This is a genomic window from Pseudomonas sp. S3_B11 (genome assembly GCF_054667715.1).
The window spans coordinates 3262747-3493432 of the sequence record NZ_CP162749.1 but is presented as its reverse complement, the minus strand read 5'-3'; the positions used below and the strand labels follow the sequence as shown (position 1 = coordinate 3493432).

The following is a 230686-nucleotide window of genomic DNA, read 5'->3' as shown; positions in this document are numbered from 1 at the left end:
TGCGCAAGTCGTAGAAGCGGAAGTCTTCCACCGCGCCGACAAACCAGCCGACATGGCCCAGGACTTGATCGCGCCCATCGAGGCGCGCCGGATGACCGAGCGTAGGGGCAAACGGCAACTCCCAGACCAAGTCGTCGGCGATCAGGGTTTTCCAGCGCTCGTGGTCATCGACAAACGTTTCAAAATGCAGGCGAAGCAGTTGCTCAGCAGTCATTAATGCTGTCCTCATGAAATAAAAGAGATGCCGGCGAGTGAGGCTAGACTGTCGCATGACATCAGGATTGAAAAAAGACAGCGGCTATCGACCGTCAGATTCGAATTTATAGAACAGCTAGCCCTCGACGGCCTGTGCCTTGAAACGCTCGATAAGCCAGTTCGCCGCAGGCCCTGGCGGGGTGTCGGTGCGGTAGATGACGTCAAACGCGTAGTCGCCGCCGATGCAGTCCGGCAAGTCAAGTTGCACCAGCCGACCGTTGGCCAAGTCTTCATGCACTCGATCGATTGGCATGTTGCCCCAGCCGATACCTTCGCGCAGGAGCATGTGCTTCGCACCGAGGTCTGCCAGGCGCCAAGTGCGGGTGCCGACCACGGCGAACTCCTGGTCCTGGGTCAGTTTGGAGCGATCAGTGAGGACCAGTTGCACGTGGCTGCGGCCGGCCCCCGGCACATTTGGTCCGGACGCTGCCAGGGGATGGTCAGGCGCGGCGACCGGTATCAGCGCTACGCTGCCCACTCCGATGCGCTCGATGCCGGCGATGCTGTGGGTCAGCGGGCCGCTGACGCCCAGCGTGGCCCCGCGATCGAGTACCTTTTGCGCCACAGCGCCCAGGGCTTCGACATGCAGGTGCAGCGATACGGTGGGAAACTGCTCACGGAAGGCCTTGAGCGCGTCGACCACGCGCTCGCCGGGCAACATCACATCGAGTACCAGGTGCACCTCGGCTTCCAGGCCGTGCAATAGTCCGCGAACCTTGGCCCGCAGACCGTCTATTCCGTTGTAGATGGTGCGCGCTTCAGCCAGCACGGTACGGCCGGCATCGGTCAGTTGCGGTTTGCGGGTGGTCTTGCGATCGAACAGGCTGACGCCCAACTGCATTTCCAGGTTGGCGATCGAGTAACTCACCACCGACGTGGCGCGATGCAGCTTACGCGCCGCCCCCGCAAAACTGCCGACATCGACCACGGTGAGAAACACGCGCAGTTGATCGAGGGTAGGAGTACCCGGGTCTGAAATCATCGCTAATCTCTCGAACATTTGGACGCATCTTATCGGTGTTTTGCCGATAAGCCAGTGAGCGGACCGCCACGGATGGCGGTCTTGGATAACGCTAGAAGCTGTTCATACCAGCAGCGACATTTACGATATCTACGTTTTGGGCGCCAGCAAACCGGCTGTTTCTCCGCCATCCACGGTGAGCGTCGTACCGTTCACGTAGCTTGAGCCTGGCGACAGCAGCCACCAGATGGCTTCGGCCACTTCCTGGGGACTGGCAAGGCGTCCTTCCGGGATCCGCGCGGTCAAGGCGGAAAGTCGAGAGGCGTCGTTGACGATCTTGTTCATCATGCGGGTGGCAATCTGTCCCGGACAGACGGCGTTGAAGCGCACCTGGCCGCCGTATTCCAAGGCCAGCGCCTGGGTCAGCCCGAGTAGGGCCGCCTTGCTGGCGCAATAAGTGGCCAGGCCTTGCTCGCCGGTCTTGCCTGCGATCGAGGACACGTTGACCACTGCGCCCTTGCCCGCAATCAGCCCTGGTAGCGCGTGCTTGGTGTAGAAGAAAACCGAACGCGTATTGACCGCGAAGAGCCCATCCCATTCCTGCTGCGTGGTTTCGATAAAGGCTTTGCGTCCCGACATGCCGGCGTTATTGACCAGACCGGCCAGCTTGCCATCACCTAACCGCATGGCGGTGGCGACGACGTTCTGGCAGTCGCTTTCGCTCAAGACGTCACCGGCGACGAAGACGCAACCTGGCAGCTTCGCGGCAAGTTGTTCTCCGGCCTGGACATCCCGGCCGGTAAATACCACGGCATGGCCCAGGGCTGCGAGTTTTTCCACGGTGGCTGCACCGATGCCTTGGGTTCCGCCTGTCACGATATACATGCAATTGCTCCTGTTCTGATGGGGCATCTGGTTTATTTTGCCGATTGATTCAAGGTTCTGCTTGAGCGCAGCGAAAGCCAGGTGGTGGTCAACAGGCCGGCCAGGCCGACCAGCAGCAGAAATGACGACATCGCCACGATCGACGGATCGATGGTGTCGCGAATGCCGTCGAACATTTGCCGGGGCAACGTGCGTTGGCCTGGGCCGCCTATAAAAAGCACGACGACAATTTCATCGAATGACGTCATGAAGGCAAAGAGCGCCCCGGAGATCACGCCCGGCGCGATGATGGGCAGCGCAATGTTGACGAAAGCCCGCACCGGAGCTGCGCCGGACATGGCCGCCGCACGGAGCAGGCTCATGTCCAGGCCTTGCAGGCTGGCCGCGACATTGATCAGCACAAATGGTGTTGCCAGCACCGTGTGAGCCAGGATCATTCCGCTGAGGGTGCCGGTCAGGCCCAGTTGCCCGAAAAGAAAGTACATGCCGAGCCCGGAAATCACCGGCGGAATGATCATCGGTGAAATCAGCAGCCCCAGCAGGCCCGTCGCGGCCGGCAGGTTGCGCCGGGCAAATGCCAATGCCGCCAGAGTGCCCAACACGGTGGCGAACAAGGTGGAAGCAACTCCTACCAGCAAGCTATTGCGCAGCGCATGCATCCATGGGCCGGCGCTGAATACCTTTTCATACCAGCGCAGGGAGAAGCCCGGCAGAGGATAGGACAGGAACGTTCCGTTGCTGAAGGAAATGGGCACCACGGCCAGCAAGGGCGCGATCATGAAGATGATCATTATGATGCCGAACAGGCGCAGCAGGTTGCGGCTGATGAAGCAGAGCGTGAAGTGATTCATGGGTTTGTTCCCCGTTACCTGAGGCCGGCGATTTGACGGATACCCACCAGCTTCGCGGCGAGCACATAGATCGTCATGACGCAGACGATCAGCACCAGGCCCAACGCCGAGGCCATACCCCAATTCACCGTGGTGTTGGTGTAAAAGGCGATGAAGTAGCCGAGCATCTGTTCCCGTGCGCTGCCCACCAGCGTGGGTGTAACGTAATAGCCGGCGGCGACGATAAACGTCAGCAGCGTGCCAGAACCGATACCGGTCAGTGTCATGGGCAGGTAGACGTGAAAGAAACCACGCACCGGATGAACGCCGAGGGAACCGGAGGCGCGCATGTAGTGGGCCGGGATACCTTTCATCACGCTGTACAGCGGCAAGACCGTGAAGGGCAGCAGGATGTGCACCATCACGATATAGACGCCCAGTGCATCGAAGATCATCGGCAGCGGGTGATCGATCACACCCAGGTGCATCAGCAGCGTGTTGACGATGCCTTTCTCTTGCAGCACCACGATCCAGGCCGTCGTCCGGGCCAGCAACGACGTCCAGAAGGGCAGCATGACCGCCAGGATCAGCAGCATTTGGAAGGGTCGCGAAGCTTTCACCAGCAGGGCCGCGAAGGGAAAGCCCAGCAACAGACACAGCAGTGAAACCACGAAGGCGATCTTCAAGGTCTTGAAGGTCAGGTCCAGGTAAACCCGTTTGTCGGGTTCCACGCGCTGGATGCCTTGAGCTGTGCGCTCCAGGTCCAGCGCGGTCAATAGGTAATACGAGGTATACGCAGGGGAGGCCCGTTCGAACGCATCCCACAGCGGCGGTGATGACCATCGAGAATCGATGCTGGCCAGGCGACTGCGTGCGGAGTCGCCTGCAGGTGGTTGTTGGTTGGCAGGCCACTGATAGCGGCGTGCCGTGGCGGTGATCAGAAAACGGTAGCCACTGTTTTCATAGTTCATGCGCCGAGCCGCTTCGCCGATGACCCCGAGGTTTTCGACGTGGACCAGGTCCTGTTCCAGCGCTTCGAATACCCGGTCACTGGGGACGCTCGAATGGTCGGTGCGTTTTTCCTCTTCCAGTGCCTGCACTGTCCTGGGAAACGCGCTGACCATTTCAGGGTTACTGACGGCGCGATACAGCATCATTCCAATGGGAAGAACAAAGAACACGCCGGTATAGATCAACAGGGGCAAGAGCAGCATTACCGAGATCAGCCGTTTATGGCGGCTCGACTTCTGGTGTGCATACGCAAGTGAATCCAGCTCGATGGCGGACATGTCGACGGACCTCAATAGACGATCAGCGGCTTCTCCAGGCGAAGCCGCTGATCAAGCAACGGTTGGACTTACTTTGCTGCCCAATTGGTGAAGCGGGCCATCAGGTCTTCTTCGTAATTGACCCAGAACGGCGTATCCAGTAGCAGCGCGTTCTCCAGATTGGCTGGAGCTGTGGGCAAGTTATCGAGTACCTTTTTGTCCAGTGCCGCTTGGGCCTTGCTGTTGACGATGCCGTAGGGGATTGCCTGGGCGAAGGCGCTTTGCGCGGTTGGGCTGAGCATGTAGTCGAGGATCGAATAGCTTTCCTTGAGGTTTGCGGTGCCCTTGATGATCGTCCAGTAATCCATGCTGTAGAGCTGCTGGTTCCAGATCAGCGGAAAGTGCGCGCCCTGTTGATTGGCGATGGCGATGCGGCCGTTGTAGGCGGCGGTGACGGCGACACTTCCAGAAGCTAGCCATTCAAGGGGCTGGGCGCCGGTTTCCCACCAATGGATGTAGGGTTTTATTTCATCCAGTTTGGCAAAGGCACGGTCCTGTCCGGCCTGGGTGGCCAGGACGGTGTACACATCGGCTGGCTTGACGCCGTCGGCCATCAACGCGATTTCCAGGGTCATCCGGGCTTGTTTGCGCAGGCCGCGTTTGCCAGGCCATTTCTTCACATTCCAGAAGTCGGTCCAAGTCTTGGGGCCGTCAGTGGCGAACTTCTTGTTGTCGTAGGTCATCACTTCCGACCAGACAATGGCTCCCACCCCGCATGGCGCGAATTTATCCGCCGGGATGTGGCTGGCATTGCTCAGCCTGCTTTTATCGAGGGGCTCCAGCAGGCCTTGCTCACAGGCCAGGGCCATTTCGTTTTCGTCCATTTGCACCACGTCCCAGGTGGGATTGCCGGATTGAACCATCGCTTTTTGCTTGGCGATGCCACCATCATAGGTGTCTTGGACCACAGGGCTGCCGCTCTGGGCTGCATAGGGTTTGAAATACGCCTTATCGAAGGCTTCCTGGGTGGCGCCGCCGAATCCGACTACGGTCAGGTCGCGGGCAAGAATGGCCTCGCTGGCCAGCAAGGATACGGCGCAGATCGAGCATACAAGGGCGGTGCGACTGAATATCGAGGACATGGCTGTCCCTCCTGCTGTTTGGATGTAGGGAAACAAGATTCACAAAACGGCAGTGACGAACTAAACGGGCTCAGCGGGGATGTTCATGGTTGCCTCTCGGGTCGTTGTTATTGTCGAGACGGGTGGGTCGGGTGTGTTGTCTGTGGGGCCTCAATCGAGTGCGAATAGATGGGCGTCGTCGATACTCCAGTCAAAGCCAGTGAGCTGGCCGGGTTGCAGTTGTTTTGAGGTTGGGCTGTTGGGCACCTTCACGACCAGTGCCTGGCGATTCTGCAGGCTCAGATGCACCCGCAAGTGATCGCCGAGATACACCGTGTCCGTTACCAGCGCTTGCCAGGGCATTTCAGTGGGTGTGCCCAGGCGAATATTCTCCGGACGAATGACCAGTTGCACTTTTGCCGGATGGCGACCGCGCAGGTTTCTGGCGGAGCCGGTGACTTGCAATCCACTTTCCAGGGTCACTTGGCATCGCTGGTTGTCGACACTGCGCACGTTGCCAACCAGCACGTTGTTCTCACCGATGAAATTGGCTACATAGGCATTTTCGGGATGCTCGTAAAGCTCGATGGGCGAGCCGATTTGCGCAATATCACCTTGGTTGAACACGGCGACACGATCCGACATGGTCAGCGCTTCACCCTGGTCATGGGTCACGTAGACGATGGTGACGCCCAGCGATTTGTGTAGTTGCTTGATTTCGTACTGCATGTGTTCGCGCAAATTTTTGTCCAGGGCGCCCAGAGGCTCATCCATCAGGATTATTTCCGGTTCGAACACCATCGCCCTGGCCAAGGCCACTCGCTGCTGCTGACCGCCTGACAGTTCGGTGATGCGCCGTTGCTGCATGCCGTGCAGTTGCACCATGTCGATGGCGCGCTTGACCTTCGCTTGCACATCGATGCGCTTGAGCCCGCGCATCTTCAAGGGGTAGGCCAGGTTCTCTTCGACGCTCATGTGGGGGAATAGCGCGTAGTTCTGGAAAACCATCCCCATGCCGCGTTGGTGGGCCGGTTTTTTCTGAATCGGCGTGCCACGCATCCTGATTTCACCACGGGTCGGGGTTTCGAAGCCGGCGAGCATCATCAGGGTCGTGGTCTTGCCCGAGCCGGAGGCACCCAGCAGAGTGAGAAATTCACCGCGACCGATGTTCAGGTTCAGGTCCTTGATGATCAGATGCTTGCCGTCATAGCTTTTCTGGACGCCCGTGAACTCGATCAAGGGCTTGGTCACTTGAGCTGTATCGATTTGTGCGTTCATCACAGCGATAACCCATTGGCAATGGCGACGGCATCCAGCGCGCGAGTCAACCGTGCAACCAGTTCGGTGATTTCCTGCGCTTGAATAATGAAAGGCGGCGACAGGGCGATGGCATCGCCCATGTTGCGTACGATCAATCCCTGTTTACGAGTCGCCCGTTCGACCTGGGCCCCGATGGCTAACTCGGCGGGGAAGGAGGCGCGGGTGTCTTTATCTGCGACCAGCTCCAGTCCGGCCACCAGGCCCACGCCCCGGATTTCGCCGATAAGCGGATGTTGCAACAGCGGTTCAAGTTGCTGATGCAAGAGGCGTCCCAGGTCCTGGGTGCGTTCTGGCAGGTGCATTTCTTGATAAATCGCCAGTGTTTCCAGGGCTACCGCGGCGGCCACCGGGTGTCCGGAATAGGTAAATCCATGGCCGAACCCCCCCAACTGGTGGCTTTGTTCTTCGATCGCCTGATAGACATGGCCGCTGACCACGACGCAGGAGATCGGCTGGTAACCGGAGGAGAGGCTTTTAGCACAGGACATCATGTCGGGCGTGAAGCCCATTGTCTGATGTCCGAACCAGTTTCCGGTACGGCCGAATCCGCAAATGATTTCATCGGCGAGGAACAGGATGTCGTGCTTTTTCAGCAGCGCCTGTACGCCTTCGAAATAGCCTGGTGGGGGAACGATCACACCGCCGGCGCCCATGACTGGCTCGGAGATGAACGCGGCGATGTGATCGGCACCGACGTTCTCGATGCGCTGTTCCAATTCCTGCAACAAGCGCTGGGTGAACTGCGCTTCGCTCTCGGCCGTGGCTCCGTTGCGATAGTAATGCGGGCACTGCACATGCAGCACGGCCTCTTCCAGAGGTAGACCGAAGGCCGCGTGCATATTGGGCAGCCCAGACAGGCTTGCCCCCATCACGGTCGAACCGTGGAAGCCCTTTTGATGGGCAATGATCTTGCGCTTGGCGTTGTGGCCCCGTGCGCGGTGATAGGCCCAGGCGAGCTTGATCATCGAGTCGTTCGCCTCCGAGCCGGAGCAGGCGAAGAAGATCTTGGGCTGCTCGAAGGGCACCAGGCTCGCAATGCGTTCGGCCAACTGCGCGACCACGCTGGGTACGCGGTGGTTGAACGTGTGGTAGTAGGGCAGGCGCTCCATTTGGCGCTGCGCCGCCTGCACCAGTCGCGGGTTGGAAAATCCAAGCCCCGCACACCACAGTCCGGACATCCCTTCGATGTAGTCCCGACCTTGTTCATCGATCACATGAATCCCCGAACCGCGCTCGATAACCAGTGGGCCTTGCTGCTGGTGCATCCGCAGATTGGTCTGGGAATGCAGGTGGTAGCGCACATCCGTGTGCGCCAGATCGGTGAAAGAAAGGGTGTTTGCCTGCGTCATGACGAGCCTCGTTTTACGTTACTAATCACTTATAACTTATATGATGTGCATCGAATCGGCGATCGCGCAAGTCTCATTCAACGAAAAAATAAAACGCCCGCCGCCGCTTGTGGATATAAAATATATCTTATAAGTTGTAAAGGGAAGGCCGCTGAAGGCTTCGATAAACCCACTCAGGAGTGTCCTCATGTCCGCAGCGAATCCCGCGGTTCGTGATCCGGTAATCCCGTTGACCGCAGAGCAGATAGCCCATCTGAAGGAGAAAGCGCTGTTCGTGCGCTTGGAGACGGTGCGCCTTATTTCCATTGCCAAGGTTGGCCACTACACCTCGGTGTTCTCCTGTGCCGAGATCTTTTCCGCGCTGTACTACGACACTCTGCGACTCAAGCGCGGTGAGCCGAAATGGCCGGCGCGGGACCGTTTCCTCATGGGCAAGGGGCACGCAGCGGTGGGGCTTTATCCGCTGCTGGCCGACTGGGATTTCTTCGACAAATCCTGGCTCGATGACTACACACGTCTGGGCAGCCCATTGGGGGATCACCCAGACATGCGCAAAGTGCCCGGTGTCGATTTCAGCTCTGGCTCGATTGGCCATGCTTTGTCCGGTGGCTTGGGCATGGCGCTGGGCGGGCGACTGGGTGGCCAGCCGTTCGATGTCTATGTGCTGCTGGGCGACGGTGAAATGCAGGAAGGCCAGGTTTGGGAAGCGGCCATGGCGGCGGCACACCACAAGACCGGGAATCTGATAGCCATCGTTGATCGCAACGGCTACCAGCTAGACGGCAAGGTCGATGACGTCGTGGGGATCGAGCCGCTGGCTGACAAGTGGCGAGCGTTCGGTTGGGATGTCCGGGAAGTCGACGGGCACGATGTAGCCGCTGTCGCCACGTTGTTTCGCGAGCTCAAAACAGAGCCTGACCGAGAGCGGCCAGTTTGTGTGATCGCCCTGACCTCCAAGGGCAAGGGCGTGGAGTACATGGAGACAGAACCCGGTTGGCATCTTGGCTGGCTCGCTCCGGAAGATGAAGTGCTCGCGATCGAAGAAATCAAGGCCAACGGAGGTGTTCAATGAGCGCGCCAGTCAACCCAAACAGCTGGCAATACCGGCAACTGAATGCCCTTAATCCGGGGCTCGATTACCTGTCCGAAGGTTTACTGGATTTGGTTGCCGAGGGCCATGCGATTGCGGTAGGCACGGCTGACCTTCAGTACTCCAACGGTCTGAATCGCTTCGCCGAGAAGCATCCTGAGCGGTTCATCCAGTTCGGCATCTCTGAACAGAACATGGTTTCCGCCGCTGCGGGAATTGCGACCACGGGCACGATGCCGTTCGTGGCGACCTTTGCTTCGTTCCTGGCGTTGCTTTGTTGCGAGCAGATTCGCATGGACGTGGCCTACTCGGCTTTGCCGGTGCGACTGATCGGGCATCACGCCGGCATCAGCCTCGGTTTCTACGGCACCTCGCATCATGCCACCGAAGACCTTGCCATCACTCGCAGCATTGCCGATCTGACGGTGGTTGCGCCTGCCGACGGCCCTCAGTTGGCGGCAGCAATTCGTGCATCGATTCACCATCCCCAGCCCATTTATTTCCGTATTGGCCGTGGCCAGGAGCCCAACGTCTATCCAGATGACGTCACGTTCGAATTCGGCAAGGCCATCGTGCATTCCACAGGCAGTGACCTGACCCTCATCGCTACTGGCAGCATGCTACACCCGACCTTGCAGGCGGCCCGGGCGCTGGCTGAAAGTGGCCTGTCTGTCGGCGTGATCGACATGCATACACTCAAACCCATCGATCGGGCGGCGGTGCTGGCTGCGGCCAGCGATTCGACGCTGCTGATGACGGTGGAAGAACATAACGTCATCGGCGGCCTGGGTGGCGCGGTGGCGGAAATACTCGCGGATGAAGGCGCCGGGGTTCGACTGGTGCGTCATGGTATCCATGATGAATACAGCCTGATTGCACCGCCGACACATCTTTACAGGCATTACCGCCTGGACGCGGCCGGCATCGAAAGTGTGGCCCGTGAATCCTTGGAGAACGTGACGGGAGGAGGGCGGCGCCATGTCGGTTAACCAATCGCTGTATGACCGCGCGGAACGCGTCCTGCCTGGCGGGCACCTGAGTCCAAGCCGCAAGCTCGGTCAGCCGTACGCATTCGTGCGGGCGGAAGGCGCCTATTTGTATGACGCCGACGGCCAGCGCCATACGGATTTTCATTGCGGCTTTGGCGCCCATGTCCTCGGTCACGGCCACGCGGCAATCCGCGAGCGCGTCCATGAGGTTACCCAGCGCATCGATCTGCTCGGTGCGGGCATTACCGATCTGGAAGTCGAGGTGGCCGAGACGCTGGTCAGTTACATTCCCTGCGCCGAGCAGATCGCTTTTTGCAACAGCGGATCCGAGGCGACCTATCACGCCCTGCGCCTGGCGAGAGCGGCGACGGGCAGGAAGCAGATCATCAAGTTCCAGGGCGGCTACCACGGCTGGCATGACTACGTAGCGATGAATGGCCAGACGGCGAGAGACCGGATTGGCCAGTTCGACCCCATGTCGGATGGCATCTTGCGGGAGGCGGCGGACTACACGTCGATCCTGCCGTACAACGATGCCGATGCGGTGGAACGGTATCTCAAGTCCCATCCTGCTCAGGTGGCCGCGATCATCGTCGAACCGATTGCCCATAACATGGGGGCCGTGGCGGCCACCGACGCGTTCCTCAGGGATCTGCGTGACCTGGCAACGGCTCACGGCGTGGTGCTGATCTTCGACGAAGTCATTACCGGATTCAGGCATGCCCTGGGCGGTTATCAGTCCATCGTGGGCGTGACCCCGGACTTGGCGACCTTTGGTAAAGCCGCGTCTTCGGGATATCCGGTGGGCTTCATCGCCGGCAAGCGAGACCTCATGCACCTCATCGGCCTGACCGGTGAAAAAGGTGTCTTCATGGGCGGCACCTGCAACGGTACGCCTTCGACGCTTGCGGCGGTGCAAGCGACGGTCCAGGAGCTGGCGCGGCCGGGCACCTACGAAAAGCTGTTCGAACTGGGCGACTACATGCGCAGCCAGGTGGACGCCATCGTCCAGCGGCTGGGCATTGCTGCTCAAAGTGCCGGATACGGCTCCGCCTGGCTGCTGTATTTCTTTGAAGGGCCTTACAGCCAGTACACCGACCTGCTGCGCAACAACGACGAGCTCGACATGGCGTTTCGGCGAGGGCTCATCGAGCGGCGCCAGATATTCCAGCCATTGCAACTCAAGCGCCTTTACCTTTCAACCGCCCATACCCGGGAGATACTCGATGACTCATTGGACGTCATAGAAAGCGTGCTGAAGGCGCTGGCCTGATTGTGTCTAATGTCCGGCAACAAATGTAGCCAACGAGGGTATTTGTTGCCGGATCTGGCAGAAAAAAATGGCTTATATGTTATAAGTGCCGTCTTGTCGCAGCGCAGTCATCAGGAGCTAGATGTGCAGATTCAACCGTTGGAGCAAGGAAACCTTTCGGCTCGGGCCTACTATTCGATTCGTGAAGGACTGATCGCCGGGAATTTCAAGCCGGGGGAGCGGCTGATCATGCAGGACCTGGCGGAACGCTTGGGCACCAGCGTGACCCCGGTGAGGGAAGCTTGCCTGCGACTGGTGAGCGAGCGCGGCCTGGAACTGCGCTCAGGTCGGTTCGCCACGGTACCGGCGCTGACTCGCTCGCGTTATCTGGAAGTGCGTACTATCCGCATCGCCCTGGAAGGGCTGGCGGCAGAAATGGCCACACAGAACGTGACCGAAGCGGATCTTGTAAAGTTGACCGGACTGCACCAGCAATTTGATGAGGCGGACCGCAAGGGCGATAGCTCTCCGGCGATGTTCTATAACCGGGAGTTTCACTTCACGCTGTATCGGCTGTCGGGCATGGAGATGCTCACAGCGCAAATTGAAGGTTTGTGGGTGTCCATGGGACCGATCCTGAATCTCTTTTATACTTCCGGGCACAATTCCTATATTGGCGCTGAGGAGCATCAGGTGTTGATCGATGCACTTAGGAACAAAAAGCCTGCCAAGGCCCGTAAGGCCATTGCAGACGACATCCTGCGCGGTGGCGTCAGCATTTTGAAATTCATCGATGAGAATGAAAATAGATCTGCTTGATTCGGTCAGTTCGAAGTAGTTAGAGATGTGGCATTCCGTTTTAGATTCGTCTAAATGGCAGAAGACTGACGAATTTATTTGCGCCTTGATGGCGCTGAGGGTGGCGCCCTCTATCGGCTCTTGAGACGTGCTAGTTATGTTGTCTTTATCCATAAAAAAAGGTCCAACTCATGTTGGACCCTATAAAGCGTTCGCGGCAGTGAGGTAGCGATCAAGCTCCATCGTTCAGGCATCGCGATTCATCCATTACCGTCTGCTTCCGTTGCTGCTCCAGGTTGAGCACATACTCCGAAGCGCATCGGGCCTGGCCACTGGCGCGGAAAATCGCGCGGTTGTCAGCCTTGAGCAGGCCGAGCCAGGAGTCGATATAGCCCTCGTGCCGAAGCTCTCCCTGTATACCGGCGTAGGCATATAGAAAAGCGGCGCCCATTTCGGCGATCAACTCTTCAAATGCATAGCCTGGCGAGCCGAATGGGCAAGGTGAGGTCACACCCTCTCGCTGCAACCGAGAGTTGTGCCCGGTCCAGTGTGTCAGCTCGTGAAGTGCGGTGGCGTAGTATCCACCTTGGTTGTGAAACTGCGCTTTTGTCGGCAGTTGGATGAGATCCCTGATCGGGTGGTAAAAGGCTTCGTCAGCAAATCGATGAATGATATTTGCGCCTGAACTTAGCAACAAATTAGTCAACTATAGCGGCTTGCGACTTGAAGACAGAGTTAGGTACTCCTCCTGGTGAGGACCCAAGAAGGGTTTCGATTAAAGCTCCGATGGCGCACAGATATCCAGCCTCGCTACGGTCATTCAGCTCGCCTTGCGTCTCGACTAGATCGTGTAAGCGTTCCCTTTCTAAGCCTATCGCCTTGAGCTCCTCCAGGAGGGCCGCATGAGCGAGCTCTATCGCCCTAAGCTTGACTTCGAGGGCGTCTCGATCAGCTCGCAGCGTCAAGTAGGTATCAATACTTATTTTTGAATCATCAGGCGGCTTTCTTCCAAATAGAAAAGCGGGGTGTTGGTCTGGATAATAGTGAATCATCCAATATTTGAGATCCGTATGCCTGACAGTTACGAGTCTGCAGTCGATAGGGCTGTCTGGCCGAGTCGTCACACCGAAATAACCATAAGGGATCTCGTTGTTTCGTATGGCATCGAGAATTTTCCCTACATTGATATGCAGACATGGCCATTGTGGAAATTGCTTTGACAGCAAACCTGGACAATCCCAGGCGCTGTCTAGAATTTGAGCCTCGTGATCCATCAGCCCACACCAGCGTATGGCAGCATCAATCGGCCGGTAAAACGATTTTTCCCATGGATTGAAACTGTGAGCTGTGTACATGCTAGCGGCCTCATCCGGGATGCAGAACCGCTAGGTGCCTTCTTAGACGCCTGTACTGGCCTTTGCTTCCTTGCGGTGCCTGTCTCTTGGTTCAGATCGGTCCCTTGATAAGCTCCGTCCTTATGATGGTCTAGGGAGATCTAACGAAGAGCTTTAGCTATTATTAACTTCCATTTGTTGGATAGCCCTATGATCCAGAACCGCGGTGAGATTTTCAGGAACGGAAGACTGTGGCTGAGAAGCCTAATTGCGAGGCTCTTATGTAACGATCTCACATTCTGAATGCGTCCAAACGGGTCTTTTTGATCATTAGTTGTTCGTGAGTAAATGTTGCGCAACCTGGCTTTATGAGGTTGCGGCTTCGCGCGGAGATAATATCTGGGCAGGATTTTTGTTAAAAGTTGGTGAGACAGAATACTGCTATGCACGAAAATGATAAATTGGGAATGTATAGGGCCGCAGATCCTCTGTAGCAATAATGCGCGACAAGGATGCGTTGGCATTACCTGTTGTGCAGGCCTACGAGCAGACGCGCGGTGTATTCACTAAGCTACCATCGCTGTAAGCCACCGTCTGCCCAGCCGCTGACAAATATATTTGTTGACGCTGCACGCAAGTGGAGAGTGCAGGCATCTGCCATCTCCACTGCTACCGTTGGCTCAGAGGAGCAGGCCACCCGACGCCTCTATGCGTTGCCCGGTAATCCAGCCGGTACCTTCGCCAAGCAATGCGGCGACTACAGAACCGATGTCATCCGGGCGCGCATTACGACCCAGTGCGGTCATGCCAGCAAATTGCGCGTTCAGGGCCGAGTCATCGCGCAGAGCGCCTCCGCCGAAGTCTGTTTCCGTCGCGCCCGGCGCGATAGCGTTAACGCTGATCCTCCGCGAACCTAACTCTATGGCCATATAGCGCGTCAGCACGTCGACGCCGGCTTTCGCTGCGGCGTAGGCGGCGTAGCCGCTCACTGTGAAGCGGGTCAAACCTGACGAGGTGTTAAGAATGCGTCCGCCATCCTCTATCAGCGGAAGCAATTTTTGGGTCAAAAAGAACGTGCCTTTGAGATGAGTGTTGATCATGAGGTCGAACTCTTGCTCGGTGGTGTCGGCAATCGTCGCGTATGTACCACCACCTGCGTTGTTGATCAGGTAGTCGAATTGATCGCGCTGCCACTTTTGCTGCAGCGTGGTCTTCACATCGTTTGCGAATTTAGCAAACGTACCTGCATTGCCGACATCAAGGTGCAAGGCTACGGCGCGACGACCCAAGGCTTCGATTTCGCTTACAACTGCCGCCGCTGCGTCTGCACTACTCAGATAGGTAATGATCACATCGACGCCATTTTCGGCGAGTTTCAAGGCATTACTCCGTCCAATTCCTCGGCTGGCACCAGTAATAAGGGCAATGCGATCTGATTTTTTAGTCATCGTCATACAGTTCTCGGAAAAGATTCGGAGTTCAGACTTTACGGTTCTGAAGAACGCGAATAAAGTCGGGAAAAATTAACCATCTGTTCATCTATAGAGAACAATCGACGGTGGAGCTGAATGATCTACGGGTTTTTTGCCGCGTTGCCCAATTGGGCAGTTTTACTAAAGCGGCCGAGCAGCTCGGTGTTGCCAAGAGCCGGGCTTCTGCCGTTGTGCGGACGCTGGAAGCCGATGTGGGTAGCCGGCTATTGCAACGCAACACCCGCAGCGTTCGGCTGACGCCTGATGGCGAGCTGTTTTTCGAGCGCTGCAGAGAACTGCTGAGGGAGTCAGATCATTTGCAGGGGATGTTTCGGCCTGCTGCCGGAGCTTTGCAAGGTAGGGTGCGTCTCGATATGCCGAGCTTATTTGGGCAGGAGTTGGTAATGCCGCATTTGCAGGAATTGCTGTCCGCGCATCCGCTGCTTGATCTCAGAATCAGTATCAACGACCGTCGGGTGGACATGATACAGGAGGGTGTTGATTGCTTGATCAGGATAGGCCCGCTGCCGGATTCGGATCTGGTTGCACGAAAATTAGGCACAATGAAGGCCTGCAATTTAGCCAGTCCAGCGTACTTGCGACAGTATGGTGTGCCGAGTTCACTCGCTGACCTCGCTGGTCATCGTGTTATTCACTACGCAAATAACTTGCGTAGTGAAGAGGCTGCTTGGCGCTATGCGGTAGATGGCGAGGTGCAGTCAGTACCCATGGTCAGTGCACTCGCCATAAACAGTGGCTCACTCCTGCTGGCGGCCTGCAGAAACGGGTTGGGCATCATGCAAGTGTCCGTACCGGCAAGCCAGCGCCTGATCGATAGCGGGGAGCTGGTTGAGGTACTGCCAGAGTTCAGGCCGCCCCCGATACAGGCTTCGTTGCTTCTCCCTCATCGCAGGCACGTTGCTCCGCGCGTGGAAGCAGTGCTGAACTGGCTCACTCAGGTGACCCGGCCCTATATGCAGGAGCGAGCGTCTTAAATACTGGAAGCGTAAGCCCTTGCGCGACTAGAGCCTGACGCGAGGGCTCCCGCCGTTAGAGGTTTGCCGTTGTTGCGAGTGTCATGTGTGCGGTGACATCTTCGCAACGAGGTACCTGGCCCAGATGAAACCATCCTCAATCGTTTGCGTACTGATATGGCGCAGGGACTGGCCGGACGCAGGGCGTTCATCCGACTGGCCGTGATATTCAAATATGCTTGGTACCCCGCTCAAACCATCTATTCCTGGGTAAATCAAAAGGCTGATCTCATCGATCAGACCGGCCTTCAAAAAGGTCCCATTGATCACTCCGCCACCTTCGAGTAGCAGGGTCTTCAATCCAAACTGGGCGCCTAGCATCGCTAACGCTTGCTTAAGGTTTTCACAATGAGGGCCTGCGAAGAGATAGGAAATGCCCTGGTTTCGCAACGCCTGCAAATAGGCATCCGATACCGAGTCGCCGAGAATGGAGATAATCCGATGCCCGCCATCAATGGTATTCGTCTGGTAGTGCAGCTTCCCGGAGGGGTCAATCACGATCGCAACCGGGTCCCCTGGTTCATGCGCTATGTTGTGGTCCCGCAGACCACCGCTGTGTTCCCCTACAAACGGTGGTCTTGAAGAAATACCATCAAATGCTTCCATGGTTTTTCGGCCTATGATGAAACCGTCGCCGCCTAGGCGGGCGGCAATTCGCTCGTAATGATTGCTAATCGTTTGCTCACTGTCCCCATTGGGTAGAGATGTCCAACGAGAAGACACGAGGCGCCCGTCCACCGAGCTGATCATGTGGCATATGATTCGAGGGGGCATGAACTATCAATTCCATAAAGCTTGGATAAGTGGCTGATGGCCATTTTGTTATTTTTTGCGTAATACATAAACTCGCCACATGGCGTAGAGCGGTATGAAGTCCAGGGATTTCTGAACACGGAAACCGGCCTGTTCAAACTCTGCCTCGACAGTAGTAGCCGGCAACACGAACCGATTTTGGTAACCGTCTTGTTCTCCTTTGTTGCGACGACGCACTTCGGTACGCTTGCGTTTCCAAGCCTTGAAGTTGCCGTCCACCCATAGTGAGATAATTACGCTGTCGCGAGTAACGCGTTGAAACTCACGCAGAATCGCGAGTCTGTGCTCCGGGGCGCCGATGTGGTGCATCAAGCGCATGCAGAATATGTTGTCGACCGCGTTGTCCGGTAAATCGATAGCAAAGGCAGAGGTCTGCAACGGGCGAACCCGTTTCACCACCTCCGCCGGTTGGGCGATGGTTGCGACCTTCAACATCGACTCAGAATTGTCTGCGCCGATGATCACGCGACCAGGCTTTTGCGCCAGTAACGGCCAGAAACGCCCGGCCCCACACGGCAAGTCCAGCACCAAGCCAGGCTCGCCAGCGGCGACCAACGCACTACGCGCCAATTGCTCGTCGCGTTTGTGGGATAAACGGCGGGCCAGATTGTCCTGATGCTTGAGTAAATAACTCTGCGCGTGCTTATCGTCGTACTTTTCGGAAAATTCAAGCTTGATCGGATCGGGCATCAATGGGGCTCCATTTGTTGCGGCAGAAAATTCCAGAGGATATGAGTCGGGATCCTGATTCTGGTCTGGTGCGGTCATGGCAGTGGCCGGGGGTATGCGCGCCTATGGGAGCTTCAGGCCACTCAAAAGAAGCCTTATGACTTCTATCAGGACGGGCGTGGAACCTATTGACGATAAAGCAAGGGGCTGCGCAATCGTGCGCATGATTTTACGACAGGGATGACGAAGAGCTAGCTGCGTGGCCGCATATAACCATGAGCTGAATTGATGGCCGGGCGTCAATATCATCATTGGCAGACGAAGTAAGTAAAGAAATCTGATGGATGAAAAGAACAGTTTGGTGGTTGGGGGCGGCACGCTGCTTTTCACCTTCGGCGTTTCCCCGAATGGAGCAGGCCCGACTTGCCGGGCGCCAGATCAAAAACTTGTGATAACAGGTGGGGGAGCGTTGGTTGCACCTGGGCAACGAACACTGGTGCGGGTTTAACTGGCTTGTGGTGGACTGGTCCACCTGGCTCAACCCGCATGTGTACTTATTCACTGCGCCTTGAACCCCATCTCCTGACAAGATGGCTGTGTTCAATGCGACTTCCGCGCTAGTGTTGCATGCGGTTTGACAGTAAGTTGTTCACTTCTTCACGACTGGGCGCGTAAGCCCCTGCATGTGAGCAAGACACCGACGCACAAGCCGCGGAGAACTCCAATCGTGCACGCGGCTCTTGAATACCTAGAAGTGTCGAGGCGAGCCAGCCGGCCATACTCGAATCGCCGGCACCCACCGTATCAGCAACCTCGACGGCGATCGCGGGCTGTTCAAACTTTAGATCGGCGTCATACAACACCATGCCTTTCGCTCCACGGGTGAAAAGAATCTGGGCACGAGTATTCATTGTTCGCAATTCTCGAAGGGCCTGTTCTTCGTTCAATCCAGGGTATATCTGGCGAAGATCCTCATCCGAAAGCTTGATGATGTCTGCAAGCTCCACCATGGCCGGGAAAGTCAGCTCGCGGTAGCGGGTGTCCATCAGGTTGCGCCAGTTCGGGTCATAGCTGATCAGCTTGCCTTCTTCCTTGACCCTCTTGGCCACCTCAACAAGCCTGTCCCCCAATGGCTGACGGGCAAGGCTGATACAGCTGAAGTGACAGAGTCGAGCGGCATCCAACCAACCTGCCGGGAGTTGGTCCACATCAAAAAGTAGATCGGCCTCGCCCGCAAAGAAATACCGGGGAGGGTGGCTGGAGGGCACGATTGCTACCAGAGGGTTAGCGTCAACTCTCTGGAGAAATCTCATGTCCAGGCCGGCAGCCTTCGATTGCTGTGCGAGCTCATCGCCCAATGAGTCGGTACTGATCGAGCCGGCGAATGCAGTGGGCACGCCGAGGCGGCTCATCGCGCGGGCCACGTTCCAGGGCGCGCCACCTGGATAGCCCTGCCACCGCCCGGGCGAGTGTTGAACCACGTCGGTCAGTGCTTCACCAAACACAACAACGCTCGGTAATTGCATATTCATTCTCTCTTGTGTCGGGCTGGGGACACTATCGTGCTTCACATCGATAGGCGCGGTCTCACCGCACCTGCGTGATCGGTAGCGATGGGTGAAGACTGTCTCGGTTGAAGAGCTTCACGGCCGTGGTACGCCGGTAGTCGCTCGGGGTCTGATGCATTTCATGACGGAAGTGGCGATTGAAATTGGAGACGTTTTCGTAGCCAACCTCAAAGCAGATTTCGGCGACCGAGAGCTGTGTCTGGACGAGTAGCCGACATGCACGCTGGATGCGCAGCTTGCGCATCAGGTCCATGAATCCGTGGCCAGTGATTCGTTTGAAGAAGCGTGAAAAACCTGCCTCGCTCATCCCAACTCGCTCGGCGATGACAGATAGCCGGACGTCGGATGTGAGCTCATTGATCAAGTAGTCGAATGCCTGATTAACTCGCTCCGAGCTGCGTTCGTTCAATGAAGGCGAGTAGCAGGCGCTGGCCAATACCCGAATTTCGCGCTTTGGCGCCCTTGCGAGGGTGCCTATCAATTGCAGGAACATGATCAGGCGCTGAAGCCCCGTCGCCTCGCCGATTCTCTCAAGCAGCAAAGCAGCTTCGATGGCCGTCCCGCCAGTAAATTCGATCCCACGTTGTGCCAGCTCAAACAGCGTTTTCAGCTCCGATAGCTCAGGCAATGAACCTCGGAGGTCGAGCAGGGCGGCGCCATCAAACTGCAGCACCACGTCGCGGCCTACGAGCTGTTCCCCTGGCGCGATATCTCCCATCCAGTCATGGGGAAGACCAGGGCCAATCAGTGCGACATGTCCTGCGGTGAAGGGGCCGATGTAATCCCCAGCCAAAAGCTTGCCACTTCCTTGTCGAATCAGGTGGATTTCATATTCCGGATGGTGGTTCCAGCGGGCGAGGGCGTATGGATAGTCGTGCTCGTACCATCGAAAGCTCTGATCGGGTTCAGGAAGGATAACTTCAAGGTCGGCTGGTCGGTGCTCGAATAAAGCAGCGCGGTTATCAGGCATCTTGTGCCCCTTTTTATAGTTATGCGGTGGATCGAATGCACCAACCATACGCCGAATTCGTCCGGGACTGCTAGCCCAGCTATTGCAGCTTGTTGATACTTTTTTAACCCTCGTGGCTGCCGGTTATCGCGATCAAAAAAGTATCGATTCGGCGTCCGCGATTCGTTTGAGGGCGGGGCGCGTAGGTGATCTAATCAATTTGCCCACCACTGCAATGCGGTCTTGTTTTGCTCACAAGTGGTGAACAACAACAATAATAGCTCCGGTCATCTGGCTTGGAGTGGAGAGCCCCATGAAGATTACGAATGCGCTAATTCTTTCTACTGGTCTGTCATTCGCCCTTGCCAGCCATGCCGCTGAGACGCTGACCATCGCGACGGTCAACAACGGCGATATGATCCGAATGCAACGGCTATCCAAGGTCTTCGAGCAGCAGCATCCCGACATCAAACTGAACTGGGTCGTGCTCGAAGAGAACGTTCTGCGTCAGCGCCTGACCACTGACATTGCCACTCAAGGTGGCCAGTTCGACGTGTTGACCATTGGTACCTACGAAACCCCGATGTGGGGTGCAAAGAACTGGCTAGAGCCAATGAGGGACCTCCCGGCCGGCTACGACGTCGACGACATCTTTCCTGCCGTGCGTCAGGGCCTTTCCGTTAACGATACGCTCTACGCATTGCCGTTCTACGGCGAAAGCACCATCACCTACTACCGCACCGATCTGTTCAAGGCTGCAGGATTGACGATGCCGGAACAGCCGACCTGGTCGCAACTGGGCGAGTTCGCTGCCAAGCTCAATGATCCTTCGAAGGATCAATATGGCATGTGCTTGCGTGGCAAAGCTGGCTGGGGCGAAAACATGGCCTTGCTTACCACGATGGCCAACGCCTTCGGGGCGCGCTGGTTCGATGAGAAATGGCAGCCTGAACTCAATGGTCCTGAGTGGAAGGCAGCCGCGACGTTTTATGTTGATACCCTGAAGAAATACGGCCCTCCGGGAGTATCCAGTAACGGGTTCAACGAAACACTGGCCCTTTTCAACAGTGGCAAATGCGCGATTTGGGTTGATGCAAGCGTGGCTGGATCTTTCACCACCGATAAGGAGCAGAGCCGGGTGGTGGACAGCGTAGGTTTCGCCCCTGCGCCTATTGAGGTTACCGACAAGGGGTCCTCGTGGTTGTATGCCTGGTCATTGGCAATTCCTGCCACCTCCAAGCACAAAGAGGCCGCCAAATCGTTCGTCACCTGGGCCACCTCCAAAGAGTACATCCAGCTCGTGACCGATAAGGATGGCATCACGAACGTGCCACCCGGCACACGCATCTCGACCTACAGTGACGCTTACCTCAAGGCCGCGCCGTTTGCTCAGGTAACGTTGCAAATGATGAAGCACGCTGACCCGTCGCAGCCTTCAGCCAAACCTGTTCCGTACGTGGGCATTCAATACGTGGTGATCCCCGAGTTTCAATCGATCGGTACATCTGTAGGCAAGCTTTTCTCCGCAGCATTGACAGGACAAATGTCGGTTGAGCAAGCGCTGGCTTCTGCCCAGTCCACAACCGAGCGCGAGATGAAGCGTGCGGGCTATCCCAAAAAATAAATAGCCCCTTACCTCCGCCGGCTTAGCGCCGGCGGTCACAGCCGCACAGGTAAATAATCATGAACACGTCCATTATTCGAGCCCAGCTTGCGGCCTCGGCGCCATCGCGCGCACGCCGTTTGATCAATCCAGGATGGTTTTTGGTGTCGCCATCGGTTGCACTTTTGTTGCTCTGGATGATCGTGCCGCTGGCCATGACCGTTTATTTTTCGGTGATCCGATACAACCTGCTCAATCCAGGAGAAAACGAGTTCGTTGGCCTGGAGAACTTTGCCTATTTCGTGACAGATTCGGGTTTTCTTCCCGGAGCGCTTAACACGTTGATATTGGTGGGCAGCGTGCTGCTGATCAGCGTGATTTTTGGTGTCTTGATTGCAGCCTTGCTCGAGGCAAGCGAGTTCTTTGGACGCGGCATAGTCAGGGTGCTGCTCATTTCGCCGTTTTTTATCATGCCGACCGTGGGTTCGCTGATCTTCAAGAACCTGATCTTCCACCCTGTCTCCGGGATCCTCGCGGCGGTATGGAAGTTCTTCGGGGCACAGCCCGTCGATTGGCTAGCTCATTACCCACTCTTCTCGATCATCGTCATCGTTTCCTGGCAGTGGCTGCCTTTTGCGATCTTGTTGCTGATGACCGCCATGCAGTCGCTCGATCAAGAGCAGAAAGAGGCCGCTCGATTGGATGGGGCGGGTGCCCTGGCCATTTTCTGGCATTTGACCCTGCCACATTTGGCCAGGCCCATCGCGGTGGTGGTGATGATCGAGACGATTTTCCTGCTGTCGGTCTTTGCAGAAATCTTCACCACGACAAATGGCGGACCTGGGTTCGCTTCGACCAACCTCGCCTATCTGATCTACAACCAGGCACTGGTGCAGTTCGATGTTGGCATGGCCTCGGCCGGTGGTCTGATTGCGGTGGTGATCGCCAACATCGCGGCGATTGTGCTGGTGCGCATGATTGGCAAGAACCTGACCGACAAAGCCTGAGGACAACGCCATGATGACGCTCAAACAATCCCGGTCTCTGCAAAGCGTACTGCTCGGCACCTTGGCCTGGGTCACCGCTTTGCTGTTGTTCTTTCCGATCTTCTGGATGGTGCTTACCAGTTTCAAGACAGAGATCGACGCCTTCGCTACGCCGCCACAGTTCATCTTCATGCCTACGCTGGAGAATTACTTGCACATCCAGGAGCGCAGTGACTACTTCCACTTTGCGTGGAACTCGGTGCTGATTTCCTTCTCCGCCACAGCGTTGTGCATGCTGATCGCGGTGCCGGCGGCCTACTCGATGGCGTTCTATGAGACCAAGCGCACCAAGCAGACGCTGCTTTGGATGCTATCGACCAAGATGCTTCCTCCAGTTGGGGTGCTCATGCCTATCTACCTTCTGGCGAAGGGGGCGGGGTTGCTGGACACCCGGATCGCGCTGATCGTGATCTACACCCTGATCAACCTGCCCATCGTGGTGTGGATGATTTACACGTACTTCAAAGACATCCCCCGGGAGATTCTGGAGGCGGCCAGGCTGGACGGCGCGACCCTGGGGCAGGAGATGCTGCGCGTGCTGCTGCCCATCAGCAAGGGTGGGCTGGCGTCGACCATGCTGCTGTCGATGATCCTGTGCTGGAACGAGGCCTTCTGGTCGCTCAACCTGACGAGCTCCAGCGCCGCACCTCTGACCGCGCTGATCGCTTCCTACTCGAGCCCCGAGGGTCTGTTCTGGGCGAAGCTTTCCGCGGTTTCCACATTGGCCTGCGCACCTATCTTGATCTTCGGCTGGATCAGTCAGAAGCAATTGGTTCGTGGGCTGTCCTTTGGCGCCGTCAAATGACGACGTCGAGCATTCAATGATTTCGCGAAGGCTCCAATTTCATACAGGACTTTACGCATGGCCACTTTGAAAATAGAAAATCTTGAGAAAGGTTTCGAGGGACTGTCCATCATCAAGGGCATCGATCTCGAGGTTAAGGACAAGGAGTTTGTGGTGTTCGTAGGGCCTTCGGGGTGTGGCAAGTCGACCCTGTTGCGCCTGATTGCAGGTTTGGAAGACGTCACGAGCGGCACGATCGAGCTCGACGGCCGAGACATCACTGAGGTGACTCCTGCCAAGCGAGACCTGGCCATGGTATTCCAGACCTATGCTCTGTATCCGCACATGACGGTACGCAAGAATTTGTCATTTGCCTTGGATCTGGCCGGTGAGAAGAAGCCGGATGTGGAAAGGAAGGTCGCTGAGGCCGCAAGGATTCTCGAACTGGGTTCTCTACTCGACCGCAAGCCTAAGCAGTTGTCAGGTGGTCAGCGTCAACGAGTCGCTATTGGGCGTGCGATTGTCCGAAACCCGAAGATTTTCCTTTTCGATGAGCCACTGTCGAACCTTGATGCTGCGCTGCGTGTACAGACGCGCTTGGAGCTGTCCCGACTGCATAAGGAACTGCAGGCCACCATGATCTACGTGACCCATGACCAGGTCGAGGCCATGACGCTCGCCACCAAGGTGGTTGTGCTTAACGCAGGACGGATCGAGCAGATTGGCTCGCCGCTCGAGCTCTACCATCATCCTGCCAACCTATTCGTTGCCGGCTTCCTTGGGACACCCAAAATGGGATTCTTGCAGGCGACTGTGCATGCCGTGCATGCATCGGGGGTTGAGGTTAGGTTCGCCTCTGGAACCACTTTGCTCATTCCACGCGACAGCAGTGCCTTGTCGGTCGGGCAATCCGTGACGATCGGGATACGGCCGGAGCATTTGACCCTGGGCGCTGAAGGCCAAGTGCCGGTCACGACGGATGTCACCGAGCGCCTGGGCAGCGATACCTTCTGCCACGTGAATGTCGATTCAGGGGAAAGCCTGACGGTACGTGTCCAGGGGGATTGCGAAGTGCCGTACGCCGCCCGGCGCTATCTCACCCTCGATGTCGCTCATTGCCATCTATTTGATGAGAGCGGTCTTTCGGTAAGCGCTGCGGCATCACGCGCGGCCTGACTTCCATCAGGCGCGCTCTGTCGATGAAGCGCGCCACGAACCACAAAGGTAGATTCAATGAAACGTCTCGAAGGTAAAAGCGCTTTGATCACTGGTTCCGCGCGCGGTATTGGCCGCTCGTTTGCCCAGGCCTATATCGGTGAAGGCGCTACGGTCGCTATCGCCGACATCAATTTGGAAAGAGCTCAAGCGACGGCCTCCGAGCTTGGGCCGCAAGCTTACGCGGTGGAGATGGACGTTACCCGCCAGGCGTCCATTGATGCAGCCATCGCCGAGGTCGTTGCCCACGCAGGAAAGCTGGACATCCTTGTGAACAATGCGGCGTTGTTCGATCTTGCACCGATCACCGAGATCACTCGAGAAAGCTACGACAAGCTTTTTGCAATCAACGTCAGCGGGACGCTGTTCACGCTTCAGGCAGCGGCGAAGCAGATGATCAGTCAGGGGCATGGCGGGAAGATCATCAACATGGCCAGCCAGGCGGGTCGCCGCGGTGAGGCGCTGGTAGGCGTCTACTGCGCCACCAAGGCGGCCGTCATCAGCCTTACGCAGTCTGCTGGCCTCAACCTCATCAAGCACAAAATCAATGTCAACGCGATTGCCCCGGGGGTTGTCGATGGCGAACACTGGGACGGTGTCGATGCGCTCTTTGCCAAGCATGAGAACCGACCTCTAGGTGAGAAGAAGCGGCTCGTCGGCCTTGAAGTTCCGTATGGAAGAATGGGGACGGCAGAGGATCTGGTAGGAATGGCTATTTTCCTGGCGGGCTCGGAGAGCGATTACATCGTCGCACAAACGTACAACGTTGATGGCGGGAACTGGATGAGCTGAGTGCAGAAGGGGGGGCGGGTGACAGGAGAGCGGCACATTTTCCGATCACCCGGCGGTTAGATTCAGCTTCCTCGCGATCACGCTGCCCGACTCATGAGAGCCTGGCAGTTTGATCCACCGGCCGATTGTTGAGGTGGGAGCTAGCAGCAAGGTTTCTTGCTTATCTACGCGGCCACCAGAACTCTGCACTACAGGCCGAGGAGGCGGCGCAGTTCCGGTGCGGTCAGATGGGCGCGGAAACCCGGCCTGCCCGGCTGGAACGAGGCGGAGGCAGCCAGGTTGCCCACGACGACTGGGTCGCAACCAGCATCGCGTACCAGGTCGGCGGCGACCCGCAAGGCCTCGGCGTCATCTCCTGCGACGGGCATGCCAATGCGCCCGCCCGCTCGTGAGGCAGACATTGCCACCACGGTGGCATCGACGGCACTGAATGCGCGCACCAGTCGCGCGCCGATCATGTACTTCGCGACGGTTTCAGCAACGCCCAGGTTGTGCGCTTCGCGGTATACATCGCTGCTGCTTGTGCCCCAAGGATTGGTGGAGTCCAGAACGATCTTGCCGCGGTAGGCACTGTGCAGGTCTCGCCCGACCTGGGGTAGCGCTTCAAACGGAATAGCCAACAGAAGCACGGTGCCGAATTCCGCTGCCGCCATCGGCAGGCCGACCGAAGCGCGTGGCCCTAACGCCTCAACCATGTCTTGCAATTGCTCTGGATGGCGGGAAGAGAACATGACCTCATGTCCAGCCTCGACCCACAGCCGACCTACCGTGCCGCCCAGCGATCCGCTACCGATCACGCCGATGCGGGTTGGCGCGACCGCAAAGGCGCGACTCGCGGGGATGAGCCAAGGCAGAGCGGCCAATACGCCAAGGGATTTCACTATGGAGCGGCGGGTAGACTTCATGTCCTGTCCTCAATCAATGATGGTGAGACCGTAGAATCGCGCTGTTCCTGCTTCAGGTGGGTTCGTCCCAACCAGACACTCAAGCCCAGCCAGATAGCTGAGAGGGGGACCGAGATCATGGGAATCTGCGCCAGGGTCAGGCCAAGGCCCATCAGGCTTGCGTATCCCCAGCTGGCGATTTGGTCACCGCCACGATAAACGACCGTGTCGATGAAGTTCTTGGCTTTGTAGCGATCTTCACGTGTGCTGGAGGTAAACAGGATTTCCCTGGCGGGTCTGGCCAGTGCGAAGTTCGCTACCCGGCGGGCGACCTGCGCGGCCACGATGACTGCGACGCTAGGGCTGGCGGCCAAGGCAGCGAAGCCGAACAGGCTGACCAGCGGCAGGACACACAGCGTTGCCACGATGCCCGCGGTGGCGATCATCCTGCCGGTGATGAACAGCTGGAATACCAGTGTGATCGCATTGACGATCAAGTCGATATTGGCAAAGAACGCCGTGCGGGCCGCACGATCAGGGAACGAGGTCTCGGCGATGCTGGCCTGCTGAAAATACAAGAAAGTCGATGTAACCGAGTACAGCAGAATGAATAGTGCCAACCCGACCAAGTAGGGCGAGCGCAGCGTGTGGACCATGCCGGTAAAGATGCCGCCACCCAAGGGTCGGTCAGGGTTTTCCTTGGGCGTGGTGTGGCTGAGCATCGGAGCAAGGCGAGATAAACGGCGTGATGCAAGTACCGCCACTTCCAGAAACAGGATGGCAATCACCATCAGCCAGGAGCGGTCCAACTGTTGGATCAGGCTGGAAGTGATAGCCGAGCCCAAGAGGCCGCCAATCGTTGCTCCTGCCGCGAGTAGCCCGAACAGCCGTTTGCCCTGCTCGCTGTCGAAGATATCCACCATGAGCGACCAGAACACCGAGACGACGAACAGGTTGAACACCGAGACCCAGATGAAAAAGGCACGTCCCAGCCACACCTGCCACTGTGGATCGGTGAGATGCAGCAGCAGTGCAAACAACATCAGGTTGGCAGCGAAGAAACGATAGGCCACGACGATGAACTGCTTACGTGGCAGTTTGCGCACGGCCAGCGCGAACAACGGGCTGGCTACCAGCATCGCCAACAACGTACCAGTGAATAACCAGGGCAAGTTCTGGACCCCGCCGGCCACACCGAGCTCGTCGCGGATCGGTCGCAACAGGTAATACGCCAGAAATAGCGCGATGACGTAGAGCATCGACCACAGGACTGCGGGTGCTTCTTCGGGGCGCACGTTTGCCTGACGTAGCCACAACAGCGAGACGGGAGACTGCACGACTTACTCCTTCCTGGCTCCAGTTGCGACCTGAGGCGGAGTCTTCGCTGCGTCGTCTTCCCACCATGCCGTGAACGACTGCGCACGGCCGTCAAGGTAGACCGTGCGGCCGATTTCGGGCGTCCACAGCGCGAAGGTTTGCCCCTGACTGGCGACTTGCATGCGCTTGAACGGATCATCCCAATCGTGAGGGGCGATGGAGAAGCGGCCCACATGCGTCTGCATCAGCACTCGGGCGTGCAGGTCCTTGGCTGCCTGCGCGGCCTGTTCCGGATTCATGTGGACATTCGCCCAGCGCGGATCGTACTGACCTGCATCAATGGCGACATAGTCGAACGGACCCAGCCGCTGGCCGATCTCGGCAAAGTGCGGGCCATAACCCGAGTCGCCACTGAAAAACAACCGCTGCTCAGGAGACACAAGTGCAAAGCCGACCCACAGCGACTGATCGCGGGTAAAGGTGCGTCCAGAGTAGTGTCGAGCTGTGGTGACGTGGACTCTGACGTTCGGTGTCAGCGCGATGACTTCGTTCCAGTCGGCTTCGCGTACGACTCCAATGTCGTAGCCCCAGCGCTCGAAATGCGCGCCTACACCCAACCCCACGATAACCTTTCTGACTTTGGTCTGAAGCGCCTGAACGGTTGGATAGTCCAAGTGATCGTAATGATCGTGGCTGATCAACAAAGCGTCGATCTCGGGTATGTCATCGGCCGTGTAGAGGCTGGTGCCCTCGAATGCCTTGTTCACTCCGGGGATCGGCGCGGCGTAAGTGCTGAACACCGGATCGATCAGGATGCGTTGTCCGCCCAGTTGCACGAAGTAGGAGGAATGGCCCAGCCAAACGACTATATCCTGTGTAGGGTCGAGTGCTTTGAGGTCGGTCTTGACGGCGGGAATCGGGCTTGGCGGTCGAGGCTGTCCCTCTTGCCCGAAAAGGGTCTGCATCCACATCGATATCTCGGATTGGTCCGTGGTCTTCATGGGCGTGTCGATCTGGTTGCGGAACACTCCGTCGGCATGATTGGGCGAATGTTCGATGCGCGTCAGCCGCTCGCCGCTGGGCAGGTCGCCGAAGACCGGCTGCTGTAAATAGGCGAAGGCGCCAACGATGCCTAGCAGAGCGATACCGACAACGGCCATGAGAAGACGACCCCAGAATAATTTCATGCAGTAGTTACCGTGGAGGTGGTCACGACAGGTTCGTGCCGCTGGCGCGCGTGAGTTCAGCCAGCAGCAAGTCTTGGAATCGGGAGTCTTGGACCGCGGAATGCGGCTGTTCGCGTCGCTGATGGTGCCAATAGCCGCCGCTGGTGAGTGCCTCAGGGTCATTGCTGGTGGCAAGCCATTCCTGGGTCAGGTGTCCCAGGCGCAGGTCGTCAGGTGCGTTGGGACCTCCCATCTTCGTTGGGACCCAGCCCGGATCGACCGCATTACTGAGGACGTCGGGGTACAACCGCGCAACGGCTGCTGCGAGTGCGGTTACAAAGAGTTTGCTGTCCGAATAGCTGCCTGTGGGGGTGCTGCCCGACCAGTCCAATCCCGTCAGGCTGGCTCGTCCGCCCCTATGCATGCTGCTGCTCAGGTAGATCAGACGCTTGGGGCGCTGAATCAGGGCCGTGAGCATATAGGGGGCGACGACGTTGACGACTAGCAGTTGCGCCCCGCTGAGGATGCCAGCGTTGTGAACAATGGCATCCATCGCGCCGATGGCATTGACCTGACGGGCAAGGTCGCGAACCTGTTCAAGATCGCCCAAGTCGCCGACTGTCGCGATGGCGCCCTGGTCCACCAGTTCTTGCACGGCAGACAACCGGGCAGGGGAGCGCACATGCACGACAACCTCGTGGCCTTGGGCAAGCAGGGTTTTGGCGGTGGCATGGCCCAGTCCATCGGCCGAGCCGGTAATGAATACGCGGGCTTTGCCGCTTGCATTGTTGTCCCGTTGTGCGTTGGACGCGGGAGCCTCCCTTCGGGAATTGGTTGGGGCCTCTGCCCAGGATGCCGTTGCTTCCAGAAGTGAGCCTGCGATCAACGCCGAACCCAGTCCGGCGCCTCTGATGAGAAAGTCTCTACGATCCATGCACGTCCCCTCGGGTCACTTCGCGCCTCTCGTCCCAAGCGCCATGGCGATCGCTCGCGCTGAATACAACGAAGGGTTGGTTAAAAAGAGGTTGTTAATGTAACCGGCCCCCTTCGACGCCACTAGCTAATCAGTCCTTAAAGGGGCTATAAGGCCTGCTAATTAATGATTTATGAGAGACTTGGGCGATGGTCAGACGTAACCTCAATGATCTCTTATCGTTCGTAACGATTGCCCGTGAAGGCAGCTTCACGCGGGCAGCTTCCGTACTGGGCGTGACTCAATCTGCCCTCAGCCAGGCAATGAGCGGGTTAGAGGCCAGGCTGGAGATTCGCTTGCTTACACGAACCACCCGTAGCGTATCGCCTACGGCAGCGGGCGAGCGTTTACTAAAAGCCATTGGTCATCGCTTTGACGAAATCGAGGCAGAACTCGACGAACTGACCGAGATGCGCGATAAACCCGCCGGCACCGTGCGCATCACCTGTGGTGAGCACATTCTTCGAGCACATTTGCTTCCCAAGCTCACGCCGCTTTTGCTCGATTATCCGGATATCAAGATAGAGTTCGATATCAATTATGGTTTTCGAGACATCGTCGCCGACCGTTTCGATGCAGGCGTGCGTATGGGCGATACCATCGACAAGGATATGGTTGCGGTACCCATCGGTCCTCAACTGCGCATGGCCGCTGCGGCCTCCCCGATGTATTTCGAAAGGCATCCAACGCCCAAAAATCCACGGGACCTGCTAAAGCACAGTTGTATCAATCAGCGTATGCAAACAGCAGGGGGGCTATACGTTTGGGAGTTTGAGCGTCGTGGCCAACCGTTAAACGTACGAGTGGATGGCCAGCTCGTTTTCAACACCTCTCCCAGCATGGTGGATGCAGCCTTGGCCGGCCTGGGCATCGCCTATCTTCCTGAAGAAGAATTCGCACCGCATCTGGAAAATGGCCGCCTGGTTCGTGTGCTGGAAGATTGGTGTGCTCCCTTCCCGGGGTACCATTTGTATTACCCAAGTCGCAGGCAGCCGTCGCGGGCCTTCACGCTGGTTATGAATGCACTGCGTGTGTAAGGACGATTGATAAATCTCATTCATGACTTCAATCGCTGCGAGGTATTTCAGTTTTTCTGTCAGCTGATACCTTCTGGCGGGAAAGCAATTTGGCTGTCAGATCAATTCGGGTCGGGGGTAGGGCGTGCCCCGCAGCCCATCGGAGCAAAGTGGAGCAACTATGAAAATACGCATCGATGTTTCAGGCGGTCCGGTTACGGCAACGCTCGACAACAACGATTCCTCCATAGATTTCGTTAAACAGCTGCCGATGAAACTGACACTGGACGACTACGCCTCGACCGAGAAGATCAGCGTACTGCCCGAGCCATTATCGACACAGGGCGCGCCAGCTGGCTTCACGCCTTCGGTGGGTGACATTGCCTTCTATGCGCCTTGGGGAAATCTCGCCATTTTTCATAAAGGCTTCAAGTATTCGAGCGGCCTTATCAAACTCGGCAAGATTGATTCCGGCCTGGGAATACTCGCGCGTCCTGGGTCCCTTGAAGTAACGATCACCTTGGTCGATGAGTGATACCCCAAAACAGTCAGAACCACGCCGGCAAAAACTGTCTGTGGCGCAGGGGGCGGGAGAGGCCCTTTCGTTCATACGTTTCACACCAATGGCAGAGAACTCATGCAGCTGACTCGTGCCAACTTTGGCGATTTTATCTACTTTTTAGCTGTCGCCCGCCATTCCAGCTTCAGTCGTGCGGGTGTTGAAGTAGGGATAAGTGCATCTGCGCTGAGTCATGCGATCAAGGGGCTGGAGGCGAGATTGGGGGTTCGTTTGCTCAATCGCACGACCCGCAGCGTCACCCTGACGGCAGCCGGTGAGGAGCTGCTGGCATTGATAAGCGAACCTGTCGACAAAATCGACCAGGCCATTGAGTTGTTGAATAAGTTCCGTGATGAGCCCACTGGTCGTATACGGCTGAATGTTTTCAGTGACGCGGCGCTCCTTTTGTTGGCACCCGTTTTATCGACATTTGCTCATCGTTATCCCGATATCGAAGTGGAAGTCTCAACCACCAACAGTATGGTGGACATTGTTGAAGGAGGCTTCGACGCTGGGATCAGGTATGGCGCTACCGTACCTGAAGGCATGATTGCCCAAAGTCTTTCCCCCCTGTTCGATGGGTCGTGGTAGGAACCCCCGATTACCTCGACCGATGTGGCATGCCGCTGCACCCCGAGGATTTGAAACAGCACAGTTGTTTAAGGTTTCGGCTAGGCAACGGCCGGATGTACAACTGGGAGTTTGAGAAAGAGGGTGAAAAATTAGAGATCCCAGTGTCCGGTAATGTCGTGCTGGATGAGACGCGGATGATGCTCGCCATGGTCACCCAGGGCGCTGGGCTGACTTATTGTGCTGAACCCATTGTCGCGCCGCTTGTAGCGGAAGGAACTTTACAAGTGGTTTTGGAGGATTGGGTCAGTGTCGGTCCAGGCTTCCATATCTATTACTCAAGCTACCGGCAGGTGCCGATCACGCTACGTTTGCTGATCGACTTGATCAGAGAGTTGCGCCCGCTTGGATAGTTGGCGATCGACAGCGACTTCGCCGGATTCGCTTTGGGAGAGAGATCTGATATGTCCAGTTTGAACGCATTGCTCGATGCCATCCACGCCGAACAGAACGAGGGTCGAGAGTCTGTACTCGCCACCGTTGTGAAGGTCGAGGGGTCGGCGTATCGCCGTCCGGGGGCGCGCATGCTCGTTTCACAATATGGACGTCCGGAGGGCACTATCAGTGGTGGCTGTCTGGAGGCTGATGTGGTGCGAAAGGCCTGGTGGCTAAGTGAGTCGGGCCCGGTGATTCGTAGCTACAGCACGGCCGAGGCCACAGACGAAGAGGGCGGTGAAGAGTCCCTTGGTTTCGGGCTGGGCTGCAACGGCAAGGTGTATGTGTTGTTTGAGCGAATACCCGCTACAAAGCAATGCGCTGTGCTTGATGCGTTACGCAAAGTAAGAAACAACCAGAGACCCGTGGCGATCGCAACGGTAATAGCGGGCTCTCGCAATAGCCGTGCAGATGTTGGAGATCGTCTGTTCCTGGAATCTGGCGCGGCGCCCTTCGGAGGGCTCTACCATCCTGCACTGAACGAGCGAATTACCGCTGATCTGCGTCTCACATTGGACCAGCAAAAATCTACGCGGCAACGCTATACCGAAGGCTATGCAGAGGTAGAGGTTTTTCTGGAATACGTCGCGCCACCACCGCGTCTGATGATCTTTGGGGCGGGCCATGATGCGCAGCCGTTGGTACGGATCGCAAAAATCCTGGGGTGGCATGTCACCGTTGTTGATAGTCGCCCCCATTTCGCCCGTCCGGAACGTTTTCCCGAAGCGGATCGGGTGTTGAGCGCCGATATAGGCGGGCCTTTCGAATTTCGAAAATTCGTGGAGGGGGCGTGTGTGGCGGTAATGTCCCATAGCCTGAGCCAGGATGCGCATTGGTTGAAAGGCGCGTTACAAGGTAATCCCCGTTACATCGGTCAGCTCGGGCCGCGTGATCGGACCGAGCGTCTGCTTGATGAAATAACGCGACAGACAAACAGCCTGCCTGCGCTGGACCGATTGCACTATCCAATGGGTTTGGATTTGGGTGGGGACACCCCGGAAAGTGTGGCGATGGCGGTGCTTGGGGAGATGCAGGCCGTCCTGAATGGGCGAGCGGGTGGAAGTCTGAAGTTGCGGACGTCAACGATCCACGAAACTTGTCAGCTTGAACCCAGATGTTCCCGTGAATTATCCATGGCAGAGTCGTAGAAGACTTGAGTTGGAAGCTCCTGCAGGATATGAGCCTCGCCGATGCGCTGCACGCATTAGAGGCCAAAGCTGATCAAAACTCACTAATCGAAATGCTGTCCTGCGTTAATCGCTGGATATAGAGCGTTGCGAGTAATCTGCAAAATTCTGAAACCATTTTATTGCTGAATATCACTCATTGGTGATTTCAGTAAAGTCGGGCTAATCCTCAGGCCCCTCGATTGTTAGCATGCCTACATAACAATCCAATGCGCAGCGCGTTGGCTCGTCGGGTTTTATTTGACCCGGTCAATAAGCTTGATCTTCGCACCGCGCCTCTTGCGCGTACTTGCCGAACTCTTTCTCCCCATTGCCGTCAGCAGCTGTTTCAGCCTGTGCTGCGGCAGTTTGCAAACTCATGCGCGCATTTTTTCAGCGCGATGTTCGAGGACTTTATGCCATTCAAGCCTATCTTTCCTGCTTTGGTGACCGCCATTGCTTTTGCCACGATGCTCAGTGGATGCAACAAGGAGCAGGCTGCTGCTACCCCGGCGCAACCCCCTCAAGTCAGTGTGGTGACCCTGAAGCCTCAGGCGGTGACCTTGTTCAACGACCTGCCCGGGCGTACCAGTGCCTACCGCCTTGCTGAGGTTCGGCCGCAGGTGGATGGTATCGTCCTGAAACGCTTGTTCAAGGAAGGCGCAGATATCAAGGCTGGTCAGCAGCTTTATCAGATCGATCCATCAACTTACGAGGTGACGCTCGCCAGTGCGCAGGCCAGTTTGGAGCAATCTCGTTCGCTGACCACCCGGTATCGGCAACTGATCGATGAGCAGGCGGTGAGCAAGCAGGAGTATGACACTGCTCGATCTCAGCAGATGCTGGCAGAGGCACAAGTCAAGGGCGCCCAGATCAATCTGAGATATACCAAAATGTTCGCGCCCATCAGCGGGCGAATTGGACGTTCGGCTGTGACCGAAGGTGCGCTAGTTTCTAATGGCCAAGCAGCCCCTCTTGCGATTATCCAGCAACTCGACCCCATTTATGTCGATGTCACTCAGCCTTATGGCGAGGTGCTCAAACTGCGTCGGGCTCTTGAAAGCGGGCAGTTGCAGAAAACTGCTGATAAGGCTGCGAAAGTCAGCCTGACACTTCAGGACGGTAGCCAGTACCCGCTGCAGGGTTCGCTGGAGTTTTCAGAAGTCTCGGTCGACGAAGCAACCGGCTCGGTCACCCTGCGCGCCGTGTTCCCCAACCCCGATCACTTGCTGCTGCCCGGGATTTTTGTGCATGCGCGGTTGCAGGAGGGGGTCGCCGAGCAGGCCATTCTTGCTCCACAGATTGGTGTGACCCGGGATCTCAAGGGCACCCCGACCGCCATGGTCGTTACCGCCGATAACAAAGTCGAGCAACGCCAGCTCAAGGTTGGCCGCACCGTCGGTGCGAATGTGCTGGTGGAAAGCGGCTTGAGCGCCGGAGACAAAATCATCGTCGAAGGGCTTCAGTTCATTAAGCCAGGGAGCTCCGTGGTCGCTCAGGAAGCGATGACAGATGAGGCGAACAGAGCTCCTGTGGCGCTAAACACCAGCGCTAAGGCGGAGTAGACCATGTCGAAGTATTTTATTGATAGACCGATCTTCGCGTGGGTGCTTGCACTGATCATCATGCTCGTTGGGGCATTGTCGATCCTCAATTTGCCGATCAATCAATACCCTGACATCGCACCACCCGCTGTCGCGATTCAGGTTTCTTATCCCGGTGCTTCCGCGCAGACAGTGCAGGATACCGTCGTGCAAGTGATCGAGCAGCAGATGAACGGCATCGACAATCTGCGCTACATCTCTTCGGAGAGTAATGCTGATGGCAGCATGCGAATCATCGTGACCTTCAACCAGGGCACCAACCCGGATATTGCCCAGGTTCAGGTGCAGAACAAGCTGAACCTGGCCACGCCGCTGTTGCCGCGTGAAGTGCAGCAGCAAGGGCTTCGCGTCACAAAATTCCAACAGAATTTCATGATGTTCATTGGCCTGGTTTCCACCGATGGAAAACACACCAAGGAGGATCTATCCAACTACATCGTCTCAAACATCCAGGACCCGATTTCGAGGACTTCAGGTGTTGGTGATTTTCAGATCTGGGGTACGCAATACGCCATGCGAGTCTGGCTGGACCCGGCCAAACTGAACCAGTTCCAGTTGACGCCAGTCGACGTGACCGAGGCGATTGAGGCGCAGAACGTGCAGGTGGCTTCGGGCACGATTGGTGGTCTTCCGGCGCGCAAAGGTACGGTGTTTACCGCAACTATCATCGGCAAGACGCGACTGCAGACCTCCGAGCAATTTGGTGACATTTTGCTTAAGGTCAATAGCGACGGCTCCCAGGTTCGCCTGAGTGATGTGGCTGATATCAGTTTGGGCGGCGAAAACTACAGCATCAACGCCCAAGCCAATGGCAAGCCTGCCTCGGGTATCGCCATCCGCTTGGCCACGGGCGCCAACGCCCTAGATACCGCCAAGGCGATTCGCGCCACGGTCGACCGACTGAAACCATTCTTCCCGGCCGGGATTGAAGCGGTGTACCCGTATGACACGACGCCGGTGGTCACCGAATCCATCAGCGGTGTAATGCATACGCTGGGCGAGGCGGTGGTTTTGGTCTTTCTGGTCATGCTGCTGTTTTTGCAAAATCTGCGCGCCACCATCATTACGACTTTGACAGTGCCCGTTGTGTTGTTGGGTACGTTCGGCGTCCTCGCGGCGGCGGGCTTCTCTATCAATACCTTGACCATGTTCGGCATGATCCTGGCGATCGGATTACTCGTCGACGATGCGATTGTGGTGGTTGAAAACGTCGAACGGGTGATGGCGGAGGAGCACCTGTCACCCAGGGAGGCCACGCGCAAATCGATGGGGCAGATCCAGGGAGCGCTGGTGGGGATTGCCTTGGTACTCTCGGCGGTGCTGTTGCCCATGGCTTTCTTTGGTGGCTCCACTGGCGTGATCTACCGGCAGTTCTCGATCACTATCGTATCGGCCATGGCGCTTTCGGTATTTGTTGCTTTGGTATTCACCCCGGCGCTTTGCGCGACGCTGCTCAAGCCAATCGATCCGACAAAACACGGTCAGCCCAAGCGCGGTTTCTTTGGATGGTTCAACAGACGGTTCGATGCCTGCGTCAACGGATATGAGCAGGGCGTAGGCCAGATCATTCGGCATAGGGTGCCGGGCTTTATGGTTTACCTGGTAATCGTCGCCGGCACGATCTGGATGTTCGCCCGGATACCGACCTCGTTCCTGCCCGATGAAGACCAGGGTTTGATTTTTACGCAGGTGCAGACGCCGGCCAACAGCTCGGCTGAGACCACGCAAAAAGTGCTTGATCGCATGAGTCAGTACTTGCTGGACAAAGAGCACGGAGAAGGTAAAGCGGTTGCTACGGTGTTCACTGTTAACGGTTTCAACTTTGCCGGCCGGGGGCAGAATTCAGGGATTGCGTTCGTCAACCTGAAGCCATGGGATGAACGAGACAGTGACAATACTGTGTTCAAAATTGCCCAGCGTGCCCAGCAAGAGTTCCTGAAGTACCGCGACGCCCTGGTATATGCGGTGGTTCCGCCATCGGTACTGGAGTTGGGTAACGCCACCGGCTTCGATTTCTACCTGCAGGACCAGGATAGCGTGGGCCATCAAAAACTCATGGAAGCGCGCGGCAAGTTTCTTGAGCTGGCTGCCCAGAGCCCGGTCCTCGCCGGTGTTCGCCCAAACGGCTTGGCCGACGAGCCACAGTACCACCTGACCATCGACGACGAGCGCGCGCGGGCGATGGGTATTTCTCTGGCTGATATCAACACCACGCTGTCAGTGGCATACGGCAGTAGTTATGTGAACGATTTCGTTGATCGCGGCCGAGTCAAGCGGGTTTACGTACAGGGCCAGCCTGACTCGCGCAGCACCGCAGAGGATCTGAGTAAATGGTTCGTGCGTAACAACCAGGGTCAGATGGTCCCGTTCTCGGCATTTGCGAGTGCCGAGTGGATCTTCGGCTCACCCAAACTGTCGCGCTACAACGGCGTTCCTGCCGAGCAAATTCTCGGGACTCCCGCCCCGGGTTACAGCTCTGGCCAGGCGATGGCGGAGGTCGAGCGAATTGCAGCGCAACTGCCGCCCGGCGTAGGCATCTCTTTTACCGGGTTGTCCTATGAAGAGCGTCTTTCAGGGTCACAAGCGCCTGCTCTGTATGCGCTGTCGATTCTCGTCGTGTTTCTATGTCTGGCGGCACTCTATGAAAGCTGGTCGATCCCGATTGCGGTCATCTTGGTCGTGCCTCTTGGGGTAATCGGCGCGCTGATGGCCACGGCATTGCGGGGACTGTCCAACGACGTGTTCTTCCAAGTGGGTCTGTTGGTGACGGTGGGGTTGGCGGCGAAGAATGCGATCTTGATCGTCGAGTTTGCCAAGGAGTTGAATGAAAAAGGTACACCGTTGCTGGAGGCGACGATCGAGGCTTGTCGTATGCGTCTGCGTCCGATCGTGATGACGTCCCTGGCATTTATCCTCGGCGTACTGCCACTGACGATTTCCAGCGGAGCCGGCTCGGGCAGTCAACACGCCATCGGCACGGGGGTGATCGGCGGCATGATAACGGCCACCGTTCTGGCGATTTTTTGGGTTCCCCTGTTTTTCGTTTCCGTTTCAACCTTGTTTAAAGGCAGCCGCAAGAAGCAGGACGAAACTGCTATGCGTGAGGAGGCAGGCCAATGACTCGCTCTTTAATCGGTCTCGCGATCAGCGCCGCTGTTCTGAGTGGTTGCTCGCTGATCCCTGAGTATCAGCGACCGCAGGCACCAGTTGCGGCGCAATATCCGCAGGGTCCCGCTTATCAGGCAACCAACGCTGCCGACCAGGCCGCTGTGGAGCAGGGGTGGCGCGAGTTTTTCCGCGATCCGGCGTTGCAGCGATTGATTCAGACTGCCTTGATCAATAACCGCGACCTGAAGGTCGCGGCACTGAACGTTGAGGCGTACCGGGCGCAGTATCGAATCCAGAGAGCTGACTTGTTTCCGGCGATTGGCGCCAACGCCAGCGGAACACGGCAGCGACTGCCGAGCGCTCAGGCGCAGTCCGGTCAGGCCAGTATTTCCAGCCAATATGACGTCAACCTGGGAATCAGTTCGTACGAGTTGGATCTGTTTGGTCGCATCGCCAGTCTCAGCCAGCAGGCATTGGAAACGTATCTGTCTACCGCCCAGGCCCGACGCTCGACCCAGATCAGCATCGTTTCGAGCGTGGCCAATGCCTACCTCACCTGGCAAGCTGACCGTGAATTGCTCAAGCTCACCGAGAATACATTGGGCGCCTATGAAGAGAGCTTGCGTCTGACCGCTCGGAGCAATCAGGTGGGTGTGGCTTCGGCGCTTGATCTCGCACAGGCGCGTACCTCGGTGCAAGGTGCGCGGGCGAGCCTGGCAAACTACCAGCGCCGAGTAGCCGAAGACGAGAATGCGTTGGTGCTTCTTCTTGGCACAGGACTGCCCGCCGATTTACCGTTGCCGCAGTCCTTGGATGGTGATCTGCTCGCCAACGTACCGGCCGGTCTGCCCAGTGATTTACTCGCCCGTCGCCCCGATATCCTTGCCGCCGAGCATTCGCTTTTGGCCGCTAACGCCAACATCGGCGCGGCGCGGGCGGCGTTTTTCCCCAGCATCAGCCTTACGGCAAATGCCGGCACCTCGAGCGCGAATCTGGATGGGTTGTTCAAGAGCGGCTCAGGCAGTTGGACGTTTACCCCTAACATCAGCCTGCCGATTTTCAACGCAGGCGCTTTACGCGCCAGCCTGAATTACTCGGAGATTCAGAAAGATATTGGCGTGGCCAACTATGAGAAAGCTATCCAGACCGCTTTCCAGGAAGTCTCCGACGGATTGACCGCACGTAAAACCTACGTCGATCAGTTGCAGGCACAGAATGACCTCGTCAATGCCAGCCAGGATTACTATCGGCTTGCCGAGCGTCGTTATCGAATCGGCGTGGACAGCAACCTGACCTTTTTGGACGCGCAGCGCTCGCTATTTAGCAACCAACAAAGGCTGATCAACGATCGCCTTGCGCAGTTGCAGGCTGAAGTGAACCTGTATCGTGCACTGGGTGGCGGATGGAATGAGCGGGGCGTGCAAACACTCTGAGAACGACGACTAAACAAAAACGCCCGGCGATAGGCCGGGCGTTCTTGTATTAGCGGTGACTGACACTGTCATGATAGTTACGTGCTGATTGGTGGCGCTGCGCTGTCATTTATACGGCAGTTAATTACAAGCAGGGCATCTTGTCAGTTTGAGCCAAGGTATTACCTTTGCTGTCCATAAGTTCAATCTTTACTTCCTGGCCTGCACTGCTTTCCATCAAGGTGTAACGTTCATTCGGTAAGAAATTGTCATAGGACAGGGTGGCAACACAGCGGTTCTGGCTTTCCTGGTAGCCCTTGGTAACTACCCCAAGTTCCATCGTATGCGCCCCTGGCGATACTTTGAAATAAGTCAGGTTCTCTGCGCGTTTCGTATCCAGGCGTCTGGCCAGCATTTCATCGCCGACCTGCTCGTGAAGGTTGACAATGGATTCGCCATCCTTAAGCGTCGGAAGTTCAGTCGCACAGCCAGCCAGGCCGGTGATTAAAATGATAGAAGCTGTAAGTTTTGCAAGGTTCATAAGTGTCCTGAATTTTTTGGGGGTCCGAGAATAGCTATAAACTTGTTCTGAACCGTTAAATAGGGAGGGTCTAAATAAGCTGTTTCAGCCTAATAACGCATTGGCTTGGGAGCGTGCAGATGACGCAAGATGATCGAGGACGGCAAGGACTAAGATGCCTACTCGATATCTGGAATGATTTTGTTGTCGGTATGGGGATAGTCTACAGGCTATTTTTTAATTGATTAGCCTGTGAGTTATTGATGCAGTGCTGAGCTTTATTCACCAATGATGCGCCATCTGCGACGCCGAGAACTTGAATCCCTCAGGTGTCGCACGTGGTATTTGCTGCGCGTCGGACGTTACCGTTCGAATCGATCGTCGATCAGTCAGTCATTTCTGTCGCTGAAACGATCAGCCTTTAACGATGAGGCGTGAGTTTCGTTCATTGCGAAAGGCCAGTTGCTCGATGGTTTGCGTGGCGTGCTCGGCGTCTTCACGCGCTTTAAGGATCACCCCGTGATGTTCGGATTTGCTGCACACCGGGTCGGCGTTGCTGGCATCGCCCGTGAGCATGAACGCCTGGCAGCGGCAGCCGCCGAAATCCTTTTCCTTTTCATCGCAGGAGCGACACGGTTCGGGCATCCAGTCATAACCGCGGAAGCGGTTGAAGCCGAACGAGTGGTACCAGATGTGCTGCATGCTGTGGTCGCGCACATTCGGGAACTGCACCGGCATCTGCCGGGCGCCGTGACACGGCAATGCCGTGCCGTCCGGCGTGACGGTGAGAAAAATGCTGCCCCAGCCGTTCATGCAGCCCTTGGGGCGTTCTTCGTAGTAGTCCGGGGTCACGAAGATCAGCTTGCACGGGTTGCCTTCGGCTTCCAGCTTGGCCCGGTATTCGTTGGTGATGCGCTCGGCCCGCACCAATTGCTCCCGAGTGGGCAGCAGGCCGACGCGGTTGAGCTGCGCCCAGCCATAGAACTGGCAGGTGGCGAGCTCGACGAAGTCGGCTTCCAGGGCGATGCACAGCTCGATGATGCGGTCGATCTTGTCGATGTTGTGCCGATGGGTCACGAAGTTCAGCACCATCGGATAGCCGTGGGCTTTCACCGCCCGGGCCATCTCCAGTTTTTGCGCGAAGGCTTTCTTCGAGCCTGCCAGCAGGTTGTTCACCTGCTCGTCGCTGGCCTGGAAACTGATCTGGATATGGTCCAGGCCGGCCTTTTTGAAGTCGCTGATTTTCTGTTCTGTCAGGCCGATGCCTGAGGTGATCAGGTTGGTGTAGAAACCCAGCCTGCGCGCCTCGCCGATCAGCTCGGCCAGGTCCTGGCGCACCAGCGGCTCGCCGCCGGAAAAGCCCAATTGCGCGGCGCCCATTTCTCGCGCCTCGCGGAACACCTTGAACCACTGCTCCGTGCTGAGCTCCTTGCCTTGCTCGGCAAAGTCCAGCGGGTTGGAGCAGTACGGGCATTGCAGCGGGCAGCGATAGGTCAGCTCGGCCAGCAGCCACAACGGCAGGCCAACGGCGGGCTTCTCAGGCAAGGGTGATCCAGTGCTGTGCACGGGCGACCTCCATGAATTGCTCGATGTCGTCACCGAGCTCAGGCACACCGGGAAATTGTTTATCCAGCTCAGCGATGATCGCCGCCACATCGCGTTCACCATCGATCAGGCCGCCGATCAGCGCAGCGCTGTCGTTCAGCTTGATCATGCCTTCAGGATAGAGCAGCACGTGGCCTTTCTGGGCCGGTTCGTACTGGAAGCGATAGCCGGGGCGCCAGTTCGGGGTTTGGCTGCGATCGAAACTCATAGGGTAATTCCTTTATGCCAAACCCGTTGGTCGGTCACGGTGTGATAGGGCGGGCGATTCAGTTCGTAGGCCATGCTCATGGCGTCGAGCATGCTCCAGAGAATGTCCAGTTTGAACTGGAGGATTTCCAGCATGCGGTCCTGGCCAGCGCGCGTGGTGTAGTGCTGCAAGGTGATCGCCAGGCCATGTTCCACATCACGCCGGGCCTGGCCCAGGCGAGTGCGGAAATATTCGTAGCCGGTCGGGTCGATCCACGGGTAATGCTGCGGCCAGCTGTCCAGGCGCGACTGGTGGATCTGTGGGGCGAACAGTTCGGTCAACGAACTGCTGGCGGCTTCCTGCCAACTGGCCCGGCGGGCGAAGTTGACGTAGGCGTCCACCGCGAAGCGCACGCCCGGCAGTACCAGTTCCTGGGAACGCAGTTGATCGGGGTTCAGCCCCACCGCTTGGCCCAGCCGTAGCCAGGCTTCGATGCCGCCGTCTTCGCCCGGGGCGCCATCATGGTCGAGCAGGCGCTGGATCCACTCGCGGCGGATCTCGCGGTCCGGGCAGTTGGCCAGGATTGCGGCGTCTTTCAGCGGGATGTTCACTTGATAATAGAAGCGGTTCGCGACCCAGCCCTGGATCTGCTCGCGCGTGGCACGGCCTTCGTACATCGCCACGTGGTACGGGTGATGGATATGGTAGAAGGCGCCCTTGGCGCGCAAGGCTGCTTCAAATTCTGCGGTGGTCAATGGCGTGTCAGTCATTTCGGGCCCTCCTACAGTTCGATGCTCATGCCGTCGTAGGCGACTTCGACATTGCGTCGCACAAGCTCGGCCCGCTCGGGCGAATCTTCGTCGAGGATCGGGTTGGTGTTGTTGATATGGATAAGGACCTTGCGCTGCTCGGGCAGTTGCTCCAGCACTTCAAGCATGCCGCCAGGGCCGTGCTGCGCCAGGTGGCCCATTTCCCGACCGGTGCGGGTGCCGACGCCACGGCGCTGCATTTCATCGTCGTCCCACATCGTGCCGTCCACCAACAGGCAATCGCTGCCGGCCATGATCTGTAGCAACGACTCGTCGACCTTGCCCAGCCCCGGCGCATAGAACAGCTTGCCGCCCGTGCGCAGGTCTTCGACGATCAGCCCGATGTTATCGCCTGGGTGCGGGTCGAAGCGGTGCGGTGAATAGGGCGGTGCGGCGCTGCGCAGGGGCAGTGGGGTGAAGCGCAGGTTCGGGCAGGCGGCGATGGTGAAGCTCTGGTCGAGTTCGATGCGGTTCCAGCGCAGCCCACCGTTCCAGTGGGTGAGCATGTTGAACAGCGGGAAGCCGGTGCTCAGGTCTTCATGGACCATGTCGGTGCACCAGACCTGATGCGGGCAACCTTCGCGCAGGCTGAGCAGGCCGGTGGTGTGGTCGATCTGGCTGTCCATCAGGATGATCGCACCGATGCCCGTGTCCCTCAGTGCCCGGCCGGGTTGCATCGGGGCGAACCCCTGGAGTTGGGCGCGGATGTCGGGGGAGGCGTTGCACAACACCCAGCTCACGCCATCATCGGAAATCGCGATGGACGACTGGGTGCGCGCCTGGGCCCGCAGGCTGTCGTCGCGAAAACCTGCGCAATTGGCGCAGTTGCAGTTCCACTGGGGGAAACCGCCGCCGGCGGCGGAACCTAGTATCTGGACGAACATGGTTGCTCCATCATTCTGGAACCGAAAATAAAACGCCTCGGCAGGCCGAGGCGCTGTCCATCAGGTACAAACTTAACGGTTTGCGAAGTACATGGTGACTTCAAAACCGATACGCAGGTCGGTGTAAGCAGGTTTGGACCAAGACATGAAAGTACTCCTATCAAGTGATGAGACGTTTGTCAGGTACATATTTCTGAGTTTGGTTGGGATCATTTTGCAGCGTTCCAAGGCGCGCCCAACCCACGACGCCGTGTTTCGGTTGTCATACTTCGTCTTTTGCTGCCGGACGATCGGATAACAGGACGGCTTCAGGAAACTGCTCCCAGTACGAGAACGAGTGACTCGACAATTTAGCAACCAGGGCAGCGAAGCACTTCGCGAACGATTGAACTCGATTCTGCAGGGCGCAAAATATCATTGTCGTGCTATCCCATGTTTGTTCGAAAATAAAGTGCATTGGAAGAACCCCCTTACAGGCTGGTCTCGAATTTCAAACCGGCCACCCAAGCGTCCTTGACTTCACTGACACCACCGGGGTTACCAACAAACTGGATGTTGGGGCGCACGGTCAGCCACTTGGTCACGCCAAAGCCATAGTAGATTTCCATGTTGGTTTCTGAGCTTTGCGTCGGTGTGTAGCGAGGATCGTCATAGTCGCTGACGCCCGCCCGGTCATTCAGTTGCCGCTGATGATCTGTGAAGCGGTTATTTACATGGAGACTGGCGATGGCGACGCCGATTTCGTCATTCGGGCGAGATTTGAAGGGGGCCGTGTAGTAAGCGCCTACTTGCGCATAACGATCGATCATATTGGTGGCTTTGTCATGCGCGGTGGCATAGGCAAACACCGTCAGCCCGCGAGCGGCGAAGTCCGGATCTTTCCAGACTTGTTGTTGCCCGGCAATCCATGCGCCGTATTTACTGTCGCGGGATTTGGCTATGCCGTTTTCTTCTGTGTTGACGTCATTTGCGTCACGGCTGCTGTAATACGCGCCCACACGGTATTCCCCTGGCAGCCGTCCGGCCCCCAGCGACGTGGTATGGACCAGCTCGACAGGTACCAAGGTACCCTCATTGCCGCTGCCGCTGAGTTTGAAACCGTTGCCTATTTCCAGGTAGGACGGGTTCTGCTCGTACGCACCAATCTGCGCATAAGTGTCATCGCTCAACGCGACCTTTACGCGGCCCGCCCATTGAGTGATTGGCCAGTTGTAAATGATATCGCCGGCCCAGTTACCCGGCTGTGCGCCGCAGAATGCCAGGTTCTGGAATTTGCAGGGGAAGCTGCCGAAGTCTTCGCCAAAGTTCATGCGGCCCAGTTTGATATCCAGCCCGCCGTCAAAGAATTTCTGACGATACCAGAGTTGCGTGAGGCGCCAGGTCTGGCCGCGCCCGTATACCTCTTGAACCTGACTGATGCCGCCTACCCGAGGATCGGTGATGACATCGTTGGTGAGGTTGCGCCCGTTACGATCCGATATGGTGAATTGAAAATCAGCGCCTTCCCAACCGAGTATTTTCTCAAGGTCAAAATTGCTCATCAGTGCAAGTTGGTCGGTATACCGCGCCGTGGTGTGCGAGTCGTAGCCACCGGCCAGATTCGTCGCGGCGTCGCCCGTGTAGAGCACGTTAAAGGTATAACCTTTTTCCAGCAATTCTGTGCGTAGGCCGCCCCAGTCACCCAACATCCAAGGGGATTCAGGACTGAAGGCTTCTTGTGCATGAATGTTGGCCGCTCCGCAAAGCAGCAACAATGCGATGGAAGTATTAAGCGTGTTGCAGTTCAAATGAGTGGTCATGATGATCTCTACTTTTGTTTTTATAGTTAGATAATCGAACACGTCTTCAGATTGATCTTCCGCCCGGAAGAGCATTAAAGAATGTCTGCAACGGGTTGATCCCAGCGAAGAGCGACTGGAGTCTGGGTTTGTAAAGGCGTCGAGCTTGACGTGACACACGGTAAGTTGATGAGAAGACGGGACCTAACTCATGCCTCGTCTGTTCTTGCGAAACAGCTCGGTAATTTATTTGAGCATCGGTAACGCTCTCCTTGTGATTCTCATGAAGATTACTTTCAACTTAACGGCGCCGAGGATGCCGTCGGTGCGTTCTTGAAAACACCGGTCATTCGCCGGCCGCACTGATCGGGTTGGGTTGGCGTTTTTCAATGGTGTATTTCAGCAACGCAGCGCTGCGGAATATGCCGTGGGCGAATTTGCTATAGGGCATGGTCAGAAAGAACGCCATGACCAGACCTAGGTGGATCGCAAGCAACAAGCCCAACGCGCTGGTTTCGCGCCCGGCAAGCAATGCCAGGCCGCTAGCGCTGACCAGGAACAGAAGCGCGATGAAGCCACGATCCATCGGTTTCTGATTCTCGTCCCCTTGCTGCGGGTTACGCCGCAGATTCATCCAGAGCAAACCTGCAGGGCCGATCAGCAGACCTACGCCACCGAAGATGCCGAGCAGCACTGGCAGGCTTAAAACCGGGTAGGGCGCCGACCAATCCAGCAAAAAATGATAAAGAGTGGCAACGCCTGTGGCTGCGAAGCACAGCATGAACCCATAGAAGGTGAGGTGGTGAAAGCGGCGGCGCCATAGGGTGAATGCGTCGTCGGCGTTGTTGCAGCCTTCTCCATGTCCGCCGTCCAGGTACTTGAGTTGTGCGACGTTGGCGCCGGCCTCCAGTGCTGCACTGGCTTTCAACGGCAGAGGTGCCTCGGCGGGTGAGATTTCGCGCCAGAATCGACGCACGCCGATACCCAGGGCCAACACGGCAAAACCGAACACCGCGCTGAACATCAGTGCCAACGTGTTGTGTGGAAAAATCCCGTAGAAGTTACCGCCTGGCATGGCAACGAACAGGTTGCCCATGATCATCAAGGTAAGTGACAGGAACAGCGCCAACCCAGCGCCTGAAGCCAGCCCCAAGGCGAGGCCGTTGCGTTGGTACAATTTACCCAGTGGCTGCGGCCAGGCGTAATTGGTGTAGGTGTCCAGCCGTACCTTGGCCATGGCTTTGGGTACGTTGACTGCAAATTCGTGCGGGGCAGCGTATTGGCAGGCCGACAGGCACGCGCCGCAGTTGTGGCAAAGGTTCGCCAAGTAATGAATGTCGGCCTGACCGAATTCCAGATGCCGGGTCATTGCGGGGAATACGGCACAGAAACCTTCGCAATAGCGGCAGGCATTGCAAACGGTCATCTGCCGTTCGACTTCGGTTTCCTGCAGGTTGAGGACCGGGATCAGTTGGCTGGATACCTGGGGATCAAACAGCTGCATGTTGAAGCTCCGAGTTCACAGGAGAAAGACCAAACCCCGCACAAAGCGCGGCCTGTACGCCGGCGATTCGTCCGAAGGCGGTACCGATGGCCATGCCGATACCCGCGGTATAACCCTTGCCCAGTACGTTGCCAGCCATCATTTCTCCGGCGACAAACAGGTTCGGGCTGGCCTTGCCATCAAAGTGCACGGCGGCCGTTTCGTCGGTCGCCAAGCCGAGATAGGTAAAGGTGACACCTGGCTTGAGGGGGTAGGCGTAGTAGGGTGGTTTGGTGAGTGGCCTTGCCCAGTGAGTCTTGGCGGGAGTCAGCCCTTCGGTATGGCAGTCGTCGAGCGTGGTGTGGTCGAACGTGCCGACATGGCAAGCGTTGTTGTAGTCTTCGATGGTTTTAACGAACTGCATTTGCGGCAAGTTCAACAGGCGAGCAAGTTCTGGCAACGTCCGTGCTGTGGTTCCAGGGAACACCGGCGGCATGAAGCGGCCAAGCGCCTGTTGGTCGATAATCGAGTAGGCCTGCTGGTTGGGTTGTCCCGCAACGAGACGGCCCCAGATCGCATAACGTTTGGGCCAGAAATCCTCACCCTCATCATAAAACCGTTCGCCATCGCGGTTGACAACCACGCCCAGGGATACGCAGTCGATGCGGGTACAGATACCGCCGTCGTAAAGCGGAGCCCGTGCGTCGATGGCCACCATATGCGCCTGAGTCGGGTCGCCGACTGCATCGGCGCCAAGATCGAGCATCCGTCGCAACAACACACCAGTATTGAAGCGGGTGCCGCGAATAAGGAAGTTGTCCGATGGCCATTCACCGCGCTCGTTTTGGCCCCAAGCCTCCCGTAACCACTCGCGGTTGGATTCAAACCCGCCAGCAGCCAGGACGCAGGCGCGTGCTTCGATACGCTCCGCTGGCAAACGTTGTCCATCTACCTCGCGTTCGGCCAGGTGAGCTGCGACGAAAGCACCATTTTTCAGTTCTATATCGGTTACCTGAGCGTCATAACGGATCTTCACGCCCAGGCGTTCGGCGCTGCGAAAGTAGGCATTGACCAGTGCTTTGCCGCCGCCCATGAAAAAAGCGTTGGTGCGAGCCACATGGAGAGCGCCCGACAAGGGTGGCTGAAAGTGCACACCATGTGAACGCATCCAATCACGGCAAGATGAAGAAGCGCGAATGGCGATGCGCGCCAGTTTCTCGTTGGTAAGGCCACCGGTGACTTTAAGCAGATCTTGCCAATATTCTTCTTCGGGATAGGCATCGACCAGCACATCCTGAGGCGCATCGTGCATGCAGCGCAGGTTGCGCGTGTGCTGCGAATTTCCGCCGCGCCATACTTTCGGCGAGCCTTCCAGCAGCATCACGCTGGCGCCTGCCTCTCGTGCCATTAATGCGGCACATAACGCAGCGTTACCGCCACCTATCACCAGAACGTCGACCATCGTATCTCCTCGATTCACTGGCAGGGCGAAGTGACTGCCGGCCAGTGGATTAACCATAGGGATGGGCATCGCGCGGCGAAAGGCGGATTTAGAGGTGAGGGCTTCAGTTTTAGTGAAGGGTGATGTTTCTGTGTAGAGGGCGATGTGGCAGGCGTTACCACGCTCGCTGAAATACAAAGCGCCCGATGCAAGTGCATCGGGCGCTTTGATATTGGAATGGATATAGCCCATTTCAGAGACAGGCAGATTTGCCCAATCCAAGACTTTGGAGACAGGTCACGATGGACTGGCTCCTTAGTCGATCAGCTATTGTCAGCAGCGATCACTTGCTGTCTGGAATTGCAAAGGCAACCAGCTTCGAACCAGGCTTCGTACGATAATGCGGACGCCCACCCTCGGCGACCACCACAAATTGCCTTCCGCTGACCGGACTGCGGTAGGTCATGGGCGTAGCATTTGCGCTGGTGGCCAGGCGGCTGCTCCACAGCTCCCGACCGGTGGCGGCATCCAGGGCACGGAACGTATGCTCTGCTGCGCCACCGATAAATACCAGGCCGCCACGGGTCGTCACGGCGCCACCGGCGGTCGGTGTACCGATCGGGATGGAGACCAGGGTCGGCAGACCGAACGGGCCAATGTCACGCGGTGAGCCAAATGGCTTGGACCAGATGAGCTTGCCGCTGACAAGATCAACAGCGCCAATCAGGCCCCAAGGCGGCGCATTGCAAGGAATGCCAAGCTGCGAAAGGAAGTTGACCCGATAAGCACCGTATGGCGTGTCAAGCATAGGCTGCTCGGCTTGTCCCCCTGCGTCCAGACCAGGTGCAATCTTGAAATTGCGTTGCGTTGCTTCTTCGCGTGTTACCAACTCGATTCGGTCAGGGACCTGAGTCCAGTTGACGATCATCAGCCCGCGATCAACGTCCAGCGAGATGCCATTCCAGTTCACACCACCCATTGAACCGGGATCGATCAAGACATTCTTGTCGAGCGTGATGGGCGTGAACTGGCCCTCGTAGCGCGATTGTTTGAACATGATCCGGCAAACCATCTGGTCGATCGGCGTCGCCCCCCACATGTCTTTTTCGCGCAGTTGAGGCCCCCTGAAAGCAGGGAGCTCGACAGAGGCAGGTTGGGTAGGGGACAGCCATTCGCCTTTGGCAATATCACGCTGAGGCACAGGCTGTTCTTCCACCGCCTTGATCGGCTCGCCAGTCTCGCGGTCGAGCACGAAAATCTCGCCGCGCTTGGTCGGTTGGATCAGTGCTGGCCGCATGCCCTTTGCGGTAGGCCAGTTCAACAGGGTGGGCTGAGAGGCGACGTCATAATCCCAGATGTCGTGGTGCGTGGCCTGGAATTTCCAGCGCAGCCGACCCGTCTCCGCGTCGAGAGCGATCACCGCACTGGAGATGTCCTCGTCATAGGGACGGCGCTGGCCACCGTAAGCATCAGGTGTCGCGTTGCCCACGGGCAAATAAATCAGGCCGAGCTTCTCATCCGCGCTGATGGGGGCCCAGCTGTTGGGCGTGGAAGGCGTGTAATACTGTCCTTCAGGTGGCAGGCCGAGGCGATTCGGCGCGCCGGCATCAAAAGCCCAGGCGAGTTCGCCTGTCACCGCATCGAAAGCCCTGATGACGCCCGACGGACCACCCCAATATTGCCCGTCGGGGATGCCGCCACCGACGACAATCTTGCCGCGGATAACTTGCGGTGCCGAGCTGACGTAGAACAAGCCATGTGGGTAAGGTGCGACGCCCTTTGTCAGATCGACCGCGCCGTTGTTACCAAACCCTGGGCAATATTCACCGGTTTTCGCATCCAGTGCCACCAGCGTGGGGTTGTGGCTGGGGGCGTAGATGCGTTCCGAGCAAAACCCATTGGCGTCAGGCACTTTGTAGTACGCCACACCCCGACAAGGTTTACCCGACTGCGGTACGCCGTTGGAAATGTCGCGGCGCCACAATTCTTTTCCGGTTTCCGCATCGAATGCATGGATGCCGTTATTGCCATCACACGCGTACAGGGAACTACCCATCATGATGGGGGTGCCTTCGATCGCGTTGAGATCGCCGTTCACCGGCGCCATGTCGGCTTCCCAGACTTTGACCAGGTTCGAGACGTTGGTTGTGTCTATGTCGGCAAGCGGGCTGAAGCGGGTCCCACCCTGGTCATTGCCGTAGGCTTGCCAGTCGGTACGTTCGTTGTTGGCCATTGGCTCAGGCAGTTTCGCTGGCGCCTGCGATTGCAAGCCGCGTCTCAACATCGGAAAGTCCGGTGCGTCAGGTCCGAAAGCGTGACTGACGCTCCCCAAGGCGATTGCAGCGGCCAGGCCGCCGGCAAACGATGGCCAGCCGCGTGGAAGCTTCCGGGTGTTCGGCGCAGGCGTGAGTCGGGTGAAATGCGGTAGCAGAAGTACTGCGCCGAGAACGAACGGACCAATCAGTCGGGGCGCCAGCTGCCAGCCGTTAAAACCCACTTCCCACAAGCTCCAGGCCGTGGTCCAGACCAGCATTGCGGCATAGACCCAAATCCCTCGCGCATCGCCGCGCCAGAGAAATACAGCGCTTGTGATGAAGGCTAGTCCGGTGATCAGGTAGTACGCAGAACCTGCGTCCGCAACCAAGATGACACCGCCAATGGAAAGGGCCAGGCCGAGTATCAGTAATACAATGGCAAAGATACGACACACCCATCGTGAAGCTTTCGTCGTATCGCGCTTGGCATTCAAAGAGTCAGGCTCTGCGCCAATAGGGGTCATAAGGGTTTCTCCATGTGATCAATAGGACACACGTGTTGGGAACAAGCATTGAGGCGGCTCATTTGAATGACGCCGGAGGCAAGCCATGGGTGAACACCTTGGCGCTGAATATTGTCGCTCCTTGCCCCTTATCTCCATCACTGGTGACGGAGTACAAGGTGTTCGTATTGGGATCAATGGCGAGGCTAGTCGATAGCAGGTTGTGCCCTTGTTCGCGCCCCGGCAGCAGCACCTGGCCAATCGGGATACCGATCTGGTTAAAGACCATTACACGACCTTGCCCATAGATCGCCACATAGACATTGCCATCGGCGTCGACCCGCATCGAATCGGGGGAGGGCCCCGTGAAACGGTAGGGGATGGACGAACTGATGGTGGCGATGGTAGTAGCGTTGGCCAGGTCGATGCGATGTAGAAGGTTGCGGCCAAATTCGGTTGCCCACAGCGTTTTTCCGTCTGGACTTAGCGTAACGCCGTTGGCCATCGAGAGATGCGGCAAGACGACAACAGGAGGCGAAAGATCGGGAGAAACGTAATAGATCCCGCCCTTTGGCTCGGTCGAGATACCTTTGAAATCACTGAAGTAGAAACCACCCTGTTTGTTGAACGCCAAGTCATTGGGCATGAATCCGGCGTCTTGCGCGATGATGGTTTGCATTCCCGTGCCATCGGGTTTGACCGCGAAAATCGCGCCGAGGTTGCGGTTCAGATCGAGAGCCGCGATGAACAGACGTCCGTCGGGATGAAATGCCAGTCCGCCAGGGGAGAGGTTCTCTATCGTGGCTACGATTGAAAGCTGTTTGGTCGGCGAGAGGCGAAGTACGCGTTTACCCGAAACATCACAGAAAAGCAGGTTGCCCTCGCGGTCAAATATCGCGCCTTCCAGTATCCGACCTTCGTTGGATGCTTTGAACCAGGTTTGAGCAGTAACCGTTGGAAGGCCTCGTTCCGATACTGGAATGGGTACAGGGCTTTGTGTCTGCTTGTCGTAGGCCAATGCTGAAGAGGCGGGGAGTTGTCCAGCGTATGCGCCTGTAGCGATGCCGGCGGCGCCGATAGCCAGACAGGCCAGCAGGCTGCTTAGCTGGAGCTTTCTGAGCACTCCAGGGACACGAGCGCTGCTTCTTCTATCCGAACGTTTCCTACCGACATGAATGCTTGTCGTGTTGATCGCTGTGTGCACCGCAGGCATGTCGAGTTGTGTCAGCGTGGGTAAAGCGGTCGTAGCGAATAGCCGGCTGGGGGGCGCGCCGGATATCGGCGCGACCAGCCCTTTGAAATTGAACGTTACGCCAATGCTCATAACGAACTCCATTGTGCAAAGCCTTTTACTCCCCCTCAGGGGCGTAGACTTGTTTATTGTTTGATAGGGTGAAGCTGTGTTTCTTGCGCGCTAACGTTGGGCACACGACCAGCGAATGTCAGTCCGCCGGAGGGAACCCCTACTTCAAATCTCTTCCCGTGGGTACTGGAGCACGAGGACCTCGGCACCTTCGCCACCTGCTTGGATCTCGAACTTTTCCTCAGTTGATTCCACGACGATCATGGACCAGAGAGGAAGCTCTTCTTCGCCATGCAGCACGCTGCCGTTTCCGACGAAAACGTAATAACCGGATGCAATACCAGGGGGTGGACCGTCCACTTTCATACCAGCGCCCAATCGCAATACCTGAGCGCGCAGCCCATCTGCCTCATCTTCAAAAAGCAGTTCCCAACTCGCTTCTTCGCGGGCCTGCATCACAGGGGCAATGGAGAACTTGATGGGCTCGGACGTCAGGTGCCGGCGTTTGCTTGGACGCAGTTGCTCCCGGTAGCCAGGTTCACTCAAATAGACCGGTTGGGAGTTTCCGGTGTACATCCGCATGGCAACGAAGGACAGCCCTTGCGGACCCGCCACGATCGGTCCGTAAGCCGTGTGATGATCTTTGAACTGGACGGTGAGCGGTTCAAGTACCTGCCCGCGATTACCCAGTGTGCCACTGCCAGCGATGAACAACTGAAACATCGACACCCCGTGGAAATGAGGCACTACTGCTTCGTGTGCTCTGAGTTCAGACATTGTCGCCTGGGGGCCTGGGGCCCGCTCTTGAGAGCTCCGCGGGCCAAAGAAGGTCGTTCCCCAATGCTGGTTTCCGGTACCGGGCGAAACGATAACGCTCCGATTTGCAAGGGCGTCTGCCCCACTGCGCGTGTAAATCATCACCAATGCTCCTATTGAATCTGCATGTATGCAGGACAAATCAACCGTCCATACGAGGCCGTAGCGTGCCCTCGGTCGACGCAAAATCATACTAGCATGTGTTTTGATAATTAGCACAAGTTTCAATGAGTGGAACTTTTGCGTAGCGGCTGCGTGCTGGGTTAGCGCCGGTGCAAGCTTTTGTAAGATGGTGTTTGTGGTTTCATTCATTGAAACCTATTCCAAAAATAATTGACTTTCGGCTGGCTGCGGACGACAGTGCACCGTGGCAGCTCTGCTTTTGGGGAGAGCAGAGAAACGACTGCATCTCTTTACCTCGTCTCCCGATTTTCGATAGCGATCAAGGGCTTCAGTACCGATATGAATAATTACAAAAACTTGCTTGAACCACGTTCGATTGCGGTTGTAGGCGTGTCGGAGGATGCGGGACGTCCCGGCTCTCAGGCCGTAAGAGCTCTGATGAGCAATGGATACACCGGCGCGATCTATCCGGTGAATCCCAAATACGAAACCTTTGAAGGTTTGAAGTGCTATGGGTCCGTTGCCGATATCGAAGGCGACGTCGACCTCGTGGTGGTTGGCGTTCCTGCGCAGGGCGTTTTAGCCGTGCTGGAATCGAGTGCGCAGAAGAAGGTTCCTTTTGCGGTGGTTCTGAGCGGTGGCTTTCGAGAGAGCGGTCCGGAAGGGATTCTCCGTGAGGAGAAAATGCTCGCGATTGCCCGGGCGGCGGGCATGCGTATTATCGGGCCCAACTGCCTCGGTTTTGCCAACATCCATTCTCGTGTCTACGCCGCATTCGGCAGCATTACGCGTGAACCGAAACTCGAGAAAGGGTCGGTATCGCTGGTGACGCAGAGTGGGGGATTCGGCTACAGCATCGCCCTTGCATGTGCCGAAGCCGGTATTGGTTTCCGGCATGTCATCGCGACGGGCAACGAAAGCGATGTCAACACGGTACAGCTCATTGAGGCGCTGCTTGATGATGACGAGACACACACCATCGTCGCCTATATCGAGGGAACCAATGACGGTCGTGCGCTGTTGGAAATCGGCCGCAAGGCTACGGCGCGCGGCAAGCCGATCCTGCTGTGGAAGGGGGGCGTCACCGAGCAGGGCGCACTAGCGGCCGCATCGCATACCGCCAGCATGACGGGTGTCTATGATTTCTATCGTGCCCTGTTCAAGCAAACGGGGATCGTCGAGATCAGAGAGATCCATGAAGCGGTGGATTTCCTCAAGGCATTGGAAAGCAAAAAATACCCGGACAATGGGGGGGTCGCGGTGATGGGGGTATCGGGCGGGTCTGCGATCGTATTCGCAGATGCGGGTGAGCCTGAAGGTCTGACCTTGTGTGAACTTGGTAACGATACCCAGCAAAAGCTGCTGGCGGTCGTACCTAACATCGGGGCCGTCCATAATCCAATCGACCTTACCGCAGGGTATTTTTCAGCGGCCAATGCGCAGAAGTTGGAAGCCGCTGTAAGCGCGACGCTTGAAGACCCCGCCGTAGGATCGCTTTGCATTAACCTGGCAACCACAGGCGCCTCTGGCAGCCTGGCGGCAGCCCAGGTATTGGCCCGAATTGCCGCGTCGGCGTCGAAGCCGATCCTGGTTTTTTCCTCAGCCCCCAGCGTTCAGATTGCAGAGGCGCTGCGTGTATTCGCTGATGCGGGAATTCCGGTGTTGCCTTCGCCGTCGCGAGCCGCCAAAGCTATCGCAATGCTGATGCGATTCAAGCGGACTCAATCGCGCATTTTGCAGATGCAAGAGGATGAGGGGCTCAAAGTAGAGCGAGCTTCTGTACCGCTTAGCACCGCCGTTGGCAGTCGGTCATCGTTGTCCGAGGTCGAGTCCAAGGAAATGCTGCGTTCCATCGGGATCCCCGTCACAACCGACCTGATCGTGAAGGGTTTTGACGCTGCGCTGTTCGACAAAGTCAAAGCGCCACTAGTCGTCAAGATTGTCTCTGCGGACATTGCGCACAAAACCGAAATAGGCGGCGTAAAGGTCGGCATTCGGACTGCCCAGGAGCTGGAGTCAGCGATCGAGCAGGTGTTAGCCAACGCGCAACGGCATGTGCCTGCCGCCCACATTGAAGGTGTCCTCGTTTCCGAGATGGTGACAGGTGGCTTCGAACTGATTGCCGGGGTGGTCAAGGATCCTTCATTTGGCCCGGTGGTGGTAGTCGGCGCAGGTGGGATTTATGCGGAAGTACTGAAGGATTCCGCGTGTCGAATCGCCCCTTTCGGCCTGCCAACCGCTATGGAAATGCTCGATGAATTGCAATGCAGCGTGATCATGAACGGGGTTCGGGGCGCGCCTCCCCTTGACGTCGATGCTGTTGCCCGCGCGTTGGTGGCGTTATCGCAGTTTGCCTGGGAGCAGCGCAGCGATATAGCCGAAATCGACATCAATCCAATGTTTGTATTGCCCCACGGTGTGATTGCCGCGGACGCCTTGATTGTGCGCGGTTAATGAACCGCCCCCAAGCTTGTCGCGAGAAAGAGCAATGTACAAAACATTCTGTAAAGGGGTGAATCGCTATGAATGACAGTCTGTCCGCCACATTGACGCATCGGGTCAATGTGAAGCCTATCGACCGCACGTTCGAGGTGCAGCAAGACGATACGATACTTGCTGCCGCCCTCAAAAGCGGGTGTCAACTGCCCTACAGTTGTCAAAATGGCATCTGCGGAACCTGTCGGGCCAAAGTACTCGACGGGGTGGTCGATCATGCGGAGTCCAGCATGGCGATACTTTCCAACGAGGACCGGCAGCAGGGATACGCGCTCCTGTGCCAGGCAAAGGCTTTAACCGCATTGACGATCGCCTGCGAGGTGGTGGAAGCAACACAAGACATCCCTATTCGACGGCTTGTTTCCCGTGTCGATCGTCTTGAGCGCCTGGCCGAGGATGTGATGAGAATTCGCCTACGCCTCCCTGCCAAGGAGTCTTTCAGGTTTTTGCCTGGGCAATACATCAACGTCGTGATGCCAGGCGGTATTCGTCGCAGTTTGTCGCTGGCAAACGTGCCCGACGACAACGTGTTGGAATTGCATCTCAGGAATTACGGTGGCCCGTTTAGCCAACACGTTTTCAATGTCATGAAAGAAAACGACCTGGTGCGCCTTGAAGGCCCGCTAGGTACTTTTTTTGTGCGTGAAGACAGCAGCAAACCAATGGTCTTCGTTGCCAGCGGCACAGGGTTCGCACCGATCAAAGCCATGATTGAGCGCGAACTTGAAAAAGCATCGAGTCGTGAAATAACGCTCTATTGGGGCGGGCGAAGGGCCTCGGATCTGTATTTGAGTTCCGTTGCCGAGGCTTGGACGAAAAGTCACAACGTCACGTTCATACCTGTCCTGTCAGAAGCGCACCCCGACGACCTATGGGAAGGTCGGGTCGGCTTTGTTCACCGTGCAGTCATGGAAGATTACGAGGATCTTTCCCAGCATCAGGTCTATGCCTGTGGAGCGCCCATCGTCGTGCAATCGGCAAGGCAGGATTTTGTGGCGTTACGCAACCTCCCCGAGGAAGAGTTCTTCGCGGACATGTTTGTGTCGGGACAAAAGGCTGTCCAGTAGAACTCGTGTCGTGTGTCTCGATTGAAAATAAAAACAAGCACGTGGAGGAAGATGTCCGTGGATGAACTAGCCAGCGAGTTGACGGTTGAGCGACATGAGTCGCTCCTGTGGATCACTCTGAATCGTGCCGCCAAGGCGAATGCCATGACGGTGGATATGATGGAGCGTGTGACGGCTGCACTGCAGGCAGCCACTGATGACCCGCAGATAAACGCGGTGATGCTGACCGGCTCTGGCGAGCGCGTGTTCTGCGCAGGGGTCGATATTCGTGAACAACCGGCGGACGGTGATACGGCACGCCAGCGTGAACGAAGGTCGTTAGCGTTGGCGGCGCTGCAGGACGCCGTGATGGACTGCCCCAAGCCAGTTGTCACAGTGCTCAATGGTACCGCGACGGGAGGTGGCGCGATGCTTGCGCTCTTGGCGGATGCCTGTGTCGCCGTCGATACCGCGAAACTGTCGTTGCCCGAAATTGATTTGGGTATCGCCACCTTCTCGGGTGCGAACATTTTAGAGGTCATCGGCGGACGCGCTTTGGCGCTTGATCTGATTCAGAGCGGCAGGGCGATGAAGGCTACCGAAGCATTGGCGAGAGGGCTGGTCCGCGAGGTAGCCCTGCGAGACGAACTCCATTTGAAAGCTTCGGCGCTGGGGCAGGCGTTGGGGGCAAAGAACCCGCGCACGTTTGCCGAAAACAAGCGGTGGCTCAATCGTTCGCTGAGAGCTGCATTGTTGCAGGCTCGGGACGAGCATGCACGACACCGTGCACTGGCTCAGGCCGAGCAATAGCGCAGCGGGCAACGAGTGTGGTTTTGCACGGGCGGCGTGTCCATATCGAACTGAGGGAATATGATGTCTGATCTAGAAGTCAGTACCGTTGGCCGGGTCATGGTAGCCAAGCTAAACCGGCCCGAAAAAAAGAACGCCTTGAGCGAGAGCATGCTGGATTCACTTCGCACTGCATTGCTGGCTGCCGATGAAAATGATGACATCGGTTGTTTCGTCATCACCGGTGCCGGTGATGCATTCTGCTCCGGAGGCGACCTGGGCCGTCGGGCCGCCGAAAGCGCAGAGGGGGATCCAACGCCGCTCGAGCGTAAAATCAGATTGCAAAAAGTCACCCACCAGGTGGCATTAGCGATCGAGAGCTTTGAAAAGCCACTCATTGCGGCGGTAAACGGCGCGGCGGTGGGGGCGGGCATGGATCTTTCGTTGCAGTGCGATATGCGTTTCGCATCAGAGTCGGCTCGATTTGCTGAGGCTTATATTCGTGTTGGCCTGATCCCTGGAAATGGCGGTTGCTATTTGCTGCCGCGCATAGTCGGTACCGCGAAAGCCCTGGAATTATTATGGACGGGCGATTTCGTCAGTGCTGAAGAGGCGTTGGCATTGGGCATCGTCAACCGAGTATTCAGTGATGACGAGCTCATGCAGCAAACGCTGGATTTTGCTACACGCCTGGCGGATGGCCCTCCCATCCAGCAACGCAGCATAAAGAAGCTGCTATACCAATCGCTGCGGACCGATTTACGGACGAGCTTGGAGTCGGTGGCTGCGCAGATGGCCGTGGTGCAATCCACGGATGATTACAAGGAGGCCATCAAAGCTTACAAGGAAAAAGGAAACCGCGTTTTATCGGCAAATAGCGTGTCGTGCCTGGACCGACCGGTCCAGGCATCGTTGTGATAGTGGAGGTGTCCGATGGAACTGCGTCAACTGCGCTACTTTGTCCGGGTAGTTGAGTGTGGAAGCATGGGGCGAGCAGCGCTTGAACTCGATGTTGTCACCTCGGCCCTCAGTCAACAAATCAGTCGACTGGAGAATGAACTGTCCGTTCGGTTGCTGCTAAGAAAGAAGAGCGGCGTGCAGCCCACCAGCGCCGGATTGGCATTCTGGCATCGAGCACAACTGGTGTTGCGCAACGCAGAGGATGCGGCCCACGCGGCCAGGACTGGACGGTTCGCCGGGCATGTCACGGTGGGATTGGCTCCATCCACCTCAGGCGTCGTTGCACTGCCGTTCATGGAGGCGATGCGAGAGCGATACCCGGATATTTCCCTTCGTATTGTCGAGGCGTTATCGGGCAACCTGGAGCGGATGCTGAGTGCTAGACAGATCGATCTTGCGATATTGTTTGGCGCTGATCATGGGCGCAGATTCAGCACTCAACCGCTGGTAAATGAACGTCTTTTCGCTATTTCCGCAGCTGACTTTTCCCTGGTCCGCAAGAGTGAATCGCTGTCAATCAGTGAGCTTTCCAACGTCCCCCTTATATTGCCCGGCAGTACGCACGGCCTCAGGGCGCTGATAAACAATGCTTTTGAAAGAGAAGGCTGCACGATGAACGTCATCGCGGAAATCGACGGGCTTGCGATACTCATGGACGCGGTGGGGGCGGGCTTGGGGATGACGGTGCAACCTAGCGCGGCACTTGCAAGGCATGATAAAGACCGTTTCGATACGGTACCCATTTCCGAGTTCAATTTTACCCGCTTGAATCAAGTCGCCAGTTTGTCGGACGATGAGTTGTCGCCGGCGGGTTTGGCAGCACGTGTTGTTTTGGCTGACGTCGTTCGCACGTTGGTTTCGGATAAACGTTGGCTGGGCACGCAACTGGTAACGGTGCCCGACTGAACAAGGCGCGGTCGCCAGCCGTCTCGATGTGCCTCCGTTCTCGAGTTCGGTGGGTGGAACTGAAGTTGGCGAGTGAAATAGCGTCATGCTAGTATGTTATTTTGAGACTGATTCTCGTTTGTTGGCGAATGAAGCATTTCGTGTCGAGGAGGATCGTTACGATCAACGATTTTGATGGGGTTTTTCAAGAATGATGCGCTCTGTGCAACGTATCTTGGCAGTTTTCGAAAGCTTTAGTTCAGACCGCAGCAGCCTTACGCTTCAAGACATTGCAGACCGTATCGAGCTACCGAAGTCGACGACGTTTCGTATTGTCCAGAGTCTTGAAAAGGCTGGCTACCTGGTACGTCTCGAGCAGCAATATTGCTTGTCCTTCCGGTTCACGCGCTTGGCTGGCCTGGTAAAAAGTACCCTGGGTATTCGTGAGATCGCTCGACCCGTATTGCAAGAACTCGCTGAGCAGACTGAAGAAACAGTCTCCATCCATGCGGTGAGTGATCGCAATCGAGTCTGTCTCGACTCGGTCACTACCAGCTCGGCACCGTTGCGCGCGGTGGTCCAGGCGGGTGAACAGATTCCCTTGTTGGTAGGGTCTGCTTCAAAGGTCTTGATGGCCTATATGCCCAAAGCCCAGCTCACCCCGTTAGTCAAAAATGTTGCCAAAGCGACGAAGCGCACCAATGGCGCGGTGCTTGAAGAGTTCGCCATGATCCGGGAGCAGGGTTATGCCGTTTCCCATGGCGAACGGCTGTTAGGCATCTCGGCGATCTCGGTACCCATCAAGGACGTCAATCAAGAAGTGCACTATTGCTTGTCGGTGGGGGCACCGACTGTCCGAATGAACATGAATGAAAAGGAGTTTATCGAGTTGGCAGTCAAAGGTGCCGAAGTCATATCGCGACAATTCGGTGGAGAGGTGGCCTTGCCCGCCCCTACATCCGACTGATGATGTGCGCCTGACCTCAAGCCTGGATGTCTTGACAGCGGCTCATCGCGAGAACGAAACGCTCCGCTGGTCACTTCCATGCGAATGGACCAGTTGGGACTTCCAGGCGAACGACGACGGTTCACGATTTGAAGCGTCCCACCAGACCGTTCAGCTCATCTGACAGACTCGACAACTTGCCGGAGTCATCCTGTGCAGAGTTGGCCAAGCTCTCCACCAGCCGAGCCTCGTCATAAATCTGCTGGATATGCCGATTGATCTCTTCGGCCACGCTATGCTGCTCTTCAGCGGCGGCGGATATCTGCAGGTTTTGATCCCTTATTTCATTGACCGACAATTGGATGCCTTCAAAGCTGTCCCGGGTGCTTTCGATGGACGACACACTGGCTCGCGAAAGCTCAAGGCAACTTCCCATTTTGCCCATCACCTCCTGGGTCTTGCTGCCTAGGGCGCCGAGCAGTTGCTCGATTTCGCCGGTCGAATCGGATGTGCGTTTGGCCAGTGCTCTGACTTCATCTGCCACCACTGCAAATCCTCGACCTTGATCACCCGCCCTGGCGGCTTCGATGGCTGCATTCAGGGCCAGCAGATTGGTTTGCTCGGCAATGGCGCGAATGGTGCCAAGGATCTGGTTGATGCTGCGGCTGCCGGCTTCGAGCTCTGTCATGGACTGCGACGACTCGGTCAGACGGCGTCCCAGGCGATTCACGTTGTCCGTGGTGATCTCGATCTGCTGCTTGCCCTCCGCCACACGGCGATGTCCGTTCTCGGCGGACTCTGCTGCGCCGCTGCATGAGCGGGCCACCTCATTGGCGGTTGCGACCATCTCGTTGAACGCGGTCGACACCAATTCCACCGCTTCGCGCTGTCTCCCGGCGGCCTCGTTCATGTTGTTGGCAACCTCGCTGTTAACCCTCGAGGCATTTTGCAGATTGCTCGATGCGGCGCCGATGTGTTGGATCAACTGACGTATGGCGGTGAGAAACTTATTGAACCAGCCTGCCAGCTCAGCGGTTTCGTCGTTACCCTGAAACTCTAGTTCGCGACGCAGATCTCCCTCGCCCTGTGCGATCGATTGCAGTCCGGTGCTGACCTGGCTGATGGGTTTGACGATGGACTTGGAAAATGCCACGGCGACCAGGGCAAAAATGACTGTCAATCCTCCCACGATGAGGGCGGTGAGGTAGGTCATGCGAGTGGCCGCGCTCATGACTTCACTGCGCTCGATCAAGCCGATATAGCGCCAGCCAAGATCAGGCGACGTCCAGACGTTGGCCATGTAAGGGATCCCATTGAGTTCAACCTCGGTTGATCCCTGCGGGGTGGCGGCCAACTTTGCATAGGCCTCGCCCAGGTCCTTGAGCGGCTTGAAGCTATGCGTTGTGTCGCGGGGGTCTACCAGTACGACGCCGTCCTCGATCAACATCACGTAGCCGCTTTCGCCAAGCTTGATGCTTTTGACCAGCTCGGTGAGGTTTTTCAAAGACACGTTCACGGCTAACACACCTTTGACGATGCCATCGCTCGTGATCATTGCCCTGGCTGTCCCCACCAGTGCTGCATCTTCCTTACCGTAATCATAAGCCGGGTAAAAAGCGGGTGTTCGTACGGTTTTGCCAGGGCTCGCCATCGCCGCTTTATACCAGGGGCGTGAACGTGGATCGTAGTTGGCCAACTGAGGATCATCTGGCCATTTGGCATAGGAGCCGTCCTCCAGGCCGATGGAGAGAATCGCCGCGGACGGGTGGGCTGCACCGTAATGAGCAAACCTTTCGATCAGTTGCTGGGCCGCAGGAGGCAATGGCCGGCTGGCGGCATCACCGGTCTGATAGTTCTTCAGCGCGCCAACCGATACATAAACTGGATCGGTTGCCATTTGATCGACATTTTGCAGGCTTGCCTCGAAAAACTGGCGAATGTTGCCATCGATCTGGCGTATTTCCCGCGTACTGCCATCCATAAACTGATCAGCCGCTAGCGTTCGCGTGTTGGTCACGGAAACCACTGCGACCAGGCTCACGGGTATAAAGGCGACCAATACGAACGTCAGCACAAGCTTGTTTTTTATTTTCATTGTGAAGCCCATAAACAGGGAGGACGGGCAAACGGCCAATTTCACGCGGTAGTCGCCTTTACACCCGATTCTGCTCGGGTGCGATATGTTCGGCGGCTCCGCCGATGAAGCGGACTGTTTTCAGTCCGCACACATCTTGAGCCGCTCACCGATCAGTTGATTGCAAAAAGGGTTATGTAGAGAGCTCTTGCCGCATTGTCTTCTGGGGCTGCGGTAGTTCACTCGCCTTGTTGCTTGCCTTGTTGCCCACTGAGGTGCGCAGGTTTATTCCACGAGTCTCAGGAACAAACTGAGTTGTGATCAGACAGAGCACGGCAATCAACGTGACGTAAAAGGCCGGCGCCAGCGGGGAGCCAAACGCCTGGGACAGGTACGCAGCGATCAATGGGCACGTTCCGCCGAACATCGCGACACTTGTCTGATAGGAAATGGCGTGTCCGGTTGCACGGAACGATGTCGGGAAAAATTCCGCTGCGGCCACAAAGCTGGCTGCCCCATAAATCCCCAATCCGGCAGCGAGGAGTGTTTGCCCGGCCACGGCGCTAGCGAAAGAACCCGAGGCAGCCAAGTACATGGCCGGATATGCCGAGAGCGCTATCCATGCCGCACCAAATGTCAGTACTCGCTTGCGGCCAAACCGATCACTCAATAAACCTCCTAACGGAAGTAGGGCTGAAAGTACGATGACGGCGATGGCGTTTGAGATCAAAGCCGAGGTGGAATCCAGCTTTCCGACCTCAATTAGAAAGGTGTACATAAAGCCGAGCAATAGGTAAGCCCCTACCGAAAAAACCGGTTGGACCATGAACACGTGCAACATACCCCTCAATCCACCGCAGCGAATGGCCGCTATCAGCGGATTCTTCTTGATTTTGCTGGCTTTACTGGCCTGGCGGGCTTGCTTGTACTCTTCAGGCTCATCGATGTTGCGGCGCAGCCAGAACCCGACCACTCCGATAATGCCTCCAAGAAGGAAAGGGACGCGCCACGCCCAGTCTGAATACGCTTGATCCCCCGCTCCAAGCTGGAGTGCGACGACCAAACCGGCCACGACGGCGTTGGGCAGGTGAGAGAAAATCAGCGTGAAGCCAAGCCAGTATCCTCTGCGATTCTCCGGTGCCGACTCGACGATGTAGCTGGTCGAGCCGGTCGTTTCGCCACCCAGTGCCAAGCCTTGTGCGATTCGACAGAGCAACAGCAGTAACGGTGCGGCGATCCCGATGGTTGCATAGGTCGGAAGCAGCCCGATGATCGCGGTGCCTAGTGCCATGAGCCAAACGGTCATCGCCATGACCCTGATACGGCCAAGGCGGTCCGCCAGATAGCCAAACATCAAGCCACCCAGGGGGCGGGCTACGAAGGCCACTGCATAGACTGCGAACGTGCTCAGAAGCGCGGCAGTTCGATCTGAGCCGGGAAAAAAATGGACGGATAAAATGGGTATTGAGAACCCGAATACAGCGAAATCGTAGATCTCACCGAAGTTCCCGATAGCGCCAGCGGCTAGCGATCGCCGAGAACTGGTCGTTTTCGTCTTCGTCATGCGTCTTCTCCTGTGACAGGATGGTTTTTATTAGTTGATGCAAAGCTGATGCATCAAGACTGCAGGATGAAACAGTGTTGCTTCGCCATCAGGCCTTAGAGATGTTCGAGGCGTGGATCAATGTTGCGTTTTCGCCGGATGAATCGTGGTAGTCAGCGAGCGTAACGTTTGTGAAAAGCGTTTCTGCGATGACGCAATCCGCTAACGGAGGTTATGTTAGAAAGACGCGTGTTGCTGGGGTTTAAAAGCAATACGCGTTCACTATTTGTTAATAGGTTGGCGAGGTTTGCCGGGCCAGGCAGGTAGCCGAGCGTGGGCTTGTTTCCTGCAGAAGGTGCCACTGGCTTACCGCCGTATCAGGACAGATTTTGGTTTTCATATAGACCTCGATCGATTCCACGCTCACTATTCGTGAGCCGCCAATCAATTGCAGTTGGAGGAGGGCTTGAACTGAACCGCGGAAATAGAGCTGTAGAACGTGCTCAAGTCTTTTATCGGGACGGGTTCGCTGATCTGATGATCCGCTTGCTCGAAGAGGCTTCGTGCAGCATTGGCGATCAACATGGGAGCGCCAAGATCGTTGCCGCGCAAACAGGCCGCTTTGAGGATGGTTTTTTCGCTCGAGAGTGCCGTGTTATCCAGGGCGTGACTGGATAACAATTGGGTATAAATAGAGCGAGAGGATTCACTCCATCCCGATGTCTTTTCCAGGACCAGTGCCATGTCTTCCAATGCCAGCCCATATCGCAGGCCTGCCGCCGTGCATTCATAAGTAATCGCGCTGCATAGCGATGCGATCGCACCTGTGACCAGCTCGATGGCGTGATCTTCAGGGCACGCTTGAGGGGCACCATCCGTGTTCGGCGTCACGGCATCGCCGTCGTACAATTTTGTCGCCGCCATGCTTTCGATGAGCCCGACCATGTCTTCGAGCTGCGCGTTTGGCCCCAAGGTGTTGGTTCCGATTTGCAACAATGCCCTGACCAGAGCGGTTAGCGGCATCGGGACATCCCTGGACATTCCCAGCGCGACGGCTTGATCGACGTCTTTGAGCATCAAAGCGAGGGCGAAATTGGTGGAGGGTTTTCCCTGGGCGAGCGCGGGCAGCATCCTGTCTGTGGTTTGATTTCGCGCTTTGTTGCGGTTCAACACGTCCGCCATCAGGGGCAGTGAAAGGCCGGCTTTTTTGCCCATGGCCACGACCTCAAGGGTCCCTAGTCGGCAGCCAGCATTCATGGCGTTGTTGACCATTTTCATGGCTTGGCCGTCGCCGACCCTGTCGCCACAACGATAAATCGTTTGGGTAATAACTTGTAAAACGGGGAGGGCGCGCTCGTAAACCGTATCCGAGCCCGCAACCATCAGCGTGGCTTTGCCTTCGGCAACGACCAGCGGACTTGCAGACACCGCAGCATCCATCATGTCGATACCGCGTTCGGCCAGTTCTTCGGCCATACGTCTGGTCTCACCCGGAATGCCACTTGTCTGATCAATGATCAGTGTCCCCGGCACCAATCCGGCCGCGAGGCCGTTTGGACCGAACAGCGCAGACCTGACGTCCGAGCTGCGTGGCAGGCACAGGAAGATGACGTCACACCGGCGAGCCAGGTCGGCCGCCGTGGGCGCGACGTCGGCGCCCAGTTTCTTGAACGTGTCGACGGCGGCCGTGTTGATATCCCACACGCATAACGAGTGAGACAGGAATCGACGAGCGAGTTGACTGCCGAGGGCACCGAGTCCGATGTATCCGATTTTCATTGCCTGTCGCCTCTCTTGTGACCATTCAACCGACGCATGCGGCGTATCGGGGGAATGGTGCAGATACTTTTATTGTCCTGGGGTGCGATGAAAGCGTATTGCCTGAACGCTAAAGCAATGAACCGATCATGCCGCCATCAACGCTGATGCTCGATCCAGTGATGAAACCCGCCTGTGTGGATGCGAGAAACGCGACCACGCCACAGACCTCGTCTTGCTCCCCCATGCGGCCGAGCGGTGTGAGTTTGCGGCGTGCCTCTGCCTGCTCCGGGGTGTACGCGGCGGTGCCGGTGCGGTGCGATGTGTCGATCAATGCCGGCGCTACACAATTGACAGTGATGCCGCAAGAGCCCACCTCGTTCGCGAGATGTTTCATGTACGCGGTGACGCCGGCGCGAAAAACGGTTGAAAGGCTATGGTGCGGCATGGGCTGCTTCACCGATGCCGAGGTAATGGCGATGACGCGACCCCATTGTTTCTTGAGCATCTGAGGAACCATTTCCTTGGCGACCTGGATGGTCCCCCAGAGTTGATTTTGATAGGCCTCTTGCCACCGTTCCTCTTCAGTTTCGTCGAGCGTCGCCCGCAGCGGATTGGGGGCTCGTCCCGTGTTCAGGACGAGGATGTCGGTGCCGTTGAATGTAGCGTTCACCGTGTCGGCGAGGCGCTTTACATCAGCGGCGACGCGCATGTCGCCGGGAACCGCGACTGCACGCACGCCGTGCTTTGCCGTTATTTCCTGGGCGAGGGCGGTCAGTTTGTCCGCCGAACGTGCAAACAGCACCACATGAACGCCCTCGGCTGCCAGCGCGTGAGCAATGTTTTTGCCTAAACCTGCGCTGGCGGCGGTGATGACTGCCACTTTTCCGTTGATCTTCAAGTCCATGATTTACTCCGACACGATGATTTCATTGCCTTCGACGCTGAATCGATGTGGCATGTCTTCGGAGGCCCACTCCAGGTAGGAAAGCACTTCCTGGAATCGAGGATCGTCGTGATTCAGCACTTCAGGCCGATACCGTGCGTCCATGACCATCGGAAGGAACGAAACCTTTTGTATGCCGTCTTTGGTCGCCACTGCTTTGGCGAGCAAGCTCAACGTACAGGCCTTGCCGTAGGGCATAAAAGGATATTCGGGATCGAGGTCCGCGTGATTGCGAACCGCACCGTGAGACCAGGCGGGCTCGCTCCATGAAGGCGCGGGAAACGACTTGGTCATTGCGAACACGCCGAGACTGTAGAAGACGGCTTTGCCCTTATACATCTCGATCGCTTTGGGAATATGCGGTGCGTGGCACACCACCATATCTGCACCTGCATCAATGGCAGCATGGGCTACGGTCACCTGGTAATCGGAGATCACGCGCGGCAGCCGGATGACGCCGGAGTGAAAAGCCAGGATAACGACGTCTACCTCACCTTTCAGCTTCTTGATGTCCTCGACCAGGTTCGCCAGGTCGCTGGAGTCAGGTTCCGTGCGAATGCGAACGGGCTGGTGGGGACCTCGTGTTTCATAGGAGGTATCGACCTTGATACTGGTCACGCCAGGTTTTTGCAGTCCTGCCTCGCTGCCGGCAGGACCGAGCGAGGTATAGCCCAAGTAACCGACCTTGATGCCGTCGTGTTCAATGATGGCTGGACGTCGTGCTTCTTCCAGATCCCGACCTGCGCCTGTCACCTGGATGCCGCGCGAGACAAAAAAGTCCCGGGTATCCACGAGGGCATCCGGGCCGCTGTCGTAGCTGTGATTGTTTGCCAGAGTCACCGCGTCGAACCTGCCATTGGTGAAAATAGCAGCCATTTCAACGGGCTGACCGACTTGAGGGGCATGGTCTGCGCGCACGGTGCGATCCGAGTAGGTGCGCATGCAGTTGATGAAACGCATATCGGCCGAGGCAAGAGTCGGCAGGACGAGTTCTGTGTACCCCTCCACCGGGAAGCCGTCTTTCGCTCCATGCGTGGGGCCGCAGTCCCCGCCGATCAGTATGGTGGCGTTCGATGTCATTTTTCCCTCCTATTATTTTTGTGGGAAATTTATGGTTTCGATCAATGAAACAGATGCTGCTAGATAGAACTAATAATAGCACCGCGAAAACGGCATGACCACGATTTGTACAGGCATCATGTCGTTGGATAAAGAGTCAGTCTGGATTTTCGTGGTTCTGATGATTGGAACAGGTATCGATAATAAGAACATGTGATAGTATCGATTTTGACATCCGTCCGGGCGCAGGCGTTACCTACCTGACCGTCTCTATGGCAGGTCGAGGGTCGACACCTGTTCAGGAAAACGACGTTGGTGCCAGTCTACTATTTGAAATTATCAGTTAGTTCAATCGCTTACATGAAAATAAGAGAGGGCGGAAATGGCAAGGTCACTGGATCAAACGCAGGGGCACACACCGGCAGGGCGGCTTGCCGGGAAAGTTGCTGTTGTTATTGGTGCTGGACAAAGCCCGGGCGAAGGCATGGGTAACGGTCGAGCGGCGGCCATTCGATTTGCGCGTGAAGGGGCGCACGTCCTGGCCGTTGATCGGCAAATCGAGTCCGCTGAGGAAACTGCGGCGATGATCATTCAAGAGGGCGGCTCCGCTGCAGCATTTTCTGCGGATGTGACCCGGGAACACGAGTTGGCCCTTGCCATGCAGATGGCAAAAAAACGTTGGGGGTCCCTGGACGTCCTGCACAACAATGTGGGGGTCAGCCTCGCCGGTGGTGACGGCGACTTGATGGACATCACCGAAGATCAGTTCGATAACATTTGCCGTATCAATCTTCGCGGTACCGTCTTTGCTTGTAAGCACGCAGTAGCAATCATGCGTGAACAAGGGGGCGGGGTTATCGTCAATGTGTCATCCGCGGCGGCATTGGGTAAGTATCCCTATGTAACGTACAAGGCTACAAAAGCGGGTGTCATTGCTTTCACCGAGCAGTTGGCGCTTCAAAATGCCCCTTATGGGATCAGGGCGAACTGCATCCTGCCGGGCTTGATCTCGACGCCGATGGCGGTCGAGGCGCGTATTCAAGCGTGGAACCAGACGCGTGAGCAGGTCAGCGCGGAGCGCAACGCCAAGGTGCCGCTCGGCCGCCAGGGAACCGCTTGGGATGTTGCGAACGCGGCGCTGTTTCTTGCGTCCGATGAAGCCAATTTCATCACGGGTATCTCATTGGCGGTGGACGGCGGCCGGTTGCTCAATCGTATTTAATCGTAGTCCCCCACTGCTGGCAGTGGGGGACCATCGGCGCATTACCGCTCAATCAACGTAGCCCGACAATACCCATCCAGTACTGAAGTTGATTTCCTGGCGTCTCGACATCAACGCTTCGAGCGTACTTGAGATGCCCGTCATCACCTATCCGGAATATCGACAGTGTCGCGGGCGTTACGGTCAGCCCTTTTTCATCATCGTATGCGGCCAAGGCCTTGATACTCGCCGTGACGAGCAAGCGGCCACTGGGATCACAGGCAAATGTTCGGACGTGAAAGGAACGAGTGTCCACATGCTGAACAAGTGTGGGCTCGCCTGTTTCAGGGTTGATAGCGTAGACGGCTATGTTGTTTTCACCTCCGGAGAACACTGGGCGCCCCTGGTGGGAGTGCGTCGCATCTGCGCGATTTACCAGGTAAACAAACTTCCCGCTTGGATGGACATGGATTGCACCGGCGAGTTGTCGTGGGTGCACGTGCTCAGGGGTTCGCAGCGTTCCCCGCGTGAAGGCTGGCTCGGCCTCGATCCGGTCACCGTCATGTCGGAACATGTAGAGACGGTTGGTTCGCTCGTCGGCTGCGTAAAGCCATGGATGCGTCGGATGAAAGTCGACATGCCGCGGGCCGAAGTCATGGCCATGATTCGGCGCAACCACATCGCTCATTTGGAGATGTTCTTCAGTTAGCCGAAATGAACGGAGTGCCCCGGGATCTTCCAGCTTGTCTGTCGTTGCGTTATTGCCGCGGTCAACTACCAGGACGTGTTTGGCGGATGGATAAAACATGACCTGGTGCGGATAGACCCCAAAGTCGGTGTTCGGATCCTGAGCCTGGCAGCTGCCAATTGTGCAGTCTGCGTTGATGCGGTGCACAGTCAATGAGCCGCGCTTGAAATTGTGGGCATTGACGATAAATCGTCCCAGGGGGTCGATACACAAATGTACCGCTCGGTAGGGAAGTCGCGCAGGTAAGCCGTGAGTGTTGAGTTGCCCGTCAGGTCCCAACGAGTAAGCGCTGACTTGATTGTGATGGGACTCCACCCTCGGGCCACCGTCGCTTGTTGAGACATACAGGAAGCCGCCGGATGGATGAGGCCATGCGTATTGCACCTTTGAGGCCACAGTGACGCTTTCCATCCTGTGGAGCGTTGCGCTGTCTACGTCAATCATATAGCGCGTGATGACATCACCTACGGCGCTGTAGAGTACGGCGCGGCTGCTCATTCAAGCCTCCGAATGGTCAATGGTGAACATGGGAACGGACATGCCGCTTTCTGATTCTTTAAACGCGACCCTGACCCGCTGCCCGATGCGAACACTGTCCAGATCAACATCGACAATGTTCGTAAGCATCATCAGTCCCTCGTCGAGGCGCACATAGGCAATGCAGTACGGTGCTGATGCGCCACGTCGTGTGATGCTGAAGGTGTAGATCGTCCCGGTCCCGCTTGCGGTGATCCATTCGACATCGGTGCTCCAGCAAAACGGGCACAACGCACGAGGATAATGATGCGGTTGATGGCAGGCATTGCAGCTCTTCAAGAGCAGACGCCCCTCGGTCGCCGCGTCGAAATAGGGTTCATCACCGGGGTTCAGGATGGGGTCGCTGATGGGGCGTTCTGTGTAGGGGGTCGACATGTTTTTACTCCCTTTCCATGATGACGGTGGCTGCACCGTGCCGATGACCTATCGCGCCGCCGATGCCGGTGGCGAGGGCTAGCGAACAGTTGGGAACTTGCACCTTTGGATGAGCCTCGCCTCGAAGCTGTCGTACGGCTTCGATTATTTTTGTGATCCCGCCGCGATTGGCGGGATGGTTGTTGCACAGGCCGCCGCCATCGGTGTTGAACGGCAACTTGCCGATGCCCGAAATAAGGTTGCCGTCCGACACGAATTTTCCGCCTTCGCCTTTTTTGCAGAATCCCAGGTCTTCAAGTTGCAGGATGACGGTGATGGTGAAGCTGTCATAGATGGAGGCGTACTGGATGTCGGCCGGCGTCACACCTGCCTCTTCGAAAGCTCGAGGGCCGGTCCACGCGGCGCCGGTATAGCTCAAGTCGAGGCGTCCACCCATCTGGTGTTTAGTGGATTCACCGCAGCCAAGTATCCGTACCCGTGGTCTGTTGAGGGCCTTGGCAATCTCCGGGCGGGCAACGATAACTGCGCCGCCGCCGTCGCTCACGACGCAGGAGTCGAGACGCCGCAGGGGGTCAGAAATCATCGGCGATGCCAATACATCTTCGACCGAGACCACTTTGCGCAACATCGCCAGAGGGTTGTGTTGCGCATGATGAGAGGCAGCGACCTTGACCCAGGCCAGTTGCTCGCTGGTTGTGCCGTACTCATGCATGTGGCGCATCGCACACATGGCATAGAGGTTCAACGTGACTGGGTTATAGGGCATCTCGAATGGCGCGTCCGGTAGATTGACGCCTCGTACGCGCGCCTGTATCCCAGAGATGCCTTCAGAGTTGGGGCGACCGGCCAGTGTAATCAGCGCCACGTTGCATCTGCCCGCTGCTATTGATTCTGCAGCGTGGGCGATATGGGCGAGATAAGAGCATCCTCCCATATCGGTCGAATCGACATGCCTCAGCTTGTCCAGATTCAGGTAGTTGGCCATCGACCATACATTCCCGCCGGGTGCATCGCCCGCGCAGAAATATCCGTCGATGTCATCTTTGCTTAATCCCGCGTCTTCAATTGCTCCTTTCGCCGCCTCCGCATGTAGCTGCGCCACCGAATGATGGGGGGCCTTGCGTAGGGGGTGCTCATACGCTCCGACGATGTATGCCCTGCCTTTTATTGTCATCTCTAGGGTTTCCTCAGTGCATGAAGATGAAGCTCGAATGTGCTTTCCGGTACCTTCGTTCAGGGGGGGCGGCCCACCGTAAAAGACAAAAGTAGTATGACGCAAAGTTCCGGTCAGTGAAATCTGTGCTGATTATCAAAACTCATGCTACCATCGATTCAACGTTGTTTGGAGCGCAGGATGGCGCTGCACTCAAATTTCCGGGCCAAACCAGGATGCTCATTGGATGCGAGCGGTCGCGGGGTAGGGGCAGGCCTTATTTTTTTTGACAGGAAGATGAGATGAGCGAAAGCCTGATGGTCAGTTACGAAGTCGAAGGCGTTGTGGCCGTAATCACAGTCAACAATCCGCCCGTCAACGCCCTGACTCCCGAGATGAGAGGGAGCATCATTGACGCCGTTGCCCATGCGAACGCCGACCCGGCTGTCGCGGCGATCGTGTTGATGGGGGGCGGTCAGAATTTCATCGCGGGTGCTGATATTCGACAGTTTGGCAAGGCGAGAACAATCACTACCCGCATGAGCGCCGCGGCACTTGACGCCGGCGCCAAGCCGACTGTCGCGGCTATTCATGGATATGCGCTGGGAGGCGGTCTCGAGCACGCCCTCGCTTGCCATTACCGGATTGCATTGCCCGCAGCCAAGCTCGGATTGCCCGAGGTCGCTCTCGGGTTGATACCGGGAGGCGGCGGTACGCAGCGCTTGCCGAGGCTGGTCGGGGCTGCCGTAGCCACCGATTTGCTCGTCTCAAGCCGCCATGTCCATGCCGTCGAAGCATTGAAGATCGGGCTTATCTCCCAGATTGTTCCAGGAACACAAAGCCAAGAGCTTCGTGATGCCGCCGTAAGCTATGCAAAGGCCGTGGCGCAGGCTCAACCGCAGCGCGTACGCGATTTGGTGCTCGAACCGATGGATGCGACAACCATGGATGTGCTGCAAGCGGCACGCCGCGAAGCAGCCAAAAAGTCTCCTCACAACAAAGCGCCACAGTACGCGATCGACTGTATCGAAGCAGCTTTCAGCCTGTCGTTTGATGAGGCTCTAGAGGTTGAGAGCCGCTTGTTTTCTGAGCTGGAGGGGTCTGATGTTGCCAAGGCACTTCGCTATGCATTTTTTGCTGAGCGTGAGGCTGCCAAGGTTCCGGATGCGCCCCCGGGTTTCAAGCCTGCTGGTGTGACGTCCGCTGCGGTGATCGGCGCGGGAACAATGGGCGCGGGTATTGCCATTTGCTTCGCTGACGCAGGCATTGTGGTGAAGCTCCTGGAAGCGAGTGCCGAAGCACTGGACAGGGGCCTGCAGCGCATACGTGACATCTACGCCGTAAAGGTCAAGCGCGGACGCATGACCGTGGAAGAGATGGATGCGTGCCTTCAGTTTGTCCAGCCTGTCTCCCACTACGAAGAAATCGGCGACTGCGATGTCGTGGTTGAAGCGGTGTTTGAACGGATAGATTTGAAGAAGGACGTATTCACCAAACTCGATGCCGTGATGAAGCCTGGCGCGCTGTTGCTGACGAACTCTTCCGCGATTGATATCAACGTCATGGCCAACATGACAGGCCGACCGCAGTACGTCGCCGGCGCTCATTTCTTCGCTCCCGCGAACGCGATGAAACTGTGCGAAATCGTGAAGGGTGATCAAACCTCGATCGAGACAGTTGTGCGGGCCATGAAGATGGGCCGCGATCTTAAAAAAGTCTGTGCGGTCTCCGGGACGTGCGATGGCTTCGCGGCAAATCGCAGTCGCGCGCCGCTGGTCACGGAAATGATGCTACTGCTTGAGGAGGGAGCACGCCCTGAGCAGATCGACAGGGTCATGGTTGAATTTGGCTATCCGATGGGGCCGTTCGCTGTGAGCGATCTGTCCGGTCTGGATGTCAGCTATGACACGCGCAAGCGTCGCGCGGCAGCTGACCCTCAATACAGGAAGCTCCATGTCCCGGATCGGATGGTCGAGCTGGGCCGCAAGGGCCAGAAAAATGGGGTCGGATGGTATCGCTATGAAGAAGGTGGCCGCACACCTCGTCACGATGAAGAAGTGATGCGGATCATCGCGACCGTCGCCCATGAGCTTGGCACGCCTCAGCGTACCTTTACCGACAGTGAAATCCTCAAACGTCTGTTATTCGCCTCGATCAACGAGGCCTGCAAGATCCTGGATGAAGGCAAGGCATATCGAGCCAGTGACATTGATGTCATGTGGTTGTACGGCTTTGGATTTCCTCGCCATCGAGGAGGGCTGCTGTACTGGGCTGACACGATCGGGGCCAAGGAAATCCATCTGCAAGTGCAGCAATGGCATGAGCAATACGGCAGGCGTTGGACTCCTAGTCCGCTGCTGTCGAAAGCGGCCAATGAAGGGCTGTCCCTGAGAGAGCTGAAATCAGTCATATGAAAAGCACGGCAACGATGGCCGTGTGCGGCCGGTAACGGTTGTTCTTTTAATGAAAGCAACGCCCTGGTTGCTGTCCCCCAAGGGTTACGAAACGCTTCCCATGGTCGGCAAAGGGGCCAACAAGTAGAAACGAAACGGAAGAAAAATCATGAGCAGTGACACGTCCACACAAGCCTTGTCCGAGGGCGAATTCAAAATTTGGCAATGCATTTTATGCGGCTTCATGTATGACGAAGCCGAAGGTATTCCGGAAGAGGGCATACCTGCCGGAACTCGGTGGGAAGATGTTCCCCAGGATTGGATTTGCCCTGAGTGTTCGGCGACGAAGCTGGACTTCGAGATGGTCGAGATTTGATTAATAGCCTTTCCGGCGCAGTGTTTTTTTTGGTGATTGAGGGCGATATCAACCGAGCCCCTTGGCGCCAAATGTAGAGGGAATTCAGATGTCCATTGAAACCAATAATAATGTCATCGCCGATGCTGATCATCCGCGCGTCGGCCTCTTCATCGACGGTGAATGGATTTTCGACCGCCCCTCTTGCTTTGAAGTGTTGGACCCCAGCACCGAAGCATCGCTCACCAGCGTTCCTGGGGCCACGACCGCTGACCTGGAACGCGTGTTGGCCGCCGCTGAGCGGGGGTTCAGAATCTGGCGGGACACACCAGCGGCTGAGCGTAATATCATCATCAGTCGTGCCATCGCAGGCGTGCGTGCACGTTCCGAAGAAATCGCGCAGATCATCACCCGAGAGAACGGCAAATTAATTGCAGATGCGCGTGCGGAGGTGGAGCGTTCGGCGAGCTTCTTCGATTGGGACATGGCACAGGCCCTGCGAGCCTACGGGACCATCGTTCCGGGCGAAGCCCAAATGCAGAAATCGATTCTTCGTCAGCCAATCGGTCCAGTTGCGGCGTTCACGCCATGGAATGTGCCGCTGAGCGCGCCGTCGCGAAAGATCAGCGGTGCACTGTGCGCCGGGTGCTCCATCATTTTGAAAGCCCCAGAAGAAACCCCTGGCGCGGCAGTAGCCATGGTTCAGTGCTTCGAGCGAGCCGGTTTGCCCAAGGGCGTATTGAATCTGGTGTTTGGCAACCCGGCGCTAGTGTCCTCGACCCTGATCGAGTCGCCAGTGACCCGCATGGTGACCCTGACGGGGTCGGTGGCAGTCGGCAAGCATTTGAGCCAGCTGGCGGGTGCGGCCATGAAGCCGGTGCTGATGGAGCTCGGCGGCCATGCCCCGGTCATCGTTTGCGAAGGGGTCAATGCCGCGGAAATCGGCAAGATGGCACTCAAGAGCAAAATTCGGATCAACGCTCAGTGGTGTGCTGCGCCAGGTCGTTTCCTGGTACACGAGAGCATCTACGACGAGTTCGTCGCTGCGTTTGTGGCAACCGCCGATCAGGTACGTGTGGCCAACGGCATGGATACGAAGTCTGACATGGGGCCGGTCACCAGTGTCCGGCGCCTCGCCGCGATGCAGCATTTTGTCGATGACGCATTGGCGCGTGGCGGCAAGGTTGCCGTGGGTGGGCATCGTGTAGGTGAGCGTGGTTATTATTTTGCGCCGACTCTGCTGGTCGACACTCCACTGGATTGCGCCATCATGACCGATGAGCCTTTTGGTCCGGTCGCTGTCGCGGTTCGTTTCTCGACCCTTGATGAGGCCATCGAGATTTCCAACAGTCTATCCGTGGGTTTGGCTGCTTTTGCGTTCACCAATTCACTGGAACAGGCTGAACGATTGAGTCGTGAGCTGGATGTTGGAGTCCTGTCGATTAACCATTTCGGTGCGCCGGATCCTGACACTCCGTTTGGCGGTGTGAAGGACAGTGGTATTGGTAGAGAGGGGGGGCCGTGGAGCCTGGACTCGTACATGGTCAGCAAGACCGTGCTACAGAAAACTGCTCGCGTCTGACTCAGTGCCCCCAGTTTCCGTGACGGGCGTTGGGGGCTTTGGCTTTATTCGATGATCAAGGCCAATCCAGTGACCACTTGGATTCATAGGAGCATTCACTGAGGCAGGCATTTCCTGAAGCTGCTTCCTGCTAACGTCGGAGTTTTTTTGATACGCAAGGCATCAATGCGCCTTCGCAAGAACGCATCCGACTAAGGAGTCTGGCCATGAGTGCCCATAGTGGTCGCCTGCCTATGATTGGGCTACTTGCCCTGTCCACTACAGCGTTTCTCACCATTCTGACCGAGACGATGCCGGCAGCGGTTCTGCCTGCGATGTCGGAGAGCCTTGAACAGCCCCCCGCTGGTATCGGTTTATTGGTTTCCATCTATGCATTGGCCTCCGCTGCAGCCGCAATCCCCATTGTGGCGCTCACTCGAAGTATGCCTCGCAAATCGTTGTACATCATGCTCGTGCTGAGCTTTGCAGTGGCTAACGGTATTACCGCCATCTCGACGTCTTATGCGCTGACGGTCGCGTCACGGGTGGTGGCTGGCCTGGCCGCAGGAGTTGTCTGGCCGGTCATCTGTGGTTATGCCATCCGCTTGGTCGATCGCAAAGACATGGGACGGGCTGTCGCGATTACCCTGGCGGGGAGTACCGTGGCCATGGTCGCCGGTTTGCCCTTGGGTAGCATGCTGGGTTCATTGCTTGGATGGCGTTTCAGCTATGGATTGCTTTCGCTGCTCGCGCTGCTTGTCATCGTTTGGGTTTTGCTGGTCGTGCCGTCCATGCCGGGAGAGGAGCGCAAGGACGGCACTTCGATTCATGACGTCATTCGCACCCCGGGGTTGAGAGTGATCTTGCTGTCGGCTTTTTGCGCGATCCTGGCTCATTACACGCTGTACACCTATATGGCGCCGCTCGCGGAAAAAACCAGGCTATCGGGCGGGACCGCTCAGGGCCTGTTTCTGTTCGGTACGGGCGCCATCCTGGGCGTACTGATCGCCGGACGTTTCGTCGATACGAGGCTGCGGCTTATAGCGACCACCGCGTTGACGTGCACGGCTGTGACGATGCTTGTGCTGATAGCGGCTCCGTATCAAATGATCGCTTCGGCTGCGATATTTGTGTGGGGGGCTTCGTTCGGCGGCATGCCTACTGTTTTCCAATCAGCGACGGGGCGGGTGGCAGAAGATAATGCGGAGCTGGCAACGGCGATATTGACGACCATCTACAACTTGGGGATTTTTGGCGGAGGTGCCGTAGGTGGTTTGTTCCTAAGCTACTTCGGGATAGTAAGTCTCTCGGGGTTTGCGCTGCTCATCGTTAGCGCTTCCCTCGTGGTGGTTATGGGAGGGAGGTGTCACGCCTTTCCACGGCAGTAAATTATTGCGGGATATATCTCCCTGGAAGAGCGCGCGGCGTAGATGCATTCCTCTCGACCGCGTTTCATGGCTGCCAAATGCTCAGTCGGCATTCACCGGATCGCGACCCGACGATGTTCAAGTGATGCCATTCTGTTTATCGCGATAGCTCTTAACTCGTTGTTTTCATAGGTGCCTTCTTGATTCGGCGACATCTGTCTTTGCAGGACGTGCCGCTCATGGCTTAGCTACCGTCGTTCAACGGGACTCGTGGTGGCGCAGTTCAAGCACGAGCACTGTTGAGAAAAGTTCATGAGCGTATCAACAAGGTGCCGTATAGCCAGCGGTCGATGCCGGGGCTAGGTTTGTCTCGCTGCTGCAGCAGAAATGCTTTCGTTGGATGCGAGACTTGAACGCGCGCACCACAGGCATTGCACGCAGTCGTAATTTAATTTTATTACCCAAGCAAAGCAGGGCCGGATATGAATATCGCCGCAGTTAATACCTTGGAGATTCGAGTGATCGAAGAGGTTGACCAACACTTTGAACAGCGTTTAAAGGCGTACGCGGAGACTTTTGAAAAAGTACACGGATGCCTGGGCTATAGCGTGATTCGCAGCTCCCGCGATCCTGGTTTGTGGGTCTTCAGTGGCTACTGGAGCGCGGCATCGATGATGACTGAGCACTTTGAGAGTGAGTCGATGACGGCGTTGGTCAATCATTTGGTAACGTCATGTTCCAACCTGACGTTTGCCAGTTTCACGCCCCAAATCGGAAGGGGACCGCACGATGAAGCTTGATGAAGCGCTATTTACGGCGATCGATCTCAATGCCTTGTTCATTCTCTTGGTGGTCTATCGCGAGCGAGGCGTGACGCGGGCAGCCGAACGACTGAACGTAAAGCAGCCAGCGGTGAGCAATACGCTGGCGAAACTGCGCGTCCACTTTAAAGACCCCTTGTTTATCCGACGTTCGAAGGAGCTGGTGCCCACGGCCAAGGCCAACGAAATCGTGCGGGGGTTGGCGCCGGCATTGATGAGGATCCAGGACGTTATACGCCCCTCTGGAGGATGATCGGCAGTACCGTCCCTTCTTTTTTTGAGTACCCATTTCAAGCAGGAGCTTATCGATGAGAATAACGTTTGCCGTGTCAGTGCTTAGCGCAACCTTAATGATTTCAAGTTCGTTGCACGCTGCCGATGAGCCTGAGAACACGATGCAAATTGCCAGAAACGGGGAGCAACCTTCTGTCCTGGGCTCCTCCAGCAATTTCGTCGGCACCGTCAGGGTTGATCCATTATTTGCAGCGCGACCGCCATCAAGGGTTACGGCAGGTGCTGTAACCTTTCAACCAGGGGCCCGATCAGCTTGGCACACTCATCCTGCGGGCCAGAATCTGATTGTCACGGCCGGCGTTGGATGGATCCAGCAAGAAGGGGGGAGAAAATCGTCATCAGGCCTGGCGATGTGATTTGGACACCTCCGGGTGTAAAGCATTGGCATGGGGCCACGAACTCCACCGGCTTGACGCATTTGGCAATTCAAGAGGTACAGGACGGGAAAAATGTCGAGTGGCTGGAACCGGTTACTGATGAGCAGTACGGGCACTTGCAATGAAGCCCTCCAGGCATCTGCGGTTCCACGCGGTCTAGTTTGAAACTGGGATGGAAAAGTCGACAACTAGGTTTGCATTATTCTGTTACATTGATGCTTGGCGCAGTGGGTCGCCGGTATCTTTTTTGTTATTGATTGAAGGGCAGGTCGATGAGCCTCCCGGACTCCGTGGGCGGTCCCTGAGCTGCCGCTAATAAAATCGTCAGTGCACCAGTCCTCGGTCTCAGGCGATTCGATCTCTATTAATTACTTTTATGCATGGTTCCATTCAATTGGATGTGGTGTTTTTCGGGCAGCGCCTCGAATACATTGACGTCGACGAATTGATCCTTTGTGGGCTTAGACGTAATGCCATGAAGGGAAGTGCCCGGCATAAAAGCCGAATGCCTCGTTCAGCGTAGCTGGCCAACTGGATTGGACTCTACTGGCGTTCATCGAGCCTGGGTCAGGCCGCGGTCGTTCTGGATGTCCACACATCGGTTCTTAATTAGGAACAACACCATGAAGAAATTATTTTTAACGCTGGCCCTGCTGGCGAGTTCGTTTACTGCAATGGCAGCCGATATGTCCAACGGCGCGAACAACTTTTTCAAGAGTGATAAGGTGACTGAGCAGAAGGTATCCTTCAATAATCAGTACCGCATGAAAGTCGTTGGGAATCTGTATGTGCCGAAGAATTTGAATAAGGCCAACAAAAGCCCTGCGATTATCATTGGCCACCCGATGGGTGCGGTCAAAGAGCAAAGCTCAAACCTTTACGCCCAGAAGCTCGCTGAACAAGGCTTTGTAACCCTTGCGATAGACCAATCATTCTGGGGCGAAAGCGAGGGGCAACCCCGTAATGCCGTGGCGCCGGATATTTACTCCGAGGCGTTCAGCGCGGCGGTCGATTATCTGGGCACCCAATCGTTCATTGATCGTAACCGTATCGGTGTACTGGGCATCTGTGGCAGCGGCAGCTTCGTCATCAGTGCAGCAAAAATCGACCCACGGATGAGGGCGATTGCAACCGTCAGCATGTATGACATGGGAGCGGCCAATCGCGATGCCCTCAAGCATTCGCAGACCCTTGAACAGCGCAAGCAGATCATCGCAGAGGCGGCTGAACAGCGTTATGCAGAGTTCACTGGTGGTGAGACCAAGTACACCAGCGGGACGGTACACAAACTGGACGCTAACACCCATCCGATCCAGCGTGAGTTCTACGATTTCTATCGCACCCCACGCGGTGAGTTCACCCCAGCCGGGTCGTCGCCTGACGTGACGACGCATCCAACGCTGACCAGCAACGTGAAGTTCATGAACTTCTATCCGTTCAACGATATTGCGTCGATTTCGCCTCGTCCTATGCTGTTCATCGCAGGTTCTGAAGCACACTCGCTGGAATTCAGCCAAGAGGCTTTCAAGCTGGCGGGTGAGCCTAAGGAATTGGTCATCGTGCCAGGCGCAGGCCACGTGGACTTGTATGATCGGGTGAATCTCATTCCGTTCGACAAGCTGACTTCTTTCTTCCGGACCAACCTGAAGTAACCCATCTTTGAAGCCGCAACTGCCCGGTTTGTACAGGATGTTGTGGCTTCAAGTCTGAACGTAGGTCGTAGTGCGCATCGCTTGACTTGCCCTTGGTGGAACGTTCATCCCTTGAGTCTTCATGGCTCTTTCAGGCCCTGCACGCTGTGCAGGGCCTTTTTTTATCCGTCATGACTCGTGTCGCAAGGCGGCGATCAATAAGGTCATAGCCCCTGAGGGTTGCCTACGGCTTGGGTAATAGAGATGAAGTCCTGTCCACAGGGGGCACCAGTCCTTCAGTACCGGAATCAGGTGGCCGGCCTTGACGTAGGGCTCGGCGATGTCTTCAGGTACATAGGCGATACCCAAACCGGCAATGGCTGCGTCAAGGCAATCATAAATGCTGTTGTAAATCAGCTGACCGTCAACCCGAATGTTAAGCTGTCGACCATCCTCCCCGAACTCCCAAGGCCACAATCCACCATGGGTGGGAAGACGCAGATTGATGCAATTGTGCTGCATCAGGTCTTCGGGTGTCTCTGGTTTTGGTCGACTGGCGAAGTAGCGCCTGGTCGCTACTGCGGTAAATCGCATGTCGGGACCGATGCGTACGGCGATCATGTCTTGGGCCACCGCTTCACCCAATCGAACGCCGGCATCGAAACGATCCGCAGCGATGTCGATGAGTCCATTGTCTGCGAACAGCTCGACTTTTATCCCAGGGTATTTCGGTAGGAATTTCTTTAGCTTTGGCGAGATGATCGATCGGATGGCGTGATCCGATGCGGTGATGCGTACGGTCCCGGTTGGGCTCTCGCCCAGTTCTGACAATGCCAGTAATTCAGCGTCTATCTCTTCGAAACGGGGACCGACCGTTGCCAGTAGCCTTTCACCGGCTTCCGTTGGCGAGACTGAGCGGGAGTTGCGCGCAAGCAAGCGCGTGCCCAGATTTCGCTCCAGTGAGCTGACGGCATGGCTGACCGCCGATTGAGACAGGCCAAGATGCGCCGCTGCTCGAGTAAAACTCTTTTCGCGGGCGACGGCAATAAAGGCCATCAATCCACCAAAGGATTGCTTAAGGATGTCGTCTTGCATGGCTTGAATGATCTTCGTGAGTGCGCATGAACAATAACATTCTGGTGCATTGTTCGCAGAGCTTACAGCGCGCAGGCCTTGCTATGCGCTGAGATGGTCGTGGCGAGGCGGCAGGGCTATTCCCGATCGTCGATGTGGTCGATCTGTTTGAAGCGTTCAATCAAGAAGTCGATCAGGTGCCGGACTCGTGCCGAGAGTTGCAGTTGCTGTGGATAGACTGCATAGACGTCCGCGTGGGTGGGCATATGGTTTTCCAGTACGAGGCGCAGTCGTCCGCTACGCACATAACGAGCTATATCCCATTCCGCTCTGAGCAATAACCCATAACCTTCCAGGGCCCAGTTCAAGGCAACCTCGCCGTCATTGCAGCACAGGGCGCCGTGTACCTTTATATTTTCCGTGCGTTCGCCGTTAGCGAATTTCCATACGCCGTAGGGCGATTCATTCTGACGAATAAAGATGCAGTTGTGGTGTTGCAGGTCCGTCAGTTTTTGCGGCGTTCCGTACTTTTCGAGATAGATAGGGGAGGCGCAAAGCAGGCGGCGGTTGGAGGCGATTTTACGCGCGTGGAAGGCAGCGTCTGGCAACGTACCGAAGCGAATGCCCAAATCGAAGCCGTGGGTAGCTAGGTCCAAAGGATGGTCGCTGATCTCTAGCTGAATCTCCACTTCCGGGTACAGGGCGTAGAAGGCGGCCAAGGCGGGTCCGATGTGGCGACGGCCGAAACCGAGCGATGCATTCACCCGTATCAGGCCCTTGGGCGTAGCGCGACGGCTGCTGACGAGCTGTTCTACCTCGTCGATCTGGGTCAGGATGCGGGCGATGTGGGTGTAATACAGTTCACCTTCTGCGGTAAGGCTCATCGAGCGGGTAGTTCGATTAACCAGCCTCACCCCTAACCTTTTCTCCAGCGCGGAAAGTCTTTTACTAATTGCGGGAGGGGTAACGCCAAGCTCTCTGGCGGTTGCGACAAGGCTGCCTTGTTTGGCTAGCAAGTGAAAAAAAGCCAAGTCTTGAGCATTGTTCATGCTTGATTCCAAAGTGTTTTCTGATAAAGAACGGCCGCCACGTTGCCAGGTCGCGGCCGATCTACCAGGTCACTTGATGAAGCGAACCTGAGCGTTGATTTTATCGATGATTGCACCTTTGCGTTCGTTAAATCGCGCTTTGTTTTGTTCGAAAAGGTTATTGCCTTTGGTGTCGATGGAGATGATCAGCGGACCGAACTCCCGGACCCGGTTAACCCAAAGGGTTTCCGGCATTCCAAGATCCTGCCATTCAGCGCGTTCGATCTCCTCCACCTTGGTGGCCGCAAGGACCGCACAACCGCCAGGGAATACGGCATGTACGGCCTTGTTCTCCAGGCAGCCTGCGGTGGTTTCGGGCCCCATGCCACCTTTGCCAATAATCATCTTGACGCCGGTTTCCTCGATGAACTGCTTTTCGAATTTCTCCATTCGCATGCTGGTAGTTGGGCCAATGGACACCATCTCAAAGCTGCCATCATCTTTTTTACGCACAATGGGGCCCGCATGGAAGATTGCCCCGCCGCGCAAATCTACCGGTAGTTCACGTTTGAGCTCGATGAGGCGTCGGTGAGCCACGTCGCGGCAGGTGACCAATTGCCCAGTCAGGTAAACCACGTCGCCGACATTGAGCTCTGCGAGATCTTCGTCCTTGATAGGTGTGTTGAGGACTTTAATCACAGGACTACTCCTTCATGGGAGAGGATGTCGTAGGACAGGTCGGCATTGATGCGGATTTTGCCGCGGCGATGTGCCCAGCAACCGGTGGAGACGGCAACGCCGATGGTCGATGGATGGCGCGCTGAAGACTCGATGTTCACACCCATCACACTGCTGTTGCCGGTCAGGCCCTGTGGGCCGATGCCGACCTCATTGAGGCCTTCCTCAAGAAGCCGTTCCATCAAGGCTGCATTTTCGTTGGGATGGCTGGAGTCGACTGGTCGCAGGATGGCCCGCTTGGATAAACGGGCGGCTGTCTCTACGGAGGTGGACACGCCGACGCCCACCAGCAACGGCGGACAAGCGTTCACGCCGCGGGAGGTAATGACGTCGAAAACAAATTCCGTTACGCCCTCGTAGCCTTGACCAGGCATCAAAACCTTAGCGGAGCCCGGTAGTGTGCAACCGCCGCCAGCCATGTAAACATCGATCATTGCGTAATCGGCGTCCGGGATAATCTCCCAGTCAAGCCACGGAATTTTGGAGCCCGTGTTGGTCCCTGTGTTCTTTTCGACGAAGGTCTCTACGGCGTTATGACGTAGCGGGCCTTTGATGGTTGCTTCCAGAGTTGCATTTTCCAGAATGTTTTCAAGTTCCCCCAATAGCGGGAACTTAGCACCTGCTGCGATGAAGTACTGAATCACGCCGGTGTCCTGGCAGCTCGGTCTGTCGAGCTTGTCAGCATAGTCCTGGTTTTCCGCCATGGAGTCGTAGACGGCGATGGCCAGCGGATTGGTTTCCGCTGCGCGCAGTTGGGCGGTCTTCTTTTTTACGTCGGTCGGCAAGCGCTTACCAATATAGGCAGTAAACTTGGCCATGACGTCAGTCAACGATTCAACGGCTGCTTCTTTATCCACTTCTATTTTCCTCATCGCATCACTAGGCTTATTGGTTTGTATGGCTGGTGGGCCTGTTGAAGAATTTCTAATTATCGTCGGCTGCCTAATCGAGAGTTAAACCAGCGCGTTGTGCTGGTTTAACTCTTTCATCTGGGTTCAGATTTGGATTACAAGCTGGTCTCAAACTTCAAACCTGCGACCCACGCGTCCTTGACTTCACTGACACCGCCGGGGTTACCAACAAACTGGATGTTGGGGCGCACGGTCAGCCATTTGGTGACGCCGAACCCGTAGTAGATTTCCATGTTGGTTTCCGAACCTTGCGTCGGCGTGTAGCGAGGATCGTCATAGTCGCTGACGCCCGCCAGGTCGTTCATTTGTTGCTGGTTATCCTTGTAACGTTCATTTACATGGATATTGGAGATGGCGACGCCGATCTCGTCATTTGGACGGGATTTGAACGGCGCGGTATAGAAGACGCCTGCTTGCACAGAGCGATCAATCATACTGGCGGCTTTGTCATGCACTGTGGCATAGGCAAACACCGACACCCCGCGAGCGGCGAAGTCTGGGTCTTTCCAGACTTGCTGTTGCGCAGCAATCCATGCGCCGTGTTTGCTATCGCGGGATTTGGGCGCGCCATTTTCTTCAGTGTTGACGTCGTTTGCGTTACGGCTGCTGTAATAGGCCCCCACGCGGTATTCCCCTGGCAGCCGCCCGGCCCCCAGCGACGTGGTATGGACCAGCTCGATGGGTATCAGGGCTCCTTCGTTGCCGCTACTGTTGAGTTTGAAACCGTTGCCTATTTCCAGATAGGACGGGTTTTGCTCGTATGCACCAATTTGCGCATAAGTGTTATCGCTCAATGCAACCTTGACCCGGCCCGCCCATTGAGTGATTGGCCAGTTGTAAATGATATCGCCGGCCCAGTTACCCGGCTGCGCGCCGCAGAACGCCAAGTTCTGGAACTTGCAGGGAAAGCTGCCGAAGTCCTCGCCAAAGTTCATGCGGCCCAGTTTGATATCCAGCCCGCCGTCAAAGAATTTCTGACGATACCAGAGTTGCGTGAGGCGCCAGGTCTGGCCGCGTCCGTATACCTCTTGAACCTGACTGATGCCGCCTACCCGAGGATCGGTGATGACATCATTGGTGAGATTGCGCCCGTTACGATCCGATATCGTGAATTGAAAATCAGCGCCTTCCCAACCGAGTATTTTCTCAAGGTCAAAATTGCTCATCAGTGCAAGTTGGTCGGTATACCGCGCCGTGGTGTGCGAGTCGTAGCCACCGGCCAGATTCGTCGCGGCGTCGCCCGTGTAGAGCACGTTAAAGGTATAACCCTTTTCCAGTAATTCTGAGCGTAGGCCGCCCCAGTCTCCCAACATCCAGGGGGACTCGGGATTGAAGGCTTCTTGCGCCTGACTGCTGGTCGCTCCGCAAAGCAGCAGCAGTGCCATTGATATCTTGTTCCGGGTAATGCGGTTCGAGTGGGTAATCATCTTGATCTCTGCTTTTGTTTTTGTTGGTCAGATAATTGAGCGCACCCCGCTGTCGACCGAATACTGAGTATCGGCCTAAGGGTGTTGTGCAATGGCATTGAGTGGTACGACGCGTCTAGTGTTTTTCGGCGATAGCGACCTCTAGGGTTATTAATTGGATATTTGGGGGGCGAAACGCTTAGCTAAGCGGGCTTGGGAAGACAGGCAGAAGATTTTAGAAGTGGCTCTGATGGGGCTGGGCGCAACAGCTCATAGGGGGCAAGAGAACGTGTGCTCATATTTACCTTGGCCATGGAGCGACTCTCCGATTCTGATTGTTATGGAGAAGATTCATTCGTGACTTCGTTATAAATACCTATGAACTTTCACGCTGTGCTGGCTAGCGTTATCGAAAATTCTCAGGTCGGCGTCCTACAGCCGAGTTCTGCCGGATTCGCGCTCATGGGCCCTTGATGGTCGGTCAAGAACGGAATTGATCAGTCAGCATTGGGCATGCGCCCAAGCAGCAATGCTTGCTTTGCTCGACATCAGGCTGTCACCTGCCATTCGCTTGCGTCGTTGTGGCAAATATGCACATGGTGGGATTTTTAGTCAACAGGCTGTTTTTTGTCTGGTTTCCGTTTTTAGCGAAGAGTCTGATGTTTTTACTGACCATATAGACAAATAAATCTCTTAAATTATTGAATTAGTTATATATTTTATAATATGTAAAATATCTGGCTGATGCCTAAAAGCTAATGCTTGTGCATTTATTTTTTTGAAAAAATCTTATTGTGGGATTTATTTGATGAAATTGAAGTATGAATTCATGAGCTGGACCACAGTGAGCTCGTCGTGGCGCGTCTAACCCAAGGCGCTCATTCGTTGGAGATGCGTTGTCAGCGCAGAGCGCAGCCTGGCATGCAGTGGCTGACACCTGGCCGAAACGGATTTTTCAATGATGCGCAAGAGTGCTAGATGTGCGGCAGCCATACGCTGCCGCCTCTTGGAGAAGGGAAGGGGAGGAGCAGAGCCGCGGACGCTGGCTTCTGCGCTGGAGATCGTTGCGGTGAGGCTCAAGCCTATAACGTTATCCGACGGTAACTGCCCAAGCGAATAATCAGTCGCGCCACAAAAGCTCCCGTCAGGATGACCGCAAACAGTCGTAGGGTCTGCATGGCCAATACCAGTCCTACATCGGAGTGCGTGTCCACCGCGATGATTGCCATCGTATCGAGCCCTCCTGGGCTCGTGGCCAGGTAAATCGAGAGGAAGTCCTTGTTCAACACTGCTGCCAACAGCCATGCGGACAATGCGCACAAAGCGATCATCAGGAGCGCTCCCAGTATCATTGCCGGCAATCGCCGCCAGACGTATTTGACGGTCATTCGATCAAAGCGCAAGCCAACGTAGCAACCAATAGCGCCGTAGGCGATAGCGAGTAACCAACTGGGCAGGGTGATATGCAACAGGCCACTGATCTGTAACGCTCCGCCCAACATTAGCGGCATCAGCAGCGCACCGGCCGGCAATCGATTTCCCAACGCCACACCGATTAGTAGAGTGACGATTGTGAGGCCCAGATGCAGCAGGCCGAAGCTTTGCAACGCGACGTCTGCAGCATGCACCTCGCTTCCTCCGACCGGTGCTTCCAGCAAGTTGCTCACCAACGCACCGATCATTACCACGCACACCACGCGCACATATTGCATAGTGGCGACTACTCGGGAATCGGCACCGTATTCGTCAGCCATCAAGACTATGGCAGAAGCTGCGCCTGGCGATGTACCCCAAGCTGCGGTACTGGCCGGGATGCCCATCCACACCAACGCAAGCCCCACCAGCGCGCTAAGGCTGACCGTCACCACGGTCGCAAACAGCATCATTGGCCAGGACTGTGCTATCGAAACGAGTACGGCGAGTGTCATCGAATGAGCGACAAGAATGCCGATGCAGCCCTGGCCAAGCTTGAAGGCGTAGCGGTGCAGTCGAATGCTCGCACCGCATACGCCGAACATGATGGCAACCAGCATAGGCCCCAGGAATTGGCCTGCGGGCACCTCTAGAAACCTCAGCAACTGACCGCCCGCTCCAGCCAACAGTGCAAGCGCCAACCATTGAAGCGGCGCGGGGTAGATATGCAGGGAAAATCTGGCAGAAGAAGACAAGAGTCGTACTCCAAAACGCTGGTCGCCGCGGGGGCGTGGCATCGCTATCGATGTGCTGATAATTATTGATACCTGGTTTGATAAAGTCTATTTTCTAATATCGATTGATTGATAACTTTGGTTGATGGATATGGATCTGCGTGATCTTGCCTATTTTGAAATCATCGCCGAGTTGGGGCACCTGGGCCGGGCTGCGCAAAAGCTCAACCGCAGTCAGCCTGCGCTGTCTAAAAGCATCCAGCGGCTTGAGGAGTCTCTAGGGACCCGGCTGTTCGAGCGCGATGGGCGGCGGATTAAGCTCACCCCAGTGGGAGAGTTGCTAAAAGTGCGTGGCAAACAGCTGCAGCAGAGCGTTGCCGAAACCCAGCGAGAAATACGTGATTTTGCAAACGGTGTGATGGGAAACATTCGCTTGGGCTGCGCTGCCTCCATGGCTGATCACCTGCTCCCACACCTGACCGCGACACTGCTTTCGCGTGCGCCGCAGATCACCTTGAACTTGGTGATCGGCCAAGACGATTTACTGCGCGAATCACTGTTCTCCGGGAGGCTGGATATGGTGATTTGCCCACAATACGAAGCGGATCCGCTATTGCAGTTTCATGCCTTGTTTGACGACGAGGCGGTGGTGGTCGCCAGCCGTCATCATCCATTATTCAGCGCCGGCTATGAGTTACGCGATTTGTGTCAGTACCAATGGGTGTTGCCGGCCTCCACTGTGCCGGCGCGGCGCTGGATAGACAATGCGTTCCAGTCCAGGGATCTGCCTTTACCTCAGGTACAGATCGAAACCACCTCAATCTCTTTGTTACCACGCCTGATTGGCGAAACCAACCTGCTGAGCTTTCTAGCCAGGGAGACCCTCGAAGACGTCAAGGGGGTCACGCACCTTCGTGAGGTGAGACTGAAGGAAACCACGATGAAACGTACTATCGTCGTGTTCGTCCGCGCGGGCGCCTATTTATCGCCGGCCGCACAAATGTTGCTGAGCGTCCTTAAAGACGATGGAACCATTTTATTGGGCTAGCGGATGCTCTTGGCAGCCGCTTGCATCGATCGGGCCTATCAAGCCGGCGAGGACTGGGTGAGCCGCTCACCGTTTCCAACCACCAGTGCTGCCAGGATGAGCAGTGCGCTGCCGCCGATTAGAGGGGCAGCCACCGACACATGATCCAATAGGCTCCCGCCGAACGCGCCGCCGATCATGATCGCCATCTGAATAGCTGCAACCATCAACCCACCGCCGGTTTCTGGCTCATCGCTCACTTCTTTGGCCAGCCAGGTCGACCAGCATACCGGGATGGCTGAGTACAGCATCCCCCAGCCAAACATCATGATGGCGGCGGCAGCGAAGATGTATCCGAGCTCGGCCAAAGCTACCGTCATGACAGCCAGGGCCACTGGCAACCAGCGCAACAGTTGAAAGAGAAACTGTTTTTCCAGCAGCCGACTGACGAGGTATGTACCTCCGAAACCGGCGATACCCAGGCTTAAGAGCAAAACCGACAGTTGGGTCGAGTCAACGCCAGTGACTTGTTCCAGAAATGGGCGCAAGTAGGTGAAGGCGGTAAACGTACCACCGAAAGTCAGCATGGCGGCCAGCAGACCGAACATTACATTTCTGCGTTTCAGTACGCCGAACAGCCTGGAAAGGGGAATGGTTTTTTCTGGCTGCATCTTGGGCAAGCTTTTGTATTGCCAGCTCACGTTAATGATGACAATCGGCACCAGCGCAGCGAACACGAAGCGCCATCCCAAATGGCCTCCCACGTAAGCCCCAATCGGCGCGGCAAATGCAGCGGCCACCGAATGCCCCATGTAAATCATGCCTAAGGCTTTAGGCACCGAATCCTCGGGGACTATTCGCAGGACAGTGGCAGTGGATAAAGCCCAGAAGCCGCCGATGGCGACCCCCAAGAAGGCTCGGGCAATCATCAACCAAGTGAAGCCAGGCGCCAGAGCGATGACTACCAGCGAAACAAGCATCAGCACGGTCATTGAAATCAGGACATGACGTCTATCGAAGCGTCCGGCGATAGAGGCGATGCAGAGGCTTGCCACCACCGCAAAGAAACCGGAAATGGAAATCGCCTGTCCAGCCATCCCTTGAGAAGTATGAAGGTCGTTGGCGATTGGAGTCAGCAGACTCACGGGCATGAACTCTGCCGCGATCAACAGAGCGACGCAGAGTGTCAAAGACCCCACGGCGCTCCAGATCCGGCTATCGGCCTGGGCCGAAGTAAAAGTTGAGGTAGTCATCGTTGTTCCCATGAAATAGCCAATACACAACGCCCCCAAACGTTTGGGGCACTGCGCAAATGGACGAATGAATGCAAGGAAATTGAGAACGCCAGGGATTGACCCGGCGGGCGATGGGTCACTGCCTCATCGCGAATTGTTTGAGGTGGAATGATAGGGTGCTAAGGATGATCTGTAATGATCTGAAATCCGAAAGCACCTATGAATGCTGGCGAATAATTCAGCTGCGTAAAGGACGCATATTCAGCAATCAGTTCGGCTTCGATTTCCCTCTGTCGGGGTTCTACAGATTGAAGCAGACGTTCCCAGTCTCTGTGATGGAAACACTGCGGTTCGTTCGTGTGAGAAGGCGAACGCTAACCCAGGCTTCCTTCTCTGGATGCTACGACTGAGCGCCGACTGAGTTATTCCTGTGATTATCGCGTTGGGCATTTCGGGAGGTTGTTCAAGACACTTCCAGGATTGGGAGCATCACTTGCACCTACCGGAACCCAGTTAAGATTCTGATTCGTAACTCAAGGTTATGTATGTAGTGATTTTGAGTCGACTCTGCTTCTTTTTGCGCTCCATATAATTGGCTCACGACCCCGCCTGGCCAGTCCGGTATGGCGGGTTGCAAGAGCCAAAACAAGAGCGGAGATGAAAATGAGCGCGTACAAAATTGCTGCAGTTCCCGGTGATGGCATTGGTGTTGAAGTCATTGCAGCGGGCGTCGAGGTGCTCGAGGCACTGTCAAAAAAATCCGGTTTCGATTTGCAGTTCAAACACTTCGATTGGAATTCGGACAATTACCTGAAAAACGGTTACTACATCCCTGAGAACGGCCTTGAGGAACTGAAAACATTCGACGCCATCTTCTTTGGCGCTGTCGGTGCGCTTAATGTGCCTGACCACATTTCTCTCTGGGGCCTGCGCCTGCCGATTTGCCAGGGCTTTGACCAATACGCCAATGTGCGTCCAGCCCGTGTGTTGCCAGGGGTAAAAAGCCCGCTGATCAACGGCGACCAAATTGATTGGGTGGTGGTCCGGGAAAATTCCGAAGGCGAGTACTCCGGCAATGGCGGTCGTGTCCACCGTGGTCTGCCAGAAGAAGTGGCGACTGAAGTGTCTGTCTTCACGCGGGCCGGTGTTGAGCGTATCCATCGCTTTGCTTTTCAGTTGGCCCAGAGCCGTCCACGCAAGCACCTGACGATGGTCACCAAGTCGAATGCCCAACGCCACGGTATGGTGTTGTGGGACGAGATTTTTTACGAAGTGGCCAAGGATTTTCCGGACGTAAAAATCGACAAAGAGTTGGTCGATGCGGTGACGACTCGCATGGTTCTCAAACCTTCGACCTTGGACGTCATCGTGGCGACCAATCTGCACGCCGACATCCTGTCCGATCTGGCTGCGGCGTTGTCCGGTAGCCTGGGCATCGCTCCGACGGCTAACCTTAATCCTTCACGCAAGTTTCCATCGATGTTCGAGCCGATCCATGGCTCTGCCTTCGACATCACTGGCAAAGGCGTGGCCAACCCGATTGCAACGTTCTGGACGGCAGCGATGATGCTCGAACATCTGGGTGAAGTGGACGCCGCAAACCGCTTGATGTCGGCCATCGAAGCGGTGACTGAAAGCGGCCTGCATACACCTGATCTCGGTGGTAAAGCCACTACTCGGCAGATCACCGACGCGGTACTTGAACTGATCAATCGCTGATTTCACTACTGGTAAAACTGCAGCCGGAAGCCAAGGGCGGATCATCGATCCGCCCTTGGCTTATCCGCAGTTTGATTTATATGCTCCTCGCTCAAGTCTCCACTCGCGTCCCTCTTCAGACAAAACGCAAATGCGAAGTCAGCCCGTGGCATCGACGAGTTCTATATCGGCAAAAACCGCTGGGACGCGTTGATAAGCTCAGAGATATATGCGGCGGTTTCGGTTTCGGTTTCGGTTTCGGTTTCGGACGAAACGGGGCGGGGACCAGGATCGGTTCGGGGCGGGCGCCATTTGGGTTCTGGCGAACGTGACGATGGGCCATGAATGGCGTCGCTGCCGAGCATGAGGCCCGGCAGCGAAATCTCAACGGGACGGTGTGTGGGCTCAGATTCCCGCAGTCTGACCACCGTCAATGACCATGGCATGGCCGGTGACGAAACCTGCCTGTTCGGAGCAGAGCCACAAGACGGTATTGGCAATTTCCTCGGGCCGACCCATGCGACCAATCGGTTCCTGTGCAATCACGCGAGCGCGGCCTTGTTCGGTATCACCGGTGAAGCGAGAAATCATGTCGGTATCGATAATTCCAGGGCACAGGGCATTCACTCGAATACCTTGGGAGGCATGTTCCAGAGCTGCGCATTTACTGATGGCGGTGACGCCATACTTTGAAGCGCAGTAAGCCGATTGCCCTTGGATCGCCAATACTCCGGCCCCAGAGGAGGTGTTAACGATCGCACCGCCTCCATTCGTCAGCATGATGTCAATCTGGTGCTTCATGCACAGATAGACGCTCTTCAGGTTGACCGCGAGCACGCGGTCCCAGAGGTCTTCGTCGATATCTTTGAGCTTGTTCACGGGCTGCTCGATGCCGGCGTTATTGAAAGCGCAGTCGAGCCCTCCAAAAGTCGCAACGGTTTTATCCAGAGCCGCTTTGATACCCTTGCTGCTCGTCACATCGCAGGGGATGGTGAGGACCCGACCACCAAACGCTTCGATGAGTGCGGCGGTTTCTTGTAGACCTTTTTCTGAAATGTCTACAGCCGTAACGCTGGCACCGGCTTTGGCGAATGCGATGGCCGTGGCGCGGCCGATGCCGCTACCGGCGCCGGTAACAAATGCAACTTTGCCGGTATAGGTCCCTGCGGTAGATGGGGTCATGGTGCTGTCCTCTTGATTTGTTTTTACTGAAGGGTTCGAGCAGAGATGGGGCCAGTGCCTCGCCTTCTGTTACAGCGGTGGGGCACCGGTCTCGGTCATAGGGTCACTTGGATTTGGCTTTGCTTCGGCTGTTGCCAACGGTGTATAGCGCGGCAGCACCAATGAGCACGATGCCCTCGATCAACCCCTGATAGTTCGCCCCCAGGTTCAAGATGTTGAAGCCGTTGGTGAGCGAGTAAAGCAGCAGTGCCCCAGCCAGGGTTTTAATCACACTGCCGGCGCCGCCAAACAGCGAAGTGCCGCCCAGAATTGCCGCCGCGATAACAGCCAATTCAGCACCACTCAGGGCTGCGGGATTGATGGAGCGCAGGCGGCTCGCAAAAAGGATCCCGGCAAAGCCTGCCGCGGCGCTGCACAACACGAAGGCAACCAACTTGTAACGTACAACATTGATACCGGAGAGGCGGGCGGCTTCGGCATTGCCGCCGACGGCGTAAAGGCGACGGCCTACCATGGTGAAACTCAGCGTCACCCAAACGATGGTGGTGAAAATCGCCATGTAGATGACCGGTTTCGGCAGCATGATTTTGCCTCCGGCACCCCAGCTCATTGCCAGCAGGCATAGGCCGCCCAGAGCCATTCCGAGCATGGCTGGTGTCAAGGGTCTCGACGCTTTTCGTGCCCGCACCGCTTGCAGGGCACTGATGCCCAGCAGTACCGCACCCAGGAGGATTGCAACCACGCCAGCGTCCAGGCGACCCGACTCGAACGCTTTCATGGCTTCGATGACTTCGGGTTTTTGCACAGACAGAGACTGGCCGTCAGTGAAAATCAAAACCGCGCCGCGTAGCGCAGTCATGGTGCCGAGGGTCACGATAAAAGCATTGATCCCCACGAATTGCACGATCGACCCGTTCAGCAAGCCGGCGCAAATGGCGACCGTCATTGAAAAGGCGCAGGCGGGCCAGAAACCCAACTGATCGGCGAAACCGATAAGAATCGCGGCCGAAAGCGCCGCGACCGACGCCACTGACAAATCGAAATTACCGCTGATCAATATGACCGTCATGGCCACGGCCATAATGGCGATGAGTGAGGACTGATAGACGATATTGGTAATGTTCAAAACGCTGAGGTAGTTGGATTTCCCCAGGTAAGTCGTGATGCACGACAGGCCAACCAGCAATAACAGCAATGCATAATAGACACCCATTTCACGCAGGCTGAAGAGGCGTCGCCAATCAACCTGACGATAGACAGGCGCGGGCGGCGGCGGTGTTACATTTTGACTGGCGAGCCGCACCGGTTCGATTTTTGGTTGAGTTGTTGTACTCATTGTTTTTATCTCTATAGCTAGATTGTCCATTGCTCAGTGACCTCTGCTTTCAGGAGTAACGCATTTACCGCCAGCGAGCAGGAGCAGTTCATGTTCCGATGTTTCATGGACGGGGCGCTCCGCGACGCAGCATCCATCGCGCATGACGATGATGCGATCACTGACGGCGAGCAGTTCTTCAAACTCTGACGACACGACGATGATGGCTTTGCCTTCTGCGGCAAGCCGACGGATCAGGAAGATGATCTCGGTCTTTGCACCGATATCGATGCCGGCGGTTGGCTCGTCCAAAAGAAGCACCTTGACGTCGCTGAATAACCACTTCGCGATCGTCACCTTTTGGGCATTACCGCCACTGAGTTCGCTGACGAGAATGTCAGGCGAACTGGCCTTGATGGAGAGTTGTTGGATGGCATCCCAGCCACGGTTCAGTTCACGTTGCTCGTTGGGAAGGCAATTGAATGCCGACACGGAATTCAAGGCGGGCAGGGAGGTGTTACGCCAGATCTCGAAATCCGGTACCAGGCCCTGCTTTATACGATCTTCCGGCACCAGGCCTATGCCTGCTTTCACGGAAGCCCCGGTGCTGCGCCCAATCTCCCGGCCATTGAGGATGACCTTGCCTGAGGCATGCGGGTCGGCGCCGAATGCTGCGTGCAGCAGTTCGCTTCGACCTGAGCCCAGCAGGCCCGCTATGCCTATGACCTCGCCTGCTGCGAGTTTCAGCGATATCGGGTGTAACTTGCCCGAGGACGAGACGTTCTGCAGTTCCAGCACCGTTCGGGATGGATCGGAGCAACTGCTACGTTGAGCCGTCGCACGCGCTTGTTTGGCAATGGGTTTGCCGACAATCGCTTCGGCCAAGAGATTTTCGTCCAGATCACAGGTGTTGGCTCGCATTGCTGCGACCCCGTCACGCAGGACCGTGACGCAGTCTGTCAGCGCTATGACTTCGTCCAGGAAGTGCGAGACGAAGAGAATCGCTTTGTTTTCTACTTTTGACAGGCGACGGACAGTGTCATAGACAATTTCCCGCTCCTCTGTCGCCAGGGAGGCGGTTGGCTCGTCCATGACAATCAAGTCCGCACCCGTGGCAAAGGCTTGGTAAATCGCTGCCATCTGACGCTGACCTATCGAGAGGTCGCACACCTTGCTATCGGCATCCAGTCTGTAACCGACGCGCTGGCAGAGCTCATCAAAACGCTCGCGCATCGAATTGGGATAGCGCCACGTGCCGTTCTTTCCGAGAAAGACGTTTTCAATCACGGAGAGAGTGGGCACGAGCGGTATATGTTGGTGGATGGTGGCTACGCCCATGTCGTTGGCCACCTTTGGACTCGCCCACGTCACTGGCTTGCCGCGCCAGACAATTTCACCGCTCGTGGGAGCATTCGCGCCGGACAGGATCTTTATCAGGGTCGACTTGCCAGCGCCGTTGGCGCCAAGCAATCCGTGAACCTTGCCCCTCGCAATGTCGAGATCGACGCCGCGCAGTGCGACAGTCCCGTTTGGGTATTCTTTCGCAACCCCTTGGAGCCGCATGAGAAGCGTTTCTTGATGAGTCATCTCGATAATCCGTTTTTGTTCTTTGTTATCGGCTTATATAAAGCGCCTTACCACTTGTCGGGGCAGGCGTTGAGCGTGTCTTTGGTCAGCAATGGCAGGTCGTAGGTCACGTACTTGCCTTTCGGTGTTTCCGGATGGGTCACAGACTCATAAAGAGACTTGAAGAGAAGTTCACCGAGCAGCTTGGGACGCACACAGACCGATGCATTGATTTCGCCAGCCGCGATCCCGGCAGACCCGGTCTTGGAACCGCCGCCTGTTGCGACCAGGGCGATTTCTGAACCTTGGGCAGCCAAGGCGCGTGCGCAACCAATAGCCATGTCTTCGGCCTGACTAAAGATGAGGTCGAGGTCCGGATGGGCAGTCAGCATGTTCTGGCAAACGCGCTCGCCCTGCTCAGGCGTCCAGTCGGTGGGCTGAGACGCGACAATTTCATATTTCGCGCCAGCTTTTTCAGGCCCGTCTTGAAGCCCTCGGTCAGCTGCTTGACTACGGCGTAGCCAGGTACGCCTTCGACGACTGCGATTTTTGCCACACGGTCTTTAGGCAACAGCGTCGCTGCGTGCTCGCCGGCCACTTCGCCAGCGCGAATGTCATCGGTAGTAACCAAGGCAACAAGTTGTTCGTAGGGCTTGTTGATCGCCCGTTCCTGAGGGTCACCTACCATCACGGCAACCGCAGCCACGGGAATGTCGTGGTCTACGATCTTGTCGACGAAAGATTGCGCCACCACCGAATCCAGGGGCAGAAAACCGATAGCATCGACGCGCTGCGCGATCATGTCGTCGAGCGCATTGCCCTGCTTCTCGACGCTGCCTCGCGGGTCGATGATGACGGCTTTGACGCCGGCAGCTTTGGCTGCGGCTTCGAAGCCTTTAGCGGTCGCTACGTTGTAGGGATAGGCGAGGTTGCCGGGAACATAGCCGAAGGTCAGCTCGGCAGCGTTACTGACGGTGGCAGTCACTGCCAGGACGGCGGGGATCATGTGTTTGAAAAGCGCACGGATAGCGTGGTTTTGGCGCACGCTGAAATTCTTATTCGGCATTTATAGCTCCCTGAAACTTGTCGAAACGTTGTTGTTTTTGTGTTTTGCGTCAGGTCTTTCTTGGTTTTGCCTTGGTAAAGCACGTATTCCAATCACGAAACTCAGAGGGCGAACCGCCGTGATGCGCACGACACATTCATCCGATCTGCAGGCGCCTTGCGTGAATACCTGCCCGACCGGTTGGAGGGTGGGTTTCTCGCTAGGCACATTCGAGTCAATTTTGCGTTGCTCAAAATCAACATATCCCTGATTGTGGGATTGCGCAACAGATTTTGATTTGGTCATTTTCTGATTCGGGTCTACCGTCTGGCGCGGCACAGCGCCGTGCCGAATCGCTGCGCCATTGGAGCGCTCGCTATTTGTAAGGGGCGGTTGGCGTCGGGAGGCCTACAGTCATGCCCAACGATTAGGGTGCCAAGCCTTGGGAGCAGGCCACCCAATCATGTTTTACGATCACACCGAAGCACGAGTGATGTGTGGCTTCAGGCGTCTCGCCGGGCCTTTGAGGGCGATGACAATGAGCCGTCCACGATGCCAATAACCTGCGCAGAACCCACTTGTTTGCAGGATTTACAGGCCAGCTCTGGATGTCTATAAATTAATTAATCCCATTTATTGACACAATTTTTATTGTTCGATAGGGTTTGTGGCAGCAGGTGACTTTCATTGGGCTTCGCTCGGTGGTCTGCACAGATCGCATTCGCTCTACCGTTTTTCATCTAAAAATAAAAGAAAGGGCAGGCAGAACATGCAAGAGCTAAAGGCGCATCGCTTCGCTGATGATTTCGTCTTCCTTGAGGCTCCTCGGTGGTACGACGGTTGCCTGTGGGTGCCAGACGTCTTTGACTCGATTCTCTACCAAGTCGACGTGAGCGGGCGCCGGGTTGTGCTGAAAGACAATTTGCCACCGCGGCCTAATAGCCTCGGATTCCTGTCTGATGGAACTCCTCTTATCGTGTCATCCGTCGCTCGCCAGATATTGAAGCTGGTGGATGGAGAGTTGCTTGTACACGCTGACCTCTCGAAGTGGGCCACTGGTGATTTGAATGATTTCGCGGTGGCCGACAATGGCTGTCTCTATGTCGGCAATTTTGGCTATGACCTGTTCATGGGCGAAGAGAAGCGCGAAACCTCTCTCCATATCGTCGAGCTGGATGGCACCGTCAGCCACGGTAGCGATGGCGTCGAATTCCCCAATGGCGCGGTAATTCTTAATCATGGGCGAACGCTGGTGGTCGCAGAAACCTGGCGCGGCCGGCTGACGGCATTTGATCGTGCGCTGGATGGATCTCTGTCCAATCGCCGGCTATTTGCCGACATCGCAGGACGAGAGCCGGACGGTATGTGCGCCGATGCAGAAGGCGGCGTTTGGGTTTGCTCGTTCAATACAGGGGAAGTTTTGCGGGTCTTGGAAGGAGGGGAAATTACACATCGTCTGCATTTCCCAGGTAGCGCCGTTGCTTGCGAACTGGGCGGGGATGACGGTCATACCCTTTTTATCACTACCTATGATGGCACGATCCCTGACCAGCAAGCGCGCAAGCGACTTGGGGCACTTAACCAAGTGCAGGTCGACATTCCTCGTGCTGGATCCTGAACAACGAAGCCAGATCGGCTGCTGATGACAACGGTTTGCGGTTAGGGCATCCCATGGTTGAGCCCGGGCAGGTATCGCCTGTTCGTTGCTGCCAGGTTTGAAAGAGCGAGGAATAGGGTCAATGCAGATTTATGATTACATCGTCGTCGGTGCTGGATCTTCCGGCTGTCCGGTTGCGCGCGGCTTGTCTGACGACCCACAGAACAGCGTCCTGCTCATCGAGGCGGGTCCTGCGGCAGATCGTTTTTGGGTCAACACGCCCGCGGGAATGGGCAAGCTGTATTTTAACAAGCTGTTGAACTGGAACTTTCGCACCGCGCCGATGGACAAGCTCCAAGGGCGCGAAATGTACTGGCCTCGGGGCAAATTGCTCGGTGGGTCCAGCTCCATCAACGGCATGGTATTCATTCGCGGGCATCAGAAAGATTTTGATGGCTGGCGTGCCCTGGGCAACCCAGGCTGGGGCTATGAAGATGTTTTGCCCTACTTCAAAAAAATGGAGCATTTCGAGCGGGGCGGCGACCAATACCGGGGAGCGAATGGTCCGCTGTGGATCAGCGATCCGATCGTCAAGGAAAAGAGTAGCTACGACTTTATAGAGGCCGCGAACCGTATCGGCATCCCGGTGACCGAGGACATGAACGGCGCTGTGCACGATGGCGTGGGTTTCATGCAGCACAACATCCAGGACGGACAGCGGATGTCGACTTACCGGGCATTTATCGAGCCGGTCATTGAACGACCGAACCTGACGGTTCGAACCGGATGCGAACTGCAGCGCGTTTTATTCGATGGACGAACCGCCGTCGGCGTAGAGGTTTTGAAGGGCGGTCGCTTGGAGAGGATCTATGCGGCGCGTGAGGTGATCTTGTCAGCGGGTTCACTGAAGACTCCGCAGATGCTCATGCTGTCGGGTGTTGGCCCACGGGCTGAACTGGAAAAGCACGCGATACCTGTGGTCCTGGAGTCCCCGGGGGTGGGGCAGAACCTGCAGGATCACTTCTATATCCACACAGGTTGGCGTTGCACCCCGGACAGCTCGTACAACGCCAACCTTGTCGGTCTGCGTAAATACTGGGAAGGCTTTCGTTACCTGATGACCCGCAAAGGTTATCTTGCCCTCGGCTCTTCCCAGGTAGCGGCGTTCGTTAAAAGTAGCCCGGACGAGGACTATGCTGATCTCCAAATCAGCTTCAGGCCCATGACCTTTCAGTACTTTCCCGACGGCACGGTTGACGTTGAAAAGCATCCTGGGCTCGGGGTGTCGGTCTATCAGTTGCGTCCCAGCACCACGGGAACAGTGACGCTGCGTTCGACCAACCCGTCGGACCCGGCCGATTACACACCCAATTTTCTGAGCAGTGATTACGACGTCAATGCCGTGATCAGTGGTGTGCGCTGGATACGCAAAATCATGAACAGCGAGCCCATCAAATCCCGGGTGGTCGCCGAAGAACTGCCGGGGCCCCACGTCCGTACGGATGAAGATATTTATAACTACCTAGTCGAAACCGGCAACTCGGCCCACCATCAGGGCGGCACCTGCAAGATGGGTAACGACGCCATGGCGGTGGTGGACGAACGACTGCGTGTCCGTGGTATCGAGCGACTGCGGGTAGTGGATGCTTCGATCATGCCATTTATCACGTCGGGCAACACCAATGCCCCGTCCATCATGATCGGAGTGAAGGCCGCCGACCTGATTCGTGAAGATGCGCTGGCGCGCCGCGCAAGCGGCTCCCTGGCCGAAACTAATTGAGCGAGTCGGTGAACACCGTGTCGCCACTTGCTGAGGAAAACCTCATGTCCACAGAAACTCAAAGTCACGTCGCCGACGCTACGCATCCACGCGTTGGCTTGTTCATCGATGGTGAATGGATTTTTGATCGCCCATCATGTTTCGAAGTCCGCAATCCGAGCACCGAAGCCGTGCTCACTACGGTACCCGGCGCCAACTCCGAAGATTTGAAGCGCGTATTGGTCGCTGCGGAGCGGGGATTCAAGGTATGGCGAGCGACGCCACCGGTGGAGCGCAACCTTATTATTGCTCGTGCCATCGCTGGTGTGCGTGAGCGCGCCGAGGAAATCGCACAGATCATTACCCGTGAGAATGGCAAGTTGATCGCAGATGCTCGGGCCGAAGTTGAACGCTCGGCGAGCTTCTTTGATTGGGACATGGCGCAGGCGTTGCGTGCTTACGGAACCATTGTCCCGGGCGAAGCGCAGATGCAAAAGCTCATTCTACGCCAACCGATCGGGCCGGTAGCTGCCTTCACCCCTTGGAATGTGCCGCTTAGCGCGCCAGGTCGAAAAATCAGCGGCGCGTTATGTTCGGGTTGCTCGATTATCCTGAAGGCACCAGAAGAAACGCCTGGGGCGGCTGTCGCCATGGTTCAATGTTTCGAGCAGGCCGGCTTGCCCAAGGGGGTCCTGAATCTGGTGTTCGGTAACCCCGCCGAGGTTTCCCAGGCGCTGATTGACTCTCCAGTGACTCGCATGGTCACGCTGACTGGCTCGGTCGGCGTGGGTAAACGCCTCAGCGCCTTGGCGGGAGCCGCCATGAAACCGGTGCTGATGGAGCTTGGTGGTCATGCGCCGGTGATTATCTGTGCTGGGGTTGATGCGACCGAAATCGGCAAGATGGCGCTCAAAAGCAAGATCCGTATCAATTCTCAGTGGTGCGCCGCGCCGGGACGTTTCCTGGTTCACGAAAGTCTTTACGAGGAATTTGTCGCTGGGTTCGTTGCAGCGGCGCAGCAGGTGCGTGTCGCTGATGGGCTAGATCTCAAGGCAGATATGGGCCCCGTCACCAGCGGGCGACGGCTGGCGGCAATGCAGCATTTCGTCGATGACGCGCTCGAGCGCGGTGGCAAGGCTGCCGTGGGTGGTCATCGCGTCGGTGATCGTGGCTACTTTTTTGCGCCAACGCTGCTGGTCGATACCCCACTCGATTGCGAAATCATGCGCGAAGAGCCGTTTGGTCCGGTGGCGGTGGCCGTCCCGTTCAAGACTCTTGATGAGGCGATCGAAATCTCCAACAGCCTCTCCGTGGGCTTAGCCGCGTTCGCTTTCACCAATACTCTCGAGGAGGCCGAGCGGCTGAGTCGCGAATTGGACCTGGGGGTTCTGTCGATCAACCATTTCGGTGCGCCGGATCCCGATACGCCGTTCGGGGGTATGAGGGACAGTGGGATCGGTCGAGAAGGGGGCCCGTGGAGTCTCGAGTCCTACATGGTCAGCAAGACAGTGCTGCAAAAGACAGTCCGCGTCTAAGCAAGGGGCCCCGGAATGTGATCAGCCTCCGGGGCCGTGATTTTAATTGCATCGACGGGAGACCGTTTCATGTCAGAACAGATATTCAATTCGAAACACGTGGCCATAAGCGCCGACATCGTCCATCACTTCTCTGCATTGGCGGCCGGGCTGCGTTACGAAGACTTGCCTGAGGCCGCACGCGAAGCCGCGAAGAAAAGCATTCTCGATACCTTTGGGGTAATGCTCGCCGCGAGCGGGATGGAGCCTGCGGTATTGGGGGTCATTGAGGTGGTCAAGGAGTCTGCAGGTACCCCCCAGGCGTCGATTCTGGGCTTTGGGGGGCGCGTCCCAGCGACGATGGCGGCCCTGGCCAACGGGGCGCTGGCGCACTGCCTGGACTACGACGATCAAACACCTTGGGGGCAGCACGCGGCGAGCTCGATCATTCCAGCGGTGTTTGCCTTGGCCGAACGTAAGGGGGGCGTGACTGGCAAGGACATGATTGCCGCCGTGGCTGCCGGGCAGGACATCTTTGCGCGACTGCGGTGCAATGTCGGTTGGAAGAAAGACTGGAACCTGTCCACTGTTATGGGGGTGTTTGCTGCCACCGCGGCTGCCGGGCGCGTCATGGGCTTCAATGCGAAGCAGACCGCCAACGCCCTGGGCATCGCCAGTATGCAGTGTTCGGGCATCATGGAGATGGTGTGTGGTACGGGTAGCGACCTGCGCGGCTTATATGCCGGCTTTTCGGCCAAAGGCGCAGTGCTGGCAGTGCTCATGGCGGAAAAAGGCGTGCCTGGTATCGATTGTCTTTTTGAAGGCGGGTACGGGTTTTTCAACACCTATTTCGACGGCCGTTACGATCGAGACAAAATCCTTGAGGATATCGGTGTCGACTACAAGGGTAGCGTCACCTTGTACAAGCGCTGGCCCTCGGTGGGTACCGCGCACAGTCATATGAAAGCAATTATCGACATTGTTTCGGACAACGATCTTGCGCCCGACGATATCGCCGAAATCCGGTTGTTCGTGGGCGACTATCACGCGCTCATGTGCGAGCCGCTGGACGTACGCAAGGCGCCGGCGACGTTGGCGGATGCGAAGTTCAGCCTACCTTTTCTCATCGCGGTTGCAGCTGTGCGTCGTGGCATGAGTGTGCTGGATTTCACCGAGTCGGGCCTGCGTGATACGAAGGTCCTGGCCACCGCCAACAAAATTTCCTTGGTCGCCGATGCGTCACTGGACTGGAAGCTGGAACTGCCACTAGGGCGTGTCGAAGTGGTAGCAGCGGATGGTCGTCGCTGGGAAAGGTCCGGTACCCATATTCCCGGTAATGCGGACAACCCAATGACCTGGGCCGATCTCTGTTCGAAATTCGCCGAATGCGCAGCGGTGGCGGTGAGTCCGTTGAGCTCTCACAGGATTGCAGAAGTCCAGCAGATGGTGCAGTTACTGGAAGACGTCGAGGATGTTGCCGAGTTGATGCGCACGTTGCAATGACGGGTTGATACCTGCGCAGCCTATTTTGAAGAACCACAAAAATGAGGTCCGTACGATGGAAAGAGTGCACTGCGTAGCTGTAACGCTGGCCAAGCCTGAACATCTGGATGCGGTAAAGGCGGCGCTTGAAGCGTTGATCGAGCCTGTTCATCAGGAAAAGGGCATGATCCAGTATGAAATGTACTGTGATCGCACTGAGCCGAGACGCTTCGTGTTCATCGAGGAATGGGAAACCTACGAGGATTTCGAGGCTCATGTGCACGCACCGCATGTGAAAGAGTTTCTGCGAAAAACAGAAGGCTTGATCGAAGAAAACTTCTTTCATCCTTTGTCCTTCCACAAATAGGCAACAGGTCAAACGAGCCGTTAAGGGCAAGCCCGATGACGTTGAATCGTCACTTCGGGCTTTTCTTGTAGAACCAAAATTTTATTCATATTGTGGGATTAATGTTTTTGTTTATTGTCTGTTTCTTGCTCGATCCTACAATTTGAGACTATGATCAAAAGCCAGCGCACTCCGAATTGCGCGCAACGCAATCATGGTTTTTCACGGGGCCTAAGGTATTCCGAGGGACCCTTTAACGTAGGATAGAGTGGGTAATGGACATAGAAGCGCTTCATGGGGAAAACCCGGCCATTGAAGACGAGAGAGAAGAGCATGCTCGCGACGGCGCGAGCAGTCTTACAAAGATGCTCAGCATCCTCGATCTGTTCAGTTCCAATCAGGCTGTGTTATCGACCACTGCCATCATCGAAGCACTCGAAACCTCTCGGTCTACAGGGTATCGCTACATCAAGGCGCTGCACTCTGCAGGTTTGCTAAGTACCGTTGGAAATGGCAACTACGTATTGGGTTCGCGCATTATCGAGCTGGACTTACAAATCCGTAATACCGATCCGCTGCTGCAGGCCAGTAAGGGTGTGCTGGAGGAATTGGTCGATACGATCGGTCACTCAGCGCTCTTGTGTACGGCGTTCAGGGACTCGGTGCTATGTATTCGGGAGCATCGTGCGCCTCTGAGCCCCGAAAATCGCTTTCGACGTGGGCAGCGCAGACCACTGTTCCAAGGCGCCGTGTCCAAGGTCATCCTGGCTTATTTCCCTCATCATCGGCTCAAAAGCCTTTATAGCCGTGCGCAACCCGATATACAGCGAGCGGGCCTAGGCGACACATGGGAGGAGTTCCGGAGCACGCTCAGCAAAATCAAAAAAGACGGCTATCTCATCACCAAGGGCGAATTCAATCCCGGCGTCTATGGTGTAGCGGCGCCTATTATCAATGAGAGCAACATCGTCTTAGGCAGTATTGGCGTTGCCTGGGATGAAAAGGAGCGGCGCGATGTCGACGTCAAGCGTGCGGTGGTATCTGTCAAGCGCGCGGCGCGAGAGATTTCCAATCGCCTTGCCCAGGCAGAAGTAAATATCTAGCGGTTCCCACCCGGAGTGAATTGTCTCTCCAGCCGGCCAAGGTCATCCTTCCTGCGTGAATCCAGGCGCCTGATTCTGGCCGCCTGGATGGGCCGTTATCACTCAAAGAGTTTTGCTCGTAATCCGCCGTCTGTCGGTTTACATCCCTCCTACAGATCGCCTTTCCCGCCCTCCGGCCCACCGAATCTTCGGGGCGTCATCGCGTCCTTGCACCTGTCTTCAACGTGGTTAGACAGGTTCGTTCCTGTCTGATCCTACGATATTGAACTCAAGGGCAATAAAGACGGACATAGATTTTCTGTTGATTTATCCCACTATGCGAGATAGTTTAATTTTGCTGTGCGGCAATTCGGCGCACCTTTGCAAGGGCGCAAACCAGCAGAAAGGAGAATGGCAGTTGAAGACCTACGCACATTGGATTGATGGAGCTTACCAAGAGCCGGCGGGGCGCGAATGGATGGACACCCAGGACCCTTATCTGGGCGAGGTATGGGCAAGAATTCCCCTGGGAGTGGCAGTTGATGCCGACGCGGCGGTGTCAGCGGCCAAACGCGCGATGACGTCCGGGCCCTGGGCAAGCATGAGCGCAACCCAGCGTGGAAAAATCATGCGGCGTATCGGTGACCTGACCTTGGAGAATGCTGATCGTCTGGCCGAACTTGAGGTGCGCGACAACGGCAAGTTGCTGGCGGAAATGCGCGGCGCTATCAGCAACGTGGCGGAGATTTGGTATTACTACGCGGGCCTTGCCGACAAAATCCAGGGCTCCGTGATGCCGATCGAGAAAGAAGGCATCGTCGCGATGACTACCCGGGAACCGGTTGGGGTGGTGCTTGCGTTGACTGCTTGGAATGCGCCTTTGAATTTTTTGGCGCTCAAGTGTGCCCCCGCATTAGCCGCAGGTTGCGCAGTGGTGGTTAAACCCTCGGAGTTTTCCTCGGTCAGTTCGCTGGAGTTCGCAGCGCTGACCAAGGAAGCCGGTCTGCCGGACGGCGTCCTGAATGTGGTCACAGGCTTGGGCCTTGGCATTGGCGCTCCGCTCGTTGAGCACCCCGACGTTGCGATGGTCACCTTTACCGGATCTGACGCAACGGGCGCCAAAGTTTACGAAACCGCGGCTCGCCACATGAAACGAGTCGCGCTGGAGCTGGGCGGCAAATCACCCAATATCGTTTTCGCCGATGCGGACCTGGAGCTAGCTGTGGCCGGAGCTGTCTCCGGTATCTTCGGCGGCGGCGGCCAGATGTGCACGGCCGGCTCCCGGCTATTGGTTCAAAATTCTATCTTGGAGGCTTTTACCGAGCAGTTAATTGCCGGTGCGCGTTCGGTAAAATTGGGCAATCCGATGGAGCCGGCCACCCAAATGGGACCCATGTCCACCACTCCGCAATATCAGAAAGTGCTCGATTACATCGAGATAGCCAAGGCAGAAGGTGCGCGCTGCGCATTCGGCGGCCAGCCTGCCAGTGGGCCGGGTATTCGCGGCGGTCAGTTCATCGAACCGACGATTTTTACCCACGTATCCAATTCGATGCGCATTGCCCAAGAAGAGGTATTCGGCCCGGTGCTGTCCGTCATCGGCTTTGAGGACGAGGCTGAAGCTGTCTCCATCGCCAATGACATCGCCTATGGGCTGGCAGCCGGGGTGTGGACCCGTGACATTGGCCGGGTGTTTCGCATGGCCAAGGCGCTGGAAGTCGGAACGGTCTGGGGCAACACGTACCGTACCTACAGCTACACGATGCCCTTCGGCGGCATGAAAAAGTCCGGCATAGGACGGGAGATGGGCATCGAGGCGGTGGATGAGTTCCTCGAAACCAAAAGCCTGATGATTTCCATCGCAGATGCACGCCCGCAAAACAACTTCATTCCGCGTTGAGCCGGCTGATAGCAGCATGAGCGAGTGACGACATCAGCGCTCATGACTGTTTGTCCTTACAGAACAAAAAAGGGAAAACAAGAAAATGACCGATAAGGCTTCTCATCAATCCAGCCACGCCCGTCTGGATGGACGGCGAATCGTAATCACTGGCGCTGCATCGGGTATTGGGCGAGCGACAGCAGAGCGCTTTCTAGCGGAAGGGGCCAGCGTCGCGTTGCTTGACAGGAATGGCGAGGCATTGAACGCGGCGTTCAAGGGCAGGGGCCATTGCTTCGCTGTCGATATCAGCGACGAGAAGGCTGTAGCGCAAGTCACTGAGCAAGCGGCGCGGGACATGGGCGGTATCGACGGCGTGGTCAACGCCGCCGGGATCATGGGCAAGGGCTCCATCCTTGAGGTACCTGCCGATGAGTTTCGTCAACAGATCGAGATCAACCTGGTGGGCACTTACATCGTTTCGCGCAACTGCCTGCGATGGATGACGGATGAGCCCTTTGCAACGATCGTGAACATTGCCTCAGCGGCGGGCCTGCTACCCAATGCGCCGGGCCTTACCGCCTATGCGGCATCCAAAGGTGGAGTGATCAACCTGACACGATGCATGGCAGCGGAGTTGGCGCCACGGGTGCGGGTCAACAGTGTCTGCCCAGGCATGGTGGACACGCCGATGGCGGACGGCTACCGGGCCAACGTCAGCAATTACGCACTCAAGCGTTTGGCCGATGCATCGGAGATCGCCGCGGCCATCCTCTTCTTGACCTCTACGGAATCTTCCTACGTCACCGGTACGGCGTTGGCCGTTGACGGTGGTCGTTCCTTTCATTGAGAGGTAGCGGCATCAGGGCACGTGGGTGCCGGCTGGCAACGTGCCCGCCAGCTGGATCGATCATCAGTGAGTGAAGTATCCCTGGATGCCGTCTTTCGCGATGGAAGGCGGCCGTCTTACGGTCATCACAAGGACAATAAAAATGGCAGGTACAGACTCCTTTGGCCAGACGGCCGACTCATCTCCGCGTTACGCAAAACCTATTGAAGAACAACATCCGATCCGCCCCTCGGACGCAACCTTGTCGGCTGAAAAGGCTCGTCGAAAATCGCTGATTCGAGGCGTGCTGGGGGTTTCGTTCGAGTATTACGATTTCGTCGTCTATGCGACGTTCGCTCCTTATTTTTCCAGGTTGTTTTTCCCTCAGGACAGCGCGCTTGCCGCGTCGCTCAATGTGCTCGGCATTTTCGCCATCGGCTTTCTCGCGCGGCCGGTTGGAGCGATGCTGGCCGGCAGACTGGCGGACCGTTTCGGACGCAAGCCGATCATGCTGTGCGCCTTGATGCTTGCCACCCTTGGCAGCTTGGTCATCGCCTGCGCCCCGACCTACGGTTCCATCGGGGCCACTGCGGCGTTTGTGCTTGTGGCGGCTCGGCTGATGCAGGGGCTTGCCCATGGGATGGAGAGTATCTCGGCGTTCGTCTATGTGGGCGAAATGGCCGACCCTAAATGGCGAACGCTGCAGAGCTGCGCTTATCCGATCGGACTGATTCTTGGCATCATCCAAGGAACGCTGTTCGGCGCGATCCTCAGCTCGGTCCTCAGTGCAGAAGACATGCAGGGCTGGGGCTGGCGCATTCCCTTCGCGATTGGCGTTCTGTATGGGCTTTTGACGGTATTCCTGCGCCACGGAATGGACGAATCGTCCACCTACGAGGATGCCAAGCACCAGGCGAATCTCGAGGATAACGGCTATTGGCGAAATGTCTGGCGATACAGAAAGACGGTGCTGATCTTGTTCCTGATCTGGCCCGCCAATTATGTCGCTTCATACACCATGCTCGTAACCTTTGGCGATTACGCCATCACCATGCTTGGGGCCAAGCCAAAGGATGCCTATTGGGCGGTCCTCGTCGCGCAGGTCATGTACCTGTTCATGTTGCCCGTCTGGGCTTATATCTCTGACCGTCGCGGGCGGCGCTTCAACTACACAGTTGGATTCGGGGCCATTTTCCTGCTCGTTTACCCGCTACAACATTTTTTACTGGGTCCAAGCTTTCTGCAGATTCTGCTGCCCATGGCGATCGGCTTGTTCTTCTTCGCGGCGGTGGCCTCCACTGAGGTCGCCTTTATGAGTGAACTGGTCCCCAACCGGGTCCGGGCCCAGGTGATCAGCATTCCCTCGTCTGTTTCAGCCGTCATATTCGGCGGAACCGCGCCCTACATGAAGTCATGGCTGACGGCATATGTTTCGCCCAATGCCTTTATTTTCTACTTCATGACGCTGGCACTTATCGCGGTGTTGGCTGTGCGGTTTCTGGTGAAAGAAACCCGCGGGCGGGATTTGGCAAGCTGAACGAAGAGGAAAATTCTTGGGACCGTGGTGTATGTCAAAAGCGCTTACGTCCCTGTGTTTTATTCACTCATATCCAAAGTACGCAGGCCCAGGCACTCCACTCCAAAAATAAGTACAGAGGTGTTGTTCCATGCAGAAATCGACCTTAGTAGCCCTTGCCATAGCGCTGACTTCCAGATTGTCACTGGCAGATAATTCGGACACCTTACCCACGTTGAACTACCCGACCCAGGGCCAACAGCTCTACGCCACAGCCGCAGCAGAAAAGGATCTGCTTACAATCACCGCGCAGCCTTGGTTCAAAGTGACGGACGAGGCATGGCAACTGGAAGGACCCGCCTTCGATCGCCAAGGCAATCTGTTATTTGTGGAAGTATTAGGCGGACAGGTACTGAAGGTCGACACTCAAGGCCAGCTTCAGGTGGTGGTGGCGAAAAACGCGCGTGGTTCTGCGGGCCTCGCCATACACAAGGACGGGCGCTTGTTTGTCGCCGGGCTGGGGAATTACGTCGATACAGGCAATCTTACGGTCTACGATGCCAACGGTAAAAAACCTGAGGTGATTATCGACGCGAATAAGGGTTTCCTGGTCGATGATCTGGTATTCGATGCTCACGGCGGCTTCTACTTTACCGACCTTAAGGGCACCTCCACGGAGCCCACTGGCGGCGTATATTACGTGCCAGCCGATCACAAGAGCATTGTGCCAATCCTGCCTAATATGGCGAACGCCAACGGCATAGCTCTCTCTCCGGATGGGAAGAGATTGTGGGTCACAGAGTTTGGTACGGGGTTGCTGCACCGCGTTGAGCTAACGGACGCACAGTCAATTGCGCCGTTCGGGGCGGTGGTGGTTTACCGCTTCCATGGGCCGTCGCCTGACTCGATGAGGGTGGATGCAGACGGCAACATCTATGTCGCGCAATACAGTCAGGGGCGCGTACTGGTACTTAATCCCAACGGTCTACCAATCGGACAGATTCTGCTACCGGGTAGAGAAACGGGGCATTTCCTGTTCTCTACCAGCATGGCTCTCAAGCCAGGCACCCGGGAAGTGTATCTTGTGGCGAACGACGGTGATCGGGGACAAGGGTCGATGATTTTCCGGGCGCGAGGGTTTGCGCAGGCACTTCCACTGTTTTCCCATCAGTAAAGGGGGGCATGAGCTGGAAGCGGCTTTGTTGAGTGCCCGCTTCCAGTTTGACTAGTGCCCAAGTGACTGGGTAAACAGCAACTTGGTCATGCTTTAGCGTGGGATGAAATTGTTACCCGGACGCGCATCTGCAATCGAGATCATGAGACTTTTCGTCTCCAGGAACTCGTCGACGGCTTCGATCCCCATTTCGCGACCGATGCCTGAACGCTTCATGCCTCCAAACGGCATCATGTAGCTGTAGGTGCGATACGTGTTACCCCAGACGGTTCCAACCTCCAGTGCTTTGGACATCCTGAACAATCGTCCAGTATCGCGCGTCCAAACGCCTGCAGCCAATCCGTAAGGGATGTCGTTCGCGATCGAAATAGCTTCGGCTTCGTCTTCGAAGGCAATGACGGACAAGACTGGACCGAATACTTCTTCCTGGGCGATACGCATACCGTTTGAAACGCCGACAAATATTGTGGGCTCGACAAATTGGCCGCCCGTGAGGCCGGGTCCGGTTGCGGGCTTGCCACCCAGAATGCAATGCGCCCCTTCGCCCAGGGCGATCTCGATGTATTCCAGTACTTTTCGGTATTGTGGTGCGGTGGACATGGGACCCATTTGGGTGGCTGGATCCATGGGGTTACCGAGCTTCACGGACCGAGCGCTTTCGAGCAACCGCTCAGTGAAGGTTTCAAGAATCGAACTCTGCACCAACAGGCGTGAGCCTGCCGTGCACATTTGACCTCCGCCACCGAAGATACCGGAAACCGCCCCGGCAACGGCCAGCTCCAGGTCAGCGTCTTCGAAGACAATATTAGGCGATTTACCGCCCAGCTCCAGGGCGACTCGTTTCATATGGCGAGCAGCAGTTTCGTATACCTTTGTCCCGGTCAGATCAGAGCCGGTGAAGGTGACCATCGCAACGTCCGGGTGCTCGACGAGGGGCGCGCCGATATCCGAACCAAGTCCGGTTACCACATTGAGGACGCCATCCGGCAATCCGGCTTGCCTGGTCAGTTGGGCAAATTCGAGGGAGCTGATCGAGGAGTATTCGGAAGGTTTTACGACTGCAGCGCAACCAGCTGCCAACGCGGGGGCACATTTGAGTGCCAGGAAGTTCAAGGGGGCGTTCCAAGCGGTCAACGCAAGCACCACCCCAACCGGCTCCCGGGTGGTCATTGCGACTATTCCCGTCTTCTCGATCGGCATCACGGAGCCCTGGATTTTGTCGGCAAGCCCCGCGTAGTAGTACCAGATATCCGCAACGCTTTTTATCGCCCCGCGCATCTCGGCGAACAGTTTGCCGTTGTCACGCACTTCGAGCTCCGCGAGCAGATCAATGTGTTCTAGCGTAAGGTCGCCAATCCGCCGCATGATCTTGCCACGCTCGGTTGCGCTCATGCGTGCCCATGGGCCCACTGTCATGGCGCGTTTGGCACATGCGACCGCAGCATCCGCGTCGGCAGCAGAACCCAGGGGGATTTTTGCCCACGGCTCGCCGCGATAAGGATCGACACTGTCCATCCATTGCATGCTGGTCGGATTTCGATAACTGCCGTCAATCCAATGCGCGTAAGTTTTCACGGAAATCTCCTAACTGAGTGATGTTTCAGGCTGTACGGCCGGGACATGATTCGTGCGCGTTCGGTTGATAAACAGCACGATTGCCACGGCGCACAAATTGATGCCCGCCAGGATCAGCAGGCCCACGGTGAAATCACCGGTGCGGTCGCGGAAGAAACCCATGATGGCGGGCCCCGTGAAGCCTCCCAAGTTGGCTATCGCATTAATGGCGGCGATCGCACCGGCAGCGAATTTCGTGGGGATCTGACTGAAGCACAACGACCAGAATGGCGAGATCGAAGCCCAACAGCCTATCGCTGCGCAGGAAAAAGCCGCCATCCGGGCAAGGGGATCGTTCAGCAAGGCCGCCGCTGTTAAACCCAGTGTTGCGAGTACGATTGGGGCGGCGGTATGAAAACGACGTTCCAGCCTGGCATCGGATCGTTTTCCCCACCAGATCATGGCCATTGCGGCCAGAGCATAAGGCACTGCAGAAATTAATCCGGTCTGCAGATCGCCAAGGCCAAATTCCTTGATGATCCTGGGAAGGAAAAAGCTTACGCCATAGGCGCCTACGACGATCGCGAAGTTGGCCAGCCCCAGCAGCAGAACCCGTGCGCTGGTCAATGCACGAAACAGGCTGTCATGGGGCAAAGGAGGGCAGGCGTCGGCATCCTCGGCCAGACGTGCAGCCAACGCTTGTTTCTCTTGTGGGGATAGCCAGGTTGCATCGTGGGGGCGATCGGTCAAATACCGAAGAACGACGAACGAAAGAACAATCGCTGGCAGCGCCTCGAGAAAGAACATCCAGCGCCAGCCAGGAATGCCGAGGGTTCCGTCGAGCTCCAGAAGCACACCGGAGACCGGCCCCCCGAGTGACAGCGATATTGGAGCAGCGCACAGAAACGTTCCCATAACCCGGGCGCGATAACGGGAGGGGAACCAGAGCGTCACGAAGTAGGTGATTCCTGGAAAAAAACCTGCTTCTGCTGCGCCTAATAATAGGCGCAGAGCATAGAACTCCGTATCCGTGGTAACGAAGGCCATGGCCCCGGACATCAGGCCCCAGGTAAATAATATTCTCGCGATCCAACGTCGTGCACCATAGCGGGCAAGCATCAGATTGGAGGGGATCTCGAATAAAAAATAAGTCAGAAAAAACAGCCCGGCACCCAGCCCAAACGCGGCAGCGGTGAGGCCGATGTCCTTGCTCATGTGAAGTGCGGCGAATCCTACGTTTGCGCGATCCAGATAAGCGACGAAATAGCAGACAATCATCAACGGCATCAGTCGCCGAAATGCCTTTTTTGCCGCGGTGTCATCGGCGGTTGTCATGGTGTTCTCCCTTATTATTATTCAGCGTTGTTCTGCGCAGCGCCTGGTATTGCTAGGCCTGTTAAAGCTTTTTGGGGCCGCGATTCACATGCGTGTTGTTCGCCGGGCTGACGGCACTCTCCCTGCGTTTCGGTTAAATAAACGCCATCGGGAGGTGCCGGTTCTAGCCCCGCGTTACACCGGCGGGATGCAGGCGGTCTGGCCTCCGTCGACGCTGATCACCGCTCCAGTCATGAAGCTTGCGTCATCGGTCAGCAGGAACGCGGCGACTGCTGCGATCTCTTCTGGTTCGCCTTCGCGACCGATCGCGTGCGCTGCTCGAATGCGCTTGGTCTTCTCGGGGTCTTCGAACATATAGGCGGTAAACGGAGTGCGGATCATCCCGGGTGCAATGGCATTCACGCGGATTCCGAAGGCTCCGAGTTCCGCGCCCATGGTGCGGGTGATGCCGGAAACGCCAAACTTCGACGCGACATAGGGCAAGCGATTCGGAACGCCCAGGATGCCGGCACCCGAAGAAATGTTGACGATCGCCCGCGAGCTTCCGTCGTCTCGGACGGCGCGTGCGAAGGCTTGGCACATCAAGAACGTGCCATCCAGATTCACCGCCATCACTCTCTTCCAGTTTTCCAGATCGCAGTCAAGAACGTTGCCGACACCTTTGATGCCGGCACAGTTGATCAGCCCATGCAGGTTGCCCAACTTGTTTTGAGCTTCAGCGACAAATGTTTTCGCCTGCTCGGGATCAGATACATCGAGTGCTGCTGCGTAAACCCGCTCGGGTTCATCGAACCGAGCCGCTATATCGTTGATTCGAGCCTGATCGATGTCCGCGATTGCGACGCTTGCACCTTCGTCGTACAAGCGTTGCACGCAAGCCGCGCCAATCCCGCTGGCTGCGCCCGTTATCAGAACTGCTCTGCCTTCGAACCGTTTCATGAATGCACCTCTTATTGTTGGATGAGTGACTAGATTTCAACGTTGGGAAAAACAGCCGAACGTCCGGCTGCCGAGGAGGAAGCCTTTTGTGGTTAGCTCAACGCGTGCAGCAATTTTGCGCAGTCGTCCAAAGACTCCAGATTTCGCGCCATCTGCACGGCAGCATCGATGGCATCCGGTGCCAAAGGATGTGCAGCGACCGACGCGCAATCCCGAAATTTTGAAGTCAGCCGATCCCAGGACAATGGGGTTTCCGGGCTGCCCGGGACGTTGTCGCCCTTGCGCTGAAGCCGCCGGCCATCACGCATGAGGATTTCCAGGCGGCCATCGGGAATCGTTACTTTCCAGTCCAGATCGCTGTCTTCAATCGGAACGACTTTTTGTGCCAGCGCAAGCACCTCAGGATCGACCAGTGCGGCGGAACTGAAATCGCTGATGCGAATTTCTCCGCGTGCCAGGGCCAAGGCAACGCAGTAAGGAAGACTGAATTTGGCATCCACGAGGGTTTTCGGGGCGCGACGCACGTCGAGGGGAGTGCACATGCGCATATGGAAGTCGCCAACGTAGGCGTAGATCTGCTCGATCTCGCTGGCCTTGAGAGAATGTTCACGCATCATTTCAATCGCTGCGTGAATATAGGTATGCACGTTGCCGACCGCAGGCCAGGCTTTGTAGATCATCGATGCGCCAAGATAAGTCTTGCCCAGACCTTCAACCATTTTGGCGCGATCGTATTCACCGCCAAAGTAGACGTTGAAAATACCGGCCTTGCCTTCGAACAGATCGTTGATTCCGGTAATCCCTCGCTGCGCCATCAACGCTGCAAGCACGGCGCCTTGGGCGGTGAAACCGGCGTACATTCCTCTCAGGTCGCTGCCGATGCCGAAGATGACTTCCATTGTCCCGGCTGACTGCATGCTCGCAATGCCGAGGGCATGAGCAAGCTGTTGTGCGTTCAGCCCCAAGATGTGACCTGCAGCCGCGGCGGCGCAATACACCCCGAGGACTGAGGAGAGATTCCAATCCTGCTTCCAACGCACATTGCATCGCAGGCGGACGAAAAGGTCCTCGCCCAAGGCTACAGCAGTGATTAGATCCTTGCCGCTGACACCGCCCTTATGCTGTGCAATGGCGAGCACGGCAGGCACCACTGAACTGTCAGGGTGCGCCCCCCACGGGGTTTGATTGTCATAATCCAAGCAGTGGGCCATTACCCCGTTGGCGAAGGCGGCCATGGGGGCAGGAACTTTGCTGTTGAATCCCAGGACGGAGCAGTCTGGACGTCCGCCGCCGTTCAGCACGATATCGGCTACGCCTTGGACTGCAGGCTCCATTCCGCTTCCGGCAAGGATGACGCCCAAGGTGTCCAGAATGGATTTTTTGGCCGCCTCAATGGCTTCAGCAGGTAGATTTTCATAGCGGGTATTAGCGACATGACGCGCAATTTCATGGCTTAAATCGATCGTTGACATAGTGGCGCTTTCACTCGGGGAAATTGTTATTGGGACCTTCCTTGAGCACCTGTCCAGCCCATCCGTGGCTTAGTGAGCACCTTCAATCTGCCGGTGAGACTTGCAATCAACAAGCGATGAATTACGGACTATCATTAAGCAAAACTGGATAATCAAAGGGCCGCCCAATGCCGCATCCGCGTTTCACCCCGCGTCAGCTGGCTGCGTTCGTTGCAGTGGCGCAGGCAAGAAGTTTTCGCAAGGCTGGAGAGCAGCTGAGTCTTTCAAGTTCTGCTGTCAGCCAGTTGGTAGGTGATCTGGAGTTGGCTGTAGAGCTTCGTTTATTTGATCGAACGACGCGCAGCGTCGTCCTCTCCCCGGCGGGTAGGGAGTTTCTCCCTTCGGCCATGAGCGTTCTCAAGCACATGCAATTGGCACAGAACTCCGCCGACGACATCTGCAACAGAGCGTCGGGTGTCGTTCGGATTGCGGCTCCCCTGATCATGGCCAGTTCGGTGCTTCCAGCGCTGATCAAGGAGTACACCCGAACGCGGCCCAAGCTTGTAATCCGTATACGCGACGCACCCGTGGATGGTCTGGTAGATAGGGTGAGCAATGCAGACGCCGATTTTGCTATCGGCGCAGATCAGCCTGTGGGGGATGACATTGTGCGCAAGGATCTTTTCAAAAGTCCCTGGGTGCTGTGGTGCTCGGCAAGCCATCCGCTCGCCGGATATCAAAGCATTCCGTGGAGCCAGTTAAGGCACCAACCACTTGTTGTCGCGGGTCGCGACTATGAGCGCACCGTCGCGCTCACTCACGGGGGAGAGTTCGAGCAGGGACGAATCATGCCCGTAGACATTGTCGAGAACGTCAGTACGGCGTTGGGGATTGCAGCACAGGGCATGGCAGCCACACTGGGCCCGGCATACGTGGGATTACTGGCCCGACTGCTCGGTTTGACGATGCGGCCAATTGTTCAGCCAGAAGTCACCAGACAGGTATGTATTTACCATTCAAGCACACGTGCGATGTCTCCGGCAGCACAAGGTTTCTGTGAGTTTTTGGAGGAGCAGCTCAAAGGCAACGACGAGCTGGGGGTAGGAGGTGTCTGGCGATTGAGGTGACGCGTTTACGAGGCGAACATGAGCCTTCGCGCATCACGAATTGGCAGGGTTGATATGTGGTCAGCAAAATAGCCGTCGTAGGGCTTAGGGCGCATAACGCGCCCGCGCTTTTAGAGAATGGCGAGGCCTGTTGGCTTACAGGCCGCCCAGCGCCATGTATTTAATTTCGAGGTATTCCTCGATACCGTTATGGCCGCCTTCCCGACCCAGGCCGCTTTCCTTGACACCACCAAAAGGTACTTCGGGGGTGGAGATCAAGCCTTCGTTGATACCGACGATGCCGTACTCCAAGGCTTCCGCCACACGGAAAACGCGGCCCAGGTCCCGGGCGTAAAAGTAGCTCGCCAGGCCAAACGGGGTGTCGTTGGCGAGGTCGATGGCTTCTTTCTCAGTCGAGAATCGGAATAGCGGGGCGACCGGACCAAAGGTCTCATCGCGGAAAATCAACGCGTCTTTCGGAACATTGGCCAGCACGGTAGGTTGGAAGAAATTGCCGCCCCTTGCGTGTCTGGCACCGCCTGTGATGACCGATGCCCCTTTGGCCAAGGCATCGTTGATGTGCTGTTCGACCTTAAGCACGGATGCCTGGTTGATCAGCGGTCCTTGGGTGGCTCCCTCTTCCATGCCGTCCGCCACGAACAAGGCTTCCACGGCGACTTTCAATTTTTCGGTGAAGGCATCGTAAACGCCATCCTGAACCAGAATGCGGTTCGCACACACACAGGTTTGCCCGGTGTTACGGAACTTGGACGCCATGACACCTTTAACTGCCTCATCCAAGTTTGCGTCATCGAAAACGATGAAGGGCGCATTGCCGCCCAGTTCCATGGACGTTTTCTTGATGGTCTTGGCGCATTGCTCCAGCAGCACACGGCCTACTTCGGTCGACCCGGTAAAGGACAGCTTGCGTACGATCGGGTTGCCGGTCAGTTCGCCACCGGTTGCACCTGAAGGGCCGGTGATGACATTACAAACGCCTTTGGGCATGCCGGCGCGCTCGGCGAGCACTGCAATGGCAAGGGCAGAAAAAGGCGTCTGCGAGGCGGGGCGAATAATACCGGTGCAGCCTGCCGACCAGCCGGGGCCAGCTTTACGGGTGATCATCGCTGACGGGAAATTCCACGGTGTGATCGCAGCGAAAACCCCGATCGGCTCTTTGGTGATCAAGACACGCCGGCCCGGCACGTGCCCAGGCATGGTTTCGCCATACACGCGGCGCCCTTGCTCGGCAAACCACTCCAGGAAACCAGCCGAATATTCGATCTCTCCCTTGGCTTCCGCCCAGGGTTTGCCCTGCTCGGCCGTCATGATGGTAGCCAGGTCGTCTTTGTGGATCAGCATCAATTCGCCGATTCGACGAATGATTGCGCCACGAGCCTTGGCAGTCATGGCGCGCCAGGCCGGGAGCGCTGCTCCGGCGGCCTCGATTGCCCGGCGGGTTTCTTCCGCGCCCATGGATGGGACAGTGCCTACGAGCTCACCTGTCGAAGGGTTGCGTACCTCAATCACGGCACCGCTATCGGCGGACACCCACTGACCGTTGATGTAGTTCTGGTTTCTCAGCAGCTCAGGGTCGTTGAGGGTGATCTTATTATTTGCATTAGACATTGGAGTATCCCTTGAATAATTATTTGCAGTCCTACCCGACCGCGGCGCTGTTTACGATGTGCTCACAGCACGGGGCGCTATCGAAACGGCGCGGCTATCGTCTTTAGAATTGCGGGAAGACCACACAAAGCAGCTCGGTTGGCTCGAGCGCGCGCATGGCGACGGGACCTTCGTTTGCCAGCAATTCAAAGCCGGTCTCAGGGCCATATTCATCATTGCCAACGGCGAGTCGGCCTTTTGTGAGGTAAAGAACCTGGAGGGAAGGGTGCTGGCCGGCCCCGAACACAGCGTTTGCGTCCAGTCGAACGAAACCGATGCGCATGTTCCGTTCGGTAAAGGTGCCGAGCCACTTGACCGAGACACCTTCCGAACCTTCTGGCAGCCAGTCAAAGGCATCGGGGTTCATTGCGATCACATCGGTATAGCGAGGCTCGGCGAACTGCAATTTGCGCCCGGTCGCATGTTCGAAGCAGGCATCGGAGCCGTCCATGCTCTGCTCGTTGCCGTTCTCATCCTTCCAGTAGTAAAGGCCTTTCCTGAACTCGCCTTTCTTGTTGAGGATCGCATTTGTCGCTTCACGCTGGGCGACGCTCAGGTAGCCGAAGCCGCTGGCGCCGCCGAGTTGCAGCACGAGCGTCTCAAGCCCCTCGGAACGATCTTGAGGGCCGTAGGGAACGCTTTCCGGGAAGTAACCCACCCAGCCTTGTTTGAGAAACTGGTCCTCGCCGTAAGGCAGGACGCCTTTGATGACGTAGCGGATCTGATCGAAATTATGGCGATGACGCGGCGTTCTCCAGCCCCCGGAGCCAGCCCGACCCATGTTCAAGTCGTAGTTGTTGGGTGAACCGTCTTCGCCAAACAGCAGATGCTTTTGCGCGAGCTTGCCTTCACGCATGGTTCCAACCATTTCACTGTTCGTGTCTGCAGCCTTGCCTACTCGCATTTTTCATTCCTCGTTTAACTGAATGTTGGTCGTGGCTGGATTATTCAATCCTGTCAGCGGGATGTTTTTCGGCGCCCGTGTAGTGCAGGGAATCCCAAGATCGATTTGTGACCACCAATTAAATATATCCCGCACTGTGAGATATGGTCAAATTTTGAATTGAGCGGGATGCCGAGCTGATGTTGTCGGCTTTTTCGTTGGCGTTTCACGGTGGAGATGAGATTTAGAAAGGGATATGAGCGAGAGGAGGGGCGTTATTGAAGCGTTTTTAGTCGTAATCCATGGACGTCGATTGTCTTGACAAATCCCACAATTCGACATAATTCTATTCGCAAGTTGATGGTTTCATCGTTTTGCGTCAATCGTCGATGACCGGGGCTTATGGGGCAGGGCGGGCAGTTGCCGGTCACGCCCCTTGATCAGCGGTTGAGGGCGAAGAGGATGTTTGGGTTCTGCCAGGGCCAAGCGTGACTCACAGCAACTTAAAAATAAGGTCCCTGTGGCCTCACAAAAAATTCAATCCAGGAATAGACATGAGCGAATCATCCATTACCCACGCCCCCGCCGACTCCGGCGTTCCGCTGCAGGCCCGTGATTTCAGCGTCAAGGAACTGGTTGTGATCATCACCGGTGCGGGCCAGGGCATTGGCCGAGAACTGGCCCGGCAGTACGCGGCGGCAGGTGCCTTTCCGGTTATCGCTGATCTGAATCTCGACAAGGCGGCTTCGGTCGTGCAAGAAATTGAGGTTGCGGGCGGTCAGGCCTTGGCCGTGCAAGTCGACGTGGGTGACAAGGCCTCGGTTGACGCCATGGTCGCGCAGGTCCTGAAGGTTCATGGGCGTATCGACGTCTTGATCAATAACGCATCCATTTTCGCAGCCTTGGAAAAATGCGCGTTCGATCAGATCCCCTATCAGCAATGGCAGAAGGTCCTGCACGTCAATATCACTGGGACCTATCTGTGCGTATGTGCCGTTGCTCAGGCCATGCGTGACGCGAAATTCGGCCGAATCATCAATATTTCCTCAGACGCCGTGCCCCGCGGCACGATGAATTACCTGCACTACGTCACGTCGAAATCGGCGCTGATCGGCATGACCAACTCGCTGGCTCGAGAACTCGGACCACACGGCATCACTGTGAACTGCATTCGTCCCGGTAGCGTTGCCACGGAAGTGGAGCGGGTCGCCAATCCGACTGTCGAGTTACGTCAGCGCGCGGCGGCGTTGCAGTGCATTCCCCGTGGAATGCTGCCCACCGACCTTGTCGGAATCATGTTGTTCCTGGCCACCCCGGCGGCGTCGTTCATCACCGGTCAGACCATTGCCTGTGATGGCGGCTACACCCACAGCAGCTGATTCCAGACGCTCGCCGCATAACAGTTGGAGGCACCCGCAAGATGAAGGATTACGCCAAGTTCTATATCGACGGTGAATGGGTAGAGTCCGCAACGCCTCATCGGCAGGAGTTGATTGACCCGACCACTGAAGAGGTGTTTGCGACAGTCGCCATGGCGACCGTTGAAGAAGTGGATTCCGCGGTTGCCGCGGCTCGACGGGCATTCAAAAGCTACTCGCAGTCTTCCCTTGATGAGCGTTACGACCTGATCAACCGCATCATCGAAGCCTACGAACTGCGTGTCGATGATTTTGTCCTGGCCATTGCGCAAGAGGTGGGTATTCCTCGTAGCGCTCGGGCTCAGGTCATGGGGCCAATCGAACACATGAAGGTGGCTCGGGACCTGCTGAAAACCTACGAGTTCGAAGCTCGGATTGGCAACACGATCGTTCGTCGCGAACCCCTGGGCGTGTGTGCGCTGATCTCACCGTGGAACTGGCCGATCCAGACAACCGTCATCAAGTTGATCTATGCGTTGGCCGCAGGTTGCACGGTCGTGTCCAAGTCCAGCATCAACTCACCGGTCAGCGCAATTCTGCTGGCAGAAGTGCTGGATAGCGCGGGTGTACCCAAGGGCGTTTTCAACATGCTCAATGGCTCGGGCCGTGTGATCGGCGAGGCGATGTCGAGGCATCCCGATGTCGACATGATTTCCTTTACCGGATCGACTGGTGCAGGTGCCCAGGTAGGCGAAGCAGCGGCACGCACCATCAAGCGCGTGTGTCTGGAGCTGGGCGGGAAGTCAGCCAATATTGTGCTTCGAGACGCTGATCTGGAAAAGGCCGCACGTTGGAACGTGCAGCGTTGCTTCTTCAATACGGGGCAATCGTGCCACGCCCCGAGCCGCATGCTGGTGCATGAAAGCCAAGTGGAGCAGATCATTCCGTTCCTGGCTGACGAAGCAAACCAGTTCCGTCTGGGGGATCCGCGTGATCCTTCCACGACGATGGGCCCGATTGTCAGCCAGGCGCAATTCAATAGCATTCAGCGTCACATCCAGGCGGGAATCGATGGAGGTGCACGGTTGATCGTTGGCGGTCCGGGACGCCCCGAGGGCTTTGAGCGTGGCTTCTTCACTCGTCCTACCGTGTTTGTCGATGTGACGCCGGACATGAGTATTTGCCGCGAAGAGATTTTCGGACCGGTCCTGGTGGTGGTGCCCTATTCCTCAGAGGCGCAGGCACTGGAAATCGCCAATGACTCGCCTTATGGATTGGGTGGCTATGTATTTGGCGGGGACCGGCGCAAAGCCTATGAGTTTGCCAGCGGCCTGCGGGCCGGGCGTGTCTGCTTCAATGGCGCGGCGACTAACTCTTTGACCCCAATGGGGGGTTACAAGCAATCCGGAATCGGTCGCTCGATGGGCGTATTTGGGTTGGAAGAGTACCTCGAAATCAAGTCGGTCTATGGCTTTGAAGAAGAGGCCGCGACGCTACCGTCGTTGAAGGCCTGATACCCATGTTCATCCGGGGCCAGGGCACTACTGTGCACAGTCCTGGCAATAGTGCAGTGCTCGCCTATGAATCTTTTCAGAGAACAAAAACATGAATGCTTCGAATGCGTCACTCAGAAACGGGGTCAAAGAAAAGCTCGCCAGGGGCGAGACGGTGTATTCGATGACATCTCGGCTCGTCAGGACCTTTGACATCGCCAGCATTGCCTATACGGCAGGTTTCGATTCGATCTACATCGACATGGAACACAGCAGCTATTCGCTGGAAGCTGCGGGGCAAGTATGCATGGCGTGTATCGGTCTGGACATAACGCCATTCGTGCGCGTGCCCAGCACAGACCCGCACTTCATCGCGCGCGTGCTTGACTCCGGCGCCTTGGGCATCATTGTCCCAAGTGTGCAGTCGGCGGAAGATGCCAGGGCTATCGTGCGAGCGGCCAAGCATGCTCCGCTGGGCGAACGGTCGGTGGCCGGCGCGCCGCCGCAATTCCACTATCGATCCCTGCCCGCAGTAGACGCTACGCAGCAACTCGACGACGCGACGATGATTATTGCCATGATCGAATCGTTGGAAGGTCTTGAAGCGGTTGAGGAAATCGCAGCAGTAGAAGGCGTCGACATCCTGCTGGTGGGGGCCAACGACCTCAGCAGCGCCCTCGGTGTGTCTGGCGAAATGGACCATGAACTGGTGCGTAACGCCTACAGGCGCGTGTTGAATGCATGCCTGGCGAACAATAAGGTTCTCGGTGTAGGAGGGTTGGGCAGCCGGCCCGACTTGATCAAAGAGCTCGTGGCGTTGGGCGCACGATATGTTTCAACCGGCAACGACATCTCATTTCTTCTCGCGGCGGCGATACAGAAACGCCAACAGTTTGCATAACCCGGCTGATCTGCAGCTAAGCCTCAACAACTATCGTTACTGCACGAACGTAGGGTGACTCAAGGCGTCCTTGCGTGATGCCTTGATTCGTCCGCCGGAGTGCGTGCAGCGGAGCAGAAGAATGAAAGTTTGCATTTACGGAGCCGGCGCTGTCGGCGGGCATATTGCAGCGAGACTTGCTGAGGGTGGAGCCGAGGTTTCTCTGGTCGCTCGGGGGGAGCATTTGGCTGCTATCCGCGCAAATGGATTGCGCGTGGAAACAAAGGATGGCGTTTTCGTGAGTCAGCCAGTGGCCACCGATGATCCCTCATCGCTGGGTCGACAGGATGTCGTGATTGTATCGGTCAAGGCACCAGCGCTTCCCGGGATTGTGGCAGGTATCAAGCCATTATTGGGCGATGAAACGTTGGTGTTGTTCGCCTTGAATGGCATTCCCTGGTGGTACCTGCAAGGCCAAGGAGGAATGCTTGAGGGGGCATCACTTCCTCGGATCGATCCGCAATCGCTCCTGACGGCTGCCATTGCCCCCGAGCGCGTAGTGGGTGCGGTCGCTTATACCGCTTGCACGGTTACCGCGCCGGGAGTGATCAAGGCGGAAAATCCACGTAACCGGCTCATTCTCGGGCGCCCGGATGGGAAACCGGATGCGCGCCTGGATGCTTTGGCCGAGTGTTTGATCAGAGGGGGGCTGGAAATTGAAGTCACCGACAGGATACGGGACGCTATCTGGACTAAGCTGGTCATCAATCTGACGGGTGGATCGCTGGCCATTCTGACTGCGTCGACGATGAAGCAAGCCCTGGCTAGCCCAGCAATTTCGAAAACTGCCCAGGCTATGGCAAACGAGGCTGCCTCGATTGCTCGGAAGCTGGGATGCGACCCGGGAGATGTCGAGGAGGGGCTTCGTCGATTGGCCGTTTCGACGCATAAACAAAGCATTCTTCAAGACCTCGAGCTGGGGCGCTCAATGGAAGTCGACACGATACTCAGGGCCCCGCTGGAGCTCGCACGGCTGGCTGATGTCGAGACGCCTGCGCTTGATCTGGTGGTTGACCTGGCTGTGCAGCGGGCGAAAGCCGCCGGTCTGTACGACAACTAAGTTCGGTAAAGCCCGCGCCGATGCCCGGCGCGGCAACCCCATTAGTGATTGGTATGAGTCGGTCTCTACTGATCGGGACCTGCCCCTGAGTGCCCCTGCATGGCACTTTCAGATGCGAAGAAGGAAGAGGCTCAGAGCGTCGGTGACTATCCGGGGTACCGTAACTCATCGATTAGAACCTGCATCGCCCGAGACTTCTCGCGCTCGCTTGAGTAGTAAAGGTGCAGTCCCGGAAATGTTCTCCACCAGGCTTCCATGACAGGGACCAGGGTGCCATCAACCAGATGGGGATGGGCGATGTCCTCGGGAACATAGGCCAGTCCGAAACCCGATACAGCGGCATCCAAAATCTGATTGATGCCATTGAATACGAGCCTGCCTTTGACTCTCGTATTGATTTCCTGGCCGTCTTTTTCCAGCTCCCACGCGTACAGGCCTCCACGTGTTGGCAGGCGCATATTTATACATTCATGTTCCATGAGGTCCTGAGGTCTGGTGGGCATGGCACGAGACTCCATGTAGGACGGCGCGCCCACCATGACAAAGCGCATGTCGGGAGCGATACGAACGGCTTCGATCCCGTTTGCCAATCCGTCCCCGAGCCGGATGCCAAAGTCGAAATGGTCGGCCACGATGTCCGTCAAGCCATAGTCGATAACGACTTCTACACTTATTTGTGGGTATTTCGGCAGGGCTTGTGCCAATTTCGGCCAAAGCACCGTTTCGATGACATGGTCGGTTGCGGTGATGCGAATGTTACCGGCGGGGGTGTCGCCAAGTTCGGCCACGGCGATCAGTTCGGTTTCGATTTCCCGTAACCGCGGTTCAACGGTATTGAGCAGACGTTCACCGGCCTCGGTAACGGATACGCTGCGGGTCGTTCTAGTGAGCAGACGTACCCCGACCCGAGCCTCCAGTCTCTGGATGCTATGACTGAGCATCGATTGAGAGATTCCCAGCTGGGAGGCCGCTCGCGTGAAACTTTGCTCTCGTGCAACTGCAATGAGCGCGAGCAGGTCGCTGTAGTGTTCCTTTGCCATTCATCATTCTCTGCGTGGGGGCGAATACTGTATCAGCTCAAGCGCCCGCGCCAAGGATCTATGTTCATGAGCCGGCCATGCCGATCGTGTAGGGGATTAATCAATTTGGATCATACCTCTATTCGCCGTCGAGCCTTTCACCCGAACGCCATCCGTGTTTTTAATCGAAAAAATAGCAAGAGGCCTTTCATGAGAATCGGAATCCTGGGCTCCGGCCGAATGGGCAGTCATCTGGGCACCATGTTCGCCCGGGTTGGCCATGAGGTCTCCTTCAGTTACTCGCGTAATCAGCAGAAACTTTCCGATCTGGCTGCGTCGGCAGGTAAAAATGCACAGGCCAGCACACCGGCAGAAGCGGCACTAAATGCTGACTTGGTCCTCCTGGCTGTGCATTGGCTTCAAGTGCCTGACGTCCTCAGCCAGGTGGATGAATTGAGCGGCAAAATCGTCATGACCTGCTGCAATCCTTTAAACGCAGAGGACACCGAGCTTGTCATCGGCCACACGATTTCCGGTGCGGAAACGCTGGCACAGATGATACCTGGGGCCCATGTCGTTGCGGCCTTCCAGTCGACGCCCAGCGAAGTTCTGTTCGATGTGTTCGCGGCCAGGGGCGAGGCGTTACGTCCCAGTTTGATCTTCTGTGGCGAGGACGAAGCCAGTAAAGCCACAGTTTCGGATCTTATCAGTCAGGTGGGCTTTGATCCGGTGGACGCTGGGGCTCTGAAGGTTGCCCGTTATATAGAGCCTTTCGCGATGCTCTCCGCAGTGTTGGCTTACGAAACGGACCAGGGGCCCGAATGGGCTTATCGCTTCGAGCGTTTTGACAGGTTGTTCAAAGGCACTTCCCGCGTCGGGAAATAGCGGGAGGAGCGGGTACATGCAGATTTATGATTACATCGTTGTCGGTGCCGGTTCTTCGGGCTGTCCGGTTGCGCGCGGTTTGTCTGACGATCCCCGGAACAACGTCCTGCTTATTGAGGCGGGACGTGCTTCAGATCGTTTCTGGGTCAATACGCCCGCGGGAATGGGCAAGCTCTATTTCAATAAGTCATTGAACTGGAATTTCCGCACCTCGCCAATGGAGAAGCTTCAAGGGCGTCGGATGTACTGGCCTAGGGGCAAATTGCTCGGTGGATCCAGCTCCATCAACGGCATGGTATTCATTCGCGGGCATCAGAAAGATTTTGACGGCTGGCGTGCCCTGGGCAACCCAGGCTGGGGCTATGAAGATGTCTTGCCGTATTTCAAAAAGATGGAGCACTTTGAGCGGGGCGGCGATGAATATCGCGGAGCGAATGGTCCGCTATGGATCAGTGATCCGGTCGTCAAAGAAAAGAGTAGCTACGATTTTATAGAGGCCGCTAACCGTATCGGTATCCCGGTGACCGAGGACATGAACGGCGCCTTGCACGATGGCGTAGGTTTCATGCAGCACAACATCCAGGACGGGCAACGGATGTCGACTTACCGGGCATTTATCGAGCCTGTCATTGAACGGCCGAACCTGACGGTTCGAACCGGATGCGAGCTGCAGCGCGTTTTATTCGAGGGGCGTACCGCTGTCGGTATAGAGGTTTTGAAGAGTGGCCGTTTGGAGCGTATCTATGCGGCGCGCGAAGTGATTCTGTCAGCAGGCTCGCTGAAGACACCGCAGATGCTGATGTTGTCCGGCATCGGCCCAAGGGCTGAACTGGAAAAACACGCAATTCCCGAAGTTCTGAATTCCCCAGGAGTAGGGCAAAACCTGCAGGATCATTTTTATATTCACACAGCCTTCCGTTGCACCCCAGACAGTTCGTACAACGCCAACCTCGTAGGCCTGCGAAAGTACTGGGAAGGCTTCCGTTACCTGATGACCCGCAAAGGGTATCTTGCCCTTGGCTCTTCCCAGGTCGCGGCGTTTGTTAAAAGTAGCCCGGACGAGGACTACGCTGATCTCCAAATCAGCTTTCGGCCCATGACCTTTCAATACTTCCCTGACGGCACGGTTGACGTTGAAAAGCATCCCGGGCTCGGGGTGTCGGTCTATCAGTTGCGTCCCAGCACCACGGGAACAGTGACGCTGCGCTCAACCAACCCGTCTGACCCGGCCGATTACACACCAAATTTCCTGAGCAGCGATTACGACATCAATGCCGTGATCAGTGGTGTGCGCTGGATACGCAAAATCATGAACAGCGAGCCCATCAAGTCTCGCGTGGTTTCGGAAGAATTGCCGGGGCCCCACATTCGTACCGATGAAGATATCTACAACTATCTGGTCGAAACCGGCAATTCGGCCCACCACCAGGGCGGCACCTGCAAGATGGGTAACGACGCGATGGCGGTGGTGGACGAACGACTGCGTGTCCGCGGTATCGAGCGACTGCGGGTGGTGGATGCCTCGATCATGCCATTCATCACGTCGGGCAACACCAATGCGCCGTCCATCATGATTGGTGTGAAAGCCGCCGACCTGATTCGTGAAGATGCAATGGCTCGCCGGGCAAGCAGTTCGCCGGTCGAAACTGTTGGTTGAATCGGCGGGTACCGTGTTGCCACCTGTCACGAAAATCCTCACCGAATAACAACAACTGGAGGCACCAGCAAGATGCACGATTACGCGAAGTTTTATATCTACGGTGAATGGGTAGAGGCCGCGACCTCCCAGCGCCAGGAATTGATTGATCCGACTACCGAAGAAGCGTTTGCCACGGTCGCCATGGCGACCGTTGAAGAGGTGGACACTGCCGTGGCCGCAGCTCGGCGTGCATTCAAAAGCTATTCGCAGTCTTCCCTCGATGAGCGTTACGACCTGATCAACCGTATCATCGAAGCCTACGAATTGCGCGCCGATGATTTTGTACAGGCCATTGCGCAAGAGGTGGGTATTCCCTGCAGCGCCCGTGCTCAGGTCATGGGGCCAATCGAACATATGAAGGTCGCTCGCGACCTGTTGAAGACGTACGAGTTCGAGGCGCGAATTGGCAATACGATCGTTCGCCGTGAACCCCTGGGTGTCTGCGCACTGATCTCGCCTTGGAACTGGCCGATCCAGACAACCGTCATCAAGCTGATCTATGCGCTGGCCGCCGGTTGTACAGTCGTATCCAAGTCCAGTATCAACTCTCCGGTCAGCGCTATTTTGCTGACAGAGGTGCTGGATGCCGCGGGCGTACCCAAGGGCGTTTTCAACATGCTCAACGGCTCGGGGCGAGTGATTGGCGAGGCGATGTCGAGGCATCCCGATGTCGACATGGTTTCCTTCACGGGCTCGACCGGTGCCGGTGCGCAGGTAGGCGAGGCAGCGGCACGCACCATCAAGCGCGTGTGTCTGGAGCTGGGCGGGAAGTCGGCGAATATCGTGCTGCGAGACGCCGATCTGGAAAAGGCCGCGCGCTGGAACATTCAGCGCGGCTTCTTCAATACTGGACAATCCTGCCACGCGCCGAGTCGCATGCTGGTGCATGAAAGCCAGGTGGAGCAGATCATTCCGTTTCTGGTCGACGAAGCAAACCGATTCCGTCTCGGAGACCCGCGAGATCCCGCCACGACCATGGGGCCGATTGTCAGCCGGGCACAATTCAACAGCATCCAGCGTCACATACAGTCGGGCATCGATGAGGGGGCACGGCTGATTGTTGGCGGACTGGGGCGCCCCGACGGCTTCGAACGTGGCTTTTTCACCCGTCCGACCGTGTTCGTCGATGTGACGCCGGAGATGACTATTTGCCGGGAAGAGATTTTCGGGCCGGTCTTGGTGGTGGTGCCTTATTCCACCGAGGCGCAGGCATTGGAAATAGCCAATGACTCGCCTTATGGGTTGGGTGGCTATGTATTCGGTGGGGACCGGCGCAAGGCGTATGAGTTCGCCAGCGGCCTGCGTGCCGGGCGTGTTTGTTTTAACGGTGCGCCGACTAACTCGCTGACGCCTATGGGGGGTTACAAGGAATCCGGCATCGGCCGCTCGATGGGTGTTTTCGGGTTGCAAGAGTATCTGGAAATCAAATCGGTCTATGGCTTTGACGAGGAAGCCGCAGCACTGCCGTCGTTGAAGGCCTGATACGACTATCCAAGACCAAACGCTGCCGCACCGATGATTGGCGCGGCACGCCTGCTGTTTGAAGAGAGTATTTATTCATCTGATTAATAGCACCTTGCGAGCTTGCTCACGTGGTTCGCTTGCTGTGCCACGGACGAGCCCAGTAGGGTAAGGCTCGTCTAAAAAAACGACGTTGCAGTTGTTGTTATTGCGAATGGTCAGTTGCCAAAGATTATCCGCAGGTCGTGCTCGGCCAGGTTTTTCACACTGTTTTCAATCGAGGCATTCTTACAATGGAACTCAACGTAAATGGCACTGTGTATGAGGTTGAGGCGGATGCGGATACACCATTGTTATGGGTGATTCGCGACGATATCGGCCTGACCGGAACCAAGTACGGGTGCGGTTTGGCGCAATGCGGCGCCTGTTCGGTCATGGTGGACGGCGTGCTGCTTCGCTCATGCGTTACACCGGTTGAAGGTGTAAAGGGCAAACAGATTCGCACAATCGAAGCCATTGAAGACGACGAGTTGGGCAAACGCGTAGTGGCCGCCTGGGTCAAGCATCAAGTCGCCCAGTGTGGCTATTGCCAGTCTGGCCAGGTAATGGCCGCCACTGCGCTGTTGCAGCGCATTCCCAAACCTTCCCAAGCCGATATTGCTGCCGCCATGACGAATCTCTGCCGTTGCGGCACTTATAACGCGATCAAGACTGCTGTCGATGAGCTTGCTGGTGCTTGAGCACGCGCAATTCGACTGAGCTGCGACGTGCCTGGTGACAATGCCGACGGCTAATCCTGACCACCTTTAATGGAGCAGGGATTGGTCTGCTGCCAGGCCGAGCATTGAATGCAAACACAGGGGAACACTATGTCAAAACTGGATGATTCAATCGCCGAGCGCGGCGTACTCTCCGACGCGCAACCTGTGAACGTCTCTCGCCGCCGTTTTTTGCAGGCATCGGCTGGCGTCACGGCGGGTGCGCTTGTTATCAGCTTCGGAATTCCCCTTGGCCCGTTGCGTGCTGCCGAGCGTGCCCAGGCATTGCCGCCTGGCGCCCGTGTACCGGCGTTCCTGGAGATTCGTCCGGATAATACCGTTCGCCTGCAGAGCCCCTTTATCGAGGGTGGGCAGGGTATTTTCACGGGCATGGCACAGGTCGTGGGTGAGGAGCTCGATATAGATCCAGCCAGCTTTCTGGTGGAGAACGCGGCGCCCGGGAGTGACTTCAAAGTCATGGAAGGTGGCATGCGCTTCACGGGTGGTAGCCGGTCGATGCGCGCGAGCTACATGACCATGCGCCGACTGGGCGCATCGGCGCGCCTGATGCTATTGCAGGCCGCGTCTTCCCACTGGAAGGTGCCTCTGGCGCAGCTAACTACCGAGCCAGGGCGGGTCATTCATGCCGCTTCCAATCGATCGATCACCTACGGTGAACTCGCGCCGCTAACGCTCGATTTGCCCATTCCCGATCCGCAAACCGTTACTCTGCGCGACCCTGCCACATTCCGCTGGATCGGTAAGCCGGTCCAGCGAATAGACGTCTACGACAAATCCACTGGTAAGGCGCAATACACCATCGATACTCGTGTCGAAGGCATGCTCCACGCCGCGGTACAGCATGCGCCGCGCCTGGGTCTGCAAGTGGGGCTGGTGCGCAACGAGGATCAGATCAGAAACCTCAAAGGCGTGCATTCGGTGCACCGTCTTGAAGGGGCAGTGGCGGTGGTTGCGCAACGCTGGTGGGTGGCCAAGCGTGCCGTCGAGGCTCTGCAAGTGGAGTGGACGGAGCCGGGTGGCGATTCAACCGTGCGCTACATGCCGGCTAATTTCGACACCCAGGCCTATGCGGAGCAACTGAGTAAAACCACCGACGCTGGGGATGAGGCCGAACGTGAGGGCGACCTGCAGCAAGGGCTGGCCGGCGCCAAGAAAATCGTCAGCGCGACTTATCATACCCAATACCTCAACCACGCCCAGTTGGAGCCGCCCTCGGCCCTGGCGCGCTTCGGGGCTGAAGGCAATCTCGATTTGTGGCTGCCGAACCAGGCCCCGGATTTGTTTTTGGCCGACGTCGCCAAGCGCACCGGTCTGGACCCTTCCAAAATCACTCTCCACTCTCCGCTGCTGGGTGGCTTTTTCGGCCGGCATTTTTTATACCCGAATGCATCACCTTACCCTCAGGCTATCCAGCTGGCTCAATCCACAGGTCGACCGATCAAGGTGATCTGGAGTCGCGAGGAAGAATTTTTGCGTGACGTGCTTCGTCCTTCCGCCGTAGTGCGCTTTCGCGCCGGCCTGGATGAACAGGGCATACCGGTGGCCTTTGAAGCAATTAGTGCCACGGAAGGGCCAACCGAGGGTATCGCTAACAAACAAGGAGACAAAATCGACCCGACCGCCGTCGAGGGCCTGGCCGGTAAAAAATACGCCATTGCGCATCGTCGGATCGCTCAACTGTACTCGCAGACCCCCGTGATGCTGGGCTACTGGCGTTCAGTCGGGAACTCCATCAATGACTTTATGTATGAAGCTTTTCTGGATGAAGTGGCGGATGCCGGCGGTCAAGACCCCTATGAGCTGCGGGCCAAGCTGCTGCAGGGCAACGATCGGTTAAGCCACCTGCTCAAGACAGTGGCCGACCTGTCCGGGGGTGGAAACGAGGGCCGTTCACGGCGCAAGACGGCACCAAGCGAGCGAGAGGCGTTGCAATGGCATCGCCATTTGGTACCGAAACGGCGGTGATCGCAGAGGTTTCCATCAGCAACGGAGCCGTGAAGGTTCACGATATCTGGCAGGCAATCGATCCGGGTAGCATCGTCAATCCCGCCATCATCGAGGCTCAGGTCAACTCAGCCGTGGCCCTCGGCTTGTCTCAAACCCTGATCGAACAAGCCATCTACAAAGGTGGCACGCCGGTAGCGCGCAATTACGACCTCTACCGCATTCTCACACCGGAGATGATGGCCAGGGTCCATGTCCGCGTGGTTGAAAGTGGCGCGCCAATGGGCGGAATCGGCGAACCGCCTCTGCCTGCGGTGGCACCGGCGGTTGCTAACGCCGTCTCGCGACTGACCGGTCAACGAATTCGCAGCATGCCTCTATCGCAGTACCGCTTCGACACCTGATGAGGAATGGCTCGTGAATAAAACTATAAAGTATCTGCTGCCAGCAGGCATCGTCGTGGCAGCTGGCTTGGGCTGGTTTGTCAATCGCACGCCATCTTCGCCTTTTGCTGATGAGACAGCTCCCCCGTCGACAGATGCACAACTTGTCCAACGCGGTGAATATGTTGCCAGGCTGAGCGACTGTGTGGCCTGCCATAGCACGCCAAAAAGTGCGCCGTTTGCCGGTGGGTTAGAGATGGCGACCCCGATGGGGTCGATCTATGCCACCAACATTACCCCGGACAAACAAACGGGCATCGGCAACTACAGCCTGGCCGACTTCGATCGCGCAGTACGCAGCGGAGTCGCGGCTGACGGGCACAGGCTGTATCCGGCTATGCCGTACCCATCCTATGCCAAGCTCAGCGACGATGATGTGCGGGCGCTTTATGCGTTCTTCATGGCCGGCGTTAAGCCGGCGCAGCAGCAGAACCAGCAAAGCCATATCCCCTGGCCGCTCAACATGCGCTGGCCGCTGGCTTTGTGGAATACCGCGTTTGTCGATGACGATGCCTATCAGGCCAAGCCGTCAGAGGATGCGCTGTGGAACCGCGGCGCCTACATCGTCCAGGGCGCGGGGCATTGCGGTAGTTGCCATACCCCACGAAGCTTGACGATGAACGAGAAGTCGCTGGATGAAAGCAGCGCTACTTTCCTCAGCGGTTCACTGCTCGATGGGTGGTACGCGCCGAGCCTGCGCCAGGATCCGAACACTGGATTGGGTCGCTGGAGTGAGCAGCAAATCGTCGACTACCTGAAGACCGGACGTAACGCTCACAGCGTGGTCGTGGGCACCATGGCGGAAGTCTTCAACAACTCGACGCAATACATGTCCGACCCGGACTTGAAAGCCATTGCGCATTACCTGGTGTCGTTGCCGGGCGACCCAAAGCGTGACGGGCCGCCATGGAAGCCAGCGGCCAAACTGGCAGAACAACCTCTGTCGACACCTGGGGCAGCCAACTATATGGCCAAGTGCAGCAGTTGCCACGGCAGTGACGGCAGCGGGCAGGCGCCATGGATACCTCCTTTGGCAGGCGCATCTTCATCGATGGTGAAGGAAAGCGCTACGAGCATCAATGCGACCTTGAATGGTTCCGAACGTGTCGTTGCCAATGGCATTCCGGATTCGTATCGCATGCCCCCGTACCGCAACCAACTCTCTGATCAGGAAGTCGCCGATGTACTGACTTTCGTTCGCACGTCATGGGGTAATCAGGGAGGCGCAGTGAAGGCTGACGAGGTGAAGGAACTGCGTGAGCGAACCAATCCGGCCAGCAGCAACCCGATCATCCTGCAGATGCGTTGAGAGAGTAGGGCGAGGGTCCCGCCAAGACCCTCGCTATAGAAACGGAGTGAGTCGGCTATGAGTTACGAGTTTGTGTTCGTTCGTTCGATTGTGTTGACGATCATCATAGGCTTGTTTCTCCTGGTGACTGGTCGCGCCGCCCGCAAGCGGGGTTGCATCGTGGCGTTCTGCGTATTGGCTGCCGCGGTACACCTTATTTGGTGGTGTCTACCCGAACTCAAAGGTGGATGGAGCGAAGCCGGTCGCTGGCTGGTCAGTGCGTGGGTCGGTGCGGTGCTGACGGCCTTGTTCCTGACTCTGCCCGTCGGGCTGTTTCTTGTTGCGCGTGGCCTTCTTGGACGGCGCTCGACCGTCGGCATGCGCGTTCCTCTGACTTTCGTCGCAGTTTCACTGATCGTTGGGATTGGTGTGAGCTTCGGCACCGTCGGAGGCCCAGTGGTTCGCGAAGAAGTGGTCCATGTGAACGGTCTGCCCGAAGGTTTGGACGGACTGCGGGTCGCTAACATAGGTGATGTCCACATCGGGCCTTTCATCGTGCCCGAGGACTTTGCCCAGGCCATCGACATCGTCAATTCGCGTAAGGTGGACTTGCTGGCGATTACGGGTGATCTCATCGACGATCTCAGCCAGCTGGAGCCGACGCTGGACGCTTTGGAGAGAAGTGACGCGCTGCCTATGCTCTCCATCCTGGGAAATCATGACAAGTACCCTAACGAAGCCGCCGTAGTCGCCGCCTTGCGTGCGCGCAACCCTCGTATCCAGGTACTCATCAACAACAGTGTCGTAGTGCACCCGCGCGGCGTGCCGTTGCGCATTGCTGGCGTAGATTACCCGCTCGCCTCGGATGGACGTCACATGCTTCCGCGGGACGAGCAGGATGCTGCCATGCGCAGGTTCGCAGACCTGGCGTTCGCCGAGGCGTCGCCTGGCGATACGCTCATTGCGCTGTCGCACCATCCTGAGTTCTTTCCCATTGCTGCCTCGCGTGGTGCGGTATTGACCCTGTCCAGCCATACACACGGCGGACAGGTACGACTTTTCGGGCGGCCAGTAATCGTCGCTTACGACTATATGCATGGAATCTATCGTGATGGCGCAGCGTCTCTTGATGTGACCTCGGGACTCGGCCACTGGCTACCCTTGCGTATCGGTGTGCCGCGGGAAATTTCGATCATTACGCTTCGTCGGGCATGATCCAAGCGGAACTCGAGTCAGGAGAGGCGAGAGGCTCGCATCAGGAGACGGGCGCCGCTTTCGGCGGCCGGGCAGTTCAGGGAACGTTGTGACCAGCCGCTCGGATAAGCCCGTACCATTCGGGGCGGGTGAGCGGGATATTCGAGCCCGCGGCTGCCTCGACGAGGCGCTCGGGTCTCGTGGTACCCAGCACTACTTGGATGCCGGCGGGGTGACGGGTGATCCAGGCTGTTGCGATTGCGGTCGGAGTGACGTCGTACTTCTCAGCCAATCGTTTGAGTTCGGCATTCAGCTGCGGGTAGTCGGGAGAGTCGAAGAACACCCCATCCTGAAAAGCTTTCTGGAATGGAGACCACGCCTGCAGTGTGATCTTGTTGATCCTCGCATAGTCGACGATGCCGCCGCCGTCACGAGTGATTGAGTCGTCGAAGCCGGTCATGTTCGACGACAGGCCCTGAGCGACGATCGTCGAATGCGTCACCGAAAGCTGGACCTGGTTCGCCAGGATCGGCTGAGTCACGGCCGTCTTGAGCAAATCGATCTGACGGGGAGTATGGTTGGAAACGCCGAACGCGCGAACCTTGCCGGTGGACTCCAGATGGTCGAACGCGCGGGCGACTTCTTCCGGCTCCACGAGTGCGTCGGGACGGTGCAGCAGTAGCACATCCAGGTAGTCGGTACCTAACGCTTTCAGCGACCTCACGGCCGATTCCACGATGTGCTCGTACGACTGATCATAGTGCCACGGGTCGTCAACGATACTGGTCTTGGACTGGAGGAAGATCTGCTCGCGCTCAGCGCTGCTTAGTCGCAGCGCCTCGCCGAACCGGCGCTCGCACAAATGCGGGCCACCGCCGGGATGGTTGAATCCGTAGAGGTCCGCGTGATCGAAAAAATTGATGCCCGATTCGCGCGCCGTGGTGTAGAGCGCGCGGATCTGGTCATCGGTGCTGCCGGCGATGCGCATCATGCCCGCGACGACGTTGGGAACCCGAGTGTCGGTTGATCCTAGTGCTACGGTCTTCATGAGAGCTCCTTATCAGGGCAGTGGTGGGCTGTCGGACGCCTTGCGTGACTGCAATGCATTCACCAAGGCTGGTTCGCGGGGCCAACTGTGAACTCGTTGATTGTCGTGTCATCGGGCTGGTCGATTGCGAAGGCGACAACGTTGGCGATCCGGTCTGGAGAAATGCCGTACTTGTCATAGATGTCCTGCATCTGGTCTAGCGCCTGCTTATCGCTGATTGTCGCCAGCAGTTCAGTGTTGACTGCGGCCGGGTAGATCGTCGCGGTGCGAATGTTATTGCCCTCCATGGCGGACTCCATGCGCAAGACTTCCATGAAGTCGCGCACGAACCACTTCGTACCGCCATAGACGGCGCCGCCCGGATAGGCCTTGAGCCCCGCCACCGACGAGGTGGTGATCACGTGCCCGGACTTCTGTGCCAGGAACACGGGCAGCACGGCCGCTACGCCATTCAGAACACCTTTCACGTTGACATCGATCATCTGGTGCCAGTCTTCGGTCTTCAGGGCGGACAGCGGCGAGTTCGGCATCAGCCCTGCGTTCAGGAAAATGACGTCCACACGGCCGAATGTTTCTTTGGCCAGTTGAACGATGCGGTCGTTTTCCTCTTGCTTTGTCACGTCCAGCATCTGATAAACCACCTGTCCACCGCTCAGGAGAATCTCGTCCGCGATCTGCTTGAGCTTGTCTTCGCGTCGCGCACCGAGCACGATTTTGGCGCCTTTGCTCGCGAGCAGCTTGGCGGTTGCCTCGCCGATTCCGGACGATGCGCCGGTGATGATGACTACTTTGTCTTTGATCATGATTTCTCTCTCTGGATTCTGGCTGCGAAGGAGACGCAGCAGATGATGAGGCGGTATCTCAGGTCGGTGTTGAGCGTGGGGCGACTACTTTGTCAATGCACGCTGCTCTTGGGAGAACACCACCCGAACATCGCCACGGCCGAGCGCCTGGGCCAGGCCAGTCGGATCGTCCACGCGGCCTAGACGGGTGTATGAGTAAGCTGAGTCGAAGGTCTTGTAAAAGATGACCACGGTGCGCGATCCCCAAAGCATAAGGTCTCCGTTGCGGATCGTGCCGGGCCGGCTCTCACTGGTGGGCAGCGCGTCAGGCAGCTCTTTTTTCTTCTCGTTTCCGTGGAGGTCCTCCATGTCCAGTGTCAGCGGCAGCGTGGCGGCGAACGCGCGAGTGGCCTCGTTGTCGGCCAGTGTGATGGCGAAGCGACGTTCCCCGACGGTCATCCACAGGCGTGATTCATCCGATTTCTTGGGTGCTTGAGTGACATCCTGCTCAGCGGCCACGGGCAGCGCAGTGCTGGCGGCGTGGGCAGGATGGCCGCTGCACAGTGCAAGGAGAAGCAACGGCATTCCAAGCTGTTGCATGGCCCGCCGGTGCCAGGAATGCCTACGGCTTGCAGCGCCAAGAGAGGAGAGAGCGCCGCCTGTACCGACGTCAACGGTTTTGCCCTGCATGTTGTTCTCCTTTGCAATGCGAAAAATGGGCCAGACGCGTTGCCGCGCCTGCACTTGAATTCGTAGGTTTCGAGCGCGAATTAGCGCAGCAATATGGCGCAGATGCTCCTCAGTGAGTGGCCTATTGCCAGTTCTGGTTGCGATCCTCACTGGAAAGTCAGAAGTGCTGAGTGGCATGAATCCATACCGTAGGGCGCGTCATCCCGCTCAGTCGCATCCAGATGCATTGTCCGCCTGGATGCGACTGCCTCAAGACGTCAAGCGGCGCGTGCCGCCGTGGCCAGGTGCTGCGTGAAGAAGGTCGTCAGCTTGTCGAAAGGAATCACGTCCACACGGTCATACAGATCGGTGTGGCTGGCCTCTGGAATGATCATCAGCTCCTTCGGCTGCGCCGCGGCCGCGTAAGCGGTTTCGCTGAAGTAGCGCGAGTGGGCGTTTTCACCGTGGATGAACAGGACCGGGCGTGGAGAAATTTCCGCGATGTAGGTCAGGATCGGCATGTTCATGAACGACAGGGGTGTAGTGATCGTCCACGAGTTGCCCGAGTTGACCGCGCGCGGATGGTGTCCGCGGGTCGTGCTGTAGTAATCGTGATAATCGACCATGAACTGCGCTTCACCACCCCTCAGTTCGTTGTAGGGGGGCTGGTATGCAGGGGCCCCATTTTCCGCGTCGACCCAACGTTGTGCGCTCAGTTGTTCGAGCCCTTGCGTGCGCTGTTCGAGGGTTACGCTATCGTTGTAGCCCTTGGACATGACGCGGGTCATGTCGTACATGGTGCTGGCGACAACCGCCTTGACGCGTTTATCCAAGGCCACGGCATTCAGCGCCATGCCACCCCAACCGCAGATGCCGATGACGCCAATCCGCTCGCGATCAACGGAGGGTTGCAGGCCAAGAGCATCAACTGCCGCGCTCACATCCTCGGTGTTGATGTCTGGCGAGGCAACGTTGCGCGGCTCACCGCTGCTTTCCCCGGTGTAGGATGCATCGAAGGCCAGCGTGACAAAGCCGCGCTCGGCCATGGTTTGCGCATAAAGCCCGGAGGCCTGCTCCTTCACCGCGCCAAACGGGCCACAGACGACAATAGCTGCCAGCTTTGCGCTGGCGTTCTTCGGTTGGTACAGGTCGCCCGCCAGGGTGATGCCATAGCGGTTCGTGAAGGTGATTTTCTTATGGTCCACCTTGTCGCTCTTGGCGAAAGTCTTGTCCCATTCCTGTGTCAGTTGCATGAGCTTGCCTTACATGTAGTTGAGATTGTTCCTGCCAGCCTGAATACCCGTCGAGCAGCAGGGCTTGTCGTCGGCGTAGGCGTCATAGACTTTTATAACCATGGGGAATATTCGTTTCGCAAATGGCGTCGCGCGTCGGGATTGGCTTTGCCAACTAATGTATGCCTGTCACTGCCCCAAAACATCCCATGAAATTGCAAGCATCTATGCACGCTATTGGATAATCGCGCCCCCAAGTCCCAGGCGGTTCGAAATGGAAACCTACCCCGATGAGTTCATGCTTGTTCGAATGACATATCACCACGCTGCGATGACCATTGATCATCGAGTCCCGTACATGGAAGTATTCGGTCCGCCTGCATCAGCTCAGCCTCGCTTGATGACCGGCGGAAAACCCGCCGCAGGCTGCGTTGGTCGCCGATTCGAGTGACTCGGTCTGGGACAGGCGATGGACGAGACCTTGTAGAGGACATCCGCCAAGTGCTTAACGGACGTGAAAGCTTGTTTGGTCAAGGCTTGTTGGGCTGCGTCGAAAGAGAGATCACAACCTCTGTTTCCGTTCCGGCGCTTCCTGCGGAAGCTGCTTCTAAACCCGTTCTTCAGGTCTGTAGGGGCAAGAGACCATTTGAAAAATTAGCCGCTGGCCGAAAAGTAATACTTCATCCAGGTTGTGGGCTGGTAGGTTTTTCCAAAAGAAAAAATGCGGAGCCCTGAATCGGTAACAGTAATCGTCTCAAGCATGTTACTTAGTTGTGAGTCGTGCTCGCTCGTAGTTGAGCGGGCACTAAATCACTGTGTTGATGTGCCATCGAAGCGCGGTGATTTCTTGCATTGCGTACTTTTATTCATAGGGCCTAGCACGTGGCTGCATGATTGAGCCCACTAAGCTCGTGATACTTTCAAACCATGTATAGGTGTATAGGTAGCCATTACGCGATGCCCCGTTAATAGCGCTTTTTAGAGCCAAGATGGCTGGAGAGTTATGGAGCTTCAGATTAACGATAAGACCTATCAGGTCGAAGCTGAGGGCGACACAGCCTCTGCCGTGGGTGATTCGTGACGAAATCGGTATGACGGGAACAAAGTATACCTGCAAAGGGGATTACGGGTGTGGTCTCGCTCAGTGCGTCGCTTGTTCCGTCTTGATCGACGGCGTTGTGGCGCGTTCCTGTGTCATCCTCATTGCAGGTATATACGGCCGCAAGATCACCACGATTGAGGCGATAGATCAGGATGATGTTGGCCAACGCGTCGTCGCCTCTTGGGTCAAACACCAAGTGGCACAGTGCGGTTATGGCCAGTTTGGCAAAGTGATTGCAGCCCGCAATCGTTCGGGCAATGCCCTGACCCCCAGATCGGGATGAGCGGAAGGGCATGCGCAGGCACTTTTCGTCGCTTCGACAGGCAAGCCCTGATCTACGAGCATAAACGTCGCCAGCGTTTGGAAGGCATGACTGACACTCGGCATTTGCCGCAGTATGTCTTGCCCATTAAGCGCCAAGCTATCTCCGGCCAGCGTACTTTCAGGTCGGCACGGTAGAAATCAAAGAAGCCTGCACCCCGTTGAGGGGGTGCAGACAAAACGCGTCGCAGAGCATCACTCTGGAGCCCGGATGCAGATTCACCATCACCTCGCTGTGTAGTTTTGCCTGGGAGAATAGGATCGTCGCCACCTGTACTGCTTCTTCGCCGAGCCGCGCGGCCGGCGGCAACGTAATGTTGCTGGTCGGTGCGTATAGAAGTCTTCAGCGCCGTAGCGACTTCGCACAAGGTTTAGGGTAAAGCGTTAAATTCGTTACAGAACTCTCCACCCCGCACTCCGGAAGAAATTTCGATGAACGAGCGACATCCTCACTCCAATAAGTCTTTTCTCGGGCCGCTCGTACTGATCGCGGCGGTGGTTGTCGCCGTCGGCGCCGCGTTCGCATACACAGCCGGTTGGTTGACACCCGCACGCCTCACGCCGACCAAGATCGTCGAGGTGCTGGCGCCGCCCGCAGGACCGGCGCTCGGCTTCCGCCGCGCCCATGCCAAGGGTATCTGCTTCACTGGTACCTTCGAGGCCAACGGCACTGGCAGCGATTTGTCCAAGGCACAGATGTTCGCCGCCGGCACCTATCCTGTGACCGGCCGCTTCAACCTCGCCTCGCCCGACCTCAAGGCGCCCGATGGCAGCGCGCGCGTGCGCTCCCTGAGCCTGCGCATCCGAACGCCCGACGGCCAGGAGTGGCGTTCCGCAATGATCAATGCGCCGTTCTTCCCAGTCGCGACGCCGCAGGCCTTCTACGACTTGCAGGTGGCTTCCGCCGACAAGAGCCATCCGGATGCGTTGAAGAGCTTCGCCGCTGTGCACCCCGAGATCGGCGCGTTTAGCCAGTGGGCCGGCAGCGCGCCGTTCACCAGCTCGTACGCGGAAGACCGCTACAACAGCATCAACAGCTTCGTCTTCACCAACGCGCAGGGCCAAGACCAGGCCGTGCGCTGGTCCTTTAAGCCGGCCGCCAAACCTGTGTTGGTCTCGGGCGACGAACTCAAGAAGCGCGAGCCCGATTTCCTGCTGGCAGACATCACCGAGCGCGTCGCGAAGGCGACGCAGCGCTGGGCTATGACGGTCATGGTCGCCGACCCGGGCGACCCGACCGCCGACCCGAGCAAGGTTTGGCCGGAAGATCGCCGCAGCGTCGGCGTCGGCACCCTGTCGGTGACGAAAATTGAGCCCGAGGCCGATGGCTCATGCCGCGACATCAACTTCGATCCCACCGTGCTGCCGGCCGGCATGCGCACATCCGACGACCCTTTCCCCGCCGCACGTTCGGCCGCTTATTCGGTCTCGTACAACCGCCGGACCGCCGAAGAAAAAGACTATCCGCGCACCCCGTCCACCACCACCGCCGGAGCCAAGCCATGAGCCAAGTCAACCAGCAATTCGCGCCGTTGCAGCGGGCGCTTCATTGGGGCATGGCGATCTGTATTCTCGCGATGCTGTTCATCGGCGTCGGCATGGTCTCGACGATCACGCCCGCGTACCTGATGCTGGTCTCTATCCACAAGCCGTTGGGCATTGCGATCCTCGTGCTCGCGGTGCTGCGCCTGATCGTCCGCTGGCGCCTTGGTGCGCCGCCGCTGCCGCGTGACATGCCCGAGCCGATGAAGCTCGCCGCCAAACTCTCGCATGTCGCGTTCTATGTGCTGATGCTCGCGATGCCCTTGCTTGGCTGGGCCATGTTGTCGGCGGCGGACTACCCGGTGCTCGTCGCCGGGCTGCATCTGCCCGCCATCGTGTCGCCCGACGCCGGCCTGCACAGCTGGCTGTGGAACGCTCACAAGTTCCTCTCGTTCTGCTTCTTCGCGCTGATCCTGCTGCACCTCGGGGCCGCTCTGTTCCACGCGCTGGTGCGACGCGACGGCGTGTTCGAGACCATGGCGCCATTTCCGGTACATCCGTCGGTCGACGGCAGGGTCGTGACCAAGTGCGCTGACTGACGCAGGCTCCGTTACCACGGGCGCCGTGGCGCACGCGTTCTCGGTGGGGCGAGATGAAATACCTCAGTGGGCATGTACTGTGGGACCACGACCTGCAGTGACCGTCGAGCTGGGAGGCTGGCACGAAGTGACGCTGACCCTCGCCGGATCACCGAGCTTCATAGAGATGTTCGTCGCCAAGTTCAGCGAGCCGCCGACTTGAGGTGCCTTGCCTAAACACCTGGCGTCGAAGCCTCCCGCCATTGGCGTTCGGACGCAGGGGGGCGCTTTCACGATGCAGAAACTTCGGCGCATGAACGGGATCGCAAAAGCAGAGAAATATCTGGATGCACATGCGTAGCACAAAGATTTACTAATTTATATCTTTCTTCGTAGGGTGTGCTAGCGGCTGTCAAATCAACCATTGGAACAGACATGAATCTGAAACTTGAGTGGGTTCTGGTCCCAGCATTTCTTGCCATGGGTTTTGCTGCCAGCGCGCTGGCCGCCGAGGTGCGGGCTGAGCGTGTGGCAACCGGATTGGAGAATCCCTGGGCAGTGGCCTTTCTGCCGGCACATCGCTACTTGGTGACAGAACGGCCGGGCCGGCTTCGGGTGGTTGGTGCCGATGGGAGCATCGGCCCGCCGGTTGAGGGGTTGCCGGCGATCGCGGCAGGCGGGCAGGGCGGGCTGCTGGATGTCGTGACCGACAGTGCTTTCGACGTGAATCGCATGGTCTACTTCTGCTTTTCCGAACCGGCCGCTGGTGGCGCGGGCAATAGCACGGCAGTGGCACGCGCGACGTTGTCGAGCAACATGGTGCGCCTCGACAACCTGCAGGTGATTTTCAGTCAGCGACCGAAGGTGAGCAGCTCCGCGCATTTCGGCTGCCGCATCGTCGAGGCGAAGGACGGGACGCTTTTCGTCACGTTGGGCGAGCGTTACAGCCGGAAGGAGGATGCGCAGGAACTCGATAACCACTTGGGCAAAGTGGTGCGCATCCAGAAGGACGGCGCGGTACCGGCCGACAACCCTTTCGTCGACCGCGCCGGTGCCTTGCCGGAGATCTGGAGCTATGGCCATCGCAATAGCCAGGGCGCTACGCTCGGTCCGGACGGCCGCTTCTGGATGAACGATCACGGTCCGCAGGGCGGCGACGAGATCAACGTTCCGCTGGCGGGGCGCAACTACGGCTGGCCGGTCATCACCTACGGCGAAAACTATGGCGGCGGGAAGATTGGCGACGGCCTGACCGCCAAGGACGGCATGGAGCAGCCGCTGCATTACTGGGTGCCCTCGATCGCGCCGTCCGGCATGGCCTTCCTGACTAGCGACCGTTATGGGCCGGCATGGAAGGGCAATCTCTTCGTCGGTTCGCTCAAGTTCGGTTACCTCGACCGTATCGAACTGAAAGACGGTAAGGTCGTGGCCGAGCACAAGTTGCTGGAGGACGGGCATGCCCGTATTCGGGATGTCAGGCAGGGCCCTGACGGCCTGCTCTACGTGCTCACCGACGAACAGGATGGCAAACTGCTGCGTCTTCAGCCGCGCTGAGCGCCATCAGGGCAGGCATTGCGCAGCTGCAGCGTCGGCAAGCCGCGACGCCTGCCCGCAACCTCTTCGACGGCTTGCGCTCGCCGCCTCCCAAGGAGGAACTCGGCGATATCAAGCTGATCGTCGAGAACGATACCAGCCAGGTCGGTTCTGTGGGGAAATGTGTTTCAGGATCTCGACACCAGCGCTGGAAACAGAAGCGAGAAGCCCATTCAGGGTAACAGAGAGGCCGTCAACTCACATTTTCGAACCAGGCGGGAGCGTCCCAGGCCTTGTATTGATCACTCCAACCGCCAACCGTTCAGGTCAAGACCTCCTCTGGAATAACCTCATCGAAGAAATCAGCTGGGTTTGCGCTTGCTCTGATACGAATGCAGGAGCTCATGGAACATTCCATTGACGGTGCTTTCAGGGGGTAAGACTGTACCGGCAGAAGGTGACAACCGCCGATAGGTCTGCCAAGAGGAGGATCATCCTGCGATAACGCTCCCTGACCTATGTCCCTTAGAAGTCCATGGTCAGCCCCGCGTAAACGGCGCGGGCATCGAATGCGGCGTGCAGTGATTGATCCACTCCAACGCTGGTGTCATACCAGACTTGGATCTTGAAATACTTCAAAAACAAGTCCAGAATCAAGTCCATTCCTGCTTCAGGAATAACAGAAACCCTATAGATTTCAATGGGTCGGACGCCAGATACGAGTCTCGTTTCCCGCTCCAGGATTCAGAAAAAAGCCACTCAGATGAGTGGCTTTTTTGTGCCTGAGATTTATGTGCAGGAGGCGTGGGCCTTTAGCGTTTCTGGTCAGTCGTTGGGCAGATGCAACTGCACCTCCATGGCGTCATGGAGGAGTCGGACGATCTCAATCGTGTCGCCGTCTCCCACACGATAGAACACGATATGTCGCGGAGTTTTGACCACGTCATGAAGTTGTTTGGCCTGCTGGCGTGAATAGATAAGGTGATAGCTACGAAGGCCCGGTGCAAGCTCATCGCGGTCGTGGCTGCCAATGCGATAAGGCGTGCCGGCGATATCTTGCAGCGCAGTGAGAATCAGCGTCTGGTAGCGCTGGCGTGCGTAATCGCCGAACTGCGTCTGGGAGAGCCTGAGAATATCGACAATGTCGGCGGGTGCTGCATTGGAAATCCGATACTGCGGCATCCTCAGTGTTTCTCGCTCGCCGGGACACTGGCCTCCTGGCTCAACCCCTCAAGGTATTGCTCCAGGTCCCCTTCATTTAATTGAGTGAAGCGCCCGCGCTCAAGATCCATGATGCCGATCGAGGTCGCCTGACGCAGGGCCTCAATTTTGGCGGCATCTTCGGCGACACGCTGTTCCAATAGACGCAAACCTTCTCGCATCACTTCGCTGGCATTCTGATAACGGCCGGATTGCACCAGGTCATGGATAACCTGTTCTTGGTGAGGGGTGAGCACAACGTTTCGCGTCGCCATAATTTAGCTCCAGCTTTGGGCAAACAGCTTATTTCGATCATTGGCATATTATGCCATTTTGCCCGTGAGCACATGGTTTGGGATTTGTATCTGACGGGTCGCACAGGCTCATCCGCCGCGCCAGATGGTCGAGGACTCTGGCTAATAGCCGTTTTTAACCGGTTTTCGTCCGTCTCAACCCTACCTCAGGGGCGGGCAGCCGGTTACTTTAGGGGCTTGCTGAGGACCCCGAGGAACGATGAATGCATACTCCCGATGAATTGAAACCCCACCCGCACGGTAACGCGCTGCCATTTGAGGCTGAGGTTTCCCGGATCGCATTCGCGAACGCCCGCCAGGCATTCAGCACCCATTCACAGCTGTCGATTCAAGCGCGCCTGGCCGAGCTATCCAAGCTCAAGCAAACAATCCTGGCCAATCGCTCGACGATCATTACGCGGATCATGCAGGAGGTTGGCAAGTGCCAAACGGATGCATTGATCGCGGAAATCCTCGGTACTCTCGATTGGCTCAACTGGCTGGAGAAAAATGCCGAGCGGCTGCTGAAACCCGAAAAGGTCAAAACGCCAATTACGTTTAAAATTCTGGAGACTTTAGCTCAGCGCCTAGGTCCGAGCTCGCAGACCTCAGGACGTATAAATTTGATTTCAGAGAAAATGGTTTGTCCGAGTTGTAGCGATGTTGTTGCTCAGTTTCGCGAGCGATATCCTAATATTCAATTGAATGTATTTACCGTGGAGAAGTAATAGTGGCGTCCGATTTGGCTGTGGAAGAAATTTATTCGATAGTCTCTAGGCTTTATGAAAAGGCTATATCTCATATTCGTCTTCGGCCAGAGCAAGCCTTTGCATATGTTCAAGATGAAACAGACTCTCTTTGCACGTCTGCAGATGTGGGTTTATTTGCAGTGCTGCAAACTGCGATATTTAGGGAGGGTATGAAATATGGGGTAGAGCTGTCTAGAGAAAGTCCTTATGCGGAGAATATGTTAGAGGGTTTGGCTAGAGCCTATGAAAAATGCGGCCTTGATGATTTGGCAGAGGTTGGGCTTAAAGGGAAGCCGCTGGCAGAAATAATCGATTGTATGGAGCAGGTTAGGAAGAAATATCTTCTGCCTGGGTAAGGTGGTAAAAAGGAACGATAAGCTGGCAGGGTTCAGGCCCTGCACTCGGCGTATTGGCCTTGGCGCCGGGATCGATGTCATCCAAGGCTATTCAAAATTATTTTCCTAACACGAGAAGCGGCTCCATTGAGTTTGTTTTTGATCCTGAAACCGGGGTTTTCGCAGTCGGTAAACCAAGCAATAATCTGAGAGGCTCTCCTCATCAACAGCTGGCAGAGACTATAAAATCTGATGGTTCAACTCTAGTTGGTGGTATGTTTAGGCGAGGGACGAACGGAGAAATCATAACTAATGAGTTTAGTGGGCACTACTGGAAAAATTGGAGTCCTGAGGTTAGAGGCAGATTTGAGCAGACCCTCAAGCAGTACAATCTCAATCTCAAACATAACCCGGGAATGTAGTGTATGAGTAATTTTGAAATGATTAATTTGAGCGCTGATCAGGTTATATTCAAAGATGAAGCTGGTCGTTGGAAGCTCGAAAATGCTGGAGTCTTGTATAGCCTGGTAAGTGCGTCGGACTTCAAGAAAATTATCTCATTGCTTGAGGTGCCCATGGATAGGGCGAAGATGGCGTTAGGCCCGGACTTTCCCTACATGAGCGTGGCAGAGATTGGGCTAGGACACGATTCTGATTATTGGATAAATCTCGCTCTATCTTGGGTAGCAGGAAGCCCGGCTAAGGAGGCTGCTCACTTTGTAGAGGACCTGAAAAAGTTGGTGGAAGATAAAGCTGTTTCGCAAACTAATCGACAAATGGCTAAAAACGAATTAAAACGGCTTCTTGATAGTTAGGTGCCCAGGGAACTGGCCTCTGGGGGGGCTTGTGAACCTAGGTCCGATGGTGCCAAATCGAGAGGGCTGGATGAACTGGGTGCTTTCAACGATCCGCTTCGAATGATCTTCTCAGCCCGATATCTGGATATGGTGTGCTGATTGTTGGTGGGACGGGGGGGCGGTAGCGGTGCAAAAGGCGTTGGAGGCGGAGCGAAGTTTGCCGACCAAGCCAAGGTTGATGATCACTTTGCACATCATGGCGGTGACTTTGGCGAAAAAATACGCTTGAGTATCAAGCGCAAGCTAATAAGTTCTTAACAGTCTCGAAGCCTGCGGGCGTGCTTGAAAAAGCAAGACCTAATGGACATGTCGTACGTTACAGCCCTGGCACCGATGAGTTTGGCGTCGTATCAAGTGGGGAAGTATTCGTACGTGATACAAGCGTGATCCTACAGCGCATGGTAAGGGTTCAAATTTGGACTATTTCAATGCCCAATAGTAATCAAGCATATGTATGTCCGGTATGCGGATATCCTGATCTTAATGAGCCGGCGTATGACAGTTTTGGCTGTGCCTCGTACAATATTTGCCCATGCTGCGGGACGGAATTTGGGTATGATGACTCGACAGTCGCTCATTCCGATTTGCGTGCAAAGTGGGTTTCTGAGGGGATGCAATGGTGGAGTAAGCATCAACTTAAGCCTAATGATTGGGATCCGGCCAGGCAGCTAAAAAATAATTAAATGCTTTATTTGTTGGTGCAAAAGGAACTAACGCTCCCAATGCACCTAGATTTATTGTGGCCTCTGTCGGTAATGCTATTGATTAGACTATGCTAAGGGGCTGAGGACTTCGAATGGGGTGGCAACTCTGTAGACTCGTCTAGCTTCAATGCTCTCAATAAAGCATCCTCATGGAGTGCGATGATGTAGGATTCTGAAAACAAGGTGGGCACCGGGTTGTGGTTAACGGCGTCGACGATGCGGGAAGGGTTATTGTAAAAGATCCATTTCAGGGCACCCAGTACAGAATGGAAGTGGAGCAATTCAAGGAGGTTTGGAATGGTCACTCCATTTATAAGTGATAGTGTTATTCTCTTATCTATTTCCTACTGTGCCAATACGCACGAGATCAACTACGTTTTTTTGGTTGATGACATTGAGATAGGGCTGGGAGGGGAGTTGCATGAGGCTGTTGGCATAAAGGGCATTAAGTGTAGTGTCGAGTTGGAGCAATTTTTATTGGCGCTAATGCCGTTTGATCGAAGCGTGTCCAAAAAACTTTGTGCTATGTCTTGGGCTTACGCCGAAGGTGAGAGAGTTGATCTTCCAGCCCCTCTGATACTATTAGAGCTTTAAGTCTTATGTGTCCGTTGGCGAGGTAAGTAGTTGTTCTTCGGTATGTTTTGTTGACTAAGTGGAGGATCCGGTCTGTCGGAGTGATCGATTAGCGGTGGCGCAGTGTGTACGGCAAAAGTAACCTCGACCAATATCTCCACCTACGCCTGGTCTGTTTAATTTACCGTGAAGTAAGGCCCAAGCCGGGCCTGGCGGTTTGGCTGCTTGCGCAAAGGCTGCCCATGCCGCTGGGCCTGCGCCGGTTTTGTTCGTCCATTCATCGTGAAGCACTACAGTTTTTATGAGTGCTGCCGATAATAAATTTACTAGCCACGTTTTCAGGAATGGCTGATAACAGGGAGGACATTATCTTGGTCGGTTCAATTAATTCAAATGCGTTTTCTGGTTCGCAGGTTTCCCATGTGACGGCGAGCCAAAATGAATCGCTAACGAAAACTCAGGTGGCAACTGAAAGCGCTGATGTGGGTAGTCATAAAGATACCAGTCGCCTTTCTTCACTCTCTCTACAGTTGAGTGAAAGTGCCGCGCGTGCGGCGGCTAGAGATTCGAGTTTGAGCAGGAAAGAGCTTGGCGCGAAAGCGAATGAGCTTTTGAGCAAGATTTCCGGTGATGGTTATTTTGTCAACAAAAAAGCTAATGATGCTGAAGTGCCTGACACTCAGGACCCTGTGTTATTGGCTCGTGCGGCCAATGCAACGCAGTTTGTCAATGGCAGTGGTAAAAATCCATTTGCGGGTATGTCGAGCGATCAGCTCTCATTGATCATCTATGATGATAGTGGGAATTTTACGACTAATGAACGCCGCGCGGCGTGGAAAGAGTCATTCGATCAGGAATCTGCTTGGCGGCAGAAGGTTGTTGCCAATGCGATGGCGGAATATAACGGAACCGGGAAACTGACGAAATTCTTTACTGCAGCCCTTGAACACTATAAGGATCTGCCCGCTATTGAGCAGGCACAGTACCCTAATAGTTATGAGGCAAAGTTGCAGGGTTGGATAGCACTCGATTTCAACTACAAGACCCATACGGTTGAGGGAAAGGGTAGTCCTCAGGACGTAATGGACAAGGTCTTGAATCTCGACAAGCAACTGTTTGATGACGCTGGGGCAGATACGGTTTGAGTGCGGCACTCACCCAAGATTGAGCATGTCCAAACAAAATGCCCCGCATCGTCGTAATGCTGGTCACTTAAGCGGAGCAGTTTTATGATCCGCCGGAAACCGGGTCGTTGAAATCTTCACCGTCCTTGGCCCTAAGGTCTTGGACGGTGACCCAGAAATATCCCTCCAATCCTCGATCTTAACTCCGCCCAACGTCTGCCCATTGCTGATGTCGGATTCGCCGCCGCCATGACGATTAGCTGAGCGGCGATGTACCTTGATAGTAACCGTCCGCCCAGCACCCTCTCCTGACAGCCCTCCAAATTGGCCAAGATAGTGGACACCATTTTTTAGTGGACACTATCTTGGATACAGTTGCCCCAGCCCGTCGAGCGGGTCGTCGCCCCAACTTCCCGCTCGACTTTAAACGCCGAGTCGTCGAAGCCACCTTCCAGCCCGGCGCCTCCGTGTCGTTGATCGCTCGCGAACATGACGTCAACGCCAACCTGGTGTTTCGCTGGCGGCAACAGTATCAAGAAGGTGCATTCGGCCCTGTTAGTCAGCGTGCAACACTTTTGCCCGTTCAGATGATCGAGGCGCCGATGGATCTGGCGCAAGTCGCCCAACCTTGGACAGGTGGCGAGTGTCGCCGGTCAGTTCGATGACAAACATCAGCGAGCCAACATGTAGCGTCACAGCCTGCAAATCGGTCGGCTCGGAGTTGATGAAGTAATCAGCCTTCACACCTTGTTCGATGGCGGCAATGGTGCCGATGCCGCCCTGCAGTTCGCCCACCACGTAAGTGAGGATCACATCGCCTTTGAGTTTGATGCCGGCATCGATCAAGGTTTTCAGTGCGCAGAAATAAGCCGCATCGCCAGCCTTCATGTTGGACACGCCGATGCCGTAGATGAACTCGTCATCAATCTTTCCGGCCCAGGGGGCGACCGTCCAGCCTTCTGTTACCGGGTTGGTGTCCAGATGGCCGTTGAACAACAGGCTATGGCCGCCACCTTGACCTTTGAGGGTGCCGATGGCATTCAGACGCTCGCCGGGAACCGGCATCAGCTGCGCGTCCAGACCCAGTTCCTGCATCTGACCGGCCATGTATTCGGCGAGTTTGCGTTCTTCAGGGGTAGCGCTGTAGCTCTTGTGCTGCACCATGCGCGCGAGAAAATCCAGGCAGTACGCCTCGTCAATGCGGTCGAGCAGTGCTTCAGGCGTCATCAAGGGGCTCCAATTCATTCAAAGGCTGCGGCACTGCATCGAGCAGGGCGCGGGTATAGGGGTGACGGGCCTGGGCCGCCATGTCCACGGCCGGCAGAATCTCCAGCAGGTCGCCGCGGTACATCACGGCGATACGGTGGGCGATTTGCCGGATCAGGTTGAGGTCATGGGTGATGAACAGGTACGCGGTACCGTGTTGACGGCGTAGTTCACGAAATACGCTGAGACGTGAACTGGCTGTGTGTTCTCAACCACACCGGAGCGCAGCAGGACGTCCAGCGAGGAGAAGCATGCATATCCTCGGAATAGCCTGTTTCTTGACGAAATTTAAAATCGGTCACAATTTGTCAACCGTCTTTGAGATGAGTAAGCTGTTTGCATGAACCAGCCAATACTAGCCCCTAGCGTCCGCGGCCCAGTGGACCATGACATTCGAGACCAGATTGTCGCGGCGGCCAATGAACACTTCAGTCAATATGGTTACGGCAAGACCACGGTGTCCGACCTGGCCAAGGCCATCGGGTTTTCCAAGGCTTACATCTACAAGTTTTTTGATTCCAAGCAAGCGATTGGTGAAGCCATTTGCAAAAATTGTCTGGCGCAAATCGTTGCAGCCGTGGAGAAGGCCATCAATGTCGATGGTATTTCGCCAACGGAATGCTTTAGACGTTTGGTCAAGACCCTAGTGATCACGGGCGCGGACTTGTTCTTCAATGACCGAAAGCTCTACGATATTGCCGCGTTCGCTGCCTCAGAGCGCTGGTCAAGTACAGAGGTCTATAACGCACAAATCAAAGACTTCGTATTACAAATTGTACGGGAGGGGCGAGAACTCGGTGAGTTCGAGCGCAGAACGCCCTTGGACGAGACGGTAGATTCGATACATCTGGCACTACGGCCTTTCGTCAATCCTTTGCTGTTGCAGTACAACCTCGATCTCATTGAGGATGCCCCCACCCTCACTTCCAACCTCATCTTGCGTAGCCTCATGCCCTGAGCTTCGGCTTAGGACTGCATGTGCTTCCAATGTAGCGACGCATTGCCTCCTGCGATTTCCCCCCATCAATGATAGGTTTTCATTTACCTAGGTCGTGACGATTGACACATATGGTCACATGAATAAATATGGCGCTTCTGTTCTTAAGATATCGCCATGATTCGACTGCGCCGCAGACCTCCGTTTTTCTCCAGGTCAGATCTTTACCCGCCCCATTCAGCAGTTTCGACTGTGCTGGGAGCGACGCTGGTGTGCTGTTTCGTGGAGATCGCTATCAGCCAGCTCAGGGAGCGCTGAATATGACCAGCTTTGCTCAGTTGCTGCAGCAATTCGATCCGGATTCACCTTTTATTGCTCCACCCAACTGGTTACAGGGGCGTACGGTCTTTGGCGGCCTGTCCGCGGCGCTATCGCTGCAAGCGGTTTTGCGTGAGTGTCCGACCGGTTACCCACCGTTCAAGTCCGCCCAGGTTTCGGTTATAGGCCCTGTTACACAGGCCCAGACATTCGAGGCTAGCGTGTTGCGTCAAGGGCGATCAGTCACCTCGGTAGCGGTCGACTGCATGTCGGGCGATGACCTTGCGCTGCGCACAACGCTGTTATTCGCCCAACCGCGTGCGAGCAAAATCACCCACGACTCATGGGGAAGACCGCTTGTAGAGGGGCCATCCCGATACCCTACGCTTGCTCTGGATCGCAACGTCGCACCGGCTTGCGCTTATAACTTCGAAATTCGCGCGGCGGGCGGCTCACTGCCCGTATCTGGCGCTGAAAGTCCCGAACTATTGATGTGGGTGCGCCACTTGGATGCGCAGGGCGTAGACCCAGCCGTCGCCTTGATTGCACTGGCTGACAGTTTGCCGCCGGCCGCCATGACCTGCTTCACCGAGCCCGCCGCCATCAGCTCTGCGTCCTGGATGATTGATCTGCCACAGCCGGCCGTTGTTGGCGAATGGTTCCTTATCAGTTCTTTCAGTCTGCAGGCTCTGGAAGGTTACTCATTGCAAGATATGGAGATCTGGGACGAGAGCGGTCGGCGAGTGCTTTGGGCACGCCAGACCGTGGCAATTTTCACATAACACAACCAACTGTTCCATTCACTTCAGCTGCTGTTTCAAGAGTTCTAATAATGAAAAAAATATTGCTCAAGACCCCGCTAGGCCTCGCTGTTGCGCTCGCCACTTCTCATGTACTTGCGAGCGGTTTCGCTCTGAATGAACAAAGCATCAGCGGGATGGGATCCGGATTTGCCGGGCGCTCGTCCTCTGCTGAAGATGCGAGCACCGTTTTTGGTAATCCGGCGGGCATGTCTCGCTTGAAAGGGGAGCAGGTCAGTTTGGGGGTGGCGACGCTTTTCGCGAAGTCCGACATCAGCCAAACCCGCAGTACCTTTGGGGGCCAGGAAGACGGCGACATGGTGCCAACCACCACGGTGCCGATGGGTTACTACGTCAAACCCATTGATGAGCATTGGGCATTCGGTGTTGGTTTTTATGTGCCGTTCGGCTTGATTACCGATTATGGCAGTGACTTTGCCGGGCGTTATTACGGCAACAAAAGTGAGGTCAAGACCCTCACGTTTCAGCCCACCATCAGTTATGCCTTCAACGACACCGTGTCGATCGGTTTTGGGCCTACGATCAACCGCATCAGCGGTGAGATAACCGGCATGGTGCCCAATCCACTCAGCCCAGGTCGCAATGATGGAAAACTCAAAAGCAACGGCGACGATACGGCACTTGGTTTCAACGCCGGTATCCTGGTGCAGGCGACGGATCGAACCCGCTTGGGATTGACTTACCATTCCAAGGTTAGTTACCACTTGGATGCCAAGACCAAGGTCACCAACGGCATCTTTAGCTTGTTAGGTGTCAGCGGCGAGAGCTATGACGCTTCGCTGGATGTGGATACCCCGGAGTCGGTGGATTTTTCGGTGACCCATCAGCTCAACGATGACTGGACCCTGTACGCGGGCAGTACCTGGACACGCTGGAGTCGTTTCAAGGAGCTGACCATCGAGAACAAGGGCTTGCCGCCGTTATTGAGCGGCTCTCTGGGGACCATTACCGAGGAGCAGGACTGGCATGATACCTGGGCTCACGCGATTGGTGCGTCGTATCGGTTGAATAACCAGTGGGTGCTGCGCACAGGCTTGTCGGTCGACCAGTCGCCCGCCAACAACACTAATCGTGGCCCCCGTATTCCTACAGGCGACCGGACAGTTATCAGCTTCGGTGCAGGCTGGACACCCGTGGACAATGTCACAGTTGATGTCGCTTATTCCTATCTGTGGGAAGAGAGCGTGCGGGTCAACGATGCGTCGGCAACCCGGGGAGCCTACAGCTCCAAGTACAAAAACAGTGCGAGTGGTTTTGGTACTTCCGTCAGCTATCGCTTCTGATCGAGTGCCGCCTTACCGGCCGGGAGTGTAGGCTGACTCCCGGCTTCCAGAGCACTTCGTCGTCCTTTCAGGCGCCCATGATGCGTGCCATGAGACCTTGGTGAAACCGACGCGGTGTGGCCCAGGTCAGGACGGTCATCGCCTTGTTGCCAAAGCCCGGCACGACACTCAATCGTCCGGCTTGCAGCGCTCGAATGCCAGCGCGGACTACGGGTTGTGGTTGCATCATGACCATTTTCAAGGCTGGCGTAATCGTTTGCCTGGCGCTTTGCGCAAACCCGGTATCCGACATCCCCGGACAAAGAGCCGTCACGATGACGCCGTCGCTTTTGAGTTCACGATGCAACGCATCGGAGAAGCGCAACACGTAAGCTTTGGCGGCAGAGTAAACGGCAAAATTCTTCACGCCTTGAAAAGACAGCAGGCTGGCGACCATCAGGATGTGTCCACGCTTGCGGGCTCGCATGTCTGCCGCGAAGACGTGAGTCAGGGCCGTCAGACTGGCGATATCCAGATCGATAATGGCCAGGGAACGGTCCAGGGGCTGATCCAGAAAAGGCCCTTGCAACCCATGTCCCGCATTGTTGATGAGCACATCGACCACTATTTGGCGCTCGCTCAGCCGCTTATGCAGTTCGATGACCGCGGGGATCGACGACAGGTCTACTTGCTCGACGATCACCTCAACGGCGAACTGTTCGCGCAACTGCGCTGATAACGCTTCGAGCTTATCCAGTCTGCGTGCTACCAGGACCAGCGATTTCCCCTGCGCGGCATATTGTCGGGCAAACTCCTCGCCAAATCCGCTCGACGCGCCCGTGATGAGTACCCAGGAGTTTTCGTTCGATTTCATATCGCTATTCTCTGTTTGTTGTAACTAAAGAGGAGGGCGCGCGCAGACCGTGCTGCATCACCTGCTCAAGTCATCGAGTTGCCACGGGTTCGGCTTCAGGAGGTTGCCAGCCGCCACCGAGCGCCCTGAATGCCGCAACCGCCGCCCGTGCCGATTCCGTTCGCGCCTGCGCCCGGGCGTCGGAGGCCTGTAGAAGGGTTTCGTCGGCATTCAGGACATCGATCAGGCTGGCCGTGCCTTTCTGATAGGCAATGAACGACGATTGACGAGCCTGGGTCAGCGAAGCTTCACCCCGGGTGAGGGTGGTGGTCTGGGTCTCTCGATTCACCAGCGCGGAGAATGCGTTCTCGACGTCCTCGGTGGCACGCAGCACGGACTGGCGGTAAGCGGCCAGGGCCTCGGCTTCTTGTCCCTTGGCTTGATCGATTTGCGCGTTGATGCGGCCAAAGTCGAAGAGTCTCCAGCGCAGACCCAGTGCGCCCGCCGATTGGCTGGCGCCCCCGGTGAAAAGGTTGCCGGCGGATACGGCTGTGGCGCTGCCCAGCAATGCGCTGAGGGAGAATTTCGGGTAGTACTCAGCAACGGCCTCCCCGATGCGTGCATTGGAGGCCGCCAGGCGGCGCTCCGCCACGATGAGGTCCGGCCTGCGGCGCAGCAGATCGGCCGGTGTTCCCGTAGCCTTGATCTGCGGCGCGAGAGGAATGCTCCCCGCACTTGCCAGTTGTGTGCGATGGGTGCCGGGCGGCTTGCCGAGCATGATATCCAGTGCGTTCATCGCAGCATCCAGGCCGGTCTGCAGAACGGGCACTGTCGCTTGGACCTGTGCCAAGGCTCCCTCGGTCTGGCGAACCTGATAGCTAGCGGCGAGGCCCTTGCTGTAGAGCAGTTGGACCTTCTCCAGCAGTTCCTGCTGCGTTTTGACCTGTTGGTTCGCAATGTCCAGCCGCGCCTGCAGTCCGCGAACAGTGATGTAGATGTCGGCGGTCTGCGCCGCAACAGCCAGGCGTGTGGCTGCGGCACCTGCTTCAGAAGCCTGGTACTCGGCCAGTGCCGCCTCGCGTCCATGCCGCAGACCGCCAAAGAGGTCGACCTCCCAGCTGGCATCGAGGTTGAGCTCGTAGGCACTTCCATACCGATCATAGCCAGGCGTTGAATTCAGCACTTGGCCGAGTGGGGTCTCGACTGACTGGTAGGAGCGCGCGGCTTGGCCACTGATATTGCCCGAGGGCAGCAAAGCGGCATTGGCCGCACCCAGCCCCGCCCGAGCCTGCGCGACTCGCGCCGACGCCTGCGCCAGGTCCAGATTCTGCTCAAGCGCCTTGGCGACGAATTCGGTTAGCGCCGGATCATCAAAGCCTTCCCACCAGTTTACGAGACTGGCCGGCATCGCCGCGGGCCGCTGTTCGACAACGGGCTGACCCAGGAAGCGGTCCGAAAGCGGAGCGTCCGGACGGTGATAGTCCGGACCAACCGCGCAGCCGGCCATCAGGCTGGCGCTCACCAAAAGAGCTACGGGGCGGAAGGAAGGCATTGAGGTTCCTTGAATCGAAAATGATTTGTGACTATATTACCGTATGGTCACTCGTTGTCAATTGACGCTCATGAGCTAAGTTCAAAATGACTGAACACATACAGGCACCCCACTTGCGTGGTCCTTCGGAGCACAGCGTCCGCGATCAGATCGTTGAGTCGGCAACCGGGCACTTCGGGCGCTACGGTTATGGAAAAACCACGGTATCCAATCTCGCCAGGTCCATTGGTTTCTCCAAGGCCTATATCTACAAGTTCTTCGATTCCAAGCAGGCGATCGGCGAGGTGATCTGCGCGAACCGACTCGCCACTGTCATGGAGATCGTCGATGCTATGGTTTCGGATGCGCCGACGGCCTCTGAGAAGCTAAGAGGCTTATTTCGTGGGCTGATAGAGGCTGGCAGTGATCTGTTCTTCTATGATCGAAAGCTCTACGACATTGCCGCGGTTGCCGCGCGGGAGCGGTGGCCGTCGGTGAGGCTCCATGAGGAGCGCTTACGAGAGGTCATCACGCAAATCATTCTGGCGGGGCGAGAGGCTGGGGAATTCGAGCGAAAAACGCCGCTTGATGAGGTGGTTGGCGCCATCTATCTGGTGATGTGTCCTTACATCAATCCGGGCCAGCTGCAATACAATCTGGACGGGATGCGGAAGGCGTCGATGCATTTGACTGCGTTGATATTGCGCAGCTTGGCGCCCTGAAGGTGACTATTGACAATAATGGTCACAGGTCTAAGAATGTGACTCCTGTCCTATTTATAAGTAAGGGAACCTATGCGCCGGCTTCGACCTGTCCCCCTCGCCGCTTGCTTGTTGCCGCTCATCCTGACGGCGTGTGGTGATCCTTCCGCTGCCAAAGATCCGCGCACGCTCGCCCCATTGGTGAGGGTCTCCGAAGTTCAGGATTCGTCCGATCTCTCGCGTTCATTCACCGGCGTCGTGGCGGCTCGCGTCCAGAGTGACCTGGGTTTCCGAGTGTCGGGCAAGGTGCTTGAGCGTCTGGTCGATACCGGTCAGGCCGTTAAGCGTGGTCAGCCGCTCATGCGTCTCGACCCCATTGACCTGGGGTTGCAAGCACGAGCGCAGCAAGAAGCTGTCGCTGCCGCCAAAGCCCGAGCCAAACAGACCGCGGATGACGAGGCTCGCTATCGCGACCTGGTTGCCGCCGGTGCCATTTCCGCCTCGGGCTACGACCAAATCAAAGCCGCAGCCGATACCGCGAAGGCGCAACTGAGCGCCGCGCAAGCCCAGGCTGACGTGGCCCGTAATGCGTCGGGCTATGCCGTGTTGCTCGCGGATGCCGACGGTGTTGTGATGGAGACGCTCGCCGAGCCAGGGCAGGTAGTCAGCCCCGGGCAAATCGTAATTCGACTGGCGCGGGCTGGGCAGCGCGAAGCCATCGTGCAGTTGCCAGAGACGTTGCGTCCGGCCACAGGCTCTACCGCGCAGGCGACACTTTATGGCAACACCTCGGGGGCGGTTACGGCGAAGCTGAGGCTGCTTTCCGACTCGGCGGATCGTGTGACGCGCACCTTTGAGGCGCGGTATGTATTGGAGGGTGGGCTGGCCAATGCGCCGCTGGGTTCGACCGTCACCCTTCGCATCGCCGAAGGTTCCGCGCAAGGGCCGGTCCTGCAGGTGCCGATCGCTGCCATCTATGACCCGGGCAAGGGAACTGGTGTGTGGATCATTGCCGGCGAACCGGCGAAAGTCAGCTGGCGACCTGTTCAGGTCCTGAGTTTGAGCGACGACGCTGCCCGAGTTGCAGGTGATCTCAAGGTTGGCGAGCGTATTGTCGGGCTGGGCGCGCATCTACTGCGCGATGGCGAGGAAGTGCGGCTGAGCCAACCGGGTGATGTGAAGGTTGCCGGGGGCCGTCAATGAGCCTCAATTTATCGGCACTCGCCGTTCGCGAGCGCTCCATTACTGTGTTCCTGATCTTCCTGATTGCCGTCGCGGGGACCTTGGCGTTCTTCCAGTTGGGGCGTGCCGAGGACCCGCCGTTCACAGTCAAGCAGTTGACCGTCATCACGGCATGGCCAGGCGCGACCGCCCAGGAGATGCAGGACCAGGTCGCCGAGCCGCTTGAAAAGCGCCTGCAAGAACTGAAGTGGTACGACCGCACGGACACCTACACCCGTCCGGGCCTGGCCTTCACCATGGTGTCGCTGGTCGATCGCACACCACCTTCGCAAGTGCAGGAGGAGTTCTATCAGGCACGCAAGAAGCTCCAGGACGAAGCACTCAAGTTGCCGGCGGGCGTGATTGGGCCGATGGTCAACGACGAGTTTGCCGATGTGACGTTCGCGCTTTTCGCCCTGAAAGCCAAAGGCGAGCCACAGCGCTTGCTGGTGCGCGATGCTGAAGCGTTGCGCCAGCGCCTGTTGCACGTGGCAGGTGTGAAGAAGGTCAACATAATCGGCGAGCAGGCCGAACGCATCTTTGTTTCCTTCTCCCATGACCGACTGGCCACTTTGGGCGTCTCGCCCCAGGATATCTTCGCCGCGCTGAACAGCCAGAACCTACTCACACCCGCTGGCTCGATCGAAACCAACGGGCCACAAGTCGTCCTGCGGGTGGACGGCGCCTTCGATAAATTGGCGAAAATTCGTGACACCCCCCTTGCGATTCAGGGCCGCACGCTCAAGCTCTCGGACGTCGCGACAGTCGAGCGCGGATATGAAGACCCGGCCACCTTCCTGGTGCGCAATAACGGCGAAGAGGCCTTGTTGCTGGGGGTCATCATGCGAGAGGGTTGGAACGGCCTGGACCTGGGCAAGGCCCTGGACGCGGAGACGGCCAAGATCAATGAAGGCATGCCACTGGGCATGACGTTGACCAAGGTCACCGATCAAGCCGTGAACATTGACTCGGCCGTCGGTGAGTTCATGGTCAAGTTTTTTGTCGCGCTGCTGGTTGTAATGCTCGTTTGCTTTCTCAGCATGGGCTGGCGTGTAGGCGTTGTGGTCGCAGCCGCCGTACCGTTGACACTGGCGATAGTGTTTGTGGTGATGGCGGCCACTGGAAAGAACTTTGACCGCATCACCCTGGGTTCGCTGATCCTGGCGCTTGGGCTGTTGGTGGACGACGCCATCATTGCTATCGAGATGATGGTGGTGAAGATGGAGGAGGGCTACGACCGGATCAAGGCCTCCGCCTATGCCTGGAGCCACACCGCTGCGCCGATGCTGTCCGGTACGCTGGTGACAGCGATTGGCTTCATGCCCAACGGCTTTGCGCAGTCGACCGCCGGCGAATACACCAGCAACATGTTCTGGATCGTCGGCATCGCCCTGATCGCCTCCTGGGTCGTCGCTGTGGCTTTTACCCCTTATCTTGGAGTGAAGCTATTGCCGGAAATCAAGCAGGTCGAGGGCGGTCACGCGGCCATCTACAACACCCGTCATTACAATCGCTTTCGCCAGATCTTGACCCGCGTCATCGCGCGCAAATGGTGGGTGGCCGGCACCGTGATCGCGACATTTATCGTGGCGATTCTCGGCATGAGCCTGGTTAAGAAACAGTTCTTTCCAACATCAGACCGTCCCGAGGTGATGGTCGAGGTGCAGATGCCCTATGGCACCTCCATCGAGCAGACCAGCGCCGCCACGGCCAAGGTCGAGGCCTGGTTGCAAAAACAGGATGAGTCAAAAATCGTCACGGCCTACATCGGCCAAGGCGCGCCACGGTTCTACCTGGCGATGGCGCCGGAACTGCCCGATCCTTCGTTCGCCAAGATCGTGGTGTTGACCGAGAACCAGGAGGCGCGCGAGACCCTCAAGTTCCGTCTCCGTGAGGCGGCTGCCGAGGGGCTCGCCCCAGAGGCGCGTATCCGGGTGACGCAACTGGTGTTCGGTCCGTATTCGCCATTTCCGGTTGCCTACCGGGTGATGGGGCCTGACCCGTCGAAATTGCGCGAGATCGCGGACCAGGTCCAGGGTGTCATGCAGGCGAGCCCGCTGATGCGGACCGTCAATACCGACTGGGGGACGCTGACGCCGACGTTGCATTTCAGCCTGGACCAGGATCGTTTGCAGGCGGTGGGCCTGACGTCAAATACCGTCGCGCAGCAATTGCAGTTCCTGCTCGCTGGGGTACCGATCACTGCGGTTCGCGAGGACATCCGCTCAGTGCAGGTGGTCGGTCGTGCTGCCGGTGACATCCGGCTCGATCCGGCCAGGATAGAAGGCTTTACCCTGGTAGGTGCGGCAGGGCAGCGCATTCCGCTGTCCCAGGTCGGAGAGGTTGATGTGCGCATGGAGGAGCCGATCCTGCGGCGACGTGATCGCACGCCAACCATCACCGTGCGCGGCGACATTGCCGAAGACCAGCAGCCGCCAGACGTATCGAGCGCGGTCATCAAGCAATTGCAGCCGATCATCGACAGCCTCCCTGACGGCTACCGGATCGAGCAGGCGGGCGCTATCGAGGAGTCGGGCAAGGCCGGCAAGGCGATCGTGCCGCTGGTCCCGATCATGGTGGCCCTGACCCTGCTGATCATCATTGTCCAGGTGCGTTCGATCTCGGCCATGATGATGGTGTTCTTCACTGCGCCACTGGGATTGATTGGCGTGGTGCCAACCCTGCTGATCTTCCACCAGCCTTTTGGGATCAACGCCCTGGTCGGCCTGATCGCACTCTCGGGCATCTTGATGCGCAACACGTTGATCCTGATCGGGCAGATCCATCACAACAAACAGGAAGGGCTGGAGCCGTTCCACGCGGTCATCGAAGCCACAGTACAACGGGCCCGCCCCGTGTTGCTGACGGCGCTGGCGGCCATCCTGGCGTTCATCCCCCTGACACACTCGGTCTTCTGGGGGACGCTGGCCTACACGCTGATCGGCGGCACGTTCGTCGGCACTATCATGACACTGGTGTTCCTGCCGGCGATGTATTCCATCTGGTTCAAGATCCGTCCTGACCATCCCGCTTAAACTGAAACAGCGAGGCTGGTGTAAGCAAACGAGCGCTGACTGCTTCTATTGCGCGTCGACTGAGAAATGAAGAGGTTCTTATGAATACTGCCGAAGGTCAAAAGCGAATTGTTGTCACGGGCGTTGGTATTGTTGGCCCCCTGGGCTGCGGCGTTGAAGAAGTCTGGCAGAGGTTGCTGGCCGGACGCTCCGGCATTCGTATCCTGCCTGGCGATATCACCGAGGGTACCGGTGTGGCGGTGGGCGGCCAGGTGCCGTCGCTGGAGGAAGACGCCAGCGCCGGTTATGACCCGGAGCGGGTCATTTCGGTCAAGGATCGCAAGAAAATGGATCGCTTCATCGAGTTCGCCCTGGTAGCCGCCGACGAAGCCCTGGCCCAGGCCAACTGGCATCCGACTGAAGCGGCCGACCAGGAGCGGACCGCCACGATTATCTCGTCGGGCGTGGGTGGCTTTGGCGCGATTGCCGATGCCGTACGCACCACCGACGCCCGCGGCCCGCGACGCTTGTCACCGTTCACGGCACCGGCCTTTCTGGCCAACATGGCGGCGGGGCACGTTTCCATCCGCCACGGTTTCAAGGGGCCGCTCGGCGCGCCGGTAACCGCGTGCGCAGCAGGGGTGCAGGCCATCGGCGATGCGGCCAGGTTAATCAGGTGCGGTGAGGCTGATATCGCCTTGTGCGGCGGTACCGAAGCGGCGATAGACCGCGTGACCCTGGGTTGCTTCGCGGCGGCTCGCGCGCTGTCCACGGGATTTGCCGAGCGCCCGCAGGAAGCATCGCGTCCCTTCGACCGTGATCGCGACGGTTTCGTCATGGCCGAGGGCGCCGGCGTGCTGGTGATCGAATCGCTGGAACATGCCCTGGCACGCGGGGCCAAGCCCTTGGCGGAACTGGTCGGCTACGGCACCAGTGCCGATGCCTACCACCTGACGGCAGGCCCTGAAGACGGTAATGGCGCACGGCGTGCCATGGAGCAAGCGCTGCGCCAAGCCGCTGTCAGCCCTGCCGACGTGCAGCACATCAATGCCCACGCGACCTCCACCCAGGTCGGCGATAGCGGGGAGCTGGCCGCCATTCGCTCGGTGTTCGGCACTGACTCCGGTGTGGCGATAACCTCTACCAAATCCGCTACCGGGCACCTGCTGGGCGCGGCCGGGGGCATTGAGGCCATCTTCGCGGTGCTGGCGCTGCGTGACCAGGTCGTACCGCCCACGCTGAACCTGCATCATCCCGATGAGGCCGCAGACGGGCTTGATCTGGTTGCCCTGAATGCCCGGAAGATGCCGATCACCCACGCGCTCTCAAATGGATTCGGGTTCGGCGGCGTCAACGCCAGCGTCCTATTCCGCCGCTGGGATGCTAAACACTGAGTGTAAAACTCAAGTGACCGGCTTATGGCTGACGGTCGGTTGTTTTTGCACGACAGGCCGTCATGCAAGCCGACCGCTGGAGTTAGGAATTCCTGATTTGCGCTCACCGCTTTGAGACTTTCCGATACTCGTTCGGTGACTGTCCAAACCAGCGCCGAAACGCACGCGCGAAGGCTGTAGAATCAGCGTAGCCAAGCTGAAACGCTAGATCTTCCTGCTTCATCTCAGTATTTTCCAACAGTTGCCCAGCGAGTTGTTTACGCTCCGCCTCGACGAGTTTTCGGAAGGTAGTGCCTTCCTCTGTCAGCCTGCGATGCAGGCTGCGCGGGGCCATCGCCAGCTGATTCGCAACATCTTCGAGGGAGGCTGTCAGCCCCGTTGCCCCCAAGAGAAATTGTCGGACCTGGCCGGTGACGCCGCCGACTTGTCGTCTCTCCAGTTGCGTGCGGCACTGCTCTTCCAACAGTCGGACCAGATGTAGGTCGTACATCGGCAGAGGCAACTCCGCATCTTGCCGGCGCAGCACGATGGCGTTGCGCGAACATCCATAGTGTGGCGCGATGCCGCTGAGTGCTTCGATCCGGTCCGCGTGCGCCGGCGGCCTGCCCTGGAATTCGAGCCGCAGCACGTGCAATCCCGACAACGCGAGCTCGTCGAACAGGCGAATGCTTGTCGCCATGTCCCGTTCCAGCAGGAATTGCCGCAGGTGGTGCGGGATCGCTGAGGCGTCGACGCGGGTGCCGTATTCGTGCTGCTCGCAGAAGATCTCCAATCGGCAGTAGGCGGTGCTAAGCGGCAGGTAGCGCAGCGCGCACTGAACGGCCTCGCGCACATTGCGACTGGTTCGCAGCGCAAATCCCCAGAGGCCGAAAGTCGCTACGTTGTATTGCAGGCCGAGCTCGAAGCCCAGTGCGGGAACGTCCGGCAAAGCGAGCATCAGGTTTTCAATCAGACGCATCTCCTGCTCGCGTGTGATCAGGGCGTCCGGGTCCCGCAGCTGCGCTTCGATGATGCCGGTACCCAGCAGGCAGGTCTGCGCATCGACGCCGTAGCGCGCAGCGAAATTCACCATCACCTGACTGATGGCGACGGGGTGCTTGAAGCTCGCGTGCTTTGGTATGCCCATGCCGGAATTTTCTGAAACAACGGTGTGTACGGCCTGGCCATAAATGCATGGCGAAAGGCCCCCCATGTCCTACTAAAGCTACGTGACTACCCGCTAAGGTTGCGCAAATACCAAACAATAAGAACGTCCCGGGAGGACGACCATGGATCCGGATCTCAACGCGCTGAATAGGCAGGCCGTCGCCACGGCACGCGAATACACCACTGAACTGGCCTGGCCGACGATGGCACTGGTGTTACTGGTGTGGACATCGCTTATTGGGGACTTTTACCTGTTCGCGATAGGCCAGTTGTCCCTGACAACTGCAATACTGATCTATGCCGTCGTCACGTACATGTCCTATACACCCCTGCATGAGGCCGTGCATGGCAACATTCATGGTGATCATGATCGACTGCAGTGGCTCAATGATCTTTGTGGGTACCTGGTCGCGCCTTTGATGATGGTGCCGTTCTCTACTCACAAGGTCGAGCATTTCACCCATCATCGCTACACCAACCAGCCGGACAAGGATCCGGACTACGTCGTTAACGGCATGAGCGGTGGATTTCTCGCCTTCCTGGTTTGCGGATTCCGTTTTCTGTGGGTCCAGAACAGCTTCTTGTTCCGCGACTATTGGTCGACAGCTCCGCTGCGGATAAAGGCAGCCTACATCGCGGAAGTGCTGTTCGCGGTCGGCTGGCGGGTCGCGCTCATTACGCTCGTTGAGCGAGAACATACCTGGGCGTTGCTGGTGTTCGGCTACTTGGCCGGTGGATACTTCGTCGCGTACTGGTTCGCCTATCGCCCCCACGTGCCGTACAAGGACTCCTCTCGTTACCGGAACACCAACAGCCTGATCATGCCCGGATGGATGAAACCGTTGGAGTGGTTCTGGCTCGGCCAGAACCTGCACTCCGTGCACCACCTGTTCCCGCGGGTGCCGTTCTATCGCTACCACGCACTGCATCGCCGTATCGAGCCGATCATGCGTGCTCACGGTACACCTATGATCGGCGCTTTCAATCGACACAATATCGAAGCCGCGCGGCGTCCCAAGTAGCGGGTGTGAGCCTGTGAGGCGACGACCTCACAGGCTGTCAATGTGCTAAAGGAATATAAAAAAGGCCGGCTCAGACTCTGTAGTTGTTTTAGTCTCCATGTTGATATTCCTCCTGCTGGATAAACATCGCCGCACGGACGCCAATCATTGCGCAAGGCACTTGGGTGTTTCCCGAAATGAGTGTGGGCATCACTGAAGCATCCGCAACTCTCAGTCCTGCAATGCCTCGCAGCCGTAGCTGTGGATCTAGCGGAGCAGAAGGATCACTGCCCATCCGGCAGGTTCCAACCGGATGATAAATAGTGTCAGCATGAAGTCTAATCGCCGCACGCAGCTCTTCGCCTTCGAGTCTCTCTAATCCGTGAAGCGACCTGCCGGAGTACTTGCTCATTGACGGTGCCAAGAGCAGTTTTCGGGCAATACGGATTCCGTCGACTAACGTTTGCAGATCCTCTGGTTCCGACAGATAGTGGGGGTCGATCAGTGGTGGATGGCGGGGATCGGCCGATTGTAGCCTTACTAGTCCCCGACTTTTTGGTCTGAGGCCACAGATGTGCACTGAAAAGCCACGTTTGGCGTGCATACGTCGGCCATGCTCATCAACTATCCCCACACAGAAATGGAACTGAACATCTGGTCGAGAGGTCTCTGGCCGAGTTGATACAAAAGCGCCGGCCTCTGCTACGTTAGTTGAAAGCAGTCCGGCACGTCTCTTCAAATAAGATAAAAGCCCCATTAATAGTTGGGGCAATAACGAAGGAACAAGGCCCAGAAGACCTTTGTCATCAACAGCTCGGGAAATGGTGATATCCACGTGATCTTGCAAATTCTTACCGACTTCGGGACAGTCTTTATGAACCCTTATGCCTAAACTGTGAAGGTGATCTGCGGGCCCAATGCCAGAAAGCATCAGCAGCTGAGGCGTACCGTATACACCTGCGCAAAGCACGACTTCACGACGTGTACTAAAACGACGTCCATCAGCCAATTCGACACCTGTCGCTCGCCCTTCTACGATCAAAACTCGAGTCACCTGTACACCCGTCAATATCTTGAGATTTTGCGGCTGTGGCTTGAGAAAGGCTTGAGCAGCGTTGAATCGCTGGCCGTTATGCTGAGTGACTTGATAAAGGCCGACGCCAGCTTGATGGGCGCCATTGAAATCTGCGTTGAATTCGATCCCCGACTCGACGCCTGCGGCCACGAATGCTTGAGTGCACGAACTAGGTATTTCGAGATCTGCGACTTTCCAAGGGCCACTGTCACCATGCCACGTGTTTGCACCACGCGTATTGCATTCCATCTCTTTGAAGATGGGCAGCACCTGATTCCATCCCCAGCCGTCTGCCCCGTTTTTCTCCCAACTGTCATAGTCCTCTGACTGACCGCGGAGATAGATCATGGCGTTGATAAGGCTTGATCCTCCCAATCCTCTCCCTCGGGGCTGCAGACCACGTTTACCGTTCAATCCTGGCTGCGGGACCGTTCGAAAAGCGTAATTATGACGGTTTCGCCAAGGTACGAGTGCCGCGACCGCAATGGGCATGCGAGAAAGCCAGCTTGCTTTCGCGGGGCCTGTCTCCAGGAGCGCAATCTGCCTCTCCGGAAATGCAGCAGCCAGCCGAGCTGCGCATGCACTGCCTGCTGGGCCGCCTCCTACGACCAAATAATCATACGATCTCGTATCTTCAGAGCAGGGCATGGCGCCTCCTTATTTTTATTATGAGAGGTCTTTGTTATACCTATGTTTAAAAATAGTGTAAATGCTCTAATCTTGGCTGGCGGTGCCTGGCGGGCCGCTGACGTCCATCACGCCGATGGCATTGCCCAAGCTTGCGCCGACACTGGCAGCCGGTTGTACGGTCGTGCTCAAGCCTTCTGAAGATGCCTCGCTGACGGCGCTGATCCTGGCTGATGGTCGGTACCTTCAATCGACGCAATGTCGAAGCCACGCGGCGTCCTGAGTAGTAGGGAATGTGACACAACCTTCGGAAGTATGAGTGCGCGATTGTAGAAATGGGAGGTCAAAAAGAATCATTGAGTTGCCGCAACCCGCTGCGGGCGAATCTGCTTTTCCATTTCTGCCAACGACCATTGCATCATCGAACTAACGAATTAAAGCTCACCGATATCGTCATCCCAAGTGAGCTCTAGTTTCTAAGAAATTCCTCAGCAAGGTATGTTGCCGGGAGAGTTACAAGCAATGTCCGGGATGGTCTTTGTTTTAAAACGGTGGGCTGAGTGAACGAGATCTTCTTGCTCCCGCAGCAGAGTTTAACCAGAGCAGAATTGCTGCGAGAGAGGCGGCGGCAGTCAGCGTCAGCCACATGATCACCAGCAGGGTGAATGTGACACTATTGTTGAACTCACGAAAAATGCCGAAGGCAAAAGCTGTGTACCAAGACACACCCGAAACTGCACCTGATGCGAGAAATAAGGTGGCTCTTCTACGGGACACTCCAAAGAGCAGGGGGCGGCTCACGTCGCGTAGTGCTTCTGGCAACACAAACGCGTGAATGATTATTCCATTGATGGTCAGGACGCTCACCACAATTACCTTCGCCCAGAGTTTGGGATTTTCAAGTTTTTCCGGCGACTCCATCGCGTAAAGGGCGAGAAAGCCGAGGCCTGAGAGCCACAGGAGGCATAGTCCAAGAGTGACCGCGTCGCTGATGAAGTGAAAGGTGCGTCCGATTTCCACGGGGAGGCTACCCCTACGCATCCAACGCAAAATCCAGAGGTCTAGCATCGTCGCCCCGCCGAGGCCGAAGCACATACCGAGCAGGTGTATACCTACAAGGAGTGTCAGAACCTTTAGTTGTGGGAGCGGATCAGGCAATGGAACGCTGAGCGCAATTGTGTCCGCGAGTAAGTGACCACTGCTGGAGAGCGCAAGTAGGCCGCCGAAAATCATGAGAGACGTTCGTATGTTCATTGATTACGACCATAGACCAGCGTTCTTATTTGAACGCGTGCGCAGTTTATTTTCTGGAGAATAAGGTCCTTGAATTCTCGACGTTATGGATATGAGTGATCGCCGCGACAGAAAATTAAAGTGTGCTCCGGTAAGCTACTAATCAAGCGGCTGTTGTCTGCATCATTGCTGCACCCAAGAGGATAAGTTCCAGCCACGGGATAAATGAGGCCGGCGACGATAGCTTCACATCAGCAGACATCAGGGGAGTGGATGCTACTCATGAAGGAACCGGTGCTTGTGCATCGATCAAGCCCTGGCTCTTCAGTTCATCCCAAAAGGCTGCCGGAATACCAACCTTCATCGCCTGCACATTGGAAACTATCTGCCCCGGCGAACGCGCACCCGGAATGATCGCGGACACTTGCGGATGTGCTGCTGCGAACTGCAAGGCGGCAGTATGAATGTCGATGCCATGTCGGCTGGCAACCGCCATGATTCGCGCGCGCTTTTCTACCGCTCCGACAGGTAGATCCAGGCTGAAGTTATATCGGCTACGACCTCCCAGAAATCCATCATTCAGGGGCGTTCCCACCACGACACTGGTGCCCTTGCGTTTCAGCGCCGGAAAGGTGCTGCGCAACGCATCGCCGTGGTCGAGAAGGGAATATTGGCACGCAAGCAATACGATGTCGGGCGTCGGGTCGTTACTGCTCAGTGCCTGAACCACGGCGTTCGGCGTATTGACGCCGAAGCCCCATGCCTTGATGAGCCCTTCACTACGCATCTTTTCAAGCTCAACCATCGCCCCTGCGCGCGCGATTTGATACGCCGCTTTCCATCCGCCTTCCAGCTCAGTGTTATCTGGCGAGAGGTCATGGATGAATACGATATCGATACGTGGTAGCCCCAGACGCTGCAGACTGTCTTCCACGGAACGGCGCGTGCCTGCTGCGGTGTAGTCATATCGATATTTGAAGGGGGCGGGCGACTTCCAGATGGCATGGTCCGCGCGCAGGCCACCATCGGCCGTCAATACGCGGCCGACCTTGGTGGAGATTACATAGTCGTCTGGATCTTTGTCATGAAGGAAGCGGCCTAGACGATATTCACTCAAGCCAAACCCGTAGAAGGGCGACGTGTCGTAGAGCCTTACACCTGCACCCCAAGCAGCCTGCAGAACCAAGCCTGCCTGCTCGTCGCTGATCGGCGCAAAGATATTGCCAATCTGCGTCCCGCCCATGCCAAAGCGTTGAGGCGTCATGTATCGCATTGTCTGCGAGGGTGAATTGGGGGGCAGGTCTGCGCGTACGAGACGCCCTTGCGTAGGCATCACGCTCCCGCGCTCTGTCAGCGAAGAGGGCGCTGGGGGGCTGTAGCCGCCGAACTTGCGACACTCAATGCTGGCAGCAAAGCGGCTGCCACAGCCCCCGTTGCCGAATAGGTAAGAAAATCTCGTCTGTCCATCCAACTTTCCTTTCGCGACTGAGGTTTCACGGGCTCATCGAAGCCGATATTCGTACTAGAAGTTAGAACAACGAAGGTTGGCCGGGTGACCCTAATGCGCCATATCTTTTGCACAATCCTGCCGATGCACTTGTGCTGGTCACACACTCTCAGCAGACTCGAACATTCCGTAAATAGGGGGGCATGTAATGACGAGCGGTTCCTTCTCGCAGTTCGGTTTCGGCCATGTGCATTCCCTGGGTTTACGCGAACCCGCTCAGCCCAACGAACGCCTCCAGGCACTCGGGCGGCTTATCGAAAAAGTCACCCCGCAGATTGGTTTGAACGAGGTCTGCAAAACATCGATTCCAGACCTGACCTTTTATCGAATGGCCGAACTGGGTACGCCCACCTACTGCATTTATGAGCCCTGCGTAGCGATTATTCTGCAGGGCGCGAAGGAGATCACGTTTGGCGAGGAGGCCTCTGAATTCGGGCCGGGGGCGTTCTTCGTTACCTCGGTCGATGTGCCGACACTGGCTCGCGTTACCGAGGTTAGCGAGCACACCCCTTATTTGTCCGTCGTGTTGAAGCTCGATCTTTCCATGCTCAACGAGGTGATCCTGACCCAGGCGCCGCAAAAGCATGAAATGACATCGCAAGCGCGAGGTTTCGCCTCCGGTGCGGCGTCCAGTGAGATGCTCGACGCGTTCGCCCGACTCGCCACGCTGATCGAACGGCCGCTTGAAGCAGACTTGATGGCGGACCTTATCAAGCGGGAGATATGCGTTCGGCTGCTGCTCAGTGAAGCGGGCCCGTGGTTACGCAGCGTCACTCGCGATGGTTATCGAGACAAGGGAATCGTGAGAGCGATTGAATGGTTGAAACATCACTACGACAAGCCGCTGCACGTGGCCGAGCTCGCCGAACGATCGGGCATGGCCAGCTCTACTCTGCATCACAACTTTCGCAAGCTCACGGGCACCAGCCCCGTTCAATATCAAAAATCGTTAAGGCTGCTAGCCGCGCGCAGCTTGATGTTGACCGATAGGGTAGATGTGAACACCGCTGCGTTGCGGGTCGGCTATGAAAGCGTCGCCCAGTTCAGCCGCGAATACGCCCGCCGTTTCGGAGCCCCTCCCTCGAGAGACATCAAGCATGCACGGGAAAATGGTGGCCGGCTCGACTAATCGAGCCACCGATGATGTGGGTAGGCTAGTGCTGAGTTCTTGAGGATATGCTTGGATCTGATAGTGCAAATAACCGGATCGGGTGATTGCTGCTCCATCGTGTGCATCAGGATAAATATCAGCCAGATCAATTCAATTCCGGTGTTCACGGCAACGCACGCTTCAGCCCCATCCAGGATGATCAGGGGCGGGCGATTCCTACCTTGTATGGGGGCCTTGATGGAGACCGTTTTCCACGACTTTCCCCACGCGGCTGGTTTCAAGAGTTTGGACAAAGGCGAGCTGGCTGGGCAGGTGCGTTCAGCCGTCCAGGTCAGCCAGCCGCTGCACCTGGTTGATCTGTCCAGTATCCCCCCGCGTAAATTGGGCGTCACTCGCAAATAATTGATCGACACTGAGAAAGATCAATACCCCGCAACGCGCAAATGGGTGGAGGCGATCCATAGTCAATACCCTGATGTGCAAGGGCTGTCGTGGGTGTCGCGACAAGATGATTCGGTACGTTCGGTCGTGCTCTTCGGTGATCGGATTCCTGACGGTACGCTATCCGCAAGAGGCGTCACGCAGCTTGACCGGGGATTCGCTCTCTGAGGCCGGAGCTGCTACCCCTCAGCGTTGACTATAGGTGGCCCAGTAGGATGGCTTGGAACTGTTCCGTTTTTGCTCTTGATACACCCTAAGAACACGTCCAGAATTAAGTCTTTTCCTGCTCTGGCAAGAGAATAAACCCCTTAAATTTCAATGAGTAGGACACCAGATACGAGTCTCGTTTCCCGCTCCAAGTATTTAAAAATGGACCTCTGAAAAGAGGTCCATTTTTTTTCGTCCAAAGAAAAGTCTCCCTTTGACTTTTGCCGCGCCGTCCCGTGAAAACATTATCGGCGGATGGAGCGTAATGCTAGGCGCCTGGCAAAACGCCTGGGAACAGAATTGACCAGAGCTGCCCACCTGCAACGGGAGTGTCGGAAAGGTGCACTTCGGCGTTGCGTGCTACGTTCCGTAGCGCGGTGTTACGGCATACCGAATGCCATAAGACATCACGATGATTCCTGATATCGCTCTATCCGGCCGCTTTCCGAGCCTTCCGATACTATGGCGTGCATATTGCTTGCCTGACGGAACTAACCCCAAGAGTCTACGTCATGGTCAGTTCCGCATTTCGACCCGGCATAACGCGCATCAGCCTGCTTGGCTGGGCAACGTTAGTTCCGTGCGGAGCCATGAAGAACTTTCTACGTCGATCGGTTGCGCCTTCCCACGTGATTCTGAAGCGTCTTCCCTCCTGCGTTGCCGCCAAGCAAAACGGTTTTTGGCAAATAGTCAGGTAATCCTTCCTAGAGAATCTCGAACTTTCCGTAGCCCGCGATTGCGGTGCCTGCACCTGAGCATTCGTTAGCGACCAGCGAGCCTTGCGGCTATCGCCTGGTGCTCTGCAATTGGAAGAAACCTGATGACCCAAGACACGGCTTTGCTCGTGATCGATCTTCAGAAAGAAGACGGCTTCACTCTGGAGCGATTCGATCAAGTAATCAAAAACGCAACAGCGCTGGTTGATTGCGCTCGAAAAAACAACATCCCTCTGTTCTACACCCGTCATGTCAACGATGCCCAAGGTTTCGGCTTGGCGCTGGGCGAGCCCGTAGACGCCGAGGGCAAACCGACAAGCTATCGCGCTGGCACATCTGCCATAGAGATCATCGACGCGTTAGCCCCACAAACCGGGGACGTTGTCATTGATAAGCAACGCTACAGTGCCTTCCACGGCACTCGGCTGACTCCGATGCTGAAGGAGCGCGGGATCAAACATCTCGTGGTGATGGGCGTGCTGACTGACGTCTGTGTGATGAGTAGCCTGTTCGATGCCTATCAGAACGACTTCCACTTGAGCCTCGTGGCCGACGCTTGTACGGCGACGACTTCCGCAGCCCATTACTCGGCCTTGTTTATTCTCTCCAACTGGCTTTACGGACTGGACATGCTCTCTACCGAACAACTGTTGCGACGCTGGAGGGGCGAGTCAGCACCTTCACTTCGTACGATGGAACCAGACCACCTTGCTTTCCAGCCAGAAGAGTTCATGCAAGCTATCGCGCGCCTGGAGAACGGCCTCGTTGCCAAGACTGAGCGGAGAGCATGATGAACGTAGAAAAAAGAAGCATCGATTTCATCCCGGAAACCGAACGTCACGGCGAACCCCGTTCTCTGCTCTTCGTGTGGTTTGGGGCCAACGCCAACATCACCACGGTTGCGGCCGGGGTGCTGCCGGTCAGCCTGGGGCTGAACCTGTTCTGGAGCGCTTTGTCGATCCTGCTCGGTTCCCTGATCGGCGCGATATTCATGGCTTCGCATTCTGCACAGGGGCCGAGATTGGGCATCCCGCAGATGATCCAGAGCCGTGCGCAGTTTGGGGTATTTGGAGCCATCGTTCCGCTGTTGTTCGTAATGCTCATCTACTTGGGTTTTTTTGTTAGTAATACGTTGTTGGCCACCCAAGCAGTCGCCGCCTCAAGCCCTCTCAGCAGTGAGGCAAACATTGTGCTGCTTGGTTTGCTCTGCTTCCTGGTAGCCCTGTTTGGCTACAAGCTCATCCACCGCCTGCAAAAAATGCTGTCGTTGGTCTCGGTTGTTTTTTTCGGGATCGCGACCCTGCTCGCCCTTGCGCTGCCAATAGACGCGGAACAATGGACGACGCAGGGCTTCAACTTGGCGAGCTTCCTCGCGTCAGTGAGCATTGCGGTGACTTGGCAATTGTCCTATGCCCCTTATGTGGCCGACTATTCTCGCTATTTGCCTACCCAAACTTCCGCGCGCCAGGTTTTCTGGTACAGCTATGCGGGTACGGTCATTGGTGGAAGCTGGATGATGTTGCTGGGTGCGATATTGACCAGGGGCGTCACAGGTTTTTCAGACAACGTCGGCCTTCATTTGCTTAGCGTTCTAGGGGGCGGGACTTTGCTGGCCGTGGCATTCGTGCTCTATGGTCAGATCGCCATCAACGTGTTCAACCTCTATGGAGCCTTCATGTCGACGGTTACCGTTATCGAGCCCTTTGCTGCGCTCAAGGTCACTGCGAAGGTGCGCGCCAGCTTTATGCTCATTATCTGCGCCGTTGCCACTGCGTTATGCACGATGGCCCAGGATGACTTCATTCAGTTCTTTCTGAACTTCATCTTTTTCATGAGCTACTTTCTAATCCCATGGACGGCAATCAACTTGGTCGACTACTACGCACTACGCAAAGGCGTCTACGAGATTGCGGATATCTTCGACCCCTCGGGAATCTACGGTCGGGTGAACTGGATCGCTATCGGAGTGTTCCTCGCGACCATCGTGCTGGAAATTCCATTCATGAATACGTCCCTCTACGTCGGCCCCATCGCCTCGGCCCTGCAGGGTATCGATTTGGCATGGGTTGTTGGCCTGGTGTTTCCGGCATGCGCTTACTACGGATTGATGAGTCGGCGCGGTCTCGTGGTGATTAAACCAACAAAAGCATGATTGTCGAGCCGGAGATCGCTTAGATCAAAGCGCTGATCAGGCTGTGTGCTTCCCCTGCTGGCCGTTGCGAAGATTTTGCGGCTGGCCAGACAGGGGGGCTTTTTTCAACAGTAGTGGCGGGTCGTCGAATCCATAGCGAAAGACGCTGCCCAACGAGCTGTTATTCAAGCTTTGAAACGAACAGTGCCTATACGGGTGCGGCAGTCGGCGCAGCCACCCCGGCCTTGATGGGAGCGCCAGAAAATACTGCATGCGTACGTACTGTTGAATATTCTTCCACCCAGGCGCTATGGTCGGGCTTAATGCTCACGTCGATCACCAGGCGGCGATGCCAAGCTGCTGAAACCGTGATCCAAGCGACTTTTGGCCCGGCGTGTTGTCAATGTGGCGTTAGGAATATTGTTAAATGTTGAGTTCCAATTCACCTCGGTCGGCGCAAGACTTCAGTCAAAACTTGCGCCTTCTCTGCGGGTACTACAAGTCGGTGGCGATGGTCTGCCGCTCCCTCGATATCAATCGCCAGCAGTTCAACAAATACTTGGGGGCGCAGGCGACTCCCTCACTGTTCACCCTTCGCAAGATATGCGCTTTTTTCGGGGTGGATGAGGATGAAATATTCTCCGAGCACGAGTCGTTCCGGGCTTTGCTCAACAGACAGCGCACAGTGCGAGAGCCGGACAGCGCAGTACCAGCCGATTTTTTCCCAAGCTCCGCGCAGGAGCTGTCGAAGTACCAGGGTTACTACTTTGTCTATTTGATGTCGCCTTCCGGATCAGGGGAGGTGATCAAGTCGATTACCCGCTTGACCCGTTCCGGCAACAAAATCCTGAGTAAAACCTACGAGCGAGTGAGGTTGGGTGATGACCAGTTGAAGAGTTTCGGCATCAATAAATATCGTGGGTTCTGCTTTGCCTCATCCGATCTGATTTACATCGTCGAGCACGAATACCTATCGTCTCGGGGCTACATCTGGTCGGCGCTTTACCCCTCCTATCGCAGTCGCTTCCGCTTTCTCAACGGCTTGGTGCTCGGCGTGTCGGGCGACAATTTTCGACGTCCTTTTGGTGCGCAGATTGTGTTTGAGTACCTCGGTGAATCGATCGATCTGCGTAACGCGCTCTCCAGTTGCAGCTGCTTCCCGATTGATGCCCCTGAGATACCCAGCGAGGTGAGGGCGCGGCTGCTGATTCGCCCATCCGAGGGTGAGTTCAACCTCGTTCCGCCGTTGTTCTAACCCCGCTTTAAAAATAGACGCTAGGTGACGCTTTCAAGCGTCATCTGGCGTTTTTTTCTTAGCGCTCGCGAAATTGAGCTGGCGGTGCGGCAGATCAATAATGAGCCACACCGCTCAACAGGCAGTTTCACGAACGGCCAAACACGTCGTTCCAGCTGGATTAACGCCTGCTCGTGCAAGTGACCCGCTGCGCCCATCATAAAAATAAGAGGAACATCGATGAACTTCAAAAGAACCTTGATGGCAGGGTTGATGGCGCTTTCCATTACCGCGCCGTTGACCAGTGGCTTGGTGTGTGCGGCAAACAATACCTTGGTTGTCGCTGATCGAGCCTCTTTCAAGGATTGGGATCCAGCCTCGGCGTTTTCGGAAGAGGTGCGGGTGCTGGGCAATATCTACGAGACGCTTCTGGTCTATAACGCTCCGGGCAGTGCCGAGGAGTTTTCCCCTGGGCTCGCCACGTCCTGGGAAAGCAGCGACAACGGCAAGACCTGGACCTTCAAGCTGCGGCACGGCGTTAAGTTTCATGACGGTTCGGCGTTCAACGCCGCAGCGGTCAAAAAATCCATCGACTACGTCAAAGCGCTAAAACAAGGCGCTGCGTATGTATGGAAAGCGCTGGATGCCATCGAGGTCCTCGCTGACGACACGGTAGTGCTCAAGTTCCAGAATCCCACTCCGGCCAATCTGATCGCGGCAGGTCAATACGCTGCCTATATCATTGCCCCGGCGGCGGTGGATAAGGGGCATGACTGGATGATGGCTCCCAACGCTATCGGTACCGGTCCCTATAAGCTTGGGCAGGTCGAACAGGGCCAGCAAGTGGTGCTCGAACGTTTCGATGGCTACTGGGGAGGCTGGAAAGAAGGGCAATTTGATCGCGTCATCGTGAAGGTCGTGTCCGAAGCCTCCACCCGCACCCAGATGATAAAAAATGGCGAGGCTGGCGTTGCCTGGGATATCCCCCTTGATCAGCTCAAGGTATTGGGAGAGAACCCTTCCATCAAGGTCAGTACCGCGCCTTCGTGGAAGAACTTCCAGTTCTTGATCAATACCCAGAAGTACCCTACGGATAACTTGGCATTTCGTCAGGCGCTGCAATACCTCTGGGACTATGAAGGTGTCACCAACGATATTTTGCACGGCTACGGCAGTGTGTCCAAGGGGCCTTTACCCACCAGTATCTGGGGGCATGCCAGCGTGCCTATGGCTTCCTACGATCTGGATAAAGCCCGCCAATTATTGGAAGCCTCTGGCGTACCCAAGCAGGACTGGAAGGTCTCGATGCAGTACATCGGTGGCATCTATGCAAACGCCGCTGAGCTGTTCCAGGCGACGGCGTCTCAGGTTGGCTTGGAAGTGGAGTTACGCCCCGGCGAGTGGGGTGTGATCTGGGATAAGGCCAAGAAGCTGGACACCGCCCCCAACCTGCAATCCATGGCTTGGTGGCCGACGTATCCGACACCCAGCGATTGGCTTTTCAGTGAGTTCCATACCGAGAAGACAACGCTGTTCAATCTGTCTCATTACAGCAACCCAAGTTTTGATCAGTTGATCGAAGAGGCGGCGGCGCTGGAAGGCAGTGATAGGACAAAATCCTCTGAAAAGTACGTTCAGGCCCAGCAGCTCCTGGCTAAGGATGCTCCTGCGATCTGGTACGCCGACGTGCAGCAGATACGTGTCTCCCGCAAAGACATCAAGGGTATGGAAAAGAGCCTGAACCCTGCTTATGAGGCGATTCTCTATTACAACTTGAATCGCTGAATGCCGAGTTGTTTGCGATGAAGTTGTAGGTGTAGGCCTGATTTACCTTGTAGACCGACAGTCGGTTGATTCGCCCGGTTATTCCTCAAGAGCTAATTTTCTTTTGAGGGCTTTGTGCTGGGCGTAAGAAGTCAGGGCCAAGTTTATTAGCCACAAAAGGTAGTATAAATGGCGAAGTATATAGCCCAGCGATTGATAGTGATGTTCTTCATTCTTCTGGGCGTGTTGACCATCACCTTCGTTCTGAGCCGAGCTCTTCCCGGATCCCCGGTAGAGATGATGCTGGGGAACCACCCCACGGCGGAGCAGATTGCCGCCGCGCGGGAAAAACTGGGGTTGGATAAACCTCTGCCAATCCAATACTTCAATTACATCGGCGATCTTCTCCAGGGTGATTTTGGCACCAGTTTGCGCACCGGGCGACCGGTGGCGGAGGAGGTCATCAGGCGGGTAGGCGCGACGTTTGAACTGACATTCCTTGCGATGTTCTGGGTGGTGCTGCTCGGGGTGCCAATCGGTGTCATCTCGGCGGCGCGGCAGAACTCAGTGGTCGACAATGTGGCACGAGCGGGGTCCATTGCCGGGACGGCATTTCCCGTTTTCATCCTGGCCATGGGCTTGCAGTTGCTGTTCTACGGCAAGCTCAATTGGCTGCCCCTGCAGGGACGTATCGATGCTTCCATTCTGCTCGATAGCCCCTTTGAGCGTGTGACCGGTTTTTACCTGATCGACACGCTGCTGGCCGGCAATTTCGTAGCGCTGTGGAGCGCCATCAAACACCTGACGCTACCTGTGCTCACCTTGGTGGTCGTGACCTTGGCCACTGTCACCCGGATCACCCGCAACATGATGGTCGAGGTGCTCTCCGAAGAGTACATCCGTACGGCCGTTTCCTACGGCGTACCCAAGTGGCGTATCCATTATGCCTACGCCTTGAAGGCGACAATGATCCCGCTCCTGACAGTGGTGGGCCTGACCTTCGGTTACCTGCTCGGCGGTGCAGTCGTTGTCGAGTTCGTTTTCGATTGGCCCGGCCTGGGCGGTTTCGTGGTGTTTTCTATTGCCCAGAATGATTTCCCCGCTGTGATGGGGGCCACCCTGGTGCTGGCCACGACGTATCTGTCGATCAACCTGATTGTTGATCTCTTGTATCACCTTGTTGATCCGAGGTTGCGAGTCCAATGAGTATCCAAGACGTATCCCTGTCCATGCCCTCGCGAGCCCCATCATGGCGTATCAAGGCCCTGGCTTTTGCCTGCGATAACAAGTTGTTTGTATTTGGCGCGCTGTTATTGCTGCTGATCATTCTGGCGGCCATCTTCGCCCCCTGGCTTGCGCCTTATGAACCCAACAAGATTGTCTTTTCCCAAAAATTAATGGCACCCAACTGGGCACACTGGATGGGCACCGACGAGTTTGGTCGCGACATTCTTTCACGGGTGCTGTATGGCGCACGCACCTCGCTGATCATCGGAGTGAGCGTGACGCTGATCGCGATGCTGATCGGGATTCCGATTGGGCTTGTTTCCGGTTACTTCGGTGGTCGAATTGATACGCTGCTGATGCGTGTCTCGGACGTGTTCCTGGCCTTTCCACCGCTGTTGTTGCCGATCGCTATCACCGCTGCGCTGGGGTCGGGATTGGCAAATGCGATGTTAGCGCTCGCGGTCTCCTGGTTCCCTTGGTACGCGAGGATCATGCGCGGTGCGGTAGTACGGGTTCGTTCGGAAACCTATATCCATGCCGCTCGCTCCATGGGGGTCAGTCATTTCCGTATCTTGCTTCGCCATGTCCTGCCCAATGCCACCACGCCTGTGATCGTGCAGGGCTCCATGGACTTTGGTTACACCATTCTCGCCGCTGCCTCGCTGAGCTTTATCGGGCTGGGGGCCAAGCCGCCCATGGTCGAATGGGGGCTAATGGCCGCGGCGTCGCGCTCGCAATTGCTTGAAAATCCCTGGACGGTGCTGTTCCCCGGCGTCGCGATTTTTGTCCTGGTGCTGGCCGTCAACCTGGTGGGCGACGGACTGCGCGATGTGCTCGATCCAAAGAAGGGGACGCGCTGATGATCAACGAATCCTTGCAACCGTCTACTCCCGAACATCTCGCCGCTTCGAATAAGGACGCTGCTCAAGAGTTGGTGCTGGAAGTGGAAGGGCTGACGGTGTCCTTCCCTGGTTTGTTCAAGACCGTAAAGGCTGTACGCGGCATCGACCTCAAGGTCAGGCGCGGCGAGATCCTTGGATTGGTCGGGGAGTCGGGCTCGGGCAAGTCCATGACGGCCATGTCCTGCCTTGGATTGATGCCTGACGCCGCTCGGCTGGGCGGCAGTGTCAAGGTTGCCGGACAGCAGGTCAACGGTGCGTCGGTATCGCAGCTGGCGGATTTGCGCGGCGGTGGCGCGGCGATGATCTTCCAGAATCCGATGAAGGCGCTCAACCCGTTCTTCACCATCGGGCGGCAGATGTTCGATGTCATCGGCTGCCATCGGCAACTGAGTAAGGCACAAATCCGCGCCGAGGCGCTGAGCTCGCTGGAAGCGGTGAGCATGCCCGACCCCCCTCTGGCGCTAGCCAAGTACCCGCACCAGATGTCTGGCGGTCAGTTGCAGCGAGTGGTGATTGCCATGGCGCTGGCCTGTCGGCCGAAACTGCTGATCGCCGATGAGCCGACCACGGCGCTGGACGTCACCGTGCAGGCGCAGATCATCGCTCTGCTGCGCAAGCTGGCACGGGAGCAGGACCTGGCGATTCTGTTTATCACCCACAACCTGGGGGTAGTGGCTTCGCTCTGTGACCGGGTGGCGGTGATGTATGCCGGCGAAGTGGTGGAGAGCGGTCCGGTGGGCCAGGTGTTCAAGCGACCTGCGCACCCTTACACCCTGAAATTGATGGGCACCGTGCCAAAGTTGGGGCAGGGGGCTCAGCCCCTGGGCTTCATCCCTGGGCAGGTACCGAATATGGCGGCTCCCCCGCCTGGCTGTGCCTTTAACCCGCGTTGTGAACGCGCCACCGGGCGATGCGCCCAGGCTGCGCCGAGGGTGGAGATCGGCGAGGAACACTGGGCGGCTTGCCACAACACGTTGGTCAAGGTGTGAGGCTTCTTTGAAAGGTAAACGGCTATGAATAACAACAAACAGCCCGCACTGCTGAGTGTCACTCAGTTGCACAAGACCTACGCCAGCCGCGACGGCCTGGTGACCGCCATCGACCACATCAACCTGGAGATGCAGGCCGGTGAGACGGTCGCACTGGTGGGGGAGTCCGGTTGTGGCAAAAGTACGGTTGCCGCGACCTTGCTCGGTCTGCTGCCAGCCGACAGTGGGCAAATTCTGGTCGAAGGTCTGCCGCTGCCTACTGATGCCAGGGCGCGGGGCAGGAGCTTGAGCATGGTGTTCCAGAATCCCTACGCCTCGCTGAATCCAAAAATGACCATCAAGGCGATTGTTGCCGAGCCGCTGAAGGTTGCCTTTGGTTTGCGCGGTAGCGCCTTGCGCGCGCGCATCCTCGCGCTGCTGGGAAATGTAGGGATGGGCGAGGAGCACATGGAGCGCTATCCCCATGAATTCTCCGGTGGCCAGTTGCAGCGTATCGCTATCGCCCGGGCTCTGGCGCTGGAGTCAAAACTGCTGATCCTCGATGAGCCTACGGCGGCGCTCGACGTGTCGGTCCAGGCCCAGGTGCTGCAACTGCTCAAGACGCTGCAGACCGACAATGGCCTGAGCTACCTGTTTATCAGCCACGACCTTGCGACGGTCGAGTATCTGGCGCAGCAGGTGCTGGTGATGTACTTGGGGCGCATCGTCGAGGCCGGGCCGGTGGAGCAGGTGTTCGGCCGACCACGTCATCCCTACACGCGTGCGCTGCTCAATTCAGTGCCCTCCATCGACCCTGATCGTCGTGATCAGTTGCAAATCCTCAGCGGCGAGATCCCCAGCCCCTTGAACCGGCCTACCGGGTGCCATTTCGCGCCTCGTTGCCCGAGAGCCAGCGAGCGTTGTCGCCGAGAGGTGCCAACCGAGACCCAGGACCACAGCCACCGCTTTTCTTGCCACCACCCTCTGAACGATGAGAGCTGAACCCCTATGTACAATAAAAACGACATGACCGCTCCAGGCATTGGTTATCAGGACCTAGAGCTGATGCAGGGCTATCCGCCGACCCGGGAAAAGCAAGTTCGTCAGCATAACTGGGACAGTCCGCCCTATAACCGCTGGTCATTCCAGCACATGAGCCAGCTGTTTCCGGTGGCTGCTATTCATCGTGGTCCCGGGCCGGTCAGCGAACTCAAGCGCAACGAGCGTTTACTGGACGACGTACATTTCCAGCGGATCGACGGCAGGCAAACCGATCTGGCGACCTTCCTGACCGATAGCTACACCGATGGTTTCTTGGTGCTTCATCAGGGCAAGGTGGTTTCCGAGCAGTATTTCAACGGTATGCAGCCGCACACGTTGCATCTGCTGCAATCGGTATCCAAGACCATCGTCGGCAGCCTGGTCGGCAGGTTGATAGGCCAGGGCAGAATCGATCCCCAAGCACATGTCAGCCACTATGTGCCCGAGCTTTCGGCAAGCGGCTATGGCGATGCCCGGGTACAGGATCTGCTGGATATGCGCACGGGCGTCAGATTCAGGGAGGATTACACCGATCCGGATGCTGAATTCATCCAGTTGGATATCGCCTCGGGTTGGCGTGAACGGGGAGAGCGCGAGTCTCCTGACAGCATTTACGGTTTATTGAAATCGCTGAGTAAAGACCGTGAGCATGGTCAGTTCTTTGAGTATCGCTCGGTGGATACCGACATGTTGGCCTGGGTCTGTGAGCGGGCCTGTGGCGAGCGGCTCCCCGTTTTATTGAGTCGGGAGATCTGGTCAAGACTGGGGGCAGAGCAAGACGCGAATATCACCCTCGATTGTGTTGGAACTGCATTGGCCGATGGCGGGATGAGCGCCACGCTGCGTGATCTTGGGCGTTTTGCCCAGATGTATTTGCAGGGTGGACATTTCAATAGCCAGCAGATCGTCCCAGAAACGTTTGTGCGTGCATGCGGACGTGGTTCCACACCCGCTTTCGAAGTCCTCTACGGCTACTACACCAAGAACTTTCCAACTGCGGCTTACAGCAATCAGTGCTGGGTATTGGACAGTGAACAGGGTACCTACTCGGCGCGCGGAGTATTTGGTCAGAGTATCTATTGGGATCCGGCTGCTGAAGTGGCGATCGTAAAACTTTCCAGTTGGCCGGACTTTATCAATCCGGAGTGGACGTTGGATACCTTCCGCGCTTGTGCCGCTGTGGTTGAAGAACTGCAACGCCACTGACGCCGAAATTTAAACAACTGCGGCTTCTCAAACACCGTTTAGCCCGCTAGCACCTGGACGCTGTTCCAGCTTCAGTCTCGGCGGGCCATACCTATTTCATCCAGACCGCGCTTTGCCGTGGCCGGGATGGTTGTTGCCAAAAATAAAACTTAAAGACGGAGCGACCATGAAATTGAACACCACTCGGGCCTTGCGCTCATTAATTCCGCTGGCGCTGTCGGGCGCACTTTCCATCCACGCGCAGGCGGTCCAGGTCACCGACAATCTCGATCTCGGCGGCGCCGTCCGGGCGCGTTGGGACTATGACCCGGATCGCGATATCCAGAAGTTCAACTTCGATACCGTGATCCTCTCCGCCAAGTACAACTCCGACACTTGGATCGGCCAGGCCAAGTACCGTTTCTACGGCCGAGCCTACCCTTACCAGTACACAGAAAATGTGGGAGACGTGCAGTTCGCCGAATTGGCGTGGATCGGCTACAAGTTCAACCCTGACCAGCAAATCCAGGTCGGCCTGAACCAAGTACCGTTCGGTTTGCAGCCGTACTTCGGCAGCACGTTTTATCAAACCCTGGGCAACGTCGTGGGACTGGAAGACCTGGAAGAACTTGGCGCCAAGTACATCCAGCAAAGCGGCGACTGGAATATCCAGGCCGGTTACTACGTTCGCCCGGCCTCGCAGGGCAAAGGCACCAGCAAGGGCGAAACCTACTCCAGCGTTGTCTCCGAAGCGGACAGCTATGTCATCGACGGCAGCAACAACCAGGAACGCAACACCGTGGTACTGCGGGTGGCCAAGGCGATGGACGTGGGGCCGTGGAAGTCCGAAGTCGGGATTTCTGGCCTGACCTCGTCCCTGGAGAATCGCGACACCAACAACGACGGCCGGCGCAATGCCGTGGCGGTGCACTACATCGGTAAAAACGGGCCATGGGGCGTGCAACTGCAAGCTGCGCGACAGCAGATGTCCCCGCGCAACCCCGGCACTGATGAGCTGGTGACTTTCGGCGGTTACGACGCCACTTACAACGTCGCCAGTCGCGGCAACTTGTACGTGGCGGATGTGAGCTACGACGTTGGCGGCAAGTACCTGTTCGATCAGATCAGCGGTGTGCAGCTGTACGCCAACTACAGCGCCTTCGATAAATCCGCAGACGATTTCAAGACCTCGCAACGGATGATTTTCGGCACCTCGTTCTCCCTCAGCAAACTGTGGATCGCCACGGAATGGTTGTACGGCAAGAATGATCCGGTCATCGGTGGCAGCAGCCTCACCCAGAGTCTGGGGGCAGGGGGTAGTGATCAGTGGGAAAACCAGCTGTATATGAATATCGGCTATTACTTCTGATTTGGATTTTTTGGCAACAGCCCTGACTCTTGTTCGAGAGCATGCTCGTCCCCATAGGTTCAGCGCATAAACTGCGGGGGCGAGCCCGCTCGCGAACATCCAAAACAACATTTGCATCAGCCTCATGGCACGATTGGCTAAAGAGAAAGGATGATGGGTGACATAGACGCACTGAAACATTTTACGGATGTTCGCGTAGACCCAATGGCGGGCTGGGAATCATACCTCTGGCCCTTGATGCCCTTCAAAAACAAGTCCAGAGTCAAGTCTTTTCCCACTCCTAACATAGCGCTGCATAGTTCAACTGAATCATGCAGCGAACAAAAAAAGGACCTCCGGGTTCTTTTTTCGTTTCCGGCGGAAAGCACCGAAACTCGGCGCTATTCGGTGCGTTCAGGTCCAGGATCGAGTCCAGGATGCTGATGTGCACTGCATCGGCTTGTTGCTGGAGCAGTTTGCGTAGCGAGATGAGTATCTAGGCCTAACTCTGTTCAGGAACTTGCGATTGCACGCTCAGAAATGACAGTCCGGCATACCCGAATAAGTCCGTACAGGCAGGGCAGGGACAAGGTGCGCCTATTCCTTCGGGGCATGATCGGTAGTTCAATGAGATTCGGGCAGCCTGAGCGAATACCTTCTTCGACAGCTCCCGCAATATCGCCGGCGCGCTCGATCCTGCGGGAAGGGACCCCCAGGGAGGAGGCGAGGGCCAGGAAATCGATCGCCGGGTCGCAAAGGTCCATGCCGATGAACTGGTCAGTGCTTGCACTTAGATAGTGCGCCTGGCTATGAGCGTAGTTCTTCAAAATGTTGTATTCGCCATTGTTCATGACAACGAACGTGACCGGCAACCGTTCATGCGCCGCCGTCCAGAGTGCTTGCGGTGAGTACATTGCCGAACCATCACCGACCAGACAGACTACCGGGCTGCGGTCCAGGCCAAGCGACGTACCGACAGCTGCCGGCATGACCCAGCCCAGAATGGCGCTGCGGGTAAAAAGATACTGGCGGGCCGAATGGGAATCCAGGCAGGCACGGACATGAGGAATCGTGGCGGGAGCTTCGTCGACGATCCATGGCCTAAAGCTCTCATCGTAAATCAACAAAAGGACGGCATGGTTTTGCTATTTTCATCGTCGCGCAGACAGCTGCTGCGGCGCCAGAAATGCATCGTGGAAATAGTTACGAAACGCCTGCATCGCCGGGCTGAATTCGCGCTCGCGATGCCACGCCAGTCCGACACTCATCGGCGTCACCTTGTCGGTGACTGTCAGGGTTTCGATGCGCTTTCCTTCCAGTGACCAGGGGCGGTGCACCAAGTCCGAGAGGATTGCCACGCCGCTACCATTGGCGACCATGCTGCGCACCGCTTCGACTGAACTGGTACGCACCCGCACGTTTGGCTGCTGTCGCGCGTGTTCCCAGTAGCGCATGGCACTTTGTTCAGCTTCGTCGACGGTCAGCAGAATGTAAGGTTCCTTCGCAACGTCGGCGAGGCTGACTGCCGAACGCTCGCACAGGGGGTGGTGGCTGGGCAGCCATAACCGGCGCTCGGAGTTGAAGAGAATCTCCGAGCCGATGTCCGGGTGGGTGAGGTTCGCGGTAAGCACCACTGCCATGTCGAATCGACCTTCCAGTAGACCTTGCTCGATGGCTGTCCGTTCTTGTTCGTGGACTTCGATGGCCACGTCCGGATGCCAGTGTTCTAGCCGTTGCAGATGGTGCGGCAGGAAGTAACCGATCACCGTGTAGCTCGCCGCCAGGCGTAATACACCACTGGCGCGGATGTCCGGCAGCGGGCTGTTCAACGCGTCATCGACGCTGCGCAGAATCACGTAGGCCCGATTCAAAAAGTGCCGCCCGGCGTCGGTCAGGCTCATGCCCTGGGCCGAGCGCTGGAACAACAGCGTGCAGAGGATGCTTTCCAGTTCCTTGATCGCCGTGGTCACCGCCGACTGGGAAATATTCAAATGAATCGCGGCTTGAGAGATTTGCCCGATCTCGGCGGTGGCGACGAAATAACGGATTTGGCGCAGGGTTAGGGACATGAGTACTCCGGGTGACGAGGTATCTGTTTTTCAGAAGATACCCAATCTGATAATAGATCTTCCCAAGGGGTTAACAGGAATCTAACTTGGCCTGCATGAAGTCACAAGCGTCGGGAGCAAGCGTCATGCAGGCAGTAGATTTCAACTCGGACATGGGCGAAGGCTTTGGCCCCTGGACCATCGGCGATGGCGTCGACAATGAGCTGATGGGGTTTATCAGTTCGGCCAACATCGCTACCGGTTTTCATGCCGGCGACCCCAGCACTATGCGTCGCACCGTCGAGCAGGCCAAGCGCCTGGGCGTGGCCATCGGCGCGCATCCGGGGTTTCGCGACCTGGTTGGTTTTGGCCGTCGACACATCAATGCGTCGCCCCAGGAGTTGGTCGACGACATGCTCTATCAATTGGGCGCCTTGCGTGAACTTGCCCGGATTCAAGGTGTGGCCCTGCAACACATCAAACCCCACGGCGCCCTCTACATGCACCTGGCCCGAGACGAAGAGGCCGCCCGTTTGCTGGTGGAGAGTCTCCAACGTCTGGAACCGGAGTTGCTGCTTTATTGCATGCCCGATTCGGTGATCTGGCGGGTCGCCACGGAACTCGGCCAACCGGTGATCCGCGAGTTCTACGCCGACCGCGAATACGACCTCAGCGGCTCCATCGTTTTCACCCGCAACGTGCGGGCTTACGACCCGGCCCACGTCGCCGGGCGAGTGCTGCGTGCTTGCCAACAAGGCGTGGTGCGCACCGTCGAGGGCGAAGACCTGGCGATTGAATTCGATTCCATCTGTTTGCACAGCGACACGCCGGGCGCCCTGGCGTTGGTCGAAGCCACGCGTCATGCACTTGATGGCGCGGGCATAGAGGTCCGAGCACCACGCTGAGACCGAATGAAAATACCTGGCACACAGACGCCAGGGTTTGCCCACCGATTCACTTTTGCCTGCCTTTCTACAACTATTCCAAGAGGAACAGACATGGCTGAACACACTGTAATCACCCCGTTGCCGGGGACCTTCTACCGCAAAGCTACCCCGGAATCGGCGAACTTCGTCGAGGTCGGCGCGCAGGTCAGCGCCGACACGGTGATTGGCTTGATTGAGGTCATGAAGCAGTTCTCCGAACTGACCGCCGGGACGGCCGGTCGCCTCAGTGCCTTTTTGGTAAAAGACGGTGATCCGGTGGAGCCGGGTCAAGTCGTCGCAACGCTCGACGACGAGTGAGGGCACGATCATGACCCGCGCCATTCATAAATTGTTGATCGCCAACCGTGGCGAGATCGCCGTGCGGATTATCCGCGCAGCCAAGGAACTGGGCATTCCCACCGTCGCCGCGTGCAGCGAAGCGGACGTCGATTCCCAGGCCGCGCGCATGGCCGATGAGGTGCACATTCTTGGCCCGGCCCGTGCCGACAAAAGTTATCTGAACGTTGAGGCCTTGCTCGGCGCCTTAAAAGCCACGGGCGCCAACGCAGTGCATCCCGGTTACGGCTTTCTGTCGGAGAACGCCGATTTCGCCGAAGCGGTGATGGCTGCCGGTGCCATTTTCGTCGGCCCGAGCGCGGAGACGATCCGCCGCATGGGTGATAAAGCCGAGGCACGACGCACGGCGCAAGCCGCTGGCGTGCCGGTGGTGCCGGGTTCGCCGGGTGAACTGTTTGACGTTGAGTCGGCGCTCAAGGCTGCCGAATCCGTTGGCTTCCCATTATTGATTAAAGCTTCGGCCGGTGGCGGCGGGCGCGGTATTCGGCTGGCGGAAAACGCCGAGCAACTGAGCGAAGAGTTCCCCCGTTCCCAGCGCGAAGCCCAAGCGGCGTTTGGCAATGGCGCAGTGTACCTGGAGCGGTTTATCAGCCGGGCCCGGCATATTGAAGTGCAGGTGCTAGGCGACGGTCAGCACGCCGTGCATTTGTTTGAGCGCGAATGTTCGCTGCAACGGCGCCGGCAGAAAATCTTCGAAGAAGCACCATCGCCAGTCCTCAGCCAGCAGCAACGGGAAACGCTGTGCACCAGCGCCGTGCGCCTGACCGAATCCCTGGGCTACAAGGGCGCCGGCACTCTGGAGTACCTGTATGAAGATGCTACCGGTGAGTTCTTCTTTATCGAGATGAACACGCGGATTCAGGTGGAGCACCCGGTCAGCGAACTGATCACGGGCATCGACCTGGTCCAGGCCATGTTGCGCATCGCTGGCGGCGAGCCACTGGGTTTCAAGCAGAGCGACATCCGACTCAATGGCGCCGCCCTGCAAATGCGCCTGAACGCTGAAGACCCGGCGCGGGATTTCTTCCCGAGTCCAGGCCAGGTCGAGGAACTGATCTGGCCGAATGGCGAGGGCATTCGCGTCGATACGCATCTGTATCACGGCTACCGCGTGCCGCCGTACTATGACTCGCTGCTGGCCAAACTGATTGTTCACGGTGCGGATCGCGCCGAAGCCCTGGCCCGAGCACGAATGGCGGTGGCGCAGACCACGCTCGCCGGCATGGCTAACACCTTGGCATTGCACGGTGAATTGTTGGAGCAACCCTGGCTGCACAGCGCCGACTTTCACACCGGTACCCTGGAAACCTGGCTGGCCGAGAGCCGTAGCGGAGGTGAAGCATGAGTACTCCCATCCGGTACAGTTTTGGCGCCGATGAGCATTTGTTTGCTGAAGTCAGCGACAGCATGTCCCTGGACGCGTTCTTCAAAGGCCTGGCCGTCACCCGCGCGGTGGAACGGCTGGCGCTGGATGGCGTGCTCGATATCTGCCTGGCGAATGCGTCATTCCAGATTCGTTTCGACCCGGATCGCATTGCCCCTCACGCCTTGCTCGAAGCGGTAAAAATCGCCGAGGCCGGGGCCGTCGCCGAGCGCACGTTGTACACGCGGATCATCGAGATTCCCGTGCTCTACAACGACCCCTGGACCCACGAAACCCTGACGCGTTTTCGCGACCGTCATCAAGACCCGAGCGCCACGGACCTGGAATACGCCGCACGAATCAACGGCCTGGCCGACGTCGATGCATTCATCGCGGCCCACAGTGGCGCGCCGTGGTTTGTCTCGATGGTCGGCTTCGTTGCCGGGTTGCCATTCATGTTCCAGATGGTCGAGCGCGAGCGTCAGTTGCAGGTGCCCAAGTACCTGCGCCCCCGCACTGACACGCCGAAATTGACCCTCGGTCACGGCGGTTGTTTTGGCTGCATCTACTCGGTGCGCGGCGCCGGCGGCTATCAGATGTTTGGCGTCACGCCCGCGCCGATCTATGACCCGCAACAGAACCTCGCGTACCTGAAAGAACACATGGTGTTTTTCCGTCCAGGCGACATCGTGCAGTTCAAACCGATGGACCGTGAAGCCTACGACCACGCGTTGGCCGAAGTGGAAGCCGGTTGCTTTGATCTGCGGATTCGGCCGGTGGAGTTTTCGCTGGACGCGTTCCTTGCCGACCCAGTTGGCTATCCCAAGTCGTTGCTGGAGGTGTTGGCATGATCAAGGTCCTCAAACCCGGCCTCGCCACTTCGGTACAGGACCTGGGCCGCGAAGGGTATTACCACTTGGGCATTCCGCCGTCCGGCGCGCTTGATCAATACGCCTTGAGCACGGCCAATCAATTGGTCGGCAACCCGGCAGGTTTGGCGGCGCTGGAATGCACGCTGCTCGGGCCTGAGTTGGAGTTTCAGCAGGATGCTTTGGTGGCGGTCAGCGGCGCGCACATGACGCCACGGGTAGATGGCGTGGAAATGCACCATGACACCGCGTTCACCGTTAAGGCCGGGCAAGTGCTGCGATTTGACTTTCCCAAGGCTGGTGCCCGCGCTTATGTGGCGGTGGCCGGCGGCATTGATGTGCCGTTGGTGCTCGGCAGTCGCTCCACCTATGCACTGGGCGCACTCGGCGGTTTTCAGGGGCGACGCCTGATTGCAGGTGACGAATTGCCGGTGGGCATCGCCAGTGGCAAGAGCCGCGCCGGGGCCAGTTTGCCCATGGCGTTACGGCAATCATTGGGTGGCGAAATCACCCTGCGGGTGGTGCCCGGTTTGTACTACCACCGCTTGACCGAATCGGCGGGGAAGAGCTTTTTCGCCGAGCCATGGACGGTCGGTTCGGAAGCCGATCGCATCGGCTATCGCTTCAAGGGCGGCAGCGCGCTGAGCTTTGAGCCTCGGGAGCAGCCGTTCGGCGCCGGTTCCGATCCGTCGAACATCGTCGACAGTTGCTACCCGATCGGCTCGATCCAGGTGCCCGCCGGGCTCGAACCCATCGTGCTGCACCGTGATGCGGTGTCCGGTGGCGGCTACGCGATGATTGGCACGGTGATCAGCGCCGACCTCGACTTGATCGGCCAGATGCAACCCAACCAGAAGGCCCGCTTTGTCGCGGTAACCCTCGAAGAGGCGCTGGAAGCGCGACGTTCCTATAAGAAAAAACTCAGCTGCCTGAGCAAGCTGTTCCCTTCCTGATTCTGCCCGCCGTCCAGCGCGGGCCATGCCAAACGGTACGCCAACGCTGCACTTCGGTGCGGTGACGGCTGCCCGCGCTTCAACCTTTGACTGGTTTTGGAGTTCACGCATATGGCCGCTTTATCGCAATCGAGTCAAACCGGGCAAGACCCGGCGCATCATCCTGTTTCCACCGAAGCGCGCATGGGGCGACTGTCCCTGACTATGGCCTGGTGGGCGGTGTGCAGTGCGATGTTTTACATCGTGGTGGGTGCTTCATTGGCGTTGTCGTTCGGTGCGCGCAATGCGCTGATCGGCATGGTCCTGTCGGTGATCAGTTATGGACTGGTCAACAGCGTGCTCAGCCGCTTTGCGATTCGCAGCGGTTTGTCGGTGGCGTTGTTTTCACGGCTGTTGTTCGGCAGCACCGGGGCGTGCCTGGCGACGTTGATTTTCTTCTCGACCGCGATCTATTACGCGGTGTTCGAAGGTTCAGTGATCGCCGTCGCGCTCAATCACCTGTACCCGGAACTGGTCTATCCCCTGGCGGCCTTGGCGGTGGTGCTCTACAGCGTGCCGATGATCCTGGGCAGCGTGCAGCACTGGCTGGACAAGCTCAACGGCGTGTTGCTGCCGGTGTACCTCAGTGGTTTGCTGGTGGCGGTGGGGCTATCGATCAGCCGTTATGGCTACCAGCCGCAATGGCTGGATTTCGGCCCGGTAACGCCCAGCGCCTTCGGCTGGTGGGACTGTTTTGTCGCCTACATGGGCGTCTGGGTATTGATGCTGTTCACCTTCGACTATGCGCGTTTCGGCAAGCCTGAAGACGCCGAGTACCACGGTCGCTGGAACTTCGGCATGCCGTTCTACGCGGTGACGTTTCTGCTCAACGGCGCGGCTGGCATTTATCTGGTCAGCAGCATTCCCCACGAGGGCGCGCTGAACGAAGTCTCGGTGGTGATGGCGATTTTGCAGTTGATGGGCCTGTGGGGATTGCTGTTTGTCTGGGCCACGCAAACGCGGATCAACACCGCCAACTATTACCTGGCGACCTTGAACATGCAGGCGTTCTTCGGCCGTTTTGGCCTGCGCGGCTCGTACCTGATGTGGGCGTTGGCGGTTGGAGTGATCGTCTACGGCTTGATGCTCGCGGACGTGTTTGCCTACTTGCTCAAGGCGTTGGCATATCAGGGCATTTTCGTGGTGGCCTGGGTCGGCGTGGCGTTGGCGCAGATTATTTACGGCCGCAGTGGCGTGGCGGCGCTCGAACGTGTGGTCGCGTTTAACCCGGTGGGCTTGACGGCCTGGTTTGGCGCCACCGCATTGGGTCTTGCGTTGATGTTTTCCGGCGACGGCCTGAGCAGCTTTTCCGCGCCCTCCACCGTGATAGTTGCATTTGTCTTGCAAGCAGGCTTATCCCATCGAAGCCGGTTGCGGTTACGGTTGGCAGAGTAGAGTTTTGCAGTCACTCATCCCGTACCCGCCTGCTCTAACAAAGTAGAGCGGGCAATGGGAGGCTCATTACGAATTCGCTGACAGGTTGAGGCACTTTATTTAGGTGGTTTTCGACGTTTTTATGGAGTGACGTCTATTCTCAATATGCTCTTGACGGCAATGTGGGGGAGCATAGGACGACTAAAAGCGAACGCTTTACCGCGCCATGAGGTTCCGCAAAAAACAACCATGGACTTGATACGGACGCTATCCGCGTTCGCCATTGGAGGCAAACTTGATTACCGTGACCTATGAAAGTGCCGCACTTGCCATTCCGGCCAAACCTGCCAAACCAGCTACACAAAACTCACCAGGGACTCCTGCGGTACCTGAAACGCCCGCTATTCAGGGCTGGACAGGGATTTCCCCTCAGGGACCTAATAAAGACACAAAAATGTCAGAGACGGAGCACACGCGAATCATAAATGAAGCGATTAGCATCGTAAGAAGCAAGTCTTATACTCATGAGGAGTTGAACGGGAATGCTTCAAAAGATAGCCTGCGTACATTAAAAGAAGCATGTGACGATCAAAATAACAATGTGCTGAGAGTTATCAAAGGAATACATCAAAGGCTTGATGCGCACATTCGGGCAAAACTGGTGAAGAATGGTGTTGATTACCATTTTAATGTCATGGGTTCAAGTGTAACCGGCGACTTTGTCAGTAAGGACGATGTTTTTCATTGGAAAATCGTATCTATCAGTGCGAAAGTCGATAGTACAGAAGAACTGTTACTCGTAGACAATAGGGCAGGGCTTTTTAAACCGGAGTGGAGGAGAAACAGTATTTCCTTTGCAGATTACAATGCACAAATAAAAAGCGAAAAAGCTGCAGCGGAAAATGCCGAGAAACAAAAAAAATCTAATTATATTATAAGTACAATAAGTCAGAAGCTTCAATGCGCGCCTGTAAAAAGTAAAGATTTTTCGTCTGATTTGTTAAGTGGCAGCCCAGTGAAATTTCGATTAACAACAAAAGACAGGTCGGAAATGACTTGTATTTATAATTTAGCTGAGAACTCGGTTGAAGGAACGCTGGGAAATGGCCAAAAGAAAAAATGCTACCTATAGAAAGCTAAAATTTTGAGCATGGATGGTAAGCGTTCCGCAGTAGTTGCTTTACTGGAGCCCTTACCACCGTTTTGATGCGGTTTATAAATGGACGACTGCTCTTGGCCGAACGCTGCCTGATGCGCGCGACAGTGCTGAGCCGGGCCCTATGGCTCCTCCACGACTCCCGCTCGGCTTCAGGAAACAGCGGACTGCCTCGACTGACGGCTTAATCCAGGCGTCTTGCCTGTAATGCGCTTGAACGCGCGGCTGAAAGCCGCCTGGGATGTATAGCCCAGGCGCTGCGCCACCTCTTCAATCGGCAGCCTTTCAAGCGTCAACCACTGGCTCGCAAGCCGCATCCGCACCTCAGTGACGTAGCGCAGTGGGGCCATGCCAATAGTCGCCTGGAAACGGTCCGCGAAGACCGAGCGAGAGGTATTGCATTGCTCCGCCAACTGCGCAACGGTCCAGTCGCGCCCCGGTTGTTGATGGAGCGCGAGAAGCGCACTTGCCAGGCGTGGATCGCGTAATGCAGCGACCAGGCCAGAGGCATTACCGCAGGCGCACTCCACCCAGCCGCGAACGACCATGGCGGCCACCACGTCGGCCAAACGCGCGAGGATGCCGGCAAAGCCGACACGTGCGGCGCTGACCTCGCGCTCCATGGTGGCCAGGATAGGCACCAGTCCGGGGTAACGCTGGCCACCGGCATCAATCAGCATCAGGCCCGGCATCAACCTGCCAAGGCCATGGATACTGCCCAGTTCAAACTCCATGCAGCCACTGAACAAAAGGGTGGTCGGCGTGGGGCTGGCACCGGTCCCGGTATCCACCGCGCTGACCGTATCACCGAGGGGGGCACCGTCTAAACGATCGATGTCCTGAACAGGCACGTCCGCATGGGAAAGCAGTTGATGGGCCGTGCCATGGGAGATGAATACGGCGTTGCCGGCAGATAGCGCATACGTTGTCCCGTCTTCCATCCGCAGCACTGCATCGCCGACCGCCAGGAAGTGAAACCAGGCATGCCCAGGTTTGGCAGCGAAGCCCAGGCCGAAGGTCGGACCGGCTTGGATACGTCGGTACTCGACGCCACGCAGGCGCATGCCGCGCAACAGTTCGTTGATGAGATCCGAGGAGAGGGCAAACTGATCGGTAGGCATCGTTCAGGTGTTTCAGTCAAAAAATCGAGGTTTTTGATCATAGATCATCCAGTATCCCACGCCTAGACTGCGGGTCGCCATTCAAATTGGGAGATCCGTGCAATGACTGATTGTGTGTGTAATGCCGTATCCGACAGCCGTCCCGGCGCCGGGCTGGATGTTGAACCTGCAACCCCTGCGTGGATGGCAGTCTTCTCGTTGGCAATGGGCGTGTTCGGATTACTCACCGCCGAGTACCTTCCGGCCAGCCTGCTAACGCCGATGGCTACCGATCTGGGCGTGTCCGAAGCGCTGGCTGGCCAGGCGGTAACGGTGACAGCAGTGGTGGCGCTGTTCGCTGGTCTGTTGGTGCCAGGCCTGACTCGCGGTATCGACCGCCGCTGGGTGCTGCTGGGTTTTTCCACCTTGATGATCGCATCCAATCTTTTGGTCGCCGTTTCCTCCAGTTTCGCGGTGCTATTGGTGATGCGTATCTTGCTGGGCATCGCCCTTGGCGGGTTCTGGAGCATGGCGGCGGCGGTGGCGATGCGCTTGGTACCGGGAGCTTTGTTGCCTCGAGCGCTCTCGATCATTTTCAGCGGCATTGCCGTCGGGACGGTGGTTGCGGTCCCGCTGGGCAGCTACCTGGGCGGGCTATATGGCTGGCGCAGCGCGTTCTTTGCAGCGGCGGCGGTAGGTCTGGTGACCCTGGCTTTCCAGTCGTTCACGCTGCCGCGCCTTGCGCCGCGCACGCCGGCACGCCTGCGCACCGTACTCGAGGTTTTGCGGCGCCCGGGCATCGCCATGGGGATGTTCGGTTGTGTGCTGGTGCACAGCGGCCACTTTGCGATGTTCACCTATGTTCGGCCATTCCTCGAGGGCACCACCGGCATCGGTCCGCAAGGGTTGTCGCTGATGCTGCTGGGTTTCGGTGTGGCGAACTTCGGCGGCACGCTGTTGGCCGGGTGGCTGCTTGAGCGTCATCCACTGGCCACCCTGGTGTTGATGCCCGCGCTGGTGGGCGTTGCGGCACTGGCGTTGGTTCTGTTGCCGGCCTCGGTGCCAGGGCAGGCGGTGCTGCTGGCGATCTGGGGCCTGGCCTTTGGCGGTGTGCCGGTGGCGTGGTCGAACTGGGTCGCCAGCGCGATACCTGATCAGGCGGAAAGCGCCGGAGGCATGGTGGTGGCTTCTGTGCAGTCGGCCATCGCAACGGGCGCCGCTGCTGGCGGTGCGATGTTCAGCCTCGGTGGCAGCGCAGGCGTATTCGTAGCGGCGGCGGTGCTGATGCTGCTGGCCGCGCTGCTGATTGCGTTGCGTGTTCGAGTCCCTTCGGCCCATGGCAGTGCCCAGGCCAGGCCGGCGCTGCACCTTTGATCCGGCTCCCCCGGTAGCCGCTTGCGGATCACCAGCCGCTTACTGTTCTCGGAACGCTTACGCTGGAAGGCTTGTCACGGCCCACTGACGCACCGGCCCCCTGCGAGCTTGCGCGCACGATCCTGCTCCTCGTTTGGGGGAGCTGGTTTTCATTTTTATTACATCCTTTGGAACGCTTCTCTCTGCACGGTCACTCAGGTGTAAGGATGTCGCCGCTCATACCGGAGTCATTTGCATTCTTCTATCTGCCGATCACTACGAGGACATGCCATGGATACGCCTAATGTACGTGCAAGCCGCGAGCTGACTCGTGTACCTGATGAGATACAGCAGGAAGCAACGCAACAGGCCTCTCACTCTCCTGACCTCGGCGCTATCGGGTTAGCGATGAGCACGCGGCTTCAAAACCATTTCGAGGCTCACCTTGAAACAGAAGCCGGCTCCGATCAACCCGCTGCCCCTGCTTCAAGCGCCCGCAACGCGGAGCTGAACGCCATTCGCGATGACCGTGCTCTACGGTTGGAGGCAGGAGGCTATAATGTCCATGACATGGAGAAGGCGGAAAAAAACGCCGCCAGAGCCGACAGATTGTTTGCGTCTATAAAGTCCGGGATGGGGGGGACGCCCTTTGCGGCGCTCACCGAGGCAGGCAATTTCAAGCCGTCCATCCTCCAGGTAGCGGGCCAGCATGCCAATACCGTACGCGAAGCGGCTATAGAGAACGCTATGGCATGCTTGTATGCCGGTATGGCGGATGCTGGTGGTAACAAGCTGATTGCAGGCTTCAAGCCTGGTTATTACCTTAAACCCGAGAGCAATACGCTGCACCCGGCGCTTCAAGCATCAGTGGCGGAAAAGCTGCTGGCGTTGGACAAAGGTCCATTGCGCAATGCTTTTGACGAAGCCAACAAGTGGCTTACCGGGTTTGCCGTACGTAATACTGCAATGTACGCGTCAACGCTTGCCATGACGGCTGCTGGCAAAGAGCACCTGGATGCAGTCCTGCAGCCTGCCCTACGGCCGGTCACGGCTATCATCGTGGGTATGGCAATCGAGCATTACAATGTGAGCCGCGATCGCACTAACCATTTAGCTGACCCGGCAATGCTCTATGGTCGTCGCGATGCTGTACCGCAAGGGCAGGCTCATAAGCCTATTGATCAAGATACCGAATGGCTGGATGACTTCCAGACGTTAAAGGATCTCGATGCCACTGCCCTGGTCAAGATGGTCTCCGCGCGGCTGGGTGAAGGCGCGGCTACGGCTCTGAATGCGGTCATCAGCGGCGATGCCTTGAAAGAGATAGCAGACCCGGTCAGTGTCTTAGGAAATGGTCTCCTGATTGGCGGTTTTTCTGCCATGGGCGCGGGTACAGCCGCCACAGCCAACTTGGCCAAGTCGAAGGAGCTGGGAAAAATGGCGGCTACCGCAGCCTCGGAGGGTGTAAAAAACGTATTGGGTACCCTGGCTTTCGGGCTGTGGGCAGCTGGCGCCTCGCTAGGTGGATCATTGCCGAAAAAAGCCGTCGCTGCTGTCGATGCCCATGTACCAAAAGCTGTAGAAGGGAGCGCAGATGCAGCTGGCAGGGTGGCGGTCAAGGGAGGTGAGCTTGCAGTCAAGACATCGCTCACTGGCGCCAGGTTTGCCAAGGAGACAGCTGTTTCAGCGAGCAACCACGCAAAAAGTGCAGCCCAAGCGGCAGGGGATGGAGTCATTAGCGTTGCTAGCGCCATTGGCACCACCTCCCAATCGGCCTGGGACAAAAGCGTGGGCGCCCTGAGGCAACGCCCCACGGCCACCTCTCAAAGCCAAGTCGTTCATGGTCAGAGCGTGCCCATGCAGCCGCTCGCAGCTACGCAGGTCCAAACGTCGTCCTCAGTACCCGCGCGTCCGCCTGCTCAGGATGATGGCGATATCGTGTAGCAACCTTCCTCGTCGCGCATTGTCGTCTTTCCCTAATGTCCAGGGATCGGACACCAGATACGAGTCTCGTTCCCCGCTCCAGGATTCAGAAAAAAGCCACTCGGATGAGTGGCTTTTTTTTGTGCCTGAGAAATGAGAGGAGCTCGACGCCGCTAGGTAAGCTGCGCTCTAAGAGAGTCACCCCTTGCTGTAGGGTATCGGCATGGTGGCGATCCGGCTTTCCACCTGATTACCTCCCCAGAGCCGGTTGACTACGCCTGAAGTCTTAGCGCGCTGATGATAAAAGCATGAAGGCTATTGACTGCTTTAGACCCGCGAGAGGTTCGGCTACGTAGAATCGACACTTCCATAGGTTCAATGTTTCCTAAGCCGTGTTCGTTGCTTAAGACGTGAAGCGATGGCTGCACGCTGCACTGAGTGATCGCGGCGATAGCGAGTCCTCCCTCGACTGCGGCCACCTGGCCAGCAAGGCTGGAGCTGTTGTATACCACCTTGAATTCACGTCCCTGCTGGGTCAGTGAGTTCACTGCATAGCGTCGAGCCAGGCTCTCCCTTTCGTAGACTGCAATGGGCACCGGGTCTCGCCTCCATAGTTCGAACTGGGGTGAACCCACCCAAACCATGGGTTCCTTGAAGAGGAATGTGCCGCTTTGAGGCGAGTCCCTGGACACCAGCGCAAGATCAAGATCGCCGCTTCGCACACGTGGTATCAGCGTGGTCGACTGTTCACAGGTCAACTCTATTTCCACGCTTGCGTAGCGCGGCGAAAAACGCTTCAGAACGGGCGTGAGATACTTTGCCGCGTAGTCCTCCGCGACGCCAAGGCGGATTCGTCCGGTTAACTCTTCACCGTGAAATGCCGCTTGGGTTTCTGCGTGGAGCGCAAGTATGCGGCGGGCGTAGCCCAGCAGCGTCTGGCCGTCAGCGGTCAGGTGTAGGTGCCTCGGGCCACGACTCAATAGCGGCCGTCCAAGGGCTGCCTCCAGCTTCTTCATCTGCATGCTGACAGCTGATTGCGATCTGTTGACCTCGTGGGCTGCACCCGATAGAGAACCTGCATCCACCACTGCCACGAAACACTTGAGCCAATCGGTCTGCAAATCGCTGGCAGGCATCGCTGTCACCTCTATTCGTTAATCGAATGGCTACGACGTGAATTATGCGCTTTTCATGGCGGCTGTTCACTCGCAGGATGCTGATCAGGATCGACACACTGGGATCGGATCATGCCATTTGAGACTTGGTTGCTCTATCTGTTTACCTGCTGCGGCATAGCGATAGTGCCAGGACCCAATGCGCTATTAGTGCTTACCCATGGAGCCATTCATGGGAGCCGAAAAACGTTGTTCACTATCACGGGTGGCGTTCTCGGCTTTGCCGTCGTGCTTTCACTTTGCGCATTGGGATTGGGGGCGCTGATCCAGGCGTCGGCCACCTGGTTCACAGCGTTGAAGATAATCGGCGGGCTTTATCTGATCTGGTTGGGCTTCGGGCTGTGGCGCTCCCCACCCGTCAGTCTTGATGCGACGGGTACCAAGAACTTCCGAGGCTGGTCGCTGTTCCGCCAGGGGTTGGTATCGGCCATTTCAAATCCCAAGGCGCTGCTGCTATTCACCGCATTTATCCCGCCATTCCTGGACCCCCACAGAAGCATCATCGCGCAGACGGTCGTCATCGCATTGACTTACGCCGTGGTGGAGTTCGTCGTTGAGTATCTAGTGGCCAGCGCTGCGCACCAGGTCAGGCCATGGTTAGCCCGAACCGGGCGGCGATTCAATAAGGTCTGTGGTGGTTTTTTTGTTCTTTTCGGGTTGGTTCTGCCCGTCCATGCTTGAAGCCATGCTTCGTTTTGGAGCCGACGGCGGCAGCGCCCCCGCGTTGTGCAAAATACTGTGCGGGCGTGCTCCCCAGGGCCTTTTTGAACATGGTGATAAAGGCGTTGACCGAGTTATAGCCCAGCTCGGTTGCAACGTTCTGCACCTTCGCACCACTGGCCAACTCTCGCAGTGCAACGACAAGGTGCAACTGTTGCCGCCAGCGTCCAAACGTAAGGCCCGTCTCACGAATCATCAATCGAGACAGTGACCTGTCGCTCATCGCCACGCGTTTGGCCCATTCGGCTGACGTACTGCGGTCGGAAGGGTCGAGCGTCAGTGCATGGGCTATCGCACGAATTTTGGGATGACTGGAGATGGGGAGGTTGAAGCGCTCACGCGGCATTTCGACCAGTTCGTCGAGGATCACTCTGGCAAGCCTGGCGGCATGGCCAACCGGAGGATAATCGGCAGGCTCCTGTGCCAGCCGATCAACCATTTCCCGGATCATCGGGGAGATGGACAGCGTGCAGCAATCCTCGGGCAGCTTCGCCGCTCCGGGGTTCACGAACAGATAATTGAGCCGGGCATTCGCTGTCGCCCGTGCGCTATGGGGCACGCCGCCCGGAATCCAGACACCGCAGTTGGGCGGTACGATCCAGATCTCGTTGTCCGCAGTACAAGTGACCGCCCCGTGCAGCGCGAGGATCAGTTGACCCTTGCGATGCACATGCGTCGGAACTTCCGCTTGGTGATCTGCAAAGTCGAGCTGCCGGGCCACCACCGGCCGATCCGTGAGGTCGGGGTCGAAGACAGAGACGGCTGATCGTGTGAGTGGCATCGGTTGGCAGCTTTTAGGGATATTTTGGAAGAATACTGAATTTATTTGCATTTGCAACGCAGCAATAATGGTTCGCATGAACATCCTATCTGCTGTGAACAAACCACCTGGGCGCGCCGACGTCGGCATAGCGCACGCGGTGGTGTCCCTCCTGCAAACCCCCACCATGAGGGCGGATGTGGACGCGTTGCTGTTTTCGGCGAAGAGCTTTGCCGCGGCGATGTTGGCCTACTATGTTTCGCTGCGTATAGGACTTGCCAATCCCTACTGGGCAATAGTGACCGTCTACATTGTCTCGCAGACCTCTGCGGGTGCGTCGCTCAGTCGCGGTGTCTATCGCTTCGTGGGAACCCTCGTCGGGGCGGCAGCGACGGTGGCAATCATTCCGAATTTCGTGAACGACCCTATCGTATGCAGCGTGGTGCTCGCCTGCTGGATCGGCCTGTGTCTTTATTTCTCGCTGCTTGATCGCACGCCAAGAGCCTATGCTTTCGTTCTTGCGGGTTATACCGCGAGCCTGATCGGATTTCCCAGCGTCCTTGATCCAGGCGCGGTGTTTGATACAGCCTCCGTGCGGGTCCAGGAAATTTCCATCGGGATACTGTGTGCGGTTCTAGTGCATCGCTACATCCTGCCCAAGCGTATGACGGGTCAGTTCATTGGCAAGCTGTTGGCAGCGCTGCGGGACGCCCGTCAGTTGGCAGCTGACGCCTTGAAGGGAACGCCGAGCGAGAATCGTCGCGACCGCACCCAGCTCGCAGTGGACCTTCTTGCCCTTCAGGGGCTTGCAACGCACCTACCCTATGATCCGGCACCTGCGCTGCGGCACGAGTCGGTACAGCTGATCCATGACCGGCTCGCGCGATTGCTAGCGCTCGCTGCGGAGATCGAGGACCGGATCCATTCCCTGGGTATGGACGGCTACAACGCGCCCGATGAACTGGTCGCTTTGCTCGATGACATTGCGACGTGGATCCCGGCTGTCGAGGCGGTCGACCGGGAGGGCGTTGCGAAATGTTTAATCGCCCGCGCGCAGGGGATCAACAACCGTTTCGGCGTAGGCTCCGCAACGCCTGGCATCAGGCTCGCCGCTAATCTCGCCGGTTATCTTGGCGAAATGATTGGCCTGCTCCAGGACTGCGACAACCTGGGGCGCCACATCGTGACTGCCGACCCATCACACCAGACGACAGAGCTTCATTGGCCCAAGCCTGCGAAGGGCTACATCTATCACCGCGATCCCTGGATGGCGGGGCGGGCCGCGTTGGGTGCCATCGTCGGCATCCTGATCAGCTGCACTTTCTGGATCTGGTCGGGCTGGCCTGAGGGCGCGACGGCCGTATCGATTTTCGGCGTATGTTGCACGCTGTTCGGGAATGTCGATGCGCCAGCCCCTAACGTCATCAAATATATGCTCGGCTCGATCTATGGGGTGGTCATCAGCTTTGCCTACAGCTTCGTCATTCTTCCTCAGGTCACGGACTTCGCTCTCCTTGTTGCAGTGCTAGCACCGGCGTTCCTGTTCGCGGGTTCCCTGCAAGCGCGTCCGCCGACAACGTTCATGGCACTCGGTATCACCCTGACCATTCCGATTCTATCGGGGCTGCGCGCCACCTACGCCGGCGACTTCGCTGCATCCCTCAATACTGTTGTTGCGCTCTTCGCGGCGGTCGGATTCGGGGCGGTCAGCATGACCTTGTTCCAGACCGTCCCGGTCGACGCGGCGATCAGCCGGTTGCTTCGATTGAGTCGCAGGGGCGTCAGCCGTCGAGCGCTGGGTAATGTAGCCGATGACCGGCATTGGACGAACCTTATGATCGATCGCACGGCGCTGCTGCTACCAAGGCTACGGGTGTCCAACAAAGGCTATTCAGATGTTCTCGACGATACCTTGCACCATCTGCGCGTCGGGCACGCTGTTGGGTCGCTTCGCAAGATCATCCCGCAGGTTGACGGCAACATTGCCGAAAAGCTGGGTGAGCTGCTTTGCGCGATCGCCGCACGCTTCAGCGCCAGAGACCTTAAGGATCATGTTGATCCGATCGGTTTTGACCAGCGTATCGAGACCTTGCAGGTGATGATCGCTGACAGCTCGATCAACGACCGCTCCCGGATCGCCGAGCTGCTCATGGACCTTGGATTTGCACTAGGCCCCAGTCATACGGCGAGGGCGCCTCATGATCGTTGATCTCGACGTCGGTGGGGTCCTTATCCCCGGTTTACTGGCGCTGGTATTCGTCGCCATTTTTGCCACCATCGCGATAATCCGCGTCCTCCGCGTCGTGGGCATCTACCGCCTGTTCGCTCACTGGCCGCTCGTCGAACTCGCCATTTTCGCGCTCATCTACGGTTTGCTCGTGCAGCACCTGCCCTCAATCGGACACTTATCTTGAAGCCTGTTCTATCCTTGCTCAGCCGCTATGCCCTGACTCTTTGCCTCGTTGCTGGCGCCACGCTCATTGCGCTAGGGGCTTGGAACCATCACGAGCGAACGCCCTGGACTCGCGACGGGCGAGTGAGCGCGGATGTCGTGCAAATCGCACCGGAAGTCTCCGGTACTGTCAGTGCCGTCCCGATCGTTGATAACCAGTATGTCCATCGGGGTGACATTCTTTATGTGATCGACCCGCAGCGGTACCGGCTCGCATTGGCGGCGGCCGAAGCCGACGTCGAAGCCAAGCGTCAGGATAGACTCGTTCGCCAGGCGGCGGCGCGGCGGCGCGGCCAACTCCGCGATATCGTGTCCCAAGAAGATGTTCAGCAAACAGGAGGCGCGGCTGCAGTGGCGGGCGCCACCTATCAAGCAGCGCTGGCGGCTCTGGACCTCGCCAAACTCAATCTCGCCCGTTCTATTATCCGCTCGCCGGTCGATGGCTATGTCACTAATCTGAGGTTGCGGCCTGGCGACTATGCGACGGCCGGTTCGGCAACGGTTGCTGTCCTCGACGCGGCGAGCTTCTGGGTCACTGGTTATTTTGAAGAGACGAAGATCCGGCAGATCCACGTCGGCAAACCGGCGCGGATCATGCTGATGGGCTTTGATCAACCTGTGTCGGGGCATGTCGAAAGCATCGGTCGCGGCATCGAGAACAGTAACGATTCGCCAGGTCATCTCGGCCTGCCGAATGTGGCGGCGACATTTACCTGGGTGCGTCTTGCGCAGCGGATCCCGGTTCGTATCCATATCGATAGGGTGCCAGCAGGCGTTGAATTGGCCGCAGGCATGACCGCGAGTGTTGAGATCATCCCCTCCAATACAGTTCGATAAGCATTCCGTACGGACCAAGCTAAGCGTTGGGGGCCGGTGGCACTTCAGAAACTTCGGCCCGCGCCGACTCAGATGGTGTCGGCTACAGTTCCTTGTAACCGCAGGAATGTATCACGACCGCCACGGAATATTGATCATGACGAAACACCCTCCGTTCCAATCGCTTGGCTGCGCCGAATGCCGCAACCACGAGGCGTTGGGGTTTGATTTCACCATGGCCTTCCAGCCTATTTTCAACGTCCGGACACGCGCTGCGTTTGCTTATGAGGCGTTGGTCAGAGGTATCAATGGTGAATCGGCTGGTTACATCCTGGGGCTCGTGAACGACAGCAACCGCTACCGATTCGACCAGGCCTGCCGGGTGAAAGCCATCGAGGAGGCCGCAAGGCTGGGCCTGCTGGAGATTCCCGATTGCTTGCTGAGCATTAATTTCCTGCCCAACGCCGTATATCGGCCAGAGACATGTATCCGGGCCACCCTGGAAGCGGCGCGCCTGACTCATTTCCCGCCGGAAAGGCTCATGTTCGAAGTGACCGAAGGCGAGAAGGTGGTAGACCCTGAACACCTCAAATCGATTTTTGTGGAGTACGAGCGCCAAGGTTTCATTACCGCCGTCGACGATTTTGGCGCGGGCTATTCGGGCCTTAATCTGCTGGCCATGTTCCAGCCGCAGGTGCTGAAGATTGACATGGCACTGACCCGAGGCATCGATCAAGACTCGGTCAAACAAGCGATTGTCGAAGGCATCATCCTGGTCGCCAGGCGCTTGGATATCCTGGTCATCGCCGAAGGTGTCGAGACTCGTGAAGAAAGCTCGACGCTTCTGGGCATGGGAATCGAGCTGATGCAGGGATATTTGTATGCAAGGCCCGAGGTCGGTCATCTCCCGGCTGGATGCTTTGACTTGGGTTGATGTGCCTCGATTTTCCTGCCAACACCCCAGCAGATCGTCATTGGCTACGCAGCCTGGCTGACACTGCGAAAGTCCCTCACCGTGTTCACTACATCGAAGTTGAAGATGACACCTGCCGTCGCAGGCTGCACCACAGGAATGCGCGTGCCGAGCATGACTTCGCAGCCACTGATGCTGAATTCGATCTGATCACGAGCTACTTTCGTGCACCAGACCAGGCGGAAGGGCTGGATGTGGTCATACACCGGACTTGAGCCGTTGAAAATGTCGGGGCATTAAAGGTGGGTGTGCGGCTCGCGAAATACGGGGCATCGAATCCATAGGCTCGATACGGCAGGAGTCCTTCACGATCCCATCCAGTTATCCAAGAAATCCGTGAGTATGTCTGTGGATAACTGCGCTGAGGCCAGGTAGGCAGAGCGTTTTAACGGGTGCTCAAAAAATGTACAGGCAGATTGGTATCATCCCGCCGTAGGCCATTGAATTTAAACAGGGCGCTGAAAACCGGGATCACCTTGCATGCATGTTCATCGACTCCATTCGAGAAGTGGCGAGCTTGGCAGCTGGAATGTCTGACAACAAAAAGCCCGCGCATGACGGGCTCTCTGTATGGGGTCAAATCCTTTTGTCTGTTCAATCTGTGCTTCGTATTGTAGGTATTTCGTGAAAAGCATGTTGCGGGGGCGAAATAATCGGCATTTAGCTCTTCACTCATACTTCGGTGGCAGACGTGCAGGTGACCGCCGAGTCGGCTGGCAGCGAAGACGCTCAGGCTGAGAAATAGGAGGGCGCCTGACTCTCTCTGTTCATGGCCAGTTATCGAGATCGCCTGACGCAGGGCCTCAATTTTAGCGGTGTCTTCGGCGATGCGCTGTTCTAGTAGACGTAAACCTTCTCGCATCACTTCGCTGGCGTTCTGATAACGGCCGGACTGCACCAGGTCCTGAATGACCTGTTCCTGGTGAGAGGTGAGCACAACGTTTCGCGTCGCCATAATTAGCTCCAACACTTGGCGGACGGGTTCTTTCGATCGTTGGCATATTGTGCCATTTACCCGCGAGTGCATAGTTTGGGATCTGTACTGACGGACTATGTGGTACAGGTTCATCCGCCACGCCGAACCTGCTTTCAGCTCAGTCTGGTCAGATACGCCGGCACTTGTTGCTCAGGGAGCACTGACAGAACCTTCAACCGCTGCAACATGCGTTGGCGGGCGCGGTGGAGGTGTTCCTTGAGGTTCAGCGCAGCGGCGTCGAATGCGTCATGCAATAGCAGCTCTAGAATCAGGCGGTGCTCGGCCAGCATGGCTTCGTCGGGACCGAGGCCCAACTGACTGTAAAAATCCGACTGATGATCCTCGGGCTCTGGGCCTGTCGGATCAGTGTTGCGATCTTGCGATTGTTTATTCCGGCGAGGCAGTGGTAATGCAGGTCTTCTTCAAGTTGCTCGATGCATGCCAGGCTGCAATGTGGGTTGCTCTGTGCCTCTTTAACCCGAGCCAGCATCGCTTCAAGGGACTCCCGGCTAAGTCCTGGTGCGCTCTGGCGTAACGCCTCAGGTTCAAGGCAGGCGCGCAACTCGTAGTCTTCGGTGACCTCCCTGGCGGTGAGCGGGCCGGCCAGCCACTGGGAGTAGGGTTCCTTTTCCACCAGGCCGCGGTCACGCAGACGCATCAATGCCTCGCGTACCACCGCCCGACTGACGCCGTAATGCTCGGCGGCCTTTTGCTCGTCGAGCCGATAGTGCCCGAAAGCAATACAGGTCGATAAAGCCGAGCCAATCTCGTCGAACATCCGCTCGCCCAGCGGCCGGGTATCGACCAGTTCTTCGCTGCTATCAAGGCCGAGTTGCTTGTGGGTAACGGCCAGCCGCAGTGGCTCCACTTCAACCCCCTTCGGGTTGACCAGATAACCGCGGCCGTCGAATCGACTGATCAAGCCTTCCTTGTGCAGCAGGTCCAATGCTTTGCGCACCGGTACGCGGCTGGTTCCGAACAGTTCGGCCAGAGGTGCTTCGAGCAGGACGAGTCCTTGAGCCACCTCTCCATTCACGATGGCGTCACGCAGGACCTGGCGGATCATGGCGTAGCGCGATGCAGTGCGGTAATCCTCGGCGGTCATCGATCTCATACGCTTCTCGAAAGGCGGGGGCAGATTCTCGCACAAGTCTGTTGTCACCGTGGACCACGTCATTTGTGCGCGTTCGTTGGGCCGTTGTTACTGATCTGCACCAAAACGGATATTTTCTAATTAATACATTATTGGCGCTACTGGCTGATCATGCATGAAAGGCTTCGCAAAATTGAAATATCCACCCGCATTGTAAGGTGTCTAGCCCGTGTGCTAGCCGCAGGCTGCTTGCTCAGGTGAGCGCCCTGACATTCCTTCATCGCTCATTCTGGCACGCTATCTGCTCTGTAAAACGTACATTTTAATAATGAATACGTTTTTGGTGGATCAGATGTCCTACACCATTCCTCAATTACCGTTTGAAGCCGATGCATTGGCGATGGCGGACGCATTCGCCTCGGGCAGCAGCGACCCGGTCAAGGCGTTGGAAGAAACGCTGGCCAGGGTGGCGGCAGTCGATGACGTGTTCATCTCTCTCTGTTCGGCGCGTGCCTTTCGCGAAGCCCACTCATCGGCCGCACGCTGGAAGGCCGGACAGCCGGCAAGCGCACTGGACGGCGTCCCCGTTGCTTGGAAAGACATGTTCGACGTCGCAGGCAGTCCAACGACCGCAGGCGCAGCCGTGCGCCGCGACATTACGCCAGCGCTGCTTGACGCTAATGTCGTAGGTCTACTGGCAAAAGCCGGAATGGTCAGTGTCGGGAAAACAAACCTTAGCGAGTTCGCTTACTCAGGCCTTGGACTCAATCCTCATTTTGGAACGCCGCACAATCCAGTCGGGCTGGACCAGCCACGCATTCCGGGCGGCTCGTCCTCAGGCTCAGCGGTCGCGGTCGTGGCGGGAATCGTACCGATTGCCATGGGCACGGATACCGCTGGGTCAATCCGAATTCCAGCGGCCTTCAATGGGCTGGTGGGGTTTCGCAGCAGTTGCAGGCGCTACAGCCGCGAAGGCGTCTTCCCGCTCGCGCATACCCTCGACAGTGTCGGGCCTCTGACACGTAGCGTGCGTGATGCCTTGGCTATCGATGACATCCTGTGCGGGCGCACCAAGTCGACATCACTCATCCCTCACAGTTTGGCAGGGCGGCGTTTTTGGGTCGACCAGGCGGTCCTTGATGATGCACGTGTAGAACCTGCGGTACGTGACAACCTGGCGCATTGCTTGAGCGTATTGAAAGATCACGGTGCGCTGATTGACCTGCGGCCTTCGCCAGCCTTTCAAGCGACGCTTCAGCTTATCGAGCAGCAAGGCTGGCTCGGCGCCCCTGAGGCTTTCGCCCTGCATCAGCCTCTGCTCGACAGCGATGCCGCCACCCGACTCGACCCCCGCGTGCGACGCCGTCTGGAAGCCGCACGTGCATTTCCCGCCAGCCAGTTGATCAACCTCCACAGCGCGCGCAACCGGCTGCAGCAACAAATGACCGATGAGCTGGATGGGGCGTTTTTGATTACGCCAAGCGTAGCCCATGTAGCTCCACCTCTGTCGCCACTGGAAGCCGATGACGAGCTTTTCGTGCACACCAATCTCGCTACGTTGCGCCTGACCATGCCCGGCAGTTTGCTGGATCTGCCGGGTGTGTCACTGCCGAGCGGCCGCGATGCGCTCGGTTTGCCCACCGGCATGTTGATTAGTGCGCCTGCGGGCGAAGACTTTCGATTGTTGTGCGCGGCGCTGGCAGTGGAAGCCGCGTTGCGCCAGCCCTGAAACATCCCACGACTGATTTGATAAAACTGCAGGAGAACAACGATGGCTAAAGAAATTCTGTGCGCCTTCGGCGTCGACGTAGACGCCGTGGCAGGCTGGCTGGGCTCATATGGTGGTGAGGATTCGCCCGACGATATTTCCCGCGGTCTGTTCGCCGGCGAAATTGGCGCCCCGCGCTTGCTCAAGTTGTTCGAGCGTTACGGCCTGCGCACCACCTGGTTTATCCCCGGGCACTCGATGGAAACCTTCCCCGAACAGATGAAGGCCGTGGCCGACGCCGGCCACGAAATCGGCGTGCACGGCTACAGCCATGAAAACCCGATTGCCATGACCGCCGAGCAAGAAGAAATCGTGCTCGATAAATCCATCGAGCTGATCACCCAGGTCACCGGCAAACGCCCCACTGGCTACGTCGCGCCGTGGTGGGAGTTCAGCAAAGTCACCAACGAGCTGCTGCTGAAAAAAGGCATCAAATACGACCATAGCCTGATGCATAACGACTTCCATCCCTACTACGTGCGCAAGGGCGACAGCTGGACCAAGATCGACTACAGCCAGCACCCCGACACCTGGATGAAACCCCTGGTGCGTGGCGAAGACACCGATCTGGTGGAGATTCCGGCCAACTGGTACCTCGACGATTTGCCGCCAATGATGTTCATCAAAAAGGCCCCCAACAGTCACGGTTTCGTCAACCCGCGCCACCTCGAGGAAATGTGGCGCGACCAATTCGACTGGGTCTACCGCGAACACGACTACGCGGTGTTCACCATGACCATCCACCCCGATGTATCCGGTCGCCCGCAAGTGCTGCTGATGCTTGAGCGTCTGATCGAACATATCCAGAGCCATGCCGGCGTGCGCTTCGTCACTTTCGACGAAATCGCCGACGACTTTATCCGCCGCCAACCGCGTACCTGACACTCACCCATTCTCCGAGGCGCGATTCATGTCTATCTACAACAAGCTTGACCTGACTGGTTGGAAACCCCGGCAGTTGACGTCCCAGGAAGTACGCTTCGCCACCTGGATCGCCTTCTTCGCCTGGGTTTTTGCGGTGTATGACTTCATCCTGTTCGGCACCTTGCTGCCCGAGATCGGCCGGCACTTTGGTTGGGGCGAAGTGGAGCAAGCTGAAATCGCGACCTGGGTGGCAGTCGGTACCGCGATTGTCGCGTTGGCCATCGGGCCGATCGTCGACAAACTGGGGCGACGCAAAGGGATTATCTTCACGGTGGCCGGTTCCGCACTGTGCTCGGCGCTGACCGCGATTGGCGGGGCGTGGGGCAAGTCGCCGCTGATTCTGATCCGTTCGTTGGGCGGCCTGGGCTATGCCGAAGAAACCGTCAATGCCACCTATTTGACCGAGTTGTATGGCGCCTCGGAAGACCCGCGGCTGACCAAGCGTCGCGGCTTTATCTACAGCCTGGTGCAGGGTGGCTGGCCGGTCGGTGCCTTGATCGCGGCGGGCTTGACCGCGTTGTTGCTGCCGATTATCGGTTGGCAGGGCTGCTTCATCTTCGCCGCGATTCCGGCAGTGGTGATTGCGATCATGGCGCGCAAGCTCAAGGAGAGCCCGCAGTTTCAGATCCACCAGCGCATCACTGAGCTGCGTAAAAACGGCGCGGTGACCGAAGCGCAGAACGTCGCCGTGACCTACGGCGTCGACTACGACGAACACAGCAATGCAGGCCTCAAAGCCGCGTTCCGTGGCCCGGCCCGTCGCGCCACCTTGGTGATCGGCGCCGCGCTGTTGCTCAACTGGGCGGCGATCCAGGTGTTCAGCGTGTTGGGCACCTCGGTGATCGTCAGCGTGCACCACATCTCGTTCGAGAACTCGTTGATCATCCTCGTGCTGTCGAACCTGGTGGGTTACTGCGGCTACCTCAGCCACGGCTGGATGGGCGACAAGATTGGCCGCCGCAATGTGATCGGCCTGGGCTGGATGCTCGGTGGCCTGTCGTTTGCCGGGATGCTGTTCGGCCCGAGCAACATGCCGATGGTGGTCGGGCTGTACAGCCTGGGCCTGTTCTTTCTGATCGGGCCGTACTCGGCGGCGCTGTTCTTTATCAGTGAAAGTTTCCCTACCAGCATCCGTGCCACTGGTGGCGCGATCATTCATGCCATGGGTCCGATTGGCGCGGTGGTCGCAGGGTTTGGCGCCACCCAGGTGTTGTCTGCCGGCAGTGATTGGCAGACCGCCGCACTGTGGTTCGGCGCGGTGCCGTGCTTCTTGTCCGGTGCCCTGATGTTTGCCGCACGCCATGTGCGTCCGGAAACCATTCAGTAAGGAGTTTTTGATGAGCCGTAAAGTTGCCTTGATTACCGGTGCCGCCAGCGGCATCGGTCAAGCCCTCGCCGTGGCCTATGCGCGCACTGGTGTGGCGGTCGTCGGCGGGTATTACCCGGCCGATCCCCATGACCCGCAGACCACGGTGGCGTTGGTGGAAGAAGCCGGTGGCGAGTGCCTGATGCTGCCGCTGGACGTGGGCGATACCGCTTCTGTGGACGCCTTGGCCGCACAGGCCGTGGAGCATTTCGGCCGGCTGGATTACGCCGTCGCCAACGCCGGTTTGCTGCGCCGTGCGCCGTTGCTGGAAATGACCGATGCGCTGTGGGACGAGATGCTCAACGTCGACCTGACGGGGGTGATGCGCACCTTTCGCGCGGCGACTCGGCATATGGGCGAGGGCGGCGCGCTGGTGGCGATTTCGTCGATTGCCGGTGGCGTGTATGGCTGGCAAGAGCACAGCCATTACGCAGCGGCCAAGGCAGGTGTGCCGGGGTTGTGTCGTTCGCTGGCGGTGGAGCTGGCGGCCAAGGGCATTCGTTGCAATGCGGTCATCCCGGGGTTGATCGAGACGCCGCAGTCACTGGATGCGAAGAACTCCCTCGGGCCGGAAGGCTTGGCGAAAGCGGCGAGGGCGATTCCGTTGGGACGGGTAGGGCGCGCGGATGAAGTGGCTTCATTGGTGCAGTTCTTGACCAGTGATGCATCGAGTTACCTGACCGGGCAGAGCATCGTGATTGATGGCGGCCTGACCGTACGCTGGCCTGACTGACTGTACTGGATCAAAAGTGTGGGAGCGGACTTGCTCGCTCCCACATTGGAACTGTGTTTTTTTCGGGAGATTGTTTACATGCCCCAACTGACTAATCGCCGCGCCGTGATCACCGGCGCCGGTAGCGGTATCGGTGCCGCCATCGCCCGTGCCTATGCGGTAGAAGGCGCGCGCCTGTTGCTGGCCGACCGCAACGCCGTCAGCCTCGCCGAAACCGCTATCAGCTGCCGCAACCTCGGCGCCGAAGTGGTGGAGTGCCTCGCCGATGTGGGCACCGTCGAAGGCGCCCGGGCCAGTGTCGATCGCTGCGTCGAACATTTCGGCGGCATCGACATCCTGGTCAATAACGCTGGCATGCTCACCCAGGCACGCTGCGTCGACCTTCCCATCGAAATGTGGAACGACATGCTGCGCGTCGACCTCACCAGCGTATTCGTGGCCAGCCAGCGTGCCTTGCCGCATATGCTCGCCCAGCGTTGGGGGCGGATCATCAACGTGGCCTCGCAACTGGGCATCAAGGGCGGCGCCGAACTCACCCATTATGCCGCGGCCAAGGCCGGGGTGATCGGCTTCACCAAGTCCCTGGCGCTGGAAGTCGCCAAGGACAACGTGCTGGTCAATGCCATCGCTCCCGGGCCGATTGAAACGCCATTGGTCGTCGGGATCAGCGACGACTGGAAGCGCGCCAAGGCCGCCGAGTTGCCCCTCGGCCGTTTCGGCCTGGCGGATGAAGTGGCGCCCACCGCCGTGCTGCTGGCCAGCGAGCCGGGTGGCAACCTGTTTGTTGGCCAGACCCTAGGCCCGAATTCCGGCGATGTCATGCCATGAGTGAGGTGTAGCCATGTGCGGACTCTGCGGTTTGCTCGGCGAAGACCTGCACTGGAGCGACCCCCTGGGCGATGAGCTGCCCAGGCGCCGCGAACGCCTGCGCCGTATCGCGGCAATCAATCAGGTACTGTCGGTGTTCCGGCTCAAGGTCGAAGACTTTCAGGGTGTCTCTTATCTGCTGCTCGGCGCGACCGGCAAGCAAGAACTGGCGAGTGGCCTGGATCAACTCTGGCGAGCGGCCGAAACCATGCTCGGTCGCCCGTTGGACCCCCTGGACCCGCGCCTGTTGGATCACTTGGAGTCAGCCGTATGAGCATCGCTCTCAACGTCATCACCGGTTTCCTCGGCAGCGGCAAGACCACCTTGCTCAAGCGCCTGCTGCAAGGCGAGAGCCTCGGCGATACCGCTTTGCTGATCAATGAATTCGGTGACGTCGGCATCGACCATCTGCTGGTGGAAGAAGTCGCCCCGGATACTGTGCTGCTGCCCAGTGGCTGCATCTGTTGCTCGATTCGTGGCGAACTCAAAGACGCCTTGCTCGGCCTGTTGCAACGCCGTGAGCGTGGCGAAATCCCGGCGTTCAAACGGGTGATCCTGGAGACCACCGGCCTGGCCGACCCGGCGCCAATCCTCGCCACGTTGAACAACGATGTGCAATTGCGCGGACGCTTCCACATCGGCTTGGTGGTCACCTTGGTCGACGCCAGCCATGCCGCGCTGCAAGAGCGCCTGCATCCGGAGTGGCTGGCCCAGGTCGCCGCCGCGGACCGCTTGCTGTTGAGCAAGACCGATTTGGTGGAGGACTGCGCCCCACTGCGAGCGCACCTGCAAGCGCTCAATGCCGGTACGCCGATCCTCAATACCTGCGACGTGCGCTGCGGCGATCAACTGTTGCTCGGTGAAGGTCTGCGCAGCGCCGAGCCGACAGTGGAAGTCGGTCGCTGGCAACTGCATCGCAGTACCAGTGCCACCCACGGCGCTGCGCAAGTGTGCAGCCTGACCTTCGACCAGCCGCTGGATTGGGTCGGCTTCGGGGTTTGGTTGTCGATGCTGTTAAGATGCCACGGCGAACGAATCCTTCGTGTCAAAGGACTGCTCAACGTGAACACCAGCAACGCCCCCATCGTCATTCATGGTGTGCAGCATTGTTTGCATGCCCCGGTGCATTTGCCCGCCTGGCCGGGCACTGACCGACAATCGCGGCTGGTGTTTATCCTGCGTGGCCTAGATCCCGCGCTGCTGCGGCGCTCCTTTGACGTGTTCTCCCAGCGGTTCGCCGCATGATCACACTCCGCGTCCTTGGCACCTCAGTGACCTTGCTCGAATGCCTGCGTGTTCGTGCGGAACAGGAGTTGGGTATTCGTCTGGTTTACCAGGTGCACGACGTCGAACAGGCCCAGCGCATCGCGGTGATGCAGCCCGACAGCTACGACCTGTACGACCAGTGGTTCCACAACGTCGACTTCGTGTGGCCAGCCCGGGCGATCCAGCCCATCGATACGCGGCGCATTGCGTTGTGGCATGAGATCAACGACCTGCCCAAGCGCGGCCGCCTGTCCGCCAACGATCGGTTGGGCAGCGGCAGCGTGCCTAGCGAGCGCTTATTCGTGCAGCACGATGGCAGCCTCGGCAGCACCGTCACTGAGCGAATCAGCATGCTGCCCTTGACCCATAACGCCGACAGTTTCGCCTACCGGCCCGAGCGCTTGCCCGAGGGTTTTCGCCACGACAATGAAAGTTGGGGGTGGTTGCTCGACCCCGCGTGGCGTGCGCGCACTGCGCTGCAAAGCGATGCGGCCATCGGTGCCCTGGATGCTGCGCTGGCGGCGCAGGGCGCGGGGCTGGCGCGCTTCAAGGACATCGGCAATATGAGCATCGAAGAGATCGATGTGCTGGCCGATATTCTGGTGCGCAAACAGAGGGAAGGTCACTTTGCGGCGTTCTGGTCCGATGACGAGGAGGCCGCGCAATTGATGCTCAGCCCGAGCATCGATATCCAGAGCCTGTGGTCGCCGACGTTGATGCGCCTGCATCGCGCCGGGGTGAAATACCGTCTGGCGGTACCTCGCGAGGGCTACCGCGCCTGGTTCGGCGGTTTGTCATTGTCGCGCCACGCCCAGGGCCCGGTGCTGGATGCGGCCTACGCATACCTCAATTGGTGGTTGTCCGGCTGGCCCGGCGCGGTGATGGCGCGTCAGGGTTACTACATCGGCAACCCGGCGCGCAGCCGCGACCATCTGAGCAGTGCCGAGTGGGATTACTGGTACGCCGGTCAACCTGCGCGAGAGGAGTTGCTGGGCAGTGATGGTTTGCCGCTGATTGACATCGGTGATGTGCGCGATGGCGGTTCCTATGAGCAGCGCATGGGGCACATCGCTGTGTGGAACTCGGTGATGGATGAGCACAACTATCTGGTGCGTCGCTGGGGCGATATTTTACGGGCGGGGGCGAAAGGCTCCCGCAGGCCGGGGAATGGCGGACCGTGCTGACATCTATGGTGATACCCACAGGTCCTGCTGACGCCGTTCTCATGACCAGCGTCAGCAGCGAAAATAAATGTGCCCCTTTAGCGCCCCAAGCAGGTTTTCAGGCGCGAAGAAAAACTGTCGTAAGACGACTTGCTGCCCGTACCTGGCTTACGTCTCGTAAGCAATGGTGTAGCTGTTACCGGAACGCTTGATATGAGCAAAGCCGAGCGCGGCCAAGTGCATGCCAGCGACCATCAAGTTGTCTGAACTGGCAACATCCAGCAGCCTCGTTCGCGTGGCCGCCGATAGCAATGGGTCCTGGTCGAAGGCAATCGTGACATCGGGGCGCGCGATCTGAATCTGAGGAAAATGAACGATATCGCCCCACACCAGCAGGCTGCTCGCCGCAGACTCGAAGCGGTAGCCGCAATGCCCGACGGTATGCCCAGGCAACGGCATCGCGCTGATTCCAGGCAGTACGTCATTGGCGGTGAACGGGCGCAGATTTTGCCGGTACCGCTCGAACACCCTTCGTGCAAACAGAAAGTTTCCACGCGCGCGTTCACTGGCTTGACCAAGGTGGCCATCGTCCTCCCAGAACGCTAGCTCTCGCTGGTGCACAACCAATTCAGCATTGGTGAAGGCCATTTCTCCCGCTGCATTCAACAAGCCACCGGTGTGGTCGGGGTGCGCGTGCGTCAGCAGAATCGTATTTATTTCGCCGGGTTGCACGCCAGCCAATGCAAGATTGGCCAGCAACTCGCCGCCCCATTGATTGAAACCGCCGGCGCCGGCGTCGATCAGAATCGTGCGGCCACGCCCACGTACCAGATAACAATTGATATGGATCGACGCTGGCTCGCTGATCCCGGCGGCTAACTGAAGTCGGGCCGCCTCCGTTGGCGCGATATTGGCGAGAAAATCCAGGCTCGCACCCAAGTAGCCATCGCTGATGGCTGTGATTGAAAACTCGCCGATTTGCTGGCTGGGGAGTCTCCGGTGATTTATGTCCACGTTACTCATGACTGTAACTGCACGGTCATTGCGCAATAGACATCCAGCCCTTGCAGATCGCTGTCCTTTGCCTGAGTGCAATCCAGTTTGGCCAGCCAGCGGTGTGCAGGTCTCTTGTCCAAAGCAACTGCGTGTAGCGCTAAAGGTGTAAGGCCTAATTCAATCAGTATTTGAGGGCCTTGTTCACTGAGCAACAGGAATTCGTCCGCGCCCACGGCAACGGCTCGGTCCAGCCCGGCATAGAGGTTGCGCCTCCAATCAGTGATGTGCGACTGCCAACGGGAAAAATTGCCACCCCCTTTTTGGCGGTACTCGTCGCTCTGCAACACGGCTGGCGTGTCGACTGAATGCAGGGCCAGGTAGGCCGGGCAATTGCCGCTCAAGGCTTTGAAACGCTGTGAGGAGCTAAATCCGCTCACCGAGATCAGCGCTGGCAGTTTTTCCAGGCTGTAAAACGCGTTCCACTCGGCTTCGCTGGCGGGTTCAGCGTAGTTGCATTCGACTGTGTAAATCATAAATTTCACTTCATGGGTTGATGTTTCATCATGCTAGTGGCACGGTAATCGCTTATAAAACGACTTTATTGCACCATTCAGTGACTAAACATCAAGGTGGATGCCTAGACTTGCCTCAGGAAAACCCATGCGTCGAAAACTCCCTAGTAACGCCGCCTTGATAGCCTTTGAAACAGCAGCCCGTCATGGCAGTTTCGCCCGTGCCGCAAACGAATTGGCCTTGACCGAAGGCGCCATCAGTCGGCAGATGGGGCGCCTGGAAGCCTTTCTGGGCGTTACGCTATTCGAGCGCGTTGGCAACCGCGTGCGGCTTTTGCCTAACGGTGAGCGCTACGCTGCCCAAGTGCGCGAACTACTCGACCGGCTCGACAGGGAAAGCCAGTATTTGATGGGCCAGCCCAACGACGGCGCAAGCCTGGATATCGCCGTCAGCCCAACCTTTGCCCTGCGTTGGCTAATTCCTCGATTGTCCGGCTTTGGCGAGCAACACCCGAATATCTGCGTGCACCTCTCGGAACGTATGGAACCGTTCGTGCTTGCCGGCAGCGGCTTCGATGCCGCTATCCATTTTGAGCACCCAGCTTGGACAGGCATGCATACGCATCGGCTGTTGAGCGAAGTGTTGATTCCTGTCTGTCATCCTGACCTCCTGGACCCGGGCAAGCAGGCAACGGCTCTGGATTCACTGCCGCGATTGCACCGCCGGCAGAACCCGGATGCCTGGCAGCGCTATGCCCAGGAAACCGGGATTTTCCTGAGCAACGCAGCGATGGGCGCGCGCTACGATTTGCATGCGATGTTGATCGAAGCCGCACTGGCTGGTCTCGGCGTGGCACTTGTACCGCGCTTGTACGTGGAAGCAGAGCTGGCGCAAGGCCGGCTGGTTGCGCCATGGCCGCAGGAGACGAATGTCGCCAAGACTTTTTGCCTCGTGTTACCCGAGCCCCTTGAGCTGAGCTGTGTGCCCATCCAGGCATTTGCGCATTGGCTTTTGAAGGAAGCGCAGGTGAAGTAGGGGCGTGCAGTGGTGTCAGTACCGGGTCGATTCCGTAGGCCACGCTAGTATTGATCACCCCCGGGTGACAGTGTCGGTGCGCGACCAGGGGCGCTCAGTTGGCTGAAATCCTCCATGGCCGCGCGAAGCGGGCACGTTGAGACTATGCTCATTGCCACTGCAGGCAATGTGCTGGTTTCACGTGTCGCCCACCAAGGAAAGGAGTCTGTATGTGTCTGATTCTTCATGCCCGGTTCTATTATCTGAATGGTCGAATGCGCAGTCTGGTAACACGTGTCCATCGGCGTATTTCGAACGCCCACAAAATCTTCTGGCGCTTCGCCGGCTGCGTGACCGGGCTGGTGCTGGTTGCTGTCAATCCGGCCCAAGCTGCCGACGGCGGCATCGTCGGCGGCTCTACCGCAAGCTATAGCATTGCCTTCAGCAACTCCTACGCGGGCAGCGATTTTCGCAAGGTGATGGTGCGCAACTGGCAGGAGATTGCGGCCCAGGCGCAAAAGGATGGCTTGATCCGCGAGGCTCCGGTGGTCAGCGCCAATAACTCGGCATCGGAACAAGCGGCCCATATCCAGGACATGATCGTCAAGGGCGCCAACGCCATCGTCATCCTGGCCGCGTCCGACACGGCCCTCAACGGGGTGATCCGCGATGCCTGCAACGCCGGCATCGTGGTGGTCGTCATGGCCAGCCTGGTCACCGAACCCTGCGTCTATACCGTCGACTACAACTGGTCCGCCATGGGCCGCGTGGAAATGGACTATATCGCCGGGCGCCTCAAGGGGAACGGAACGCTGCTGGAGATTCGCGGCATTGCCGGCGATGCCACCGATAAAAACATCAGCGACGGCATTCGCAAGGCCGCTGGCGACTATCCGGGCCTGAAGTTCGCCAAGACGGTATACGGGAACTGGACGGCTTCTGTCGCACGCAAGGAGGTGGCGCTGGCGCTGCCGTCGCTGCCCAGTATTGATGCCGTCGCGACTCAGGGCGGTGATGGTTATGGCGCAGCCATGGCGTTCAAGGCAGCGGGACGCCCTTTGCCAATCATCGTGATGGGGAACCGTCAGGACGAACTCGCCCTGTGGAAACAGGAGCGCGATGCCAATGGCTACGAGACCGTCTCTGTCTCCGCTTCCCCAAGCGTCTCCCAGGTGGGTTTCTGGGTGGCCCAGCAGATTCTGGCGGGCAAGCAGGTGCCGAAGTTCGTCGAGGTGCCGCTGGTACGCATCGATGCGAAAGACCTGGACACCTGGCTCGCCACGATGCCGGTGGGCGGCGCTGCCAATCCTTCCTACAGCCAGGCTTCCGTTGCGGCGATGATCGACGCGGCCATCAGCAATACGGCGCCGCCGACGCCTTTGCCGGAGGCGACGAAGCAGTAGTGGCAGGCTTGGAGCGAGGAGGCGAGGCGCCATGTTGACATTCAAATCCTCCACGGACAGGCCCATTGCCATCAGGATTGGCCTGGCGGTCGCCGCGCTGGTGTTCCTGATGCTGGTGGTGTCGCTCGTGAACCTCTATGGCCTGCGAGGCATGGTTCGTGCGGTGGATTCCGCCAGCCATTCCGCGGAAATTCTGGCCTCGGTCAACGGGGCCACCGGGCGGGTGGAAAACTTCATCGCCACCCGCGACCAGGAAAGCCTGTCCCAGGCCGAAGGCATGGTGGCGACGGCTATCGCCGGCCTCTCCGCCATTCCGGTGACAGAGGCGCAATCGCTCAAGGGCAGCCTGGAAAGGCTCGCCGCGGCAATCGCCGCCTTGCGGGCGGCGACCCTGACCATGGATGGCGAAACGGAGAACATGACAGCCCACTACGGGCGGATGCGAGAGGCGACGATTCTCGTCGAACAGGGCATCGCCGATGGGCTGAAGGGGATTGATGCCCGCGCCGCTGAGCACGAGGCGCGGGTGAGCGGCATCGAAAGTGCTCACCGCATTCTGGATATCCTGCGCGACGGCGAACGGATCATCATCGTCAATGTGGCCAAGATGCTGGTGTCCGGTGATGGGGCGGCCGTCACTGCGGCGCGCAACGCCTGCGCGGCGCTCCCGCCGGTGGTCGAGCAATTGCGCGAGTTGATGGAGGCGCCGCAGGAGCGAGAGACGTTGGACCAGTTGGCGACGGCGTTCGCTGCTGTCAGCCTGGCGGTCGAGCACCTTGGCGAGACGCCCAAGCTCCGGGGAGACGAGGCTTTGCGGCATCTGGCCGCCGTCGAGGATCTGGTCGAGCGCCTCGATGTCATGCTGGGTGAAGTGGACGAGCATGTTTCCCGTGACGAAAATGACATTCAGGCAGCAACCGGCTTGTTGCACAACGCAGCCGCGTTGTCCAAGCGTTTCGCCGAGCGTGTTGCCACCCTGGAGGCGCAGACCTTGTCGTTTCGCCTGTCACCGTCGGCCGAGGTCGCCGGTTCGGTCGGCGAGATTCTGGACGAGCTCTCCCGTCTCGCGCGGGTCCTCCCTTCGTCCGTGGGGTTGCAAGCCAAGGCTACCCCGCTGACTGTCAGCGATCAGATTGCCGGCTACAGGGCGGCATTCGCCCGGTTTGATCAGGCGAGCAACGCCTTGAGCGGCGCGCGCGACCAGGTTCGCAACGAGGCACGAAGCGCCGGCCTGTTGGTGGCACGCTTCGCAGGCCAGGCGCGCTCCGATGCCTTGATCCACAATGATCGCGGCATGCTTGCGACGATCATTGCGGGTACCGTCGCCATCCTGCTGGCCGGCGCTATCGCCTGGAGCACGTCGCGATTCATCGCCCAGCCCATCGTGGCCCTGGCCTCGGTGATGCGCCGGCTTGCGGCCGGCGACCTGAACGCAAAGATCGCCAGCGCCGAACGCGGCGACGAGATTGGAATCATGACCCGCGCCGTGCGGGTGTTCCAGGAGAATGCCCTGCGCATCCAGGTGCTGGAGGCCGAGGCCGAAGCCGAACGACAGCAAGTCCAGGCCTCTCTGGAGAGAATGGTCGCCGAGCGGACCGACGCGCTGCACCACCAGACCGAGGTGCTCGAGGCGCAGGCCATCGAACTCATTCAGGCGCGCAACCAGGCCGAGACGGCTAACCAGGCAAAGAGCGATTTCGTGGCCACGGTCAGCCACGAACTGCGCACCCCCCTGACCCTCATTCTCGCTCCCCTGGAACAGCTCTCGGCGGCGACGACCCCACCGGCGGACTGGCATGTGCAAGTCGACCGCGCCCAACGCAACGCGCTGCGCTTGATGAACCGGGTGAACGACATCCTCGATTTCTCCAAGGCCGAAGCGGGCAAGTTCGAGTTGTGTCCGATGCCAGTCGACTTGAACAAGACGGTGGGTGTGCTGGCCGAGGATGCCGCCATGGTGGCCGAGAGTAAAGGCTGCGCCTTGACCTGCAGCATCGATCCCGCGCTCGGCACGGTGTTCCTGGACCCCCGGCACTTCGAGAAGATTCTCCTCAACCTGGTGAGCAATGCCATCAAGTTCACGCCCGCTGGCGGCACCGTGCACCTGACGGTGACTGCGCTTGATGGCGAGCGATTCGAATTTGCAGTGCAAGACTCGGGGATTGGCATTGCGCCTGACAAACTGCCGTTGCTGTTCCAGCGTTTTTCCCAGATCGACAATTCCGCCACACGCCACTACAGCGGCACCGGCATCGGTCTCGCCCTGGTCAAGGATCTGGTCGAACTGATGGGGGGCGAAGTCGGCGTCAACAGCGAGCCCGGACAGGGCTCGTGTTTCTTTGTTCGACTTCCGCTGGGGGCCGAGCAAAACACTGTACCGACCGAAGTCAGCAACATGTTCGAGCGATCATCACCGAGCACGGCAAGCACAACCGAGCAGCGCCACCTGCGTTTCGACGACGTTCGCCTTGGCATTCGCAATGACCGGGCGCCGATGGAAGAAGCGGACGAGCAGCACCCGGAACACGCCTTGCGATCCAAAGTTCTGGTAGTCGACGACAGCCCGGAAATGCTTGGCTATCTCAGCGAACTGTTGCGCGACGACTACAGCGTCGCCACCGCAACTGATGGAGAGCAGGCCTGGGCACTCCTGCAGCTTCACCCCATCGATGTCGTCGTCTCGGATGTGATGATGCCGAAGCTCGATGGCTTCGGCCTGACTGCCAGAATCAAGGCCAGCCCCGGTTTTGCCCATTTGCCCGTGATCCTGGTGACCGCCCGCGGCGGTAGCGAGGCCTGCGTCTCCGGGCTGGAGAGTGGCGCCGATGACTATATCGCCAAACCCTTCTCGCCGCTGGAGCTCAAGGCTCGCATACGGGCGGTGCTACGCATGAGCCAGGTGCAAACCGAATTGAATGCAAAGTCCCGTCAGGCGGGCATGGCCGAAATCGCCACGACCGTGTTGCACAACGTCGGCAACGTCCTCAACAGCGTGAACGTATCGGCAGAACTGGTCAGCAGCCAGATGCGCACATCCAAGGCCCAGGGGCTGGGCAAGGTGGCGAAAATGATGAACGAACACGTCCATGACCTGAGCGACTTCCTCACCAAAGACCACAAGGGAAAGATGCTGCCTGATTACCTGCTCAAGCTGGCGAAAGTGGTGGCGCAAGAGCAACAGGGCATCATCGAAGAACTCGGGCAACTCACCAAGGGCATTGACCACATCAAGACCATTGTCGCTGCCCAGCAGTCCTATGCCGTCGCCGTCAGTATCGTCGAGACAGTGCCGGTCGCAGAGTTAATCGACGATGCCTTGCGCATGAGTGCTGGATTACTGGCGCGCCAGGAAGTGACGGTGGTCAAGGACATTGCCGACTTGCCCCTGCTGCCCCTGGACCGGCACCGGATGCTGCTGATTCTGGTGAACCTGATCAACAACGCCAAGCAGGCGCTGGACGGCGTGATCGATCGCAGCCGATGCGTCACGTTCAGCGCGTCCCTCGCTGACGGGGCAGTATTGCGTATCACGGTGGCCGACAACGGCAATGGGATTGCGCCTGAGCACCTGGCGCGCATCTTTTCCCATGGTTTCACGACGCGCAAAGACGGTCACGGTTTTGGCCTGCACAGTTGCGCGCTCGCTGCGCAGGAAATGGGTGGCAGCTTGACCGTGCACAGCGAGGGGGGTGGGCAGGGCGCTACCTTTATCCTCGATATTCCCCTTGATGCGCCGCTGAGTAAGCGGTGAACGCCGAACCGGCACATTCTACGGGTCGATGATATGGCGGGCTGACCGGAGCCTCAAAGAGGGATGTGGGTTGTCGACAAGACCTGGCGCAAGCCCATGAACGAGCGAATCTGGCGAACCCCGGGCAGGTAAAGCAATTGCTCCGCGTGGAGCCGGTTGAAACTGTTGCTGTCCTTGGTGCGCAGCAACATGAAGTAGTCGAACTCCCCCGTCACCACATGGCACTCCATGCAGCCGGACACCTTTTGTGCGGCCGCCTCGAATGCGGCGAAGGATTCCGGTGTGGAGCGATCCAGCACTACGCCGATCAAGACCACCATCCCCGCATCCAGCGCTTCATTGTCCAGCAGCGCGACAATGTCCTTGATCAGGCCGACCTGCTTGAGCCGTTCGACGCGCCTGAGGCAAGCAGGGGCACTCAATTTCACCTTCTCCGCCAGAGCCACGTTGGAGATGGAGGCATCTCGTTGCAGGGTCTTGAGAATGGCGCGGTCGGTTCGATCCAGTGGATGCGGCACTGGGTCTGAGGTGTCTGGCTTCTTGCGAACATTTGTTGCTTTCATATAGATTTCTACGCAATGAAAGTATGTTTTGTGTGCTGTTCTGAAAGTTATGTTTCTTTATGTGATGGAAACTTGCAACACATATTTTCCGGATTCTTCTTAATATTGAACTCATCGAAGCGCCTCCTGAAAGAGCCTGGAATGCGGCCTTTTCCCTTTCGGTCTGGCGCTTGGATATCCAATATCAAGGAGCAGAGTCATGAACCTGAATCGTTTTGAACGTTATCCATTGACCTTCGGTCCTTCTCCCATCACGCCCTTGAAGCGCCTCAGTCAACATCTGGGGGGCAAGGTCGAGCTGTATGCCAAACGTGAAGACTGCAACAGTGGCCTGGCCTTTGGTGGGAACAAGACGCGCAAGCTCGAATACCTCATTCCCGAAGCGATCGAGCAAGGCTGCGATACGCTGGTTTCCATCGGCGGCATCCAGTCGAACCAGACCCGCCAGGTCGCTGCCGTCGCTGCCCACTTGGGCATGAAGTGCGTGTTGGTGCAGGAAAACTGGGTGAACTATTCCGACGCGGTGTATGACCGCGTAGGCAACATCGAGATGTCGCGGATCATGGGCGCTGATGTGCGGCTTGACGCTGCTGGCTTCGATATTGGCATTCGGCCAAGTTGGGAAAAGGCCATGAGCGATGTCGTGGAGCAGGGAGGCAAACCGTTTCCGATTCCGGCGGGTTGTTCCGAGCATCCCTATGGCGGCCTCGGTTTCGTCGGCTTTGCCGAAGAGGTGCGGCAGCAGGAAAAGGAACTGGGCTTCAAGTTTGACTACATCGTGGTCTGCTCGGTGACCGGCAGTACGCAGGCGGGCATGGTTGTCGGTTTCGCGGCTGACGGTCGTTCGAAGAATGTGATTGGTATCGATGCTTCGGCCAAGCCGGAACAGACCAAGGCACAGATCCTGCGCATCGCCCGACACACCGCTGAGTTGGTGGAGTTGGGGCGCGAGATTACGGAAGAGGACGTGGTGCTCGATACGCGTTTTGCCTACCCGGAATATGGCTTGCCCAACGAAGGCACATTGGAAGCCATCCGACTGTGCGGCAGCCTTGAAGGCGTGCTGACAGACCCGGTGTATGAAGGTAAATCGATGCACGGCATGATTGAAATGGTCCGTCGTGGTGAATTCCCCGAAGGTTCCAAAGTGCTTTACGCACACTTGGGTGGGGCGCCGGCGCTGAACGCCTACAGCTTCCTGTTTCGTAACGGCTAAGCGTAGAACTGCTTGGAGTTGCCTGTGGAGCGAGCTTGCTCGCGATAGCGATTTGTCAGTTACCTCCGTAGGCACTGAACCAACGCTATCGCGAGCAAGCTCGCTCCCACAGGGGATTGTGTCAGCCAGGCTCAGGAATCACGCTGGGAGTACCACCATGCATACGATATCGCAGTCTGCAATCTGGGTGAAAGAACCGTTGGCGGATACCGGAGTTGTCATCGTGACCAGCGCCGCTTTGCCCAAGTACATGATTGACAAGTTGCACATGGCGATCGACGACTGGGACCAGGTTGCTTATCTGGTGGTCCAGCAATCCAGGGCGTTCATGCTCGACTGGTTGCAGTTTGGGTCCAACCCGATAGATACGGCGCCGGCGACCACTTGCCGGGCCAGCCAACTGCTGCGCGGCGTATCCAAAGGCTGCTTTTTACTGGATGTCGAAGTCAGCCCGATACCCCGTCTCACCTGGCTGGGATCAGTCTGCGGTCACCCACTGCGTGTCCTCAAACTGGAAGACGCAGCCTCCCATGCAGCGATCGATAAACAGGTGGAAGAGATTTTATCGGTGACCCGGACACTGGTGAAAAGCGGGTTGCAAGAGCGTTGTTTCATTTAGCGAAGTCATCGCCACATACGCCTGAATTTATGACCCCAATGGAAAGGCCGCACTCATGAGCCGACCTGCCGACTGTCGTTCCAAAACCATGAAGTGGATGCGTGAACCTTCGAGCTGTACCCGCATCGTTGTCATCGTGTCCGCAATTGACAGTGATCATATTGACCTGATGCATCATGGGTTCAGCTGTTTTGACAATATCGCGCTTGCACAGCTTGAAGCTTCGGATACAGGGGCTGACAGGTGCGTTGAAGTACACGTAGCAGGGTGTGATTACAGCTTTCTCGTTTGCGGTGAACTTGAAGAGTATCTGTTGAACAATCTTTCCATTGGCAACCCGTGCATCTACCAGATAGGGCAAGACAGCTGGGCCGAGCGCTCCGTCATTGACGCGGTAGAGCAAGTCAAGAAACTCGCCCGATTGAGCTATTCGCGCCACCTGGAAGCGTTGCCCGACATTTGCAGGAGATGCCCATGAACCTGTCCGATATTCGTGCCCAATGGCCGGGCCAGACCACCGAAGATGCTCAAGAAGTTGCTGAATGGCGGGACGCCTTGCTGTCGGTTATCGCCCATAGCGGCACGGCACAGGCCAAACAGATTCTCGACATGCTGGTGGCTGTGGCAAGCGCCTCGGATATCGGTTGGCGGCCCAGCCATGGCACGCCATACATCAATACCATCAGCGTTGAGTGCCAGCCGGTATTTCCAGGGGACCTGGCCATCGAAGAACGGCTGGCCTCGATCATGCGCTGGAATGCGTTGGCCATGGTTGCCAGGGCCAACTACGCCTATGGCGAATTGGGCGGTCATATCGCCAGTTATGCCAGCGCGGCGGATTTGTTCGAAGTGGGCTTCAACCATTTTTTCAAAGCGCGAACCGAAAGGAGCGGTGGCGATCTGGTGTTCTATCAGCCGCACTCGGCGCCAGGGGTCTATGCCCGGGCGTTCCTCGAGGGACGTCTGGAAGAACAGGATCTGCTGCATTATCGGCAAGAGATCAGCGCGCGCGCCAAGGGTGTCCGGGGTCTGTCGAGTTACCCGCATCCTTGGTTGATGCCGGACTTCTGGCAGTTTCCGACCGGTTCCATGGGCATTGGTCCGATCAGCTCGATCTACCAGGCGCGCTTCATGCGTTACCTGGAGCATCGAGGCCTGCAAGACACCTCCGGGCGAACCGTCTGGGGCGTGTTTGGCGACGGGGAAATGGATGAGCCGGAAAGCATGTCGGCACTGACGCTGGCCGCGCGGGAAGGACTGGATAATCTGGTCTGGGTGGTCAATTGCAACCTGCAACGGCTGGACGGGCCGGTGCGTGGCAATGGTCGCATCATCGACGAGTTGGAGGCGCTGTTTGGTGGTGCAGGCTGGAACGTCATCAAACTGGTTTGGGGCGCTGACTGGGACGGCTTGTTTGCGCGCGATGCGGATGGCGCGCTGGTCAAGGCGCTATCGAGCACCGTCGATGGCCAGTTCCAGACGTTCGCGGCAAAAGACGGGCGCTTTAACCGTGATCATTTCTTTGGCCAGAACGAGGCATTGGCGCAGCTGGCACAAGGCCTGACCGATGAACAGATCGACCGCCTGAAACGTGGCGGTCACGACATGGTGAAGATCTTCGCCGCCTATCAACGCGCGCTGCTCGAAGGCAAGAAACCTACCGTGATTCTGGCGCAGACCAAGAAGGGCTTCGGCATGGGCGATGCCGGGCAGGGCAAGATGACCGTGCACCAGCAGAAGAAGCTCGACAGGGAGGCGCTGATCGCGTTCCGCAATCGCTTCAACCTGCCGTTGACCGATGAACAGGCCGCCTCGTTGAGCTTCTTCAAACCCGATGAAGACAGTGCTGAAATGCGCTATCTGCATGAGCGCCGCCGTGCATTGGGCGGCTACATGCCATCGCGTCCTTCGACTGCCGAATCATTGGCGGTGCCTGACGTCAGCAGCTATGGCGCATTTGCTGTTGCTGCCGAAGGCAAGGAAATGTCCACCACCATGGCGTTCGTTCGAATGCTCAGTGGTTTGCTGCGGGACAAACAGCTGGGTCCGCGCATCGTGCCGATCGTGGCGGATGAAGCGCGTACGTTCGGCATGGCCAGCCTGTTCAAGCAGATCGGCATTTACTCCAGCGTGGGGCAGCGATATGAGCCGGAAGACATCGGTTCGATCCTGAGCTATCGAGAAGCGCTGGACGGCCAGATTCTCGAAGAGGGCATCAGCGAGGCCGGGGCAATCAGCTCCTGGGTTGCAGCGGCGACCAGCTATTCGGTGCATGGCTTGCCGATGCTGCCGTTCTACATCTACTACTCGATGTTCGGCTTCCAGCGCATCGGCGACCTGATCTGGGCGGCGGCGGATCAACGGGCCCGCGGCTTTCTGCTCGGGGCCACCGCAGGCCGCACGACATTGGGTGGCGAAGGTCTGCAGCACCAGGACGGCAACAGTCATCTGATGGCGGCGATGGTCCCCAACTGCCGTGCTTACGATCCGGCATTTGCCGGCGAGTTCGCGGTGATCCTGGACCATGGCATGCGCCAGATGCTGGAGCGTCAGGTGGACGAGTTTTATTACGTCACATTGATGAACGAGAACTACCCGCAGCCCAGCCTTCCCGATGGTGTCGAACAGGCGATTATCAAGGGCATGTATCGGTTCGCCCGGCATGAAGTCGAGGATGCGCGTGGAAGTGTTCAGTTGTTGGGTTCCGGCGCCATCCTGCGCGAAGTGATTGCCGCCGCCGAGTTGCTGGCCAGCGATTGGGGCATCGACAGTCAGGTCTGGAGCGTTACCAGCTTCACCGAGCTGGCACGTGATGCCCGTGAAGTGGAACGCTGGAACCGACTGCATCCTGGACAGCCTTCGCGCTGCAGTCATGTCCAGGCGTCGCTCAATGACTCGACGCCGATCATTGCCTGCACTGACTATGTTCGCGCCTTGCCGCAGTTGATCGCCAGTTATCTCGATGCCCGTTACACGGTACTCGGGACCGATGGGTTTGGCCGTAGTGATACCCGCGACCAGTTGCGCAGGTTCTTCGAAGTGGACCGCCACCAGATTGTCTTGAGTGCGCTGACTGCACTGATGCACATGGGGCGCCTCGATGCCAGTGTGTGTGCCGAGGCCATTGAGCGGTACGCCATTGATGTCGATGCGGTGGCCCCCTGGGAAGCTTGATTTCAAGAGGGGGGTATATCCGTTGTTGCGGTAACGGCCGCTTATGGTTCCGCTTTTACAGCGCCTCACTTTTGAAAAGCCCGGGAGCCGGCCCAGTCAAAAGTAAGCAAAACGCTTTTGCCCCACCACTCGGCACCTCGCCTAGGCTCGGTGTGCCTGAACGAAGGCATTGCTCCGTGGGCCCGCCGCGAAGGGCCATCCATGGCCCAGCGCGGCTAACCCGGCATCCATGCCGGGTTGCCCACTGCGCAATACCTTCGTTCAGCCAGCGTGGTTAACGGGGCGCCCGAGATCAACGTCCACCGCGAGGCGGCCTGGTAGCCGACCTGGTTCTTGATAGGACCGCGTTTCTTCTGTGGGAGCGGGCTTGCCCGCGAAGGCGGTGTGTCAGTTTGCGGTGATGTTGGATGTGCTGGCCTCATCGCGAGCAAGCTCGCTCCCACAGGTTTTGCGGTGCACATGGATTTTGTGTCTGCCAAAGATCCAATGTGGGAGCGAGCTTGCTCGCGATAGCGGAGGTTCAGCCACATCGGTGCCGAAATGTACCCCGCTCTTGCTCTTGCTCTTGCTTTAGATCTTGATCTGGGTGCCCCGTTAAACCACGCTGGCCGAACGCAGGCATTGCGCAGTGGGCATCCCGGCATGGATGCCGGGATAGCCGCGCTGGGCCCAGAGTGTGTAAAAACCGATAAAAACATCGTCGGCACGTAGTGCCGACAGGTGTTGGCCAACTGATTAAAACCTGAAGCGTTCCTGTAGCTCCAAGCGGCCCCTACGAACGCTAGCAAGGCTTCATAGCTTGACTAACGGGGCAAAACGGCAGGCTTTCAGGCCGCCAGCGCCTTCATCAGACCCTGCGCACCAAGGATTTTCATCACTCTTTTCCAATTGTAAGCGAGCACATTCAAGCTCATTTCAGTACTGACCCCAGCCAGCCGCCGTGTCAGAAAATGCGTCGCTCCCATCCATTGCTTCAGCGTCCCGAAGGGATGCTCGACCGTTCGCTTGCGGATGATCATCATCTGCGGCTCATTGTTCAGCCGGGCCTGCATTTCCTCCAGTACCGCCTCATGTTCCCAGCGCCGAACTTTTCGCTCTCTGGCCGGTGTGCATTGCGCCTTTATCGAACAGGCTCGGCAGTTGGAGTGCCAGTAAACGTCCAGCTTCTTGCCCTTGTCGACGTAAGCGTTGCGCCAGATCAGCACTTGCTTGGCGGGGCAGACGTACACATCTTTTTCCGCGTCGTAAACAAACTCGTCATTGCCGAAGCGACCATCAAATTTGGCCCGCGAGCTCAGCGTTTTCGGCACATAAGCTGTGATCCCTGCCTCATGACAGGCCAGGATTTCTGCGCTTTTGTAATACCCTCGGTCCGCCACTACTGACAACGATTCGCTTTGCATCGCCTCACGGGCCTGCTGGGCCATCGAGCTAAGCTGATCACGGTCGTGACCGACATTGGTCACCTCGTGCGCGACGATCAAATGGTGTTTGGTATCGACTGCTGTCTGCACGTTGTAGCCCACGATGCCATGACCGCTCGTCATCATCATCGAGCGCGCGTCCGGGTCGGTCAGCGAGATCTGTTTGTCCGGCGATGCTTCAAGCTGTATTTCAATCGCCTGAAGCGCCTTCATCTGCTCCTTCAATTTGGCGATTTTCTCTTCCAGGCCGCCTTTGGGCCCTGAAGACTTGTGCTCTTCCCGATCAGCCTCATCCAGCGCCTTCAGATAACGGGCAATGCTTGATTCGATCTCTTCCATCCGGCGCTTCAGCTTGGCGCTGGTGAAATTGCGGTCGCGGTGGTTCACCGCCTTGAATTTACTGCCATCGATGGCAACGAAATGTTCCGAGAAAAGCCCCAGCTGTTGACACAGTACGACGAACTGCCGACAGACTCCTCGAATGGCCTTTCCGTTGTCTTTGCGGAAGTTGGCGATGGTCTTGAAATCCGGCATCAGGCGACCGGTCAGCCACATCAGCTCGACGTTGCGCTGCGCCTCGCGCTCAAGGCGCCGGCTTGACTGGATACGGTTGAGATAGCCGTAGATGTAGATCTTCAGCATGACTGCAGGGTGGTAAGCCGGTCGGCCCGTTTTAGCGGGGACAGCGCTGTCAAAACCCAAGCTGATCAGGTCGAGCTCATCCACGAAGACATCGACAACGCGCACCGGATTGGTGTCGCTGACGTAGTCGTCCAAGCTCTCGGGGAGCAAGGTAGTTTGATCTCGGTGTTCACCTTGGATGAAGCGTTTCATGGGCAGCCCTTGCGATGAAGTCCTGGGAGAATCATAGCAAGGTTGGCTTCGAGTTTTTACACACTCTGGGCCATGGATGGCCCTTCGCGGCGGGCCCACGGAGCAATGCCGGAGTGAGGGCACACCGAGCCAAAGCGAGGTGCCAAGTGGTGGGGCATGAGCGCTTTGGTTACTTTCGCGCTTTTCGAAAGTGACCCGCTGTAAGAGCGGAACCCTAAGCCGCCGTTACCAAAAAAACGGATATACACACCCCCCGTCCAGAAAAACGCGAATAGATTCCCCCCCCAAAAAAAGCCTCAACTACCCTAGCCAACAGCCAGAATAGTCGCCACCAACGCCAGAGCCCGAGGCACCAGCGTATCCAGTTCCAGGTACTCACGCTCGGTATGAACCTTGCCACCCACCGGCCCCAGCCCACACAGGGTTGGAATGCCCAGGCTGGCAGTGAATCCGGAGTCAGCACAACCACCGGTGAACTCGCCCTCCACACTGAAACCCAGCGCCAGGGCCTTTTGTTGATAGATCTGCAGCAGCCGTTCGCTGTGACAGGCTTCCATCGGCAGAAAGGTCGTCGCTTCCTTGAGGATGGCGCGGGTGCCGATCAGCTCTTCTTCCGCGACGATGCCCAGGATCGCGGTAAAGATCTGATCCCAGTGCTCGAGTTCGATGAAGCGCACGTCCAGCCTGGCGGAGGCGCTAGGCGCGACGGTGTTGCTGGACGTGCCACCGGATATCAGGCCAACATTGGTCGTGATGCCTGCTGAATAATCGGTCAAGGCATGCAGCTTGACGATCTTGCGTGCGAGGGCTTCGATGGCACTGGCTCCGTCGGCATGGTTGACCCCGGCATGCGCCGCGCGGCCGCTGACTTCGATGATCAGCGTGGCGCCGCCTTTGCGTGCGCTGACCACGTTGCCGCTGGCCCGGCCGGGTTCGGTATTGAGCACGGCACGCGCGCCACGGGCGGCTTTTTCGATATGGGCTCTGGCGCTGCCGGAGCCGATTTCTTCGTCTCCGGTGTACAGGACTTGCACCGGATAGGGCAACTGACCGGCGCGCTTGAGTGCCTTGAGCGCGAAGCAATTGAGCACCAGGCCGCCTTTCATGTCGGCGACACCGGGGCCATAGGCGAGGTTGGCGTCGCGGCTGTAGCCGCGAGTCGCA

At 57.3% G+C, this 230686-nt stretch carries 196 protein-coding genes and 13 pseudogenes (2 of these 209 running past the window's edge); 121 read left to right on the top strand and 88 right to left on the bottom strand.

All coding sequences use genetic code 11. The features are described from left to right. The 8 genes from AB4O22_RS15765 to AB4O22_RS15730 form a co-directional block, all read right to left on the bottom strand. Positions 1-214, bottom strand: the 5' portion of a protein-coding gene (locus AB4O22_RS15765) for a nuclear transport factor 2 family protein (protein WP_460105493.1). It extends 203 nt beyond the left edge of the window; 214 of the gene's 417 nt are visible here — the first part of the coding sequence; its start codon is at positions 212-214; its stop codon lies off the left edge, out of view. A gap of 117 nt (positions 215-331) precedes the next feature. Then, a complete protein-coding gene (locus AB4O22_RS15760; RefSeq protein WP_460105495.1) occupies positions 332-1237 on the bottom strand; it encodes a LysR family transcriptional regulator in 906 nt (301 codons plus the stop codon). A 129-nt stretch (positions 1238-1366) separates the two neighbouring features. Further along, positions 1367-2101, bottom strand: a complete 735-nt coding sequence (locus AB4O22_RS15755; protein WP_460105497.1) for an SDR family NAD(P)-dependent oxidoreductase — start codon at positions 2099-2101, stop codon at positions 1367-1369. Positions 2102-2133: 32 nt separating this feature from the next. Beyond that, a complete protein-coding gene (locus tag AB4O22_RS15750) occupies positions 2134-2952 on the bottom strand; it encodes an ABC transporter permease (protein WP_460105498.1) in 819 nt (272 codons plus the stop codon). A gap of 14 nt (positions 2953-2966) precedes the next feature. Then, on the bottom strand, positions 2967-4220 hold the full coding sequence (locus AB4O22_RS15745) for an ABC transporter permease (RefSeq protein ID WP_460105500.1): 1254 nt from the start codon (positions 4218-4220) through the stop codon (positions 2967-2969). Between the two features lie 68 nt (positions 4221-4288). Further along, positions 4289-5341 (bottom strand): ABC transporter substrate-binding protein, encoded by a 1053-nt coding sequence (locus AB4O22_RS15740; protein ID WP_460105502.1) that lies wholly within the window; start codon positions 5339-5341, stop codon positions 4289-4291. Between the two features lie 150 nt (positions 5342-5491). Continuing rightward, positions 5492-6598 carry an ABC transporter ATP-binding protein gene (locus AB4O22_RS15735; RefSeq protein WP_460105503.1) on the bottom strand — a complete coding sequence of 369 codons (1107 nt, stop codon included), beginning with the start codon at positions 6596-6598 and terminating at the stop codon, positions 5492-5494. Next, complete coding sequence (locus AB4O22_RS15730) at positions 6598-7989, bottom strand: aminotransferase (RefSeq protein ID WP_460105505.1); 1392 nt, start codon at positions 7987-7989, stop codon at positions 6598-6600. The genes AB4O22_RS15735 and AB4O22_RS15730 overlap by 1 nt, the downstream gene beginning before the upstream one ends. Positions 7990-8176: 187 nt before the next feature. Here AB4O22_RS15730 and AB4O22_RS15725 point away from each other — a divergent pair, with 187 nt between their 5' ends. The 4 genes from AB4O22_RS15725 to AB4O22_RS15710 are packed head-to-tail and all read left to right on the top strand — an operon-like array spanning position 8177 to position 12139. Continuing rightward, positions 8177-9061, top strand: coding sequence for a transketolase (locus AB4O22_RS15725; protein WP_460105507.1), 885 nt, complete (start codon positions 8177-8179; stop codon positions 9059-9061). After that, positions 9058-10068 carry a transketolase family protein gene (locus AB4O22_RS15720; RefSeq protein WP_460105509.1) on the top strand — a complete coding sequence of 337 codons (1011 nt, stop codon included), beginning with the start codon at positions 9058-9060 and terminating at the stop codon, positions 10066-10068. The genes AB4O22_RS15725 and AB4O22_RS15720 overlap by 4 nt, the downstream gene beginning before the upstream one ends. Continuing rightward, entirely contained in the window at positions 10058-11341 is a 1284-nt protein-coding gene (locus AB4O22_RS15715) for an aspartate aminotransferase family protein (protein WP_460105510.1), read from the top strand. The genes AB4O22_RS15720 and AB4O22_RS15715 overlap by 11 nt, the downstream gene beginning before the upstream one ends. A gap of 42 nt (positions 11342-11383) precedes the next feature. Next, positions 11384-12139: a GntR family transcriptional regulator gene (locus tag AB4O22_RS15710; protein ID WP_460106628.1), complete on the top strand. Its 756-nt coding sequence runs from the start codon at positions 11384-11386 to the stop codon at positions 12137-12139. A gap of 211 nt (positions 12140-12350) precedes the next feature. On the opposite strand, the pseudogene AB4O22_RS15705 reads toward AB4O22_RS15710, so the two are convergent. The 3 genes and pseudogenes from AB4O22_RS15705 to AB4O22_RS15695 all read right to left on the bottom strand — a co-directional run. Further along, a pseudogene (locus tag AB4O22_RS15705) lies at positions 12351-12818 on the bottom strand (zincin-like metallopeptidase domain-containing protein); the annotation flags it as partial. Then, positions 12817-13473, bottom strand: coding sequence for a hypothetical protein (locus tag AB4O22_RS15700; RefSeq protein ID WP_460105514.1), 657 nt, complete (start codon positions 13471-13473; stop codon positions 12817-12819). The pseudogene AB4O22_RS15705 and the gene AB4O22_RS15700, both read right to left, overlap by 2 nt. A gap of 659 nt (positions 13474-14132) precedes the next feature. Beyond that, positions 14133-14900, bottom strand: a complete 768-nt coding sequence (locus AB4O22_RS15695) for an SDR family NAD(P)-dependent oxidoreductase (protein WP_460106056.1) — start codon at positions 14898-14900, stop codon at positions 14133-14135. A 110-nt stretch (positions 14901-15010) separates the two neighbouring features. Here AB4O22_RS15695 and AB4O22_RS15690 point away from each other — a divergent pair, with 110 nt between their 5' ends. Beyond that, positions 15011-15919: a LysR family transcriptional regulator gene (locus AB4O22_RS15690; RefSeq protein WP_460105516.1), complete on the top strand. Its 909-nt coding sequence runs from the start codon at positions 15011-15013 to the stop codon at positions 15917-15919. An 81-nt stretch (positions 15920-16000) separates the two neighbouring features. Here the strand turns inward: AB4O22_RS15690 and AB4O22_RS15685 are convergent, their stop codons facing one another. The 4 genes from AB4O22_RS15685 to AB4O22_RS15670 form a co-directional block, all read right to left on the bottom strand. Next, positions 16001-16732 carry a RibD family protein gene (locus AB4O22_RS15685; protein WP_460158229.1) on the bottom strand — a complete coding sequence of 244 codons (732 nt, stop codon included), beginning with the start codon at positions 16730-16732 and terminating at the stop codon, positions 16001-16003. A gap of 48 nt (positions 16733-16780) precedes the next feature. Then, on the bottom strand, positions 16781-17461 hold the full coding sequence (locus AB4O22_RS15680) for a class I SAM-dependent methyltransferase (RefSeq protein ID WP_048392867.1): 681 nt from the start codon (positions 17459-17461) through the stop codon (positions 16781-16783). 596 nt (positions 17462-18057) lie between these two features. Further along, a complete protein-coding gene (locus AB4O22_RS15675; protein ID WP_460106059.1) occupies positions 18058-18966 on the bottom strand; it encodes a carbohydrate kinase family protein in 909 nt (302 codons plus the stop codon). Positions 18967-19027: 61 nt separating this feature from the next. Further along, positions 19028-19978: an AraC family transcriptional regulator gene (locus tag AB4O22_RS15670; protein ID WP_460105518.1), complete on the bottom strand. Its 951-nt coding sequence runs from the start codon at positions 19976-19978 to the stop codon at positions 19028-19030. 292 nt (positions 19979-20270) lie between these two features. On the opposite strand from AB4O22_RS15670, the gene AB4O22_RS15665 reads away from it, so the two are divergent. The 5 genes from AB4O22_RS15665 to AB4O22_RS15645 are packed head-to-tail and all read left to right on the top strand — an operon-like array spanning position 20271 to position 25397. Beyond that, positions 20271-21581: an ABC transporter substrate-binding protein gene (locus AB4O22_RS15665; RefSeq protein WP_460105520.1), complete on the top strand. Its 1311-nt coding sequence runs from the start codon at positions 20271-20273 to the stop codon at positions 21579-21581. A gap of 59 nt (positions 21582-21640) precedes the next feature. After that, complete coding sequence (locus AB4O22_RS15660; RefSeq protein ID WP_013692785.1) at positions 21641-22567, top strand: carbohydrate ABC transporter permease; 927 nt, start codon at positions 21641-21643, stop codon at positions 22565-22567. 10 nt (positions 22568-22577) lie between these two features. After that, the gene (locus AB4O22_RS15655) at positions 22578-23411 is read left to right on the top strand and encodes a carbohydrate ABC transporter permease (protein ID WP_013692786.1); all 834 of its coding nucleotides are present in this window, start codon (positions 22578-22580) and stop codon (positions 23409-23411) included. 57 nt (positions 23412-23468) lie between these two features. Further along, the gene (locus AB4O22_RS15650) at positions 23469-24566 is read left to right on the top strand and encodes an ABC transporter ATP-binding protein (protein WP_460105522.1); all 1098 of its coding nucleotides are present in this window, start codon (positions 23469-23471) and stop codon (positions 24564-24566) included. 57 nt (positions 24567-24623) lie between these two features. After that, positions 24624-25397, top strand: coding sequence for an L-iditol 2-dehydrogenase (locus tag AB4O22_RS15645; protein WP_013692788.1), 774 nt, complete (start codon positions 24624-24626; stop codon positions 25395-25397). A gap of 188 nt (positions 25398-25585) precedes the next feature. Here AB4O22_RS15645 and AB4O22_RS15640 read toward each other — a convergent pair whose 3' ends face one another. From AB4O22_RS15640 to AB4O22_RS15625, 4 genes are read right to left on the bottom strand one after another with little or no spacing between them, the layout of a single operon-like run. Beyond that, positions 25586-26302: an NADPH-dependent F420 reductase gene (locus AB4O22_RS15640; protein ID WP_176167048.1), complete on the bottom strand. Its 717-nt coding sequence runs from the start codon at positions 26300-26302 to the stop codon at positions 25586-25588. After that, entirely contained in the window at positions 26299-27618 is a 1320-nt protein-coding gene (locus AB4O22_RS15635) for an NTP/NDP exchange transporter (protein ID WP_460105524.1), read from the bottom strand. Before AB4O22_RS15635 ends, AB4O22_RS15640 begins: the two co-directional genes overlap by 4 nt. A gap of 3 nt (positions 27619-27621) precedes the next feature. Then, the gene (locus AB4O22_RS15630) at positions 27622-28785 is read right to left on the bottom strand and encodes an MBL fold metallo-hydrolase (RefSeq protein ID WP_304576043.1); all 1164 of its coding nucleotides are present in this window, start codon (positions 28783-28785) and stop codon (positions 27622-27624) included. A 22-nt stretch (positions 28786-28807) separates the two neighbouring features. Continuing rightward, positions 28808-29698, bottom strand: coding sequence for an SDR family NAD(P)-dependent oxidoreductase (locus tag AB4O22_RS15625; RefSeq protein WP_088500320.1), 891 nt, complete (start codon positions 29696-29698; stop codon positions 28808-28810). A gap of 188 nt (positions 29699-29886) precedes the next feature. Here AB4O22_RS15625 and AB4O22_RS15620 point away from each other — a divergent pair, with 188 nt between their 5' ends. From AB4O22_RS15620 to adeC, 7 genes and pseudogenes are all read left to right on the top strand, one after another. Then, complete coding sequence (locus AB4O22_RS15620) at positions 29887-30774, top strand: LysR family transcriptional regulator (RefSeq protein ID WP_048392883.1); 888 nt, start codon at positions 29887-29889, stop codon at positions 30772-30774. Positions 30775-30934: 160 nt separating this feature from the next. Further along, positions 30935-31288, top strand: coding sequence for a cyclophilin-like fold protein (locus AB4O22_RS15615; RefSeq protein WP_460105526.1), 354 nt, complete (start codon positions 30935-30937; stop codon positions 31286-31288). Between the two features lie 102 nt (positions 31289-31390). Further along, positions 31391-32295 (top strand): annotated as a pseudogene (locus AB4O22_RS15610) (LysR family transcriptional regulator). Positions 32296-32346: 51 nt separating this feature from the next. Continuing rightward, positions 32347-33525, top strand: coding sequence for an XdhC family protein (locus AB4O22_RS15605; protein ID WP_460105528.1), 1179 nt, complete (start codon positions 32347-32349; stop codon positions 33523-33525). Between the two features lie 434 nt (positions 33526-33959). Further along, on the top strand, positions 33960-35108 hold the full coding sequence (locus AB4O22_RS15600) for an efflux RND transporter periplasmic adaptor subunit (RefSeq protein ID WP_460106061.1): 1149 nt from the start codon (positions 33960-33962) through the stop codon (positions 35106-35108). 3 nt (positions 35109-35111) lie between these two features. Further along, positions 35112-38267 carry an efflux RND transporter permease subunit gene (locus AB4O22_RS15595; protein WP_095973860.1) on the top strand — a complete coding sequence of 1052 codons (3156 nt, stop codon included), beginning with the start codon at positions 35112-35114 and terminating at the stop codon, positions 38265-38267. Further along, entirely contained in the window at positions 38264-39688 is a 1425-nt protein-coding gene (gene adeC, locus AB4O22_RS15590; protein ID WP_095973861.1) for an AdeC/AdeK/OprM family multidrug efflux complex outer membrane factor, read from the top strand. Before AB4O22_RS15595 ends, adeC begins: the two co-directional genes overlap by 4 nt. Positions 39689-39812: 124 nt before the next feature. Here adeC and AB4O22_RS15585 read toward each other — a convergent pair whose 3' ends face one another. The 12 genes from AB4O22_RS15585 to AB4O22_RS15530 form a co-directional block, all read right to left on the bottom strand. Beyond that, entirely contained in the window at positions 39813-40208 is a 396-nt protein-coding gene (locus AB4O22_RS15585; RefSeq protein WP_460105529.1) for a PA0061/PA0062 family lipoprotein, read from the bottom strand. A gap of 393 nt (positions 40209-40601) precedes the next feature. Beyond that, positions 40602-41732 carry a pyrroloquinoline quinone biosynthesis protein PqqE gene (gene pqqE / locus AB4O22_RS15580; protein ID WP_460105531.1) on the bottom strand — a complete coding sequence of 377 codons (1131 nt, stop codon included), beginning with the start codon at positions 41730-41732 and terminating at the stop codon, positions 40602-40604. Beyond that, positions 41725-42000: a pyrroloquinoline quinone biosynthesis peptide chaperone PqqD gene (pqqD, locus tag AB4O22_RS15575; protein WP_030139251.1), complete on the bottom strand. Its 276-nt coding sequence runs from the start codon at positions 41998-42000 to the stop codon at positions 41725-41727. Before pqqD ends, pqqE begins: the two co-directional genes overlap by 8 nt. Continuing rightward, positions 41997-42749 carry a pyrroloquinoline-quinone synthase PqqC gene (gene pqqC / locus AB4O22_RS15570; protein WP_323154455.1) on the bottom strand — a complete coding sequence of 251 codons (753 nt, stop codon included), beginning with the start codon at positions 42747-42749 and terminating at the stop codon, positions 41997-41999. The genes pqqD and pqqC overlap by 4 nt, the downstream gene beginning before the upstream one ends. Positions 42750-42760: 11 nt before the next feature. Next, positions 42761-43672 (bottom strand): pyrroloquinoline quinone biosynthesis protein PqqB, encoded by a 912-nt coding sequence (gene pqqB, locus AB4O22_RS15565; RefSeq protein ID WP_405123629.1) that lies wholly within the window; start codon positions 43670-43672, stop codon positions 42761-42763. 72 nt (positions 43673-43744) lie between these two features. Next, the gene (pqqA, locus tag AB4O22_RS15560) at positions 43745-43819 is read right to left on the bottom strand and encodes a pyrroloquinoline quinone precursor peptide PqqA (protein WP_020295432.1); all 75 of its coding nucleotides are present in this window, start codon (positions 43817-43819) and stop codon (positions 43745-43747) included. Positions 43820-44142: 323 nt separating this feature from the next. Next, positions 44143-45471 (bottom strand): carbohydrate porin, encoded by a 1329-nt coding sequence (locus tag AB4O22_RS15555; protein WP_095973867.1) that lies wholly within the window; start codon positions 45469-45471, stop codon positions 44143-44145. 325 nt (positions 45472-45796) lie between these two features. Then, positions 45797-46954, bottom strand: coding sequence for a tricarballylate utilization 4Fe-4S protein TcuB (gene tcuB / locus AB4O22_RS15550; protein WP_460105534.1), 1158 nt, complete (start codon positions 46952-46954; stop codon positions 45797-45799). Then, positions 46941-48395, bottom strand: a complete 1455-nt coding sequence (gene tcuA / locus AB4O22_RS15545; RefSeq protein WP_095973869.1) for an FAD-dependent tricarballylate dehydrogenase TcuA — start codon at positions 48393-48395, stop codon at positions 46941-46943. Before tcuA ends, tcuB begins: the two co-directional genes overlap by 14 nt. Positions 48396-48717: 322 nt before the next feature. After that, on the bottom strand, positions 48718-51153 hold the full coding sequence (locus AB4O22_RS15540; RefSeq protein ID WP_304575815.1) for a pyrroloquinoline quinone-dependent dehydrogenase: 2436 nt from the start codon (positions 51151-51153) through the stop codon (positions 48718-48720). Positions 51154-51211: 58 nt separating this feature from the next. Continuing rightward, positions 51212-52456 (bottom strand): SMP-30/gluconolactonase/LRE family protein, encoded by a 1245-nt coding sequence (locus AB4O22_RS15535; protein WP_218232076.1) that lies wholly within the window; start codon positions 52454-52456, stop codon positions 51212-51214. Positions 52457-52600: 144 nt separating this feature from the next. Further along, on the bottom strand, positions 52601-53158 hold the full coding sequence (locus tag AB4O22_RS15530; protein WP_095058147.1) for a hypothetical protein: 558 nt from the start codon (positions 53156-53158) through the stop codon (positions 52601-52603). Between the two features lie 555 nt (positions 53159-53713). On the opposite strand from AB4O22_RS15530, the gene AB4O22_RS15525 reads away from it, so the two are divergent. The 6 genes from AB4O22_RS15525 to AB4O22_RS15500 all read left to right on the top strand — a co-directional run bounded on the left by AB4O22_RS15525 (position 53714) and on the right by AB4O22_RS15500 (position 60517). Further along, a complete protein-coding gene (locus tag AB4O22_RS15525; protein ID WP_315866001.1) occupies positions 53714-55828 on the top strand; it encodes an acetate--CoA ligase family protein in 2115 nt (704 codons plus the stop codon). A 68-nt stretch (positions 55829-55896) separates the two neighbouring features. After that, positions 55897-56937, top strand: coding sequence for a CDP-6-deoxy-delta-3,4-glucoseen reductase (locus AB4O22_RS15520; protein ID WP_095058149.1), 1041 nt, complete (start codon positions 55897-55899; stop codon positions 56935-56937). 51 nt (positions 56938-56988) lie between these two features. Next, positions 56989-57726 (top strand): enoyl-CoA hydratase/isomerase family protein, encoded by a 738-nt coding sequence (locus AB4O22_RS15515; RefSeq protein WP_048392910.1) that lies wholly within the window; start codon positions 56989-56991, stop codon positions 57724-57726. 63 nt (positions 57727-57789) lie between these two features. Beyond that, complete coding sequence (locus AB4O22_RS15510; protein ID WP_460158228.1) at positions 57790-58623, top strand: enoyl-CoA hydratase/isomerase family protein; 834 nt, start codon at positions 57790-57792, stop codon at positions 58621-58623. Positions 58624-58638: 15 nt separating this feature from the next. Further along, entirely contained in the window at positions 58639-59571 is a 933-nt protein-coding gene (locus AB4O22_RS15505; protein WP_013692814.1) for a LysR family transcriptional regulator, read from the top strand. A 193-nt stretch (positions 59572-59764) separates the two neighbouring features. Continuing rightward, complete coding sequence (locus AB4O22_RS15500; protein ID WP_013692815.1) at positions 59765-60517, top strand: IclR family transcriptional regulator; 753 nt, start codon at positions 59765-59767, stop codon at positions 60515-60517. Positions 60518-60638: 121 nt separating this feature from the next. Here the strand turns inward: AB4O22_RS15500 and AB4O22_RS15495 are convergent, their stop codons facing one another. The 6 genes and pseudogenes from AB4O22_RS15495 to AB4O22_RS15470 all read right to left on the bottom strand — a co-directional run bounded on the left by AB4O22_RS15495 (position 60639) and on the right by AB4O22_RS15470 (position 67897). After that, positions 60639-61406 (bottom strand): methyl-accepting chemotaxis protein, encoded by a 768-nt coding sequence (locus AB4O22_RS15495; RefSeq protein ID WP_371856347.1) that lies wholly within the window; start codon positions 61404-61406, stop codon positions 60639-60641. A gap of 87 nt (positions 61407-61493) precedes the next feature. Then, positions 61494-62477: pseudogene (locus AB4O22_RS15490) on the bottom strand (cache domain-containing sensor histidine kinase); the annotation flags it as partial. 286 nt (positions 62478-62763) lie between these two features. Next, positions 62764-64134 (bottom strand): MFS transporter, encoded by a 1371-nt coding sequence (locus tag AB4O22_RS15485; protein ID WP_095058150.1) that lies wholly within the window; start codon positions 64132-64134, stop codon positions 62764-62766. 423 nt (positions 64135-64557) lie between these two features. Beyond that, the gene (locus tag AB4O22_RS15480) at positions 64558-65892 is read right to left on the bottom strand and encodes an NAD(P)-dependent oxidoreductase (protein WP_048392915.1); all 1335 of its coding nucleotides are present in this window, start codon (positions 65890-65892) and stop codon (positions 64558-64560) included. A gap of 109 nt (positions 65893-66001) precedes the next feature. After that, positions 66002-66778 carry an SDR family oxidoreductase gene (locus AB4O22_RS15475; protein WP_048392916.1) on the bottom strand — a complete coding sequence of 259 codons (777 nt, stop codon included), beginning with the start codon at positions 66776-66778 and terminating at the stop codon, positions 66002-66004. Positions 66779-66781: 3 nt separating this feature from the next. Next, positions 66782-67897 carry a CapA family protein gene (locus AB4O22_RS15470; protein ID WP_048392918.1) on the bottom strand — a complete coding sequence of 372 codons (1116 nt, stop codon included), beginning with the start codon at positions 67895-67897 and terminating at the stop codon, positions 66782-66784. A gap of 361 nt (positions 67898-68258) precedes the next feature. On the opposite strand from AB4O22_RS15470, the gene AB4O22_RS15465 reads away from it, so the two are divergent. Further along, positions 68259-69098, top strand: a complete 840-nt coding sequence (locus tag AB4O22_RS15465; RefSeq protein WP_304575820.1) for an SDR family NAD(P)-dependent oxidoreductase — start codon at positions 68259-68261, stop codon at positions 69096-69098. A gap of 52 nt (positions 69099-69150) precedes the next feature. On the opposite strand, the gene AB4O22_RS15460 is transcribed toward AB4O22_RS15465, so the two are convergent. From AB4O22_RS15460 to AB4O22_RS15450, 3 genes are read right to left on the bottom strand one after another with little or no spacing between them, the layout of a single operon-like run. Further along, positions 69151-70323 carry a lactonase family protein gene (locus tag AB4O22_RS15460; protein WP_304575821.1) on the bottom strand — a complete coding sequence of 391 codons (1173 nt, stop codon included), beginning with the start codon at positions 70321-70323 and terminating at the stop codon, positions 69151-69153. After that, entirely contained in the window at positions 70324-70737 is a 414-nt protein-coding gene (locus AB4O22_RS15455; RefSeq protein WP_460105536.1) for a Zn-ribbon domain-containing OB-fold protein, read from the bottom strand. Between the two features lie 4 nt (positions 70738-70741). Next, positions 70742-71911, bottom strand: coding sequence for a thiolase domain-containing protein (locus AB4O22_RS15450; protein WP_013692824.1), 1170 nt, complete (start codon positions 71909-71911; stop codon positions 70742-70744). Between the two features lie 281 nt (positions 71912-72192). On the opposite strand from AB4O22_RS15450, the gene AB4O22_RS15445 reads away from it, so the two are divergent. The 8 genes and pseudogenes from AB4O22_RS15445 to AB4O22_RS15410 all read left to right on the top strand — a co-directional run bounded on the left by AB4O22_RS15445 (position 72193) and on the right by AB4O22_RS15410 (position 80710). Beyond that, the gene (locus AB4O22_RS15445) at positions 72193-74304 is read left to right on the top strand and encodes a 3-hydroxyacyl-CoA dehydrogenase NAD-binding domain-containing protein (RefSeq protein ID WP_304575823.1); all 2112 of its coding nucleotides are present in this window, start codon (positions 72193-72195) and stop codon (positions 74302-74304) included. A 175-nt stretch (positions 74305-74479) separates the two neighbouring features. Beyond that, positions 74480-74659 carry a rubredoxin gene (locus AB4O22_RS15440; protein WP_343226763.1) on the top strand — a complete coding sequence of 60 codons (180 nt, stop codon included), beginning with the start codon at positions 74480-74482 and terminating at the stop codon, positions 74657-74659. Between the two features lie 88 nt (positions 74660-74747). Beyond that, a complete protein-coding gene (locus AB4O22_RS15435; RefSeq protein WP_460105538.1) occupies positions 74748-76220 on the top strand; it encodes an NAD-dependent succinate-semialdehyde dehydrogenase in 1473 nt (490 codons plus the stop codon). 206 nt (positions 76221-76426) lie between these two features. Continuing rightward, complete coding sequence (locus AB4O22_RS15430) at positions 76427-77587, top strand: MFS transporter (protein ID WP_259194249.1); 1161 nt, start codon at positions 76427-76429, stop codon at positions 77585-77587. Positions 77588-78048: 461 nt separating this feature from the next. Continuing rightward, the gene (locus tag AB4O22_RS15425) at positions 78049-78366 is read left to right on the top strand and encodes an antibiotic biosynthesis monooxygenase family protein (RefSeq protein WP_060743005.1); all 318 of its coding nucleotides are present in this window, start codon (positions 78049-78051) and stop codon (positions 78364-78366) included. Then, a complete protein-coding gene (locus tag AB4O22_RS15420; protein WP_259194248.1) occupies positions 78356-78640 on the top strand; it encodes a LysR family transcriptional regulator in 285 nt (94 codons plus the stop codon). The genes AB4O22_RS15425 and AB4O22_RS15420 overlap by 11 nt, the downstream gene beginning before the upstream one ends. A 97-nt stretch (positions 78641-78737) precedes the next feature. Further along, positions 78738-79183 (top strand): annotated as a pseudogene (locus tag AB4O22_RS15415) ((R)-mandelonitrile lyase). Positions 79184-79681: 498 nt separating this feature from the next. Next, a complete protein-coding gene (locus AB4O22_RS15410; protein WP_304575826.1) occupies positions 79682-80710 on the top strand; it encodes an alpha/beta hydrolase in 1029 nt (342 codons plus the stop codon). Between the two features lie 168 nt (positions 80711-80878). On the opposite strand, the gene AB4O22_RS15405 is transcribed toward AB4O22_RS15410, so the two are convergent. The 6 genes from AB4O22_RS15405 to AB4O22_RS15380 all read right to left on the bottom strand — a co-directional run bounded on the left by AB4O22_RS15405 (position 80879) and on the right by AB4O22_RS15380 (position 88014). Continuing rightward, on the bottom strand, positions 80879-81784 hold the full coding sequence (locus AB4O22_RS15405) for a LysR family transcriptional regulator (RefSeq protein WP_095058161.1): 906 nt from the start codon (positions 81782-81784) through the stop codon (positions 80879-80881). Between the two features lie 116 nt (positions 81785-81900). Further along, the gene (locus AB4O22_RS15400) at positions 81901-82812 is read right to left on the bottom strand and encodes a LysR family transcriptional regulator (protein WP_095058162.1); all 912 of its coding nucleotides are present in this window, start codon (positions 82810-82812) and stop codon (positions 81901-81903) included. Positions 82813-82881: 69 nt separating this feature from the next. Continuing rightward, on the bottom strand, positions 82882-83490 hold the full coding sequence (gene ttdB / locus AB4O22_RS15395) for a L(+)-tartrate dehydratase subunit beta (RefSeq protein ID WP_048392943.1): 609 nt from the start codon (positions 83488-83490) through the stop codon (positions 82882-82884). Next, positions 83487-84386 carry a L(+)-tartrate dehydratase subunit alpha gene (gene ttdA, locus AB4O22_RS15390; protein ID WP_172898744.1) on the bottom strand — a complete coding sequence of 300 codons (900 nt, stop codon included), beginning with the start codon at positions 84384-84386 and terminating at the stop codon, positions 83487-83489. The genes ttdB and ttdA overlap by 4 nt, the downstream gene beginning before the upstream one ends. Before the next feature lie 149 nt (positions 84387-84535). Beyond that, positions 84536-85867, bottom strand: coding sequence for a carbohydrate porin (locus AB4O22_RS15385; RefSeq protein ID WP_095973882.1), 1332 nt, complete (start codon positions 85865-85867; stop codon positions 84536-84538). A gap of 1061 nt (positions 85868-86928) precedes the next feature. Further along, positions 86929-88014 carry an AbrB family transcriptional regulator gene (locus AB4O22_RS15380; protein WP_095973883.1) on the bottom strand — a complete coding sequence of 362 codons (1086 nt, stop codon included), beginning with the start codon at positions 88012-88014 and terminating at the stop codon, positions 86929-86931. Positions 88015-88144: 130 nt separating this feature from the next. Between AB4O22_RS15380 and AB4O22_RS15375 the strand changes: the two genes are divergently transcribed. Then, complete coding sequence (locus AB4O22_RS15375; protein ID WP_304575827.1) at positions 88145-89041, top strand: LysR family transcriptional regulator; 897 nt, start codon at positions 88145-88147, stop codon at positions 89039-89041. 38 nt (positions 89042-89079) lie between these two features. Here the strand turns inward: AB4O22_RS15375 and AB4O22_RS15370 are convergent, their stop codons facing one another. After that, on the bottom strand, positions 89080-90273 hold the full coding sequence (locus AB4O22_RS15370; RefSeq protein ID WP_460105540.1) for an MFS transporter: 1194 nt from the start codon (positions 90271-90273) through the stop codon (positions 89080-89082). Positions 90274-90918: 645 nt separating this feature from the next. On the opposite strand from AB4O22_RS15370, the gene AB4O22_RS15365 reads away from it, so the two are divergent. Then, complete coding sequence (locus AB4O22_RS15365) at positions 90919-91974, top strand: tartrate dehydrogenase (RefSeq protein ID WP_048393611.1); 1056 nt, start codon at positions 90919-90921, stop codon at positions 91972-91974. A gap of 384 nt (positions 91975-92358) precedes the next feature. Here AB4O22_RS15365 and AB4O22_RS15360 read toward each other — a convergent pair whose 3' ends face one another. From AB4O22_RS15360 to AB4O22_RS15345, 4 genes and pseudogenes are all read right to left on the bottom strand, one after another. Beyond that, positions 92359-93135, bottom strand: a complete 777-nt coding sequence (locus AB4O22_RS15360; RefSeq protein ID WP_405123652.1) for a glucose 1-dehydrogenase — start codon at positions 93133-93135, stop codon at positions 92359-92361. 103 nt (positions 93136-93238) lie between these two features. Next, on the bottom strand, positions 93239-94501 hold the full coding sequence (locus tag AB4O22_RS15355; protein ID WP_197044111.1) for an ABC transporter permease: 1263 nt from the start codon (positions 94499-94501) through the stop codon (positions 93239-93241). A 3-nt stretch (positions 94502-94504) separates the two neighbouring features. Continuing rightward, positions 94505-96037 carry a sugar ABC transporter ATP-binding protein gene (locus AB4O22_RS15350; protein ID WP_216641513.1) on the bottom strand — a complete coding sequence of 511 codons (1533 nt, stop codon included), beginning with the start codon at positions 96035-96037 and terminating at the stop codon, positions 94505-94507. A 47-nt stretch (positions 96038-96084) separates the two neighbouring features. Beyond that, a pseudogene (locus tag AB4O22_RS15345) lies at positions 96085-97022 on the bottom strand (sugar ABC transporter substrate-binding protein). 706 nt (positions 97023-97728) lie between these two features. Here AB4O22_RS15345 and AB4O22_RS15340 point away from each other — a divergent pair. From AB4O22_RS15340 to AB4O22_RS15295, 10 genes are all read left to right on the top strand, one after another. Then, positions 97729-98679, top strand: coding sequence for an SMP-30/gluconolactonase/LRE family protein (locus AB4O22_RS15340; protein ID WP_216641515.1), 951 nt, complete (start codon positions 97729-97731; stop codon positions 98677-98679). Positions 98680-98800: 121 nt separating this feature from the next. Next, positions 98801-100438 (top strand): GMC family oxidoreductase, encoded by a 1638-nt coding sequence (locus AB4O22_RS15335; protein ID WP_095973889.1) that lies wholly within the window; start codon positions 98801-98803, stop codon positions 100436-100438. Between the two features lie 44 nt (positions 100439-100482). Further along, the gene (locus AB4O22_RS15330) at positions 100483-101952 is read left to right on the top strand and encodes an NAD-dependent succinate-semialdehyde dehydrogenase (protein ID WP_460105542.1); all 1470 of its coding nucleotides are present in this window, start codon (positions 100483-100485) and stop codon (positions 101950-101952) included. 69 nt (positions 101953-102021) lie between these two features. After that, positions 102022-103434: an MmgE/PrpD family protein gene (locus tag AB4O22_RS15325; protein WP_460105544.1), complete on the top strand. Its 1413-nt coding sequence runs from the start codon at positions 102022-102024 to the stop codon at positions 103432-103434. A 55-nt stretch (positions 103435-103489) separates the two neighbouring features. Then, positions 103490-103780 carry a putative quinol monooxygenase gene (locus tag AB4O22_RS15320; protein WP_048392967.1) on the top strand — a complete coding sequence of 97 codons (291 nt, stop codon included), beginning with the start codon at positions 103490-103492 and terminating at the stop codon, positions 103778-103780. A 254-nt stretch (positions 103781-104034) separates the two neighbouring features. Beyond that, the gene (locus AB4O22_RS15315) at positions 104035-104862 is read left to right on the top strand and encodes an IclR family transcriptional regulator (protein WP_095973892.1); all 828 of its coding nucleotides are present in this window, start codon (positions 104035-104037) and stop codon (positions 104860-104862) included. A gap of 397 nt (positions 104863-105259) precedes the next feature. Further along, positions 105260-106741 carry an aldehyde dehydrogenase gene (locus AB4O22_RS15310; RefSeq protein ID WP_460106636.1) on the top strand — a complete coding sequence of 494 codons (1482 nt, stop codon included), beginning with the start codon at positions 105260-105262 and terminating at the stop codon, positions 106739-106741. 85 nt (positions 106742-106826) lie between these two features. Next, positions 106827-107570 (top strand): SDR family NAD(P)-dependent oxidoreductase, encoded by a 744-nt coding sequence (locus AB4O22_RS15305; RefSeq protein ID WP_048392971.1) that lies wholly within the window; start codon positions 106827-106829, stop codon positions 107568-107570. Positions 107571-107712: 142 nt separating this feature from the next. Further along, positions 107713-109086 carry an MFS transporter gene (locus AB4O22_RS15300; RefSeq protein ID WP_048392973.1) on the top strand — a complete coding sequence of 458 codons (1374 nt, stop codon included), beginning with the start codon at positions 107713-107715 and terminating at the stop codon, positions 109084-109086. Between the two features lie 130 nt (positions 109087-109216). Next, positions 109217-110239: an SMP-30/gluconolactonase/LRE family protein gene (locus AB4O22_RS15295; protein ID WP_460105547.1), complete on the top strand. Its 1023-nt coding sequence runs from the start codon at positions 109217-109219 to the stop codon at positions 110237-110239. A gap of 93 nt (positions 110240-110332) precedes the next feature. Here the strand turns inward: AB4O22_RS15295 and AB4O22_RS15290 are convergent, their stop codons facing one another. The 4 genes from AB4O22_RS15290 to AB4O22_RS15275 form a co-directional block, all read right to left on the bottom strand. Beyond that, positions 110333-111814 (bottom strand): aldehyde dehydrogenase, encoded by a 1482-nt coding sequence (locus AB4O22_RS15290; RefSeq protein WP_460105548.1) that lies wholly within the window; start codon positions 111812-111814, stop codon positions 110333-110335. Between the two features lie 9 nt (positions 111815-111823). Then, complete coding sequence (locus AB4O22_RS15285; RefSeq protein WP_405123664.1) at positions 111824-113128, bottom strand: MFS transporter; 1305 nt, start codon at positions 113126-113128, stop codon at positions 111824-111826. A 174-nt stretch (positions 113129-113302) separates the two neighbouring features. Beyond that, complete coding sequence (locus AB4O22_RS15280; RefSeq protein ID WP_405123665.1) at positions 113303-114067, bottom strand: SDR family NAD(P)-dependent oxidoreductase; 765 nt, start codon at positions 114065-114067, stop codon at positions 113303-113305. Positions 114068-114159: 92 nt separating this feature from the next. Further along, entirely contained in the window at positions 114160-115539 is a 1380-nt protein-coding gene (locus tag AB4O22_RS15275; protein WP_460105550.1) for an MmgE/PrpD family protein, read from the bottom strand. A gap of 167 nt (positions 115540-115706) precedes the next feature. Between AB4O22_RS15275 and AB4O22_RS15270 the strand changes: the two genes are divergently transcribed. Then, positions 115707-116645, top strand: a complete 939-nt coding sequence (locus tag AB4O22_RS15270; RefSeq protein ID WP_405123667.1) for a LysR family transcriptional regulator — start codon at positions 115707-115709, stop codon at positions 116643-116645. Between the two features lie 135 nt (positions 116646-116780). On the opposite strand, the gene AB4O22_RS15265 is transcribed toward AB4O22_RS15270, so the two are convergent. After that, complete coding sequence (locus AB4O22_RS15265; protein ID WP_235868230.1) at positions 116781-118232, bottom strand: NAD-dependent succinate-semialdehyde dehydrogenase; 1452 nt, start codon at positions 118230-118232, stop codon at positions 116781-116783. Between the two features lie 124 nt (positions 118233-118356). After that, positions 118357-119148, bottom strand: coding sequence for a hypothetical protein (locus AB4O22_RS15260; RefSeq protein ID WP_405123668.1), 792 nt, complete (start codon positions 119146-119148; stop codon positions 118357-118359). A 581-nt stretch (positions 119149-119729) separates the two neighbouring features. On the opposite strand from AB4O22_RS15260, the gene AB4O22_RS15255 reads away from it, so the two are divergent. The 4 genes from AB4O22_RS15255 (at position 119730) to AB4O22_RS15240 (ending at position 124026) form a co-directional block, all read left to right on the top strand. Then, positions 119730-120554: an SDR family NAD(P)-dependent oxidoreductase gene (locus tag AB4O22_RS15255; protein ID WP_048392992.1), complete on the top strand. Its 825-nt coding sequence runs from the start codon at positions 119730-119732 to the stop codon at positions 120552-120554. 41 nt (positions 120555-120595) lie between these two features. Next, entirely contained in the window at positions 120596-122047 is a 1452-nt protein-coding gene (locus AB4O22_RS15250) for an aldehyde dehydrogenase family protein (RefSeq protein WP_460105552.1), read from the top strand. A gap of 91 nt (positions 122048-122138) precedes the next feature. After that, positions 122139-122927, top strand: coding sequence for an HpcH/HpaI aldolase family protein (locus tag AB4O22_RS15245; RefSeq protein WP_460105553.1), 789 nt, complete (start codon positions 122139-122141; stop codon positions 122925-122927). A gap of 121 nt (positions 122928-123048) precedes the next feature. Beyond that, positions 123049-124026 carry a ketopantoate reductase family protein gene (locus AB4O22_RS15240; RefSeq protein ID WP_460105555.1) on the top strand — a complete coding sequence of 326 codons (978 nt, stop codon included), beginning with the start codon at positions 123049-123051 and terminating at the stop codon, positions 124024-124026. Positions 124027-124172: 146 nt separating this feature from the next. Here AB4O22_RS15240 and AB4O22_RS15235 read toward each other — a convergent pair whose 3' ends face one another. Further along, positions 124173-125066 carry a LysR family transcriptional regulator gene (locus tag AB4O22_RS15235; RefSeq protein ID WP_048392999.1) on the bottom strand — a complete coding sequence of 298 codons (894 nt, stop codon included), beginning with the start codon at positions 125064-125066 and terminating at the stop codon, positions 124173-124175. Positions 125067-125255: 189 nt separating this feature from the next. Between AB4O22_RS15235 and AB4O22_RS15230 the strand changes: the two genes are divergently transcribed. The 7 genes and pseudogenes from AB4O22_RS15230 to AB4O22_RS15200 all read left to right on the top strand — a co-directional run bounded on the left by AB4O22_RS15230 (position 125256) and on the right by AB4O22_RS15200 (position 134759). Next, positions 125256-125930 carry an NADPH-dependent F420 reductase gene (locus AB4O22_RS15230; RefSeq protein ID WP_460105557.1) on the top strand — a complete coding sequence of 225 codons (675 nt, stop codon included), beginning with the start codon at positions 125256-125258 and terminating at the stop codon, positions 125928-125930. A gap of 16 nt (positions 125931-125946) precedes the next feature. After that, entirely contained in the window at positions 125947-127587 is a 1641-nt protein-coding gene (locus tag AB4O22_RS15225) for a GMC family oxidoreductase (protein WP_460105558.1), read from the top strand. A gap of 72 nt (positions 127588-127659) precedes the next feature. Next, a complete protein-coding gene (locus AB4O22_RS15220) occupies positions 127660-129111 on the top strand; it encodes an aldehyde dehydrogenase family protein (protein ID WP_460105560.1) in 1452 nt (483 codons plus the stop codon). 272 nt (positions 129112-129383) lie between these two features. After that, entirely contained in the window at positions 129384-129830 is a 447-nt protein-coding gene (locus tag AB4O22_RS15215) for a (2Fe-2S)-binding protein (RefSeq protein ID WP_013692840.1), read from the top strand. A gap of 129 nt (positions 129831-129959) precedes the next feature. Beyond that, positions 129960-132217: pseudogene (locus tag AB4O22_RS15210) on the top strand (xanthine dehydrogenase family protein molybdopterin-binding subunit). A 13-nt stretch (positions 132218-132230) separates the two neighbouring features. Further along, complete coding sequence (locus AB4O22_RS15205) at positions 132231-133565, top strand: c-type cytochrome (protein WP_460105561.1); 1335 nt, start codon at positions 132231-132233, stop codon at positions 133563-133565. A gap of 57 nt (positions 133566-133622) precedes the next feature. Beyond that, on the top strand, positions 133623-134759 hold the full coding sequence (locus AB4O22_RS15200) for a metallophosphoesterase (RefSeq protein WP_460105563.1): 1137 nt from the start codon (positions 133623-133625) through the stop codon (positions 134757-134759). A 76-nt stretch (positions 134760-134835) separates the two neighbouring features. Here the strand turns inward: AB4O22_RS15200 and AB4O22_RS15195 are convergent, their stop codons facing one another. The 4 genes from AB4O22_RS15195 to AB4O22_RS15180 all read right to left on the bottom strand — a co-directional run bounded on the left by AB4O22_RS15195 (position 134836) and on the right by AB4O22_RS15180 (position 138490). After that, positions 134836-135786, bottom strand: a complete 951-nt coding sequence (locus AB4O22_RS15195) for an aldo/keto reductase (protein ID WP_048393012.1) — start codon at positions 135784-135786, stop codon at positions 134836-134838. A 59-nt stretch (positions 135787-135845) separates the two neighbouring features. Beyond that, on the bottom strand, positions 135846-136589 hold the full coding sequence (locus tag AB4O22_RS15190) for an SDR family oxidoreductase (RefSeq protein ID WP_048393014.1): 744 nt from the start codon (positions 136587-136589) through the stop codon (positions 135846-135848). Between the two features lie 84 nt (positions 136590-136673). Beyond that, the gene (locus AB4O22_RS15185; RefSeq protein WP_231983783.1) at positions 136674-137258 is read right to left on the bottom strand and encodes a cyclophilin-like fold protein; all 585 of its coding nucleotides are present in this window, start codon (positions 137256-137258) and stop codon (positions 136674-136676) included. 257 nt (positions 137259-137515) lie between these two features. Further along, positions 137516-138490: an alpha/beta hydrolase gene (locus AB4O22_RS15180; protein ID WP_460105565.1), complete on the bottom strand. Its 975-nt coding sequence runs from the start codon at positions 138488-138490 to the stop codon at positions 137516-137518. Between the two features lie 982 nt (positions 138491-139472). Here AB4O22_RS15180 and AB4O22_RS15175 point away from each other — a divergent pair. The 4 genes and pseudogenes from AB4O22_RS15175 to AB4O22_RS15160 form a co-directional block, all read left to right on the top strand. Continuing rightward, positions 139473-139812 (top strand): annotated as a pseudogene (locus AB4O22_RS15175) ((2Fe-2S)-binding protein); the annotation flags it as partial. Between the two features lie 512 nt (positions 139813-140324). Continuing rightward, complete coding sequence (locus AB4O22_RS15170; protein ID WP_460105567.1) at positions 140325-141398, top strand: catalase family peroxidase; 1074 nt, start codon at positions 140325-140327, stop codon at positions 141396-141398. Further along, the gene (locus AB4O22_RS15165; RefSeq protein WP_460105568.1) at positions 141395-141973 is read left to right on the top strand and encodes a cytochrome b; all 579 of its coding nucleotides are present in this window, start codon (positions 141395-141397) and stop codon (positions 141971-141973) included. Before AB4O22_RS15170 ends, AB4O22_RS15165 begins: the two co-directional genes overlap by 4 nt. 414 nt (positions 141974-142387) lie before the next feature. Next, the gene (locus AB4O22_RS15160) at positions 142388-143506 is read left to right on the top strand and encodes a PQQ-dependent sugar dehydrogenase (protein ID WP_197679443.1); all 1119 of its coding nucleotides are present in this window, start codon (positions 142388-142390) and stop codon (positions 143504-143506) included. Between the two features lie 504 nt (positions 143507-144010). On the opposite strand, the gene AB4O22_RS15155 is transcribed toward AB4O22_RS15160, so the two are convergent. From AB4O22_RS15155 to AB4O22_RS15145, 3 genes are all read right to left on the bottom strand, one after another. Beyond that, a complete protein-coding gene (locus AB4O22_RS15155) occupies positions 144011-144148 on the bottom strand; it encodes a hypothetical protein (protein ID WP_156877850.1) in 138 nt (45 codons plus the stop codon). 162 nt (positions 144149-144310) lie between these two features. Continuing rightward, entirely contained in the window at positions 144311-144667 is a 357-nt protein-coding gene (locus tag AB4O22_RS15150) for a type II toxin-antitoxin system RelE/ParE family toxin (protein ID WP_460096655.1), read from the bottom strand. A gap of 2 nt (positions 144668-144669) precedes the next feature. Continuing rightward, positions 144670-144960, bottom strand: coding sequence for a type II toxin-antitoxin system ParD family antitoxin (locus tag AB4O22_RS15145; protein WP_223473112.1), 291 nt, complete (start codon positions 144958-144960; stop codon positions 144670-144672). Between the two features lie 242 nt (positions 144961-145202). On the opposite strand from AB4O22_RS15145, the gene AB4O22_RS15140 reads away from it, so the two are divergent. The 6 genes from AB4O22_RS15140 (at position 145203) to AB4O22_RS15115 (ending at position 149341) form a co-directional block, all read left to right on the top strand. Further along, complete coding sequence (locus AB4O22_RS15140; protein WP_223473113.1) at positions 145203-145706, top strand: aldehyde dehydrogenase family protein; 504 nt, start codon at positions 145203-145205, stop codon at positions 145704-145706. A 2-nt stretch (positions 145707-145708) separates the two neighbouring features. Beyond that, positions 145709-146083, top strand: coding sequence for a hypothetical protein (locus AB4O22_RS15135; RefSeq protein ID WP_460096653.1), 375 nt, complete (start codon positions 145709-145711; stop codon positions 146081-146083). Between the two features lie 17 nt (positions 146084-146100). Further along, complete coding sequence (locus AB4O22_RS15130; protein WP_460158255.1) at positions 146101-146484, top strand: polymorphic toxin type 43 domain-containing protein; 384 nt, start codon at positions 146101-146103, stop codon at positions 146482-146484. A gap of 3 nt (positions 146485-146487) precedes the next feature. Beyond that, positions 146488-146877 carry a hypothetical protein gene (locus tag AB4O22_RS15125; RefSeq protein WP_460096649.1) on the top strand — a complete coding sequence of 130 codons (390 nt, stop codon included), beginning with the start codon at positions 146488-146490 and terminating at the stop codon, positions 146875-146877. A 1043-nt stretch (positions 146878-147920) separates the two neighbouring features. After that, positions 147921-148217, top strand: a complete 297-nt coding sequence (locus AB4O22_RS15120; protein WP_223474965.1) for a hypothetical protein — start codon at positions 147921-147923, stop codon at positions 148215-148217. A 350-nt stretch (positions 148218-148567) separates the two neighbouring features. Next, positions 148568-149341, top strand: a complete 774-nt coding sequence (locus AB4O22_RS15115; protein ID WP_460096647.1) for a hypothetical protein — start codon at positions 148568-148570, stop codon at positions 149339-149341. 63 nt (positions 149342-149404) lie between these two features. Here AB4O22_RS15115 and AB4O22_RS15110 read toward each other — a convergent pair. Then, a pseudogene (locus AB4O22_RS15110) lies at positions 149405-149598 on the bottom strand (IS4 family transposase); the annotation flags it as partial. Between the two features lie 75 nt (positions 149599-149673). On the opposite strand from AB4O22_RS15110, the gene AB4O22_RS15105 reads away from it, so the two are divergent. Continuing rightward, on the top strand, positions 149674-149985 hold the full coding sequence (locus AB4O22_RS15105; protein ID WP_411740631.1) for a transposase: 312 nt from the start codon (positions 149674-149676) through the stop codon (positions 149983-149985). Here the strand turns inward: AB4O22_RS15105 and AB4O22_RS15100 are convergent. Together AB4O22_RS15100 and AB4O22_RS15095 are read right to left on the bottom strand one after the other, a co-directional pair. Beyond that, on the bottom strand, positions 149876-150547 hold the full coding sequence (locus AB4O22_RS15100; protein ID WP_460096646.1) for a M20 family metallopeptidase: 672 nt from the start codon (positions 150545-150547) through the stop codon (positions 149876-149878). The two genes, AB4O22_RS15105 and AB4O22_RS15100, sit on opposite strands and share 110 nt — an antisense overlap. Then, positions 150537-150671, bottom strand: coding sequence for an ABC transporter ATP-binding protein (locus AB4O22_RS15095; protein ID WP_263292770.1), 135 nt, complete (start codon positions 150669-150671; stop codon positions 150537-150539). The genes AB4O22_RS15100 and AB4O22_RS15095 overlap by 11 nt, the downstream gene beginning before the upstream one ends. A 255-nt stretch (positions 150672-150926) precedes the next feature. Between AB4O22_RS15095 and AB4O22_RS15090 the strand changes: the two genes are divergently transcribed. The 3 genes from AB4O22_RS15090 to AB4O22_RS15080 all read left to right on the top strand — a co-directional run bounded on the left by AB4O22_RS15090 (position 150927) and on the right by AB4O22_RS15080 (position 153945). Beyond that, a complete protein-coding gene (locus AB4O22_RS15090; RefSeq protein WP_223470535.1) occupies positions 150927-151544 on the top strand; it encodes a TetR/AcrR family transcriptional regulator in 618 nt (205 codons plus the stop codon). Positions 151545-151672: 128 nt separating this feature from the next. Next, entirely contained in the window at positions 151673-152623 is a 951-nt protein-coding gene (locus AB4O22_RS15085) for a thioesterase family protein (RefSeq protein ID WP_460106640.1), read from the top strand. A 50-nt stretch (positions 152624-152673) separates the two neighbouring features. After that, positions 152674-153945, top strand: a complete 1272-nt coding sequence (locus AB4O22_RS15080) for an OmpP1/FadL family transporter (RefSeq protein WP_223470531.1) — start codon at positions 152674-152676, stop codon at positions 153943-153945. Between the two features lie 67 nt (positions 153946-154012). Here AB4O22_RS15080 and AB4O22_RS15075 read toward each other — a convergent pair whose 3' ends face one another. Further along, the gene (locus tag AB4O22_RS15075; protein ID WP_223470529.1) at positions 154013-154798 is read right to left on the bottom strand and encodes an SDR family NAD(P)-dependent oxidoreductase; all 786 of its coding nucleotides are present in this window, start codon (positions 154796-154798) and stop codon (positions 154013-154015) included. Between the two features lie 70 nt (positions 154799-154868). Then, on the bottom strand, positions 154869-156329 hold the full coding sequence (locus AB4O22_RS15070) for an efflux transporter outer membrane subunit (RefSeq protein ID WP_460096645.1): 1461 nt from the start codon (positions 156327-156329) through the stop codon (positions 154869-154871). 86 nt (positions 156330-156415) lie between these two features. Between AB4O22_RS15070 and AB4O22_RS15065 the strand changes: the two genes are divergently transcribed. The 4 genes from AB4O22_RS15065 (at position 156416) to fabF (ending at position 162638) form a co-directional block, all read left to right on the top strand. After that, a complete protein-coding gene (locus tag AB4O22_RS15065) occupies positions 156416-157030 on the top strand; it encodes a TetR/AcrR family transcriptional regulator (RefSeq protein ID WP_223470526.1) in 615 nt (204 codons plus the stop codon). A gap of 72 nt (positions 157031-157102) precedes the next feature. Continuing rightward, a complete protein-coding gene (locus AB4O22_RS15060; protein WP_223470524.1) occupies positions 157103-158212 on the top strand; it encodes an efflux RND transporter periplasmic adaptor subunit in 1110 nt (369 codons plus the stop codon). Then, entirely contained in the window at positions 158209-161265 is a 3057-nt protein-coding gene (locus AB4O22_RS15055) for an efflux RND transporter permease subunit (protein WP_223470522.1), read from the top strand. Before AB4O22_RS15060 ends, AB4O22_RS15055 begins: the two co-directional genes overlap by 4 nt. Before the next feature lie 80 nt (positions 161266-161345). After that, positions 161346-162638, top strand: a complete 1293-nt coding sequence (gene fabF / locus AB4O22_RS15050) for a beta-ketoacyl-ACP synthase II (RefSeq protein ID WP_223470520.1) — start codon at positions 161346-161348, stop codon at positions 162636-162638. Positions 162639-162741: 103 nt separating this feature from the next. Here fabF and AB4O22_RS15045 read toward each other — a convergent pair whose 3' ends face one another. Further along, a complete protein-coding gene (locus tag AB4O22_RS15045) occupies positions 162742-163764 on the bottom strand; it encodes an AraC family transcriptional regulator (protein WP_223470518.1) in 1023 nt (340 codons plus the stop codon). Between the two features lie 142 nt (positions 163765-163906). Between AB4O22_RS15045 and AB4O22_RS15040 the strand changes: the two genes are divergently transcribed. Next, complete coding sequence (locus AB4O22_RS15040) at positions 163907-164806, top strand: fatty acid desaturase family protein (protein WP_223470517.1); 900 nt, start codon at positions 163907-163909, stop codon at positions 164804-164806. Between the two features lie 88 nt (positions 164807-164894). Here AB4O22_RS15040 and AB4O22_RS15035 read toward each other — a convergent pair whose 3' ends face one another. Further along, complete coding sequence (locus tag AB4O22_RS15035; protein ID WP_460096643.1) at positions 164895-166508, bottom strand: GMC family oxidoreductase; 1614 nt, start codon at positions 166506-166508, stop codon at positions 164895-164897. A gap of 115 nt (positions 166509-166623) precedes the next feature. On the opposite strand from AB4O22_RS15035, the gene AB4O22_RS15030 reads away from it, so the two are divergent. Further along, positions 166624-166770, top strand: coding sequence for an aldehyde dehydrogenase family protein (locus tag AB4O22_RS15030; RefSeq protein WP_223470544.1), 147 nt, complete (start codon positions 166624-166626; stop codon positions 166768-166770). Positions 166771-167030: 260 nt separating this feature from the next. Here AB4O22_RS15030 and AB4O22_RS15025 read toward each other — a convergent pair whose 3' ends face one another. The 3 genes from AB4O22_RS15025 to AB4O22_RS15015 all read right to left on the bottom strand — a co-directional run bounded on the left by AB4O22_RS15025 (position 167031) and on the right by AB4O22_RS15015 (position 169187). Further along, on the bottom strand, positions 167031-167720 hold the full coding sequence (locus AB4O22_RS15025; RefSeq protein ID WP_223470513.1) for a hypothetical protein: 690 nt from the start codon (positions 167718-167720) through the stop codon (positions 167031-167033). Positions 167721-168000: 280 nt separating this feature from the next. Further along, positions 168001-168984 (bottom strand): aldo/keto reductase, encoded by a 984-nt coding sequence (locus tag AB4O22_RS15020; protein ID WP_460096641.1) that lies wholly within the window; start codon positions 168982-168984, stop codon positions 168001-168003. Positions 168985-169070: 86 nt separating this feature from the next. Continuing rightward, complete coding sequence (locus tag AB4O22_RS15015; RefSeq protein WP_460096640.1) at positions 169071-169187, bottom strand: twin-arginine translocation signal domain-containing protein; 117 nt, start codon at positions 169185-169187, stop codon at positions 169071-169073. A gap of 188 nt (positions 169188-169375) precedes the next feature. On the opposite strand from AB4O22_RS15015, the gene AB4O22_RS15010 reads away from it, so the two are divergent. From AB4O22_RS15010 to AB4O22_RS14985, 6 genes are all read left to right on the top strand, one after another. Then, positions 169376-170356, top strand: a complete 981-nt coding sequence (locus AB4O22_RS15010) for an AraC family transcriptional regulator (RefSeq protein ID WP_460096639.1) — start codon at positions 169376-169378, stop codon at positions 170354-170356. Between the two features lie 219 nt (positions 170357-170575). Beyond that, positions 170576-170740, top strand: a complete 165-nt coding sequence (locus AB4O22_RS15005) for a hypothetical protein (protein WP_223470507.1) — start codon at positions 170576-170578, stop codon at positions 170738-170740. 45 nt (positions 170741-170785) lie between these two features. Continuing rightward, positions 170786-170947: a hypothetical protein gene (locus AB4O22_RS15000; RefSeq protein ID WP_460097831.1), complete on the top strand. Its 162-nt coding sequence runs from the start codon at positions 170786-170788 to the stop codon at positions 170945-170947. Between the two features lie 859 nt (positions 170948-171806). Further along, positions 171807-172493 (top strand): cysteine hydrolase family protein, encoded by a 687-nt coding sequence (locus tag AB4O22_RS14995; protein WP_460096637.1) that lies wholly within the window; start codon positions 171807-171809, stop codon positions 172491-172493. Beyond that, positions 172493-173854, top strand: coding sequence for a purine-cytosine permease family protein (locus AB4O22_RS14990; RefSeq protein ID WP_460097829.1), 1362 nt, complete (start codon positions 172493-172495; stop codon positions 173852-173854). Before AB4O22_RS14995 ends, AB4O22_RS14990 begins: the two co-directional genes overlap by 1 nt. Positions 173855-174260: 406 nt before the next feature. Continuing rightward, a complete protein-coding gene (locus AB4O22_RS14985; RefSeq protein ID WP_460096636.1) occupies positions 174261-175088 on the top strand; it encodes a helix-turn-helix domain-containing protein in 828 nt (275 codons plus the stop codon). A gap of 20 nt (positions 175089-175108) precedes the next feature. On the opposite strand, the gene AB4O22_RS14980 is transcribed toward AB4O22_RS14985, so the two are convergent. Next, positions 175109-175354 carry a hypothetical protein gene (locus AB4O22_RS14980; protein WP_460096634.1) on the bottom strand — a complete coding sequence of 82 codons (246 nt, stop codon included), beginning with the start codon at positions 175352-175354 and terminating at the stop codon, positions 175109-175111. Between AB4O22_RS14980 and AB4O22_RS14975 the strand changes: the two genes are divergently transcribed. From AB4O22_RS14975 to AB4O22_RS14945, 7 genes are all read left to right on the top strand, one after another. Further along, complete coding sequence (locus tag AB4O22_RS14975; RefSeq protein ID WP_460096633.1) at positions 175341-176852, top strand: ABC transporter substrate-binding protein; 1512 nt, start codon at positions 175341-175343, stop codon at positions 176850-176852. The genes AB4O22_RS14980 and AB4O22_RS14975 overlap by 14 nt on opposite strands. 168 nt (positions 176853-177020) lie before the next feature. Continuing rightward, on the top strand, positions 177021-178037 hold the full coding sequence (locus tag AB4O22_RS14970; RefSeq protein WP_223470499.1) for an ABC transporter permease: 1017 nt from the start codon (positions 177021-177023) through the stop codon (positions 178035-178037). Then, a complete protein-coding gene (locus AB4O22_RS14965) occupies positions 178034-178918 on the top strand; it encodes an ABC transporter permease (RefSeq protein ID WP_024616670.1) in 885 nt (294 codons plus the stop codon). The genes AB4O22_RS14970 and AB4O22_RS14965 overlap by 4 nt, the downstream gene beginning before the upstream one ends. Beyond that, positions 178918-179949, top strand: a complete 1032-nt coding sequence (locus tag AB4O22_RS14960) for an ABC transporter ATP-binding protein (RefSeq protein WP_460096629.1) — start codon at positions 178918-178920, stop codon at positions 179947-179949. The genes AB4O22_RS14965 and AB4O22_RS14960 overlap by 1 nt, the downstream gene beginning before the upstream one ends. Positions 179950-179973: 24 nt before the next feature. Further along, positions 179974-180930 (top strand): ABC transporter ATP-binding protein, encoded by a 957-nt coding sequence (locus AB4O22_RS14955; RefSeq protein ID WP_460096628.1) that lies wholly within the window; start codon positions 179974-179976, stop codon positions 180928-180930. 6 nt (positions 180931-180936) lie between these two features. Then, positions 180937-182175: a serine hydrolase domain-containing protein gene (locus AB4O22_RS14950; protein ID WP_460096627.1), complete on the top strand. Its 1239-nt coding sequence runs from the start codon at positions 180937-180939 to the stop codon at positions 182173-182175. A 166-nt stretch (positions 182176-182341) separates the two neighbouring features. Beyond that, the gene (locus AB4O22_RS14945; protein ID WP_460096626.1) at positions 182342-183523 is read left to right on the top strand and encodes a hypothetical protein; all 1182 of its coding nucleotides are present in this window, start codon (positions 182342-182344) and stop codon (positions 183521-183523) included. Between the two features lie 491 nt (positions 183524-184014). Here the strand turns inward: AB4O22_RS14945 and AB4O22_RS14940 are convergent, their stop codons facing one another. After that, positions 184015-184629, bottom strand: a complete 615-nt coding sequence (locus AB4O22_RS14940) for a thiamine pyrophosphate-dependent enzyme (RefSeq protein WP_223470491.1) — start codon at positions 184627-184629, stop codon at positions 184015-184017. 24 nt (positions 184630-184653) lie between these two features. Beyond that, entirely contained in the window at positions 184654-185571 is a 918-nt protein-coding gene (locus AB4O22_RS14935; protein WP_460096624.1) for a LysR family transcriptional regulator, read from the bottom strand. Positions 185572-185696: 125 nt separating this feature from the next. On the opposite strand from AB4O22_RS14935, the gene AB4O22_RS14930 reads away from it, so the two are divergent. From AB4O22_RS14930 to AB4O22_RS14900, 7 genes are all read left to right on the top strand, one after another. Next, positions 185697-186455 carry a 5-oxoprolinase subunit PxpA gene (locus AB4O22_RS14930; RefSeq protein ID WP_223470488.1) on the top strand — a complete coding sequence of 253 codons (759 nt, stop codon included), beginning with the start codon at positions 185697-185699 and terminating at the stop codon, positions 186453-186455. Between the two features lie 93 nt (positions 186456-186548). After that, positions 186549-186794, top strand: a complete 246-nt coding sequence (locus tag AB4O22_RS14925; RefSeq protein ID WP_223470487.1) for an acetyl-CoA carboxylase — start codon at positions 186549-186551, stop codon at positions 186792-186794. Positions 186795-186804: 10 nt separating this feature from the next. Continuing rightward, complete coding sequence (locus tag AB4O22_RS14920; protein WP_223470486.1) at positions 186805-188178, top strand: acetyl-CoA carboxylase biotin carboxylase subunit; 1374 nt, start codon at positions 186805-186807, stop codon at positions 188176-188178. Beyond that, complete coding sequence (locus tag AB4O22_RS14915; protein WP_223470485.1) at positions 188175-189047, top strand: 5-oxoprolinase subunit B family protein; 873 nt, start codon at positions 188175-188177, stop codon at positions 189045-189047. The genes AB4O22_RS14920 and AB4O22_RS14915 overlap by 4 nt, the downstream gene beginning before the upstream one ends. Then, on the top strand, positions 189044-190018 hold the full coding sequence (locus AB4O22_RS14910; RefSeq protein WP_223470484.1) for a 5-oxoprolinase subunit C family protein: 975 nt from the start codon (positions 189044-189046) through the stop codon (positions 190016-190018). The genes AB4O22_RS14915 and AB4O22_RS14910 overlap by 4 nt, the downstream gene beginning before the upstream one ends. Positions 190019-190129: 111 nt before the next feature. Then, a complete protein-coding gene (locus AB4O22_RS14905) occupies positions 190130-191452 on the top strand; it encodes a purine-cytosine permease family protein (RefSeq protein WP_460096620.1) in 1323 nt (440 codons plus the stop codon). 283 nt (positions 191453-191735) lie between these two features. After that, positions 191736-192563: a hypothetical protein gene (locus tag AB4O22_RS14900; RefSeq protein ID WP_223470542.1), complete on the top strand. Its 828-nt coding sequence runs from the start codon at positions 191736-191738 to the stop codon at positions 192561-192563. Between the two features lie 176 nt (positions 192564-192739). Here AB4O22_RS14900 and AB4O22_RS14895 read toward each other — a convergent pair whose 3' ends face one another. Next, positions 192740-193708 carry an AraC family transcriptional regulator gene (locus tag AB4O22_RS14895; protein ID WP_223470482.1) on the bottom strand — a complete coding sequence of 323 codons (969 nt, stop codon included), beginning with the start codon at positions 193706-193708 and terminating at the stop codon, positions 192740-192742. Positions 193709-193810: 102 nt separating this feature from the next. Between AB4O22_RS14895 and AB4O22_RS14890 the strand changes: the two genes are divergently transcribed. Next, positions 193811-195061 carry an MFS transporter gene (locus tag AB4O22_RS14890; RefSeq protein ID WP_223470481.1) on the top strand — a complete coding sequence of 417 codons (1251 nt, stop codon included), beginning with the start codon at positions 193811-193813 and terminating at the stop codon, positions 195059-195061. A gap of 270 nt (positions 195062-195331) precedes the next feature. After that, positions 195332-196984 carry a hypothetical protein gene (locus AB4O22_RS14885; protein WP_028236588.1) on the top strand — a complete coding sequence of 551 codons (1653 nt, stop codon included), beginning with the start codon at positions 195332-195334 and terminating at the stop codon, positions 196982-196984. Between the two features lie 251 nt (positions 196985-197235). Here the strand turns inward: AB4O22_RS14885 and AB4O22_RS14880 are convergent, their stop codons facing one another. Next, positions 197236-198099 (bottom strand): LysR family transcriptional regulator, encoded by an 864-nt coding sequence (locus AB4O22_RS14880; protein WP_223470479.1) that lies wholly within the window; start codon positions 198097-198099, stop codon positions 197236-197238. Between the two features lie 111 nt (positions 198100-198210). On the opposite strand from AB4O22_RS14880, the gene AB4O22_RS14875 reads away from it, so the two are divergent. Then, on the top strand, positions 198211-198819 hold the full coding sequence (locus AB4O22_RS14875) for a LysE family translocator (protein WP_013692933.1): 609 nt from the start codon (positions 198211-198213) through the stop codon (positions 198817-198819). Here the strand turns inward: AB4O22_RS14875 and AB4O22_RS14870 are convergent. Further along, a complete protein-coding gene (locus tag AB4O22_RS14870) occupies positions 198758-199639 on the bottom strand; it encodes an AraC family transcriptional regulator (protein WP_460097827.1) in 882 nt (293 codons plus the stop codon). The genes AB4O22_RS14875 and AB4O22_RS14870 overlap by 62 nt on opposite strands. A 76-nt stretch (positions 199640-199715) precedes the next feature. On the opposite strand from AB4O22_RS14870, the gene AB4O22_RS14865 reads away from it, so the two are divergent. The 5 genes and pseudogenes from AB4O22_RS14865 to AB4O22_RS14845 all read left to right on the top strand — a co-directional run. Then, complete coding sequence (locus AB4O22_RS14865; protein WP_460096619.1) at positions 199716-201827, top strand: FUSC family protein; 2112 nt, start codon at positions 199716-199718, stop codon at positions 201825-201827. Further along, positions 201817-202032, top strand: a complete 216-nt coding sequence (locus AB4O22_RS14860) for a DUF1656 domain-containing protein (protein WP_038858428.1) — start codon at positions 201817-201819, stop codon at positions 202030-202032. The genes AB4O22_RS14865 and AB4O22_RS14860 overlap by 11 nt, the downstream gene beginning before the upstream one ends. Next, on the top strand, positions 202029-202907 hold the full coding sequence (locus AB4O22_RS14855; protein WP_263292762.1) for an HlyD family efflux transporter periplasmic adaptor subunit: 879 nt from the start codon (positions 202029-202031) through the stop codon (positions 202905-202907). The genes AB4O22_RS14860 and AB4O22_RS14855 overlap by 4 nt, the downstream gene beginning before the upstream one ends. Before the next feature lie 136 nt (positions 202908-203043). After that, complete coding sequence (locus tag AB4O22_RS14850) at positions 203044-203820, top strand: EAL domain-containing protein (protein ID WP_038858431.1); 777 nt, start codon at positions 203044-203046, stop codon at positions 203818-203820. A gap of 5 nt (positions 203821-203825) precedes the next feature. Continuing rightward, a pseudogene (locus AB4O22_RS14845) lies at positions 203826-204074 on the top strand (AAA family ATPase); the annotation flags it as partial. 563 nt (positions 204075-204637) lie between these two features. Here AB4O22_RS14845 and AB4O22_RS14840 read toward each other — a convergent pair. Beyond that, positions 204638-204814, bottom strand: a pseudogene (locus AB4O22_RS14840) (type II toxin-antitoxin system ParD family antitoxin); the annotation flags it as partial. A 134-nt stretch (positions 204815-204948) separates the two neighbouring features. After that, a pseudogene (locus AB4O22_RS14835) lies at positions 204949-205940 on the bottom strand (GntR family transcriptional regulator). A 340-nt stretch (positions 205941-206280) separates the two neighbouring features. Between AB4O22_RS14835 and AB4O22_RS14830 the strand changes: the two are divergent. The 8 genes from AB4O22_RS14830 (at position 206281) to AB4O22_RS14795 (ending at position 214036) form a co-directional block, all read left to right on the top strand. Next, positions 206281-207657 (top strand): amidase, encoded by a 1377-nt coding sequence (locus AB4O22_RS14830; protein ID WP_460097825.1) that lies wholly within the window; start codon positions 206281-206283, stop codon positions 207655-207657. A 42-nt stretch (positions 207658-207699) separates the two neighbouring features. Next, positions 207700-208578, top strand: coding sequence for a polysaccharide deacetylase family protein (locus AB4O22_RS14825; protein ID WP_038858438.1), 879 nt, complete (start codon positions 207700-207702; stop codon positions 208576-208578). Between the two features lie 28 nt (positions 208579-208606). Further along, positions 208607-209947: an MFS transporter gene (locus tag AB4O22_RS14820; protein ID WP_038858440.1), complete on the top strand. Its 1341-nt coding sequence runs from the start codon at positions 208607-208609 to the stop codon at positions 209945-209947. Between the two features lie 10 nt (positions 209948-209957). Beyond that, entirely contained in the window at positions 209958-210719 is a 762-nt protein-coding gene (locus tag AB4O22_RS14815; protein WP_223470470.1) for an SDR family NAD(P)-dependent oxidoreductase, read from the top strand. A gap of 78 nt (positions 210720-210797) precedes the next feature. Further along, entirely contained in the window at positions 210798-211547 is a 750-nt protein-coding gene (locus AB4O22_RS14810; protein ID WP_460096617.1) for an SDR family NAD(P)-dependent oxidoreductase, read from the top strand. 13 nt (positions 211548-211560) lie between these two features. Then, the gene (locus tag AB4O22_RS14805; RefSeq protein WP_038858445.1) at positions 211561-211860 is read left to right on the top strand and encodes a hypothetical protein; all 300 of its coding nucleotides are present in this window, start codon (positions 211561-211563) and stop codon (positions 211858-211860) included. Continuing rightward, entirely contained in the window at positions 211857-212831 is a 975-nt protein-coding gene (locus tag AB4O22_RS14800; protein WP_003200472.1) for a CobW family GTP-binding protein, read from the top strand. Before AB4O22_RS14805 ends, AB4O22_RS14800 begins: the two co-directional genes overlap by 4 nt. After that, a complete protein-coding gene (locus tag AB4O22_RS14795; RefSeq protein ID WP_003200473.1) occupies positions 212828-214036 on the top strand; it encodes an ABC transporter substrate-binding protein in 1209 nt (402 codons plus the stop codon). Before AB4O22_RS14800 ends, AB4O22_RS14795 begins: the two co-directional genes overlap by 4 nt. Positions 214037-214183: 147 nt before the next feature. Here the strand turns inward: AB4O22_RS14795 and AB4O22_RS14790 are convergent, their stop codons facing one another. Then, positions 214184-215038 (bottom strand): MBL fold metallo-hydrolase, encoded by an 855-nt coding sequence (locus tag AB4O22_RS14790; protein ID WP_460096614.1) that lies wholly within the window; start codon positions 215036-215038, stop codon positions 214184-214186. After that, a complete protein-coding gene (locus AB4O22_RS14785) occupies positions 215035-215544 on the bottom strand; it encodes a hypothetical protein (protein WP_038858450.1) in 510 nt (169 codons plus the stop codon). Before AB4O22_RS14785 ends, AB4O22_RS14790 begins: the two co-directional genes overlap by 4 nt. Before the next feature lie 127 nt (positions 215545-215671). Here AB4O22_RS14785 and AB4O22_RS14780 point away from each other — a divergent pair, with 127 nt between their 5' ends. The 5 genes and pseudogenes from AB4O22_RS14780 (at position 215672) to AB4O22_RS14760 (ending at position 221692) form a co-directional block, all read left to right on the top strand. Then, positions 215672-216559, top strand: a complete 888-nt coding sequence (locus AB4O22_RS14780) for a LysR substrate-binding domain-containing protein (RefSeq protein WP_460096613.1) — start codon at positions 215672-215674, stop codon at positions 216557-216559. A 209-nt stretch (positions 216560-216768) separates the two neighbouring features. Beyond that, a complete protein-coding gene (locus tag AB4O22_RS14775) occupies positions 216769-217941 on the top strand; it encodes a substrate-binding domain-containing protein (protein ID WP_460096612.1) in 1173 nt (390 codons plus the stop codon). A gap of 31 nt (positions 217942-217972) precedes the next feature. Further along, positions 217973-220285, top strand: a pseudogene (locus tag AB4O22_RS14770) (sensor histidine kinase); the annotation flags it as partial. Positions 220286-220336: 51 nt separating this feature from the next. Further along, positions 220337-220831: pseudogene (locus AB4O22_RS14765) on the top strand (response regulator transcription factor); the annotation flags it as partial. Continuing rightward, the gene (locus AB4O22_RS14760; RefSeq protein ID WP_375538863.1) at positions 220832-221692 is read left to right on the top strand and encodes a sensor histidine kinase; all 861 of its coding nucleotides are present in this window, start codon (positions 220832-220834) and stop codon (positions 221690-221692) included. 53 nt (positions 221693-221745) lie between these two features. On the opposite strand, the gene AB4O22_RS14755 is transcribed toward AB4O22_RS14760, so the two are convergent. Next, complete coding sequence (locus AB4O22_RS14755) at positions 221746-222255, bottom strand: Lrp/AsnC family transcriptional regulator (RefSeq protein WP_038858455.1); 510 nt, start codon at positions 222253-222255, stop codon at positions 221746-221748. Positions 222256-222454: 199 nt separating this feature from the next. Here AB4O22_RS14755 and AB4O22_RS14750 point away from each other — a divergent pair, with 199 nt between their 5' ends. The 4 genes from AB4O22_RS14750 to mdeB all read left to right on the top strand — a co-directional run bounded on the left by AB4O22_RS14750 (position 222455) and on the right by mdeB (position 227264). Beyond that, the gene (locus AB4O22_RS14750) at positions 222455-223471 is read left to right on the top strand and encodes a 1-aminocyclopropane-1-carboxylate deaminase (protein WP_003200489.1); all 1017 of its coding nucleotides are present in this window, start codon (positions 222455-222457) and stop codon (positions 223469-223471) included. Positions 223472-223628: 157 nt separating this feature from the next. Continuing rightward, positions 223629-224090: a transketolase gene (locus AB4O22_RS14745; protein ID WP_223470465.1), complete on the top strand. Its 462-nt coding sequence runs from the start codon at positions 223629-223631 to the stop codon at positions 224088-224090. A gap of 55 nt (positions 224091-224145) precedes the next feature. Then, complete coding sequence (locus AB4O22_RS14740; protein WP_223470463.1) at positions 224146-224568, top strand: hypothetical protein; 423 nt, start codon at positions 224146-224148, stop codon at positions 224566-224568. Next, a complete protein-coding gene (gene mdeB, locus AB4O22_RS14735) occupies positions 224565-227264 on the top strand; it encodes an alpha-ketoglutarate dehydrogenase (protein WP_460096610.1) in 2700 nt (899 codons plus the stop codon). Before AB4O22_RS14740 ends, mdeB begins: the two co-directional genes overlap by 4 nt. A gap of 827 nt (positions 227265-228091) precedes the next feature. On the opposite strand, the gene AB4O22_RS14730 is transcribed toward mdeB, so the two are convergent. Both AB4O22_RS14730 and AB4O22_RS14725 read right to left on the bottom strand, forming a co-directional pair. Then, complete coding sequence (locus tag AB4O22_RS14730; protein WP_460095985.1) at positions 228092-229522, bottom strand: IS1182 family transposase; 1431 nt, start codon at positions 229520-229522, stop codon at positions 228092-228094. 305 nt (positions 229523-229827) lie between these two features. After that, a protein-coding gene (locus AB4O22_RS14725) for a M20 family metallopeptidase (RefSeq protein ID WP_460096608.1) crosses the window boundary here: on the bottom strand, positions 229828-230686 show its 3' portion. The gene runs 287 nt beyond the window's last position; only the last 859 of its 1146 coding nucleotides appear in the window; the start codon falls outside the window, past its right edge; the stop codon is at positions 229828-229830.

Coding starts and splice junctions, on each gene's coding strand:
- AB4O22_RS15125 (WP_460096649.1), top strand. CDS start 146,488: ATGAGTAATTTTGAAATGATTAATTTGAGCGCTGATCAGGTTATATTC.
- AB4O22_RS15660 (WP_013692785.1), top strand. CDS start 21,641: ATGAACACGTCCATTATTCGAGCCCAGCTTGCGGCCTCGGCGCCATCG.
- AB4O22_RS15200 (WP_460105563.1), top strand. CDS start 133,623: ATGAGTTACGAGTTTGTGTTCGTTCGTTCGATTGTGTTGACGATCATC.
- AB4O22_RS15320 (WP_048392967.1), top strand. CDS start 103,490: ATGGAAAGAGTGCACTGCGTAGCTGTAACGCTGGCCAAGCCTGAACAT.
- AB4O22_RS14905 (WP_460096620.1), top strand. CDS start 190,130: ATGGCCGCTTTATCGCAATCGAGTCAAACCGGGCAAGACCCGGCGCAT.
- AB4O22_RS15715 (WP_460105510.1), top strand. CDS start 10,058: ATGTCGGTTAACCAATCGCTGTATGACCGCGCGGAACGCGTCCTGCCT.
- AB4O22_RS14750 (WP_003200489.1), top strand. CDS start 222,455: ATGAACCTGAATCGTTTTGAACGTTATCCATTGACCTTCGGTCCTTCT.
- AB4O22_RS15535 (WP_218232076.1), bottom strand. CDS start 52,456: ATGAGCATTGGCGTAACGTTCAATTTCAAAGGGCTGGTCGCGCCGATA.
- AB4O22_RS15065 (WP_223470526.1), top strand. CDS start 156,416: ATGACTGAACACATACAGGCACCCCACTTGCGTGGTCCTTCGGAGCAC.
- AB4O22_RS14860 (WP_038858428.1), top strand. CDS start 201,817: ATGATCGTTGATCTCGACGTCGGTGGGGTCCTTATCCCCGGTTTACTG.
- AB4O22_RS15495 (WP_371856347.1), bottom strand. CDS start 61,406: ATGAACGAGGCCGCCGGGAGACAGCGCGAAGCGGTGGAATTGGTGTCG.
- AB4O22_RS15355 (WP_197044111.1), bottom strand. CDS start 94,501: ATGGACAATCTAGCTATAGAGATAAAAACAATGAGTACAACAACTCAA.
- AB4O22_RS14880 (WP_223470479.1), bottom strand. CDS start 198,099: ATGCCTGCCAGCGATTTGCAGACCGATTGGCTCAAGTGTTTCGTGGCA.
- AB4O22_RS15640 (WP_176167048.1), bottom strand. CDS start 26,302: ATGAAGTCTACCCGCCGCTCCATAGTGAAATCCCTTGGCGTATTGGCC.
- AB4O22_RS15750 (WP_460105498.1), bottom strand. CDS start 2,952: ATGAATCACTTCACGCTCTGCTTCATCAGCCGCAACCTGCTGCGCCTG.
- AB4O22_RS15645 (WP_013692788.1), top strand. CDS start 24,624: ATGAAACGTCTCGAAGGTAAAAGCGCTTTGATCACTGGTTCCGCGCGC.
- AB4O22_RS14935 (WP_460096624.1), bottom strand. CDS start 185,571: ATGTCCCTAACCCTGCGCCAAATCCGTTATTTCGTCGCCACCGCCGAG.
- AB4O22_RS15460 (WP_304575821.1), bottom strand. CDS start 70,323: ATGAGCAGCCGCGCCGTACTCTACAGCGCCGTAGGTGATGTCATCACG.
- AB4O22_RS14745 (WP_223470465.1), top strand. CDS start 223,629: ATGCATACGATATCGCAGTCTGCAATCTGGGTGAAAGAACCGTTGGCG.
- AB4O22_RS15665 (WP_460105520.1), top strand. CDS start 20,271: ATGAAGATTACGAATGCGCTAATTCTTTCTACTGGTCTGTCATTCGCC.
- AB4O22_RS15595 (WP_095973860.1), top strand. CDS start 35,112: ATGTCGAAGTATTTTATTGATAGACCGATCTTCGCGTGGGTGCTTGCA.
- AB4O22_RS14865 (WP_460096619.1), top strand. CDS start 199,716: ATGAACATCCTATCTGCTGTGAACAAACCACCTGGGCGCGCCGACGTC.
- AB4O22_RS15220 (WP_460105560.1), top strand. CDS start 127,660: ATGCACGATTACGCGAAGTTTTATATCTACGGTGAATGGGTAGAGGCC.
- AB4O22_RS14730 (WP_460095985.1), bottom strand. CDS start 229,522: ATGAAACGCTTCATCCAAGGTGAACACCGAGATCAAACTACCTTGCTC.
- AB4O22_RS14780 (WP_460096613.1), top strand. CDS start 215,672: ATGCGTCGAAAACTCCCTAGTAACGCCGCCTTGATAGCCTTTGAAACA.
- AB4O22_RS15700 (WP_460105514.1), bottom strand. CDS start 13,473: ATGTACACAGCTCACAGTTTCAATCCATGGGAAAAATCGTTTTACCGG.
- AB4O22_RS15670 (WP_460105518.1), bottom strand. CDS start 19,978: ATGCCTGATAACCGCGCTGCTTTATTCGAGCACCGACCAGCCGACCTT.
- AB4O22_RS15465 (WP_304575820.1), top strand. CDS start 68,259: ATGGCAAGGTCACTGGATCAAACGCAGGGGCACACACCGGCAGGGCGG.
- AB4O22_RS15330 (WP_460105542.1), top strand. CDS start 100,483: ATGTCCACAGAAACTCAAAGTCACGTCGCCGACGCTACGCATCCACGC.
- AB4O22_RS15155 (WP_156877850.1), bottom strand. CDS start 144,148: ATGGACTTGATTCTGGACTTGTTTTTGAAGTATTTCAAGATCCAAGTC.
- AB4O22_RS14830 (WP_460097825.1), top strand. CDS start 206,281: ATGTCCTACACCATTCCTCAATTACCGTTTGAAGCCGATGCATTGGCG.
- AB4O22_RS15035 (WP_460096643.1), bottom strand. CDS start 166,508: ATGCCCTGCTCTGAAGATACGAGATCGTATGATTATTTGGTCGTAGGA.
- AB4O22_RS15680 (WP_048392867.1), bottom strand. CDS start 17,461: ATGCCCGATCCGATCAAGCTTGAATTTTCCGAAAAGTACGACGATAAG.
- AB4O22_RS15160 (WP_197679443.1), top strand. CDS start 142,388: ATGAATCTGAAACTTGAGTGGGTTCTGGTCCCAGCATTTCTTGCCATG.
- AB4O22_RS14800 (WP_003200472.1), top strand. CDS start 211,857: ATGAGCATCGCTCTCAACGTCATCACCGGTTTCCTCGGCAGCGGCAAG.
- AB4O22_RS15605 (WP_460105528.1), top strand. CDS start 32,347: ATGTCCAGTTTGAACGCATTGCTCGATGCCATCCACGCCGAACAGAAC.
- AB4O22_RS14810 (WP_460096617.1), top strand. CDS start 210,798: ATGCCCCAACTGACTAATCGCCGCGCCGTGATCACCGGCGCCGGTAGC.
- AB4O22_RS15365 (WP_048393611.1), top strand. CDS start 90,919: ATGAGCGCGTACAAAATTGCTGCAGTTCCCGGTGATGGCATTGGTGTT.
- AB4O22_RS15215 (WP_013692840.1), top strand. CDS start 129,384: ATGGAACTCAACGTAAATGGCACTGTGTATGAGGTTGAGGCGGATGCG.
- AB4O22_RS15235 (WP_048392999.1), bottom strand. CDS start 125,066: ATGGCAAAGGAACACTACAGCGACCTGCTCGCGCTCATTGCAGTTGCA.
- AB4O22_RS15095 (WP_263292770.1), bottom strand. CDS start 150,671: ATGTACCGCGGCGACCTGCTGGAGATTCTGCCGGCCGTGGACATGGCG.
- AB4O22_RS15325 (WP_460105544.1), top strand. CDS start 102,022: ATGTCAGAACAGATATTCAATTCGAAACACGTGGCCATAAGCGCCGAC.
- AB4O22_RS15520 (WP_095058149.1), top strand. CDS start 55,897: ATGAATGACAGTCTGTCCGCCACATTGACGCATCGGGTCAATGTGAAG.
- AB4O22_RS15755 (WP_460105497.1), bottom strand. CDS start 2,101: ATGTATATCGTGACAGGCGGAACCCAAGGCATCGGTGCAGCCACCGTG.
- AB4O22_RS15385 (WP_095973882.1), bottom strand. CDS start 85,867: ATGATTACCCACTCGAACCGCATTACCCGGAACAAGATATCAATGGCA.
- AB4O22_RS15400 (WP_095058162.1), bottom strand. CDS start 82,812: ATGAACAATGCTCAAGACTTGGCTTTTTTTCACTTGCTAGCCAAACAA.
- AB4O22_RS14825 (WP_038858438.1), top strand. CDS start 207,700: ATGGCTAAAGAAATTCTGTGCGCCTTCGGCGTCGACGTAGACGCCGTG.
- AB4O22_RS14760 (WP_375538863.1), top strand. CDS start 220,832: ATGAGCCAGGTGCAAACCGAATTGAATGCAAAGTCCCGTCAGGCGGGC.
- pqqB (WP_405123629.1), bottom strand. CDS start 43,672: ATGTTCGTCCAGATACTAGGTTCCGCCGCCGGCGGCGGTTTCCCCCAG.
- AB4O22_RS15675 (WP_460106059.1), bottom strand. CDS start 18,966: ATGCAATTACCGAGCGTTGTTGTGTTTGGTGAAGCACTGACCGACGTG.
- AB4O22_RS14890 (WP_223470481.1), top strand. CDS start 193,811: ATGACTGATTGTGTGTGTAATGCCGTATCCGACAGCCGTCCCGGCGCC.
- AB4O22_RS14850 (WP_038858431.1), top strand. CDS start 203,044: ATGACGAAACACCCTCCGTTCCAATCGCTTGGCTGCGCCGAATGCCGC.
- AB4O22_RS14790 (WP_460096614.1), bottom strand. CDS start 215,038: ATGAGTAACGTGGACATAAATCACCGGAGACTCCCCAGCCAGCAAATC.
- tcuB (WP_460105534.1), bottom strand. CDS start 46,954: ATGCAGCTGTTTGATCCCCAGGTATCCAGCCAACTGATCCCGGTCCTC.
- AB4O22_RS15085 (WP_460106640.1), top strand. CDS start 151,673: ATGGCGCTTCTGTTCTTAAGATATCGCCATGATTCGACTGCGCCGCAG.
- AB4O22_RS15255 (WP_048392992.1), top strand. CDS start 119,730: ATGAGCGAATCATCCATTACCCACGCCCCCGCCGACTCCGGCGTTCCG.
- AB4O22_RS15585 (WP_460105529.1), bottom strand. CDS start 40,208: ATGAACCTTGCAAAACTTACAGCTTCTATCATTTTAATCACCGGCCTG.
- AB4O22_RS15195 (WP_048393012.1), bottom strand. CDS start 135,786: ATGAAGACCGTAGCACTAGGATCAACCGACACTCGGGTTCCCAACGTC.
- AB4O22_RS15250 (WP_460105552.1), top strand. CDS start 120,596: ATGAAGGATTACGCCAAGTTCTATATCGACGGTGAATGGGTAGAGTCC.
- AB4O22_RS15090 (WP_223470535.1), top strand. CDS start 150,927: ATGAACCAGCCAATACTAGCCCCTAGCGTCCGCGGCCCAGTGGACCAT.
- AB4O22_RS15725 (WP_460105507.1), top strand. CDS start 8,177: ATGTCCGCAGCGAATCCCGCGGTTCGTGATCCGGTAATCCCGTTGACC.
- AB4O22_RS15270 (WP_405123667.1), top strand. CDS start 115,707: ATGCCGCATCCGCGTTTCACCCCGCGTCAGCTGGCTGCGTTCGTTGCA.
- AB4O22_RS15300 (WP_048392973.1), top strand. CDS start 107,713: ATGGCAGGTACAGACTCCTTTGGCCAGACGGCCGACTCATCTCCGCGT.
- AB4O22_RS14995 (WP_460096637.1), top strand. CDS start 171,807: ATGACCCAAGACACGGCTTTGCTCGTGATCGATCTTCAGAAAGAAGAC.
- AB4O22_RS15525 (WP_315866001.1), top strand. CDS start 53,714: ATGAATAATTACAAAAACTTGCTTGAACCACGTTCGATTGCGGTTGTA.
- AB4O22_RS15315 (WP_095973892.1), top strand. CDS start 104,035: ATGGACATAGAAGCGCTTCATGGGGAAAACCCGGCCATTGAAGACGAG.
- AB4O22_RS15685 (WP_460158229.1), bottom strand. CDS start 16,732: ATGCCCCCTCGAATCATATGCCACATGATCAGCTCGGTGGACGGGCGC.
- AB4O22_RS15420 (WP_259194248.1), top strand. CDS start 78,356: ATGAAGCTTGATGAAGCGCTATTTACGGCGATCGATCTCAATGCCTTG.
- AB4O22_RS14960 (WP_460096629.1), top strand. CDS start 178,918: ATGATCAACGAATCCTTGCAACCGTCTACTCCCGAACATCTCGCCGCT.
- AB4O22_RS15470 (WP_048392918.1), bottom strand. CDS start 67,897: ATGACATCGAACGCCACCATACTGATCGGCGGGGACTGCGGCCCCACG.
- AB4O22_RS14985 (WP_460096636.1), top strand. CDS start 174,261: ATGTTGAGTTCCAATTCACCTCGGTCGGCGCAAGACTTCAGTCAAAAC.
- AB4O22_RS15615 (WP_460105526.1), top strand. CDS start 30,935: ATGAAAATACGCATCGATGTTTCAGGCGGTCCGGTTACGGCAACGCTC.
- AB4O22_RS15005 (WP_223470507.1), top strand. CDS start 170,576: ATGGAGACCGTTTTCCACGACTTTCCCCACGCGGCTGGTTTCAAGAGT.
- AB4O22_RS15070 (WP_460096645.1), bottom strand. CDS start 156,329: ATGCCTTCCTTCCGCCCCGTAGCTCTTTTGGTGAGCGCCAGCCTGATG.
- AB4O22_RS15040 (WP_223470517.1), top strand. CDS start 163,907: ATGGATCCGGATCTCAACGCGCTGAATAGGCAGGCCGTCGCCACGGCA.
- AB4O22_RS14755 (WP_038858455.1), bottom strand. CDS start 222,255: ATGAAAGCAACAAATGTTCGCAAGAAGCCAGACACCTCAGACCCAGTG.
- AB4O22_RS15230 (WP_460105557.1), top strand. CDS start 125,256: ATGAGAATCGGAATCCTGGGCTCCGGCCGAATGGGCAGTCATCTGGGC.
- AB4O22_RS15350 (WP_216641513.1), bottom strand. CDS start 96,037: ATGACTCATCAAGAAACGCTTCTCATGCGGCTCCAAGGGGTTGCGAAA.
- AB4O22_RS15695 (WP_460106056.1), bottom strand. CDS start 14,900: ATGACTAAAAAATCAGATCGCATTGCCCTTATTACTGGTGCCAGCCGA.
- adeC (WP_095973861.1), top strand. CDS start 38,264: ATGACTCGCTCTTTAATCGGTCTCGCGATCAGCGCCGCTGTTCTGAGT.
- AB4O22_RS14895 (WP_223470482.1), bottom strand. CDS start 193,708: ATGCCTACCGATCAGTTTGCCCTCTCCTCGGATCTCATCAACGAACTG.
- AB4O22_RS15225 (WP_460105558.1), top strand. CDS start 125,947: ATGCAGATTTATGATTACATCGTTGTCGGTGCCGGTTCTTCGGGCTGT.
- pqqC (WP_323154455.1), bottom strand. CDS start 42,749: ATGACTGACACGCCATTGACCACCGCAGAATTTGAAGCAGCCTTGCGC.
- AB4O22_RS14970 (WP_223470499.1), top strand. CDS start 177,021: ATGGCGAAGTATATAGCCCAGCGATTGATAGTGATGTTCTTCATTCTT.
- AB4O22_RS14925 (WP_223470487.1), top strand. CDS start 186,549: ATGGCTGAACACACTGTAATCACCCCGTTGCCGGGGACCTTCTACCGC.
- AB4O22_RS15370 (WP_460105540.1), bottom strand. CDS start 90,273: ATGACTACCTCAACTTTTACTTCGGCCCAGGCCGATAGCCGGATCTGG.
- pqqD (WP_030139251.1), bottom strand. CDS start 42,000: ATGAGTTTCGATCGCAGCCAAACCCCGAACTGGCGCCCCGGCTATCGC.
- AB4O22_RS15010 (WP_460096639.1), top strand. CDS start 169,376: ATGACGAGCGGTTCCTTCTCGCAGTTCGGTTTCGGCCATGTGCATTCC.
- AB4O22_RS15505 (WP_013692814.1), top strand. CDS start 58,639: ATGGAACTGCGTCAACTGCGCTACTTTGTCCGGGTAGTTGAGTGTGGA.
- AB4O22_RS15360 (WP_405123652.1), bottom strand. CDS start 93,135: ATGACCCCATCTACCGCAGGGACCTATACCGGCAAAGTTGCATTTGTT.
- AB4O22_RS15190 (WP_048393014.1), bottom strand. CDS start 136,589: ATGATCAAAGACAAAGTAGTCATCATCACCGGCGCATCGTCCGGAATC.
- AB4O22_RS15170 (WP_460105567.1), top strand. CDS start 140,325: ATGAACGAGCGACATCCTCACTCCAATAAGTCTTTTCTCGGGCCGCTC.
- AB4O22_RS14950 (WP_460096627.1), top strand. CDS start 180,937: ATGTACAATAAAAACGACATGACCGCTCCAGGCATTGGTTATCAGGAC.
- AB4O22_RS15165 (WP_460105568.1), top strand. CDS start 141,395: ATGAGCCAAGTCAACCAGCAATTCGCGCCGTTGCAGCGGGCGCTTCAT.
- AB4O22_RS15435 (WP_460105538.1), top strand. CDS start 74,748: ATGTCCATTGAAACCAATAATAATGTCATCGCCGATGCTGATCATCCG.
- AB4O22_RS14805 (WP_038858445.1), top strand. CDS start 211,561: ATGTGCGGACTCTGCGGTTTGCTCGGCGAAGACCTGCACTGGAGCGAC.
- AB4O22_RS15150 (WP_460096655.1), bottom strand. CDS start 144,667: ATGCCGCAGTATCGGATTTCCAATGCAGCACCCGCCGACATTGTCGAT.
- AB4O22_RS15735 (WP_460105503.1), bottom strand. CDS start 6,598: ATGAACGCACAAATCGATACAGCTCAAGTGACCAAGCCCTTGATCGAG.
- AB4O22_RS15120 (WP_223474965.1), top strand. CDS start 147,921: ATGGTCACTCCATTTATAAGTGATAGTGTTATTCTCTTATCTATTTCC.
- AB4O22_RS15025 (WP_223470513.1), bottom strand. CDS start 167,720: ATGATTTTCGGCGGCCTACTTGCGCTCTCCAGCAGTGGTCACTTACTC.
- AB4O22_RS15055 (WP_223470522.1), top strand. CDS start 158,209: ATGAGCCTCAATTTATCGGCACTCGCCGTTCGCGAGCGCTCCATTACT.
- AB4O22_RS15285 (WP_405123664.1), bottom strand. CDS start 113,128: ATGACAACCGCCGATGACACCGCGGCAAAAAAGGCATTTCGGCGACTG.
- AB4O22_RS15650 (WP_460105522.1), top strand. CDS start 23,469: ATGGCCACTTTGAAAATAGAAAATCTTGAGAAAGGTTTCGAGGGACTG.
- AB4O22_RS14910 (WP_223470484.1), top strand. CDS start 189,044: ATGATCAAGGTCCTCAAACCCGGCCTCGCCACTTCGGTACAGGACCTG.
- AB4O22_RS15655 (WP_013692786.1), top strand. CDS start 22,578: ATGATGACGCTCAAACAATCCCGGTCTCTGCAAAGCGTACTGCTCGGC.
- AB4O22_RS15305 (WP_048392971.1), top strand. CDS start 106,827: ATGACCGATAAGGCTTCTCATCAATCCAGCCACGCCCGTCTGGATGGA.
- AB4O22_RS15600 (WP_460106061.1), top strand. CDS start 33,960: ATGCCATTCAAGCCTATCTTTCCTGCTTTGGTGACCGCCATTGCTTTT.
- AB4O22_RS15745 (WP_460105500.1), bottom strand. CDS start 4,220: ATGTCCGCCATCGAGCTGGATTCACTTGCGTATGCACACCAGAAGTCG.
- AB4O22_RS14870 (WP_460097827.1), bottom strand. CDS start 199,639: ATGCCACTCACACGATCAGCCGTCTCTGTCTTCGACCCCGACCTCACG.
- AB4O22_RS15260 (WP_405123668.1), bottom strand. CDS start 119,148: ATGCGTGAAGGCAAGCTCGCGCAAAAGCATCTGCTGTTTGGCGAAGAC.
- AB4O22_RS15625 (WP_088500320.1), bottom strand. CDS start 29,698: ATGGATCGTAGAGACTTTCTCATCAGAGGCGCCGGACTGGGTTCGGCG.
- AB4O22_RS14920 (WP_223470486.1), top strand. CDS start 186,805: ATGACCCGCGCCATTCATAAATTGTTGATCGCCAACCGTGGCGAGATC.
- AB4O22_RS15530 (WP_095058147.1), bottom strand. CDS start 53,158: ATGTTTCAGTTGTTCATCGCTGGCAGTGGCACACTGGGTAATCGCGGG.
- AB4O22_RS14820 (WP_038858440.1), top strand. CDS start 208,607: ATGTCTATCTACAACAAGCTTGACCTGACTGGTTGGAAACCCCGGCAG.
- AB4O22_RS15510 (WP_460158228.1), top strand. CDS start 57,790: ATGTCTGATCTAGAAGTCAGTACCGTTGGCCGGGTCATGGTAGCCAAG.
- AB4O22_RS14980 (WP_460096634.1), bottom strand. CDS start 175,354: ATGGAAAGCGCCATCAACCCTGCCATCAAGGTTCTTTTGAAGTTCATC.
- AB4O22_RS14740 (WP_223470463.1), top strand. CDS start 224,146: ATGAGCCGACCTGCCGACTGTCGTTCCAAAACCATGAAGTGGATGCGT.
- AB4O22_RS15240 (WP_460105555.1), top strand. CDS start 123,049: ATGAAAGTTTGCATTTACGGAGCCGGCGCTGTCGGCGGGCATATTGCA.
- AB4O22_RS14815 (WP_223470470.1), top strand. CDS start 209,958: ATGAGCCGTAAAGTTGCCTTGATTACCGGTGCCGCCAGCGGCATCGGT.
- AB4O22_RS15145 (WP_223473112.1), bottom strand. CDS start 144,960: ATGGCGACGCGAAACGTTGTGCTCACCCCTCACCAAGAACAGGTTATC.
- AB4O22_RS14975 (WP_460096633.1), top strand. CDS start 175,341: ATGGCGCTTTCCATTACCGCGCCGTTGACCAGTGGCTTGGTGTGTGCG.
- AB4O22_RS15375 (WP_304575827.1), top strand. CDS start 88,145: ATGGATCTGCGTGATCTTGCCTATTTTGAAATCATCGCCGAGTTGGGG.
- AB4O22_RS14885 (WP_028236588.1), top strand. CDS start 195,332: ATGGATACGCCTAATGTACGTGCAAGCCGCGAGCTGACTCGTGTACCT.
- AB4O22_RS14915 (WP_223470485.1), top strand. CDS start 188,175: ATGAGTACTCCCATCCGGTACAGTTTTGGCGCCGATGAGCATTTGTTT.
- AB4O22_RS14990 (WP_460097829.1), top strand. CDS start 172,493: ATGAACGTAGAAAAAAGAAGCATCGATTTCATCCCGGAAACCGAACGT.
- AB4O22_RS14955 (WP_460096628.1), top strand. CDS start 179,974: ATGAATAACAACAAACAGCCCGCACTGCTGAGTGTCACTCAGTTGCAC.
- AB4O22_RS15295 (WP_460105547.1), top strand. CDS start 109,217: ATGCAGAAATCGACCTTAGTAGCCCTTGCCATAGCGCTGACTTCCAGA.
- AB4O22_RS14775 (WP_460096612.1), top strand. CDS start 216,769: ATGTGTCTGATTCTTCATGCCCGGTTCTATTATCTGAATGGTCGAATG.
- AB4O22_RS15515 (WP_048392910.1), top strand. CDS start 56,989: ATGTCCGTGGATGAACTAGCCAGCGAGTTGACGGTTGAGCGACATGAG.
- AB4O22_RS15425 (WP_060743005.1), top strand. CDS start 78,049: ATGAATATCGCCGCAGTTAATACCTTGGAGATTCGAGTGATCGAAGAG.
- AB4O22_RS15185 (WP_231983783.1), bottom strand. CDS start 137,258: ATGCAGGGCAAAACCGTTGACGTCGGTACAGGCGGCGCTCTCTCCTCT.
- AB4O22_RS15410 (WP_304575826.1), top strand. CDS start 79,682: ATGAAGAAATTATTTTTAACGCTGGCCCTGCTGGCGAGTTCGTTTACT.
- AB4O22_RS15100 (WP_460096646.1), bottom strand. CDS start 150,547: ATGACGCCTGAAGCACTGCTCGACCGCATTGACGAGGCGTACTGCCTG.
- AB4O22_RS15760 (WP_460105495.1), bottom strand. CDS start 1,237: ATGATTTCAGACCCGGGTACTCCTACCCTCGATCAACTGCGCGTGTTT.
- AB4O22_RS15450 (WP_013692824.1), bottom strand. CDS start 71,911: ATGACAATAAAAGGCAGGGCATACATCGTCGGAGCGTATGAGCACCCC.
- AB4O22_RS15275 (WP_460105550.1), bottom strand. CDS start 115,539: ATGTCAACGATCGATTTAAGCCATGAAATTGCGCGTCATGTCGCTAAT.
- AB4O22_RS15630 (WP_304576043.1), bottom strand. CDS start 28,785: ATGAAATTATTCTGGGGTCGTCTTCTCATGGCCGTTGTCGGTATCGCT.
- AB4O22_RS15730 (WP_460105505.1), bottom strand. CDS start 7,989: ATGACGCAGGCAAACACCCTTTCTTTCACCGATCTGGCGCACACGGAT.
- AB4O22_RS15540 (WP_304575815.1), bottom strand. CDS start 51,153: ATGACCCCTATTGGCGCAGAGCCTGACTCTTTGAATGCCAAGCGCGAT.
- tcuA (WP_095973869.1), bottom strand. CDS start 48,395: ATGGTCGACGTTCTGGTGATAGGTGGCGGTAACGCTGCGTTATGTGCC.
- AB4O22_RS15430 (WP_259194249.1), top strand. CDS start 76,427: ATGAGTGCCCATAGTGGTCGCCTGCCTATGATTGGGCTACTTGCCCTG.
- AB4O22_RS14945 (WP_460096626.1), top strand. CDS start 182,342: ATGAAATTGAACACCACTCGGGCCTTGCGCTCATTAATTCCGCTGGCG.
- AB4O22_RS15555 (WP_095973867.1), bottom strand. CDS start 45,471: ATGACCACTCATTTGAACTGCAACACGCTTAATACTTCCATCGCATTG.
- AB4O22_RS15475 (WP_048392916.1), bottom strand. CDS start 66,778: ATGGACTTGAAGATCAACGGAAAAGTGGCAGTCATCACCGCCGCCAGC.
- AB4O22_RS15180 (WP_460105565.1), bottom strand. CDS start 138,490: ATGCAACTGACACAGGAATGGGACAAGACTTTCGCCAAGAGCGACAAG.
- AB4O22_RS15020 (WP_460096641.1), bottom strand. CDS start 168,984: ATGACGCCTCAACGCTTTGGCATGGGCGGGACGCAGATTGGCAATATC.
- AB4O22_RS15620 (WP_048392883.1), top strand. CDS start 29,887: ATGGTCAGACGTAACCTCAATGATCTCTTATCGTTCGTAACGATTGCC.
- AB4O22_RS15480 (WP_048392915.1), bottom strand. CDS start 65,892: ATGAAAATCGGATACATCGGACTCGGTGCCCTCGGCAGTCAACTCGCT.
- AB4O22_RS14785 (WP_038858450.1), bottom strand. CDS start 215,544: ATGATTTACACAGTCGAATGCAACTACGCTGAACCCGCCAGCGAAGCC.
- AB4O22_RS15720 (WP_460105509.1), top strand. CDS start 9,058: ATGAGCGCGCCAGTCAACCCAAACAGCTGGCAATACCGGCAACTGAAT.
- AB4O22_RS15075 (WP_223470529.1), bottom strand. CDS start 154,798: ATGAAATCGAACGAAAACTCCTGGGTACTCATCACGGGCGCGTCGAGC.
- AB4O22_RS15445 (WP_304575823.1), top strand. CDS start 72,193: ATGAGCGAAAGCCTGATGGTCAGTTACGAAGTCGAAGGCGTTGTGGCC.
- AB4O22_RS15485 (WP_095058150.1), bottom strand. CDS start 64,134: ATGACGAAGACGAAAACGACCAGTTCTCGGCGATCGCTAGCCGCTGGC.
- AB4O22_RS15080 (WP_223470531.1), top strand. CDS start 152,674: ATGAAAAAAATATTGCTCAAGACCCCGCTAGGCCTCGCTGTTGCGCTC.
- AB4O22_RS15405 (WP_095058161.1), bottom strand. CDS start 81,784: ATGCAAGACGACATCCTTAAGCAATCCTTTGGTGGATTGATGGCCTTT.
- AB4O22_RS15060 (WP_223470524.1), top strand. CDS start 157,103: ATGCGCCGGCTTCGACCTGTCCCCCTCGCCGCTTGCTTGTTGCCGCTC.
- AB4O22_RS15015 (WP_460096640.1), bottom strand. CDS start 169,187: ATGGACAGACGAGATTTTCTTACCTATTCGGCAACGGGGGCTGTGGCA.
- AB4O22_RS15030 (WP_223470544.1), top strand. CDS start 166,624: ATGGCATTGCCCAAGCTTGCGCCGACACTGGCAGCCGGTTGTACGGTC.
- fabF (WP_223470520.1), top strand. CDS start 161,346: ATGAATACTGCCGAAGGTCAAAAGCGAATTGTTGTCACGGGCGTTGGT.
- mdeB (WP_460096610.1), top strand. CDS start 224,565: ATGAACCTGTCCGATATTCGTGCCCAATGGCCGGGCCAGACCACCGAA.
- AB4O22_RS14875 (WP_013692933.1), top strand. CDS start 198,211: ATGCCATTTGAGACTTGGTTGCTCTATCTGTTTACCTGCTGCGGCATA.
- AB4O22_RS15740 (WP_460105502.1), bottom strand. CDS start 5,341: ATGTCCTCGATATTCAGTCGCACCGCCCTTGTATGCTCGATCTGCGCC.
- AB4O22_RS15500 (WP_013692815.1), top strand. CDS start 59,765: ATGCGCTCTGTGCAACGTATCTTGGCAGTTTTCGAAAGCTTTAGTTCA.
- AB4O22_RS14795 (WP_003200473.1), top strand. CDS start 212,828: ATGATCACACTCCGCGTCCTTGGCACCTCAGTGACCTTGCTCGAATGC.
- AB4O22_RS14965 (WP_024616670.1), top strand. CDS start 178,034: ATGAGTATCCAAGACGTATCCCTGTCCATGCCCTCGCGAGCCCCATCA.
- AB4O22_RS14930 (WP_223470488.1), top strand. CDS start 185,697: ATGCAGGCAGTAGATTTCAACTCGGACATGGGCGAAGGCTTTGGCCCC.
- AB4O22_RS15455 (WP_460105536.1), bottom strand. CDS start 70,737: ATGTCGACCCCCTACACAGAACGCCCCATCAGCGACCCCATCCTGAAC.
- AB4O22_RS15335 (WP_095973889.1), top strand. CDS start 98,801: ATGCAGATTTATGATTACATCGTCGTCGGTGCTGGATCTTCCGGCTGT.
- AB4O22_RS15280 (WP_405123665.1), bottom strand. CDS start 114,067: ATGAAACGGTTCGAAGGCAGAGCAGTTCTGATAACGGGCGCAGCCAGC.
- AB4O22_RS15140 (WP_223473113.1), top strand. CDS start 145,203: ATGCATACTCCCGATGAATTGAAACCCCACCCGCACGGTAACGCGCTG.
- AB4O22_RS15245 (WP_460105553.1), top strand. CDS start 122,139: ATGAATGCTTCGAATGCGTCACTCAGAAACGGGGTCAAAGAAAAGCTC.
- AB4O22_RS15045 (WP_223470518.1), bottom strand. CDS start 163,764: ATGGGCATACCAAAGCACGCGAGCTTCAAGCACCCCGTCGCCATCAGT.